We start from the raw sequence: 224,509 nt of genomic DNA, 5'->3' as shown, positions 1-224,509 counted from the left end.
CCTGCCGCGCGCCCTGGCGCTGTTCGTGCTGTCGTTCATCCCGATGCTCAATATCATTGCCGCCCCTCTGTGGTTGCTGTTCGGGGTCTGGATGATGGCTATCCAATACATCGACTACCCCGCCGACAACCACAAGATGAGTTGGCAGGACATGCTCGCCTGGCTGCGGCAGAAGCGCTGGCGCAGCCTCAGTTTCGGCGGCATCGTTTACCTGGCACTGCTGATCCCGGGAGTAAACGTTTTGATGATGCCTGCAGCGGTGGCAGGCGCGACATTGTTCTGGGTGCGCGAGCGACAATAAGTCTTTGGCGATAACCACTGGTCGTTAATGATTACGACCAGTTCATAATCGACTATTCTACCTCTACCCAGAAACGTTTGCGTCATTGCCAAACGCCTGACACGTTTCTTCAGTTCTTTCCAGCCACGCCGCGCACAGCGGTTGGCAACGGTAACATCCAACTGCCTTACATCGCGCCTTCAAGATGTAACCTGTGCATTCCAGTAGTCAGGTTGATTTGCAACTATCACCTTGAACTACTGGAGCATCATCAATATGAATCGGAAACTGGCAGCTGAGTTCCTGGGCACATTCTGGCTTGTGTTCGGGGGGTGTGGAAGTGCCATATTCGCCGCCAAATTCCCGGAACTGGGTATTGGATTCGCGGGTGTGTCGCTGGCGTTCGGTTTGACTGTGCTCACCATGGCGTATGCGGTAGGGCCTATCTCGGGGGGGCACTTCAACCCTGCCGTCACCGTTGGACTGTGGGCCGGTGGCAGGATCTCTTCCAGTGAAGTATTGCCCTACGTACTGGCTCAGGTTGCTGGAGCGAGAGCCGCGGCAGCAGCGCTTTGGATGTTCTGGCTCGCGCCGATCATGGGCGGATTGATCGGAGGCTGGGTGGGCAGAGCCATGGGCGAGAAAAATGATCTGAAGATTCCCGCCCATGTGTAGGCTCGGTCGCTTCGTCATGAAACTCTATCAAGATACTGTACGCTTGCTCCCACGTCGCAATTGCAACCATCGCGAGGCTGTGATGATTCCGACTTTTTCCGCTGATAAACGACTGAAGCACTGGCATGTTTCCTGGCATATCATGGAACGTGAAATCTTTTGCGTCGAGTGCGGCGGATTGCAAACGTATTCAACCTCTTCTCAGCCTTTCAATTCGAATCACATGGCGAAATGCGCTAATGACAGTTGCGAGCCACAACATCCGTGGCAGGAATTACGCGAAATACTCTTCGACTGGAAACTTGAAGTCATAAAAACCTCATGAAAGCGCCACACTCGCGCAACACAACGCTTCGAAACTGAGCTGATGACAGCTCCCTCTCTGCATATCACTCTGGTTACCGAAACTTTCACCCCCGAGATAAACGGGGTCGCCAGTACGCTCGAGTATCTGTGCGAAGGGTTGCGCAGCCGCGGGCACCGAGTGGATGTGGTACGTCCGCGACAGGCACAGGACAGAGGCCTCGGCGACGATGTGATGTTGTGTCGCGGCTGGCCGATACCCGGCTATCCGGGGCTGCAGTGGGGCGAGTCGTCCGGGCGACGGCTGGTGCGGCACTGGCGCTCGAGGCGGCCCGATGTGGTGTATGTCGCCACACCGGGTCCACTGGGCTTGAGCGCACTGCGCGCGGCACGGCTGCTGGGTATCGTGGTGGTCAGCGGCTTTCATACCAACTTCCAGCAATACGCCGCACAAAGTGGGTTGGGGCTGTTGACGCGTGTGGTGACGCATTATCTGCGCTGGTTTCACAACCGTACGCACATGACCCTGGTGCCCAGCCACGGCCAACGCCTGGAATTGCAACGACGCGGCTTCGAGCGCTTGCATCTGCTGGCGCGCGGCGTCGATGGTCAGCTGTTTCATCCTGCGCGGCGCAGCCTGACGTTGCGCCAGAGTTGGGGACTGGCGGAGGGCGACCTGGCGGTGATCCATGTCGGGCGCCTGTCGCGAGAGAAGAATCTGGACCTGCTCGCGCGCACCTTCAGCCATCTGCAGGCGCAGTATCCGCAGCGCGTGATGAAGTTGATCGTGGTGGGTGACGGGGGGCGGCGAAGCAACCTTCAGCAAAGGATGCCCGAAGCGATATTCTGCGGGGCATTGCGCGGCGAGGTGCTGGCTGAACACTACGCCAGCGGCGATATCTTCGTGTTTCCCAGCCTTACTGAAACCTTCGGCAACGTGGTTCTGGAAGCGCAGGCATCAGGGCTGGCCGTGGTGGCCTACGATGAGGCCGCCGCCGCGCAGCACATTCGCCACGGGCACAGTGGCGCGCTGGCTATGCCGGGCGACGAGGCGGCGTTTCTCGAGGCTGCGGGCTGGTTGCTGGAAAACGAAGAGAACTTGCGGCGGGTTCGCCTCAATGCGCGCCGACATGCCAGCCGTCAGGGCTGGGCGGCCATTGTCGAGCAGTTCGAGAAGCAGCTGAGCGGTGCGTGCTACGTGACGTCTCCGGTGGCCCTGGCCAACACCGCAGCGCCCCTTCGCGGTCGCTGACCGCTCCTACAGGGGTAGCGATGTGGCGGGGCAAAAAAAGGGGCACGTCGTTGACGTGCCCCTTTTTTGCATCTGCGCCTGGCCGCTCGCAAGAGCGCCGTGCCCAGATCAGTGGTGATGACCACCCTCGCCATGCACGTGGCCGTGGGCGACTTCTTCCTGGCTGGCGTCGCGGATGTCGACGACCTTGACCTTGAAGTGCAGGCGCTGACCGGCCAACGGGTGGTTGCCGTCGACGGTGACGTCGTCGCCATCCAGATCGCGGATGGTCACGATCTGCATCTGGCCATCAGGCGCGGACGCGTGGAACTGCATGCCCACTTCCAACTCGTCGACGCCTTCGAACATGCTGCGCGACAAGGTGCTGACCAGCTCGGCCGCGTACTCGCCATAGGCATCTTCAGGCTCGATGGCGACGTCCAGGTCGTCGCCGACCTGCTTGCCGTCCAGCGCCTTTTCCAGGCCGGGGATGATGTTACCAGCGCCCTGCAGATAGACCAGCGGCGCGCCGCCGGCGGAGCTGTCGATAACCTCACCGGCGTCGTTGGTCAGGGTGTATTCGATGGAGACAGCCTTGTTGGCGGCGATCAGCATGAGGTAAGACCTTTTGCATAAGAATGTAGAACGACCAAGTGTAACCAAGGGATGGCGTGAAAGCGAACCCACTCGGCCAGCGGTCGACCGGACACGATGCGCGCGGCCATTGGGCCTTCTGCACGCATCTTGAGGTTATGACTGCCCACGGCGCGATTCGTTTCTACTTGCGGGCCGTGGCGTGATGCTTGTAGCGTGCAGCCCGAAGCTCACCCGAGAAGCTCGCATGCAAACATTTTTCATCGCGCCGACCGATTTTGGCGTCGGCCTGACCTCCATCAGCCTGGGGCTGGTGCGCACCCTGGAGCGCGCCGGCCTGAAAGTCGGCTTTCTCAAGCCCATTGCCCAGCCACATCCCGGCGATCAGGGCCCCGAACGCTCGACCGAACTGGTCGCCCGTACCCATGGCCTGCAACCTCCCAAGCCCCTGGGCCTGGCCCATGTGGAACGCATGCTCGGCGACGGTCAGCTCGACGAGTTGCTCGAAGAGATCCTGACGCTGTACCAGCAGGCCTGCGTCGGCAACGATGTGGTCATCGTCGAAGGCATGGTGCCCACGCGCCACGCCAGTTATGCGGCCAGGGTCAACCAGCATCTGGCGAAAAGCCTGGATGCCGACGTGATTCTGGTGTCGAGTGCCGAGAACGAAGTGCTCGCCGAGCTTTCCGGCCGGGTCGAGTTGCAGGCGCAACTGTTCGGGGGCCCGCGTGATCCCAAGGTGCTGGGCGTCATCCTCAACAAGGTCCGCACCGATGAAGGCATGGACGTCTTCGCCGCCCGTCTCAAGGAACACTCGCCCCTGCTGCGTGGCGGCGATTTTCGCCTGCTCGGCTGCATTCCCTATCAGGCCGACCTCAACGCCCCGCGCACGCGCGACGTGGCCGAGCTGCTCGGCGCCCAGGTGATCAACGCCGGTGACTACGAGCAGCGGCGCATGAACAAGATCATCATCTGCGCGCGCACGGTGCTCAATACCGTGCAGCTGCTCAAACCGGGGGTTCTGGTGGTCACCCCAGGCGACCGTGACGACATCATTCTGGCAGTGAGCCTGGCCGCCATGAACGGCATGCCCCTGGCCGGGCTGCTGCTGACCAGCGACACCCTGCCCGACCCGCGCATTCTCGAGCTGTGTCGGGGCGCCTTGCAGGCCGGCCTGCCGGTGCTGTCGGTGAGCACGGGATCCTATGACACCGCCACGCGCCTGAACCAGCTGAACAAGGAAATCCCCATTGATGACCGCGAGCGCGCGGAGATCATCACCGATTTCGTCGCTGGCCATCTGGATGCCCAATGGTTGCACCAGCGCTGTGGTACCCCGCGCGAACTGCGCCTGTCACCGGCGGTATTCCGCTATCAGCTGATCCAACGCGCGCAACAGGCCGACAAGCGCATCGTGCTGCCCGAAGGTCACGACCCCCTGACCATCCAGGCGGCCGCCATCTGCCAGACGCGCGGCATTGCACGCTGTGTGCTGCTGGCCAAGCCGGACGAGGTGCAGGCGGTCGCCAGCGCCCACGGCATCGCGCTGCCCGAAGGGCTCGAGATACTCGACCCCGACCTGATCCGCGGTCGCTACGTGGAGCCGATGGTTGCGCTGCGCAAGAGCAAAAGCCTGAACGCGCCCATGGCCGAGCAGCAGTTGGAAGACAACGTGGTGATCGGCACCATGATGCTGGCCCTGGATGAAGTGGATGGCCTGGTGTCGGGCATCGTCCATTCCACTGCCAACACCATCCGCCCGGCCCTGCAGTTGATCAAGACCGCGCCCGGCTGCAGCCTGGTGTCCTCGGTGTTCTTCATGCTGTTCCCCGATCAGGTGCTGGTGTATGGCGACTGCGTGATGAACCCGCACCCCAGCGCTGCGGAACTGGCAGAGATCGCCCTGCAGAGCGCCGACTCCGCCGAAGCCTTCGGCATTGCCGCGCGAGTGGCGATGATCAGCTATTCGAGTGGCAACTCGGCCAGTGGCGAAGAAGTCGAGAAGGTGCGTGAGGCCACCCAGTTGGCCCAGGAGATCCAGCGCGACCTGCTGATCGACGGCCCGCTGCAATACGACGCGGCCGCCAATGAAAACGTGGCGCGCCAGCTGGCCCCGGACAGCCGGGTCGCCGGCCGCGCGACGGTGTTCGTGTTTCCCGACCTGAACACCGGCAATACCACATACAAGGCGGTCCAGCGCAGCGCCGATTGCGTGAGCCTGGGGCCGATGCTGCAAGGACTGCGCAAACCGGTCAACGACCTGCCGCGTGGCGCTCAAGTCGATGACATCGTCTACACCATTGCCCTGACTGCCATCCAGGCCAACCGCACCATCGACCTCTAGGACCCTTCTCTTGAAAACGCTTACCGGCCTGTGCGCCGCGCTGCTGCTGGCGCTGAACACCCTCGTTTGCTGCACGCCGCTGTTCATCGTCAGCCTGATCAAGCTGTGCCTGCCGTTCGCGGCGGCGCAGCGTGTGACCGACGAACTGATGCGCCACATCCACGAAGCCTGGATTAGCAACAACAAGGCCTGGATGAACCTGCTCGGCGGTATCGGCTGGAAAGTCGAGGGCTTGCAAGGCCTGGACTACCAGCACTCCTACCTGGTGACCAGCAACCACCAGAGCTGGGTCGATATCCTGGTGCTGCAATACGTGCTGAACCGGCGCATTCGCCCGCTGAAGTTCTTCCTCAAGCGCGAGCTCATCTGGGTGCCGGTCATTGGCCTGGCCTGGTGGGCGCTCGGCTTCCCGTTCATGAAACGCTACTCCAAGGCCTACCTGGCCAGGCATCCGGAAAAGAAAGGCGAAGACCTGCTCACCACGCGCCGCGCCTGCGCCAAGTTTCGCGGCAAGCCGACCGCCATCTTCAACTTCGCCGAAGGCACGCGCTTCACCCCGGCCAAGCACGCGGCCCAGGCATCACCGTTTCGCCATCTGCTCAAGCCCAAGGCCGGTGGCATTGCTTTCGTGCTCGATGCCATGGGCGAGCAACTGCAGTCGATGGTCAACGTGACGGTGTTCTATCCCAAGGGCGCCCCCGGGTTCTGGGATCTGCTGTGCGGTCGGGTGGGCGAGATCCATGTGCTGTTCGAAGAGCTGCCGATTCCGGCGCAATTCATCGGCCACAGCTACGATCAGGACGAAGAGTACCGGGCACGCTTCCAGGCATGGGTCAACGCGTTGTGGACGCAGAAGGACGCGACGCTCGAGCGACTCGAGACACACTGATCACCCATGAAAAATCCCGCTGCCAGAGCGGGATTTTTCATGGCCGAAGCAGTGATTACTGCTGCGGGTACTGCTGGCCTGGAATCGGCTTGAGGTTGACTTCGACACGGCGGTTCTGGGCACGGCCGTTGGCGTCGGCATTGCTGGCGATCGGCTGGTCGGGACCTGCGCCGCGGACCGACAGGCGCGAGCCATCGACACCCTGTGAGGTCAGGTAATTGCTGACCGCCTGGGCGCGTTGCAGCGACAGGTCCATGTTGTGCTGGCGGCTGCCGGTGCTGTCGGTGTAGCCGACGATCTCGATGTTGTTCTCGTTGAACTGCTTGAACGAATTGCCCAGGTTGTTCAATGGCGAGTAGAAGCTGCTGGAGATGTTCGACGAGTCGGTGGCGAAGGTGATGTTGCCCGGCATGATCAGTTTGATCTGATCGCCCTGGCGCTGCACTTCGACCCCGGTGTTGGCCATGCTTTCACGCAGCGCGGCTTCCTGACGGTCGGCGTAGTAGCCATAGCCTGCCGAAGCGGCACCCGCCACGGCAGCGCCGATCAGGGCACCCTTGCCGCGGTTGTTGTGGTCGATGGCGGCACCGGCCACGGCACCGGCCAGTGCACCCAGCCCGCCATACTTGGCGGTCTTGCTGATGCCCGAAGAACCCTGGGCCTGGCCCTGGTTTTCATACGGATTCTGCGACGCGCACCCGGACAACAGGGCGATGGCAGCGGCGGCAGTGATCAAGCGACGCGAGGTAAACATGGGCAACTCCTACTACAAGGCGGAAATCTGCAAAACAGAATGCGGCGGGTCATGGACCTCTGACTGCTTTGGACGGCAAAACCTGGGAAAGATTCCCCAGACCGGGCCGACCAGGCTCGACGCCAGCGGCTTGCACAGTGCCGCTTAAAAATGCACGCCGAAGCTGAGTTCGACGAAGTCGCGGTCATCCACCGTGGTGTACTTGCCGTCGAAGAAGTTGGTGTACGACAGGCTCGCCGTGTAGGTGTTCTGGTACTCGGCGTCGAGCCCGAGGCTGACCGCCTTGCGACCTTCCTCGAAATTGCCGCCGGGGCTTGGCGAATAGCCGGACACATCGTGCGACCACGCCACGCTGGGGCGCAGGTCGATCCCAGGGAGCACACTGTTGTAGTCCCAGATGGCGCGCGCGCGATAGCCCCATGAAGTGCTGGTGGTGAAGCCGCCATCGGTGCAGTTGCGCGACAGATTACGGGTCGAGGCACCGGGACCTGCAGCGGCCAGGGTACCGGTGTTGAGGAGCGTTGCGCAGGTGTCCAGGCCATTGGTGGCGGGCAACGCACCGGGACCATGCACCGCATCGCGACCGTAGCGCCTGCGCGAACTGCTCTCCAGGCCACCGACATGGGTAACGCCCACCTCGCCCACCACGGTCAACCGATCTGCGCCCATGACCTGATCGAAGAAATGCGTCAGGGTGGTCTGCAGCTGGGTGATTTCCTTGCGGCGGTAGCCCTTCAAGTCTTGGCCGGGCGTGCCGTCGAGCAGCGACGCATTGCTGTAGGTGCCGCCCAGCGGGCGCACACCGGCATAGAGAATGTCGGTGGTGTTGAGCTGCACCGGTGCATTGGGCCGGTAGCTGACTTCGCCACTCCAGGCAGTACCGGTAGGCAGCGTGGTGGAAAAGCTCAGCCCGTAAAGACGAATGTCTTCGGGGTAGTCGTAGAAGTAGCTGGAATTGCCGGCCACCAGCAACGGCGCCAAAGCCCCGGCGCGCGACGCTGACGCATAGGTCGCGGTCGATGCGCCGGTGGCGTTGAACAGCGGCAGGCGGCTGTGGTAATTCATGAAGTAGGCACCGAACTCGGTGTCCAAAGGGTCGTAGTTGTAGTGCAGCGCCACGCCGAACTGGCCACTGTCGCGCGCATCGCGGTCCGCACCGCGGCGCACCAGCACCCCCTCTTCGTTGACATTCACACCGGCAGCGGCAAGCGCTGGAAGATCAGCGGCAGGCAGGCCCGAGCGCTTGCTCAGCAGGCGCAGATTGTCACTGCAGCCATCGGCGGCAACGTCTGCCCGGGCGAAGAACGTGCCGCAGTTGTCAGCCACCGTCTGGTCCCATTCGAGCTGGTAGAAGGCCTCGGCCGAGAGGTTGTCGGTCAGGCTCTGCGAGACGTAGAACAGGTTGACCGGGACCAGCCCTTCCTTGATCTCTGCACCGGGTCGGCGCAAGGCCGAGACGTCGATCGGGTTGAGGGCATTGATGCCATTCTGGATGAAGGTGCTCTCGCCCCAACTGACCACCTGCTTGCCCAGGCGAACGCCGCCTGGCTGATCGGCGAGGGCATAGTTGTGGTAGACGAACGCGTCGAGAAGCTGCGCGCCGGAGGACTGCGCGGCCTCCTTGCGGTGGACGTCGCTGATGTCCTTGAAGGGACGGCCTTCGTCCTTGAGTTCGAAGTCGTACCAGTACTTGCCGCGAATGAAGACGCCGCTGTCGCCGTATTTCAGTTCCAGGTCGTGCAGCCCCTTGAAGACCTTTGAAAAGGTTTCGCCCTTTTTGAAGTTCAAGCGACCGTCGTCGGCGGTCTGCGACAGGCCCGAGCCACCATTGTTGACGCCGATCAGGTTGCGGTTCGCCCCGGCCGTGGACCAGCTGGCGCCGACCGACAGCGCGGTATCGAACTGACCCTCGATTTCGCCGATGTTGAAGCTGACGGCAAGCGCCGGCCCGGCAAGCGTCGCCAGACCAACTGCCAGGGGTAATCTGGCCCGGCGACAGGACAGGTGTACTGAGTTCATCGACGCTGATCCATGTTCCGCTGTTCTCTGTTCGTTAGGGTGCTGGCAAGGGGCACTGCGCCGCCATTATAGCCAGCCAGAAGCGCTATCCGACGCCAGCGCGCGGCAGGTTTCAGCGTATTTCACTCAGGGCGATCTTCACCCCCAGCGCCACCAGCACCACGCCCATGGCGCGGTCGAACCAATGGCCCATGCGCGCGAAGCCTTCGCGCACCCGGCGCTGGCTGAACAGCATGGCGACCAGGCAGAACCACAGCGCCGTGGCCAGCGCCAGGTACACGCCGTAACCGGCCTGCACCGGCAGCGGCGTGTGCGGACTGATGACCACGGTAAACAGGGAAAGAAAGAACAAGGTGGCCTTGGGGTTCAGGCCATTGGTCATGAACCCGGCCACATACGCGCCCTTGGGCGTGCGCTGGACCGGCGCCGCGCTGCTGGCCTGCACGTCGACCGCGGCCGGCTTGGCGCGCAGGGCCTTGAAACCGATGTAGAGCAGGTACGCCGCAGCGGCCCACTTCAGCACATTGAACAGCACGATGGACTGGGACACGATCAGGCCGATCCCCAGCAGTGAATAGCCCACGTGGACGAAGATCGCCGTGCCCACCCCCAGCGCGGTCCACAGACCGGCCCGGCGTCCGTGGCTGACGCTTTCGCGCACCACCACCGCAAAATCCGGACCCGGGCTGGCCACCGCCAGCAAGTGGATGAAGGCAACGGTGAGAAATTCGGTCCAGTACATGACGGCAGGCTCCAGGCGCGGCAGATGCAAACACGGTGATTGCAAAAAACAGCCCCGGACGCTACCTCAGGTCAGCAGGCCAGGGCCACAAGATTTTCATCCAGCAGCTATGGTAGAACATCCACATCCCCTTCAAGAGGTTCACCCATGCCCGCTACCCGTGCCGCCTTCCTCGACTACAGCTCCCTGGACCTGGGTGACCTGGACCCTGCCGCGCTCAAGGCCTGCTTCGAAGACCTGCAGTTCTACCCCAGCACGACGCCTGCGCAACTGCCCGAGCGCCTGCGCGGCCTGAACGTGGTCATCAGCAACAAGATCGCTCTGGATGCCGCGACCCTGCAGGCCTGCCCGGACCTCAAGCTGGTACTGGTGTCGGCCACGGGCACCAACAACGTCGACCTGGAAGCGGCGCGCAAGCTGGGCATCACCGTGTGCAATTGCCAAGGCTACGGCACCCCTTCGGTGGCCCAGCACACCTTGATGCTGTTGCTCGCCCTGGCCACCCGACTGCCTGATTATCAGCGCGCCATCGCGGCCGGCAAATGGCAGCAAGCCAAGCAGTTCTGCCTGCTGGATTTCCCCATCGTCGAACTGGAGGGCAAGACCCTCGGCCTGCTGGGCCATGGCGAACTGGGCGGCGCGGTTGCCAGGCTGGCCGAAGCCTTCGGCATGCGCGTGCTGTCGGGGCAGATTCCCGGCCGCCCGGCACGCGCCGATCGCCTGCCGCTGCACGAGCTGCTGCCGCAGATCGACGCGCTGACCCTGCACTGCCCGCTCAACGAGCACACCCGACACATGATCGGCGCACCCGAGCTGGCGCTGCTCAAGCCCAGCGCCTTCGTGGTCAACACCGCGCGCGGCGGCATCATCGACGAGCAGGCCCTGGCCGATGCCTTGCGCCGCGGCCACCTGGGCGGTGCGGCCACCGACGTGCTCAGCGTCGAGCCACCGGTAGACGGCAACCCCCTGTTGGCCGACGACATCCCACGCCTGATCATTACCCCGCACAGTGCCTGGGGCAGTGTCGAGGCGCGCCAGCGCATCATTGGCCAACTGGCGGAAAATGCCACGGCCTTCTTCGCTGGCCAGCCCATCCGCAGCGTCTGAAACCGGCCCTGGTCTGCTAGAATCCGCGCTTTTGCCAGGAGCCCTCCCATGGACCCGCGCAGTGAAGTGCTGCTTCGTCAGGCCAACTTGTTTCAAGGTCAACTGCTGCTGGCCGGGCTGCCTGCCGACGACCTCTTCGGCCAGTTGCCGAACGCCGCCGGCTGGTGCTGGCATGCCGGCGACCAGGCAGCGCTGGACGCGCGCTTCGAGGGTCGCAGCCATTTCGGCGTCAACGTCCCCGAGACGGCGTTCGATGGCGCGGTGTTGTTCCTGCCCAAGTCCCGCGACCTGACCAGCTACCTGCTCAATGCCCTGGCCGCTCGGTTGCAGGGACGTGAGCTGTACCTGGTGGGCGAGAAGCGTGGCGGCATCGAGGGCGCGGCGAAGCTGCTGCATGCCTTCGGCAAGCCGCGCAAGCTGGACAGCGCACGGCATTGCCAGCTGTGGCAGGTGACTGTCGACCAGGCACCAGCGGCCGTGGACCTGGAAAGCCTGGCGCAGCACTATGAGCTGGAGATCGCCGGTGAGCCGTTGACCGTGATCAGCCTGCCGGGGGTATTCAGCCATGGTCGGCTGGACCGTGGTACCGAACTGCTGCTCGATCACATCGGTGGCCTTCCTCGTGGCCATCTGCTGGACTTCGGCTGCGGCGCCGGCGTGGTCGGCGCCAGTCTCAAGCGGCGCTACCCGGACAACCAGCTGACCTTGCTCGATGTCGATGCCTTCGCCACCGCCAGCAGCCGTCTGACCCTGGCGGCCAACGGGCTGGATGCCGATGTCATTACCGGTGACGGTATCGACGCCGCGCCACTGCATCTGGATGCCATCATCAGCAATCCGCCGTTCCATGCCGGGGTGCACACCAGTTACCACGCCGCAGAGAATCTGCTGGAAAAATCCAGCCAACATCTGAAAAAAGCCGGCGAACTTCGCTTGGTTGCCAATAGTTTCCTGCGTTATCAACCGCTGATCGAGGGCGCTTTCGGGCGCTGCCAGACGCTGTCCGAGGGGCGCGGCTTCAAGGTCTATCGTGCCATCAAATAGCCAAATCTTCGCTTGCCCTATCGTGATTGCCTAGGCAGAATCCGCACCGTCCTAGGGGAGTAGTCTCCCGCGAGCGCCAGCTCGCATGGCACGCGTCAACATACTTGGCCCTCAGGCCATGGCGCGTGCGACCCAGCGGCCGCACAGACGGCCCGGGTTTGACAAGACCTATGACACGCACACCTTACCCGGGGCGGGGAGGCTGTTCGTGTCATAGCCGTGTCGACCCGCCCCCATAGGAACGCTCCTGATGTTGGAATCCCTGCTTGTCCCTACCGGGCTGGTGGCCTTGGCCGAAATTGGCGACAAGACCCAGTTGCTCGCGCTGATCCTTGCGGCACGCTTTCGCAAGCCCTGGCCGATCATCGCCGGCATCGTCGCCGCAACCCTGGCCAACCATGCGGCGGCAGGTGCAGTGGGCGCCTGGTTCAGCGGCTTCTTCTCCGACGCCGCCCTGCACTGGATCCTGGCGGCAAGCTTCGCCGCGACCGCTCTGTGGACCCTGATACCGGACAAGATCGACGACGACGAAGCCAACACCGCGCGGCGCTACGGGCCGTTCATGACCACGCTGATCGCGTTTTTCATTGCCGAGATCGGCGACAAGACCCAGGTCGCGACGGTGATGCTGGCAGCGCAGTACCCGCACTTGCTGATGGTCATCATCGGCACCACGCTGGGCATGTTGATTGCCAATGTACCGGTGGTGCTGGCGGGCAATTTTGCCGCCGACAAGCTGCCGCTGACGCTGATCCGCCGGCTGGCCTCGGGGGCGTTTTTCATTCTGGCGTTCGTTGCGGTGTATCAGGCGATGAAGGTCAGCGGCTGGGTGTAGCTTAGCGGTGCGGCCTTCGCGGGCAAAGACCCGCTCCCACAGAAGATCTACTGTGGGAGCGGGTCTCTGCCCGCGAATCAGGCGCCGCGGTCCGTCAGGATTTCTTCGCCTGCTCGTACAACGGCATGACTTTGGGAATGGCCGCCTGCAGTGACGATATCCGGCTGGCTGAAGCCGGGTGTGTGCTCATGAATTCCGGTGGCGAATTACTGCCTGCTGCTGCCGTCATCTTGTTCCACAGGGTGATGGCGGCATTGGGGTCGTACCCTGCACGCGCCGCCAGCTCCAGCCCGAACAGGTCGGCTTCGTTCTCGTTGCCGCGGCTGTTGGGCAAGGTCAGGCTGTAGTTGACCACGGTATCGGCCAGCTTCAGGCTGTCTTCGCCCAGCCCCAGCAGCGCCCCTGCCCCGTTGCGGGCCATCTGGATGCCGTAGGCCTTGGACATCGACTCGCGGCCGTGCTCACGCAAGGCATGCGCGATTTCATGGCCCATCACGGCGGCGATCTCGTCGTCGGTGAGTTTCAGTTTGTCGATCAGGCCGGTGTAGAAAATGATCTTGCCGCCGGGACCGCAGTTGGCGTTGAGCTCGTCGCTCTTGATCAGGTTCACTTCCCATTGCCACTGTGCCGAATCCGGACGCAGCTTGGGCGCCTGGGCGATCAGCCGATCGGCGATCGCCTGGACGCGCTTGGCTTCGGCGCTGGTCTTGTCGAGCACGCCCTTGCCACTGGCTTCGGTCAAGGTCTGCTGGTAGGACTGGGCGTACATCTTGTTCACCTCATCGGTGGACAGCATGCTGAACATGTATTGCTTGCGCTCCACACCCACAGCGCCCGAGCTGGTGGTGTTGACGGCCTGACAACCGGCCAGCAGAAGGCTGACGGCCAAGGTGGCCGGAATGAAGAACTTGCCCATTGGGACTCTCCTGGGAAACCTGGCGGGTATCCTACACGGTGAGTATCGGACACGACACCTGCGCAAGCAGTCCGCCCGATGCACCGCGGTGCCCGTTTCGCGGCCACGGACCGCTCCTACGGTTGCACCGCGCGAACCCGTAGGAGCGGTCCGCGGCCGCGAACAGGCGACGCGGTCGGTACAGTTGCTCCGCGCGAACCCGTAGGAACGGTCCGTGGCCGCGAACAGGCGACGCGGTCGGTACAGTTGCTCCGCGCGAACCCGTAGGAGCGGTCCGCGGCCGCGAACAGGCGACGCGGTCGGTACAGTTGCACCGCGCGAACCCGTAGGAGCGGTCCGTGGCCGCAAACAGGCGACGCGGTCGGTACAGTTGCACCGCGCGCGCCCGTAGGAGCGGTCCGTGGCCGCGAACAGGCGACGCGGTCGGTACAGTTGCTCCGCGCGAACCCGTAGGAGCGGTCCGTGGCCGCGAACAGGCGACGCGGTCTGTGCAAAGACTCACGCCGGGGTCAGGCACTCCGGGGCATTGAGTTTGGGGTCGTTGACCAGATTGGCCAGCGGACGCTCGCGCAGAGCGGCCTGGGGCGCGGCGAGCAGCGACTGCAGGGCAGCCAGGGGCGTTGCTGGGTCCAGCCAGGCTGCCTGCCCGGCGGCATCGAGGATCAACGGCCGGCGCTGGCTCATGGCCGGCTGGGTTACCACCGCCGTGCTCAACCAGACCTGCTCCTGCACCGGATAGGCTTCCCAGATACCTGCGAAAAACAGCGAAGAACCCTCGCCTGGCGTCAGCCAGAAAGGCCGCTTGCGCACATTGCCCCGCCACTCGTAGAAGCCGTTGGCCGGAATCAGGCAACGCCGCAGACGCAAGGCCTCGCGAAACATCGGCTGCTCGGCCACCGTCTCGGCACGCGCATGGGCGGGGGTTCGCGACAGATCGGTCAGCCACGGCGGGGTCAGCCCCCAACGAGCCTTGGCCAGGGTCGGGCGTTCTCCCTCCCGACGCTGGATCAGCACCGAATCACCCGGGGAAATATTCCACTGCGCCTGCTGGCCTTCGGGAAAGCCCTCCTGCTTGGCGAAACCGGGGGACCAGCGAAACAAGGCAAAACGTCCACACATCAGGCAAAAACTCTTGAGGGGTCTAGCACAGCAGAACCCCGGGGAAACTGTCGGGCTCGTCGCCCGACATGGGCAGCGCGGCATTGTACTCACCGATCAACTGCCGTGCGTAATCGGCCTGCTCGTCGGCCACCAGCAAACCCAGCAGGCCCATCGCGGGCAGGTCGCCCATGCCGCCAACCAGATCCCGACCAGCCAGATGCACACCCACTCCTTCGTTCTCCAGCATGCCCAAAAGCATCTGCGCTTCGAGCAGGCTCGCAGGCTCGTAGATGCGCTGCATCACTCGTTCTCGCTGCGCACGTGCAGCGACCATTGCTCGCTGTCGGTGTGCAACGCGAACACAATGGGGCGGCAGCACACCGGGCAGTCTTCTATATAGTGCTGATCGCCACCCGACAGGTCGAGCACCGCTTCTGCCGGCTCTCCGCAATAGGGGCAATCGTAATCTTGGGTTTCCAGCATCGCGGCCTCCACGGCTCACTTGTGCGTATAATCGCCACTCTGTTTGCAGGCCGTTGGCTACATGGGCCCCTACCCTTTGCCCACAACCTTGCGCCTGTACCTTTACCTTAGCCGTTTCCAACAAGAGAGCATGATGGGCGAATTCGATGCCATCCGACCGTACGACGACGCCGAAGTACCTGCCGTTCTGGCACGGCTGCTCAGCGACCCGGCATTTCTGGATATCCTCACCCACTTCCGCTTCCCGCGTCAGGCCAAAACCTTCGGCTGGTTGCTCAAGCCGTTGATCGCACGGCGCCTGCGCCGCGAGTTCAAGGATGTCAACAACGTCGCCACCCTGCAGGACAAGGTCGAGTTCTACGTCGACCACACCATCGACCGCGCCACCGACGGTGTGACCTACACCGGTGTCGAGCAGTTCAAGTCCGGCAGTGCGTACCTGTTCCTGGCCAACCATCGCGATATCGTCATGGACCCGGCGTTCGTCAACTACGCCGTGTACCACGCAGGCCTGCCGACGCCGCGTATTGCCATCGGCGACAATCTGCTGCAGAAGCCTTTCGTCAGCGACCTGATGCGCCTGAACAAAAGCTTCATCGTTCATCGCTCGCTGGTTGGGCGGCGTGAAAAGCTGGCGTCCTACCAGCTGCTCTCGGCCTACATCAACCACTCGATCCGCCACGACTGCGCCTCGATCTGGATTGCCCAGGCCGAAGGCCGCGCCAAGGACGGCGACGACCGCACCGACTCGGCGATCCTCAAGATGTTTCACATGAGCCGCAAGGACGAGCCTTTCGGCGAAACCATCAAGGCGCTGAACCTGACGCCGGTGTCGATCAGCTACGAATACGACCCCTGCGATCAGGCCAAGGCGCGCGAGCTGTACATCCGTGCAACCAAGGGCGCCTACAACAAGGCACCTGGCGAAGACGACGTCAGCATTGCCCAGGGCATTACCGGCTACAAGGGCCGCGTGCACATCAACTTTGCCTCGCCCATCACCGAGTCGTTCGAAGACACCAAGCAGCTGGCCATGGAGATCGATCGGCAGATCCTGGGCGGCTATCGCCTGTTCCCGGTGCACTACCTGGCCTACGCGCAGTGGGCGGATGCCGATCCCGAGCTGCAGGTGCCTGTGGCAGCCGATGTATTTCCGGCCGCCGAGCTGGAAAAGGCGCGTGCCGAATGGCTGCGACGGCTGCGCGAGTGCCCGGTGGAACAACGACCGTTCCTGGTGGTGCAATACGCCACGCCGGTGCGCAACCAGTATCGCGTCAAGGCAGGGCTGCCGCTCTAGGGTCACTCTGGGGCATGGGGTGTCATGCGGCCGTCATGGGTCTGTCATGCGCCCTTCATGCACCCTTCATACAAAACAGGCATCGTGTTGCACCCTCACCCAACACGCTTCGGATGCCCGTCATGCTGCACGCCCTGAACCAGGATCGTCTCTACCACATTACCGCCAGCGACGAGCAGGAAGCCCTGATCGACGCCCTGGCGTTCAATGTCCAGGACCGACAGTGGCTGGTGTATTGCGCCTTAGGCGGTCATCAGCACGGTGACTGGCCCGATCTGGACCTGGGCACGGGCATCAGCGTGCTCGACTTCCACCTGCAGGCGGCCTGAAGCCTGCACGCAGTCGAATCCGGCCCATGAAAAAGCCCGCGAACATCGCGGGCTTTTTCATGGCTGGCAGAGGCTGTCAGAAATTGCTCTGGGACAGGGTCTGGCCGATGGTGGCGTCCTTGAACACGCGCGTCAGCGCATCGCTCAGCACATCGCTGACCAGCTTGGTGTTGGTTTCCTGGTTCGGCGCCATGCCGAAACGCTGGTTCAAGGAAGCGCCATAGCGGCCGCTGTAGTGGCGGCCACCGTTGGTCACGTCGGCCTTGAACGTGGCGCCGATGTTGGCCTCGGTGACGTACATCTTGTCCTTGGGCGACTGGTACTTGAGCTCGGCCAGGGTGATGGTCAACGTGGGTGCGCTGCCGTTGTTGCCGGTGGGCGTGAAGCCGAGCAGGCGCACGGCCGCTTCGGCCTGGGCCTGCAGCTTGGGCAGCACGTCGTTGGCGGCAACGCTGACCGCGCTGGTTTCCGGATACAGGCCGCCACGGGTGCCCAGGGTCGGCGAAGGTCGACCGTCGACCACACGCACGGCCACTGCCTGGCCCTGGCCAACGGCGGCGAACTGCGAGGTCAGGCGCGGCTGAGGGCTGAGTTGTTGCGGGCTGTTGGCACAACCGACCAACGTCAGACTGGTCACAGCGATCATAGCGAACAACAGGCGGTGCAACATGCGCATCTCTCCGGCAACGGGCAGTGGATAAGCCGCGAGTATAGCGGGGCCTGCGGGCAATGGACCAGCCATGAAACACGTGCAGGCCAGTGCGGTGCGGTCCGTGTCATCAGCCTGTCACCGTCGGCGGGCAGTATCGCGTCTACAGTCCACCGCACGCCACCACACGGAGAATCGCTCATGGGTTTTCTCAAGTCTCTGTTCAGCGCCAGCCAGCCCTACCGTTGCTACGTCGCGCTCGACCAGCAAGGCCTGTGCCGCGCCTTCAAGCAGTGCCAGCAGGCGCCCGTCGGCGAGGGTTGGGTCGAGGTTGGCGATATTCGCCCACAATGGCTGGGCCAGCCATTGCCTGCCCATGCCCGCGTCAGCTCCCGTGCCACGGGGGCTAGCGGGATTCGGGCCGTGCACGCCTGACCGGCCGGTCACCAAAAGCCTGTAAATAACGATCAACTCGCCGCGTTTCATCGCTATAATCTTCCCCCGATTATAAGGACGTCTCCTGATCGGGCCTCGCAGCACTGCCAACACACTCGTCTTGGCCTCCGCACCGCCCACAGAGAGCCGCCCACGCAGGTCACGCGCTGGCGTTTCCATTCGCTCGTGCCACCCTGCCGCTGCCGATCCTCCAAGCAGCCTTCTTGAGGTTCACGACTCCAAAAGAGCGTGAAATAAACGGGTTTCACAACTTCACAAGAGTGTGGCGAGCAAATGAAAAGTCTTGGATCTGTACCAGCACTATCTGCGTCCCGAACAGCCCAACGAGGAAGGATCGAACGCTTCGCATGATGGCTCCAGTTCGCTGAACGCACGTATCAACCATGGTCCTATGGCGTTGGCGGGCCGAACGTGAGTTCATGGGCAATGCCCGGCAGACTTGTCGGCACAGGCCATTTCAGCGATGCAGTTGCGAAGATTCGGACATGGCGACCCAGGCCTGCACAGACGTACCGGGGTCCCATGCTGTCAATGGGTGCTGAAGATTTTGGAGACGCGTTAAATGGCGCAAAACGAAGCAGTCGACGTGGTATTGGTAGGGGCCGGCATCATGAGTGCCACCTTGGCCGTACTGCTCAAGGAACTCGACCCGGCATTGAAGCTGGAAGTCGTCGAGCTCATGGACTCCGGTGCCGCGGAGAGCTCCAATCCGTGGAACAACGCCGGGACCGGCCATGCCGGCCTGTGTGAGCTCAACTACACGCCGCAGGCCGCCGATGGCTCCATCGACATCAAGAAAGCCGTACAGATCAACACTCAGTTCGAGGTCTCGAAGCAGTTCTGGGCCTACCTGAGCAGGAAGAGCAGCTTCGGTTCGGCACGTTCGTTCATAAGCCCGGTCCCGCACCTGAGCTATGTCGAGGGTGACAAGGGTGTGGCCTTCCTCAAGAAGCGCTATGAAATGCTCAAGGCCCACCATGCCTTCGCCGACATGGAATACACCGAAGACAAGGCAAAGATGGCCGAGTGGATGCCGCTGATGATGCCGGGGCGTCCCGCCGACCAGCACATCAGTGCCACCCGCGTGATGGGCGGTACCGACGTCAACTTCGGCGCCTTGACCAACAAGCTGCTGGCTCATCTGGCCAGCGCACCCGGCGCGCAGGTGAAGTACTGCAAGAAGGTCACCGGCCTGGCGCGCAAGGGCACTGGCTGGACGGTCAGCGTCAAGGACGTCAACACCGGCAATACCCGCGAAATCGACGCCAAATTCGTATTCCTCGGCGCAGGCGGTGCTGCTTTGCCCCTGCTGCAGATGTCCGGGATCGAAGAGGGCAAGGGCTTCGGTGGTTTCCCGGTCAGCGGCCAGTGGCTGCGCTGTGACAATCCCGAGGTGGTCAAGCAGCACCAGGCCAAGGTCTACAGCCAGGCGGCGGTGGGCTCACCGCCCATGTCCGTGCCCCACCTGGACACTCGCGTGGTCGATGGCAACAAGTCGCTGCTGTTCGGCCCTTACGCCGGCTTTACCACCAAGTTCCTCAAGCATGGCTCGTTCCTCGACCTGCCGCTGTCGGTGCGCGCGGCGAACATCGGCCCGATGCTGGCCGTGGCCCGCGACAACATGGACCTGACCAAGTACCTGATGAGCGAAGTGCGTCAGTCCATGGAGCAGCGCCTGGATTCGCTGCGGCGCTTCTACCCGCAGGCCCGGGCCGAGGATTGGCGCCTGGAGGTGGCTGGCCAGCGCGTGCAGATCATCAAGAAGGATCCGAAGAAAGGCGGCGTGCTGCAATTCGGCACCGAGTTGGTGTCTGCCGCCGACGGTTCGCTGGCGGCCTTGCTCGGTGCATCACCAGGTGCCTCGGTGACCGTGTCGATCATGCTCGACCTGCTGGAACGCTGCTTCCCCGAGCAGACCCGATCACAGGCGTGGGCGACCAAGCTGTCGGAGATCTTCCCTGCACGTGAACAGGTGCTGGCGAACGATGCCGAAACCTACCGTCGCGTCAGCCATGACAGCGACGTGGCGCTCGAGCTCGCGGAAAAAGCGGACGGCGTGCAGCATTACGCCTGATACACCGCACGTACCGCCGACGCGGCTCGCGCCGCTGCTACAGGGAATTGCATCGCTCCCGTAGCAGCAGTGCAAGCCGCGTCCGGTGGCACCGCTCTTGTAGCAGCGGTGCAAGCCGCGTCCGTGCACATTGCCCTTGTAGCAGCGGTGCAAGCCGCGTCCGTGCACATTGCCCTTGTAGCAGCGGTGCAAGCCGCGTCCGTGCGCACCGCCCTTGTAGCAGCGGTGCAAGCCGCGTCCGGGCTCACCGCGTTTCTACAGACACACCGCGCGTGCCGCCGACGCGGCTTGCGCCGCTGCTACAGGGGTCGTTTCAGCCTCGCTGGATCAGGTCGATGTATTCCTGGGCGTTGCGCTGGTCGCGAATCAAGGTGATGAAATCGTTGCCGTGCTCGTCCTTGCCGTCGAGCTCGTAACCGGCTTCCTTGAAGAACACCAGAAAGCGTGCGAAATCATCGACGCGCAGGCCGCGGTACGCCTTGATCAGCTTGTGCAGCGACGGCGAGGTGGCATCGACCGGCTCGAAATTCAGGAACAGCTTGATCTGCTCATCGCCGATCTCGTCGCCAATCAATTGCTTCTTGTCTTTACGCATTACCGACTCCAACTCGCTATCACGGTCATTCACGGGGCAGGCAGTTTACCCTCGGCTTGGCGATGGGCTCAACGCGCGCGTAGGCTGCCGGTGTGCAGATCGGCCCAGACATGCCCATTGGGGTAGCTGAGGAACTGCACGTAGACGGTGTCGTTGCGCAGCAGGTCGAGCAGGATCCGATACTGGCTCAGCGGATAGGTTAGGGCCAAGGTGCCGGTGGCCGCATCGAAGGCTGGCCGCTTCAGGCTTTTGCTCTCGCCATCGAAGGTGATCAGCACTTCGGCCAGTTTCGCGTCCTTGCTCAATGCCTTGCCCTTCAAGCGCAACAGCATGGGCGCGGTCACCGGTATGGGCTGCTGGTTGGAAAGGCGCTGATTGCCCATGACCACCGAGTAGCTGGTCACCTGCACCAGTTGCTGCTGCGGATCGCCTTCGCGCAGGGACTGCTCATCGGGCGGCAGGAACTGTTCATGTACGAGCCCATGCACAGGCGCTGCGGCCAGCGGCAGACAGGTCAGCAAGGCAATGGCGGCAACGGTCAGGCGCATGGGCGGCTCCTTGTGGAAGAGCCGCGGACTTTAGCATGTTGCAAGGGGGGCGGGTCTGCGGCGAGGCCGGACGCGGCTCGCGCCGCTGCTACAAGAACGACGCAACCCCTGTAGCAGCGGCGCAAGCCGCGTCCGACAGCGCCCGCAACCCCTGTAGCAGCGGCGCAAGCCGCGTCCGACATCGCCCGCAATCCCTGTAGCAGCGGCGCAAGCCGCGTCCGGCAGCGCCCGCAATCCCTGTAGCAGCGGCGCAAGCCGCGTCCGGCAGCGCCCGCAACCCCTGTAGCAGCAGCGCAAGCCGCGTCGGCAGCGCCCGCAACCCCTGTAGCAGCGGCGTAAGCCGCGTCGGCGGCGCGTGCCATGGGTCTGGAGGAATGCAATAAACCCGGGGTCGGTCTCGGGAGGGAGGCCTTACATCCCCTTGACGGCGAAGATACCCGCAGCGTTGCGCCAGTACCCCTTGTAGTCCATGCCGTAACCGAAGATATAACGGTCGATGCACGGCAAACCCACGAAGTCGGCCTTGAGGTCGGGACTGGCCTTGCGGTCGTGGTCCTTGTCGATCAGCACGGCGGTGTGCACGGCGCGGGCGCCGGCGTGCTTGCAGAAATCGATGATGGCGCTGAGCGTGTGGCCCTCGTCCAGGATGTCATCGATGATCAGCACGTCGCGGTCGATGAAAGAGATTTCCGGCTTGGCCTTCCAGAACAGATCGCCGCCGCGGGTTTCGTTGCGATAGCGGGTGGCGTGCAGGTACGACGCCTCCAGCGGGAAATCCAGATGGGTCAGCAGCTTGCCGGAGAAGATCAGCCCGCCGTTCATCACGCAGAACACCACGGGGTTGCGGTCAGCCAGTTCAGCGTTGATCTGCGCGCCGACCTTGGCGATGGCAGCCTCGACCTGGGCTTCTGTGTACAGGCAGTCGGCCTCTCGCATGACTTGACGGATGTGCTCGAGATCAGCGGACATGACGCTCTCCAAGGGGGGCGGTGGAAGAAAAGCGGGCAAAGGTACGCACACACCTGGCATGAATCAAGCACAATCCAGGCTTTCATGCACTAACGTGCAGTATGTCTATAGGACAGCCCGATACAATAGATTAATCTACCGCCGTTTTTTTGCCCGTTCGGAGCCTTTCCCCATGCCTATCCGTGAGATCCGCCACCCGCTGATCCGCCACAAGCTCGGCCTCATGCGCCGTGCCGACATCAGCACCAAGAACTTCCGCGAGCTCGCCCAGGAAGTGGGAGCCCTGCTCACCTACGAGGCCACCAAGGATCTGCCCCTGGAAAACTACGAAATTGCAGGCTGGGCCGGCCCGGTGGTGGTCGAAAAGATCGCGGGCAAGAAAATCACCGTGGTGCCCATCCTGCGCGCCGGCATCGGCATGCTCGACGGCGTGCTCAGCCTGATTCCGGGTGCCAAGGTCAGCGCCGTCGGCGTTGCGCGCAACGAAGATACGTTGCAGGCGCACACCTACCTGGAAAAGCTGGTCGATGAAATCGACGAGCGCCTGGCGATGATCATCGACCCGATGCTGGCCACCGGCAGCTCCATGGTTGCCACCATCGACCTGTTGAAGAAGGCCGGCTGCAAGGAAATCCGCGCCATGGTGCTGGTGGCTGCGCCCGAGGGCATTGCCGCCGTGGAAAAGGCACATCCCGACGTGCAGATCTACACTGCTTCGATCGACGAGCGCCTGAACGAGCATGGCTACATCATCCCCGGGCTGGGCGATGCCGGTGACAAGATCTTCGGCACCAAGCAGAAGGACGCCTGACCCATGCAGGACGAGTTCAACGATCCGCTCTGGCGGCAGGTGCTGTCAGGCGCGCAAATGCTCTTCGTGGCGTTCGGCGCGCTGGTACTGATGCCGCTGATCACTGGCCTGGACCCGAACGTGGCGCTGTTCACTGCGGGCCTGGGCACGTTGCTGTTCCAACTGGTGACGGGTCGTCAGGTGCCGGTATTCCTGGCATCGAGCTTTGCTTTCATCACACCGATCATTCTCGCCAAGGGCCAGTTCGGCCTGGCCGAGACGATGGGCGGGATCATGGCGGCCGGATTCGTCTACACCTTCCTCGGGCTTGCGGTGAAGATCAAGGGCACCGGCTTCATCGACCGCCTGCTGCCACCCGTGGTAATCGGCCCGGTCGTGATTTCCATCGGCCTGGCGATGGCGCCGATCGCCGCCAACATGGCGATGGGCAAGGCCGGCGATGGCACCGAACTGATCCCCTACGCCACAGCCATGTGGATCTCCATGCCGGCGCTGCTCACCACCATCGTCGTCGCCGTGTTCGGCAAGGGCATCTTTCGCCTGGTGCCGATCATCGCCGGGGTACTGGTGGGCTTCGCCATGGCATTCGTCTTCGGTGTGGTGGACACGGCCAAGATCGCCGCAGCTTCCTGGCTGGCCCTGCCACACTTCACGGCGCCGGCGTTCAACTGGCAAGCTATCCTGTTCATTGTGCCCGTGGCGCTGGCACCGGCCATCGAGCACATTGGTGGCGTGATCGCCGTGGGCAGCGTGACCGGTCGTGACTACCTGAAGAAACCCGGCCTGCACCGCACCCTGCTGGGCGATGGCATTGCCACGACTGCCGCCGGCCTGTTCGGCGGACCGCCCAATACCACTTACGCGGAAGTGACCGGCGCGGTCATGCTGACCAAGAACTACAACCCCAAGATCATGACCTGGGCGTCGATCTTCGCGATCAGCCTGGCGTTCGTCGGCAAGTTCGGCGCGCTGCTGCAGAGCATTCCGGTACCGGTGATGGGCGGCATCCTGTGCCTGCTGTTCGGTTCCATCGCAGCGGTGGGCCTGAACACGATGATTCGCCACAAGGTCGACATGGCCGAGGCGCGCAACCTGGTGATCGTCTCGGTAACCCTGGTGTTCGGTATCGGCGGGGTGCTGGTCGGCACCGGGACCGGGCCCGATGACTTCGGCCTCAAGGGCATTGCCCTGTGCGCCGTGGTGGCGATTGCGCTGAACCTGTTGCTGCCGGGGCATGGTGACTGGAAAAAGGACTCGCAGGCCTGAAGCCGTCAGGGAGCGCCATGGCGGCGCTCCCTGCTGGCAGATTCAGCGTCAAAGCATCAAGGGTGCCCGCTCGCACAGGGTATTCAACGCTTCACCCCATTGCGGGTGATCATTCAGACACGGCACCAGCACCAACTCCTCGCCCCCCGCCTCGCAGAACTGCTCGCGCCCACGGTCGCCGATCTCCTCCAGGGTCTCGATGCAATCGGCGACGAACGCCGGGCACATCACCAGCAACTTCTTCACCCCTTGCTTGGCAAGTTCATCCAGACGCGCCTCGGTGTAGGGCTCGATCCACTTGGCCCGGCCCAGTCGCGACTGGAAGGACACCGACCAGCTACCGTCGGCAAGGCCCATGCGCTCGGCGAAGGCACTGGCCGTACGCAGGCACTGCGCGCGATAGCAGACGGCGAGCACTTCAGGCGTGGCATTCTGGCAGCAGTCGGCGGAACGCAGACAGTGGCCGCCGGTAGGGTCGATCTTGGTCAGGTGCCGTTCGGGCAGTCCGTGGAAGCTCATCAACAGGTGGTCATGGGGTTGCGCCAGGTAGGGCTTGGCACTGGCCACCAAGGCATCCACGTATTCCGGCTGGTCATAGAACGGTTGCAGCACGCTGAATTGCATGGCCAGCTTGCGCTCGCGCACCACTTTGCGTGCCTGCTCGATCACCGTGGTCACGGTGCTCTGGGCGAACTGAGGATAAAGCGGAGCCAGGGTGACTTTCTGCACCCCCTGCTCGGCCAGGCGCGCAAGCGCCGTATCCAGCGAAGGCTCGCCATAACGCATGGCGACTTCCACCGGACCATGGCGCCACTGCTCGGCCATGACCGCCTGCAGGCGCCGGGTCAGGACCACCAGCGGCGAGCCGTCCTCCCACCAGATCGAGGCATAGGCGTGTGCCGATTGCTCGGGGCGCTTGACCAGAATCAGCGACACGATCAGACGCCGCAGCGGCCATGGCACGTCGATGACATAAGGGTCCATCAGGAACTGGTTGAGATAGCTACGTACATCGGCCACCTGGGTCGATGCGGGCGACCCCAGGTTGACCAGCAGCAGGGCGTGATCGGTCATGCAGCGTCCTATTTCAGGTTCGTCGTTTGAGAGCTCAGAGGCGCCGCGACAGTTCGGTCAGGGCGGCGGATAGTTCGCTGTAGCGGAAATTGAAACCTGCGGCCTGCAGCGCCACCGGGCGAGCGCGCTGGCCACCGAGCAACAGCCCTGACAGCTCGCCGAGCCCTGCCTTGAGCAACAGCGACGGCAGTGGCAGGAAAGCCGGGCGATGCAGGGCACGTCCCAGCTGTCGTGCGAATTCACGGTTGCGCACCGGCTCCGGCGCGCAGGCATTATAGGGACCGCGGCACTGGGTCTGGTGCAAGAGAAAATCAATCAAGGCGATTTGGTCGTCGATATGAACCCACGGCATCCACTGCCGGCCACTGCCGATCGGGCCTCCCAGCCCCAGCTTGAACGGCAGCACAAGGCGCTTGAGAAAGCCGCCCTGACTTGCCAGCACCAGCCCGGTGCGTACCAGCACCACCCGCACGCCCAACGCTTCGGCGCGCAGGGCCGTCTCTTCCCAGGCAATGCACAAGTGACTGGCGAAGTCCTCCTTGACCGGTTGCGAGGTCTCGTTCAATTCACGTTCGCCACCATCGCCATACCAGCCTACCGCCGAGCCGGAAATCAACACTTCGGGCCGCTGCGCACGGCTTTCCAGCCATGCCAGAAGGCGCTCGGTGAGGGTGATCCGGCTGCTCCACAGCAACGCCCGGCGCCGCGCCGTCCACGGACGGTCGGCAATCGGCGCGCCGGCCAGATTGACCACCGCATCCACCGTTTCGTCGCCGATTTCCTCGAGCTGCGCCACGCCACGCACGCTGGCTCCGCACAGCTGCTTGACCTGTCCCGGCTGGCGACTGAGCACCGTCAGCCGATGCCCCTGCCCTACCCAGTGCTGGCAAAGCTTGCGGCCGATGAGCCCGGTGCCGCCGGTCAGCAATATGTGCATAAGGTTTCTCCAATGTGGCGTTGCGTCTGCAGCGCTAGTCTATTTTCATGAGACAGGCACTTTCCATCCGCGTGCCTCTCTCATGAACCATAGGACACCTGAGCAAAAAGGATCCCGTTAACTTATACTTATTAAGTCTTTTGTACAGGTTTGTTTTTCCGAACACACGTGTGCATAGCGCTTACGAAGCTGTTACGAGGGCACTATGAGTTTACCTACGCCGAGTTTACCTACGCCGACTTCATCTACGACGACTGGACCTGCAGCGACCGTATCCATTGCAATCATCGGTACTGGCATGGCCGGCCTCTCCGCTGCCCAGGCGTTGCATAAGGCTGGCCATGCCGTGCAGTTGTTCGACAAGGCGCGCGGTGTGGGCGGCCGCATGTCCAGCAAACGCAGCGAGGTCGGTTCCATCGATCTGGGCGCGCAGTATTTCACTGCCCGCGACCGGCGCTTCGTGGCGCAGGTCCAGCAATGGCAGGCCGAAGGTTGCGTGCAGCCGTGGTCGCCGTCGCTGTACAACGCCAAGCAGGGTCGCCTCAGCCCGTCGCCGGACGAGCAGGTACGTTGGGTCGGCGCACCACGCATGAGCGCCATTGCCAAGACCATGGCCGTCGACCTGCCTGCCGCTTTTTCCTGCCGCATCGCCGAGGTGTTCAAGGGCGAGGAATTCTGGGAGCTGCTGGATGCAGAGGGCACCAGCCATGGCCCCTTCAGCCACGTCGTGCTTGCTGTGCCGGCGCCCCAGGCCACGGCGCTGCTGGCCAGTGCGCCCAAGCTCGCCACGCAGGTGGCCGGGGTCAAGATGGACCCTACCTGGTCGGTGGCGCTGAGTTTCGCTACGCCGCTGGACACGCCGATGCAGGGCTGCTTCGTGCAGGACAGTGCACTGGACTGGCTGGCGCGAAGCGGCAGCAAGCCCGGCCGTGACGACAGCAGCGACACCTGGGTACTGCACGCCACCAGCTCGTGGAGCAAACAGCACATCGACCTGTCCCGCGAGGCAGTGATCGAACAGCTGCATGGCGCCTTCGCCGAGCTGGTGAACTGCCCGATGCCTGCGCCAAGCTTCAGCATCGCCCATCGCTGGCTCTACGCGCGCCCGGCTCAGCCCCATGAATGGGGTGCGCTGGCCGACCCCGACCTGGGCCTGTACGTGTGCGGCGACTGGTGCCTGTCAGGCCGCGTCGAAGGCGCCTGGCTCAGTGGCCAGGAAGCCTCGCGGCGCCTGCTCGAGCACCTGCAATGAATGCCCGGCATCGGCTCAATCCGCGCAAGTTGTTGCTGTCGAAATGGACCGCCGTGCGCCCGCTGAACCGGGAAAAGCATTTCCTGGTCAGCGAAGTGTTCTGCGATGACGAAGGCGTCGTGCTGGAGGTCGAGTTGCAGGCGGTTCTCACGCACCGTGCCGAGCGCATGCCCTGGCAGGCTTTGCAGGATATGCAGAACTGGAAAATGGGCTGGCAATGACACCCTGCCAAGAGCTGTATTTCTGTACAAAGCATTTGACCTGTACAAATACGGACCTAAGATGAAACTATGCTGTACAGCGTTGTCAGTATGTACAGGTTTCAGAAGAGGTCCGTCATGCAAGAGCCCAGCGTCAGCAAACCCAAGATCGGAATCAGCGCCTGCCTGCTCGGCGCACCCGTGCGCTACAACGCCGGGCACAAGGAATCGCGCTGGTGCAGTCGGATCCTGGTCGAGCATTTCGAGTTCGTCCCGGTCTGCCCCGAGGTCGCCATCGGCCTGGGTACGCCGCGCGAGCCGATTCGCCTGGTCGGCGACAAGGATCACACCCAGGCCGTGGGTACCGTACACCCCGAGATCAACGTCACCGCGCCCCTGGCCGCCTACGGCGAACGGATGGCCGGCGAGCTGACCGACCTCTGTGGTTACATCTTCATGCAGAAGTCGCCGTCCTGTGGCCTGGAGCGGGTGAAGATCTATCGAGACAACGGCGCTCCCCAGCGCGAAGGTGGCCGAGGCATCTATGCCCAGGCATTCTGTGCGCGCCACCCCGATCTGCCAGTGGAAGAGGAAGGTCGCCTGTGCGATCCGGTGCTGCGGGAAAACTTCCTCGTGCGCGTCGGCGCCTATGCCCAGTGGCAAGCGTTGCTGGCGGACGGCTTGACGCGCCGCGCCCTGACCGAATTCCACTCGCGCTTCAAATACCAGCTGATGGCCAACAACCCGCTGCAGTACAAGGTTCTGGGCAAGCTGCTGGGCAGCATGGGCCGCGGCGATGCCGCGCAGATCGGCCCGCAGTATTTCAGTGAGCTGATGCAGGCGCTCAAGCGCTGCGCCACCCGCGGCACCCACAGCAATGTGCTGCAGCACATCAGCGGCTACCTCAAGCGCGACATCGATGCGCAGGACAAGCAAGAACTGCAACAACTGATCAATCAGTACCGCGAGGGCATTGTGCCGCTGGTGGTGCCGATGACGCTGCTCAAGCACCTGTTCCGCGTCCATCCGGACCCATACATCGCCCAGCAGACCTACCTGCAGCCGCACCCGGAAAACCTGAGCTTGCGCAATGCCATCTGATGCCAATGGCACCGACTGGCTGCCGATCCGCGAAGTCACCCGGCAAACCGGCGTGCACCCAGTCACCCTGCGGGCCTGGGAGCGGCGCTACGGCCTGATCGTGCCTCACCGCACCGCCAAGGGCCATCGCCTGTACGACGCCGCGCAGATCGCACGGATCCAGCACGTGCTGACCTGGCTCAACCGGGGCGTGGCCGTCAGCCAGGTGAAGCAACTGCTCGACGCTCCTCGCGATGCCCGGCCGCAAGTCCAGAGCGATTGGCAGCAGCTGCGCCAGACATTGATCCAGGCCATCGCCGACATGGCCGAGCGTCAACTGGATGATCTGTTCAATCAAGCGATGGCCCTGTATCCACCCGCCACCCTGTGCGAGCACTTGCTGCTGCCGCTGCTGACCGATCTGGAGCAGCGCTGGGCCGGCCAGTTCGGCGCGCAGATGCAGCGGGTGTTCTTCCATGGCTGGCTGCGCAGCAAACTGGGTGCGCGCCTCTATCACAACAATCGCCAGCTGAACGGCGCGCCCGTGGTGTTGGTCAATCAGGCCGACGTCACTCCGGACCCTTACCTGTGGCTCGGCGCCTGGCTGATCAGCAGCAGCGATTGCCCGGTGCAGGTGTTCGACGCGCCGCTGCCGGCGGGTGAGCTAGCCCTGGCCTGCGACAAGCTTCAGGCACGCGCTCTGGTGCTGTACGCCGACAAGGCCCTCAACCTCGCGACGCTGAGGCGGCTGCTGGTCGGTTGCACGTGCCCCAAATGGCTGGTGGGCTCGGCCGTGCTCATTCACCGCGCCGCCGCAGGCGACGGCCCTTCCCCCATTGCCGATCTGCACCTGGCGACCGATCCGTTGCACGCCCAGCAGTTGCTGCAGGCGTCTGGCGTGCTGGCCGACCGGCAACCCTGAATTCGAATGACGAGGCTTTCATGCAATTGATCTGGCTGCGCAGCGACCTGCGAGTGCACGACAACCCCGCCCTGGCGGCCGCCTGCGAGCAGGGCCCGACCCTGGCCGTGTTCCTGCTGAGCCCCAAGCAATGGCTGGAGCACGACGACTCACCGAACAAGGTCGACTTCTGGCTGCGCAATCTCAAGGAACTGAGCGCCAGCCTCAAGGCCCTGCACATCCCCCTGTTGCTGCGTGAAGCCGATACCTGGGACAAGGCACCGAAGGTCATCAGCGCGCTCTGCGCCGAGCACAAGATCGAGGCCGTGCATTGCAACGACGAGTTCGGTGTCAACGAGAACCGCCGCGACGAGGCAGTAGGAGCGGCCCTGGCCAAGGTGGACATTCCCCTGCACCGTTATCTGGATCAGGCGCTGTTCAAGCCCGGCAGCGTACTGACCAAAGGCGGCACTTATTTTCAGGTCTTCAGCCAGTTCCGCAAGGTCTGTTACGAACGCCTGCACCAGTCCGTCCCGGCGCTGGTGAAAAAGCCCCGCGCGCAGAAACCGGTGCACATTGCCGCCGACACAGTGCCCGATCAGGTGAAAGGCTTCGCCGTCCCCGACAAGGCGCTGATCAAGCTCTGGCCGGCCGGTGAGGAAGAGGCGCACAAGCGCCTGGACACCTTCACCGACCAACCGATCGAAGACTACAAGGTCGAGCGCGATCTACCCGCCCACCCTGGAACCAGCCAGATCTCCGCCTACCTGACTTCCGGCGTGGTTTCTCCACGCCAGTGCCTGCATGCGGCACTCAACAGCAATCGCGGTGAGTTCGAGAGCGGCAACGTCGGCGCCGTGACCTGGATCGGCGAGTTGATCTGGCGCGAGTTCTACCGGCACATCATGGTGGGCTATCCGCGCGTCTCGATGCACCGGCCGTTTCGCGAGGAATACGCCGCCCTGCCCTGGCGCAAGGCGCCCAGCGAGTTGCAGGCGTGGAAAGAAGGACGCACCGGCATCCCCATCGTCGATGCGGCGATGCGTCAACTGGTGTCCACCGGTTGGATGCATAACCGCCTGCGCATGGTTACCGCCATGTTCCTGAGCAAGAACCTGCTGATCGACTGGCGCGAGGGCGAGCGTTTCTTCATGCAGCATCTGATCGACGGCGACCTGTGTTCCAACAACGGCGGCTGGCAGTGGAGTGCATCCACGGGTACCGATTCGGTGCCCTATTTCCGGATTTTCAACCCGGTAAGCCAGTCGCAGCGTTTCGACGAGCAAGGCGTGTTTCTCAAGCAATGGTTGCCCGAGCTGGAAGGGTTGGATCGCAAGCAGGTCCATGCGCCGTCAGGTGACGCACTCAAGCAGAGCGACTATCCCCGGCCGATCGTAGATCTGAAGGAAGGACGCGCACGCGCCTTGGCGGCATTCAAGAACCTGCCACGCAAAGCCAAATAGGAAAGAAGGATTGAAGCAATCGCGGGCAGGGAACCCTGCCCGCGCGACGGCCAATGCTGGCCGAGGGACAGCTTACAGCGGCATGCGGTAGTTCAGGGTGTAGGCTTCGATACCATCGTTTGGCTCTTTGATGCCGGCGTTGGAGTAGTGGATCGCTCTCACACCCAGCTCGTGACCGCCACCGAAGCGCAACCCGAAGCCGATACGGTCTTCGAAGTTGAACGAGGAACCCAGCTTGTTGCCTTCGATCTGCGTGTGCGCGAAGGCGGCGACACCGATGCCGGCCTCGATGTAGGGCTTGATCGAACCGCCGCCGAATTCGTAGACGAATACTGGCGCGAACGACAGGCTGTGGTTGTCCTTGAAGTCCTTGCCATCCCAGTAGGTATAGCCGGCATCCCAGTAGCCGGTCAGGCGACCGACGTCGGTCTGGAACCAGCTCTTGTCCCAGTTGGATTGCAAGCCAATGCGATAGACCTGGGACGATTCGCCCGTTTCGCCCGCGGAAAACGATAGGTCGGCCGCGTTCGCGGTCACCGATTGCCCCAACATCAAAGCCGCAAGCGCAGCCAAACTGAACAGTCTCTTCATGAGAAACATCCTACCGAATGCAGTTGTAAGAATTTTTGTCGAAAAAATGGACATGCTATGGAATCGGAGTTGGAACGTAAGTTCAGTGTTACACCCCGTTTTTTTCACATTTTTTTTACAACGTGAATACTTGCACATTGTCAGAAAATTTCCACAGCTTCGGTAGGACATTTCGAAAAATATCTACCGATCCGCTGGTCCAGAACTGCGCGGGCCGCGCCGGCCCGTCAGCCAGCTGGTTTCCGGCACTCAGCAATCGCTGTAGCTGACGCGCTACTGCGGCGCCAGTATCGACCAGCGCCACGTGGGCCGGGACCATCGTGGCCAACAGGGGCTTGAGGAACGGATAGTGCGTGCAGCCCAGAATAAGGGTATCGCAGCCAGCGTCCAGTAACGGTTGCACGTACCCCTGCAGCAACAGACGCAGCGCCGGACTGTCCAGATCGCCGGTTTCGATCAGTTCGACCAGTCCGGGACACGGCTGGGTGATGACCTGCACTTCGTTGGCAAAACGATCGAGCAGTGCCACGAATTTGGCGCTGCGCAGGGTGCCGGTGGTGGCCAGCACACCGACGACACCACTGCGGGTCGCTGCCGCGGCAGGTTTGACCGCTGGCTCCATGCCAACGATGGGCCAGTCGGGATAGCGTTGACGCAGATCCGCCACCGCAGCGACCGTGGCCGTGTTGCAGGCCAGCACCAATGCCTTGGCGCCCTGGCCGTGAAAAAAATGCGCAACCTTGGCACAACGCTCGCGGATGAATTCGCTGGATTTCTCGCCGTACGGAATGTGCCCGGTGTCGGCCACGTACAGCAGCGATTCGCAAGGCAGCAGCCGTTCGATTTCGCCAAGCACCGACAAACCGCCGACGCCGGAATCGAACACGCCGACAGGCGCCTCAGACATGCCGGGCGCTGCAGACCGGGCACTTGGGATCGCGCTTGACCCGCATTTCGCGGAAATGGGTGCCCAGTGCGTCGATCAACAGCAGCCGACCGACCAGCACATCGCCGAACTGCGCCAACAGCTTCAACGCTTCCAGTGCCTGCAGGCTGCCCACCAGCCCGACCAGCGGGCCCACCACGCCGGCCTCGCTGCAGGTCAGCTCGGCATCGCTGCCTTCACCGTACAGGCAATGGTAGCAGGGGCTTTCCGGACGCCGTGGGTCGAACACCGACAACTGCCCTTCCAAGCGGATCGCGGCACCACTGACCAGCGGCTTGCCGGCGGCAAAGCAGGCGGCGTTCACCGCCTGGCGCGTGGCGAAGTTGTCGGAACAGTCGAGCACCAGGTCGACGGCGGCAACCGCTGCGCTCAGCGAGTCTTCATCCAACGCGGCGCGGTGCGCCACCAGGGCGATTTCGGGGTTGATCGCCCCCAGCCGGGCAATGGCCGAATCGACCTTGCTGATACCCACCGAGGAGCTGTCGTGCAGCACCTGGCGTTGCAGGTTGGTCACATCGACGGTGTCGAAGTCTGCCAGATGCAGCTCGCCGACGCCCGCTGCAGCCAGGTACAGCGCCACCGGCGAGCCCAAGCCACCCAAGCCGACGATCAGTACCCGGCTGCCCTTGAGCCGCAATTGGCCTTGGATGTCGACCTGCGACAGCAGCACCTGCCGGCTGTAGCGCAGCAGCTCCTGATCGGTCAGCACAGCAACCGCCCCAGCGTGATGCGCTCGTGACCGCCGAGATCGATACGGCTTTCGATCTGCTCGAAATCGTGTTGGGCCAGCAGTTCACGCACCGCCGGTGCCTGGTCGTAGCCGTGTTCGAGCAGCAGCCAACCGCCCGGGTGCAGGTGCGCGGGTGCCTGGCCGATGATCAGGCGCAGGTCGTCTAGGCCGTCTTCGCCGGCCACCAGTGCACTGGCGGGCTCGAAGCGCACGTCGCCGGCACGCAGATGAGGGTCGGCACTGGCGATGTACGGCGGGTTGCTGACGATCAGGTCGAAACGCTCGCCCTGCAGGGCGCTGAACCAGTGGCTCTCGAGCACCCGGGCATTGCCCAGGTTCAGGCGCACCCGGTTGCGCTCGGCCAGGGCCACCGCTTCGGCGACGCGGTCGACTGCGGTGACTTGCCAGGCACTGCATTCGCCGGCCAGGGCCAAGGCAATCGCTCCCGTACCCGTGCCCAGATCCAGTACTCGCGCCGAGCTGGTCGGCAGCAATTGCAGCGCAGACTCTACCAGCAGCTCGGTTTCGGGACGCGGAATCAATGTGTGCGAGGCCACTTCCAGGTCGAGCTTCCAGAACCCTTGCTGGCCCAGGATATAGGCAACCGGCTCGCCCGCCTGGCGACGCTTTATGAAGGCGGCGAAGGCGTTGGCAGCTTCGCTGGGCACGATGCGCTCGGGCCAGGTGTGCAGGTAGCTGCGCGATTTGCCCAGCGCCGCAGCCAGCAGGAGCTCGATATCCAGGCGCGCGGTCGGGGAATCGGGCAGTTCGACGGCGCGCAACAGACTGGCAATGATGGTCATGTTCTATTCACCCAACGCGGCCAACTGATCGGCCTGGTATTCAGCCAGAAGCGGCTCTATCACTGCATCGACGCCGCCGGCCAGCACTTCATCCAGACAGTACAAGGTCAGGTTGACACGATGGTCGGTTACCCGGCCCTGCGGAAAATTGTAGGTGCGGATGCGCTCGGAACGGTCGCCCGAACCAACCAGCAGCTTGCGCTCGCTGGCGATGGCATTGGCTGCCGCGCTGCTTTGCATGTCGTTGAGCTTGGCTGACAGCCAGCTCATGGCACGGGCGCGGTTCTTGTGCTGCGAGCGTTCTTCCTGACATTCCACCACGATGCCGGTCGGCAGGTGAGTGATGCGGATCGCTGAGTCGGTCTTGTTGACGTGCTGGCCACCTGCACCGGAGGACCGGTAGGTGTCCACGCGCAGATCGGCCGGGTTGATCTCGATGGCCACCTGCTCGTCCGGTTCCGGCAACACGGCCACCGTGCAGGCCGAGGTGTGGATGCGGCCCTGGGATTCGGTTTCCGGCACGCGCTGGACACGGTGCGCGCCGGACTCGAACTTGAGCTTGCCGTAGACGCTGTCGCCTTCGACGCGGGCGATGACTTCCTTGTAGCCGCCATGCTCGCCTTCGTTTTCGGAAAGAATCTCCAGGCGCCAGCCACGGCGTTCCGCATAGCGCGAATACATGCGGAACAGATCGCCGGAAAAGATCGCCGCTTCATCGCCGCCGGTACCGGCGCGGATCTCGAGGAAAACGTTGCGACCGTCGTTGGGGTCCTTGGGCAGCAGCATGCGCTGCAGCGCGCCCTCCAGTTGCACCAACTGCTCGCGGGCTTCGCGCACTTCCTCGGCAGCCATCTCGCGCATGTCCGGGTCGTTGTCCTTGAGCAACGCCTGTGCGCCCTCCAGGTCAGCCTGCACCTTGGCCCATTGCTGGTAACCCAGCACCACGGGCTCGACTTCGGCGTATTCCCTGGAATAGGCGCGGAAGCGGGTTTGCTCGGAAATGACTTCAGCGTCGCCCAGCAAGGCGGTCAGTTCCTCGAATCGGTCCTGGAGCGTGTCCAGCTTGTTGAGCAGTGACGCTTTCATTGCGGCGGTTTATCCGTTGAGCCCTCATCGAGGGCAAAGAGTTCCTGGGCCATGGCCAGCGCATCGACGCGGCCTTCGGCAGAGAGCTTTTTCATGTGCACGCTGGGTGCGTGCAGCAACTTGTTGGTCAGGCCCCGGGCCAATTGCGCAAGCACCTCTTCGGCGTTGCCGCCGTTGGCCAGCAGGCGCATGGCCTTCTGCAGCTCCTCGTCGCGCAGGCGCTCGCCCTGCTGGCGGTAGGCCTTGAGCACGTCCACCGCCGCCAGCTCGCGCAGGCGCAGCATGAAATCGTCGGCACCCACGCTTACCAGTTCTTCGGCGGCCTGGGCGGCACCCTGGCGGGTTTTCAGGTTCTCGGCAACCACTTCATGCAGGTCGTCGACGGTATAGAGGTAGACGTCGTCCAGCTCGCCGACCTCGGGTTCGATGTCGCGCGGCACGGCAATATCGACCATGAAGATGGGCTTGTGCTTGCGCAGTTTCAGCGCGCTCTCGACCGCGCCCTTGCCCAGGATCGGCAACTGGCTGGCGGTGGAGCTGATGACGATGTCGCTGTTGACCAGCTCCTGGGGAATATCGGAAAGCAGCACGGCATGGGCGCCGAACTGCGCAGCCAGGGTACTGGCGCGCTCCAGGGTGCGGTTGGCCACCACGATGCGCTTGACCCCCTGCTCGTGCAGGTGACGTGCGACCAGGGTGATGGTTTCGCCGGCGCCGATCAGCAAGGCCTGGCTGCGCGCCAGGTCGCTGAAGATCTGCTTGGCCAGGCTGACGGCGGCAAACGCCACCGAAACCGGGTTCTCGCCGATTGCGGTGTCGGTGCGCACCTGCTTGGCAGCGCTGAAGGTCGCCTGGAACAGACGCCCCAGCAGCGGCCCGATGGTGCCGGCCTCGCGGGCCACGGCGTAGGCGGATTTCATCTGCCCGAGAATCTGCGGCTCGCCCAGCACCAGCGAATCGAGCCCGGACGCCACGCGCATCATGTGACGAACAGCCGCATCTTCTTCGTGCACATAAGCGCTCGCGCGCAGCTCTTCCACACTCAAACGGTGGTAATCGGCCAGCCAGCGCAGCACGGCATCGGCAGCCAGGTGATCCTGTTCGATGTACAGCTCGCTGCGGTTGCAGGTCGAGAGGATCGCGGCCTCACGGCTGTCGGTCAGCCGGCAAAGCTGCTGCAGGGCCTCTACCAGCTGCTCCGGGGTAAACGCCACGCGCTCGCGCACGTCTACCGAAGCAGTCTTATGGTTGATACCGAGGGCGAGAAAGGCCATTCAAGGTCGCTGATGATGTCGAGAAGCCGGTAATTGTCCTACTTCGTCCGGCCCAGAACAACCACCGCTATCTATTGTCCTAATAGGCAACCTCGAGTTATGGGTTTGACCTGTGGCTTGTGTCATGATGATCCGACCGCAGGTAAGCCGCCAAAATCCCCTCTATGAATAGAACCTCCACGTTGCTCCTCGCCTTCGCCTTGCTGCAGGGCTGCCAGTCATGGCCACCCAAAGAGCAGGCGACTCCGGTTCCCGTGGCGCAGCCGGCGCCTGCGCCGGACGAGACGCCCAAGGTCTACGGCTCGTTCAGCGAGGAAACCGTGTTCAGCCTGCTCAGTGCAGAGTTGGCCGGGCAGCGTGATCGCTTCGATCTTGCCCTGGGCAACTACGTGACCCAGGCCCGCAAGACGCAGGATCCGGGCATTGCCGAACGCGCTTTCCGCATCGCCGAATACCTGGGCGCCGATCAGCCAGCGCTGGAGACCGCGCAGTTGTGGGCGAAAAACGCCCCCGCCGACCTCGACGCGCAGCGTGCTGCTGCCATCCAGTTGGCGCGCAATGGCAAGTACGACGAGTCGCTGGTGTACATGGAGAAGGTCCTGCAGGGCCAGGGTGACACCCATTTCGACTTTCTTGCGCTGTCGGCGGCCGACACCGACGAAAGTACCCGGCGCGGCTTGCTGCAAAGTTTCGATCGCCTGCTGGGCAAGTACCCCGGCAACGGCCAGCTGATCTTCGGCAAGGCCTTGCTGATGCAACAGGATGGCAATACCGAAGGCGCCCTGGCGTTGCTGGAAGGCAATCCACCCCAGGAAGGTGAAATCGCCCCCATCCTGCTGCGCGCCCGTCTGCTCGCCGCGCTGGATCGCGGCAGCGAAGCCATGCCACTGCTGGAAAAAAACCTCAAGAAAATCCCCGACGACAAGCGTCTGCGCCTGACCTATGCGCGCATGCTGGTCGAACAGAACCGCATGGACGACGCCAAGCTGCAGTTCGCGATTCTCGTTCAGCAATACCCGGACGACGACGAACTGCGCTATTCGCTGGCCCTGGTGTGCCTCGAAGGCAAGGCCTGGGACGAAGCCTACAATTACCTCCAGCAACTGGTGGAGCGCGGCAGCCACGTCGACTCCGCACACCTGAACCTGGGCCGCATCGCCGAAGAACGCGGCGATCCACAGACAGCGCTCGATGAGTACGCCCAGGTGGATGTCGGTACCGACTACCTGCCCGCCCAGCTGCGTCAAGCCGATATCCTGATCGCCAACGGCCGCGCCGACGAGGCTTCACGGCGCCTGGCCGAGGCACGCGATGCCCAGCCCGACTACGCGATCCAGCTGTACCTGATCGAAGCCGAAACCCTGGCCAACAACGACAAGACCCAAGCCGCCTGGCTGGTGCTGCAGAACGCCATCAAACAGAATCCGGACGACCTGAACCTGCTGTACACACGGTCGATGCTGGCTGAAAAGCGTAACGACCTGGTACAGATGGAAAAGGACCTGCGGGCCATTCTGGCCCGCGAGCCGGACAATGCCATGGCGCTCAATGCCCTGGGCTACACGCTGTCCGACCGCACCACTCGCTTCGAGGAGGCCCGCACCCTGATCGAGCGGGCCCACCAGATCAACCCCGAAGATCCAGCCGTGCTGGACAGCCTGGGGTGGGTCAATTACCGACTGGGCAACCTCGACGCCGCCGAGCGCTATCTGCGCGACGCGCTGGAACGCTTTCCCGACCACGAAGTGGCCGCCCACCTGGGCGAAGTGCTGTGGGCCAGCGGCAAGCAGCGCGAGGCGCGCAAAATCTGGGGCAAGGCCCTGCAAGAACAACCCGACAGCCCTGTCCTGCGCAGCACCATCCTGCGCCTGACCGGTTCAGAGAATCTTTAATCCATGTCTTTGCGTCCTACCTCCTACATGATGCGTCACCTGCTGGTTGCCACTTTCATCGCCGTGCTCACCGGCTGCGCCGGCATGGGCTCCCACGAAGCCCTGCAGGGTCAGGGCAACCCGCAACAGTGGCAAGTGCACAAACAGCAACTCACCCAGCTCGACGGTTGGGAGATCAACGGTAAGATCGGCATCCGTGCGCCCAAGGACTCCGGTTCCGGCACCCTGTACTGGCTGCAGCGTCAGGATTACTACGACATCCGCCTGTCCGGCCCTCTGGGGCGCGGTGCGGCGCGCCTGACCGGACGCCCGGGCGATGTCAGCCTGGAGGTGGCCAATCAGGGCCGCTACCAGGCCACGACCCCCGAAGAACTGCTGGAACAGCAACTGGGCTGGAAACTGCCGGTTTCGCATCTGTCCTGGTGGGTCCGCGGCCTGCCGGCCCCCGACAGCAAGAGCCAGCTGACCCTTGATGGCGACAGCCGCCTCGCGGGGCTTGCCCAGGACGGCTGGAAAGTCGAATACCTGAGCTACACCGAACAGAATGGCTACTGGCTGCCCGAGCGGATCAAGCTGCATGGCCAGGACCTGGACGTGACCCTGGTGGTCAAGGATTGGCAGCCGCGCCGGCTGGGGCAGTGACATGAGCGCAGGCACTTCCATGAACCCCGTACTGACCCTGCCCGCGCCGGCCAAGCTCAACCTGATGCTGCACATCCTCGGCCGGCGCGCGGATGGCTATCACGAGCTGCAGACGCTGTTCCAGTTTCTCGACCACGGTGATGAGCTGGATTTCGCCCTGCGCGACGACGGCGTGGTGTGCCTGCACACCCAGATAGCCGACGTACCCCACGACAGCAACCTTATCGTCAAGGCCGCGCGGCAGCTGCAGGCACTGACGGGTACGGCGCTGGGCGCCGATATCTGGTTGCGCAAGGTACTGCCCATGGGCGGTGGTATCGGCGGTGGCAGCTCCGATGCCGCCACCACCCTGCTCGCCCTGAACCACCTCTGGCAGACCGGCTGCAGTGAAGATCAGCTCGCGCAGCTGGGGCTTTCCCTGGGCGCCGATGTGCCGGTGTTCGTGCGCGGCCATGCGGCGTTCGCCGAAGGCGTGGGCGAGAAACTGACCCCGGTCGAACTGCCACAGCCCTGGTATCTCGTGCTTGTACCGCAAGTCTCTGTAAGTACAGCGGAAATTTTTTCGGATCCGTTGTTGACACGTGACTCGGCGCCCATTAAAGTGCGCCCCGTTCTTGAGGGAAACAGTCGTAATGACTGCCAGCCAGTAGTAGAGCGTCGTTACCCTGATGTACGTAACGCACTGAATTTGCTTGGCAAATTCACTGAAGCTCGGCTAACAGGCACTGGAAGTTGTGTGTTTGGGGCCTTCCCAAGCAAAGCGGAAGCTGATAGAGTTTCGCACCTTCTTGCAGACACCCTTACAGGGTTCGTGGCCAAGGGAAGCAACGTTTCGATGTTGCATCGCAAGCTGCAGAGTCTGTAACAGGAAACGAGTGCTGGGCACTCGGAAGTTTCAAGCTACAGGGGCGTCGCCAAGCGGTAAGGCAGCAGGTTTTGATCCTGCCATGCGTTGGTTCGAATCCAGCCGCCCCTGCCATTTTCCTATACTCATCCAGGTATACCCTCAGCCGGCAGGTACTGCGCGTGTCCAAGATGATGGTCTTTGCGGGGAATTCAAACCCCGATCTGGCTCGACGCGTTGTGCGTCAGCTGCATATCCCTCTCGGTGATGTCTCCGTCAGCAAGTTTTCCGATGGTGAAATCAGCACCGAGATCAATGAAAACGTTCGCGGTAAAGACGTCTTCATTATCCAGCCTACATGTGCGCCGACCAACGACAACCTGATGGAACTGGTGCTGATGGCCGATGCCTTCCGCCGCTCCTCGGCTTCGCGAATCACCGCCGTGATCCCCTACTTCGGTTACGCTCGTCAAGACCGCCGTCCGCGCTCTGCCCGTGTGGCAATCAGCGCCAAGGTCGTCGCCGACATGCTGACCGTGGTGGGCATCGACCGTGTCCTCACCGTCGACCTTCACGCCGACCAGATTCAAGGCTTCTTCGATATCCCGGTCGATAACATCTACGGTTCTCCGGTTCTGGTGGACGATATCGAAGACCAGCGCTTCGAGAACCTGATGATCGTTTCCCCCGACATCGGTGGCGTGGTGCGTGCACGCGCCGTGGCCAAGTCGCTGGGCGTCGACCTGGGCATCATCGACAAGCGTCGCGAGAAGGCCAACCACTCCGAAGTGATGCACATCATCGGTGATGTCGAAGGCCGTACCTGCATCCTGGTCGACGACATGGTCGATACCGCCGGCACTCTGTGCCATGCGGCCAAGGCCCTGAAAGAACATGGCGCGGCCAAGGTGTTCGCCTATTGCACCCACCCGGTCCTGTCGGGGCGTGCGATCGAGAACATCGAGAAATCCGTGCTGGACGAGCTGGTGGTGACCAACACCATCCCGCTCTCCGCAGCCGCACAAGCCTGCGGGCGTATCCGTCAACTGGATATCGCCCCGGTTGTTGCCGAAGCGATGCGTCGCATCAGCAACGAAGAATCGATCAGCGCGATGTTCCGCTGAGGGCCCTGCCCTTCGCGAACACCGTTCTGACGAAAAGCGCCCCGGCCCGACACTCTTGTCGGGCCGGGGCTTTTTTGCCCGTATCGCCTTGGCGCTGGTCGCAAACGCTGGGCGAACGTGGTTATTTTGGAGAAACACATGAACGATTTCACTTTGAATGCCGAAGCGCGTTCCGACCTGGGGAAAGGTGCGAGCCGCCGCCTGCGTCGTCTCGCCAGCCTGGTACCAGCTGTTGTCTACGGTGGCGAAAAAGCCCCTGAGTCGATCAGCATGCTGGCCAAGGAAGTTGCCAAGCTGCTCGAAAACGAGGCTGCCTTCAGCCACGTGATCGAACTGAACGTTGGTGGCACCAAGCAGAACGTCCTGATCAAGGCACTGCAGCGTCACCCAGCCAAGGGTCACGTCCTGCACGCTGACTTCGTACGCGTGATCGCCGGCCAGAAACTGACCGCCATCGTGCCTCTGCACTTCATGAACCAGGAACCGGCTGTCAAGAAAGGCGGCGAGATCTCGCACACCGAGACCGAGCTGGAAGTGACCTGCCTGCCGAAAGACCTGCCTGAGTTCATCGAAGTCGACATGGCTGACGCTGAAATCGGCACCATCATCCACCTGTCCGACCTCAAGGCTCCGCAAGGCGTCGAGTTCGTCGCACTGGCTCATGGTACCGACCTGGCAGTTGCCAACGTCCACGCTCCGCGTATCGTTGCCGACGAAGAAACCGAAGAAGGCGCTGCCGAGTAATCTTACTCGCACGCCGAGCTGTGGATGACACCCTCGGGTGGCGTCCACGACTCGACAAGGAAGAGCCCCTGCCGTGACCGCCATACAACTGATCGTTGGCCTGGGTAACCCCGGCCCCGAATACGAACAGACCCGGCATAACGCAGGGGCTCTTTTCGTTGAGCGCATCGCCCAGGCACACCGTGTGAACCTGGTAGCCGATCGCAAGTATTTCGGCCTGACGGCGCGTTTCAGCCATCAGGGCCATGACGTTCGTCTGTTGATCCCCACCACCTACATGAACCGCAGCGGTCAATCCGTCGCAGCGATGGCGAATTTCTTTCGCATACCGCCGCAAGCGATCCTGGTGGCCCACGACGAACTCGACCTGCCCCCCGGCGTCGCCAAGCTCAAACTGGGCGGCGGGCACGGCGGGCACAACGGCCTGCGCGACATCATCGCGCAGCTCGGCAATGACAATGGCTTTCACCGTCTGCGGCTTGGCATCGGCCACCCGGGTGACAGCAAGTTGGTGTCCAATTTCGTTCTTGGCCGCGCCCCGCGCGCCGAACAGGAAAAGCTGGATGCCAGTATCGATTTTGCCCTCGGTGTGCTGCCGGATATCTTCGCCGGCGAGTGGAATCGCGCGATGAAAAACCTGCACAGCCAAAAGGCCTGACTCTTCGAAGAGGGATTCACCATGGGATTCAACTGCGGCATCGTCGGCCTGCCCAACGTCGGCAAGTCCACCCTGTTCAACGCCTTGACCAAATCCGGGATCGCGGCCGAGAACTTTCCGTTCTGCACCATCGAGCCCAACAGCGGCATCGTGCCGATGCCCGATGCGCGCCTGGAAGCACTGGCTGCCATCGTCAATCCCAAGCGCGTGCTGCCCACCACCATGGAGTTCGTCGACATCGCGGGCCTCGTGGCCGGCGCTTCGAAAGGTGAAGGGCTGGGCAACAAGTTCCTCGCCAACATCCGCGAAACCGACGCCATCGCCCACGTGGTGCGCTGCTTCGAAGACGAGAACGTGATCCACGTTTCCAACAGCGTCGACCCCAAGCGCGACATCGAGATCATCGACCTTGAGCTGATTTTCGCCGACCTCGACAGCTGCGAGAAGCAACTGCAGAAGGTTGCGCGCAACGCCAAGGGTGGCGACAAGGACGCGGTGGTGCAAAAGGGCCTGCTGGAGCAGTTGATTGCCCATTTCACCCTGGGCAAACCGGCCCGCAGCCTGATGCGCACCATGGGCAACGACGAGAAGGCGGTCGTGCGCGGCTTCCATCTGTTGACCACCAAGCCGGTCATGTACATCGCCAACGTTGCCGAAGACGGCTTCGAGAACAACCCGCTGCTGGACGTGGTACGGGTGATTGCCGAAGAAGAAGGCGCGATCGTGGTGCCGGTGTGCAACAAGATCGACGCCGAAATCGCCGAGCTCGACGACGGCGAAGAGAAGGACATGTTCCTCGAGGCCCTGGGCCTGGAAGAGCCCGGCCTGAACCGGGTGATCCGCGCCGGCTACGAACTGCTCAACCTGCAGACCTACTTCACCGCCGGCGTCGAGGAAGTCCGCGCCTGGACCGTGAAGATCGGCGCCACCGCGCCACAGGCCGCCGGTGTGATCCACACCGACTTCGAAAAAGGCTTCATTCGCGCGGAAGTCATCGCCTACAACGACTTCATCCAGTACAACGGCGAAGCCGGTACCAAGGAAGCAGGCAAATGGCGCCTGGAAGGCAAGGAATACATCGTCAAGGACGGTGATGTGATGCACTTCCGCTTCAACGTCTGAGCCGACCCGCTACACCGCCTCACGCGCCCCTCGAAAGCCCCGTCATCGCCCTGCGATGCGGGGCTTTTTGCATTCAGGCTCCAAGGGCCGCCACGCGCTAAAGATAGCGCATGGCCAGCCGACAACCTGTGGACCAGACACGTGCACGGGTTACCGCGCCCTGGTGACCACCCGCTGCCCTCGACCGCGCCGTAGTTCCCCCTAGCAGACGCCACCCCATGAACGAAAATTCCGATGTGATGTACAGGCTGCTCGTACAGGGAGTGGTGGATTATGCGATCTACATGCTCTCGCCGCAGGGCATCGTTTCAAACTGGAATGCCGGGGCGCAGCGGGCCAAGGGGTATCGTGCGGAGGAGATCGTCGGACAGCATTTTTCGTGCTTCTACACCCCCGCGGACCGCGCCTGTGGCTTGCCGGCGCAGAGCCTGGCGACGGCGCTGGAGGCGGGGCGTTTCGAATGCGAAGGCCAGCGGGTGCGCAAGGACGGCACGCTGTTCTGGACCCATGTAGTGATCGAGCCCATCCATGACGACAGGGGCCAGTTGCTCGGCTTCGCCAAGGTCACGCGCGACATCAGCGAGAAGCGTGCGCGGGACTTGAGCCTGCTGGAAGCCAAGCGCCTGGCGGAAAGTCACAGCGCCGAAATGGCCTCGTTGTCGATGTTTCTCGATTCGGTCATCGCCAATATTCCGTCCAGCGTGATCGTGCAGGACGCCGTATCGCGGCAGATCCTGCTGGTGAATCTGCAGGCTGAGCGGCTGTTCGGCAATGCCCGTGAGCAGATGATCGGTCGGCAGCTGGAAGAGTGCCTGGCGCCGGCGTTGAGCGGTTATCTGCGCCGGTTGACCGACCAGTGCGTGCGTACCGAGGGATTGCACCATGCCCAGAGCCAGCAGCACACCCTGCTGGGCCTGCGGACCTTGCGCAGCAAGACGGTGACCATACGCGGCAAGGAACTGGGCAGCAGTTACGTGCTGCTGATCGTGGAAGACATCACCGACGAAAACGCTGCCCAGGCGCGCATTCGCCACATGGCTCACCACGACAGCCTGACCGGGCTGCCCAATCGGGCGCTGTTCCGCCAACGTCTCGAAGAGGCCTTGCGTGAAGACGCCAGCCGCGACCGCGTGACGGCGACCCTGTGCCTGGACCTGGACAACTTCAAGAACGTCAACGATGCCCTGGGCCATGAGTTCGGCGACCGTCTGCTGCGCGCCATCGCCACGCGCCTGCGCGACGTGCTGCGGGTCAAGGACACGTTGGCGCGCCTGGGCGGCGACGAGTTCGCGGTGATCCTGCCCGAACTCAAGAACGGCGAAGACGCGCAGCTCACCGCGCAACGCCTGATCGACACCATCGAGCCGGCTTTCCTGATCGAGGGGCACAGCCTCTGCGTGGGCTTGAGCGTGGGCATTGCGCTGGCGCCCAGGGATCAGAACACGCCCGAAGAATTGCTGCGCTGCGCCGACATGGCCCTGTACGAGGCCAAGCGCAACGGCCGCCATCGCTACGAATACTTTCATCCACGCATGGATGCCTTGGCGCAGAAGCGCCGCACAGTGGAAAGCGATCTGCGTCAGGCCATCGTCGACAAACAGCTGCATCTGTATTACCAACCCATCATCGACAAGCGCGACACGCAGATCATTGGCTATGAGGCACTGATGCGTTGGCAGCATCCGCAACATGGCATGATCATGCCGCTGGATTTCATCGCCATCGCCGAAGAAACCGGGCTGATTCACGAGCTGGGTGCGCTGGCTTTGCGCGAAGCCTGCCACGAAGCTCAACGCTGGCCTGGCGAGCTGACCGTGGCGGTCAACCTGTCGCCGGTGCAGTTTCGCAACAATGGCCTGGTGGAGCTGGTGCAGGCAGCGTTGAGCGAGTCGGGCCTGGACGCCGCACGGCTGGAGCTGGAGATCACCGAATCGGTGCTGCTGGACAACAACCAGGCCAACATCAGTATCCTGCAGCGCTTGAAAGCCCTGGGTGTGCGCATCGCCCTGGACGATTTCGGCACTGGGTATTCGTCCCTCAGCTACCTGCGCGCATTTGCCTTCGACAAGATCAAGATCGACAAGTCGTTCGTGCACGACATGGGCGACAGCAACGAAGCCATCGCCATCATCCGCGCGATCACCGGCATGGGCCGCAGCCTGCAGATGCAGGTCACGGCCGAGGGCGTGGAAAGCGACGAGCAGTTCATGCGGCTCAAGGCCGAAGGCTGCTCGCATTTCCAGGGCTACCTGTTCGGTCGCCCGCAGCCAGCCGAGCACCGCGCCCGCTAGCGCTGCCTCACACCGCCTTCTTGGTGCTCGGCAGCAGGATCGTCAGGATGCCGAACAAGGGCAGGAACGAGCACAGCCAGTACACGTACTCGATGCCGTGAATGTCCGCCAGATGGCCGAGCAGCGCTGCGCCAATGCCGCCGAAACCGAACATCAGGCCGAAAAACACCCCGGCGATCATGCCCACGTTGCCTGGCACCAGCTCCTGCGCATACACCACGATGGCGGAGAATGCCGACGCCAAAATGAAGCCGATGACCACGCTCAGCACACTCGTCCAGAACAGGTCGACGTAGGGCAGCATCAGGGTGAACGGCGCCGAGCCCAGAATGGAGAACCAGATCACCGCCTTGCGGCCGATCTTGTCGCCGATGGGCCCGCCGAAGAAAGTCCCGGCCGCCACCGCGCCGAGGAACAGGAACAGGTGCAACTGCGAACTGGCCACCGATAGGTCGAACTTCTCGATCAGGTAAAAGGTGAAGTAGCTGGTGAAGCTGGCCATGTAGAAATACTTGGAGAACACCAGCAATGCCAGCACCACCAGCGCGGCTTTGACTCGCCCCTTGGACAGACCGTGGCTGGCGCTCTGGCCAGCGCGCGCCTTGAACTGGTTGAGATGGCCACGGTACCAGCGGCTGATGCCGTACAGCAGCGCCACGGCGAACACCGCGATCAGGCCGAACCAGGCCACATGCCCCTGCCCGAACGGAATGACGATGGCCGCCGCCAGCAGTGGACCGAACGCCGACCCGGTATTGCCCCCTACCTGGAAGGTGGATTGCGCCAGGCCGAAGCGTCCACCGGAGGCCAGTCGCGCCACCCGCGAAGTTTCCGGGTGAAAGGTCGAGGAGCCGATGCCGATCAGCGCCGACGCCAGCAGGATCATCGGGAAGCTGCCGACCATGGACAGCAGCATGATGCCAATCAATGTGCAGACCATGCCGGCGGGCAACAGCAGCGGCTTGGGATGGCGATCGGTATAGAAGCCGATCCAGGGTTGCAGCAATGATGCGGTGACCTGGAAGGTCAGGGTGATCAGGCCCACCTGGGTGAAGGTCAGCCCGTAGCTGGCCTTGAGCATGGGATAGATCGACGGCAGCACCGCCTGGATCAGGTCGTTGACCAGGTGCGCGAGGGCGCAGGCACCCAGGATGCGCATCACCAGCGGACTGGTCTGTGCAGCGCCTGGCGCGGGGTTGGCGATTGTTGTGGGAGTGGCCATGGGGATTCCGTTGGCAGGCAGGCATGGCCGGACACTCTGCCATTTTGCGTGCGCCGTCGCCACTTGCCGATGCAGTCGAATCAGGCACGGCGCAATGGCGCCAACGAATACAACTTCACCCGTGCGGTGATAAACTGGCGCCAGTCACTAAAAACCCATGAAGAATCGATAAAGTTCCAGAAACCCTCCGCATGAGGCATTGGGGTTTCGCCAGAATCAGGAGCGATCATGCCCAAAGTTTCCCACACGGCCCTGCGTCGCCAGTTCCGTGAGCTGCTTGCTTCAAAACAGTGTTATCACACCGCTTCGGTGTTCGATCCGATGTCTGCCCGCATTGCCGCCGACCTGGGCTTCGAGGTCGGTATTCTCGGCGGTTCGGTGGCGTCGCTGCAGGTGCTGGCGGCCCCCGACTTCGCCCTGATCACCCTGTCCGAGTTCGCCGAGCAGGCCACACGCATCGGTCGTGTGGCGCAGTTGCCGGTGATTGCCGACGCCGACCACGGCTATGGCAACGCGCTGAACGTGATGCGTACCGTGGTCGAACTGGAACGCGCCGGCATCGGTGCCCTGACCATCGAGGATACCTTGCTGCCGGCGCAGTTCGGTCGCCGCTCAACCGACCTCATCTCGGTGGCCGAAGGGGTCGGCAAGATTCGCGCAGCGCTCGAAGCGCGGGTCGATCCCGAGCTGACCATCGTCGCCCGGACCCACGCCGGGGTGCTTTCGACCCAGGAAGTGATCAGCCGCACCCAGGCCTACCAGGCCGCTGGTGCCGATGGCATCTGCATGGTCGGCGTGAAGGACTTCGAGCATCTGGAACAGATTGCCGAAAACCTCAGTGTGCCGCTGATGCTGGTGACCTACGGCAACCCTGCGCTGCACGACGACGCACGCCTGGCGGCGCTGGGTGTGCGCGTGGTAGTGGACGGCCACGGTGCCTATTTTGCAGCGATCAAGGCAACCTACGACTCGCTGCGCGAACAGCGCCAGCAGTTCAGCAAGAGCACCGACCTGAGCGCCACCGAACTGACCCACACCTACACCCATCCGGAGAGCTACGTGAGCTGGGCCAAGGAATTCATGAATGTGAAGGAGTGACCGACGGGCCAGCCCCTCGGGAACATCATGCGGTCATGTGGGTCGGTTAAAAGGGAACCGCTGCAGCAGTGTGCAGCGGTTGCAGTGCCAGCAATCGAGCAACGTACGAAAACGCGACATTTTTAGTTGCTCTCAAGCCTTCCACGCCCTAAAGTTCGCGCCGACCGTCCATGCTGGAAACGATCCATCCGGCTCAAGTACTGACGACGAGACAACAGGCCACCGGAAAGCAGCTTTCCGTGGCCTTTTTGCTTTCGCCCGACATGCCTTGGGAAGTAGGCGAACCAAAGTGGGGATACGGAGGATGGTCATTTGAGCCCATTTATATTCACGACGTTTGCCACCAGGAGTCCCTAGCATGTCGATCAACGTCGAAGACTACTTCGCACGCGATACCTTCAACAAAATGAAGGCGTTCGCCGACAAGCAAGAAACCCCATTCGTAGTTATCGATACCGCCATGATCAGCAAGGCCTACGATGACCTGCGCGCCGGTTTCGAATTTGCCAAGGTGTATTACGCGGTCAAGGCCAACCCGGCCGTGGAAATCATCGACCTGCTGCGCGACAAAGGCTCGAGCTTCGACATTGCCTCGATCTACGAGCTGGACAAGGTCATGAACCAGGGCGTGGGGCCGGAGCGCATCAGCTACGGCAACACCATCAAGAAGTCCAAGGACATCCGCTACTTCTACGACAAGGGCGTGCGCCTGTACGCCACCGACTCCGAAGCCGACCTGCGCAACATCGCCAAGGCCGCGCCGGGCTCGAAGGTCTACGTACGGATCCTTACCGAAGGCTCGACCACGGCCGACTGGCCGCTGTCGCGCAAGTTCGGCTGCCAGACCGACATGGCCATGGACCTGTTGATCCTGGCTCGCGACCTGGGCCTGGTGCCGTACGGCATCTCCTTCCACGTCGGCTCGCAGCAGCGTGACATCAGCGTGTGGGACGCGGCGATCGCCAAGGTCAAGGTGATCTTCGAACGCCTCAAGGAAGAAGACGGCATCGTTCTCAAGCTGATCAACATGGGCGGTGGCTTCCCGGCCAACTACATCACCCGCACCAACAGCCTGGAAACCTATGCCGAGGAAATCATCCGTTTCCTCAAGGAAGACTTCGGTGACGAGCTGCCGGAAATCATCCTCGAGCCGGGCCGCTCGCTGATCGCCAACGCCGGCATTCTGGTCAGTGAAGTGGTGCTGGTGGCGCGCAAGTCGCGTACCGCAGTAGAGCGCTGGGTGTACACCGACGTGGGCAAGTTCAGCGGGCTGATCGAAACCATGGACGAGTCCATCAAGTTCCCGATCTGGACCGAGAAGAAAGGCGAGATGGAAGAGGTGGTGATCGCCGGGCCGACTTGCGACAGCGCCGACATCATGTACGAGCACTACAAATATGGCCTGCCGTTGAACCTGGCCATCGGCGACCGCCTGTACTGGCTGTCCACCGGTGCCTACACCACCAGCTACAGCGCGGTGGAATTCAACGGCTTCCCGCCTTTGAAATCGTTCTACGTCTGAATGCACCAGGGACTTGCGGGCAGCCTCGGGCTGCCCGTGACTCTACTGCTCCAGCGCCTGCAAGCGCTGCGCGTAGAGGCTGGCCATCGCCCTGATGGCCGGATGTCTGACCTGCTCCAGCACCTTCATGCTGCTGCGCAGGAAATTCGCGTTCCCCCCTTCGAGAGCCCGCTGCAGCCAGATCAGTGCGGTATCGACGTCGCCCTCCTCTGCCAGCATCGCGGCATGGCTGAATTGGCCGCGGAAGTCTCCCGCCTGGGCCGAACGCATGTACCAGACCTGTGGCCTGGGTAGATCGGCGCCCGCCACCAGCCCCTGTTCCAGGTAACGCCCTACCAGATTCATGGATTTGGCGTGGCCCATGGTGGCCGCCTGCAGATAGCAGGCGAACGCTCGCGGGTGGTCGAGTGCCACGCCGCGCCCGGTACCCAACAGATTGGCCAGGTTGTACAGGCCCCAATCGAGCCCGGCCCGTGCCGCGTGCAGGTAATGGCCGGCAGCACGTTCGGCACTGGCCTCGCAGCCCCATCCGTGTTCGTGGCAGCGACCGAGCATGTTGTGCGCCATGGCATGGCCCCGGCTGGCCGCGATGGCAAACCATTTCAGTGCAAGCGCCGCATCACGTTCGATACCGCGGCCATCGAGCAGGATCTGCCCGAGCAATGCCTGTGCATCGACCACGCCCTGCCCCGCAGCGATCACCAGCGCCTGGGCGGCCTTGCGCGGTTCGGCGACGAGCATCGCCTTCAACTGCTCGTTGTCCAGCACCTCCCGACGGCGCAGGCTGAAGTCGCCGCTCATACATCCACCCAGCGCCGCAGCAGGTTGTGGTAGGTGCCGGTGAGTTGAATCAGCGAGGGGTGCTCGGGGACGTCGCGGCTCAACTGCTGGATCGCCCCGTCCATCTCGAACAGCAGCGCCCGCTGACTGTCTTCGCGAACCAGGCTCTGCGTCCAGAAGAACGATGCGAAACGCGCGCCGCGGCTGACCGCACGCACCTTGTGCAGGCTGGTGGCCGGGTACAGCAGCAAGTCGCCGGCCGGCAGCTTGACTTCGCGAGTGCCGAAGGTGTCCTGGATCACCAGTTCGCCGCCGTCGTAGTCCTGTGGATCGCTGAAAAACAACGTCGAGGACAGGTCGGTGCGTACCCGTTCGATGCTGCCCTTGGCCTGGCGTACGGCATTGTCGATGTGAAAATCGAAACTTCCGCCTGCGGTGTAGCAGTTGATCAGCGGTGGAAACACCTTGTTCGGCAATGCCGCCGACATGAACAAAGGGTTGGCCCACAGGCGTTCGAGCAGCGCCGCGCCGATCTCCATCGCCAGCGGGTGGCCTTCGGGCAGTTGCAGGTTGTGCTTGGCCTTGGCCGACTGATGGCCTGCCGTCATCCGCCCATCCGCCCAATCGGCCTGCTCCAGGGCCTGGCGAATGCGCAGCACTTCGTCGCGCGCGAACAATCCGGGAATGTGTAGGAGCATGGAAAGTCACCGCAAGCCAAGGGGCAGCAATGGTATTGATTCCCATTGCCGGAACACAAGCGCGCATGTCCTGAAATGCAGACAAAACCGTCGAGCAAATTGTAAAGAATGTAAACGGCTCTCGAATAGCAATATTTCGCAATTGCTACAAATATGCAGTTACATTATGCTCCGCCGCCTCATAACCTTGGGGAAGGTTTCCACCATGACGCGCCAACACCACTTCATTCCGGTCTCATCGCCACGGCTGCTGGCCTCTGCCATCGGCATGGCCCTGGGCGCTACCTGCGCCGCGCCAACGGCACAGGCCGCGCCGGCCAGCGAGGCCAAGGGCGCCTCAGTATCGCTCGGTGCCACCAGCATCACCGGCGACGCGCAGGAGCCGACGTCCTACCAGGTCGAGCGCGCCTCGTCCGCCAAGTACACCGCGCCGCTGGTCGATACCCCGCGCTCGGTGACGGTGGTGCCGCAACAGGTGATCAAGGACACCGGTGCACTCAACCTGCAGGACGCGTTACGCACGGTACCGGGCATCACCTTCGGTGCCGGCGAAGGCGGTAACCCGCAGGGCGACCGACCCTTCATCCGCGGTTTCGACGCACAGGGCGACACTTACCTGGACGGCGTACGCGATGCCGGCGCGCAAAGCCGGGAAATCTTCGCCGTGGAATCCATCGAGGTCAGCAAAGGCCCCAACTCGGCCATCGGCGGCCGTGGCGCTGCGGGCGGCACCATCAACCTGGTGAGCAAGAAAGCGCACCTGGGCGACTCACTGGATGGCGGTTTCACCTGGGGCTCGGACCAGACCCAGCGCTATACCCTGGATGGCAACTACCAGTTCAGCGACAGCGCCGCCGGGCGACTCAACCTGATGAGCCACCAAAGCAACGTGGCCGGGCGCGACCAGGTCGACTACGACCGTTGGGGCATTGCGCCGTCGCTGGCCTTCGGCCTGGGCACCGAGACTCGGGTCTTCCTCGACTATTACCACCTGGAGAGCGACGATCTGCCCGACTCGGGCATTCCCTACAGCATTCCGGCGGCGGGCAACGCGGGCCGCACCTCGGCCAATCCGGACAAGCCTGAGGACGGTGGCAGCCGCAGCAACTTCTATGGCCTGAGCGACCGTGACTTCCGCAAGACCCGCAGCGACATCGCCACCTTCGCCATCGAGCACGACCTCACCGACGCCTTGACCGTGAAGAACACCCTGCGCCATGGCAACACCATGCAGGACTACATCCTCACCCAGCCCGACGACAGCCAGCGCAATGTCAACAACGGCAGTGTCTGGCGCCGCGCCAACAGTCGCGTCGGCAACACCGCGACCACCACCAACCAGACCGATCTGTTCGGTGACTTCTACGTCGGCGGGTTGAAGAACAGCTTCTCCACCGGCATCGAATTCAGCCGCGAAGACAGTGACCGCAGTTCCTACACCGTCAACACCGACACCACGCCGCGCACCGCCGGCGCCAGCACCAACTGCACACCGGGCAGCATCGTTTCCAGCGGCTACAACTGCACGTCGCTGGCCAACCCCAATCCGGACGACCCGTGGAGCGGCGCCATTGCCCGCAACTACGCCGGCACCGACACGTCCAGCAAGACGCGGGCGATCTACGTGTTCGACACGCTGGAGCTGAGCCCGCAGTGGCAGGTGAACGCCGGCCTGCGCTACGACCACTTCGAAACCGACTACCGCACCTTCACCGCCGCCGGTGCCACCACGGCCAAGGGCAAGGACACCAGCGAGTTCGTCACCGGCCAACTGGGGCTGGTGTGGAAGCCTGCCGAGAACGGCAGCGTGTATGTTTCCTACGCCACCTCGGCCACCCCACCCGGTTCGCTGGTGGGCGAAGGCATGGAAGGCAACCCGCTGGGCGGAGCACCGGATCGCGCAGGCAACCTGCTGAGCAGTGACCTGGAGCCCGAAGAAACCACCAACTACGAAGTCGGCACCAAGTGGGACCTGCTCGACCAGCGTCTGTCGCTGACCGCCGCACTGTTCCGCACCGAGAAAGAAAACACCCGCGTGCAGACCAGCACCTTTGCCTACGAGAACGCCGGCAAGACCCGAGTCGATGGCCTGGAGCTGTCGGCGTCCGGCAAGCTTACCGAGCAATGGCAGGTGTTCGCCGGCTACAGCTACCTGCAGGCGCGCGTGGTCGACAACGGCCCGCTGGGCGCGGCCAACGACGGCAACCAGATGCCCAACACGCCGAACAACAGCGCCAGTCTGTGGACCACCTATAACCTGACGCCCAAGCTGACCATCGGCGGCGGCGCCTTCTATGTCGACGACGTGTTCGGCAATGTCGCCAACACCACCATGGTCGACAGCTACGTGCGCCTGGATGCCATGGCCAGCTACAAGATCAGCAAGCATTTCGACGTGCAGCTGAACGTGCAGAACCTGGCCGACAAGACCTACTACGACAAGGCTTTCAGCACCCACTTCGCCAACCAGGCGGCGGGACGCACGGCGCTGTTGAGCACCAACTTCCACTTCTAGCCACTGCGCGTCGGTTGCTGCGCCCCGCTCGTTTCGACGACGCGGGGCGTTTCACGTCGCAACGGCAATGATCAGAATCGGTGCGCCTGAGACTGATTCTCAGCCAGTGCTGCATAATGCCGTCTGCCCTCCTTTCGATCGGCCCGCTCAAGGTGATTCGTGTTCAAGAACGTCCTCTTCCAGTTGCACTGGTTTTTCGGCATCACCGGCGGCCTGGTGCTGGCCCTGATGGGCATCACCGGGGCCAGCTACTCGTTCGAGGATGAAATCCTGCGCGCGCTCAATCCGCAGACCCTGAACGTGCAGATTCGCGATGGCGGCATCCTCCCTGCTGCGCAGCTGGTGGAAATCCTCGAGCAGCGGCAGGGCAGCAAGGTTGCCGCATTGCGTGTGGACCTGGTCGACGGCAGCGCCGCACGGGTGTCGTTCACCCCGCCGCCAGGGCAACGTCGAGGGCCTTCGGCCTATTTCGATCCGTACACTGGGGAGTTGCAGGGCGAGGTGGTCGGCGAAGGCTTCTTCGACTTGATGCTGGACCTGCATCGCTTCCTGGCCATGGGCGCGACGGGCCGGCAGATCACCGCAGCCTGCACCCTGATGCTGGTGTTCTTCTGTCTTTCCGGCCTGTATCTGCGCTGGCCGCGCAAGGCGCTGCAATGGCGCACCTGGCTGACCCTGGACTGGGCCAAGAAGGGTCGCGCCTTCAATTGGGACCTGCATGCGGTGTTCGGCACCTGGTGCCTGCTGTTCTATCTGCTGGCGGCCTTGACCGGCCTGACCTGGTCTTACCAGTGGTTCGGCAACGCGGTGAACAGAATGCTCTCCGACAACCCTGCCGCCCAGCGCATCGAGCGGCGCACCGCGTCTTCTGCCGATGTGGCGCCCACGGTGAATTACGACGCGCTGTGGGCCAGCATCCAGGGCGCGGTTGGTCCACGACTGAGCGTGGTCAACATGCGTGTTCCGGGCAATGTCGGCCTGCCGGCAACGGTGTTCTACCTGCGTACGGATTCGCCCCATGACCGGGCCTTCGGCCTGCTCAGCCTCGACCCGGCCACCGGTCAGGTCAAGGACATCCAGCGCTATGAGGACAAGTCGCTGAAAGCGCAGCTGCTGACCAGCATCTACGCCCTGCATGTGGGCAGTTATTTCGGCCTGGTCGGTCGTATCCTGATGATGCTGGCGAGCCTGACGATGCCATTGTTCCTCATCACGGGCTGGCTGCTGTACCTGGATCGGCGTCGCAAGAAGCGCCAGGTACGCCTGGCCCGCGGCGCCTTGCACCAGCAGGACGAGACGTCGGCCGGTTGGTTGATCGGGTTCGCCAGCCAGAGCGGTTTCGCCGAGCAACTGGCGTGGCAAACCGCCGGGCAACTGCAGTCGGCCGGTCAGAACGTGCGTGTCCGCGCCTTGGGCGAGGTGGATGAAGCGCAGCTGCGGCACGCCGACAAGGCGTTGTTCGTGGTCAGCACGTTCGGCGACGGCGAGGCACCCGACACCGCGCGCGGCTTCGAGCGCAAGGTGCTGGGCAGTGCCTGTGCCCTGCCCGGCTTGCGCTACGCAGTGCTGGCGCTGGGTGACCGGCAATACCAGCAGTTCTGCGGCTTCGCTCATCGTCTGGACCAATGGCTCGATGAGCGTGGCGCCCAGCCGCTGTTTGCCTCGATCGAGGTCGACAACGCCGATCCAGCGGCCTTGCAGCACTGGCAGCAGCAATTGAGCGGGCTGACCGGAGGCGTCGCCCAAGCCGTGTGGCAGGCACCGGTGTTCAGCCCGTGGACCTTGCTCGAACGCCATCTGCTGAATCCGGGGAGTGAAGGCGCAGCGGTCTATCGCATTGCCTTGCACAATGATGGCGAGGCCCACTGGCAGGCTGGCGATCTGGTCGACGTGCTGCCACGCAACGGCTGCGCGGCCATCGACCAGTGGTTGTCCGGGCTGGGGCTGCAGGCGTCTGCGCTGGTTGAGGTCGATGGCTTGCAGGAGCCGCTGGGTCAGGCGCTGGCCAGTCGGCAACTGCCGGCCAGTCGCGGGCACCTGGTAGGTTTGCATGCACAGGCGCTGGTGGATGCGCTGATACCCATCGCTGCACGTGAGTATTCCATTGCTTCGCTGCCCAGCGACGGCCGGCTGGAACTGATCGTGCGCCAGGAGCGCCACGCCGACGGCAGCCTGGGGCTGGGGTCGGGATGGCTGACCGAACACGCCCAGGTGCACGGCGCGGTCAGCCTGCGCTTGCGGCGCAACGCCGGCTTTCATCTACCGCAGGAGCCGGTGCCGGTGATTCTGCTGGGCAACGGCACCGGTCTGGCTGGCTTGCGCAGCTTGCTCAAGGGCCGCATCGAACAAGGCCAGCGGCGCAATTGGTTACTGTTCGGCGAACGTAACCGAACCCATGATTTCCTGTGCGCGGATGAGTTGCTGGGGTGGCTGGCCAGTGGTGATCTGGCGCGGCTGGATCTGGCGTTCTCGCGTGATCAGGCGCACAAGGTGTACGTGCAGGATCGGTTGCGCGAGGTCGGTGAGGTGTTGCTGCAGTGGGTGGAGGATGGCGCGGTGATCTATGTCTGCGGCAGCCTGCAGGGCATGGCCAGCGGGGTGGATGAAGTGCTGGTCCAATTGCTGGGCCGGGAACGCCTGAACGACCTGATCGAAACCGGCCGCTACCGACGCGACGTCTATTGACCCATCGCGTGTACCGCCGACGCGGCTCGCGCCGCTGCTACAGGGGTTACGATGTGTCAGCCTCACCGCGATGAAACCGCACACCGCATCCAGCCTGATCGCCCCCTCTGTAGCAGCGGCGCAAGCCGCGTCGGCGGTACATGCGGTGTATCAACCTCACCGCGATGAAACCGCACGCGCCCTCTGTAGCAGCGGCGCGAGCCGCGTCGGCGGTGCATGCGGTGTATCTGGCTCACCACGGTGAGGCCGGACGCGGCTTGCGCCGCTGCTACGGGATCAGGCCTTGACCGGCTCTACGGCAATTTCCTGGACTTCCGGCTTCTTGATCACTGCATACACCACCGCAGTCAGCAAGGCCCCGGCAACGATGGCCAGCAGATACAGCAAGGCATGGTTGATCGCGTTGGGAATCAACAACACGAACAGCCCACCGTGCGGCGCCATCAGCTTGCAGCCGAAGTACATCGACAATGCGCCGGTCAACGCGCCACCGACCAGGCTCGCCGGGATCACCCGCAGCGGATCCTTGGCAGCGAACGGTATGGCGCCTTCGGAAATGAAGCACAGCCCCAGCACCAATGCCGCTTTGCCAGCCTCACGCTCGGTCTGGGCAAACTTGCGTCGAGCCAGGAAGGTGGCCAGGCCCAAGCCAATCGGCGGCACCATGCCGGCCGCCATGGTCGCGGCCATCGGCGCGTAGCTCTGCGAGGCCAGCAGCCCCACCGAAAACGCGTACGCCGCCTTGTTGATCGGCCCGCCCAGGTCGACGCACATCATCGCCCCCAGCAGCACGCCCAGCAGCAACGCATTGGTAGTACCCATGCTGTCAAGGAAGGTGGTCAGCCCAGCGAGCATCCCGGCCACGGGTTTGCCCACCACGTAGATCATCACCAGGCCGGTGAACAGGCTGGCCAGCAGCGGAATGATCAGGATCGGCTTGAGCGCTTCCAGGCTCGCCGGCAGGCGCGCATAGCGGTTGATCGCCTTGGCGGCGTAACCGGCAATGAAACCGGCCGCGATACCGCCAATGAAGCCCGCACCCAGGGTGCTCGCCAGCAAACCACCGATCATGCCCGGGGCAAGCCCCGGACGGTCAGCGATCGAATAAGCGATGTAGCCCGCCAGCAACGGCACCATCAGCTTGAATGCCGCCTCGCCACCGATCTGCATCAACGCCGCTGGCAAGGTGCCCGGCTCCTTGAACGCCTCGATACCGAACACGAACGACAGCGCGATCAGCAAACCGCCCGCCACCACCATCGGCAGCATGAACGACACACCGGTCAACAGGTGCTTGTAGACGCCGGTCTTTTCCTGCTTCTTGGGCGCACCGGCAGCGCTGCCGGTGGACTCCACTTCACCTTCGGCCAAGGCCTTGTTCAGCGTGGCCTGGGCCTGTTTCAAGGCGATACCGGTACCGCAGCGATAGATCTTCTTGCCGGCAAAACGCTCGGTAGCCACTTCGATGTCGGCGGCCAGCAGCACCACGTCGGCTTCGTCGATGGCCTGCACTCTCAACGGATTGCGCGCGCCCACCGAACCCTGGGTTTCGACCTGCAGCTCATAACCCAACTGCTTGGCGCCTTGCTGCAAAGCCTCGGCGGCCATGAACGTGTGCGCCACCCCGGTCGGGCATGCGGTGACCGCCACCAGCCGTGGCGCACGCGACGCTGCCGCGGCAGCGGCCGGAGCGGCGGCATAGGGCTTGGCCTGATCGGCGGCCTGGCGCAGGAAGCCGTCGACATCCTGCAGGGCATGGGCCGGGCTGCTCTGGAACAGACGCTTGCCGACGAAACGGCTCAGGTCCATGGCGCCGGTGTTGACCACCAGCACCCAATCCGCGTTCTCGATATCGGCTGCGCTCAGACGCAGTTCCGGGTGTTGCGGGTCGAACACTTCAACGAAGGTGGTCCAGCCCTGGCGACGGGCCGCAGCGTCGAGCAGACGTGCGCTCAAGACGCTGGACACCCGCCCGCTGGGGCACGCGGTGACAATAGCTAGTTTCATCTTCAACCCTCTTATTGTTCTGTCAGCGGACGTACGCTGACGCCGCTTTCAAGCCGCGCCAGGTGCGCGGCATCACTGATTCCGAAGCCGATCTGCGTCACCGCCATGGCGGCGATCGCCGTGGCCGTGCGCAGGCTGTGTTCCGGCGCCTGCTCGCTGAGCAAACCGTGCACCAGCCCGGCCAGCAGCGAGTCTCCGGCACCTACGGTGCTGGCGACCTCGACGGTGGGCGGCAAGGCCTGCAAGGCGAGGTCGGCCGCGAACCAATTGACGCCGCGTTCGCCTTGCGAGATCACCACATTGGCGACGCCGTCAGCCAACAGGCGCTGCGCCGCAGCCGCTTGCTCGACCGGCGTTTCCACGGAATTGCCGAGCACCTCGGTCAGCTCGTGGGTGTTGGGCTTGATCAGCCATGGACGCGTCTTCAAGCCCGCACGCAAGGCAGCCCCGCTGGTATCGAGTGCCACCTTCAAGCCCATGTGCGCAAGCTGTTCGAGCAGTGCCTGAAACCATTCAGGGCTCACCCCACGCGGCAGGCTGCCGGCCACCACGACGGCGTCGTGACCCGGTGCAATGTCGTGCAGGCGTGCCAGCAGGGCGGCCTGAGCCTGGTCGTCGACCACCGGGCCCGGACCATTGAGGTCGGTGACCCGGCCATTGCGTTCGGCCAGCTTGATGTTGCTGCGCGTTTCGCCCGGTACGCGAATGAACGCATCGGTGAAACCGCGTTGAGCGAACAAGGCCTCGAACGGTTGCGGGTTGGCCTCGCCCAGAAAGCCGCTCACGGTCACCTGATGGCCGAGGTCGGCCAACACCTGGGCAACATTGAGGCCCTTGCCGGCGGCGTGTCGGTGCAAGGCATTGCTGCGATTGACTTCGCCCAGTTCCAGCCCGTCGATTTCCACGGTCAGGTCCAACGCCGGATTGAGCGTCAGGGTCAGGATGCGTGCCATCAAGATTTCTCCACCAGGGCACGTACCTGCGCAGCGGTGCCCAGCCCGAGCGCATGCCGGGCCAATTGTTGCGCGTGGCTGAGCGTCAGCTCGCGCACCCCCGCCTTGACCTCGGCGATGCTGCGCGCCGAGACACTCAATTCATCCACGCCCAGGCCGACCAGCAACGGCACCGCCAGTGGATCAGCCGCCAGTTCGCCGCACACGCCGACCCACTTGCCGTAGTCGTGTGCCGCGCGCACGGTGATGTCGATCAGTTGCAGCACCGCGGGGTGCAGGCCATCGGCCTGGGCCGAGAGGGTCGGGTGACCACGGTCGATGGCCAGCGTGTACTGGGTCAGGTCGTTGGTGCCAATGCTGAAGAAGTCGACCTCGCGGGCCAACACCGGGGCCAGCAATGCCGCCGACGGCACCTCGATCATGATGCCCAGCTGCAGGTCCTTGACCGGAATCTCGCGGCGCACGCGCTCGGTCATGTCCTTGGCCTGGCGCCACTCTTCGAGGCTGCCGACCATGGGAAACATGATCCGCAACGGGCGGTTGTCGGCGGCGCGCAGCAGTGCGCGCAGCTGGCCTTCCATCACGTCGGGACGCTGCAGGGTCAGGCGAATGCCGCGGACCCCCAGGAACGGGTTCTCTTCCTTGTCGATCGGCCAGTACGGCAGCGGTTTGTCGCCGCCCACATCGAGCGTGCGCACCACCAACGGCCGACCTTGCAGGCCATCGAGCACGCGGCGGTACTCGGCTTCCTGCACCGCCTCGTCCGGGGCTTGCGAATGGGCCATGAAAATCAGCTCGGTGCGCAGCAAGCCAACGCCTTCGGCGCCCTGCTCCACGGCCTTGGCGACACCGGCGCTTTCGCCGATGTTGGCGAACACTTCCACCGCGTGCCCGTCCAGGGTCACGGCGCTTTCCATGCGTCGCTCGGCTGCCGCCTGCAGGCGCTGCTCGCGACGGTCACGGTCGGCCAGCGCCTGTTCCAGCACCTCGGGCGCCGGGGCCACGGTCAGCAGGCCGCGCTGGCCGTCGATCAACAATGCGGTGCCGGCGGCAATCTGCAACACCGCCTCGCCTGCGCCCACCACGGCAGGAATGCCGAGGGCACGCGCAACGATGGCGCTGTGCGCAGTGGCGCCACCGCGGGCGGTCAGAATCCCGGCCACGCGCGCCGGGTCCAGACGGGCGACGTCGGATGGGCCGACCTCGTCCATCACCAGAATATAGGCCTGCTTGGGTTCTTCCAGGGTAGGCACGCCGCACAGCTGCGCCAGCACGCGACGGCCGATGTCGCGCAGATCCGCTGCGCGTTCGGCCAGCAGCGCATCCTGCAGCGATTCCTGCTGCACCGCGGCCGCTTCGATCACCGTGTTCCAGGCCGCGGCAGCGCTTTCGCCCTGCTGCAGGCGGGCAGCGACTTCATCGGTCAGGGCCGGGTCGTCGAGCATTTCCTGGTGAGTGACGAAAATCTCGCGGATGGCTTGTGCCTGGGCGCGCTGGATCAACCCGTCGATGTCCTGCCTGACCTGGCCGAGGGCGGCCTGCAAGCGTTCACGCTCCAGCGCCACGGACTCGCCACGCTGGGGAAAGTCGAAATCGTGCAGCACCTGGATGTGCGCCGGGCCCATGGCGATCCCAGGGGCCGCGGCGACACCCTGGACCTGCGCGCCCGCGCCTGGCGCCTGTGGCTTGATCTTGGCCGCCTTGGTCACAGCGGGCTGCGCAGGCGCAGCCTCGGTGACGCTCGGCAGCGGTTCCACTTCCTCGCCCAGGCCCTCCTCGATGGCCGCCAACAACGCCGGCAAGGCGTCGCCGGCAATGGTCGGCTCGGCGACCAGTTCCAGGGTCTGACCGCGCTGCGCACCCAGGCTGAGCAACTTGCTCAGGCTCTTGGCAGACACCGCGAGACCGCCGGATTCGACCACCCGCAAGCGAATCTCGCCTTCGAAGCTCTTGGCCAGCTGCGCCAGAATCTTCGCCGGCCGCGCGTGCAGGCCATGTGCGTTGGCCAGCACGATGCGTGCGCTGGGCCAATCGGCAGGTAGCTCACCGCCCAGCGCTTCGAGCACGGCGCGGGTGCTGGTGGCAGCACCCAATTCGTTGCCGCGGCCTTCGATGAGCAACGCGCACAGGCGTTCGAGCAAGGCCTGGTGAGCTTCGCCCAGGCTGGCCAGGCAGAACAGCCCGGTCAGCGGCTGGCCCAGGTAGCGCAGGGGTTTGTCGGGGGTCACGAAGGCCAGGCCCGGACGCTTTACGGTCTGCTCGCTGTGCAGCCACCACAAGCCATCGCCCAGCGGCAAGGCTTCGACCTGCTGAAGCAGCGCGGCAAAACCATTGCTCACGCAGTCGGCCTGACGCAGCAGACGCGCACCACGCCAGACCAGTTCCTCGAAGTCTTCGGCCATCACGCCCAGGCTGATCATCTGCGCATCCAGCGCCAATTCCTGCGGCGCCCCTTGCAGCAGCTTCAGCAACGCGGGTGCATCGGTGGCCTGGCGCAGCGCTTCACCCAGGTCGGTTTCACCCAGCGCGCGGGTCAGCAGTTGCAGCAGGCGCAGGTGTTCGTCGGACTTGGCAGCGATGCCGATGGCCAGGTAGACCTTCTGGCCGTCACCCCAATCCACGCCTTCGGGAAATTGCAGCAGGCGCACGCCGGTGGTGAACACCAGGTCACGGGTATCGGGCGTGCCGTGGGGAATGGCGATGCCTTGGCCCAGAAAGGTCGAGCCTTGAGCTTCACGCGCTTGCAGGCCGGCCAGGTAACCTTCGGCCACCAGGCCATCGGCAACCAGCTTGTCGGCGAGCAATTGCAGGGCGGCGGGTTTATCCACGGCGCTCTGGCCCATGGATATCTGCTCTATAGTGAGCTCCAGCATTGCCTCTCTCCTTTACAGCGGCGGCAGCGCGCTGAGGTATTGTTGTGAAGTGTGAGCATAGAGCATCGAGGTGCGCGCTCTGTACTTCCGATAGGTCCGGCCTGCGTTGCCGAGGGTAAGGTTGAGACCTCGACAAGAGATGTTTTACGGCAGGAAACACGCAGGCTGAAACGTTTAATCTAGAATGCAGCGCACGTTACTCGATAATCTTCGATGATTGAAGTCCAACCTGTCGGTTACGTTGCCTGAACTTAGCCTGGCGCCACCCGACAAACGATGAATGAGCGCGCTTCAATGCCTCGGCATGGGCGCGACGACACTAAGGAATCAACGGTTGAAACTCAGCGATATTGCTCGCCTGGCTGGCGTCTCGGTCACCACTGCCAGTTACGTCATCAATGGCAAGGCCGCTCAACAGCGCATCAGCAAGGCGACGGTGGCGCGCGTCGAGGCCATCGTCCAGGAACAGGGCTTCACCCCCAACCCCCAGGCAGCCGGGTTGCGCAGTCGGCACACGCGTACCCTGGGCTTCATCCTGCCGGACCTGGAAAACCCCAGCTACGCGCGCATCGCTAAGCTGCTCGAACAAGGTGCCCGCGCCCATGGTTACCAGCTGCTGATCGCCAGCTCCGACGACGATGCGGCCAGCGAGCTGCAACTGCTGCAGCTGTTTCGTGCCCGACGTTGCGACGCGCTGTTCGTTGCCAGTTGCCTGCCGGCCAGCGACGACAGCTACCGTGAATTGCAGGCCAAGGGCACACCCGTGATCGCCATCGACCGGATGATGGACCCTGCGCAGTTCTGCTCGGTGATCAGCGATGACCGCAACGCCAGCCTGCAATTGACCCAGAGCCTGCTGCTGCCCAAGCCTCGACACATCGCCTTGATCGGCGCACGGCCGGAACTGAGCATCAGCCAGGCGCGAACCGAGGGCTTCAATACTGCGCTGGCCGATTTCGATGGCACGGTGCTGGTCGAGCACAGCGAGTACTTCAGTCGCGAAGGTGGCCAGCATTCCATGCAAGCCTTGCTCGACAAGCTCGGCCACCTTCCCGACGCGCTGGTGACCACCTCCTACGTGCTGCTGCAGGGCGTGTTCGATGTGCTGCAGGAGCGGCCGCTGGATTCCCAGGCAATGCACCTGGGCACGTTCGGCGACACCCAGTTGCTGGACTTCCTGCCGCTGCCGGTCAACGCCATGGCCCAACAGCACAACATGATCGCCAGCAAGGCGCTGGAACTGGCACTGGCCGCTGTGGAACAAAAGCACTACGAGCCCGGCGTGAATGCCTTGGCCCGGACCTTCAAACAGAGAATTCACGAGGGCTGATGGTGCGCTTGATCGACACCCATACTCACCTGGATTTTCCCGACTTCGATGCCGATCGCGCGCGCGTGCTGGACACCGCCACAGCGCGTGGTGTGGAGCGGGTGGTGGTGCTGGGTGTGCATCAAGCCAACTGGCAGCGGGTATGGGACCTGGCGCTGGCGGATGAGCGGGTGTATGCGGCCTTGGGCCTGCACCCCGTGTTTCTCGAAGAGCACCGGCCCGAGCATGTGACTGCCTTGCACGAGTGGCTTGAGCGTTTGCACGGACACCCGAAGCTGTGTGCAATCGGCGAGTTCGGCCTGGATTACTACCTCAAGGACCTGGATCGCGATCGGCAGCAGGCGTTGTTCGAAGCGCAGTTGGACCTGGCTGTGGCGTTCGAGCTACCGGTGTTGCTGCACGTGCGGCACAGCCATGCGGCAGTGATCGCGACCTTGAAGCGCTTCAAGCTGCCCCGCGCAGGGGTCATTCATGCATTCGCCGGAAGCTGGGAAGAGGCACGGGAGTATTTGAAGCTGGGCTTCAAGCTAGGCCTGGGTGGCGCGCCGACCTGGCCGCAGGCGCTGCGCATGCACAAGGTACTGCCGCGTTTACCGCTGGAGGCCATCGTTCTGGAAACCGATTCGCCGGACATGGCGCCTGCGATGTATCCGGGTGTACGCAACAGCCCGGAGCATCTGCCGGCCATCGCCGAGGCACTGGCGCGCATCATGGGCACCGATGCCGCCACCCTGGCAGCGGCCAGCACCCGGAACGCCAATGCAGTGTTTGGTTGGACGGATGCGCAGTGAACCTGGACGCGGCTCGCGCCGCTGCTACAGGACATTGCGGCACGCCTTCCAAGCCGCCGTCCCGCTTCGGCGAACACCATCAACCCTGCAACATCACGCCAACACCGAACACACCGCCAAAACCGCATACCACAACACCCCTGCGCGCACGACCATCTGCCACAGGCTGTCCAACGTCTCCACTCCTACCTGCCCTACCACTGGCGCCGGAACATCACCGGCCACTCGCCCGACGCGATCGATCAGCGCCGCTGCGGTAATTTCCCAGCTGAGCACCTCGTGCAGCATCACCCGGCTGACCGCCACGAAGTTGCCCACCAGCGCAAAGCTGGCCGCAAGCAAACGTACCGGCAGCCAGTCCAGAGCATGACGCAGCCGCTGCGCCCGCAGGGCTATCGCCGGATGCCGAGACTGCTCGGCCACCAGGGTCACCAGCCGATAGACCAGCGCCGCCACCGGGCCCAAGGCGGCGTACCAGAAAATCACCGCGAAAAAGCTTTGATAGGCTTCCCACAACAGGTGCCCCTGCACCCTTTGCAGCAGGCTGCCGCCGTTGTCGGCGAGGACGCCCATGTCGCGTTCGGCCACATGCACCGCCGCCTGGGTGTCTTCACGACGCCAGGCATCGCGAAACGGCCCCAGGCCAACAGTGATGTCACCGCGGCCCAGGCTGTAGATCAGCACCAGCAAATGCACCGGCAGCGCCAGCAAGCCATACGCCACCGGCTGCAGTGCATACAGCACGAACGCCAGCAGCAGCGCTGGCAGCGCCACGCCGATGCCCAGCACCAGCCACGGCTCGCGCGCCAGCCCCGGCCGGGCTTCGAGCCGATGCAGTTCACCCAGGAAAAAACCGTCACGTTGCACGCGCTGGCGCAGCCCGGAAAACTTCTCGGCCAGCAGGACCAGCAGCAGCACCAGAAAAATCATCGTGCATCCTCTTCATTCAGCAATGCGGCACGGTAACGTACCCAGTCGAAACAGGGGCCGGGGTCGGTCTTGCGGCCCGGGGCAATGTCGCTGTGACCGCAGATGCGCTCCACGCTCAATGCCGCAAAACGCTCGAGCAACAGCCGGGTCAAGGTGACGAGCGCTGTATATTGGGCATCGGCGAAGGGTTGATCATCAGTGCCTTCCAGTTCGATGCCTACAGAAAAATCATTACAGTTTTCGCGGCCATCGAACAACGACACCCCGGCGTGCCACGCGCGATCCAGACAGGAGACGAATTGCGTCACCGCACCGTCACGCTCGATCAGAAAGTGCGCGGACACGCGCAGATGGGAGATCCCTTCGAAATAGGGATGTTCGGTGTGATCCAGGCAGTTCTGGAAAAACTCATGCACCTTGCCCGTAGCAAATTGCGCGGGAGGCAAGCTGATGTTATGGATGACCAACAGCGAGACTTCGCCGTCGGGACGCTCGTTGAAATTGGGCGAGGGGCAATGGCGAACGCCGTCGCACCATCCCGTAGGGCCGTTCAAGCGCATGAGGTCAACCGCATCTGGAGTCCTGCCGACAATCAAGGCGCTCCAGTATGAACCCTCACGCGCAGGAAGGCAGCCTGCGCGTGGCCGGGTTCATCAGTGTGCCTTGAGCTTGCGCAGGTTGGTGACCACCGAATCCAGGGCTCGATCGAACAACAAGGTGTCGTCGAGCACCCGAACGGTGCCGCGACGGAACTCGATCGCCAAGCCCATGCGGGTCTTCTCCAGCACCTTCATGCCGGTGCGGTTGACGAACACGTACTTGCCCGAGGTCTCGATGATCGCGGTCAACTTGCAGCGCAGCTTGAACTCATCGTTTTCCTGCAATTCCACCCAGCTGCCGACACGCAGCTTGTCGACCTGCAGCAGGCCTGGATCATCGTCGGCCAGGCGTACTTGAGCCTCGCTGTCGGCGGCTTCGCCCGGGGACGCCAGCACGATCTCTTCGACCACCTGCACCAGCGATTCCTCACCAGGCAGCACCCCCTCGACATTCGCCAGATCACGCTGGAACGCCTGCACATGCAGCACCTCCAGCTGACTGAAGAATTCACTGGTGGCGAACGGATCGAACGCGGTGCTGGTGAGACCGTCGCGCAGAGACTTGAGCAAGCCGGGCACCAGTTCCAGCAAACGCATGCGCATTTCCGGGTCGTCGTGAGGTTCGACGCTCCAGATCAGATCGTCGACCGTGGACAAGGCCGCCTGCCACTCGGACGAATTGGCCCCGTGTTTCAGGCACACCAGCAGCAATACGCGGCTCCAGGCGTCCTGCAGCACATTGACCACCACCTGCGGCAGCTTGCGCCCCAGCAGACGGCTGTTGAGTTCTTTCTCGACCAGATGCCGCGCCAGATCCGCACGGGCGCGGCCCTCTTCGGCATCGCGGGTACGCTGTTCGAGCAACTCGCTGCGACGACGCTCGTCATTGCTGAACGCAAGGAAGTCGACCAGCAGCTCGGAAAACAACGAGGTGTCGTCGACGAAATCGTTGAGCAGGCGCTGGACGATCTGGTCGATGCGCAGGTACAGCGCATCGCGCTGATAATCGTCGCGGCTGCCCCAGCCCATCGCCGCCGAGGCGATTTCGTTGAGCAGCCGCCGCGCCGGGTGCGCACCCCGGCTGAAAAAGCTTTTGTCCAGTACCGCGACCTTGAGCATGGGAATCTGCAGGCGTGCGATCAGGGCTTTCAGCGAGTCGGGCAGGTTGCGATCGTCGAGGATGAATTCGAACAGCATGGCAATCAGGTTGATGACGTCTTCGTCCATCACCCCGACTACCCGAAACTTGCCGCTCTTGACGCTGACGCGGGTAAGCAGTTGTTCCAGCTGCTGGCGCAGGTCGTAGTCGTTCTGCGGCGGCTGCTGGGGCACGTACTGCTGCAAGTGGGACAGCAGGCGCAGCAGATCGCTGGTCGAGATCGGCATGGCCTCGCTCGGCGGCTCCATCTTCGGCGCCATGCTGCCGCGCAGGTCGTGCAGCAAGTCCTGCAGGGCGCCAAACGCTTCCTGCACATTCTCGTCACGCTGAGCGGACTTGCTCGGCGCCTCGGCGCGTGTTTCCGGCTCGGTGGCAGCGGGGCGCGGGCGGTCGCTGGAGCGGTCGGCGGCGCGACGCGCAGGCGCGGCCTTGAGCTCGGGCAGGATGCCGGCCGCGATGAGCAGTTGATTGGCCTCGGCGTACAGCTGATCGGTATCGGTAAGAACGTATTTCTCGAACAGCTTGAGGATGATCAGCTTGACCTTGATCTCCACACCCAGGCTGCGCCCGGCCTGGAGGAAATAGTCGCACAGCATGACCGGCCCGAGCGGATTGGTGGAATCGTCCAGGCGGCGAGTCAGTAGCACATTCAAGCGGGTCGTCAGTTGGCCCAGGGCAAAACTGTCACGGCTGAGGACCTTGGCCACCATCGCATCCAGTGCCACCGTGCGTTCCAACTCGTCGTTGGGTACCAGCGCCAGCTTGTCGTAGCTCAGCGGCGGCGGCGCGCTGGCCTCGACCGTGTCGTACTGACCGACGCGCACGAAGCTTTCGTAGAATTTCTCGAGGAAACCGCGCTCGATGCTCTTGCGCTTGAGGCGCAGGTCGCGCATGGCTTCGAAGAAGGTATTCTGATCGACGTTGTTCAACGCCCGGTCGGCCATTTCGAACAGGGTATCGTCGGCGTTATCGAACAACACCTGCAGGGCCTGCTTGAGCTGCAGCGCGGCTTTGTCGCGCACCTGCAACAGGACGACAGGCAGGCGCACACTGGCAGGCTGGCTCGCGTGATCGGCGGCAGCCTTGTTCAGTGAAACCACTTTCCCATCGTTCGCCATCAAGACCCCCACCAAGAGAAATAGAGCGTCGACATCCCTGTCAACCACGTGACGTCATTTACCTGACCTCACCGACAGTGATCTCTGACTACCAAGGTGGCAAGCAGTTCAGCGAACACGGGGCTAAGTAGGAGATTGACCGTAAATATGTACGAAAGCTCACAGCAGCCGACCAAATGCACAGCTTTTTACCGTGCGTGAAGGCGCGGGCTACAGGGCTTCGCTCCAAGCACTGCAGTATCCTATAATCCTGCCACTTTGCCGATGGAGCGCGTCATGTCCAATCTTCGTCTTGCCGATCTGACCGCTGAAATCGAAGCCAACGTGCGCCGTGCGTTGTCCGAAGACGTGGGCAGCGGCGATATCACTGCGCAACTGATCCCGGCCGAGCGCTTGGCCAAGGCCAGCATCATCACCCGCGATGCCTGCACCGTTGCCGGCAGCGCCTGGGTCGATGCCGTGTTTCGCCAGCTCGACCCGCGCGTGGCGGTGCATTGGCAGGTAGTGGATGGGCAGCAGGCCCAGCCCAACCAGCCCTTGTTTCACCTCGAAGGCCCGGCACGCTCGCTGCTGACCGGTGAGCGCAGCGCGCTGAATTTTCTGCAACTGCTGTCGGCCGTGGCCACCCGCGCGCGGTATTTCGCCGAGCGTGTAGGCCATACCCAGGTCAAGCTGCTGGATACGCGCAAGACCTTGCCGGGCCTGCGCCTGGCGCAGAAGTACGCGGTGACCTGCGGTGGCTGCCACAACCACCGGATCGGCCTGTACGATGCCTTCCTGATCAAGGAAAACCACATCGCCGCCTGCGGTGGCGTGGCTCAGGCAGTAGCGGCGGCGCAGCGCATCGCGCCGGGCAAGCCGGTGGAAATCGAAGTCGAAAGCCTGGATGAGTTGCGCGAAGCCCTGGCAGCGGGTGCCGACATCGTCATGCTCGACGAGCTCAGCCTCGCCGACATGCGCGAAGCCGTGAGCATCAATGCTGGCCAGGCCAAACTCGAAGCCAGTGGCGGCATCAACGATTCGACCCTGGTCAGCATTGCCGAAACAGGGGTGGACTACATCTCGATCGGCAGCCTGACCAAGGATGTAAAAGCGGTAGACCTGTCCATGCGCCTGAGCCTGTGACAGCCCACATAGATATCGACCAGCAAAGGTATGGAGTTTTCGCAGTGACCAGCACATCCACCCAAGGCGCTTACCAGGTCTACATCATCCGCATCGACGGCACCCGCTTCGGCCCCTTCGACTCGTCCCTGGAGCCCAACAAGGCGTTGATCTACGAAGTAACGCTCAATGCCGGCGCAGGCGACCGCATCGAATTGCATGACGCCGCCGGAGAGGTACAGACCCACGTGATCTCCAACACCCATTTCCAGCCGCAGATGAGCGACGTGCCCGCCCACTACACCGTTCGCTGGCGCTGATACCCCGCGGGCCTCTGTGGGAGCGGAGCTCTGTGGCAGCGGGCTCTGTGGGAGCGGGCTCTGCCCGCGAAGAGGCCAGCAGCCCAACAACCCCCTCCCAGCCCCCCACATACCCCCTAAACAGTAAATTCCCTTGACTCACCGCCACGAATCGCCCAAAGGTGCTCAAACAAAACCCGTGTAAGGAAGCAGCCTTGAGCATCGTCGAACAGTTCCACTCAGGCCTCAAAGCCGCCCTGCCCGCCGCCAGCCTAGACGAACTCGCGTTCGCCACCGGCGCCTCGCCCACCCAACTGGACGCTCTCAAAGAGGTCTACCCGGACTGCCCGGACAGCCTGCTGCAACTGCTTGCCAAGGTGAACGGCACGCACTGGCAGAAGTACGAAAAAGGTGAAGTCTCGGTGCTCATCCTGGGCTCGGACATCGCCGAATACCCGTACTACCTGCGCTCGGTCGAGCAGATCCTCGAAGACCGCGCCGCCAACGACAAAAGCATCGCCGACATCTACGACGACTTCTTTCTGGAAAACCCGGAAATGGTCGATCGACGCATCGACGCCGACGTCAGCCTGGGCGAGCGCCTGTGCTTCTCGCACTGCATGAACAACGGCGGCACGTCAACGCTGTTCATCGACTTCAACCCGACCGGCAAAGGCACCAAAGGCCAGGTCATCCGCTTCGTCCACGACCCGGACGAATACGTGGTCATCGCCGACAGCTTCGACGACTACCTGAAGATGCTGATCGACGACAAGTTCGCGTTCATTCTCGAAGATTGATGCACCAATGACCGAGCTCATTCCACGAATAAGCTCGGTCATTGCATGGATAGTTACAACTCGTATTACCCCTCGGCCTCAGGGCCTTCCCGTACCCCCGCACACCCTTCGTATCACTTCCATTTGTCCGAAAACCCGGCCCTGCGCTACACATAGCTGGGCAGCACACATTGACGTGACAACGGACAGCAACTAAATTCAGTTGCACAGAAGGAGTGGTAATGTCCAGGCATGGAAAGCTGGTCGCCAAACTGATCTCGCAGGAAAGTGAGTTCACATGGCCTGAACTGGTGAGCCTGCTGCAGGGGTTCGGCTTTCAGCCAGTCCAGGGAAGCGGCAGCCGCGTGAAGTTCCACAATGGTAATCCCGCAGCGTTGATCAGCCTTCATCGCCCTCATCCGGGTAGTGAAATCAAGCCCTACATCCGCCGCCAGATCATCGCCCAATTGAAAAATGGAGGCTTGCTGCCATGAACCAACTGCTTCAACACCGCGGCTACTTCGGATCGATCGAAGCAAGCCCGGAAGACGACTGCCTGTATGGCAAAGCACAGTTCATTCGGGCGCTGATCAGCTATGAAGGGCAAACCGTTGCGCAATTGATTGCCGCTTTTCAGGCCGCAGTGGATGACTATCTGGACACCTGCGCGGATTTGAAGGTCACGCCGGAGATTTCCTGCAAGGGCTCCTTCAATGTGCGCATTGGCCACGAACTGCATCTGGCGGCCAGCATCGCGGCAAATCGGCAAAGCATTACGCTCAATGACCTGACCAAACAGGCACTCGCCAGTTATTTGCATTACGAGTCGACAAACCGTGCCGAATGATCAGCCTGCCAGACACTTCAAGGCTTGAGCGGCAACTCGCCGATGGCGGGACGGGCGAACAGGTAGCCTTGCTGCAGATCGATACCCAATGATTGCAAGGCCGTGCTTTCACCGACGGTTTCGACGCCCTCGGCCACCACTGTGATGTTCAGCTTGCCGGCCACCAGCACGATCCCCGCCACGATGGCTTGCCGCACAGCGTCTTGATCCAAGGCGCGAGTCAGCGCCATGTCGATTTTCAGCACGTTGGGCTGGAACGTCGCAAGCATGTTCAAACCCGAATACCCCGAACCGAAATCGTCGATTGCCGTAGTGAAGCCCTGCTTCTCGTATTCAGCGAAAATCGACTGCAGATGCGCCGGATCATCCACACGCTCACCTTCGGTGACTTCGAACATCAGCCGGTTCAGCGGAAAACCGAATTCGCGGGCAGCCTCGAGCGTTGCGCGAATGCACGTTTCGGCGCGATAGACGGCTTTGGGCAGGAAATTGATGCTCAGCAGGCAGTCGGGCAAGTCGAGCAGACCCCAACGGGTTGCCAATTCGATGGCCTTGACTCGGCAGGCCTGGTCGAAGCGGTAGCGATTGCCATCGTTCACCATACTCAGGATGCTGAACGCGGACTCGCCGTTGATGCCGCGCACCAGCGCTTCGTACGCCCAGGGCTTGCCACTGCGCACATCGAGAATCGGCTGGAACGCCATGGTGAAGTCGAAACCCAATGCATCCAGGTTTCGACAGTCGGAACAACCCACTGCCTTGAACGGCTGGGGAAAAATGATCGGGCTCATAGCGAGGCTCCGTGGGCAAAGAACGAATGATAGCGCATTGCCACTTCGACAGCTCATAGCCTCGCTAGATCCGTCTGATTGGCCGAACGGTCAGCCCAGTACGACCAACCGATCCGGTAGCTCGTTACGAGGATGAGTGACCGGCACGTGCTCACGCAACACCTCGCCACACGCCTGAATACAGCCGACGAAACCTTCCATCGTTTCACCGCGCTTGACCCGCGCAGTGAACGCTTCGACGATCGCGTTCCAGGTGTCATCCCCGACGCGACTGGAAATCCCCTCGTCCACCAGAATTTCCACGTACCGTTCTGCCTCCGAAACGAAGATCAGCATCCCCGTTCCGCCCTGAGTGTGATGCAATTTGCGCTCCAGAAACTGCCGACGCGCCATGTTCGCCGCTCGCCAATGCCGCACTCGGCGCGGTACTAACGCCGTGGTCAGGGCCGGAATGCGAAACAGCAGCCCCAGCACGATGAAGGTTGCCCATTGCGCCAGCAGCAACTGATGAGCGTTCAGCCAACCGGGGTAATAGTTGATCAGACCCGGCACCAGCAACGCGATCAACCCCGCCCACAACAACGGAATGTAGGTGTAGTCGTCTGAGTGGGGTGCAAGCACCGTGACCAGCTCGGCGTCGGTGTGCAGTTCTGCCTCGGCAATCGCCGTGGCCACGCGCTTCTGCGCGCTTTCGTCCAGTAATGTCATGCTGCGTACCCGCTCGATTTACCAGCCACCCGATGCACCCCCGCCGCCGAAGCCGCCGCCACCGCCACCAAAACCGCCACCGCCGCCGCCGAAACCACCGCCACCACGGCCTCCGCCACCCAGCAGGCCGCCTAGCACCGCACCTGTGAGTACCGAACGACCGCCGCCGCCTCGGCCACCGCGCCCGCCTCCGCCACCACCGCGAATCATCACGATCACGATGATGATCAGAATCAGGAACGCCGGCCAGGGCAGACGCTGCTGATCCCGGCCCTGGTCCTGCCCATCGCTGCGCTGCGGCTCGGCCAGGGGATCGCCCCCCAGCACCTGCAACATGGCCGCTGCGCCCGCACGAATGCCGCCAGCGAAATCGCCTTGGCGAAACGACGGCACGATCACGTTATTGATGATGATGGAGGACTGCGCATCGGTCAGTTGCCCTTCCAGGCCATAACCGACCTCGATGCGCACCTTGCGCTCGGCCTTGGCGACGATCAGCAAGGCGCCATTGTCCTTGCCTTTCTGGCCAATGCCCCAGGCACGCCCGAGCTGGTAGCCGTAATCGGCGATGTCCGTGCCCTGCAGGTCCGGCACGGTCACCACCACGACCTGCTCGGAGGTCGCCTGCTCGTGTGCCTCGAGCATCTGGCTGAGCTGGCTGCGGGTCTGCCCGTCGAGCAGGCCCGCCTGGTCCACCACTCGACCGCTGAGCGCCGGAAACTCCAGCGCTTCGGCAGTGGCGGCCCACAGCAGCATCAACAGCGGCAGGCACCGCCATGGCTTCATTGGAACTTCACGCTCGGCGCTTGCTCGGCATTGGGTGCCGTGGCCTTGAAGTTCTCGCGAACTTTCTGATCACGGTACATGGTCATCTGCCACAGCTTGCCGGGGAAGGTACGGATCTCGGTGTTGTACTTCTCGACCGAGGCAATGAAGTCACGACGCGCTACCGCGATGCGGTTTTCCGTGCCTTCGAGCTGCGATTGCAACGCCAGGAAGTTCTGGTTCGACTTCAGATCGGGATAACGCTCGACCGTCACCATCAGACGGCTCAAGGCGCCGCTGAGTTGCTGCTGGGCCTGATCGAACTGCTGCAGCTTGGCTGGATCGTCCAGCGTGTTGGCATCGACCTGGATCGACGTGGCCTTGGCGCGCGCCTCGATCACTCGGGTCAAGGTGTCCTGCTCCTGCTTGGCGTAGCCCTTCACCGTTTCCACCAGATTGGGGATCAGGTCGGCACGGCGCTGGTACTGGTTCTCCACCTGAGCCCAGGCCGATTTCACCTGTTCGTCATATTGCGGAATGTTATTGACGCCGCAGCCACTGAGCAGCGTGGTGAACATCAGCACGGTCAACAACCGTGTGCGCAGGGAAATGGTCATGGTGGGGTCAAGCTCCTTGGAAGGCAGTGGTCATGGCCACTGCAACGCGCCGACACCTGGTTCGGGTCGACGCTTGAATAGGTGAGGTTAGCAGGCCTGGCTGGGCGAAACGCCAAATCGCAGACAAAGAAAAGCCCGCCGACGGGGAGGAAAGCGGGCTTGAAGAAGGAGCAAGGTCAACATTACGCCCAAGAATGTAAATGCCGCGTGAAACGGATGTGAACGGACGGTTAGCTGCACTTTTCTCCTTTTTCACGACATCAACGACCGTCGGCGATCTTGCGTTCGATCTCGGCGGTCTTGCGTTGCAAGGTCTCGGCGTCCTGCTCTTTCTCCTTGATGGAGGTAGGCGTGATGACCTTGTCGACGCCTTCGGTGGCCGGCGTTTCATGCTCGATGTCGCGCTCGACCACGTTCACCGGCTTGCCGCTGGCATCGAGGGTCGGGGCTTTTGGCTGGATTTCATCGCGTGTGGTCATGGTAGGAAGCCTCTGATGATAGGTAGAGATTCGAGGCATTGCAGGCAAGGTAAGTTCCTGTGCAACGCTTCGGACTGCACCTTGGCCGAGGGCGCCGGTCACAGCTTCTTTGGGAGGAAAAACCATGGCCATCTCCGTCAAGAAACTCGAAGGCAATGACATCCCCGAGCAGTACCGTACACACGACATGGACCCAGTGTTTCAGGTACAGGACAGCGAAGGACAACTGCACATACGCACCAGTGACGTGGAAGCCGCTGCCCTGGCAGTGGAATTCAGCGAACAGGACAAGCAGCCCGAGTGACCGAACAAAGCGTGCAGGACGTTGCCGACCTGCACGCCTCGTTCAATGGCCCCGCCTAATCGCCCAGCAACCACACACCGGCGCTGACCAATGCCGCAATCAGCGTGCCGCCGAACAGGGCGTACTCGAGCTTGCTGCGATTCAGCGCTCGGATCACGTGTTCGATGTAGGCCTCGATATCCGCCGCCCGGCGACGCATCTCCAGGCCTTCGATGACGTCTTGCACGCGTGCATCCAACAACGGCGATACACACAGATAGACCGAAGCGTAGCTGGCCAGAATGATGAAGAAGTATTTCACGGTTGGCATCCTTGCCCAGAGTCAGGGGCGAGCTTATAGGCTGTCGGCACACAGGACGAAAACGATACAGGTCGGGGCAAACAATCGCCATTCCCGGCGCCGATTGAATAAAAGCCCAACGTCGAATCATGTACAACGTATGGACTAAAAACAACGACGCACGCACATGACTGTTTTCTACCTCAAGCTACTCATCACGCCGCTGCTCATGCTGTTCATCTCCATCGCTGCCAAACGCTGGGGTACGCACGTTGGCGGGCTGCTGTCCGGGCTTCCAGTGACCTCCGCCGTGGTGATGCTGTTTCTCAGCCTCGAACAAGGCCCGGGGTTCGTGGCAATGGCAGTGCCCGGCGCATTGGCCGGCGTGGCGGCAATTCAGGCGACCTACCTGTTCTATCTTGCGGTGACCCGCCGTGTTTCGGTAGTGCTCGGATGCCTGGCCGCCGTGGTGTTCTACGTTGCCACAGCGCTACTGACGAACCGGCTGGGGTCACCCATTGCCTCCATCGCCATTACCCTGTGCCTGGTGGTCGTGCTGATTCGGGTGACGTCGAACGATGGCAAACCCCTGGCGCGCCCGGTTGCGTTGCCCAGCTGGATCATCCCCATGCGGATGTTGACCGCTACCCTGCTGCTGCTACTGATCACCGCAGGGGCGCAGTGGTTGGGCCCCGTGGTCAGCGGCTACCTGGCGCCCATTCCGATCATTGCCTGGCCGCTGGCGGTTTTTGCGCATGTGCAGGGCGGACGCCAGGAGCTCGCGGCGATTGTCAGAGGCAACGCGATTGGCGCCGTCGGCGTGATCGGCTTCTACCTCAGCTTGCAGGAGATGGTAGTGCAACTGGGCATACTGCCCGCCGTGGCGACAGGCGTGGTGCTGGCGGTGCTGCTGACGGCCGGGGTCGCGCGACTGGCCAGCTTGCGTCGGAGTTAAGCTGAACTGTCCATATCCGATGCGTGAACGAAACATAACTTGTTGCCTTCGGGGTCCCGGCAATAAGCGCCGTAGTAATCCTCTGAATACTGCGGCCGCAAACCCGGCGCCCCCTCGTCCATACCACCGTTATCCAACGCTGCCTGCCACGCGTCCCGCACCTGCTGCTGCGACTGCGCCGCAAAGCTGACCTGCATGCCGTTGCCCCAAGTGGCCGGGAGGCCGTTGAACGGGAGCTGGATGTAGACCTGGGGCCAGGGCTTATCGGGCCGTTGCCAACCAGCGCCGGCTGGGCCCCCGTCGTTTTCTTCCGGCATGCGGATAAGGCCGAGGGCTTGGAAGATGTGGTCGTAGAAGGCGACCATTTTTGCCAGGTCGCGGGCGCCGATTTGGATGTGGCTGAACATGCTTTACCCCTAGGCCTGATCACATGTGAATAACTGCCTGGATGACAGCATTTCCTCCGATGTCGGCCAAACATCTTGCCTTGATTTTATAATCCTATCGCGCGTACATTCGCCTCGTCGCTGCAAAATCAGCGACCGGGTTTGGTCGCCCGAGTAGATAAAGGCGCTACAGCGCCCCATCACGATTGCAGGCGCTTTTTTTGCGCAGGCAGCCTCGTGTCATGGCGGCTGTGCGCAGGACACCCTCGGGTGTGCCGGATTCCTTTATCGCCGGTCGACCAACCTTCGTACAGCTGCCACCCACTCGTTTGGTCGCGAGCGTGGCGGCGTTTACTCGATAGAGGAACGCCTCATGAAAATTACTTTTGCGCTTGTAGCCCGCTCATACCTCATTAGCTGGCCGAGACCTTGTCGGCATAGCGCTGCGACAAATTTGAAGTCGTCATTGCCATCGCCAAGCGAGGGTACACGATGAATACGCATTCGAACCGACTTACCCGTGTACAAACGGATCTGCAGTGCTGGCTCGGGGCAGACGGTCCCAATGGTTCCGGTGAAGACGTGAGTGGAAGACTTTCGGCGCTTGCGGATGGGATTGCCGTGTTGCAGGAATCCGTCAGTGCGTTGAGCGAGGTGAATGGAGCACTGGAGGTGGTGCTGCAGCTGTTGTTCGACGCGGAAGCCGAGAAAATTTCGTGCAACCACCTTTACTGCTTGATGGAGCCTATTCAAGGGAAGCTTGATGGGGCGTTGGAGCGGATGGGGGGTGTGGTTTAGCAGGAGGGAGGTGTGGTCGTGCGCGGGGGTTTAAGGGTTAACGAAACTGGTCTTAGGATCTGGGCTGAGATTGGATGGTGCCGGAGATAGGAATCGAACCTACGACCTTCGCGTTACGAGTGCGCTGCTCTACCGACTGAGCTACACCGGCTTATCACATGTTGCTTCAAGAAAAATCACTAATAAGAAATTGAATGGCGAGGCACGTCAAAAATAGACCTGCCTCGCTTTCATCAAAATTATGCACCAACGCCGGTTTGAGAGCGAGTGCAACCTGCGCCGTTTGCTGCGGTCCAGGTTATCTTGTTAGCATCTGTCAAGTTCGGTGTCCATGTCACCACGCAGCCTGCAGCCGCAGCGGTACCTGTTACCACGATTGTGCCAGCGTACGCTACGCCTGCCAAATTAGGACTAGCGTTTGCAGTCGGCAATGCCGCATAGCCTGTGGCAGCGGTCAACAACGCAACAGTGTTGCATGACGCAATAGCACTATTGTTGAGCTGTAGGCATTCTGCAACGGCAGCTTTGACCGGGGCGATAATCGTATTGTTATCTGCCCAACGCGCTCTGGTAACGTAGTTTTGGTATTGAGGAATCGCGATAGCAGCGAGGATGCCAATGATCGCAACAACGATCATCAGTTCGATAAGAGTAAAACCTTTCTGAGCTTTCATGGCAGCGCCTCCAGCGGCGAGAATTTACGTGAACTTTTGTCACGCTGCATGCAACGTGCCAAAGTCATCATCTGCAGACAGGCAATGCCTGAATACGAATTTCTCGACATCGATCTGAACAAAATTCAGCACAAGCTGACAATTTTTGTCTCTTGTACAATGCAATTTGGCGTTGCGTGCCGAGTGCGTTATAAAAGAGCCTATATCGCAATTCGGTGCTGAAATGAACGACATCACCCTTACCGGCTTGGCCAAGCAACTGGTCGTAGCTGAACTGATCACCGAGAAAAGCGCGCAACAGGCTTATCAGCAAGCTCAGCGCAGCAGAATGCCATTCGTGCATTTCTTAGTTCAGAACAAGCTAATTGGCAGCAGACAAATCGCTGAAGTTGCCGCAGATCAATTTGGAGTGTCATTTGTCGACCTTAATTCCATTGATCCGCACAGCCAACCCAAAGGACTAGTCAGCGAAAAACTTATCCGCCAGCATCATGCGATTCCCTTATTCAAACGAGCGAACAAAATTTTCATTGGTATATCCGACCCAACTAATCATCAGGCGATTACTGATATACAGTTTAGCACAGGGCTAAACGCAGAAGCCATATTAGTCGAAGATGATAAGCTCACTATCGCAATAGATAAATTTTTTGACAATGGCACTACCGGATTGGAAGATCTGGCCGATGTAGATCTAAGTAGCCTTGATGTTGAAACCGTCGATGGGACTAACGACAGCCCTATCACTCAGGACGCCGATGATGCACCGGTAGTCAGGTTCGTAAACAAGATGCTCCTAGATGCAATTCGCAGTGGTTCATCAGACCTCCATTTTGAACCGTATGAAAAGGTCTATAGAGTTAGATTTCGTACAGATGGAATGTTACGCGAGATAGCTAGACCTCCTATTAACCTAGCAGGTCGGATTGCTGCACGCCTGAAGGTCATGGCAAGTCTGGATATATCTGAGCGTCGCAGACCTCAGGATGGCCGCATTAAAATGCGGATATCAAAAAACAAGGCAATAGATTTTCGTGTGAACACTTTGCCCACCTTATGGGGCGAGAAGATTGTAATGCGGATTTTGGACCCATCAAGCGCTCAGATGGGCATCGACGCTTTAGGATATGAGCCACACCAGAAAGACCTGTACATGCAAGCACTGAGACAGCCTCAGGGCATGATATTAGTTACCGGCCCAACTGGTTCGGGTAAAACCGTTTCGCTTTATACGGGATTAAATATTTTAAATACCGTAGACATAAACATTTCTACCGCTGAAGACCCCGTAGAGATCAATATGGAAGGCATCAATCAGGTCAACGTGAATAATCGGCAAGGCCTTGATTTCGCGCAAGCGCTACGTTCGTTTCTTCGCCAAGACCCTGATGTCATTATGGTCGGTGAAATTCGAGATCTAGAAACGGCCGAAATCGCGATAAAAGCGGCTCAAACTGGTCACTTAGTTTTATCTACACTTCATACAAATAGTGCGGCCGAGACTTTGACTCGATTGCAAAATATGGGTGTAGCCAGCTTTAACATTGCGACCTCCGTGAGCCTCATCATTGCGCAACGCCTAGCCAGGAAATTGTGCCAAAATTGCAAAAAAGAGGCTGATATCCCTAAAGAATCGCAAGTTGAAGAAGGATTCCCGCTTGATATGATAGGTAGTTTCAAAATATACGAGCCTGTAGGATGCGATCACTGCAATGGTGGATATAGAGGTCGCCAGGGTATCTACGAAGTCGTCAAAAACACCCCAGCTCTTCAGAAACTGATCATGGAAGCAGGGAACTCAATCGAGATTTCTGCACAGATGCGTGCAGATGGCTTCAGTGACTTGCGCTCATCAGGTTTAGTAAAGGTTATGCAAGGCGTGACAAGTCTTGCTGAAGTCAATCGCGTAACTAAGGATTAATGATGGCTTCCGTGGGCAGAAAACCAACCACTTATGTCTGGGATGGAAAAGACCGAAAAGGTTCTGCAGTTGCCGGCGAAATGAGTTCTACTGGCCCTGCCCTAGTCAAAGCACAGCTCCGAAAACAAGGTATTACACCAGGGAAAATTCGCAAAAAAACTACATCAATATTTGATAGAGATAAGAAGATAAAGCCAAAGGACATTGCCTTATTCACTAGGCAGATGGCCACCATGATGCGCGCAGGCGTACCGTTACTACAGTCTTTCGACATAATTAGTGAGGGATTTGAAAACCGTGCGATGAGGAAGCTTGTCGACGAACTTAAACAGGAAGTAGCAGCAGGCAATAGCTTCGCTTCGTCCCTAGCAAAAAAACCTCAATACTTTGACGAACTTTATTGCAACCTTGTAAACGCTGGCGAACAGGCGGGAGCCCTGGAAACCTTGCTGGATAGAGTTGCAACTTACAAAGAAAAGACCGAAGCACTCAAAGCTAAGATTAAAAAGGCAATGACATACCCAATAGCAGTGCTGGTCGTGGCACTTATAGTTTCGGCAATACTGCTCATTAAGGTCGTACCTCAATTCCAAACAGTGTTCGAGGGCTTTGGCGCAGAACTCCCCGCCTTTACACTTATGGTAATCAGCCTATCCGAGGTAGTGCAGAAGTGGTGGTTAGTCATATTGGGAGCCATTATTGGACTAGGCTTCGCCTTTAAAAGACTACATAGATCCAACCAAAAATTTCGCAATGGTATAGATCGAATACTTTTGAAAATTCCAGTTATCGGACCTTTAATCTACAAATCATCGGTAGCACGCTATGCGCGAACTCTTTCTACAACATTTGCCGCTGGCGTACCGTTAGTCGAGGCATTAGATTCTGTAGCAGGCGCGACGGGAAACATACTATTCAAAAGGGCCGTGATTAGTATCCGACAGGACGTATCAACTGGCATGCAACTTAATGTATCCATGCGCGCTACCAAAATGTTCCCCGCCTTGGCCATCCAAATGACCGCCATCGGCGAAGAATCCGGCGCTTTAGACGACATGCTCGACCGCGTAGCAACCATCTACGAAGCCGAGGTCGACAACATGGTCGACAGCCTCACCAGCCTCATGGAGCCGATGATCATGGCTGTACTGGGCGTGGTGGTCGGTGGCCTGGTTATTGCGATGTACCTTCCCATCTTCCAACTCGGCTCCGTCGTCTAACATGCTCCTACTTGAATTCCTGGCCAGCCCGCTGGCCCTTATGTTCTGCGCCCTCCTCCTGGGCCTCATCATCGGCAGCTTCCTCAACGTCCTTATCCACCGCCTGCCCATCATGCTCGACCGTGACTGGATCACGCAGTCCCGAGAAATGCTTGGCCTGCCCCCAGAGCCCAAGGGCGGCACGTACAACCTGCTGCTGCCGCACTCCGAATGCCCACACTGTGCCCACAAGATCCGCGCCTGGGAGAACATCCCGGTGGTGAGCTACCTGATGCTGCGGGGCAAGTGTGCCAGTTGTCGGGCGAAGATCAGCCTGCGCTATCCGCTGTTGGAAGTGGCCACGGGCATCTTGAGTGCCTTTGTGGTGTATCACTTCGGCTTGAGCTGGCAGGCCGGTGCGTTTTTGCTGCTGACCTGGGGCTTGCTGGCGATGAGTCTGATCGATGCCGATCACCAATTGCTGCCGGATGTGCTGGTGCTGCCGTTGCTGTGGCTGGGGTTGATCGTCAATGGCCAGGGGTTGTTTACCAATCTCTACGACGCGCTGTGGGGCGCGGTGGCGGGTTATCTGAGCCTGTGGCTGGTGTATTGGGTGTTCAAGTTGATCACCGGCAAGGAAGGCATGGGCTACGGCGATTTCAAGTTGCTGGCCATGCTCGGGGCTTGGGGTGGCTGGCAGATATTGCCGCTGACCATTCTGTTGTCGTCGCTGGTGGGAGCGGTGCTGGGGGTGTTGATGCTGCGGATGCGCAACGCGCAAACCAGTACGCCGATCCCGTTCGGGCCTTATCTGGCCATCGCGGGGTGGATTGCATTGCTGTGGGGTGATCAAATAACCACTTCATACATGCAGTTTGCCGGGTTCCGATGACAACAGCTGTGGATAAACCTTGGGTGCTGGGCCTCACCGGTGGCATCGCCAGCGGCAAGAGCGCGGCAGCGCAACGCTTTGCCGAGTTGGGCGTGCACGTGGTGGACGCCGATCAGGCTTCGCGCTGGGTGGTGGAGCCAGGGCGGCCAGCGCTGGCGGCGCTGGTGCAGCGCTATGGTGCGGCGCTGTTGCAGGCCGACGGCAGCCTCGACCGTGGGGCGTTGCGCAAGGTGATCTTCGAGGATGCGCAGGAGCGGCGCTGGGTCGAGGCTTTGCTGCATCCGTTGATCGCCGAGGAAATCGCCCAGTCGCTGGCTTCGGCGACGTCGCCCTATGCGGTGTTCGTGTCGCCGCTGATGGTCGAGTCGGGGCAGTATCGGACTACCCAGCGCTTGCTGGTGGTGGATGCGCCGGAGGCGGTGCGGGTTGCGCGGACTTTACTGCGCGATCACACCACGCCCGAGCAGGTCCAGGCGATTCTGAAAGCCCAGGCGAGCCGCGAGCAGCGGCTGGCGCTGGCGGACGATGTGCTGGTCAACGACCGCGATCTGGCCGGGCTGCACTCGGAGGTCGAGCGGCTGCATGCTTTTTATCTGACTTTGCGTGGAGGCCGAGAATGAGCCAACCCTTGATCGTTGATTGCCCAACTTGCGGGGCGCCGGTGGAATGGAAGGCAGCGAATGCGAACAGGCCGTTCTGTTCCGATCGTTGCAAATTGATTGACCTGGGCGCCTGGGCGTCCGAGGAGCACAAGATTCCGGTGAGCCCGGATGCCGAGGACGACCTGTACAGCGAGGACCTGCCACCGCGCGGGCATTGAGGCAATGGGGCACCAGGCAATAGTGCTTGCACCTGTGCCTGGTTCGCGGCCACGGACCGCTCCTACAGTGCATATCGGGTACCCGTAGGAGCGGTCATCGGCCGCGAAGAGGGCTCTGCGGATTGTCTGGCACAACGCGGTGTCTGGTCCGCGGCCACGGACCGCTCCTACAGGTTATCTACAAGGCGGTCACGCCAATTCGAACAACACCTCTTGCGCACCTTCCCACAAGGTCTTCACGCCCAGGGCGCGGAGGTTTTCCTTGCCCTGCACCACGGTAAGAAAGTGATTGCCGGCCAACTGCCCCATCTTGCTGGCGAAGCAGCAGGAGCCGTAAGCCAGCAGGATCTCCGTCTCGCTGTACGGCCCGGGATAAAACAACACGTCCCCCACCGACGGGTGGCTGGTGTGGTTCTCGAACCCGACCCGCTCGTCACCGCGCAGCAACTGGAATTCACCCAGCGGCACCCAGCACGCCTCGCCACTCCAGCGCACATGGATGATCTTCTGCCGATACGGCAGCAGCTTGAGAAACGCATCCACCGTCTGCGGCGCATCGGGATGGGTTTCGGCCAAGAATTCGTAGCCGCCGGAGGTGATCTTGATGCTGGGCATGGTGCAGCTCCTAGGAAAATCCCATCCTTACCCATCGCCGAGAGATTTTGAAGCGTCGGCTGTTATTCTTTTCGTCGCACAGGCGGGCTAAGCTAGGGTTATGGATGACTCCGACTACCTGCGTTTGCTCACCAGCCAGGCCGAACAGGCCAATGCCTTCCTCTCCAATGCGCGCAAGTGGGAGCGCGAGCGTTGGGTGTGCGAGCGCCTGTTGCAGGGCCTGAACATCGCCTACCGTGACGATGAATTCACCCCCGCCGGCCAGGAGCCGCCGGACGTGCTGTTCCGTGAAGCCAGTTTCGAAGTGTTCTTCGTGCTCGACGAAGGGCGCAGGCTCAACGATGAATGGCGCGAGGAGTTGCAGCGCCGCCGCAGCGCTTTCTCCCTCAGCCAACTGGTCCGGCGCGAGGCACGCCCCAAACGCATCCGCGCGCCCGAGCTGCTGCAGCGGCTGGCACCGACCTTGCGCAAGAAAGCCCACAACTACCGCGAACGCGGGCTGGACCTCGGTGAGCTGGACATCATTGCCTTCGCTAGCCTCAAGCGCGAAACCCTGGACTTGAACAGCCATTTTCCGCCGCCTACCGAGTTTCTTCGCCAAGGCTGGCGCTCGCTGTCGCTGGTCGGACCCACCTTTGCCCGGGTCTTGTTCGCTCATCCGGATGCGCCGGATTTCCTACGCAACAACCTGGGCCGCAGCATCGTTTTCGATGTGGGCATCAGTTTGTGAACCCACCCTTTTACCAGTCATGGCGCAGGGGCCGTGCGGATGATACAAAGCGCTCTCGCCCGCACCGCCCGTCAGGAACCCTGTAGCCTTGCCAGCGTCTGAAACGTCTACCTGTTCAGGGTCGCCTGCCCTGCCACGTGACACTCGCCCATTGATCGGCGGTCACTCGTGCGCGCCTCGGTTGCAAGTCGAGCACCTGCTCCTTGCCCTGGGGACAGCCGTAGCAGGGCTTGTCGATCCATCTGTTCGAAGGTGTGGCGCTCTGAGCTGCCTTGCGCTCGCCCACCCCTCGCAGACACCCGAATTCGTTAACCTTATGAGAGCTTTCCATGACACATCGCATCGTTATTGTCGGCGGCGGCGCCGGCGGCCTGGAACTGGCCACCAGCCTGGGCAAGACTCTGGGCAAGCGCGGTACGGCCAGCGTCACGCTGGTGGACGCCAACCTGACCCATATCTGGAAGCCACTGCTGCATGAAGTGGCCGCCGGCTCTCTGAATTCGTCCGAAGACGAGCTCAACTATGTGGCCCAGGCCAAGTGGAATCATTTCGAGTTTCAGCTTGGCCGCATGAGCGGCCTGGACCGCGCGGCCAAACAGATCCAATTGAGCGCCACCCTCGATCCGGAAACCGGCCTGGAGCTGGTACCGGCGCGCAGCATCGGCTATGACACGCTGGTGATTGCGGTAGGCAGCACCACCAACGACTTCGGCACCCAGGGGGCGGCGGAGCACTGCCTGTTTCTCGATACCCGCAAGCAGGCCGAGCGCTTCCACCAGCAACTGCTCAATCACTACCTGCGCGCCCATGCCGGGCACGACGAGAGCCGTGCGCAGATCAGCGTCGCTATCGTTGGCGCCGGTGCTACCGGGGTCGAGCTGGCGGCCGAGTTGCACAACGCGGCCAAGGAGCTGGCTGCGTATGGCCTGGGCCGCATCGCACCCGAGAACATGCGCATCACCTTGATCGAAGCCGGCCCACGGGTGCTGCCGGCGCTGCCCGAGCGCATCGGTCAGCCGGTGCACCAGACCTTGGAGAAGCTCGGTGTGACGGTCTTGACCAATGCCGCGGTGAGCGAGGTGACTGCAGAAAGCCTGCTGACCAGCAGCGGCCAGGTGATTCCGGCCAGTTTGAAGGTGTGGGCAGCCGGTATTCGTGCGCCTGGCTTCCTCAAGGAGATCGATGGTCTGGAAACCAACCGCATCAATCAGTTGGTGGTACGCCCTACCCTGCAGTCCACCCGTGACGATGACATCTTTGCCTTCGGTGACTGTGCGGCGTGCCCGCAGCCGGGCACCGACCGCAACGTGCCACCGCGCGCGCAGGCAGCCCACCAGCAGGCCTCGTTGCTGGCCAAGTCGCTGAAGCTGCGCATCGAAGGCAAGGCGCTGCCGGAGTACACCTACAAGGATTACGGCTCGCTGATTTCCCTCTCGCACTTCTCGGCGGTGGGCAACCTGATGGGCAACCTGACCGGCAGCGTCATGCTCGAAGGCTGGCTGGCGCGGATGTTCTACGTGTCGCTGTACCGGATGCACCAGGCGGCGCTGTATGGCCTGTTCCGCACCGGCATGTTGATGCTGGGCAGCCGTATCGGACGAGGCACGGAGCCGCGACTGAAGCTGCATTGACCCATCGTTGCCTGCAATCCCCGTAGCAGCGGCGCGAGCCGCGTCATTGGCGATGCGGTGTGTTTGACACTCCGCGGTGTGGCCGGACGCGGCTTGCGCCGCTGCTACAGGGGTACGCCGCGTTACCGGCTACGTGGTGTGTCTGATACAACGGGTGCTGGCGGACGCGGCTTGCGCCGCTGCTACAGGGGCGGAATGGAAGGCAAAAAAAAAGGCGCCCATGACAGGCGCCTTTTTTCATGAATATGGTCGGGGTAAGGGGATTCGAACTCCTGACATCCTGCTCCCAAAGCAGGCGCGCTACCGGACTGCGCTATACCCCGGTACAAAAAAGGCACCCCGGAAGGCGCCTTTTCTGCTGCCCACTGCTGTTAAACGGTGGGGCTTTTTAAGATTCGATCCAGCGAACCGGAATCAAAAATGGTGGGTCGTGTGGGATTCGAACCTACGACCAATTGGTTAAAAGCCAACTGCTCTACCAACTGAGCTAACGACCCAAATATGGTCGGGGTAAGGGGATTCGAACTCCTGACATCCTGCTCCCAAAGCAGGCGCGCTACCGGACTGCGCTATACCCCGATACGAAATTTGGCTCCGTGACCAGGACTCGAACCTGGGACCCAATGATTAACAGTCATTTGCTCTACCGACTGAGCTATCACGGAACTATCAATTTCAGTACATCTACAACCGCTGCAGCTTCAAGCCTGTATCACTACCGCCTTGAACTCTTCGACCCGTTCGCATCGCTGCGTTCATGTCTCTGAGGCGCGCTATTCTACAATTTTCAAAACCTCTGTCAACCCTTTAAATTGCTTTCAAGACACTGATTTGCAACTTTTTTTCAGAACCGGTGAAGCCAGTGGCTCTGCGGGATGACGTACAGCGGGGCGCACTTTACAAGCCTTGAAACGAAAATGCAACGGTAAATCAATGGGGTGGGTTAGTGAGGGCCTCTTCGCGGGCAGAGGGCTTGCCGCCCGCCCCGCTCCCACTAAAGCCTGAGTACCTGTGGGAGCGGGCTCTGCCCGCGAAAAGGCCCTCACTGCCACTCATCACTCAAGCAAACACAATCTCATCATCCACCACCGACGCCTGCACCGATGTCCCTGGCAGGAATTTGCCCGAGAGAATCAGCTGTGCCAGCGGGTTCTCGATCCAGCGCTGAATCGCACGCTTCAACGGACGCGCGCCATACACCGGGTCGTAGCCCACCGCGATCAGCTTATCCAGCGCCTCGTCGCTCAGCTCCAAGCTCAGATCGCGCTCGGCCAGACGGCTGCGCAAGCGGGCCAGCTGGATCTGCGTGATCCCGGCGATCTGGTCGCGCGCCAGCGGCTCGAAGATCACCACCTCGTCGATCCGATTGACGAACTCGGGCCGGAAATGGCTGGTGACCGCATCCATGACCGCCGCGCGCTGCGCCTCGCGGTCGCCGACCAGCTCCTGGATGCGCGCCGACCCCAGGTTCGAAGTCATGACGATCACGGTGTTGCGGAAGTCCACGGTACGTCCGTGGCTGTCGGTCAGACGGCCATCTTCCAGCACTTGCAACAGCACGTTGAACACGTCCGGGTGAGCCTTTTCGACTTCATCGAGCAGCAACACCGAGTACGGTTTGCGACGTACCGCTTCGGTCAGGTAGCCGCCCTCTTCATAGCCAACGTAGCCGGGTGGCGCACCGATCAGGCGAGCGACCGAATGCTTCTCCATGAACTCGGACATGTCGATGCGCACCATTGCCTCTTCGGTATCGAAGAGAAACTCGGCCAGCGCCTTGCACAGTTCGGTCTTGCCCACACCGGTGGGGCCGAGGAACATGAACGAGCCGCTGGGCCGGTTGGGATCGGACAATCCGGCACGCGAGCGCCGCACTGCGTTGGACACCGCCACCACGGCCTCTTCCTGGCCGATCACGCGCTGGTGCAGCAGGCTTTCCATCTTCAGCAGCTTGTCGCGCTCGCCTTCGAGCATCTTCGACACGGGAATCCCCGTCCACTTGGAAACCACCTCGGCGATTTCTTCCTCGGTCACCTTGCTGCGCAGCAACTGGTTCTCGCTTTTGCCGTGCTGGTCGACCATCTGCAGGCTGCGTTCCAGATCGGGGATGACCCCGTACTGCAACTCGGCCATACGGCTCAAATCCCCGCGCCGACGCGCGGCTTCCAGTTCTTGACGCGATTGTTCGATCTTCTGCTGAATCTGCGCCGACCCCTGCACTTCGGCCTTTTCCGAGGTCCAGATCTCTTCCAGGTCGGCGTATTCGCGCTCCAGCCGGTTGATTTCCTCGGTCAGTTTTTCCAGACGCTTGATCGCGGCCTCGTCATCTTCTTTCTTCAAGGCCTGGGACTCGACCTTGAGCTGGATCAGACGGCGCTCCAGGCGGTCGAGCACTTCGGGCTTGGAGTCGATCTCCATGCGGATGCGGCTGGCCGCCTCGTCGATCAGGTCGATGGCCTTGTCGGGCAACTGGCGGTCAGTGATATAGCGATGGCTGAGCTTGGCTGCCGCGATGATCGCGCCGTCAGTGATGGCCACCTTGTGGTGAACCTCGTAGCGCTCCTTGAGGCCACGCAGGATGGCGATGGTGTCTTCCTCGCTCGGCTCCTCGACCAGCACCTTCTGGAAGCGCCGCTCCAGGGCGGCATCCTTCTCGATGTACTGGCGGTACTCGTTGAGCGTGGTGGCACCTACGCAGTGCAGCTCGCCACGGGCCAGTGCCGGCTTGAGCATATTGCCCGCATCCATCGAGCCTTCGCCTTTGCCGGCGCCGACCATGGTGTGCAGTTCGTCGATGAACAGAATGATCTGCCCTTCCTGCTTGGACAGCTCATTGAGCAGCGATTTCAGGCGCTCCTCGAACTCGCCGCGAAACTTGGCGCCGGCGATCAGCGCGCCCATGTCCAGGCTGAGCAGGCGTTTGCCGCGCAAGCCATCGGGGACTTCGCCATTGATGATGCGCTGGGCCAGGCCTTCGGCAATGGCAGTCTTGCCCACACCGGGCTCACCGATCAGTACCGGGTTGTTCTTGGTGCGGCGCTGCAGCACCTGGATGGTCCGACGGATCTCGTCGTCACGGCCGATCACCGGGTCGAGCTTGCCTTCCTCGGCGCGCTTGGTCAGGTCGACGGTGTATTTTTCCAGGGCCTTGCGCGACTCCTCGGCGTTGGGGTCGTTGACCGCCTCGCCACCGCGCAGGTTGCTGATAGCATTTTCCAGCGCCTTCTTGCTGACGCCCTGGCCCAACAGCAGCTTGCCCAGCTTGCTGTTGTCGTCCATGGCCGCCAGCAGTACCAGTTCGCTGGAGATGAACTGATCGCCCTTCTGCTGCGCCAGCCGGTCGGCCTGGTTGAGCAGGCGCGCCAGGTCCTGGGACATGTTGACGTCGCCGGTCGGGTTCTGGATTTTCGGCAGTTGGTCGAGCTCTTTGCTCAGCGCCTTGCGCAGGCTGTTGACGTCGAAGCCCACCTGCATGAGCAACGGACGGATCGAACCGCCCTGCTGGTCGAGCTGCGCCTGCATCAGATGCGCCGGTTCGATGGCCGGATGGTCCATGCCAACGGCCAGGGATTGTGCGTCGGATAACGCGAGTTGAAGCTTGCTGGTCAAACGGTCTATACGCATGAGTCACCTTCCTGAAAAGGGGCAGGCCGGAGCGATGGACACACCTGATGAAGAAAACCTGCCGGGGATGACAGTTAGATGGGGGGTGTTGGTGAAGATTCAAGGACGGGGGTTGCAGATCTAGATAGGTTGTGTCAGTGCCGGCCTCTTCGCGGGCAGAGCCCCGCTCCCACAAATGCAGATTGATGGCCTCTCAGCGAGCCCAGTGTGGGAGCCGGGCTCTGCCCGCGAAGGGGCCATCGGCTGCGAAGCTAGGGTTCCAGCCACACCAGTGAAGCGAAGCGCCCGGTGACCGACGCGCGACGATAGGAAAAGAACCGCTCATCTTCCACGGTACACATCCCCCCGCCATACACCGCCGTCACCCCCACCGCTGCCAGGCGAATCCTCGCCAACGCATAGATATTAGCCAGGAACTTGCCAGGCGCGGCGCCCAGCACGAACGCATCTGCCGCTTGCGGATGGGTCGCCATGAACGCCTCGCGCACCTCGGCGCCGACCTCGAACCGACGCGGACCGATGGCTGGCCCCAGCCAAGCCATCAGTTGCCCGGGCGGTTGCTGGAAACCATCGACAGTGGCTTCCAGCACCCCGGCCGCCAACCCGCGCCACCCGGCGTGGGCCGCTGCCACGCGGGTACCTGCCTGGTTGCAGAACAACGCAGGCAGGCAATCGGCAGTCATGGCGGTACAGGCAATGCCGGGGGTGGTGGTCCAGCTCGCATCCGCCTCGAGCACGCGGCTCGGGTCGGCCTCGACCACACGGATCCCATGCACCTGGCTCAGCCAGGCCGGCAGGATACCGAAGTGGGCAGTCAGACGCAGGCGGTTCTGCACCACGCACTGTGGATCGTCGCCCACATGCGCGCCCAGGTTCAAACTGGCATACGGCGCCGGGCTGACGCCGCCTTCACGGGTGGTCACGCAGGCCCTCACCGACGCCGGAGCCGGCCAGTCGGGAAACAGCAGGCCCTGCGCGAACGTGGTCACCCGATGAAGGCCTCGCGATCCTGCTTGAGCAGCGACAGCAGCCAGACGAAGTCGTCGGGCAAGGGCGATTCCCAGCCCATGCGCTCACCGGTCGTCGGATGATCCAGCTCGAGGAAGCGCGCATGCAGGGCCTGGCGCGGGAAGGTTTTCAACGCATCGACCATGGTGGCGCTGGCCGCAGGGGGAATGCGGAAGCGGCCGCCGTAGGCCGGATCGCCCACCAACGGGAAGTTGATGTGCGACATGTGCACGCGGATCTGGTGGGTCCGACCGGTTTCCAGCTTGACCCGCACATGGGTGTGGGAGCGGAAACGCTCGAGCACGCGATAGTGGCTGACGGCTTGCTTGCCGCCTTCCATCACCGCCATGCGCTGGCGCTGCTGGCCGTGCCGACCGATCGGCGCGTTGATCTTGCCGCCTGCGGTAACCACGCCGATCACGATGCATTCATAGATGCGGCTGACCGAGCGGCTCTGCAGTTGGGTCACCAGCTGCGTCTGCGCCTGAATGGTCTTGGCCACCACCATCAGACCGGTGGTGTCCTTGTCCAGGCGGTGGACGATGCCGGCACGCGGCACGTTGATGATGTCCGGCACGTGGTGCAGCAGTGCGTTGAGCAGCGTGCCGTCGGCGTGGCCGGCGGCCGGATGGACCACCAGGCCGGCCGGCTTGTTGATGACAAGGATCTGGTCGTCTTCGTAGACGATGTCCAGATCGATGTCCTGGGCCACCCATTCACCTTGGGCTTCCTGTTCGGCATTGAGCTCGAGCAGGGCACCGCCATGCACGGTATCGCGCGGGCGCAGAACGCCCCCGTCCACGGTCAGGCGGCCCTCTTTTATCCAGGCGGAAAGGCGCGAGCGCGAGTGCTCAGCGAATAATTGGGCGGCGACTTGGTCGAGGCGTTGTCCGCCCAAATCGGACGGTACCTCTGCGCGAAGTTGTATGATCTCGGACATGCTCGGACTAGGCGGCGGCACAGCCTTTGGTTTCGGCTGCACGCTTGTGGTTAAATACGGCGTCTTTTGCCCCGGTGGTTCCACGGGGTGCTCATCATAACAGGACGGCCACGCCCGAGACAGCGGCCGTTTATAGGGACGCTAGCCGCCATGCAAGTGAAACACCTGCTGCTGATCGCCATCCTCGGATTCACCGCGGCCTGTTCTTCGACCAAGGAAGTGGTCGATGAAAACCTCAGCGAAGTCGAGCTGTACCAGCAGGCGCAGGCCGACCTGGACAACAATAGCTACACCAGTGCCACGGCCAAGCTCAAGGCGCTGGAGTCGCGTTATCCGTTCGGCCGCTATGCCGACCAGGCGCAGCTCGAGCTGATCTACGCCAACTACAAGAACTCCGAGCCGGAAGCGGCGAAGTCGGCTGCCGAGCGTTTCATTCGCCTGCACCCGCAGCACCCGAACGTCGACTATGCCTATTACCTCAAGGGCCTGACCTCGTTCGACCAGGACCGTGGCCTGGTGGCGCGCTTCCTGCCGCTGGACATGACCAAGCGTGACCCGGGTGCTGCCCGCGACTCCTACAACGAGTTCGCCCAGCTCACCAGCCGCTACCCCAACAGCCGCTACGCGCCCGATGCCAAGCAGCGCATGATCTACCTGCGCAACCTGCTGGCGTCCTACGAGATCCACGTGGCTGACTACTACCTGACCCGTCAGGCCTACGTCGCTGCTGCCAACCGTGGCCGCTACGTGGTGGAAAACTTCCAGGAAACGCCGTCCGTCGGCGACGGCCTGGCGGTGATGACCGAAGCCTACATGCGTCTGCACCTGGATGACCTGGCCGCGACCAGCCTCGACACCCTGAAGACCAACTACCCGGATCACCCGAGCCTGGAAGACGGCAAGTTCGTGCCCCAGCAGGACGAAGCGGACAACCGCTCGTGGATCTCCAAGGCCACCCTGGGCTGGATCGGCAACAACACCGACCCGCTGCCGCCGGGCGAAACCCGCGCCAACCAGGATGTGCAGCGTCAGTATCAGGAAGCGCGCGACGCCATTCCGAAAGAACTGCTGCCACCTGAAGACGGCGGCACCGCCGACCAGCAGCAGCCAAACGCCGAAGAAGGCAAGAGCCGTTCGTGGTTCAGCTACGCCACCTTCGGTCTGTTCGACTGAAGCTGGGTTGCATTGAAAAAAGGGGCCTGATGGCCCCTTTTTTTTCGCCGCTTGCTCCGCATCGGGCGCGCTCCTACACTGCGCCATCTCCCCTGGCAAAGCTGACCATCCCATGATTCGCCTGATTTTCTGGATCGCCGTCGTGTTCGCCGCCATTTGGCTGTGGCGCAAATTCAAGAACCCGGCGCGCGCGCCTCGCCAGGATGACAAGCCGGCATCGCTGAGCATGGTTCGATGCGCCCAGTGCGGCGTGCATCTGCCAGAAGACAGCGCGCTGCGCCGCGACAGCCATTGGTATTGCAGCAAGCCGCACCTGGAGCAAGGGCCCGGCAACGGTGCCCGCTGAAGCGCAGTTTCTCGGCGGCGCCCAGGCGCAGCGGATGCTGCGCCTGTACCACCTCTACCGCTTGACCATCGGCCTGTCGCTGGTCCTGCTGATTTCCAGCAACATGGACAACCGCCTGCTGGAAGTTGCCGATGGCGAACTGTTTCGCGCCGGCAGTTGGCTGTACCTGATCCTCAACATCCTGGTCGTGGTGCTGATGGGCAACCCGCGTCGGGTCTTGCCGGTGTTCAGCCTGGCCACTGCCGACGTGATCATGCTCGCGGGCCTGTTCTACGCCGGCGGCGGTACACCCAGCGGTATCGGCAACCTGATGATCGCCTCGGTGGCCATGGGCAATCTGCTGCTGCGCAACCGCCTGGGCCTGTTGATCGCCGCGCTGGCCACCATCGGCATCATCTACCTGACGTTCTACCTGAGCATCTCGCGCCCCACTGCCGCCAACGACTACCTGCAGGCCAGCACTCTGGGTGTGCTCTGCTTCGCCGTGTGGTTCGTGGTTCAAGGCCTCAGTCGCCTGTTGCGCACCAGTGAGAACCTGGCCGAGCAGCGCGCCAGTGACGTCACCAGCCTGGAAGCCCTGAACGCGCTGATTCTGCAGCGCATGCGCACCGGCATCCTGGTGCTGGACACCGAACTGCGGGTGCAGCTGGCCAACCAGGGCGCCTTGGGGCTTTTTGGCCGCATGACACTCAATGGTGAGCTGATCGCCGTCCACTCACCCGACCTGATCGAACGGTTGCTGCAGTGGCAGACCAACCCTGCCCTGCGCGTGAAAAGCCTCAAGTTCTCCCCTACCGGGCCGTCGATCCAGGCCAGCTTCATTGCCCTGCGTCGCGGCGGTGAACAGCAGCAGACCCTGGTGTTTCTCGAAGACCTGTCGCAGATCGCGCAGCAGGCCCAGCAACTCAAGCTGGCCGCGCTCGGCCGCCTCACGGCCAGTATCGCCCACGAGATCCGCAACCCGCTGGGCGCCATCAGCCATGCCGGGCAATTGCTGCAGGAATCCGAAGACCTGCCGGTAGCCGACCGGCGTCTGACGCAGATCATTCAGGATCAATGCAAGCGCATGAACCTGATCATCGAGAACGTGCTGCAGCTGTCGCGCCGGCGCCCCAGCGCACCGCACCCGCTGGACCTCAAGGCGTGGCTGGAAAACTTCGTCAGTGACTTTCGCACCACCGCGCGCCCGGGCCAGCAACTGCACATGCATGTCAGCGACGGCACCCTGGAAACCCGCATGGATGCCAACCAGCTGACCCAGGTATTGAACAATCTGGTGGAAAACGGCCTGCGCTACAGCGCCCAGCAACAGGGTCGCGCGCAGGTCTGGTTGAATCTTTTCGTGGAGCCGACCGACGGCCTGCCGATCCTCGAGGTGCTGGACGATGGGCCGGGCTTTGCCGCCGATCAGTTGCAGCACATGTTCGAGCCTTTCTTCACCACCGAAAGCAACGGCACCGGGCTGGGCCTGTATATTTCCCGCGAGCTGTGCGAAAGCAACCAGGCCCACCTAGACTACAGAGCACGTGAAAAAGGGGGCAGCTGCATGCGCATCACCTTCGCCCACCCGCGCAAACAGGGATGACTATGAGCGCCAGGCAAAAAATTCTGATCGTGGATGACGAGCCGGACATCCGCGAACTGTTGGAGATCACCCTCGGCCGCATGAAACTGGAAACCCGCAGCGCACGCGACGTCAACGAGGCCCGCGAATGGCTGGGTCGCGAATCGTTCGACCTGTGCCTGACCGACATGCGCCTGCCCGACGGCACCGGTCTTGAGCTGGTGCAGTTCATCCAGCAGCGCTACCCGCATGTGCCGGTGGCGATGATCACCGCGTTCGGCAGCCTGGACACCGCCATCAATGCGCTCAAGGCCGGTGCCTTCGATTTCCTCACCAAGCCGGTCGACCTGCCGCGCCTGCGCGAGCTGGTCGGCACCGCGCTGCGCATGCCGGCGCCCGCCCCGGTCGGCAAGGAACCGAGCATCGACCAGCGCCTGCTTGGCGACTCGCCACCCATGCTGGGGCTGCGCAAGCAGATCGGCCGGCTGGCACGCAGTCAGGCGCCGGTCTACATCAGCGGTGAGTCGGGCAGCGGCAAGGAGCTGGTCGCCCGGCTGATTCACGAACAGGGCCCGCGGGCGGATCGGCCGTTCATTCCGGTCAACTGCGGGGCCATCCCCGCCGAGCTGATGGAGAGCGAATTCTTCGGCCATCGCAAGGGCAGCTTCACCGGTGCCACCGAAGACAAGCCGGGGCTGTTTCAGGCAGCCAATGGCGGCACGCTGTTTCTCGACGAAGTGGCCGACCTGCCGTTGACCATGCAGGTGAAGCTGCTGCGCGCCATCCAGGAAAAGGCCGTGCGCGCCGTGGGTGGGCAGACCGAAAACGTGGTCGATGTGCGCATTCTCAGCGCGACCCACAAGGACCTCGCAGCCGAGGTGGCGGCGCAGCGTTTTCGCCAGGACCTCTACTACCGACTCAACGTGATCGAGCTTCGCGTGCCCTGCCTGCGCGAGCGCCGTGAAGACATTCCGCTGCTGGCTGCCAGCGTGCTGGCACGCCTGGCGCAGGGCAGTGGCCTGCCGCCCGCGCAGTTGACCCCAGCGGCACTGGAAACCCTCAAGGGCTACCGCTTTCCGGGCAACGTGCGCGAACTGGAAAACATGCTCGAACGGGCCTACACCCTGTGCGAAGACGATCGCATCGAAGCGAGCGACCTGCGCCTGAGCGAAACGGCAGTCAGCGTGGAGTCCGGCGAACCTAGCCTGGCCCAGGTCGACAACCTGGAAGACTACCTGGAAAGCGTCGAGCGCAAGCTCATCCTGCAAGCGCTGGAAGAAACCCGCTGGAACCGCACGGCAGCGGCGCAGCGGTTGAACATGTCGTTCCGCTCGATGCGCTACCGCCTGAAAAAGCTGGGCCTGGATTGATTCCGTGCCACCGCGTCAAACCCGGACGCGGCTTGCGCCGCTGCTACAGGGTTTGTGTGGTGCGCCTAATGAACGCGGTGGGGCCGGACGCGGCTCGCGCCGCTGCTACAGGGGGATGCGGTTTTGCGGCGCGTAGGGGGCTGGATCAATCACGGCTTCGCGACCCAGCAGCAGGTCGGCCAGCAGGCGACACGACGCTGGCGCCAGCACCAACCCATTACGGTAGTGCCCGCAGTTCAACCACAAACCCGGATGCCGCGGCAGCGCACCAATGAACGGTACCCCCTCCGGCGACCCCGGACGCAACCCAGCCCACTGTTGCACCGGCGTGGCCTCGGCCAGGGCCGGCAGCAGATCGACCGCCGAGGCCTGCAAGCTGTTCAGCGCCTCTACCGTTGGCGTCTTGTCGAAGCCCGCATGCTCCAGCGTGCTGCCGATCAATACATGCCCATCGCGGCGGGGAATGGCATAGCGCCCCTTGGCCAGTACCATGCTCGGCAAAAAATCGGCTGCGCATTTGAACAGGATCATCTGCCCCTTCACCGGCTCCACCGGCAAGTCGATGCCCAGGGTCTGCAACAACTCACCGCTCCAGGCACCCGCGGTCAGCACCACCTCGTCGGCCAGCACCTCCCCCTGCGCTGAATGCACGCCGACCACCCGCTGGCCATCGAGCAAAAAACCCTGCACTTCACACTGCTCGCGCACCGTCACGTTGGGCAGCGCCGACAAGGCCGCTTTCAAAGCCTTGATCAAGCGTGGATTGCGCACATTGGCGACATCGGCCATATGGATCGCGCGCCCGAACCCGGGCCCCAGCACCGGCACGGCCTCGTAGGTAGCTGAAATATCCACTGCCGCCAGCGGCCGACCATTGGCCCGTGCCCAGGCAAGCGCCTCGGCTTCATCGTCCAGGTCCAGCCAGTACAAACCGGTGGTGTACACCTGCGGATCGATGCCCGTATCGACGGCCAGGCGCTGCCCCAGGCGCGGATAGAAATCCTGCGACCAATGCGCCAACGCCGTAACCGCCGGCCTGTAGCGCCAGGGATACAGCGGTGAAACGATGCCACCGCCGGCCCAGGAAGACTCCTGGCCGACCGCGCTGCGGTCGATCAGGGTAATGCGACCCACATGGGCAGCAAGATTGTAGGCCGTCAGCAGGCCCATTACGCCGCCGCCGACAACCAACACATGGTCAGACATGAAACGATTCCAAAGAAGGCTCAGCGGCCCCAGCAGGTGGCTGAGGTGTTGCCGGCAGCCATGCCGGTGTTGGTCCGCGCGCCGGTTTGATTGATGACGAAACTGCCGCACTTGTCACCGACCATCATGCTGCCGGGCTTCGGCGCGGCCGTCAGGCTGAACGTTGTGGCGTCCTTTGCCGTCACGATGTTGTACCAGGCATTGCCCGCCACGTCGGGCACGTTGGCGTAGCTGCCGGTCCGTGTGAACCCCCTCTCGAAATTCTGCGCACCTTCGGCCAGCACCTGGCCGATCTCCACCCGGTGCGTGCGCTTCACGTACTCGGTGTAGCTGGGGTAGGCGATGGCAGCAAGGATGCCGACGATGGCGACCACGATCATCAATTCGATAAGGGTGAAGCCTTTTTGCCTGCGCATACGGACACTCATTGTCGTTGTTGCCACATGATACGGCGGTTCGGGGAAACCACCTGTTGTTTAGGAGACCCGCCGCCACTGCCTGTCGTAGAGTCACCCGTGCTAGGCAGTTGGATAGCAATCATGTCATTCCCATTGGAATCGACATAAGAGATCATTGATGCGGTATTGATCAAACCTCCCGATACGATCATTCCCGCAGTTGCCTCAGTACCGTTCAGGATGTTGAAATTCGTGATCATCTTGCCATTTTCGGCGTTCACTTCCATCAGCTTACTTGACCCAGCGCTCGAACATGGGTCCGAAACGTCAAGAATAGCGGTAGTGAAAAAAATGTTACCGTCGATCAACAAGGGTGGATAAAGCACCCGCTCCCCTGTCGATGTGGTGCCGTAGGTCAGCGGCATGTACCAACCCTTGCGGGTGTTGTAGTCCACCTCATTCTGGCTGGTGTAGACCTTGGTGCCGGTGATATTGGTGATGGTCTGGCGTTGCAGTAACGACTCGGTGTAGTTCGCGGTCGAGCCATTGGCGTCGACGATGGCGTAGAAAGCCTGCGTCGTAGTTGTAGTTTTGTCCGCCACCTCGTTGAGCTTGCCTGTACCAAAGAAGATGATCTGCCGGCCCTGAGTGTAATTGCCTATGGTTGGCTGTGCGGTGATAGCTTGGGTCGCGCCACCCGAAGCCGTGAACAGTGGCGTATTAGCGAACCCGACCACGCCGTTCGTGGTACTGGTGAAATCAAATTTCCACATGCGCCCTTTCAGATCGCCACCATAGGCGTACTGAATAACGCCTTGGCTGTTGATGTCCAGCGCTACCGAGGACAGACCGTTGTCGGTTTCGCCTGTTGTAACGATCGGGGTCTGGATCTCTTTGATCAACGCGCCGGTAGCCAGATTGATCACAAACAGCGACGCGCGCCCCGTCGTACTGCCGTAACCGTTCGAGATGAATGCTGCCCAGGTACCGTCTTTCAATCGGGCCACTTCCGGCTTGCCATAGGCATAGCCCATGTTGCTGTAGCCCGTGGTGTTACTGTTGATTTCCCAAAGGGCACGAGTGGTATTGCTACCACCGGCTTCAAACAGCTGCAACGCATAATAAGCCCTGCCGCCAGCCCCCACACCGCCCAAAGCCAGCGTTTTCCAGCCGTTGTTGATTTGAGCGTCTGCGACAGTCAACTGACCGTCATTCAAGAACTTATGGCCAACACCATTGATATAGTTGGGGTTGGCTACTGCGTTCAAATTGGCCAACGTGGTAGATGGCAGATAGGCATAACGCCTTGTGCCATCGGTATTCAAAACGTTGGTCATCCCATCATTGCTGTTGACAACCAGAGCGGGGTTCATGCTCGCAGCCTTGGTCCCAAGGTACGTGGTATAGCTGAAATCGCCTGTCGTGTCGGTAGTGGTAATGGCAGTGGGCGAGGCATACACCAAGGGTGAGTTGATGATGTCGCCCAGCAATACCGAGCGCGTCTTCAGCCCGGTCTTGTTGGTGCCTTTCGTCCACTCGATCAGGTCATTGGCGGTAACTGGATTGAGGAGAGTGTTGAGACTCGATGCACCGACGGCCAGGGTAGCGATCTGGGCAGGAGAGAAATTCAGCAATGATAGTGCGATGGGCTGGCTGGTGAGTATGTTCCACGACTGAAAAATCGTAGTCCCGGCCGACTTAACCTTGTCATCCGTGCTCCATACCGCCGTTGCGCCTGGATTGCCTGAACTGTCCAGGTTATAGGCGCGTACCGTACCGCGCCAGTCGGTCGGGTCGTAGAATGTTTGATAGTACTGCGAAGACGCTGTGAGATTGACCGAGTTGACCGAACCGCCCCCGCCTGAACCAGCCTTGGAAGCAATATCGTTAAGCGCAGCGGTCAAGGCAGCGCTCAAGCCTGCAGCATCAGTGGCTTGATAGTATTTGCCCTGGCCATAACCGGTCTTTTCAGCCGCATCTTTCAGCATCTGATTGTCGGCAGCGAAGCCTACTGTGTAAGTGGACATGTTCTGCTTGGGAAAATCCGCAGCATCCCAGCTCTTGCCGGCGGTATCTGTCCCGCCGGACCGCATGTCAATATCATTGGCAAACTTGGCGATGTCATCCAGGTACAACGTGTCACCCTCACCGTCACCAGTCAGATTATCGCCATCATTGCTGCTGTCACCGTCCCAGTTTGGCAGCCTTGATCCCCCGAGTGGGTCATTGGTGGGGAAAGTGCGGTCATAAGTAGGCAGGCCGTCAGTGATCACTACCCCGTAGTTCTTTTGGCAGCGGTACTGGATAGGGCTGGTGTAGGTATTGGGCGTGCTGTTGTAGTAAGGCGTCATCCCCCTGAAATAACGCGTCACCTCGTAGTAGGCTTCCGCCAACGGTGTGTTGGCGATGGCGCCCAGGTCGCCGATGGCATTGATCAATGCGTTGTAGTTGCTGTTAGCTTGGGCTGTGGTGGTAGAACTGTTGGCGCTCAAGTCGGCAATCGCGCGGGGAATATTGCCACCCGGGCCTGGGTTGCCGGGAGCCGGCGGGTTAAAGGTGGCCAGACCGATACGCAGGTTGCGATTGGCGTTGACCAGCGCGGTCGCCGCGTCTCGTGCAACGTTGATCCGATAGTCTCCGGGCACCGCTGTGTCGGCAATGTAGTCACGGCTGGTGCTGCCGCTCGGCAGCCGGTCAATCAGGTAAGAGATGTACCGTGATGAATAGCGGGTGCTGCCGTTGCCCACCGGATCCGGGAGGCGCAGGCAATACACCGTGTTGGTACCTCGCGTGAATCCCGAATAACCGAATGAGCATCCACCCCGGTTGAAACTGCTGTAGAACAGATTTTCACTGTCCATGTCGATGTTTGTGACACTGAATCGGTCGCAGAACGTGGCGTAGTAGCAGTTATAGATCGTTGGACGACTGGTAGCCTGATTGAAGTCGGCTGTGCGGATCAGGTTATTCATACTACCGGAGTCATCCACCAGCAACATCACATTGGGCGTGACCGACCCCGAGCTGAGCAACGGAGAGTCCGCTGGTGCGAAGGCATACAGCGGAGCACTGACGTACAATCCAGCAAGTATCCCGGAACAGAACTTGATCACGCCGCGCATTCTACTGCTGCTTGGCATAGACACTCTCCAGCACCGTTCGCGAAGTACCCTGGATGCCTACCCCGGTAATGCGATACAGCTCATAGAATTTTTTGGTGGTGTTGATTGGCGAACCACTTGCAAGAATCGACGGGTTGTTGGTGGTACCTACTTTCTGAATGGCGTAATAGCCAGACCCGGACTGCACCCAAACCACACCATTGGCGGCAATATAGTTGCTGGTGCCAATGGTATTGGCGTTGGTCGGCGGGGCACAGGTAACTGCGGTATTGCAGAAAGTCAGGGTGTAGGCTTCTGGCTTCACTGTATTTTCGCCAATGCGCAGCATGGCTTCGGCTATCTGGAACGAGCCGTTGCGCAGGGTCACGCTGCCTGCCATCTTTTCCTGCAATGTCGCGTTCTGCATCGACGACACGCCGATCAAAGTCAGCAAGAGCAGAAAGACCAGGCACACTACCAACGTCATCCCACGTTGCGTGCTCGTTGCGCTGTAATGGGTGTGCATACTCATTGAGTCCTCATCACAGCAGCCGATTGCGTAAGGCAATCACGGTGTTGAAAGTCCGGGTTTGCGCGCGGGTATTGGGTGCAGCCGCCTGGTCGGCGAGCTGCAAACTGATGCGCACACTGCGGATCAAGTCGAAGTTGGTAGGCGTGGCAACGTAGCTGCTGGCATTGATGTTAGCCGCGGATGAGGCCACGCCGAAAGTCACGTCAAAAGCCAGCACGTTGCTGATCAACGGGCTTTGGCTGTTGGCTAAACTACCCGCCAACACTTGATTGTTGGCAAAGGTATAGACGACCCGACGTATCGGAATGACCTGCTGACCAGCCAGTGCGGCAGGCATGGCTGCCGGTAAGTAGGCTGTTGAAAAACTGCGGCAGTCAGTAAGAATGTTCCAGTCGGCATTGGCGCCGTTATTGCCCACGTCGGCAGTGATCAACGTGAGAATCACGCTGTTGTTAGTGCCGCGGGTAATAGTGATCGGCGAGGCGTACGCGGCGGTGAAGTCTTTGGTAAGCGTGCTGTCGAGCGGATTGGCTTGGCAGCCAAAAAACCCTGTCATGCGAATTTCCTGGGCCATCTTGCTCATCAGAAAGCGTCCATCTTCCTGAATGCCCGCCGCAGCGTTCTGGCTCTGGTAAGTATTCTTCGCCGTGAGAAATATTTGCGTGACGCCCAACACGATGACCAGGCCCAGGGTCATGGCGACCATCAGTTCGATCAGGCCGATACCTCGGGACGAGCGTCTCATTTGATCCCCTTGTCGATGGCCACGCGACTGGTCAGCGTGAAGCTCTGCAGGCCATCGCCGACGCTTTGAACGTTGGAAACGTTGGCTGCGTTAGTCGCACGCGCGTCACTCCACTGCAAGGTGATGGTAACGACGCGGTTATTTACGGCGATGCTGCTACCCGCGCTGACCCCGCCGATGGCCTTGGCATTGGCGGCGAAGTCGGCGAGATCCTGGGCTCGGACGTCGCTTGCGTTGCCCGCGGGTGCCGCATCGAGGTTGGCCAGCACGTAGTTGGCGTCGGGGTTGGCACGAATGCGGTCCATCATGTCATAGGCAATGAAACTGGCCTGGCTGGTGAGCGCCGAGCTGTCGGTGAACTTCAGGGCGTTGAGCTGCAACGCTGCTGCCCCGAGCAGGCCGATCCCCATGATCAGCAGCGAAACCAGGACCTCGATCAGGCTGACCCCTGCTTGCCCCCTGCGCATGCTCATGGACAGGTGCCCCCCAGTATCACGCGCCCGTTGAGGCACACACCGATGGCCTTGGTGTAGGTACCCTGCGTGTAGGAAAACGCGACTGCCGTGACGGGATTGGCCAGTGCGCCCAAATTGTTGTACTCGATGTTGGCAATGTTGTTGGGTTTCACTACAGCTGACGCAGACATGTCTGCAATCACGCGTAACACCGGGTTGGTCACGACGCCAGCATTGACGACTTGAATATCGAGGCGGCTGGTCCAGTCGTTCGCGACCGAGGGCGTGACACGTATGCTCGCTCCCCGGTTTATCGCCTCGAGGCGCGCATAGTTGAGGGCGCGGTACAAATCTGTCGACTCGGTGTCAGCCTTGGTGTTGTTGATCAGGCCGACAAACGACGGGATTCCTATGGTCACCAGTATGGCCAGCACTGCGATGGTCACCATCAGCTCGACCAGCGTAAACCCCTTGTAACCATGCCGCATTGGACGCCTCCCCCAAGAGCATCGACTATAAACCAGCGCTCGCGCGGTTCGGTGCGCGCACAGGATATACGGTTGTTCTAGAGGGATCAGCGCCTATTGCAGGGAAACCCAGGGAGGGTTGGCATGTACAGTAAAGGAGTTACGTTAGTGGAGCTGGTGGTGGTGCTGGCGGTGGTCGCGATACTGGCTGCGATTGCCATGCCAGCCCTGCATGAGTTTCTGCAGGAGCAGCGGCGAAAAGTGGTGGCGCAGGAACTTGCTTTCACATTGCGCATGGCCCGGTCGGAAGCGATCCTGCGGCAGACGCCTGTGGTGGTAAGGGGGTTCCACCGGGGCTGGGGTTGGGGCTGGGTCACACTGCTGGATATTCGAGGTCTGAGCACCGCCAGAGGTACGCACCTCAATACCCATATCCTCGATGGCAAGGTGCCTGTCATCGGCAATAAGTGGGTACGCCACGAGGTGCGCTTCGATAGTTTCGGCGCACCTGCCGGCGTCAAAGGGGAGTCAAATGCCGGGTCTCTGTTTTTTTGCGATCCGAAGCGCGCACGGTTACGTTGGCGCGTCGTGATCGACTGGGTCGGCAGGGTCCGAATCACTGATCTTCCAGATCCGCAGTCTGCCGACTGGTGCGGCAAACCGCGCTAACCGATCGTCTTCACCCGCAATTCCTTGGGCATCGAGAACGTGATGTTCTCCGGCCGACCGATCAACTCGTCGGCGCCGGTCGCACCCCAGGCGTGCAGTTGCTCGATGACACCGCGCACCAGCACCTCGGGCGCCGAGGCACCAGCGGTAATGCCAATGCGCTGCACGCCGTCGAACCAGCCTTGCTGCATGTCCTGCGCGCCGTCGATCAGGTACGCCGGGGTGGCCATGCGCTCGGCCAGCTCGCGCAGCCGGTTGGAGTTGGAGCTGTTCGGGCTGCCCACTACCAGTACCACGTCACACTCGTCGGCCAGGATCTTGACGGCGTCCTGGCGGTTTTGCGTGGCGTAGCAGATGTCGTCCTTGCGCGGCCCGCCAATGGCGGGGAAGCGCGCGCGCAACGCGTCGATGACCCGGCTGGTGTCATCCATCGACAAGGTCGTCTGGGTCACGAAGGCAAGGTTTTCAGGGTTGATCACGTTCAGGTTGGCAACGTCTTTCTCGTCTTCGACGAGGTAGATGGCGCCACCGTTGCTGGCATCGTACTGCCCCATGGTTCCTTCGACTTCCGGATGCCCGGCGTGGCCGATGAGAATGCACTCGCGGCCGTCGCGGCTGTAGCGAGCCACCTCGATGTGCACCTTGGTGACCAGCGGGCAGGTTGCATCGAACACCTTCAGGCCGCGCCCGGCCGCTTCCTGGCGCACGGCCTGGGAAACGCCGTGGGCACTGAAGATGACGATGACGTCGTCAGGCACCTGGTCGAGTTCGTCGACGAAGATAGCGCCGCGATTGCGCAGGTCTTCGACCACGAACTTGTTGTGCACCACTTCGTGGCGGACATAGATCGGTGCGCCGAAGACTTCCAGGGCGCGGTTGACGATCTCGATCGCTCGGTCCACACCCGCGCAGAAGCCACGGGGATTGGCGAGTTTGATTTGCATGCTTGCCTCGGTGCCCTTAAAGGGCGGTGACCGAAAGAATTTCCACCTCGAAGGTCAGGGTCTTGCCTGCCAACGGGTGGTTGAAGTCTACCGTCACTTCGTTGTCGTCGAATGCTTTCACCACGCCCGGAAGCTCGGTGTTGGCCGCGTCGTTGAAGATCACCAGCAACCCTTCGGACAGCTCCATGTTCGCGAACTGCGAGGCCGGCATGACTTGCACGTTCTGCGGATTGGGCTGGCCGAAAGCGTTTTCCGGCAGCACCTTCACGGTCCGTCGGTCGCCGGCCTTGAAGCCGAACAAGGCGGCTTCGAAACCCGGCAACAGGTTGCCATCGCCGACCTTGAAGGTCGCTGGCGACTTGTCGAACGTACTGTCGACGGTGTCGCCGTTTTCCAGGTGCAGGGCGAAGTGCAAGGTCACTTCAGTGTTTTCCCTGATGCGCTGCTCAGTCATTCACCGCTTCTCCGGTTTTCTTGCTCTTGAACATATCCAACGCCAGCATGATCGCACCGACGGTGATGGCGCTGTCGGCCAGGTTGAACGCCGGGAACCGCCAGCGATCCTGCCAATGCACCAGAATGAAGTCGACCACATGGCCGAGCACGACACGGTCGAACAGGTTGCCGACCGCGCCGCCCAGCACCAGGGCCAGCGCTATCGCCAGCCAGGTGTCGCTGCGCCCCAGGCGCTTGAGCCAGACCACCAGCACCACGCTGACCACCACGGCGATCAGGGTGAACAGCCAGCGCTGCCAGCCGCCACTGTCGGCCAGGAAGCTGAAGGCGGCGCCGGTGTTGTAGGCCAGGGTCCAGCTGAGCAGGTCGGGAATGACCACGATCTGCTCGTACATCTGCAGGGTGCCGTCGAAATAGAACTTGGTGGCCTGGTCCAGCACCATCACCAACACGCTGAGCCACAGCCACTTCAAGTGGCCGTAGCGACCGAAGGACGCCGACGAATCAGGCATAGTGGCGCACCTCGCCATCACCGCTGATGTTGTCGACGCAGCGCCCACAGATTTCCGGATGCTCGGGGTCCACGCCTACGTCGTCACGGAAGTGCCAGCAACGCGCGCACTTCACACCACTCGACTTGACCACCTTGAGCTTCAGTCCGGCGACCTCGGTGACCACCGCATCGGCCGGAGCCTGGGCGAATGGTGCCAAGGTGGCACCCGAGGTGATCAGCACGAAGCGCAGCTCGTTGCCCAGCTTGGCCAGGTCGGTGTTCAGCGCGTCTTCGCTGTACAGGGTCACTTCGGCCTGCAGGTTGCCGCCGATGGCCTTGGCGGCGCGCAGGTTTTCCATTTCCTTGTTGACTGCGGTCTTCACCGCCATCACGCGTTCCCAGTAGGCGCGATCCAGCTCGAAGCCCTCGGGCAACTCGCTCAGGCCCTGGTACCAGGTGTTGAGCATCACCGATTCGTTGCGCTCGCCCGGCAGGTACTGCCACAGCTCGTCGGCGGTGAACGCCAGGATCGGCGCGATCCAACGCACCAGCGCCTCGCTGATGTGGTACAGCGCGGTCTGGCAGGAGCGCCGGGCAACGCTGTTGGCCCCGGTGGTGTACTGGCGATCCTTGATGATGTCCAGATAGAAGCCACCCAGCTCCTGCACGCAGAAGTTGTGCACCTTGGAGTAGACGTTCCAGAAGCGGTATTCGCCGTAGTGCTCTTCCAGCTCGCGTTGCAGCAGCAGCGCCCGGTCAACGGCCCAACGGTCAAGGGCGATCATCTGATCGGCCGGCAGCAGGTCGGTGGCCGGGTTGAAGCCGCTGAGGTTGGAGAGCAGGAAGCGCGCCGTGTTGCGGATGCGACGGTAGGCGTCGGCACTGCGTTGCAGGATGGTGTCCGACACGGCCATTTCGCCCGAATAGTCGGTGGCCGAAACCCACAGCCGCATGATGTCGGCACCCAGGGTGTCGTTGACCTTCTGCGGGGCGATGACGTTGCCCAGCGACTTGGACATCTTGCGGCCGTTCTCGTCCACGGTGAAACCGTGGGTCAGCAGCTCGCGATATGGCGCATGGTTGTCGATGGCGCAGCCGGTCAGCAGCGAAGAGTGGAACCAGCCGCGGTGCTGGTCCGAACCTTCCAGGTACAGGTCGGCACGCGGGCCGCTTTCGTGGCCCATCGGGTGCGAGCCGCGCAGCACGTGCCAGTGGGTGGTGCCCGAGTCGAACCAGACGTCCAGCGTGTCGCTGATCTTGTCGTAGTTGGCGGCGTCATCGCCCAGCAGCTCGGCGGCGTCCATCTTGAACCAGGCTTCGATGCCTTCGACTTCGACGCGCTTGGCCACCTCTTCCATCAGCTCGACGGTGCGTGGGTGCAGCTCACCGGTGGCCTTGTCGAGGAAGAACGGAATCGGCACGCCCCAGTTGCGCTGGCGCGAGATGCACCAGTCGGGACGGTTGGCGATCATCGAGTGCAGGCGCGCCTGGCCCCAGGCCGGGACGAACTTGGTTTCCTCGATGGCTTTCACCGCGCGCTCGCGCAGGGTGTCGCCTTCGACAGGTGGCTTGTCCATGCCGACGAACCACTGCGCGGTGGCGCGGTAGATCAGCGGGGTCTTGTGCCGCCAGCAGTGCATGTAGCTGTGACTGACCACTTCGGTGTGCATCAACGCACCGACTTCGGTCAGCTTGTCGACGATGTTCGGGTTGGCCTTGAAGATGAACTGGCCGCCGAAGAACGGCAGCGATTCGACATACACGCCATTGCTCTGCACCGGGCCGATGATGTCGTCGTTGGTCAGGCCGTACTGCTTGCAGATGTTGAAGTCGTCCACGCCATAGGCAGGCGAGCAGTGAACCACACCGGTGCCCGCGCCCAGTTCGACGTAGTCGGCCAGGTACACCGGCGACAGGCGGTCATAGAACGGATGTCGGAAGTTGATCAGCTCGAGCTTGGCACCCACGGTAGTGGCGAGCACCGTACCTTGCAGGCTGTAGCGCGCCAGGCAGCTCTCGACCAGTTCTTCGGCGAGCACCAGCAGGCGATCACCGACGTCGACCAGGGCGTAGGTGAATTCTGGATGGACGTTGAGCGCCTGGTTGGCCGGGATGGTCCACGGGGTGGTGGTCCAGATCACGATGCTGGCCGGCTTCTCCAGGCCGGGCAGGCCGAAGGCGTCGGCCAGGGCCTGCTGGTCGGCGATCGGGAAAGCGACGTCGATGGTCGGCGACTTCTTGTCGGCGTACTCGACCTCGGCCTCGGCCAGGGCCGAGCCGCAATCGAAGCACCAGTTCACCGGCTTGAGGCCCTTAAACACGAAGCCGTTGCGGACCATTTCGGCCAGCGCACGGATCTCGCCGGCCTCGTTGGGGAAGCTCATGGTCTTGTACGGGTTGGCCCAGTCGCCCAGCACGCCCAAACGGATGAACTCGGCCTTCTGCCCTTCGATCTGCTCGCTGGCATAGGCGCGGCACAGTTCGCGGGTCTTGTCGCCGCCCAGGTTCTTGCCGTGGGTGACTTCGACCTTGTGCTCGATCGGCAGGCCATGACAGTCCCATCCCGGCACGTACGGCGCATCGAAGCCGGCCAGAGTCTTGGAACGGGTGATCATGTCCTTGAGGATCTTGTTGACCGCGTGACCGATGTGGATATTGCCGTTGGCATAGGGCGGGCCGTCGTGCAGGACGAACTTGGGACGGTCCTTGCCAATCTCGCGAAGCTTCTGGTACAGGCCAATGCTGTCCCAGCGCTGCAGAGTTTGCGGCTCGCGCTGGGGCAGGCCGGCCTTCATTGGGAAGGCGGTGTCCGGAAGGTTTAGCGTGGCTTTGTAGTCGGTCATTTCAGGCTCTTCAATTTAAGCGGTTGGCTTGGCCCAGTGGGCACGCGCGGCGGCGACATCCGCATCGATCGCCGACTTCAGCGCCTCAAGCGAGGCGAAACGCTGCTCATCACGCAGCTTGTGGTGGAACGCCACCGTTAAATGCCGGCCATAGAGGTCACCGGCAAAGTCCAGCAAATGCACTTCCAGGTGGGCACTGCCATCACCTGCAACGGTTGGCCGCACGCCTATGTTGGCGACTCCTGGCCAGGTCTTGCCGTCGATGTCGACACTGACCAGGTATACCCCGGTGAGCGGCGCGCGACGGCGCTTGAGTTGCACATTGGCAGTGGGCCAGCCCAGTTGGCGGGCCAGCTTCTGCCCGTGCAGAACCCTTCCTTCGATGCAGAAGGGCCGGCCGAGCAACTGCCCGGCACGTTCGAAGTCGGCCGCAGCCAGAGCCTTGCGGACCTGGGTGCTGCTGACGCGGACGCCGTCCATTTCGACGGTCTGCGCCGACTCGACGGTAAAGCCCTGGAGGCTGCCGGCCTGGGTCAGGAAATCGAAGTCCCCTGCCCGGTCGCAGCCGAAGCGGAAGTCGTCACCAACCTCCAGATGTTTCACGCCCAGGCCGTCGATCAGGATGGTGTCGACGAACTCCGACGCACTGAGCTGGCTCAGGCGCTTGTTGAAGGCCAGGCACAGCACCAGATCGACCTGTTCCGCAGCCAGCAGCTGCACTTTGTCGCGCAGCCGGGCCAGACGTGCCGGCGCGGTCTGCGGGCTGAAGTATTCGCGCGGCTGGGGCTCGAAGATGACCACACAACTGGGCACGCCCAACTCGCGGGCACGCTCGCGCAGCCGGGCCAGAATAGCCTGGTGGCCACGATGGACACCGTCGAAATTGCCAATGGTGGCGGCGCAGCCCCGATGCTGGGGCCGCAGATTGTGAAGGCCTCGAACCAGCTGCATAACGCGCTTCTTGCTCATAAAGTGGTCGATTATAACCATACCCACGCGTCGACGACAGGCAACAGCGTGCATGGATGTTCGCTAACGCATAAAACCGCTCGCGGCCAAGGGCAACCAGTGCGCTCGAGGATCACGCCAGCCCGCGGCGAGCGAAGTCCTTGAGGCGGAAGCCCATGGCCAACAACATTCCGAAATACACTAGCACGCCTGTCAACACCAACAGCCCCAGGCGCAGGAAGCGCTCGAGCATCTGCCCGTCGGCCCAGGCCGGCATGTACTGCAGCAGCACCAGCAAGGCAGCGGCCATGGTCAGCACGGCCACGCCCAATTTGCACAGAAAGGCGGTCCAGCCCGGCTGCGGCTGGAACAGGTCCTGCTGACGCAGCTTCCAGTACAGCAACCCGGCGTTCAGGCAGGCGCCCAGGCTGATGGCCAGCGCCAGGCCTGCGTGCTGCAGATGGCTGATGAACATCAGGTTGAAGACCTGTGTCGCCACCAGGGTGAAGATGGCGATCTTCACCGGCGTGCGAATGTTCTGCTGGGCGTAGAAGCCCGGCGCCAGCACCTTGATCAGGATGATCCCCAGCAGGCCGATGGAATAGGCGATCAGCGCGCGCTGGGTCATGGCCGCATCCAGCGCGGTGAACTTGCCATATTGGAACAAGGCCACGGTCAAGGGCTCGGCGAGCAACGCCAGGGCCACCGCGCACGGCAGGACCAGCACGAAACACAGGCGCAGCCCCCAGTCGAGGATGCGCGAGTATTCATGGCGGTCCCTGTTGGCGTAGGTCTTGGCCAGGGTCGGCAGGAGGATCGTGCCCAAGGCTACGCCCAATACCCCCGACGGCAGCTCCATCAGGCGGTCGGCGTAGTACATCCAGGACACCGAGCCGGCCACCAGGAACGAGGCGAAGACGGTATTGATGATCAGCGAAATCTGGCTCACCGATACGCCGAGGATTGCCGGCAGCATCTGCTTCATCACCCGCAGGGCACCGGTATCGCGCAGGCTCAGGCGTGGCAGCACCAGCAGGCCGAGCTTTTTCAGATGCGGCAGTTGATAGAGCAATTGCGCCAACCCACCCGCCAGCACGGCCCAGCCGAGCGCCATGACCGGCGGATCGAAATAGGGCGTGAGGAACAGGGCAAACAGGATCATCGACACGTTCAGCAGCGTGGGCGTGAAAGCTGGAACCGAGAAGCGGTTGTAGGTGTTGAGGATGGCACCGACGAAGGACGACAGCGAAATCAGCAATATATAAGGAAAGGTCACCCGCAACAGATCGCTGGTGAGCGCGAATTTCTCCGGGGTATCGGCAAAACCCGGAGCGGTTGCCCAGATCACCCACGGCGCAGCGAGGATCCCGGCCACCGTCACCAGCGCCAGTGCGAGGGTCAGCAGGCCGGCGACGTAGGCAATGAAGGTACGCGTGGCCTCCTCGCCCTGCTGGCTCTTATACTCGGCGAGAATGGGCACGAACGCTTGGGAGAAGGCGCCTTCGGCGAAGATCCGGCGCAGCAGGTTGGGCAGCTTGAAAGCGATGAAGAAGGCATCGGTGGCCATGCCGGCGCCGAAAATGCGCGCAATGATGGTGTCGCGGACGAAGCCCAACACCCGCGAAACCATGGTGATGGAGCTGACCGCGGCCAGGGATTTAAGTAGGTTCATCGAAAGTTTTTCATGCCCGTTGACGAAGAGCAGGCCCATATCCGGCCCAGGTGTGCGATACTCCGCGCCGCATCAGCAGGCAGAGCCAGAACTTCGCGAGTGTACAGGTCGCGGGCCAGAAGTGAATCACTTCGACACCCGACCAACCACTTAGCGGATCGTCTCACGTACCCTTGACAACCAACTCGTTGATGGGCATGATTCGCGGCCTTATTTGTTTGCTATTTCAAAAGTCTTTCGAGGAGCTCGACGGTGGCCAACTCACCTTCCGCCAAAAAACGTGCAAAACAGGCTGAGAAGCGTCGCAGCCACAACGCCAGCCTGCGTTCCATGGTTCGCACCTACATCAAGAATGTAGTCAAAGCCATCGACGCAAAAGACGCAGAAAAAGCACAAGCTGCTTACGTTCTGGCCGTGCCAGTTATCGACCGTATGGCCGATAAAGGCATCATCCACAAGAACAAGGCTGCTCGCCACAAGGGCCGTCTGAACGGCCACATCAAAGCACTGAACCAGGCTGCTGCTGCCTGATCAGCTGTACGATGTAGAAAAAGCCGACCCCAGGGTCGGCTTTTTTGTGCCTGTGTGAATGTGCCGGTATCGAGGCGCCGTTTTCACGGCCGATGACCGCTCCTACGGTGGGCCATGCATGTCTTCCGTAGGAGCGGTCATCGGCCGCGAAGGGTGCAACGCGGCTTACCTGACACACCGCAGTGCCTTTTTCGCGGCCGATGACCGCTCCTACGGTGGGCTATGCATGTCCTCCGTAGGAGCGGTCCGTGGCCGCGAAGGGTGCGACGCGGCTTACCTGACACACCGCGGCGCCCTTTTCGCGGCCGATGACCGCTCCTACGGTGGGCCATNCACACCGCGGCGCCCTTTTCGCGGCCGATGACCGCTCCTACGGTGGGCCATGCATGTCTTCCGTAGGAGCGGTCATCGGCCGCGAAGGGTGCAACGCGGTTATTCGGTCCAGGGGCGAATCGGGATGGCGGTCACGGCGTTTTGCGGGCTGCCTTCGATCATGCGGTCGCTGTAGACCAGATACACCAGGGCGTTGCGCTTCTTGTCGTGGAAACGGACCACCTGCATGGTCTTGAACACCAGCGAGGTGCGCTCCTTGAACACCTCCTCGCCCTCCTTCAAGTTGCCCGGCAGCTGGATCGGCCCGACCTGGCGGCAGGCGATGGACGCTTCCGCACGGTCTTCCGCCAGGCCCAGGCCACCCTTCACTCCGCCCGTCTTGGCGCGCGACAGATAACAGGTCACCCCTGGCACCTTGGGATCATCGAACGCCTCGACGACGATGCGATCGTTGGGACCAACAACCTTGAACACCGTGGACACCTGGCCGATTTCCTCGGCACTCGCCAGCATCGGCAGGCACAACATGGCAGCCGCGAGGGCTTTGAGCACTTTCATGGAAACGTTCCTGTAGGGATCAAACGAGGATCAGGTTGTCGCGGTGCACCAGCTCGGGCTCGGCCATATAGCCCAGCAAGCGCTCGATAACGTCCGACGACTGACCAATGATTTTCTGGGCTTCCAGCGCACTGTAGTTGGCCAGGCCACGTGCGATCTCGCGACCATCGGGCGCCACGCACACCACCATTTCACCCCGCCGAAAACTTCCCTGGACCACTTTCACACCTACCGGCAGCAGGCTCTTGTGGCCACCGGTCAAGGCTTGCACGGCCCCTTCGTCGAGCACCAGGGTGCCGCGGGTCTGCAAGTGTCCGGCCAGCCATTGCTTGCGCGCGGCGAGCATTTCACGCTCGGGCGACAGCAGCGTACCCAGGCGCTCGCCGGCCTTGAGCCGATCGAGCACGCGCTCGATACGGCCACCGACGATCACCGTATGCGCCCCGGAGCGAGCCGCCAGGCGTGCGGCGCGCAGCTTGGTCTGCATGCCGCCACGCCCCAGCGCGCCGCCGGTACCGCCGGCAACCGCATCCAGCGATGGGTCGTCGGCACGCGCTTCGAAGATCAATTGTGCATCGGGGTTGGTGCGCGGATCGGCATCGAACATGCCATCGCGATCGGTGAGGATCACCAGCAGGTCCGCCTCCACCAGGTTGGCCACCAGGGCCGCCAGGGTGTCGTTGTCGCCGAAGCGGATTTCGTCGGTGACCACGGTATCGTTTTCATTGATGACCGGCACCACGCCCAGCTCGACCAGGGTCCGCAGGGTACTGCGCGCATTGAGGTAGCGTTTGCGATCGGAGAGATCGTCGTGGGTCAGCAGGATCTGCGCAGTGTGCCGGCCATGCTCGGCAAAGCTAGACTCCCAGGCCTGCACCAACCCCATCTGGCCGATGGCGGCGGCAGCCTGCAGCTCGTGCATGCCACTGGGGCGCTTGACCCATCCAAGACGACTCATGCCGGCCGCTACAGCCCCCGAAGAGACCAGCACCAGCTCGACCCCGGCATTGTGCAAAGCAACCATCTGCTCGACCCAGACACTCATCGCCGCGCGATCCAGACCCTTGCCGTCCGCGGTCAGCAGCGCACTGCCGATCTTCACGACCCAACGCTGCGCACCCGTCACCTTGCTCCGCATCATCTGCCAACCTTTGCCCGGTAGAAAAACAAAAACGCCGCTCATGGTGAGCGGCGCTTAGTTTAACACTGGAGATCACTGTGGGAGCGGTCATCGGCTGCGAAGAAGACACCGTGGAGTGCCAGGCACACCGCGGTGCGCCCTTCGCGGCCGCGGGCCGCTCCTACAGAAGCGGGACCTGCACCCATACGCACTAGTCGCGGACGTAGATGATTTCCGGGCCGTCTTCGGCGTCTTCTTCTTCCCAATCGTCGTCATCGCCGATGTCGTGGACGCTCTTCACGCCGCTACGGCGCAGTGCGCGCTGATCATCCAGGGCCTGCAGCTGCGCGCGAGCCTCGTCTTCGATGCGCTGGTCGAGCTCGGCCAGCTCATCGGCATAGGCCGGGTCACGGGCCAGGCGATCGGCACGGTCTTCAAGGTAGCGCATGATGTCGCGGCTCAGGCGCTCGGTACCTTCCTTGGCGATGGCCGAGATCACGTAGACCGGACCTTCCCACTCCAGGCGGTCGACGATTTCCTTGACCCGCTCTTCGTGCTCTTCTTCCAGAATCTGGTCGCACTTGTTGAGCACCAGCCAGCGCTCGCGCTCGGCCAGCGACGGACTGAACTTGACCAGTTCGTTGACGATCACTTCGGCGGCATCGGCAGCACTGGTTTCATCCAGCGGCGCCATGTCGACCAGGTGCAACAGCACGCGCGTACGCGCCAAGTGCTTGAGGAAGCGGATACCCAGGCCGGCACCGTGCGAAGCGCCCTCGATCAGACCGGGAATGTCGGCTACCACGAAGCTCTTCCAGCGATCGACACTGACCACACCCAAATTCGGCACCAATGTGGTGAACGGGTAGTCCGCCACCTTGGGCTTGGCCGCGGAGACCGAGCGGATGAAGGTGCTCTTGCCAGCATTGGGCAGGCCCAGCAAGCCAACATCGGCCAGCACTTTCATTTCCAGCTTGAGGTCACGCTGCTCACCCGGCTTGCCCGGACTGGTCTGGCGCGGCGCGCGGTTGGTACTGGACTTGAAGCGGGTGTTGCCCAGACCGTGCCAGCCGCCGTGTGCGACGAGCAGGCGCTGACCGGCCTTGACCAGGTCACCGATCACTTCCTGCGTGGAAGCATCGATCACCGTGGTACCTACCGGTACGCGCAGCTCCATGTCTTCACCTTTCTTGCCGGTGCAATCGGTGCTACCACCGTTGGCGCCGCGCTCGGCATCGAAGTGGCGGGTATAGCGATAGTCGACCAAAGTGTTGAGGTTTTCGTCGGCGATCATGTAGATCGAGCCGCCATCGCCACCGTCGCCGCCGTTGGGGCCGCCATTCTCAATGAATTTTTCGCGGCGAAAGCTCATGCAGCCGTTGCCACCGTCACCCGCTTTCACGCGGATGGATACTTCATCTACAAACTTCATGAAAAATACGCCTCTCGCCGCAGGGACGAGCTAATGAAACTGAAACGTAAGGCTCTTGCGAAAATGAGCGCGGCAAACCCGTCAATGACTCTCGTACCGACAGCCCATGCAAACCTTTGCAAGAGACTCACTCCAAAAACGAAAAAGCCCCGTCGCAAGACAGGGCTTCTCCAGCGGCGTCGCGATTAAGCTGCGACAACGCTCACGTAACGACGACCGAAGGCGCCCTTTACTTCGAACTTGATCACGCCTGCGACTTTCGCGAACAGGGTGTGATCCTTGCCCATGCCAACGCCGTAGCCAGCGTGGAACTGGGTGCCGCGCTGACGCACGATGATGTTGCCTGGGATGATAGCCTGGCCGCCATACATCTTCACGCCAAGGCGTTTGGCTTCTGAGTCGCGACCGTTACGGGTACTACCACCAGCTTTTTTGTGTGCCATGAGTCAATTCTCCTAGTGAGGAATTAGGCTGAAATTAAGCCTGAATACCGGTGATTTTGATCTCGGTGTACCACTGGCGGTGGCCCATGCGCTTCATGTGGTGCTTACGACGACGGAACTTGATGATGCGGACTTTATCGTGACGACCTTGGGAAATCACTTCAGCCACAACGGTAGCGCCGGCAACCACTGGAGCGCCGATGTTCACGTCGTCGCCATTGGCGACCAACAGAACGCGATCAAAGGTAACGGATTCGCCGGTGGCGATTTCCAGTTTCTCGATCTTCAGGTATTCACCTGGGGCGACCTTGTATTGCTTGCCACCGGTAACGATTACTGCATACGACATGGTATTTCTCCGATAATCCTGCTCACCCAGCTCTTTATAAGTAGAGTGTCGGCTGGCATGGCTGCATGGGTTGGAACGCCCCAAATGCAATTGCGTAAGGCAGGTGCTGCCCAGGAAGTTCAGGGTGCGCGATTGTACGCAAGCGGCGAACCTCTGACAAGAGGCCGCCAGTCGCCTCATTGGCTTGGCGGACCTGGCAGAACGCCTTTCACGGGCCATACCGGGCCGTGCCGGCCCTGCACACGGGCGCGCAGGGCCATGGACGCGCCTTGACACACCCCGACCCGCGTCCTAGCATGCCGCGCAACCCTTCTGGAGCGACTCTCGCTGATGCAACCCCAAGCTTTCTACCGCGCGGTGGCGGACGATTTCAGCGCCGTCGACGGGATCATCAAGCAGCAGCTGACCTCGCGCGTGCCGTTGGTATCGACGATCAGCGACTACATCACCTCCTCTGGGGGCAAGCGCCTGCGGCCGCTGCTGGTGCTCCTCGCCGGCAAAGCATTGGGCCATCAAAGCGACGACCTGCGTCTGCTGGCAGCCACCATCGAGCTGTTGCACACCTCGACCCTGCTGCATGACGACGTGGTCGACATGTCCGGCATGCGCCGTGGTCGGTCCACCGCCAATGCCAAGTGGGGCAACGCTCCAAGCGTGCTGGTGGGCGACTTCCTCTATTCGCGCTCGTTCGAAATGATGGTCGAGCTGGGCTCGATGTCGGTCATGAAGATCCTGTCGCACGCCACGCGCATCATTGCCGAAGGCGAAGTGCTGCAGCTGTCCAAGGTACGGGACGCCAGCACCACCGAAGAAATCTACATGGAAGTGATCCGCGGCAAGACCGCGATGCTCTTCGAAGCCTCGGCACACAGCGCCGCGGCGCTCACCGGTGCCAGCCCCGAACAGTGTGAAGCGCTGCGCACGTTCGGTGATCACCTGGGCGTCGCTTTCCAGCTGGTCGACGATCTGCTCGATTATCGAGGCGACGCCGAAACCCTCGGCAAGAACGTGGGCGACGATCTGGCCGAGGGCAAGCCGACCTTGCCACTGATCTATACCATGCGTGAAGGCACCGCCGAGCAGGCAGCGCTGGTCCGCCAGGCGATCCAGAAGGGCGGGATCGAGGATCTGGAACGCATCCGCACTGCGGTCGAGGATTGTGGCGCGCTGGATTACACCGCGCAGCTGGCACGCGATTATGTGGCCAAGGCCGTTGCTCAGCTGGAGGCGCTGCCTGCCAGCCAATACCGGGATGCCCTGGTCGAGCTGAGTGAATTTGCGGTGGCGCGTACGCACTGATTCGGTGGTGGGCCATTCGCGGGCAGAGCCCGCTCCCACAAGTGTCCGATTCTACGGTGGGTTAGCGGTAGGCTCTCGCGGGCAGAGCCCGCTTTCACAAGTGTCTGATTCTACGGTGGGTGGGCGGTGGGCTCTCGAGGGCAGCGCCCGCTCCCACACGTGTCTGATTCTACGGTGAGTGAGCGGTGAGCTCTCGCGGGCAGCGCCCACTTCCACAGCAGCCCTGCTCCCAGGCAAGAACCATACTCCCCATAAAAGCGCGCCTTGCATGGCAGCTGGCGCTGATGGGCTCTTGCGGCAAAAACCCTATATACTGCGCGCCTTTATTCCCTACCCCCGAGGAATCTCGTGAGCACGCTGCCGCCCTGCCCCAAATGCAACAGCGAATACACCTACGAAGACGGCACTCAGCTGATCTGTCCCGAATGCAGCCATGAGTGGTCGGCCACGAGCGACGAGAGTACCGACGGCGATGCTTTGACGATCAAGGACTCGGTGGGCAATGCCCTGGCCGACGGCGACACCGTTACCGTGATCAAGGACCTCAAGGTCAAAGGCTCCTCGCTGGTGGTCAAGGTCGGCACCAAGGTCAAGAATATCCGCCTGTGCGATGGCGACCATGACATCGACTGCAAGATCGACGGCATTGGCGCGATGAAGCTCAAGTCCGAGTTCGTGCGCAAGGTCTGAGGCGTCGCCCGACCAGCGGTCCGGGCCGTCGCGAGGCGCCCGGCCTGACTTCCAAGGGTGCAATGCCTGCGGAAGGCAAATAGTCGCTTGCTATTACATGAATAAGAATTATTCTCATTGAATGCCCTCAAGGAGAATTGCCATGACCTATCTGATCGACGCCTGGCTCGACCGCCCACACCCCTACCTGCGCATCCTGCATCGCGAGACGGGTGAAGTCTGTGCGGTGCTTGGCGAGGATGCTCTGGATGAGCTACGCGACCAGGGTGACCTCGACCTGCATGGCCTGAGTTCGAGCGAACCTGGAGTGCTCAAGGAAGTGGTGCGCAACCTGTTTTTGTTCTGCTACGCACGGGCACTGCGGCCAATGGGGGAGTTGCACTGATACACCGCGCTGAAGCCGGACGCGGCTTGCGCCGCTGCTACAGATACCGCACTCCCCGCAGCAGCAGCGCGAGCCGCGTCAGCAGTGCATGCAGGCCCCCTGCAGCAGCGGCGCAAGCCGCGTCGTCGGTGGAGGCCAGGCACCTGTAGCAGCGGCGCGAGCCGCGTCGGCGGTGGGTGCGGTGTTTCTGGACGCACGCGGTGAGGCCGGACGCGGCTTGCGCCGCTGCTATAGGGAGTGCGTTTCCGCTGGCGGGTTACAGGACTTCGAGCAGCTCGACGTCGAACACCAGCACGCTGTGCGGCGGGATGCTGCCGACGCCCTGGGCGCCGTAGGCCAGTTCACTCGGTACGTGGACACGCCACTTGCTGCCGGCAGGCATCAGTTGCAGGGCTTCGGTCCAGCCAGCGATCACGCCGTTGACCGGGAATTCGGCCGGCTCGCCACGGTTGTAGGAGCTGTCGAACACGGTGCCATCGGTCAGGGTACCGTGGTAGTGAACGCGCACGGTGCTGTCACCGGCCGGCTTGCTGCCTTCGCCTGTGCTCAACACTTCGTACTGCAAGCCGCTGGCGGTGCTGGTGATTTCGGCACGCTTGGCATTTTCGGCCAGGTACGCCTTGCCTTCGCCGGCCGCAGCTTCGGCCTTGGCCTGCTGCTCGGCCTGCATGATGTCGCGGATCACCTTGAAGCTGGCGTTCAGCTCTTCTTCACTCACACGGCTTTCATGGCCACGGAACGCATCGGTCAGGCCAACCAGGATGGCTTCCAGGCTGACGCCAGGTGGTGGGTTGTCGCGCAGTTGGCCGCCCAGTTGACGGCCAATGCCATAGCTGACGCGGGTTTCGTCGGTCGACAATTGTACTTCGGACATAACACTGCTCCGCTGCGGGGCCGCGCCGCAATCTTCATGCGGGGATGAAGGGCGCGCCCGGATAAAAGGGCCAGCAGACTAGCACACTGCAGGCCCGCACTTCAGCAGGCCGGGCCGTATGCGCCCGTGCCACAGGTGCAATCAGTGCTTGGTCAGCTTGTCCAGGTAGCCCATGGCAAACGCCGAAATGACGAAGGTCATGTGGATGATCACGTACCACATCAGGTACTGCGGCTCGATGTTCTTGGCATCCATGAACACCCGCAGCAGATGGATGGACGAAATGGCCACGATCGAAGCGGCAACTTTCATCTTCAGCGAAGACGAGTCCATCTTGCCCAGCCAGCTGAGCTTCTCGACGCCCTCTTCGATGTCCAGTTGCGACACGAAGTTTTCGTAGCCCGAGATCATCACCATCACCAGAAGGCCGCCAACCAGCGCCATGTCGATGAGCGAGAGCAGCACCAGGATCACTTCCGATTCGGCCATGGCAAAGATGTTGGGAAGGACGTGGAAGATTTCCTGGAAGAATTTCAGGGCCAGCGCCAGCAACCCAAGGGACAGGCCAACGTAGATCGGCGCCAGCAACCAGCGCGAGGCGTACATGGTTTTTTCGATGAAGCGTTCCATTGAGGCTCACAGGGTGGTGGAAATTGGCGACGATTATAGCCACGGCCATGGCAAAGCACGACGTGCGACGGTGTGTCGCAGCCGCCTGCCGCCTGCAGAGGTCAGTTTTCCGCAAATCGACGGCGCACCCTGGCCGGGTGACGCCGCACGATGCCGCAGAGGGGCCGACCCGTGCTGGGTGGCCCCTCGGACACCTACACCGTTGGCCGGACCTCGACCAGTTCTTCCAGCGCGTGCTCTTTCTCGGCTTCCTTGAGGTCTTCCTCACTGATCATTTCCGCGATGACCCGCAGCCGCTCTACCACGCGGGCATTGATGCTGCCCTCGGGAAACGCGCCGTTCTCGTCGGGTTCACCGGCTGGCTCACCGGCCAGCAGGCTCAATGCCTCGTCCGCCTGGCGCACCGCATAGACATGGAACTTGCCGTCGCGGACCGCCTGCAGGACCTTTTCGTCGAGCATCAAGGTGGCGACGTTGGCCTGCGGAATGATCGCGCCCTGCTCGCCCGTCAGGCCGCGGGCCTCGCACAGGCGGAAGAAACCCTCGATCTTCTCGTTGACCCCGCCCACCGCCTGGACTTCGCCGAACTGGTTGATGGAACCGGTGATCGCGAAGCACTGTTTGAGCGGCATTTTCGAGAGCGCCGAGATCAAGGTGCAGGCCTCGCCCAGCGACGCGCTGTCGCCATCCACGTATCCGTAGGATTGCTCCAGGGCGATGCTGGCGGAAATGGCCAGGGGAAATTCCTGTGCATAGCGACTGCCCAGGTAGCCGGTGAGAATCATCACCCCCTTGGAGTGGATCGGCTGACCCAGGTTGACCTCGCGCTCGATGTCGACGATGCCGCTGCCGCCCGGATACACCGTGGCCGAGATGCGCGCCGGCACACCGAACGCCGAGTCGCCCACTTCCAGCACCGTCAGGCCGTTGCACTTGCCGACCGCAGCGCCGCTGGTGTCGATCAGGATGATGCCCGCCAGCATGTCGTCGAGGATGCGCGCCGAAACCCGGCCGGTGCGCGTGGCCTTGGCCTTGAGCGCGCGCTCGATGTGGCCGGCGTCGGTACGTTCTTCGTTGGCCAGGTGGCGGATGAAGTCCGCCTCGCTGACCAGCTGGAACAAGTCGCCGATACGGGCCGACAGCCGCCCCTGGTTTTCTGCCAGCCGCGCACTGTAGGTGGCTAGGCGCGCGACGGCGTCACCGGTCAACGGCGCCATGCCCTCCTCCGAGGTACGCGTCTTCAGCAGTTGGGCGAACTGCTCCAGGCTCTCGTCGACCATAGGGATGTCTTCGTCGAAGTCCACCAGGACGCGGAACATCTCCTGGAAGTCGGGATCGTGATCCTGCAGCGCGTAGTACAACTGGCGAGCACCGATGATGATGACTTTGACTTGCAGGGGAATCATCTGTGGCGTGAGCGTGACAGTGGCCAACCGACCGAACTCGCCCAGTGGCGATTCCATCTTCAGCTTGCGCGATTGCAAGGCGCGCTTGAGCGCGTCCCAGACGAAGGGCTCGCCCAGCATCTTCTCGGCTTCCAGAATCAGGAAGCCACCGTTGGCCCGGTGCAGGGCGCCGGGGCGCAACTGCTTGTAGGTGGTGTAGAGCGCGCCCTGATCGGTGCTGTATTCGATCCGGCCGAACAGGTTGTCGTAGGTCGGGTGTGGTTCGAACACCACCGGCGCGCCACCGCTCTGGTGATGGCCGACCACCAGGCTGGGGCTGTACTGCTCTTCCAGCAGCTTGCGGGCCTGGGCATCGGCCTTGCTGTCATCGACCAACTGCTCGACCACGGTCTTGAGCAAATTGACCTGAATGGCCTGCAGGTAACCGCACACCGCAGCGTTCTCGGCGTATTTTTCCGACAGCGGCGCGAGCAATGGCTGCAGGGCCAGGGTGATGGTTTCTTCGTTCAGGTGACGCAACTGGTTGCTCGACTCGCGTTTCCACTGCGGCAGGCTGGCCAGCTCCTCGTTGAGGCGCTCTTCCAGATTGGAGATATCGGTATGGAAGCGCTCGCGGTCGACTTCGGGCAACTGGGCGAACTCGGCTTCGTCCAGGGCCTTGCCGTCGAGCATCGGGGTGAAGGCGATGTTGCTGCTGTCGCGGTACAACGCGATGTCTTTTTCCAGCGAGAGTTTTTCGATCACATCCAGTGCGCGGTCGTAACGCTGATTGAAGGCGCGGTCGATGGCGCTCTTGCGCTGCTGGTAGGACGGATGCTCGAACACCGCTGGAAATGTCGCCAGCAGATTGTCGATGAGCCCCCCGATGTCGCCGATGAAGGCACCTGCACTGCCGGGCGGCAGCTCGAGGGCGCGGGGTTCGCGCGGCTCATCGAAGTTGTTCACATAGACCCAGTCGGCCGGGGTCTGCAGGCGCTTGCCCTCGGCTTTCAGGTAGCGTTTGACGAACGAGAAGCGGCCGGTGCCGGGCTCGCCCATGACGAATACGTTGTAGCCGGGGCGTGGCATGGCGACGCCGAACTGCAAGGCCTCGACGGCGCGCTCCTGGCCCAGGACGCCACGGAAGGGTTCCAGGTCGTTGGTGGTGGTGAAGTTGAACTGTTCAGCGGAAAACGGGCGGGTCAGTGCCTCGGGTGCAAGACGCAGGCTGGCAGCTACGGAATCGGGCATCGGGCATCCTTACTTCGGCGGGGCAGATGCGGTCATTCTGGGCGCTTCTGTGGCGGCGGTGCAAGCTGCAGCGGGGCTGGACGCTCAAGGCTGCAAGTTACTCATTTCGTGCGGAACTGCAACGCTTGCCTAAACTCCAAGTTACGCGGCTGGCCAAATAACCGGCCCGTCCTGGATCCCCAGGCACTTAGACCCTCGGTAAGCACATCAAAAAAGAGAACAACGCTATGAAACGGATTCTGCTGGGTACTCTGTTCGCCGCCGTCTCGATCAATGCCATGGCGCAAGCGCCCGGCGGTCCGGATTGCGGTTGGGGCAACATGTTGTTCGAAGGCCAGCGCGGCACTCCGGCGCACTTCCTGGCTTCCACCACCAACGGCACTTCGGGCAACGCCACCTTCGGCATGACCTCGGGCACCAACGGCTGCTCCACCAACGCTGCACTGACCTATGGCGGTAAATCCTGGATTGCCATGAATGGCATGATGGACGAGCTGTCCGAAGACATGGCCAAGGGCCAAGGCGAAGCACTGACCACCTATGCCGTGGTTCTGGGCGTCGCTCCCGAAGACCGTGCCTACTTCCAGTCGGTTACCCACGAGCACTTCCAGCAGATCTTCAGCAGCGCCGACAGCACCGCTGAAGACGTACACAGCAACACCATCGCGGTCCTGAAAAACGATCCACGTCTGGCCAAATACGCCACCCAGGCTTAAGCTCGACCCGCCCGCTCCTTTCGGAGCGGGCATCCCCCCTTTCCGATTTCGCCGAACTAGTTGCCGACAATGCTCAAACGCCTTGCCTTCCTGGCGCTCTGTGTGTGCGCCCCGCTGCATGCCGCTCCGCACCTCGACGCTCAGCGTCTGCAACAGTTGGCCGACGATCCGTACTGGATTTCCGTCGGCCATTACGAGCGTGGCAAGCTCGGCGGCTGGCGCAGCTATGTCGATGACCGCAAATTCTTCCTGGCCGATGATGGCGCGCACCATCCGGATGCCGAGCTGCAGGCCACGTTGAAGGCCATCTATGCACCCGCAGGCACGGGCGATCGCCATGCACAGTGCGTGTTCCCGGCGCGTACCCGCTGGTTGCGCGAGCAGCTTGGGCTCAGCGACCTGCCGACCGTGGACTGCGCCGAGTTCCGCAAGTGGTTCTCGGACGTGGCCCCCCACAGCGCCGTGCTGATATTCCCGGCGGCGTACCTGAACAGCCCCTCGTCGATGTTCGGGCATACCCTGCTGCGCATCGATCAGGCCGATGTGCAAAGCAACAACACTGCGCTGCTCAGCTATGCGATCAACTTCGGCGCCTATGTCGAAGGCGGTGACAACAGCATTCTCTACGCCTGGAAGGGCCTGGCCGGCGGCTATCCTGGCTTGTTCGCCCTGGTGCCCTACCAGGAAAAGCTTTCCGAATACCGCAGCCTGGAAAACCGCGACCTGTGGGAGTACCGGCTCAACCTCACGCCGGAAGAAACCGGGCGCATGGTCGAGCATGTGTGGGAACTCAAGCAGGTGCAGTTCGACTATTTCTTCTTCGATGAAAACTGCTCGTATCGTCTACTCGAACTGCTTCAGGTGGCCAGGCCAGGCCTGGACCTGACCTCACAATTCCCCCTGACCGCCATTCCCACCGACACGGTGAAGGCGGTGAAGGCTGCCGGGCTGGTCGAGAAGATCGACTATCGCGCATCTCGCGAGCGCGAGTTGCTCGAACGCGCCAAGCCGCTGGACAGCAGCGAGCAGCAATGGGTACAGCGGATCGCTGCCGACACGGCGCAGATCGACAGTGAAGGTTTTCAGGCGCTGGGCAGGGAGCGTCAGGCGCTGATCCAGGATGCCGCGTTTCGTCTCGAGCGCTATCGGGCCACCGGCCAGGAGCGCGATCCGGCGAGGACCCAGCGCAGTTTCCAGTTGCTGCGCGCGATCAACCGCAACCCCCCGCCCCCGCTGGACATCGCCCGGCCGGGCTTGCCCGAGGATGGCCATCAGTCACGCACCTGGAGCGCGGGTGTGGGTACCCGCGGTGATACCGCGTTCGCCGAGTACGGGCTGCGCATGGCGTATCACGACCTCAACGACAACGCCGAGGGCTTTCCGCTGGGCGCGCAGATCGAGATCCTGGGCTTGAAAGTGCGCCAGTACGAGGGCAATGACTGGCAATTGCAGCAGCTTGACCTGGCAACGATCCGTTCGCTGACGCCGCGCAACGAGCTGTTGCAACCCCTCTCCTGGCAGGTCACCGGCGGCCTGGAACGGGTGCTGGGCAAGCATGGCGACGAAAACCTGGTGTCCCATGTGAACGGCGGTGCCGGCGGTACGTGGCAGCTTGGCGAGCACCTGCTGGGCTTTGCCCTTGGCACGGCACGGGTGGAACACAACAACGACTTTGCCCAGTTCGTCACGCCGGCGGCGGGTTTCAACAGCGGTGTGCTGTGGAAGAACGACTTGGGCAATTTCAGCCTGGAGGGCAAGGGTGACTACTTCACCAATGGCGAAGTGCGCCGCAGCCTGAGTCTGAATCAGCAGTGGGAAATTTCTCGCAACCTGGGCCTGCGCCTGAGCGCTCAGCGCGAGTTCAGCCATTTGAGCTCGCCGCGCAACGAGGTCATGCTCGAGGTGAAGTGGTACCACTACTGATCGGTCACTGATCGGTCAATGAACGCAGCTGCAACGGCTGCGTTTCTTTTGGCAACAAATGACAGGTATCTGCCATTATTGACACGATGACAGAAAAAGATCAGATTCATTTTCACGCGCTACCTACCCCAAGGCATCCTCATGAGCCAGTCCCTCAAGCAGCGTCTCGAAGCCATCTTGCCAACCGCCTCATCGTCCGCGCGCATGATTGCCAGCTACATGCTGGCCAATACCACGGAATTGCCGTTCCTCACTGCTGCTTCCCTGGCCGCCACGCTGGGTGTCAGCGAATCCAGTGTCGGCCGCTTCTGCCGAGCCATTGGTTACCCGCACCTCAAGGCGCTCAAGGCGGATCTCAAAGAAGACCTGGGGCAGGGACCGTGGCTGATGGGCGACCGCCTGCGCGAATTTCGCCAACAGTCCGGCCCTTCTCGCGGCCTCGATCTGGAGGTGGCGGCACTGATGCGTGTCCATGAATACAGTCAGGGTGAAGCCTGGCAGCAGGTCGCCGAGCGTCTGGCCCGTCGGCCTCGAGTGTTCGTTGCCGGGTTCCAGACCGAACGTGGCATTGCCTGTTCGATGGTTCACCTGATGCAGTACCTGCGCGACGGCGTGCACGGGATCGATGGTGCCAGTGGGCACTATGCCGAGGTGTTGCTGAGCCCACCGCAGCAGACCGCTCTGGTGGTGTTCGAAGCACGACGCTACTCGCGCCACGCGCTGATGCTGTGTCGCAAGGCACGTGAGGCCGGCATTCCGGTCACCCTGGTAACCGACACCTTCTGCGACTGGGCCGAGCAGAACGCCGATGAGGTGTTTCGCGTGCCTACCGAGTTCAACCTGTTCTGGGAGTCCACCTCGGCCATGCTGTCGCTGGTGAATCTTCTGGTCAACGAAGTGTGCAAGCGGCTCGGACCGGACGTCGAAAAGCGCCTGGAAGCCACCGCAGCACTTCACCACGAGTTCGTGGGCTACACGTCACTGACCACGGGCGGACAACACTAGCTGACCCACCACCACCGAGGTGCAACATGAAACGGAGCATTCGTTTTGCAGGGGTACTGGCAGTTCTGCTGGCAGGCGTGAACAACGCCACTGCCCAAGACCTGAAAATCGCCACGGAAGGCGCCTATCCACCCTTCAACTATATGGATTCCAACAACAAGCCCCAGGGCTTCGACGTCGATATCGCGATGGCGCTGTGCGACAAGATGCAGGCGCGCTGCACGATCGTGGCCCAGGATTGGGACGGCATCATTCCTGCGCTGCTGGCGCGCAAGTACGATGCCGTCGTGGCGTCGATGATCGATACCGAAGAGCGACGCAAGAAAATCAGCTTCACCAATCACTACTACAAGACCCCCTTGTCGGTAGCCGTGGGCAAGCAGTCGAAGCTCGATGACGCGCAGTCCACGTTCAAGGGCCTGGTGGTGGGCGCGCAGTCCTCCTCCACCCAGTCGATTCATGCCGAAGACGTCTACGGCAAGGCTGGCGCCGAGGTAAAACTCTACCCTACCGCCGATGCGGCCAATGCCGACCTTGCGGCCGGCCGTCTGGATGTGGTGATCGGCGACAAGTTTCCCCTGCAGGAATGGCTCAAGAAATCAGGCGCGGCGTGCTGCCGCATGCTCGGTGACGTCGATGGCACCACGGCCAATGCGGCGATAGCCGTACGCCAGGACGACGACTCGTTACGCCTGCGCCTGAACAAGGCGCTGGATGAGATCGTTGCCGACGGTACCTACCAGAAGATCGCCAGCCGGTATTTCGACTTCGATATCTACAACTGATCGACCGGGCGTGGCGGCGCCTCTGATCGGGCGTCGCCGGAGATAAAAGCATGCTCGAACACCTTGCTTTGTTGTCCCTGGCCGAGGGCGGCTGGGGCCTTGCTTTGCTGGCAGGCGCCCTGATGACCCTGGCCTTGGCGCTTGCCTGTCTACCGATCGGTGTGCCGCTGGGGCTGGCCCTGGCACTCGCCGAGCGCTCGCGATATCGGCTCCTGCGCAGCTTTGCAACGCTGTTCGGCACGGTGTTCCGCGGCCTTCCAGAACTGCTGACGCTACTGATCATCTACTACGGTTGCCAGATCGCCATGCAGAAGCTGCTGAGCGCGGCTGGCCACCCCCAAGCCGTCTCGATCAACGCCTTTGCGGCAGCCATGGTCGCGTTCGGCCTGGTGTTCGCCGCATTCTCGGCCCAGGTCTGGCTGGCGGCATTCAAGACCATCGGCAAAGGCCAGTATGAAGGCGCAGCCGCGCTGGGGCTGAGCCGTCGGATAACGTTCATGCGGGTACTCTTGCCGCAGCTGACCCGGGTCGCCCTGCCTGGGCTGTCCAACAATTGGCTGTCGCTGCTCAAGGACACTTCGCTGGTATCCACCATTTCCCTGGTCGACCTGATGCGCCAGACCAACCTGGCGGTCAGTGCTACCAAGGAGCCGCTGTTCTTCTATGGCGTAGCCTGCCTGGTCTACCTCCTGTTCAGTGCGCTGAGCGGCAGAGCGCTGGCGTTTCTGGAGCGCTACTACAGCCGCCATCTGCGGAGTGTGCGCTGATGATTCTCCAGGACATTGCCTACTTCTTCGTCGACCCCGACCTGCTTCAGCGCTATGGCTGGCGCATGCTGGCGGGGCTGTGGGTGACCGCCAAGCTGGTCGCCATTGCCTTTACCCTGGGGATGCTGCTCGCCACGGTGCTGGCCCTTGGCAGACTGTCGAGCAACCCGCTGCTACGCCATGCCAGTGGTTTCTACATCTATTGCCTGCGCGGCTCGCCGTTGCTGGCGCAGTTGTTCCTGCTGTATTACGGCCTGGGTTCGTTTCGCGAGTTCTGGCAGGACGTCGGCTTGTGGTGGCTGTTTCGCGATGCCTGGTATTGCACCTTGCTGGCCTTCACCCTCAATACGGCCGCCTACCAGGCGGAAATCCTGCGCGGCAGCTTCATAGCCATCGGCCAGGGCCAGCGCGAAGCTGCTCGGGCGCTGGGGCTCAGGCCGTGGGTAACGTTCGTGAAGATCATCATGCCGCAGTCGCTGATGGTCGCCATCGGGCCATTGGGCAATGAACTGATCCTGATGATCAAGGCCAGTGCCATTGCCTCGTTGGTCACCCTGTATGACTTGATGGGGGTGACCAAATTGGGTTTCTCGCGCAGTTTCGATTTCCAGATCTACCTCTGGGCCGCGGTGCTTTACCTGCTGATCGTCGAAACGCTGCGCCGCGTACTGCGGCGCCTCGACGCTCGGCTCAGTCGCCATCTGCACGACCACTGAGGAGCGAAGCCATGCAATGTGAAACGCTGGTACTGGGTGCCGGCATCGTTGGTGTTTGCAGTGCACTGCACTTGCAGGCTCTGGGACGTGAGGTGGTACTGGTCGACCGTGCAGCGCCTGGCAGCGGCACCAGCTACGGCAATGCTGGCTTGATCGAACGCTCCAGCATCGTGCCCTATGCGTTTCCGCGTGACCTGCGGCGATTGATGCTCTACGCCCTCAATCAGCAGCCCGACGTGCGCTACGACTGGCGCTACCTGCCACAGGTTGCGCCCTGGTTGTGGAAGTACTGGCAGGCATCTTCCAAACGCAACCTGCAGCGTGCAGCCGAAGCGATGTTGCCACTGGTGCAACGCTGCGTGGAGGAACACTGCGCACTGGCTGCAGCATCCGGCCAGCAAGGATTGATTCGCGATACTGGCTGGATCGAGATCTACCGCAGCCACAAGGCCTTCGCCAGAGCCCAGGCGGATGCCGCACAGCTGCACGTTCATCATTTGCGCTACAGCTTGCTCGACGCTGGGCAATTACAGGCCGTCGAGCCCAGTCTCGGCCAGGGCGCTGCCGGTGCCGTGCACTGGCATGACCCCATGACCGTGCAGGACCCGGGCGCCCTGGCCCTGGGCTACACCGCGCTGTTCATGCAGCGCGGCGGGCGCTTCATGGATGCCGATGCATTGACGCTGCGCCAGCAGGGCAATCACTGGCAGCTCGAGACGGCGGCGGGCACGCTGCACGCGCGCGAAGTCGTGGTGGCCCTGGGACCACAGAGCAATCGGTTGCTGTCACCCTTGGGCTATCGCATTCCCCTGCAAAGCAAGCGCGGCTACCACATGCACTACCAGACCGCTGCGGGCGCAACCCTCAACCACCCCGTCTGCGACCCGCTGGGAGGGTTCGTGCTGGCGCCGATGAACCAGGGCTTGCGTCTGACGACCGGGATCGAGTTCGCTGCCGAAGATGCCCCCGCCAATGATATCCAGCTGCTGCGCTGCGAAGCGCTGGCCAGGCGCTTCTACCCACTGGGCGAACGCCTCGACGTCAAGCCCTGGCTGGGCCGCCGCCCGTGCCTGCCGGACATGCGCCCGGTGATAGGTCCGGCAGGTCGACACCCCGGGTTGTGGCTCAATTTTGGCCATGCCCACCACGGTTTGACGCTGGGTCCTGTCTGTGGCCGGCTGTTGGCGCAGATGATGGCCGGCGCGGCGACCTTTACCGATCCTGCGCCGTACAGCCCCGCTCGATTCAACTGAGCCGGCTGGAGACGGCTTATGCAACTCTGATGCGGTTTTGCGGCCCAATCTTCTACAAGCATCCGTTCTTGTAGGAGTAGGGCTTGACCGCGATCCTCGTACAGCCTCTCGGTTGGCACATCTCGGCTCCCCTACAGCAAGCTGGGCGAGTTGTACCGCCCCTCAAGGGAGGAAGACCATGAGCCGCGCATTCGTGAATGAAGACCAGGCCGCCGAACAGGCGAGCCAACCCGTGGAGCGACTGATCAGTACGCAGCCCAACTACGTGACCGCCAGTGGCCTGGCCCAGTTGCAGGCGCGAGTCGCTGAAGTGCAGATACTGCAGGCCGAGCAGATGGCAATGGGTGAGCGTGCCGACCGTCAGCGTGTGGCCGACCTGAGCCGGGACATGCGCTACTACCAGCACCGCCTGCAACATGCCCAAGTGGTGGCACCGGTCACGTCCACCGCCAAGGTGCAGATCGGCAGCTGGGTGACTTTTGCCGATGACCAGGGCGCCGAGCAGCGCGTGTGTCTGGTCGGCGAAGACCAGGCAGACGCCGGTGTTGGCTTGATCAACTGGGCGTCGCCGCTGGGTCGCGCACTACTGGGCGCGGAAGTCGGTGAAGAACGCGTATGGCGTAGGCCTGCGGGTGACCTGACCGTGGAAGTCACGGGCATCCAGACAGGCCCCTGAGTGATACGCCGGCTCTGTTGGCCAGCCGATATCCATTCACCAAGCAAAAAAATGGGGCCCTGCAAAGAGGGCCCCATTTTTCATTCACGCCAGCTTCTTGTGGCGAACCCGGTGCGGCTGGGCGGCCGCTTCACCCAGGCGTTTCTTGCGATCGGCTTCGTACTCGGTGTAGTTGCCTTCGAAGAACACGGCCTGGGAGTCGTCCTCGTAGGCCAAGATGTGCGTGGCCACGCGGTCGAGGAACCAGCGATCGTGAGAGATCACGATGGCCGCGCCGGGGAAGTCCAGCAGGGCCTCTTCGAGCGAACGCAGGGTTTCCACGTCGAGGTCGTTGGACGGTTCGTCGAGCAGCAGGACGTTACCGCCCTCCTTCAGCGTCAGCGCCAGGTGCAGGCGACCGCGTTCACCACCAGAGAGGTCCTTGACGAACTTCTGCTGGTCGCCGCCCTTGAAGTTGAAGCGGCCTACGTAGGTGCGTGACGGAATTTCGTAGTTGCCGATGCGGATATTGTCCGAACCGTCGGAGACCTGCTGGAACACGGTCTTGCTGCCGTCCAGGTCGTCGCGGCTTTGATCCACGCACGCCAGCTGCACGGTTTCGCCCACTTCGATGCTGCCCGAATCCGGCTGTTCCTTGCCCATGAGCATGCGGAACAGGGTGGATTTACCGGCACCGTTGCCGCCAATCACGCCGACGATGGCGCCTTTGGGCATGGCGAACGACAGGTTGTCGATCAGCACGCGGTCGCCGTAGCCCTTGGTGACGTTCTTGAATTCGATGACCTTGTCACCCAGGCGCGGACCGGCCGGAATGTAGATTTCGTTGGTTTCCGAACGCTTCTGGAATTCCTGCGACTGCATTTCCTCGAAGCGCTGCAGGCGGGCCTTGGATTTCGACTGGCGGGCCTTGGCGCCTTTGCGCACCCACTCCAGTTCTTCTTTCATGGCTTTTTCGTGGGCCGACTGCTGCTTGGATTCGGCCGCCAGGCGATCGGACTTGGCTTCGAGCCAGCCCGAGTAGTTGCCTTCGTACGGAATGCCGGCGCCGCGGTCGAGCTCCAGGATCCAGCCGGCGACGTTGTCGAGGAAGTAACGGTCGTGGGTGATCGCAACCACGGTGCCGGGGAAGTCGTGCAGGAAGTGCTCCAGCCAGGCGACGGAGTCGGCATCCAGGTGGTTGGTCGGTTCGTCGAGCAGCAGCATGTCGGGGGCCGAAAGCAGCAGGCGGCACAGGGCCACGCGGCGTTTCTCACCACCGGACAGGTGCTCGATCTTGGCATCCCAGGCCGGCAGGCGCAGAGCGTCGGCAGCGACCTCCAGTTGCCGTTCCAGGTTATGGCCGTCGCTGGCCTGGAGGATGGACTCGAGCTTGGCCTGTTCGGCGGCCAGCTTGTCGAAGTCGGCGTCCGGTTCGGCATAGGCGGCGTAGACCTCGTCCAGGCGGGCCTGGGCGTCCTTGATCACGCTGACCGCTTCCTCGACCACTTCGCGCACGGTCTTGGTCGGGTCGAGCTGTGGTTCCTGAGGCAGGTAGCCAACGTTGAGCTCGGGCATCGGGCGGGCTTCGCCGTCGAATTCCTTGTCGACACCAGCCATGATCTTCAGCAAGGTGGATTTGCCCGAGCCGTTCAGGCCGAGCACGCCGATCTTGGCGCCGGGGAAAAAGGACAGCGAAATGTTCTTGAGGATTTCCCGCTTCGGCGGAACGACTTTGCTCAGCCGATGCATGGTGTAGACGTATTGAGCCATGGAATGAACCTGGATAAAGAAGGTGCGAGATAGAGGATGGAAGCTTGGGCCCCCGCAAGGTGTTCAAAGCTACCGGAATGCGGGAGTCAGGGCAAACCAGGGCGCGCCCGGTGACGCGGTGTGTCAGGCGCAGCACGGTGGTTTTACGCTGCGCTAGCCGGCCTTGGGCGCTAGCGCTTATAGTGCGAGGTGTAACACGCATGATTCACGTGCCCTCTGGTGGGGCCCGCGCCTATGCCTGCCCCCGACTGTCATATCGCAGGATTTCAGTTTGACCAATTTCAATCAGCCGTCCTCCTTGCGCCCGCCTGTCCAAGGGTCAGGTACGCCGCTGCACGGTTCGTTGAAAGGCGCGCTGGCATTCGTGGTTTTGATGTTGCTGATGCTGTTGTTCTGGCAGCTGCTCGACCAGTTCCAGCGCACCCAGGCCGACCAGCGCCAGCACAGCATCGACTACAGCGCGGACCTGGCCGATCACGTCAACCTGAACATGGCGCTCAATGCGCAGATCGCGCTGAACCAGTTGCTCACGACTCAGCCCTTCCCCAGCGCGCGGGAACGGGCCGAAACGCTCACTCGCGTCCGCCGCTCGGTGCCGGAACTGCAAAGCCTGGCCTGGCTCAGCGGCGATGCCCGAGTCATCGCCGACACCCTGCCGGACGCCACTGACGCGCCGTTCATTGCCCTGCTGACAGGTCGCCTGGATGGCGACAGCCACTACTACACCAACAACACAGCCGCAGACCTGGTCTATCTGCTGATCCGCCAGCCTGGCGAAAACACCAACGGCTATTGGCTGCTGCGCATGAGCCCGACCGTCATCAGCCGCCTCATCCACCAGGTCGAGCGCGAGGAGAACCCCAGCTGGGTCCTGGAAAATCACGCGAACAAGCACATCATCGGCCGCGCCGGCCCAGCCCCGCTCACCGCCTCGGAACTGAGCGCCACCGAGCTTGCGCAGAGTGTACTGGTGACCCCGCTGAGCCATAGCGACTGGCAACTGCGCAGCCTGTTCGACGCCAGACAGGCGCGCCTGGCGCTCTTGCCGCCGCTGGTGGGCAAATGCCTGCTGGGCCTTCTGGTGTCGCTGGTGCCATTGCTCGCGCTGCTGGGCATGCGCCGCCGCCAGCGCGAGCTCAACGAAGAGCGTCGCCGCTATCAGGACATCTTCGAAGGCGCCGGAGTGGCGCTGTGCGTGCTCGACCTGTCGGGCGTCCTGGCGTTCTTCGAGCGGGTCGGGCTCAACGGGCACACCGACTCTGCACAGTGGCTGCAGGACAACCCGACCAAGCGCCTCGACCTGCTGCAGGCACTGCGCATCACCGAAGTGAACCAGGTTGCCTTGCGGGTGCTGCAGGTGGACACCGGCGAACAGGCGTGGCGCAAGCTCATCGAAGGCGGCTCGGCCACCGGCATCGGCCACCGTCTGATCGCTGCGCTGCTGGAGCGCCAACAGCAATTGGAACAGGAAATCCGCCTGGTCAACCAGCAGGGCCAGGACCAGTACCTGTGGCTGACCGTGCGCTTTCCCGAGCGCCCGGAGGACTACCGTGCGGTCATTCTCAGCATCACCGACATCACCAGCCACAGGACGGCGAGCGAATCGCTGCGCCAGAGCGAAAAGCGCCACCGCATGCTCGCCGAGAGCATCAGCGACGTGATCTTCTCGACCAACAACCGCTTGGAACTGAACTACGTCAGCCCTTCGGTGCAGAGCGTGCTGGGCTACGAGGCAGACTGGGTGCTGGAGCACGGTTGGCAGGGCATGCTGGCCAATCCCACACAGATGACGGGGATCAATGCGCTGCTGACGCAGGTCCGTCGGGCGTTGCATGTGCCGGCCGAGCTGGCCGCGCTGCGCAGCGACCTCAAGACCCAGGTCTTCATGTTCGACTGCATGCGCAACGATGGCCGCAAGATTCCCATCGAGCTGCGCCTGGTGTTGATCTGGGACACCCACGGGGCTCTGGAAGGCATGCTGGGCGTAGGGCGCGACGTCAGCCAGCAGCGCCGAGCAGAGAAGGACCTGCGCATGGCTGCCACGGTGTTCGAACATTCGACGTCGGCGATTCTCATCACCGACCCGGCGGGCTATATCGTCCAGGCCAACGAAGCCTTCAGCCGCGTCAGCGGTTATGCCGTGGCCCAGGTGCTGGACCAACTGCCCAACATGCTGACCGTGGATGACCAGCAGGAAGCCCACCTGCGCTATGTGCTCAAGCAACTGCAACTGCGCGGCACCTGGGAAGGCGAAGTCTGGCTCAAGCGGCGCAATGGCGAGCACTACCCGGCCTGGGTCGGCATCACCGCGGTGCTCGATGACGAAGGCGATCTGGCCAGCTACGTGTGCTTCTTCAGCGACATCAGCGAGCGCAAGGCCAGCGAACAGCGTATTCATCGCCTGGCCTACTACGATGCCCTGACCCACCTGCCCAACCGCACGCTGTTTCAGGACCGCCTGTACAACGCCCTGCAGCAGGCCGAACGCCAGCAGTCGTGGGTGGTGCTGATGTTCCTCGACCTTGACCGCTTCAAGCCGATCAACGATTCGCTCGGCCACGCCGCCGGCGACCGCATGCTCAAGGACATGGCCACGCGCCTGCTGGGTTGCGTCGACGACGATGACACCGTGGCGCGCATGGGCGGCGACGAATTCACCCTGCTGCTGCAACCCCGCGCGACCCGTGAGCTGGCCTTGAACCAGGCCATCCATGTGGCGGAGCAGATTCTCGGCAGCCTGGTCAAACCGTTCGTGCTCGAAGGCCGCGAGTTCTTCGTCACGGCGAGCGTGGGCATTGCCTTGAGCCCCCAGGATGGCGGCGAGCTCAGCCAATTGATGAAGAACGCCGACACCGCGATGTACCACGCCAAGGAGCGCGGCAAGAACAATTTCCAGTTCTATCAGGCCGACATGAACGCTACGGCGCTGGAACGTCTGGAGCTGGAAAGCGACTTGCGCCATGCCCTGGAGCAAGAAGAATTCGTGCTGTACTACCAGCCGCAGTTCAGCGGCGACGGCAAGCGTCTGACCGGTGCCGAGGCGCTGTTGCGCTGGAACCATCCACGGCGCGGCCTGGTGCCGCCTGGCGAGTTCATTCCGGTGCTCGAGGAGCTCGGCCTGGTGGTGGACGTGGGCGATTGGGTGCTGGCCGAGGCGTGTCGTCAGCTCAAGGCCTGGCATCTGGCCAAGGTGCGGGTGCCCAAGGTGTCGGTGAACATCTCCGCGCGGCAGTTCGCCGACGGCCAGCTGGGCAATCGGATTGCCCGAATGCTGGAACGTATCGGCCTGCCACCGGCGTGCCTGGAGCTCGAACTGACCGAGAGCATCCTGATGCGCGAGGTCAACGAGGCCATGGTGATCCTCGATATCTTGAAGAACCTCGGCCTGAGCATCGCCATCGACGATTTCGGTACTGGCTACTCGTCGCTCAACTACCTCAAGCAATTCCCCATCGACGTGCTGAAGATCGACCGCACCTTCGTCGACGGTCTGCCCTCCGGCGAACAGGATGCGCAGATCGCCCGGGCCATCATTGCCATGGCGCACAGCCTCAATCTGTCGGTGATCGCCGAAGGCGTGGAGACCCACGAGCAGCTGGAGTTTCTGCGCGAGCATGGCTGCGACGAGGTTCAGGGCTACCTGTTCGGCCGGCCGATGCAGGCTCATCGCTTCGAGTCGCAGTTCAGTAACGACGCGCTGTTCCTGTTTCAGTGACCCTCGCTTGTGGGAGCGGTCAGTGGCCGCGAAGGGCGCCCTGCGGTAGATCAGTGGAACCGCGGCGTGGCTTTCGCGGCCAATGACCGCTCCTACGGGGTGCCGGGGTGCCGGGGTGCCGGTGGACATGAGGCCCGCTTGTTCACGCAGTGACTGCCTTTCATATGCCAGATAAAAGCCTATGGGGTAGAATGCTCGCCTTTCCCAACATCCCGATCCTTGAGGACCGCCATGTTCAGCCGTAGCCAGACACTCGCCAAGTACGATGCCGATCTCTTTGCCGCCATGGAGCAAGAAGCCCTGCGTCAGGAAGAGCACATCGAGCTGATCGCCTCGGAAAACTACACCAGCCCCGCTGTCATGGAAGCCCAGGGCTCGGTGCTGACCAACAAGTACGCCGAAGGCTATCCAGGCAAGCGTTACTACGGAGGCTGCGAGTACGTCGACGTGGTCGAGCAGCTGGCCATCGATCGCGCCAAGGAACTGTTCGGCGCCGACTACGCCAACGTCCAGCCGCATGCCGGCTCTCAGGCCAACAGCGCGGTGTACCTGGCTCTGCTGCAGGCAGGCGACACCATCCTGGGCATGAGCCTGGCCCACGGCGGTCACCTGACCCACGGCGCCAGCGTTTCGTCGTCGGGCAAGTTGTACAACGCCGTTCAGTACGGTATCGATGCCCAAGGCCTGATCGACTACGACGAAGTCGAGCGCCTGGCCGTCGAGCACAAGCCGAAGATGATCGTGGCCGGTTTCTCCGCCTACTCGCAGATCCTCGACTTCCCACGCTTCCGTGAGATCGCCGACAAGGTCGGTGCCTATCTGTTCGTCGATATGGCCCACGTGGCAGGCCTGGTCGCCGCTGGCGTGTACCCGAACCCGGTGCCGTTCGCCGACGTGGTCACCACCACCACCCACAAGACCCTGCGCGGTCCACGTGGTGGTTTGATCCTGGCGCGTGCCAACGCCGAGATCGAGAAGAAGCTCAACTCGGCAGTCTTCCCGGGCGCCCAGGGTGGCCCGCTGGAGCACGTCATCGCTGCCAAGGCCGTGTGTTTCAAGGAAGCGCTGCAGCCTGAATTCAAGACCTACCAGCAACAGGTCGTGAAGAACGCCAAGGCAATGGCCAAGGTGTTCATCGACCGTGGTTTCGACGTGGTGTCCGGTGGTACCGAGAACCATCTGTTCCTGCTGTCGCTGATCAAGCAGGACATTTCCGGCAAAGACGCTGATGCCGCGCTGGGCAAGGCATTCATCACCGTCAACAAGAACTCGGTGCCGAATGACCCACGCTCGCCGTTCGTCACCTCGGGCCTGCGCTTCGGTACGCCTGCAGTGACCACTCGCGGTTTCAAGGAGGCCGAGTGCCAGGAGCTGGCCGGCTGGATCTGCGACATTCTGGCCGACCTGAACAACGACGCGGTGATCGATGCCGTGCGCGAAAAGGTCAAGGCCATCTGCGCGAAGCTGCCGGTGTATGCCGACTGATAGCTGTGCCTTGATATGAAAAAGCCCGGCTCATTGAGTCGGGCTTTTTTATGTATCAGGGCCGGCCTTATCGCGGGCAGAGCCCGCGATAAGGCCGGCACAGGCTTTAGAGGGTTTCGAATCCGGCGCGGATCTTGGCTTCGGGTAGATCATCGGCGATGAACACCATCACGCTTTCGCGTACCTCCCCCTTGGCCCATTCGGTGTCCCAGTCGAAGCCGTAGAGTTTCAGCACGCCCTGGAACACCAGGCGTCGATCTTCCCCAGCGATATTCAAAACGCCCTTGTAGCGCAGCAGTTGCTTGCCGTGCTCTTCAAGCAGTTCATTCATGAAAGTACTGAGCCGATCGATGTCCAGCGGCTTGTCGGTGCGCAGCACCAGGCTGGCAATGCGGTCGACGCTGGGACCCTGGTTGACCGGGCGCAACGCCAGGCCTGCATTGAGATTGAAGCCCCGCACATCGAGCAGTTCTGCCAGGTCGATACGCCCATGTTCGACCACTCGGATCGGTGCCCGACGGTTGATGCGGGTCAGGCGCTCGCTCAGTTCCTCCAGCACCGTCGGTGGCACCAGATCGGTCTTGCTGATCAACAGGCGATCGGCGAACCCGACCTGCGCCTGGGCGATGGTCTGGGCCAGATGAATGCCGGCATGGGCAGCGTCGACCAAGGTCAGGATGCCATCCAGGATGTAGCGCTCGCGCAGCTCTTCATCGATGAAAAAGGTCTGCGCGACGGGCGCTGGGTCGGCCAGGCCAGTGCACTCGATGACCAGTCGATCGAAGGCGATCTCGCCACTGTCCAGGCGTTCGAGCAACAGGTACAGCGCCTTGGTCAGGTCGGTGTGGATGGTGCAGCAGACGCAGCCGTTGGCCAGCGTCATGATTTGCACCGGCTCGTCGCCCAGCAGCTGGGTGTCGATGCCGGCGTCACTGAATTCGTTCTCGATCACGGCGATCTTCAAGCCATGTTCGGCCTTGAGCATGTGGCGCAGCAAGGTGGTCTTGCCGGCGCCGAGAAAGCCGCTGAGGATGGTGACGGGAATCGGGGGTGCGGCTTCGGACAAGTTTGTTGGCTCCGGAATCATTTAAATGCAAATGGCCTCTTCGCGGCCACTGGCCGCTCCTACAGGGATAATCGATCACTTGTAGGAGCGGCCAGTGGCCGCGAAAGGGCCGTCACTCACGACACATCTCTACGAGATGGCATGCCTCAACAACACTTGGGCCCACCCTTGCCGCCGTACCTGGCCTCCTGGCGTTCGCGGAAGAACGCCTGGTAATCCATCATCGGCTTGTCCGGGTGCTTGGTCTGCATGTGTTCGACATAGTTGTCGTAGTCCGGCATGCCCACCATCAGGCGTGCCGCCTGGCCCAGGTATTTTCCCAACTTGCTCAAGTCATTGAACATGGCGGCAGCCCTCGATCATCACGCATTGGGGAACGGCTGGAACGGTGCTTCCTTGTCGGTACGTTCCTTCTTGCCCCAGGCGGCGACGCCGACCTTCAAGGCGAAGAACAGGATGCTGAAGACCACCAGCAGGAACAGTACGGTCAGGGTTGCGTTGGTGTAGGCATTGAAGATTACGTGTTGCATCTGCTCGACGCTCTTGGCCGGTGCAATGACCTGGCCCTGGGCCAACGCGTCGCTGTACTTCTTGGCCAGCGCGAGGAAGCCGACTGCGGGGTTGGCGTCGAACAGCTTGATGAAGCCTGCGGTCGTGGTGCAGATCAGCAACCATACGGCGGGCAGCATGGTGACCCAGATATAGCGCTGACGCTTCATCTTGATCAGCACGACGGTGGCGAGCATCAGGGCAATACCGGCCAGCATCTGGTTGGAGATGCCGAACAGCGGCCACAGGGTATTGATACCACCCAGCGGATCGATCACGCCCTGGTACAGCAACCAGCCCCACAGGGCCACGCAACCGGCAGTGGCGATGACGTTGGCGGTCCACGACTCGGTGCGTTTGAGCGCCGGGACGAACGAGCCGAGCAGGTCTTGCAGCATGAAGCGTCCGGCACGGGTACCGGCGTCCACGGCGGTCAGGATGAACAACGCCTCGAACAGGATTGCGAAGTGGTACCAGAAAGCCATGGTGTTTTCACCCGGCAGCACCGAGTGCAGGATCTGCGCGATACCCACGGCCAGGGTCGGTGCACCGCCGGCACGCACCAGGATGGTGGTTTCGCCGATGTCATGGGCCACCGCCTGCAGCGCTTCCGGGGTAATGGCAAAGCCCCAGCTGCTGACCGCCGTTGCCACTGCGACCACATCGGTACCGACCACTGCGGCCGGGCTGTTCATGGCGAAGTACACGCCCGGTTCGATGACCGAAGCGGCAACCATGGCCATGATCGCCACGAACGATTCCATCAACATGGCACCGTAGCCGATGTAGCGGGCGTTGGTTTCGTTGTCCAGCAGCTTGGGCGTGGTGCCCGAGGAAATCAGCGCATGGAAACCGGACACCGCGCCGCAGGCGATGGTGATGAACAGGAACGGGAACAGACCGCCCTTCCATACCGGGCCGGTGCCGTCGGTGAACTGGGTCAGTGCGGGCATCTTCAGTTCAGGCATGGTCACCAGGATGCCGATGGCCAGGGCGATGATGGTACCGATCTTGAGGAAGGTGGAGAGGTAGTCGCGCGGTGCCAGGATCAGCCACACAGGCAGCACGGCAGCGACAAAGCCATAGCCCACCAACATCCAGGTGATCTGAATGCCGGTGAAGGTGAAGGCCTTGGCCCAGACCGGGTCGGCCGCCACCTGGCCCCCCAGCCAGATCGAGAGCAACAGCAGAAACACGCCGATGATGGAGATTTCACCGATGCGGCCCGGGCGGATGTAGCGCATGTACACGCCCATGAACATGGCGATCGGGATAGTGGCCATGACCGTGAAGATGCCCCACGGGCTTTCGGCAAGTGCCTTGACCACGATCAGCGCCAGCACCGCGAGGATGATGATCATGATCAGGAAGCAACCGAACAGGGCGATGGTGCCGGGGATGCGGCCCATTTCCTCGCGCACCATGTCGCCCAGCGAGCGGCCGTTGCGGCGGGTGGACAGGAACAGCACCATGAAATCCTGCACGGCGCCGGCCAGGACCACGCCTGCAATCAGCCACAGCGTGCCGGGCAGATAGCCCATCTGCGCGGCCAGCACCGGCCCGACCAGAGGGCCAGCACCGGCAATGGCTGCGAAGTGGTGGCCGAAGAGAATGTGCTTGTTGGTCGGTACGTAGTCCAGACCGTCGTTGTTGAGCACCGCGGGCGTGGCCCGGCGCGAGTCCAGCTGCATGACGTGGTTGGCGATGAACAGGCTGTAGTAGCGGTAGGCGACCAGGTAGATGGCCACCGCCGCGACGACGATCCATAACGCATTGATTGCTTCACCGCGGCGAAGTGCAACGACGCCCAGGGCACAGGCACCAATGATCGCCACGATCAGCCACGGAACGTGGCGGAACGCACTGCTATTATTCTTCATATTATTGTTTCCAGCTCAGTGGATGAGTGTCAGCCTTATCGAGTCTAGCGATTTTTTGCTCGATGGCCATCCCCACGTTGGTCTAGAGCGGTGCGGCGCGTGAGGCAGGGACGAATCGGAACACCTGCAGCCTGTGTGGGTCGCACTTAAGGTGTCCAAAGCGAGTTGACCCATGCCCAAGCCACCTGCCCAAGCCGTCCTGCCGCCACCGTTGCTGTATCTGGCGTTCATCGCGGTGGCCATGGCCCTGAGCTATGCGCTGCCCATTGCGTTGCCGGTCAACAGCTGGACCGCCGCCACGGCGGCGGCCTTGATCATCCTCGGCCAGAGCCTCTCCTTCTGGGCCATGCTGCGTTTCAAGCGCCAACACACGGCAACCAGCAATTTCGACGCCCCCCACCGATTGCTGCGCGACGGGCCGTTCGCGCTGTCGCGCAACCCGATCAATCTGGGTGACACCCTTGCCTATGTCGCGCTGTCGTTGCTGATGGGCAGCCTGTGGCCGTGGCTGTTGCTGCCGGTGTTGTTGTACCTGATGAACTGGCTGGTGATCAGGCCTGACGAAATCCAGCTGGAAGGGCTGTTTGGCGAGACTTATCGCCAGTATTGTCGACGGGTTCGCCGCTGGCTTTGAGTCACTGCGCTATAGTCCAGCAAAACTGGAGAACCCGATCATGACGCAAACCCATACCGAACGCCGGCGCTTCAAGCGCATCGCCTTCGATGCCAAGACCGAACTGCGCCAAGGCACCGAGCGCTGGCCGGTGAAGCTGCTCGATCTGTCATTGAAGGGACTGTTGATCGAAAAGCCGTCGCCCTGGCTGGGTGATGCCAGCCAACCCTTCAATGTGGATGTGAAGCTGGGGCCGCAGGAAGATGTGGTGATGGAGGTCAAGCTGGCCCATGACGATCATGGGCAGCTGGGTTTCGTGTGCACCCATATTGGCCTGGATTCGATCAGCCATCTGCGTCGCTTGATCGAACTCAACCTGGGCGACCCCGAGGAGCTGGAGCGGGAGCTGGGGGCTTTGTTGGAGGTTTGAGGACGGCGGCGAGACCTTCGCGGCCGATGACCGCGCCTACGGCGAGTATTACTACACCAAGTGAGCCGGCAGCCCCCACCGGGCGGGGTCGAAGCCCAGCAGGCTTTGCAGGCGATCGTCGGCGTGGTGATAGCGTTCTGGCGCCATGGCGGCATCCGGCACGGCCACGGCGAACATGCCGGCAGCCTTGGCGGCGGTGACGCCGAAGGGCGAATCCTCGAACACCAGACAATCCTTGGGCTCCACCCCCAGACGCCTGGCCGCGACCAGGAAAATATCCGGCGCAGGCTTGGCCGCACCCACCTCAGGGTCATCGGCAGTGACAACCGTGTCGAACAGCGCAAACCACTCCTGATGCAGGGTGGTTTTCATCGCAAAGTGCCCGCGAGACGAACTGGTACCTACGGCGATCGGAATGTTGTGCGCCTTCAAATGCCGCACCAGCGCCTCGGCACCGGCCATGGCCTGCGCGTGGGGAAAGCGCTCGGCCATCAGCGGCGCACGCGCTTCGATGAATTCAGCGGGCGTCAGCGGCAGGCCCAATGTCTCGACGATATAGGTCGACAGGTCAGTGGCACCCAGGCCGATGGTGTTCTGCTTGATACTCCAGTCGAAGACCTTGCCGTAACGCTCGGCAATCATCTGCGTGACTTCGGTGTAGATGCCTTCGGTGTTCAGCAGCAAGCCATCCATGTCGAAGATGACAGCCTTGACGGGGCCCATGCCCGGCACTGCAGTATTCATAGGGCGCGCTCCATGGTCGGTGAGAGGACCTCAGAGTACGGGGCGCGCCGGGGGTTGAGCAAGTTTGCATGGCAGTGCGGGCGCCTGCGCCAGGCGCCCGCACTGCAGTGGATCACGGTACCGACAGCGTGCGAATCATCGACAAGGTCAGATACAGCCGCGGCGCGATGCTGTCCAGTTCGATGTATTCGTCGTCGGCATGCAACCCCGCCCCAACCACGCCCATGGTTTCCAGCACTGCTGGCTTGTCGCTGCCGGACACGTAGGCATAGCCGGCATCGGTACCGAAGCGCATGGCGATCGGCTCGATGGATTTGTCGATGGCGGCATAGGCTTTCTGCGCCACGCCGGCCAGTTGTTCAGAACCACTGTTCTTGGCCAGCGGTGGGCGGCCCTTCTCCAGGCGCAGGCTGACTTGAGTGTCGTCGATCAATTGCTTGCGGATCAGACGCTGGCCTTGCGCAAGCACGCGGTCGGTTTCCTCGATGTCCGAGTAGCGCATGTCGGCTTCAGCTGTTGCAAGGGCCGGGATGATGTTGCGCTTCTCGCCTGCCTTGGCCATGGTCCAGTTCACGGTGGTGCCCTTGTCGGGATCGCCCAGGTCCTTGAGCTGGACCAACTGGTGGGCCAGTTCGGTGAGCGCGTTGCGGCCCTCTTCGGGCGCGGAGCCGGCGTGGGACGAGCGCCCTTTGACTTCCAGGACCAAGCCGTTGATACCGTTGGTGGCAGTGGTCACCGCGTCCTTGTTCGGTGGCTCGTAGGAAAAGACGTAATCGTTCTGGGCAGCCAGTTCGGCGATGATTTTCTTCGAGCCGGCCGAGCCCATTTCCTCGTCCGGGTTGAACAGCACAGTGAGCGTGCCGTAGCCGTCGAAGCCTTGGGCCTTGAGCAGTTTCAACGCGTGCAGGATCATCGCCACGCCGCCTTTGGCATCGGCCACGCCAGGGCCATAAGCGCGTGCTTCGTCGGTGCGGAACGGACGCTTGGCCGCAGTGCCGGGCAGGAAGACCGTGTCGTAGTGGACCATGAGCAGGAAGTTCTTGCTGCCGCTGCCCTTGAAGGTGCCGACGATGTTGTCGCCCACCGACGGCGTGGCCGGGTTGGTCTGGACCGTGGCACCCAGCTCCTTGAGGCGCTTGACCAGCAGCGCGCTGACCGTGGCCAGGCCTTTTTCCTGGCCGGTGCCGGTGTCTACCGAGACCAGCTCCTTGACCGTTTCCAGGTAGCTGGGTTGTTCGGCCTGGGCCTGTTTGTAGAGATCGGCGGCAGGCAGTTCGGCAGCCTGCGTCGACAGCGAAAACAGGCAGGCTGCAGCGATTGCGGTGACGCGTGAAGGTCGAACGGGCATAGGTCGGGAGCCTCGGGCGGTTGTGGTTTTTGTAGGCAGGATTGGCCTCTTCGCGGGCAGAGACCCGCTCCCACCATGGAACAGCGGGAGCGTCTACGCCGATAGGGCAAGTCCTGACACCCAACAACCTTAGCCTACTGCGGCGCGCGCGCTACTCGAACAAGGCATCCAGCGCTTGTTCCAGACGCGTCACGGCAATGACCTGCAAGCCTGGCGGCGCTTCCTTGGGCGCGTTGGCCTTGGGCACGATGGCGCGCTTGAAGCCATGCTTGGCCGCTTCCTTGAGCCGTTCCTGACCACTGGGAACCGGACGCACCTCGCCGGACAGGCCGACTTCGCCGAACACCAGCAAGTCGTGCGGCAGCGGACGGTTGCGCAGGCTGGACATGATTGCCGCGAGCAACGCCAGGTCGGAAGCGGTTTCCAGCACTTTCACGCCGCCGACCACGTTGAGGAACACGTCCTGATCATGGGTGGGGATGCCACCGTGCCGATGCAGTACTGCCAACAGCATGGCCAGGCGGTTCTGGTCCAGGCCCAGGGTGACCCGGCGCGGGTTGGACAGGTGGCTGTCGTCGACCAGCGCCTGCACTTCCACCAGCATCGGCCGGGTGCCTTCCCAGGTGGCCATGACGACACTGCCGGGGACTTCTTCCTGGGCGCGGGTGAGAAAGATCGCCGACGGGTTGGAGACTTCTTTCAAGCCCTTGTCGGTCATGCCGAACACGCCCAGCTCGTTGATCGCGCCGAAGCGGTTCTTCACGGCCCGCAACAAGCGCAGGCGGCCATCGGATTCGCCTTCGAAGTACAGCACGGTATCGACCATGTGCTCGAGCACGCGGGGGCCGGCCAGGGCGCCTTCCTTGGTCACGTGGCCAACCAGAAAGATGGCCGTGCCACTCTGTTTGGCATAACGCACCAGCAGCGCGGCGCTTTCGCGCACCTGCGACACACCGCCGGGCGCGGACTGCAGGTTTTCGGTGAAGATGGTCTGGATCGAGTCGATCACCATGACCTTGGGCTGCTCGACCTTGGCGGTGGCGATGATGGTTTCGATGCAGGTCTCGGTCATGACCTTGAGTTTGTCCTGGGGCAGGCCCAGGCGTCGCGCGCGCATGGCCACCTGTTGCTGCGATTCTTCGCCGGTGACGTACAGCGCGGGCATGCGCATGGCGATGTTGCACAGGGTCTGCAGCAGGATGGTGGATTTGCCGATGCCGGGGTCGCCGCCGATCAGCACCACCGAGCCGTCGACCAGGCCGCCGCCGAGCACGCGGTCCAGCTCGGCCGATGCAGTCGAGAAGCGCGGGATTTCTTCGATGCTGACTTCGGCCAGGGTCTTGAGTTGGGCCTGCTGCCCTGTCCAGCCGGTGCGGCCACTGGGCGGTGCGGCTGCGCCGCTTTCGATGACGGTCTCCACCAGGGTGTTCCAGGCACCGCACTCGCCGCACTGGCCTGCCCATTTGGGAAACGTGGCACCGCACTCGGTGCAGCCGTACATGCGCTTTGCCTTGGCCATGAAAATTCCTGTTCGAAAAGTGCGTTCATGATAATCGAGCGCGCTGGAATAGTGGGCAAATCAAGCCCTTGCAGCGCTGAAAAGCGTCTAGTCTGTACTTTGACAAAACTTCTAGGGCGCAGTTGGGTCCCTTGCAGCAGGCATGGAAAATGAAGCATCTCGCTGATTTCGAATGCGTTGACCAACCTCATCTGTAATAAGGAATAACCTCATGAGCGTGCTAAGTGAATTCAAGGCCTTTGCGGTCAAAGGCAATGTAGTCGACATGGCCGTTGGTATCATCATCGGTGCAGCGTTCGGCAAGATCGTTTCATCCTTCGTGGGCGATGTGATCATGCCGCCGCTCGGGTTGCTGATCGGGGGCGTGGATTTCAGCGACCTGGCCATTACCCTGCGCGCCGCGGTTGGCGATGCGCCGGCGGTGGTGCTGGCCTATGGCAAGTTCATCCAGACGGTCATCGACTTCATCATCGTGGCGTTCGCCATCTTCATGGGCGTGAAGGCCATCAATCGCCTGCGTCACCAGGAAGAAAAGAAGCCTGCAGCGCCGGCTGCGCCAACCAAGGAAGAGCTGTTGCTGGGCGAAATCCGTGACCTGCTCAAGGAGCAGAACGGCAAGGGCACCGTGGTCACCACTGCGCCGACGCCCGGGCCGCAGATCTGATACCGCAGTGCTGCCTTCGCGGCCGATGACCGCTCCTACGGGTGGAAGCTGCTGCAGGAGCGGTCATTGGCCGCGAATGGTTGATGCGGTAGGTCAAGTGGTAGGGCGGTTGCTACCAGTAGTTTTCGACCGCGACCTGGCCGGGACGGCGGCTGAGGCTGAGGTTCATGGCGCGGCCTTTGAGCAGTTGCCGGGTGTCGTCGATCATCTGCGGGTTGCCGCAGATCATCACCCGTGAATGCTCGGGGGTCAGTTCCAGCCCTGCGGCCCTTTCCAGTTCGCCGCTTTGAATCAGGTCGGTAATGCGCCCGTGCAAGGTGCCAGGCACCCTTTCCCGGGTCACGATCGGGATAAATTGCAGCTTGCCGGCGAACTCGGCCAAATAGTCGCGCTGTTCAAGCCCGGCGATCAGCTCACGATAGGCCAGCTCCTGGCCCTGTCTGGCGCTGTACACCAGCTTGATCCGCTCGAATTTTTCCCACACGGGAAAATCCTGCAGGATCGAAACGAAGGGCGCCACGCCGGTGCCGGTTGCCAGCATCCACAGGTCGCGACCGTCGACGAAGCGGTCCAGGGTAAGGAACCCGGTTGCCATCTTTTCCACCAGCAGTTCGTCCCCTGCGCGGAGCCGGCTCAATTCGCTGGTGAACTCGCCACCCGGTACGACGATGGAGAAGAACTCGAGAAACTCGTCGTGGGGCGACGACACCATCGAATAGGCGCGCCACACCACGGTGCCGTCGGCCTTGGTCACACCCAGACGAGCAAACTGACCGGCGACGAAGCGGAAACCGGCATCGCGGGTTGTGCGCAGGGTGAACAGGCTGGGGGTCAGCGGCTGGACCTCGATGAGGGTCTGGCGAGTGAATTTTTCTGCGCTGGCGGTCATGAGGCGCTCCGTTGTTCAAGTGCCGGCATTTTCCCGCAAACCGCTGAAGATAAACACCGCTGGTTTGTGTGGCGACCGGTGAGCCATCTGCTCGCGAAGTTCGTACCGCAGTGAGTCTGATGTTGCGCGGTGAGCCCTTCGCGGGTAGAACCCGCTCCCACAGGGTACAGCTGCAGGGTGAAACCCGCTTGCGCAAGGTATGGCTGCGGCGCGGCTTTCGTGGCCGATGACCGCTTCTACAGGCTCCGCGTGCGATCGGGTAGAATCGCGGCTTTATTGCCGCTTTCGTGCCCTTCGCCATGCCTGTACTGACCTCGCCCTTCGCTGAACTCGATCTGATCCGCCAGCCCGATCAACCCAACGAACCGTTGCAGGCGTTCGATGCGGCGGACGAGTATTTGCTGGCCTACATGGCCGAGCACGCGCTGCCGGCCCAGGCCCGCGTGCTGATTCTCAACGACAGCTTCGGCGCTCTGGCCATCAGTCTGCAGAGCGTCGTGCAGGTGGTCAGCAGCGGCGATTCGTTTCTGGGCGCGCTAGGGCTGGAAAAGAACCTCACGCGCAACGGCCTGCCATTCGACAGCGTCGAGCTCATCCCGGCCAGCACCGATGTGCTAGGTCCGTTCGACCGTGTGCTGGTGCGCGTACCCAAGACCCTCGCGCTGCTCGAAGAACAACTCATCCGCCTGCACGGCCACCTGAAGCCTGGCGCCGAGGTGGTGGCCGCCGGCATGGTCAAGCACCTGCCTCACGCCGCCGGCGACCTGCTGGAAAAATACATCGGCACGATGCGACCCTCACTGGCCGTCAAGAAGGCCAGGCTGCTGATCGCCACCCATGAAGACAAACCCGCACAAGCATCGCCCTACCCTACCCGCTATGCGCTGGACGAACCTGCGCTGACGCTGCTCAACCACGCCAACGTGTTCTGCCGCGAGGGCCTGGACATCGGCACTCGCGCATTCCTCCCCCACCTGCCGCGCAACCTGGGCTCGGCGCGGGTGGCCGACCTGGGCTGCGGCAACGGCGTGCTGGCCATCGCCAGCGCCCTGGCCAACCCGGAGGCGCACTACACGCTGGTCGATGAATCGTTCATGGCCGTGCAATCGGCGCGGGAGAACTGGCAAGCAGCCCTGGGTGCCCGTGAGGTCGAGGTCCGTGCCGGTGACGGACTTGCGGGCCAGGCGCCGCAGTCGCTGGACGTGGTGTTGTGCAACCCGCCGTTCCACCAGCAGCAAGTGGTGGGCGATTTCCTGGCGTTGCGGATGTTCCAGCAAGCCCGCGAGGCCCTGGTTGCCGGCGGCGACCTGTACATCGTCGGCAATCGCCACCTGGGCTATCACAGCAAACTGGCGCGGCTGTTCCGGGCCGTAGAACAGGTCGCGTCCACGCCCAAGTTCGTGGTGCTGCGCGCACGCAAGTAGACGCACTGCCCAGCCACGTAGTTGCCCTCAGGCAAAAAAAAACCCTCCGCAAGGAGGGCTGTAAAATGAGCACTGCCAGGGCAGCACTGATGGGATTCAATGGGATTTCATCCCCGCCGCCGTCATGAACAGGCGGATCAACATGGCAAACAAGCCCAGCGCGACGACGCTGCCGGCGTAGATCACCACCAGCCAGCCCAAGCGTTTCCACAAGGGCTTTTTCTCTTCGCTGTGCGTAACGATCGGTTTTTCGCTCATGCTTCTACTCCTGCCCAACCCAGGCGTTGGCCTGGGCAGCGGCGGTTGGACTAGTGGTAGCCGTCTTCGTGGGTAACCTTGCCGCGGAACACGTAGTAGCTCCAGAAGGTGTACACCAGGATGATCGGAATGATGAACAGCGTGCCCACCAAGATGAACCCCTGGCTCTGCGGCGGCGACGACGCGTCCCAGATCGAGATCGACGGCGGGATGATGTTCGGCCACAGGCTGATGCCCAGCCCGCTGTAGCCCAGGAACACCAGCAGCAGGGTCAGCAGGAACGGCGTGTAGTGCGCGTTGCGTTTCACCGAGCGCAGCAGGCCGACGACCGTGGCCAGCACCAGAATGGGCACGGGCAGGAAGTAGAACAGGTTCGGCGTGCTGAACCAGCGCGTGGCGATGTCGTCATGGGCCAGCGGCGTCCAGATGCTGACGATACCGGTCACGATCAGCAGCCCGTAGGTCAGCGGCGGCGCCAGTTTGTGCATGGCCTGCTGCAGGCTGCCTTCGGTTTTCATGATCAACCAGGTGCAACCCAGCAACGCGTAGGCAACGATCAGTGCCAACCCGCAGAACAGGCTGAACGGCGTCAACCAGTCGAAGCCACCACCGGCATAGTTGCGGTCGACCACGGCAATGCCGTCGATGTACGCACCCAGTGCCACGCCCTGGAAGAACGTGGCCGCCAGCGAGCCGCCAATGAACGCCTTGTCCCAGACATGGCGCTTGGCCGCAGTGGCCTTGAAGCGGAACTCGAACGCCACGCCACGAAAGATCAGGCCCATCAGCATCAGGATCAGCGGCAGGTACAGCGCCGACAACACCACCGAGTAGGCCAGCGGGAAGGCGCCGAACAACGCCGCACCGCCCAGGACCAGCCAGGTTTCGTTGCCGTCCCAGACCGGCGCCACGGTATTCATCATGACATCGCGGTCACCTTCGTCCTGCATGAAGGGGAACAGGATGCCGATGCCCAGATCGAAGCCGTCCATGATCACGTACATCATGATGCCGAAGATGATGATCACGGCCCAGATGAACGGAAGGTCGATACCCATGCTTAGTGCCCCTTGCTCAAGGTGTCGGTGTGGCCTTCTTCGGTGCCTTCATGGGCAGCCGAAAGAGGACGTGCAGGCGTGCGCTGGGTACCAGGGCCACCGGTGTTGATCTTGTCTTCGTGCGCCTTCGGCCCCTTGCGCACCAGGCGCATCATGTAGCCCAGGCCCACGCCGAACAGCGCGAAATACACCACGACGAACATCACCAGGGTGAAGGTCATCTGGCCGATGCTGTGGTTGGAGGATGCGTCGGCAGTGCGCATCAGGCCGTAGACCACCCACGGCTGACGGCCGATCTCGGTGGTGAACCAGCCCGCCAGTATCGCGATCAGGCCCGATGGCCCCATCCACAGGGTGAGGTAGAGGAACGGGCGGCAGGTGAACAGCGCATCTTTCTTGCGCAGCCACACGCTCCACAGACCGACGAAGATCATCAGCATGCCCAGTCCGGCCATGACGCGGAACGACCAGAAGATGATGGTCGAGTTGGGACGGTCTTCCTTGGCAAACGACTTGAGCGCGGGTACCTGCTTGTCCAGGCTGTGGGTCAGGATCAGGCTGCCCAGGTACGGAATCTCGACGGCGAAACGGGTCTTCTCCGCTTCCATGTCGGGCCAGCCGAACAGGATCAGCGGCGTTGCCTCGTCACCCTTGTTTTCCCAGTGGCCTTCGATCGCGGCGATCTTGGCCGGCTGGTGCTCGAGCGTGTTCAAGCCGTGCATGTCACCCACGAAGGCCTGCACCGGCGCCACGATCAGTGCCATCCACATGGCCATGGAGAACATCCGGCGGATGGCCGGGGTGTTGCGACCGCGCAGCAGGTGCCAGGCCGCCGAGGCGCCGACGAAGAACGCCGTGGCCACGAACGCGGCAATGGACATGTGCACCAGGCGATACGGGAACGAGGGGTTGAAGATGACTGCGAACCAGTCGACCGGGATCACCCGGCCGTCGATGATCGCATGGCCCTGGGGGGTCTGCATCCAGCTGTTGGACGCAAGAATCCAGAACGTGGAAATCAGCGTGCCGATTGCCACCATTATCGTGGAGAAGAAGTGCAGGCCACGGCCCACGCGGTTCCAGCCGAACAGCATGACACCCAGGAAGCCCGCTTCCAGGAAGAACGCAGTGAGCACTTCGTAGGTCAGCAACGGCCCGGTGACGGCACCGGCGAAGTCGGAGAAGCGGCTCCAGTTGGTGCCGAATTGGTAGGCCATCACCAGACCGGACACGACGCCCATGCCGAAGTTGACTGCGAATATCTTCGACCAGAAGTGATACAGATCGCGATAGGTGTCGTCACGGGTTTTCAGCCACATGCCTTCGAGCACGGCCAGGTAGCTGGCCAGACCGATGGTGATGGCGGGAAACAGAATGTGGAACGAGACCGTAAACGCAAACTGCATTCGGGCGAGATCGATTGCCTCTAAACCGAACATGGGGCTTCCTCTATCAGGTGAACCGGCGCAGGCGGGCGGCCCATGCCAGCGGCCCCTGCGAGGGGAGCGCGGTCTGATGACTTCGTTCTAGTGGAGTCCACGTCGCAGGGATTGTGGCCGTTTGGCCGCCATGCCGCGCCAGACGAGGCGTTGACATGGATGAAGACACCTTCAAAGAGTAGCCTTGTTTGCAGCCTTGGCCTGTGTGGTTTAGTGCCGCACGACCAGATGTCGCACCCGGTTTACTTTCCTCTGGTATGGGGTTTGGAAAGGCTATCTGTACGGCTTTGGTGGATCTGATACCTAGGCGCAAGGTAGCCGTACGGCATCATTGCACTGGGGTTCGTTGCATTGTCCGAACAGTTTCCCGCTCGGATGCAATCAAGCGACGCGATGGCAGCCTTAACCCATGCTCCGATGGCAGTCCGAAATGGTCTCGGCCCAGTGCAAGCGTTTCACCCTGCCATTGTTCGAACAGTTCAAACAGGGGCATACGGATATGTCCCCGTGCGGGATCTGCCACCAAAGCACTACCACTGCTTATACCTTTGAGCACGACAAAATGATTCAGCGTTTTTTGCCTGAGCAGGATGATCACCGGACCTTTCAGCAAGGCCAATGCCTGACGAGGCAACATCACACCTTCGGCCAGATAGCCTAAACGCTGGGCGGTGGTTTTGAGGTCAAGCAAGGAAAATCCTTGAGTGGTTCGCTCCATAGCCTGCTCATTGGTAAGCCTGGCAACCATGTCGGCGAGTACGTCCTGCTCACTCAGGGTCTCGCCGAAATACAAGTTGAGCAGAATGGTCAATGACGCAGCACCACAGGAGTAATCCAGCGTTTGGCGATCAATGTTAGCCATGCGCAATGCGACAAAGGATCTGGGAGCCTGGAATGGCGAAGCGCTCGCCATGATGGTCAACCCAAACATGAACGCCAGGCCAACCGCTAGATGACGCATCAATTGAACTGGCGCTTGAGGTTCAATGACATGGAAGCCGGCCCTGCATCGTCATTTAGCCCAAGCATGATTTGAGGAGAGACCACCCAATCGTCATGAAGCCGGTAGGACAGATTGAAGGCAAGGTCCGCCGGATCGATATCAGTACCTTTGATGATTTGTCTATCTGCCTTCAAGTTGGCGCTGTAGCTATATGAGAATCTCGCCCCTATGGACAGCTTCTCATTCAGTGCAAAACCTGCACCCAAGTAACTCCGCAACGCCCAGCCCGGCTTCACGGCATAGCCGTCTATGGTGCTCTTAAAGAAGTGCTGATAGCTGAGACCGCCAAACAAAATGGCAGGGTCTGTGCTGCGCACCCACGCAATGCCTGGCGCTACGTTCCAGTGTCCCGAGCCGTTGTTCAACGGGTCCTTCCATCTGTTGGCTGCGTCGTTGTAGCGTTTTCGGCCGGTGGGGGCGCCGATGTCGAACGTGAACGAGAGAGCTGGATGTGCGGAGGTTTCGTCCAGCCACTGATACTGGACTCCAAAGCCTATGTCCGCGAGGTCCCACGCGCCGGTGGTACTTACATACTCATTGGAAGAGACATCTTCGACGCTCGTATAAGTGAAGGGCACTGCAAGATGCCCTTCCAACCGGTCGAAAAGCCCTGCGCGAAGCGTAGGTTCGAACTGGATGACGCGTGCACTGTAGGAGGATTTCTGGAAATAGCCAACGTCAAACAGATTGTGTTGCCGGCGGCTTTGCTTGTAAACAAGCCCCATATCGAACTCATACTCACCCGGCCCGAGCAATACCGTAGACCCCACCAGGAAATCCAGCGGCGGTTGTTCGGTACGTTCGCCGTATTCGGCGGGAACATCCTCGGCTTCGGGATTCCGCTCTTCGACGAAGCTGCGAGTCAGTGCTTGTATTTCGGTCATCCTGACCTCGACCTCACCGAAGGTCGTGGATGTGAGCAAGGTCAACGTTGCGCCATTACTCATCAAGCGCCCCGAGGCTAGTTCGCCATTCTTGAATCGCACTTCATAATCATGGTCGGTTTGCAATGACGCAATGTCCGGACCCGGAATATTCAACCCCGTGCCGTAGGAAGCGCTGAAAACGCAGACGTCGCCCTCATAGCTGATCAACCTGCCTGAGAGGCTGTCGCCATTCTTCAGGTGGACAGTATCAGCCATTGCAACAGGAGCGGTAGATAACAGAATGCTGACACTCGCGGCAAAGTGCGTGAGTGAAGACGGGATAGACATTGGCGTCCTTGCGGTTATCGACAAAAGTAGGCGCAGCACGTATCAAGGCTGCGCTTATGGGTCACCAGCGGAATGTGGAGATGGGCCGTGACCATTGACTGGCGCGGAAGCCATAGTTGCGCGGCGCCTTGGTTTCGCGATCCAGAGCCTGGTAGTGATGCTCGATTTCGCGGGCATTGGCACGATTCCAGGCGTTCATACGGCTAGTTGAATCGGCCAGCCAGACATCGCCTGCAACAAGCTCCAGCGTCCCGCCATCTCGATACCACTTATATTCATGCGGGCTATAATCGAATCCTTGATATTGATAGGCTCGATAATCAGACTGACTACCGCGCTTTTTCCATGTGACCTGATGAGTTTTGATACCTTGGGTGACACTGGGTCGGGCGTATCCAGTGATGCGGGCCGCACCTTTTATTAGCGCCATTTGTCCATCGTCAAGTGTGCGCACTTCCATACCCGCGCCGCGCAGTGCTTCAACCATGGGAACCGCAGCATAACTGCCCACTGACGCCGCGACCAACATTACGCCTATCGAAAGGGCTTTCCATTGCATGGACATATTTCTGTACTCCTTTATTAAAAAATCGGGACTTATACGTCAGGCGATTCAATATCCGTCATGTAAAAGCCTATTTCAGCGATAAGTGCCACAAGTCGGGCGTCCGAACGGATTGCCTCGTTCATCTCTCGATGCAGGGTAGCTTCAATGCCCGGCGTGGTATTCATGATCACGTAATGTTCCAAATCATCGACCCCCCACAAACCATGACCCTCCGACACCGTTTGCTGTACGGCCTGCAGGCGCTCGCGGAACTCTTGCATCTGACCGTCTGAAACGTTGTGGGTCAGACGGGTTTCGATAGTTTGTGAACCCACGACTTCAACAATGGAATTGGCAAAGCCAATCATCCAACTCGGCACTTGGCATATCGCCAACTCTGCGCGACTCACCCCGCACTCACTCAATTCCCGCCCCTGCGCCCGCACTCGCTCGATTTCCCGTTCTTTGTCAGCCAGACTCACGGCAGCTGGAGAAAGCGTTACGTTATCGTGCCGAGAAGGCGGCGTTTCCGATGATAGGTTCAGTATCTGCTTGAAACTTTCCGTTGTGTCCGATGCTGGCTTTGACTCTTTAACCAACGGATTTACAACTCGAGTAAAATCGACTTTCGATACATTCATCGGTTGCCTCCTGGCAAGTAATGTCCGTTGCGAATCTTGCAGAAATTGAGCGTTAACAATGATGTGCCTGACTGCAGCGCGACGGTACTGTAGTCGACTTAACCCTACCGACGTCAAGGCGTGCCATAATCTGGAAAGTTAAAAAACATTGCGAGATAGCAGCCCGACCAAAGACTATTCGCAACAAGCTGTAAGAACATTCTGAAAAAAACCGCGTCGATACATACTTAGCGCGCAAAATCCGCTGGAGAGATAGTGAAATATTCCTTCTTCCTGCGGGTTTGCTCAGATAGCTGATGCCCATGATTATGGGTAGGCGGGCGACGGAGCCCGCACTGATCAACGCGGATACGCAGTCGCGATCGAAAGATTCTTCTGGTGTGCGTACTTGGCTTGCACCTGCAAGAACACTCCCCAAAAAACCTAAACGGCTCTTGAGGAGTGCACTGTCCTACCAAGACACCAGATGCGTTACATCACCTTGTCCAGCGTGATCGGAAACTCGCGGACACGCTTGCCGGTGGCGTGGTAGATGGCGTTGGCCACCGCAGCGGCAACCCCGACGATGCCGATTTCGCCGACGCCCTTGGAACCCAGGGCGTTGACGATGTCGTCGGGCTCGTCGACGAAGATCACTTCGATGTCGTTGATGTCCGCGTTCACAGGAATGTGGTACTCGGCCAGGCTGTGGTTCATGAATCGGCCCAGGTTATGGTCGGTCTGGGTTTCTTCCTGCAGCGCCATGCCCAGGCCCCAGACCACGCCACCGAGAATCTGGCTGCGGGCCATCTTCGGATTGACCACGCGCCCAGCGGCCACGGCGCTGACCACACGGGTCACGCGGATGGTGCCCAGGTCTTCGTCGACCTCCACTTCAACGAACACCGCCGAATGGGTGGCCGTGGCATAGCCTTCGCGCTTCTTGTCCGGCTTGGCGTCGACCTGCGCTTCGAAAGTGTCCGAGCCGTCGATGCTGGCCAGGTTTGCCAGCGACAAATGGTGGCCAGGGCAACGCAGTTCGCCGCCCTCGACGAACACCTGCGCAGGATCGGCGTCGGCAAACGCCGGCTGCACCTGGCTGGCGGCATGGATGAGCTTGGCTTTGAGCGCTTCGCAGGCCTGCTGCACGGCCGTACCCACCGAAGACACGGTGAACGAGCCGCCCTGCAGCGGCGCCGTAGGCAGCGACGAGTCGCCCAGCTTGAACTCCACGTCCTGCGCGGCGACGCCGGCCGCCGCCGCAGCGATCTGGGTCATCACCGTGTAGGTGCCGGTGCCGATGTCGGTGGTCGCGCTGCTGACCACCAGCTTGCCTTGCTTGTCGATTTTAGCCTTGGCGCTGGCCGGCATCTGCATGGCCTCCCAGACCCCACCGGCCATGCCCATGCCCACCAGTTGGTTAGCGCGGCGCATGCTACGTGGCTCGACCTTGCGCTGGCTCCAGCCGAAGCGTTCGGCACCCTGCTGATAGCAGGCCTTGAGCTCTTTGCTGGAATACGGCTTGCCTTCGTTCTGGTTGGTGTCGGAGAAGTTGACCAGGCGCAGCTGGACCGGGTCGATTTTGGCCGCCACGGCCAGCTCGTCCATCGCGCACTCCAGGCCGATCATGCCCAGGGCCGCACCCGGTGCGCGCATGTCCAGCGGCGTGAACACGTCCAACGGCACCAGGTTGTAGGTCAACTTGACGTTGTCACAGTGGTAGAGCATGCCGCTCCATTCCACGACGTGCTCCGAGAAGTCTTCGAAGCGCGAAGTCTGCCCGGTCGCAGTGTGACCGACCGCCTGCAGCTTGCCGTCGGCGCTACAGGCCAGCTGCAGTTGCTGCACGGTGCGTGGGCGGTAACCGAAGGTGAACATCTGCTGGCGGGTCAGGGTCACGCGCACCGAACGCTTGAGGTGCAGGGCCGCCATTACGGCCAAGGGCAGCTGATACTGCGGACGCAGGCCGGAACCAAAGGCACCGCCGACGAAGGCGGCCATGACGCGGATCTTTTTCTTGTCCAGGCCGAACACGTTGGACAGGTAGGTCTGACAGTTCTGCGTGCTCTGGGTCTTGTCGTGGATGACCAGGCTGCCATCGGCCTGGTAAAGCGCGGTGCTGGCGTGCGGCTCCATCGGGTTGTGGTGCTCGACCGGTGTGTCGTAGGTCGCGTCGACGGTGATCGGCGCAGCTGCGAATTGCCCGGCGAAATCGCCACGTGGCTCGGGCAGCTCGGCGGGTGCCGGCTTGGCGGCGGACAGCTGGGCGCGCAGGTCGGTCTGGTGGGATTCCTGGGCGTACTCGATGTGCACCAGCGAGCCTGCATGGCGGGCAAGCTCCAGGTTTTCAGCGACGACCAGGGCCAGTGGCTGGCCGCTGTACAACACATTGTCGTTGTACAGCGGGCGAAACGGCGAGCCATCGGCGGAGTCGTCGTCTTCGTATTTTTCGTCGTAGCTGGCCAGCTTCGGCCGGTTGCTGTGGTCGATCACGGCCACCACACCGGGCAGCGCCAGCGCCCTGGAAGCGTCGATGGAAACCACTCGACCAGTGGCGATGGTGCTGGAGACAACGCTGCCGAACAGCAGGCCGTCTTCCGGGAACTCGCCGGCATAGCGCGCTTGACCCGTTACTTTGAGCAGACCGTCGACGCGGTCCATGGGTTGGCCGAGTGTGCTCATGGCTGCATCTCCCCTTTTGCGGCATCGCTCAGGGCACGGACTATCGCGCGGCGGGCCAGCTTGATCTTGAAGGTGTTGTGTTGCAGGCCGCGAGCGTCCTGCAGCAACAGGTCGGCGGCTTTGCCGAAGGTTTCGGCAGTGGCGGGCTGGCCGATCAGCAGGCGTTCCACCGCCTCATCGCGCCATGGCTTGTGAGCCACCCCGCCCAGCGCCAGGCGGGCGTCGCGGATGGTCTCGCCGTCGAGTTCCAAAGCGGCCGCAACCGAAACCAGTGCGAAGGCATAGGACGCCCGATCGCGAATCTTCAGGTACTGGCTGTGGGCGGTGAAGCCGGCGGCAGGCAATTCCACTGCGGTGATCAGCTCGTCATCGGCCAATTGGTTGTCGCGCTCGGGGGCGTCGGCAGGCAGGCGATGAAAGTCGGCGAACTCGATGGTACGTGCGCCGTTCGGGCCTTGCACATGGACCACGGCAGCCAGGGCCGCCAGGGCCACGCACATGTCCGACGGGTGGGTGGCCACGCATTGCTCGCTGGCGCCAAGAATGGCGTGAATGCGATTCAGGCCGTCCTTGGCCGGGCAGCCGGTGCCAGGCTCGCGCTTGTTGCACGGCATCTTCGAATCATAGAAATAGTAGCAGCGCGTGCGTTGCAGCAGGTTGCCACCAGTGCTGGCCATGTTGCGCAGTTGCGGCGATGCGCCCGCCAGAATCGCCTGGCTGAGCAATGGGTAACGCTGCTCGATCAACGGGTGCCAGGCCAGGTCGGCATTGCTCACCAATGCGCCGATGCGCACGCCGCCGTCGGCGGTCTCCTCGACTTCGCGCAGCGGCAGCCCGGTGATGTCGATGAGCTGCTCGGGCTGCAGGACGTTTTCTTTCATCAGGTCGAGCAGGTTGGTGCCGCCGGCGATGAAGCGCGAGTGCGGGCCGGCCAGGCGTACGGCTTCATCGACGCCTGCAGGCTTGGCGTAGGTAAACGGATTCATGAGCGCTCACCCCCCTGCACTTCGACCACTTCTTCGATGGCCGCGCGAATGTTGCTGTAGGCACCGCAACGGCACAGGTTGCCGCTCATCAATTCCTTGATGTCGGCGCTGGATTCGGCGCGACCCTCGTTGATCAGGCCGACGGCGGAACAGATCTGCCCGGGCGTGCAGTAACCGCACTGGAAAGCGTCGTGCTTGATGAACGCCGCCTGGACCGGATGCAGTTGGTCACCCTGCGCCAGCCCTTCGATGGTGGTCAGTTCGGCGCCATCGCACATCACGGCCAGGGTCAGGCAGGCATTGACGCGTTTGCCATTGAGCAGCACGGTGCAGGCGCCGCACTGGCCGTGGTCGCAGCCTTTCTTGCTGCCGACCAGGTCGAGTTGTTCGCGCAACAGGTCCAGCAGCGTGGTCCAGGGCAGCACGTCGAGTTGACGTGATTGGCCATTGAGTTGCAGGGAAATGCTGTGGCTGGCGTACGGCTGCGCACCAGCGCTGGGAGAAAGCGTGTTCATCGGGTCGACCTCACGGTAATTCAGCTTGCTGCGCGACATTTTTCTTGTCGCGTCGTTTGCAGGTACGACTTTGAGCGGTCGCCATTCGTTCAGACGAGCTGATGAGTGTTTCCATGCGGTGCTGCTGGTATGATGCGCGGCTTTTTTTACCGCCCGGATGTGCTTTGCTATCAGGGTCGACACTACAACACTCGATAACAACGGCAACGGCGCAAAAGGCGCCACAGGGAGCAGGCATGCTGGAAAGGCTGTTTCAACTCAAGGCGCACAACACCAACGTGCGCACGGAAATACTCGCCGGGGTGACGACCTTTCTGGCGATGGCCTACATCCTGTTCGTCAACCCCAGCATCCTGGGCGAAACCGGCATGGACAAGGGCGCGGTCTTCGTCGCGACCTGCCTGGCTGCAGCCATTGGCTCGACGATCATGGGCCTGATCGCCAACTACCCGATCGCCCTGGCGCCCGGCATGGGCCTGAACGCCTTCTTCACCTACACCGTGGTCCTGCACATGGGCCACACCTGGCAAGTGGCGCTGGGTGCGGTGTTCATCTCGGCCGTGTGCTTTTTCCTGCTGTCGATCTTTCGCATCCGCGAATGGATCGTCAACAGCATTCCCCTGCCGCTGCGCTCGGCCATCGCCGCCGGCATTGGCCTGTTCCTGGCGCTGATCGCCCTGCAGGGCGCTGGCATCGTGGTCGGCAATCCGGCCACGGTGGTAGGCATGGGCGACCTGACCAAGCCTGGCGCGGTGCTGGCGATACTGGGCTTCTTCCTGATCGTCGCCCTGGAGGCGCGCAAGGTTCGCGGGGCGGTGCTGATCGGCATTCTGGTGGTGACCACCGCCTCTATTCTGCTGGGCTTCAGCCCGTTCAACGGGCTGGTGTCGATGCCGCCTTCGCTGGCACCGACGTTCATGCAACTGGACATCGCCGGGGCCCTGGACATCGGCCTGCTGAGCGTGATCTTCGCCTTCCTTTTCGTGGACCTGTTCGACAACTCCGGGACCTTGATCGGCGTCGCCAAGCGCGCCGGCCTGATGGGCAAGGACGGCCACATGCCGAAGATGGGCCGCGCGTTGATCGCCGACAGCACGGCGGCCATGGCCGGCTCGCTGCTGGGCACCTCCACCACGACCAGCTACATCGAGTCGGCCGCAGGTGTGAGTGCCGGTGGCCGCACCGGGCTGACCGCCATCGTGGTTGCGGTGCTGTTTTTGCTGGCGCTGTTCTTCGCTCCGCTGGCTGGCAGCGTACCGGCCTATGCCACGGCACCGGCGCTGTTCTTCGTGGCGGTATTGATGGCCTCGGGGCTGGCTGAAATCGACTGGGACGACATCACCGAAGCCGCACCGGTGGTGGTCACCGCTTTGGCCATGCCACTGACCTATTCGATCGCCAACGGCATCGCCTTCGGCTTCATCGCCTGGACCTTGATCAAGCTGCTGGCGGGCCGTACCCGCGACTTGAATTCGGCACTGGTGATCCTTTCCATTCTGTTCGTTGTGAAACTGGGCTGGTATCCATGAGTGCTGTTCTCGACCCCTCCTCCTACACCCAGCAGCTGGATGAAAAAGTGGCGCGCCTGCGCGCGCTGCTGGCGCCGTTCGACGCCCCGGAACCGGCTGTCTTCGATTCGCCGCGCGAGCACTACCGGCTGCGTGCGGAGTTTCGCCTGTGGCGCGAGGCTGGCCAGCGGCACTATGCGATGTTCGCTCCCGGCGAGAAGCATGTACCGATCCTGATCGACAGCTTCCCCATTGCCAGCATCCGCATCAACGAGCTGATGCCGCGTCTCAAAGCTGCCTGGCAGAACGATGCAGCGCTGAGCAACAAGCTGTTCCAGGTGGAGTTCCTGACCACCCTGGATGGCGACGCCATGGTCACCCTGTGCTACCACCGCCCGCTGGACGAGCACTGGCAGCGCGCGGCCGAGCAGTTGGCGAGCGATCTGGGCGTGAGCCTCATCGGTCGTTCCAAGGGCAAGCGTGTGGTCATCGGCCGCGACTATGCGGTCGAGGCGCTCGAAGTCGCTGGCCGTACCTTCCGCTATCGCCAGCCCGAGGGCGCGTTCACCCAGCCCAACGGCACGGTCAACCAGAAGATGCTCAACTGGGCGTACGAGGCGTTGGGCCCGCGTGACGATGATCTGCTGGAGCTGTATTGCGGCAACGGCAATTTCACCCTGCCGCTGGCCACACGGGTACGCAAGGTTCTGGCCACGGAGATCAGCAAGACGTCGGTTGCCGCCGCCCTGCACAACCTCGACGACAATGGTGTCGATAACGTGACGCTGGTGCGTCTGTCGGCCGAAGAGCTGACCGAGGCGCTGAACGAGGTGCGGCCGTTCCGCCGTTTGCACGGCATCGATCTCAAGGCCTATGACTTCGGCAGCGTATTCGTCGACCCACCACGGGCCGGCATGGATGCGGACACCTGCGAGCTGACCCGGCGCTTCGACAACATCCTGTACATCTCCTGCAATCCGGAAACCCTGGCGGCCAACATCCAGCAGCTGCATGACACCCACAAAGTGGCCAAGTGCGCGCTATTCGACCAGTTTCCGTATACCCACCATATGGAATCGGGGGTCCTGCTGGTGCGCCGTTGAGGCGCGCCCTGCGCCATCGGCGAAAACCATTTGACGTAAGTAACTAGTTCGTACAATTTATCTCCATTAAACAAACAATAACAATGGAGTCACTCGATGAGCGGCAATAACGTCCTGGCAGGCCTGATCGGCGCCGGTATCCAGCAGTCCCGTACCCCGGCCATGCACGAGCGCGAAGGCGCCGCGCAGGGCTTGGGTTATGTCTACCGATTGATCGATCTGGATGCGCTGAAGCTCGACAACGGCGCCCTCGAAGAATTGCTCACTGCCGCTCAGCGCATGAGCTTTACCGGCTTGAACATTACCTTCCCTGCCAAGCAGGCGATCATTCCCCTGCTCGATGAGCTGTCGCCGGAAGCGGCCGGGATCGGCGCGGTGAATACCGTGGTGCTCAAGGATGGCAAACGGGTGGGCCACAACACCGACTGCCTGGGTTTCGCCGAAGGTTTTCGCCGCGGCATGCAGGGTGCCAAGCGCGACCGCGTGGTGCAGATGGGCGCCGGTGGCGCCGGTGCGGCGGTGGCCCATGCGTTGCTGCTCGAGGGTGTGGGGCAACTGAGCATTTTCGATGTCGAGCCGGCACGGGCGCAGGCCTTGGCGGACAACCTCAATCAGCATTTCCCGGAGCAGCCGGCGCGGGTGGGCAGCGACCTGCTGGCGGCCTTGTCCGAGGCCGACGGCCTGGTCAATACCACGCCGATGGGCATGGCCAAGCTGCCGGGAATGCCTGTGCCCAAGGCGGCCTTGCACCCGGGGTTGTGGGTGGCCGAAATCGTCTATTTTCCCCTTGAAACCGAACTGCTGCGCGAAGCCCGCGCCTTGGGTTGCCGCACGCTGGACGGTGGCACCATGGCGGTGTTCCAGGCAGTGAAGGCCTTCGAGCTGTTCAGCGGCCGGCAAGCCGATGCCGAACGCATGATGGCGCATTTCGCCGAAATGAACGGATAAGCCAGGACCCCGATCACGACCCGTGTAGCAGCGGCGCGAGCCGCGTCGGCGGCCAGGGTGGTGTGTCAGGTGGAATGCGGCTACGGGGCCTGGATGAAGCGCAGGAGCGATTCGCAGAGCATTTCGCGGTGGTGCAGCTTCAACGTGGCTTCGTTGAAATCGACCTGGAACAACTCGCCGAAGGTGTGCTTGTTGGACACTCGGTAGAAGCAGAACGAGCTGATCAGCAAATGCACGTCCATGGCATCCAGACCCGGACGAAACACGCCCTGCTCGGTACCGCGCCGCAGCAGGTCGGCCAACGCCAGCAGCACGGTCTTGTTCAACTCGCGAATGCTCGTGGACTTCTTGACGTACTCGCCCTTGTGCATGTTTTCGTTGCACACGATACGCACGAAATCCTCGTTGCGATCATGGTGATCGAAGCTGAACTCCACCAACCGCCGGATGCCTTCCACCGGCGTCAGCTCGTCCAGATGCAGCTTGGCTTCGGTACCGCGAATATCGCCGTAGAGCTTTTCCAGCACCTCAAGGTACAGCTGCTCCTTGCTGCTGAAATAGTAATAGATCATGCGCTTGGAGGTGTGCGTACGCTCGGCGATGGCATCCACGCGCGCGCCCGCCAGGCCCTGCTCGACGAATTCGGTGATAGCGGCCTGCAGGATGTTCTCGCGGGTCTTCTCGGGGTTGTTCTTGCGGGGCTTGCGAGGAACGTCGGTCGATTGCGCGTCCGCCTCTGAGATCGTAGTCATGCTGGGCTCACGGCCGTCGTTGGTCAGGGGCCATTATGCGGCGCGCCGCGCGCCCATGGAAAGCCCGCAGCACACCTGCGCTGCGGGCAGGCCTTCACAGCTTGGCGTGACGGATGCCACCGGCGCGCGCCTTGGCCATGGCCGACAGCCGCACGGCGACGTTGGCCGCGCCATAGCCGGCATAGCCACCACGACGCTGCAGCACCTCGAAGAAGAAACGCTCCTCGAACGGCTCCGTGTACACGTGGAACAGCTCGCCACCGTTGGCGTCACGGTCGTACAGCACGTTGTAGTACGCCAGCTCGCTGAGGAATTCGTCGTCGAAATCGAACCGCGCGCCCAGATCGTCGTAATAGTTGAGCGGGATGTCCAGCAGTGCCACCCCCGCCTCCTTGGCCTTGCTCACGGCCGCGAATATGTCGTCGCAATCGAAGGCGATGTGATGCACACCCGAGCCGCGATAAGTCGACAGCGCATGGGAGATCGCCGTGTTGCGATTCTCCGAGATGTTCAGCGGCAGGCGGATCGAGCTGCACTGGCTGCGCACCGCACGGCTTTTTACCAGGCCGTAGGGGTCGGGCAGCACCACTTCGTCGTCGGCCTTGAAGTCCAGCACGGTCTTGTAGAACAGCACCCAGCTGTCGAGGGTGTCCGGCGGTATGGCCATGGCCATGTGGTCGATGGACTTGAGCATGCCGGGTGTCGCCGCGGGCGCACTGAGGCTGAAATCGGACTCGTAGATGGTCGGCCCGTCGCTGGCGTCGTCCACCAGGTAGATCAGGCTGCCATCCAGGGCCCGCACGGCGGCCAGCTGGCGCTCGTTGGGGCCGACCAGACCGCGGAAAGGCTGGGCCTTGTAGGCCACGGCGCGCTCCAGCGCCTTGGCGCTGTCCTTGACCCGCAACGCCGTGGCGCACAGTGAAGGGCCGTGGGATTCGAAGAAGTTGTGGGCGAAGGAGTACGGTTCGGCGTTGAGGATCAGGTTGATATCGCCTTGGCGCAGCAGGCTGACGTTCTTGGAACGGTGCTGACCGGCCTTGGCGAAGCCCAGTTGCTGCAGCCAGTGGCTGAGCTTGGCGCCCAGGCTTTCGTCCACGGCGAACTCGAGAAACTCGATGCCCTGGTATTCATCCGCAGCCGGGGGCGCGAAGAGAATATCCAGGTTGGGCACCGGCGTAGCCTCCTGCTCCAGCAGCTTGCGGGTCTTTTCCTCGAGGTACAGCAGCGAGCGCAAACCGTCGGCCGCGTTGGCCCGAGGCGGTGCGGCACGGAAACCGTCGTTGAAGATTTCCAGGGACAACGGCCCGCTGTAGCCGGTCTTGATGATCGGCGCGAGAAAGCCCGGCAGGTCGAACTCGCCCTGCCCGGGGAAGCAGCGGAAATGTCGGCTCCACTCCAGCACGTCCATGGCCAGAATGGGCGCATCGGCCATCTGCACGAAGAAGATCTTGTCACCGGGAATGTCGGCGATCGCTCGCGGATCGCCCTTGAGCGACAGGGTGTGAAAGCTGTCGAGCAACACGCCCAGTGCCTTGTGGTCGGCCTGGCGAACGATGTCCCAGACCTGCTGGTAGGTGTTGACGTGGCGGCCCCAGGCCAGGGCTTCGTAGCCGATGCGCAGGCCACGCTTGTCGGCGCGTTCGGCCAATTGGCGCAGGTCGTCGACGAGAATCTGCTGTTCGCCCAGGGAGTCGGCAGCGGTATTGCTGCATACCAGCACCAGGTCGGTACCCAGTTCCTGCATCAAGTCGAACTTGTGCTCGGCGCGGTCGAAGTTGCGCGCCATGCGCGAACGGTTGCCGCCTTCGAAGTCACGGAACGGCTGGAACAGGGTGATGGCGATGCCCAGGTCGGCGCACATCTGCCGAACTTCCCGGGGGCTGCCGTCGTAGTACAGCAGGTCGTTTTCGAAGATTTCCACACCATCGAAACCGGCGGCGGCAATGGCTTCGAGTTTTTCCGGCAGGGTACCGCTCAGGGACACAGTGGCGATCGAACGCTGCATGGCACGCTCCAATGGCTGTTCGAGGGCTTACGGGGAGGCCTCGAAACGAGCCTTTTTCTGCAGTTCTGCCGTGCCCTTGCAAGCAGGCAAAACCGTGATGAAAGAAGTGGTTGTATCAGCTTGCTACTCTACCCGAGCACGTACCAACCAGTTAGTTTTGCGTGCGATTATCGACCAATTACCGCATGGGTCGATTGATTCGCCGGGGCCGGGTGCCCACCATCGTTCCCGACAGTGAAGCTGGTCGACGCATATTTTGCCAATCGACCGAGCGCGGACCGTCAGCACCGCCGGTCAACATCCCATAAGAATTTCAAGAACCCAGGTAATCGCTCATGCACACCCCTATCTGCTCCTGCGCCGTGTCCGTACCCGTCCCCGGTTGCGTCGAAGACTACCAATACGCACCTGCCTGACCCCACCGAGCGCAGCCCTGACGGCGACGTCTCTGATACCGTGCACGCCGCTGTATCGGACTGCGCCGCGCTCAGTCGAAGTTCGGCGGTGGCTCCTGCCCACCGCGCCTGTACGGAAGGCCCCAACCATGACACAACCCCACAGCTCCGCCCTGCCCCGCGCCCAACAGGCGCCCGATGCCAAAGTCGGTTTCCGGGACATGGTCAAAGCCGGCGCCGCGGTCGGCAAGACTCGCTGGGGCATGCTCGCCCTGGTGTTCTTCGCGACCACCCTGAACTACATCGACCGCGCCGCGCTGGGCGTGATGCAGCCGATCCTGGCCAAGGAAATGAACTGGACGGCGATGGACTACGCCAACATCAATTTCTGGTTTCAGGTGGGCTACGCCATCGGCTTCCTGCTGCAGGGCCGGTTGATCGACAGGATCGGCGTCAAGCGCGTGTTCTTCTGCGCGGTGCTGCTCTGGAGCCTGGCCACCGGCGCCCATGGCCTGGCCACTTCGGCGGTGGGCTTCATGGTCTGCCGGTTCATTCTCGGGCTCACCGAGGCGGCCAACTACCCGGCCTGCGTGAAGACCACCCGGCTGTGGTTCCCGGCCAGGGAGCGCGCGGTGGCCACGGGCATCTTCAATGCCGGCACCAACGTGGGCGCCCTGCTGACGCCGATGATGCTGCCGCTGATCCTCAGCGTCTGGGGCTGGCAGGCGGCGTTTCTCACCATCGCCCTGCTGGGCCTGGCCTGGGCGGTGTTCTGGGGCCTGAAGTACTTCGATCCGGACCAGCACCCCCGGGTCAAGGCCAGCGAACTGGAATACATTCAGGATCAGGAAGCCCCTGAACAAGCGGGCGTGCCGTTCTGGAAGATCATGACCATGCGCGGCACCTGGGCCTTCGCCGGGGCGTTCATGATGACGGCCCCGGTGTTCTGGTTCTACCTGTACTGGCTGCCGCCGTTCCTCAATCAACAATACCAGTTGGGCATCAACGTCACCCAGATGGGCATTCCGTTGATCATCATCTACCTGAGTGCCGATGTCGGCAGCGTAGGCGGTGGCGTGCTGTCGTCGTTCCTGATCGGCCGCGGCATGCAGCCGGTGAAGGCGCGGCTGTTGTCGATGCTGGTGTTTGCCGTAGCGATCATCAGCGTGGTGTTCGCCGCTGGTGCGGCCAACCTGTGGGTGGCGGTGGCGGCGATTTCGCTGGCCATTGCCGCGCACCAGGCGTGGACGGCCAACATCTGGAGCGTGGTGATGGACTACACGCCCAAGCACATGATGAGCACGGTGTTCGGCTTCGGCGGCATGTGCGCGGCGGTGGGCGGGATGTTCATGACCCAGGTGGTGGGCTACATCCTGACGGTGACCAACAACAACTACACGGTGTTGTTCACGATCATTCCGGCAATGTATTTCATTGCCCTGGTGTGGTTGTACCTGATGGCACCGCGCAAGGTGCCGCAGGGGGGTTGAGCCAGGCGCGGATTTGCGGTGGAGCTCTTCGCGGGCAGAGCCCGCTCCCACAGGGGCCGGTGACCCCACCCTAGATCCCAGCCAATAACGCCTGGGTTTTCTCGAGGGCCATCCGCGCTCTTTCATAAGCGCTCACACCCTGTTCCAGCAGGCGCGCCGTGGGTATCTCCAGGCTCAATGGCACATCGTCAGGCAGTGCCCGCAGCAGGCCGACCAGGTCGCAATCACCGTCTCCGGGAAAACGTCGTTCCTGGCGCGCCTGGCGCAGTATCTCCGCCATGTCATCGGGACGCGGGCCCGCCACGTCGCACAGCTGGGCATAACGCAAGCGGTGCGCTGGCAGGCTGCGCAGGTCTTCGAGTCGCGAGTTGGAGCGGTCGAAATGAAAGGCATCGACCAGGATGCAGGCATTGTCGCGACCGGCCTGGTCGAGCATGACCATCGCGCTGGCCAGGTCCGGGCAGTCGGTCCACGGCATGAATTCCAGGTGCGGATGGATGCCATAGGGCCGCGCCAGGTCGCACAGCTCGGCCAGATTGTCGCTGGCTCTTTGCAGGTCTGGATCATTACCCGCCACCAGCAACTCGCTCGCGCCGAACTCGGCGCCCAAGGCCAGGTGAGCTTCGAACTCCGCCACGCGGGTAAACGGCTTGAGCCGCAAGATTTCGATGTCCAGCACCTTGATGCCGGTGTCACGCAACCGTGCGGCAGTCTGGCGTTGCAATGCCTTGTCGCGCAGCAAAGGATAATGGTGCTCTTCGGCGGTAGCCGGCTCGGTACGCAGGCCGACGTGGCTGTAGCCGGCGCGGGCAGCGACTTCGACCATCTCGGGGGGCGACAGCTCGAGCACGGTCAATGCGGCCAGGGACAGGATGCGGTGAGTCATGGGCGGCTCCTTGGGGCGTGAAAGGGACGACGGTGGCCAGGGCACGAGGATGTCAGCCAAGTAACCGGCCTAGCCCAAGGCGCGTGGCGCACAGGCGCATCCGCTACGCATCGCTTCGCCGATGGCGTCGACCAACGCCAGGGTGCGCGCGGCATCCGCTGCGCTCACCAGTGGCTCGGCGCGCCCACGCGCGACCTCGACGAAATGCTCCAGCTGCACGCGCAGCGCCTCTGCGGAATCAAAGGTTTCCTGCACCTGCAGCAACGGCTCATGCCAACCCGCACCCGGTTCAGCGTAATGCCAGCGCCTGAGTTGCGGCACGCTCAGCGCACCCGCAGTGCCCGCCAGCAGGTAGCACGGCTGATCGGCCTGGCGGGGATAGACCGGGTTCTCGCCCGAGCCGAGCTCCCAGCTCCAGGGCGCAGCCACACCGTCGGAACCGGTCAAGGTGCCCAGCGCGCCGTTTTCGAACTGCAGCAACACGGCCAGACTGTCTTCGTTGCCGAAGCCGCGAATGCCATTGCTGCCGAAGGCCTGCACCTGGCGGACTTCGCCGCACAGGTAGCGCAGCAGATCGAGGTCATGAATCAGGTTGGTCAGCAGCATTCCTGCCCCTGGTTCGCGACGCCAGGCGATGTCGAAGTAACTGTCGGGCTTCTGCAGCTGCCACAGCGCCGTCACCGTGGTCAGGCGGCCGAGCACGCCGCTTTGCACGACGTGCCGGGCTCGGCTGATCATCGGGTTGTGCCGCCGGTGATGACCGACCAGGACCGGTACGCCGCTGGCGGCGCTGGCAGCCACCAGCGCGGCCACTTCGTCCAGATCGACCCCGACCGGTTTTTCCAACAGCACGGGCACACCGGCTGCCAAACAATCCAGTGCCGTGCGCACATGCTGAGCATTGGGGTTGGCCACGATGACGGCTGCGGGCGCTACCTGTGCCAGCATCTGCCGATGATCGGTGAAATGCGGGACCGCGCATTCAGCGGCAAAGGCCTCAGCGTGGGGGCCGGGGTCGGCAATGGCGCAGAGTTGGGTTGCGTGCATCTCTCGCAGGTGCTGGTAATGCTGCCGGCCCATAGTGCCGGCACCGATCAGAGCAATTCGCAGGGGGACGGTCACGATGAAGTCCTTTGTTTATTATTCTCTCCACTTATTTAGAACCGAGTTCCGAAATATTTCAAGTCACGGATAACGGATTGGCGAGGAATCGGTGGACCGAGACCACCCCGCAGGTTCCAGTGCTCAGCTGAACAGCTCCGACGCCAGGCTGACCTGAGACAGCTCCTGTGCCGCAGCCAACAGCCCATTCGCCAATTCGTGCATGCGTGTCTCGGACAGTCGCGCGCTGGGCCCGGCCACACTCAGTACGCCCACCACATGGCCGTCCCGCGGATGCCGTATCACCGCCGCCAGCGCCGAGGTGCCCAATGCCGAACTCTCGACGACCCAGGCATAGCCGGCCTCGCGGGCCAGGCGCAGACGCTCCAGCAGATCGGCATTGGACCGCGGCGCATTGGGCCCGAAGTCTTCACCAGCGGTAATCCCCTGCTGCTCCACCAACGCCAGTGCCTTGGCATCACTGAGCGAAGCCAGCCAGGCATGCCCTGAAGCGGTGTAGAACAAAGGCGCATCACGCCCCATTTCCGGGTCGTAGCGCAGGCCGGAACGAGCGCCCTGGGATTTGGCGATCCACGTCTGACGGTCGCCCTCGACCACGCCCAGCCGGACCAGCTCACCGGTTGCTTGGGCCAGGCGATCGAGAATCGGCTGGACGATATCGGCGCCGCTGCCGGCCAGGTATTGAAAACCCAGCGCCACCAACTTGGTCGACAAGTGATAGCGCAGGGTTTCCGCGCTCTGCCGTACATAGCCCAGTCGGGCCAACTCGGTGAGCATGCGGTGAGCCGCGCTTTTGGGCATTCCCAGCTGTTCGGCAAGGGCTTGCAAGGCTTGGCCGCGTGGTTCGTTGGCAAGGCTTTCAAGCACGCTGAACGCCCGTTCGATCTGACTGCCGGCCATGGTGAGGCTCTCGTGAAGTTGGAACGCGATGAAAAATTCCGCTGATTCTACACTTGGCGATTCGGGCGGCAACCCATAGAATGTGGAACTAGGTTCCATAAAATTACAATTCATCGGACGGGTATACCTCGGAGATTCATCCAATGCAGGGGCCTGACAGCGAAACGAAGAGCGTGGATTGCGACGTGCTGGTCATTGGCTCCGGCGCTGCTGGTCTGGCCACCGCAGTGACCGCCGCCTACCACGGGCTGCGTGTGATCGTGGTCGAAAAGGACAGCACCTTTGGCGGCGCAACCGCCTGGTCCGGCGGCTGGATGTGGGTGCCACGCAATCCGCTGGCGCGCCGCGCCGGCATTGACGAAGATCCGGCGTTGCCGCGCACCTACCTGCAACATGAGTTGGGTGAGCACTTCGATCCGGCACGCATCGATGCCTTTCTCGAGGCGGCCCCGCACATGGTGGCGTTTTTCGAGAAACACACCAGCCTGCAGTTCGCCGATGGCAATGCCATCGCCGATATCCACGGCGATAGACCGGGGGCCGGCACCGGTGGCCGTTCGGTGATCGCGGCCCCCTACGACGCACGCCAACTGGACAAGCCGTTGCTCAAGCGACTGCGCAGAACGATGCGCGAAACCTCCTTCCTGGGCATGCCGATCATGGCCGGCGCCGACCTGACCGCCTTTCTGACCCTGACCCGCTCGTGGCGCTCGCTGCTGCACGTGAGCCGGCGCGTGGCTCGACATATGCTGGACCTGGCCCGACACGGCCGCGCCATGCAGCTGTGCAACGGGGTGGCACTGGTCGCACGCCTGGCCAAGTCGGCCGATGACCTGGGCGTGCTGCTGTGGGAGTCCGCGCCTGTCCGGCGCCTGTCGAAGGAAGGCTCACGCGTCTGCGGCGCCGTGATCGAGACTGCCGAGGGCGAAGTGGTGATCAAGGCGCGCAAGGCCGTGATGCTGGCCACCGGCGGCTTCGCTCATGATATCGACCGACGCCGGGCACTGTTCCCGCGAACGCCCAGCGGCCACGAACACCTGGCTCTGCCTCCGCTGGGGGTAAACGGCGATGGCCTGCGCCTGGGCGAGACCGCCGGTGGCGAGGTGGCCACCGGATTGGCCTCGGCCGCAGCCTGGTGCCCGGTGTCCCGAGTGCCCTACCGCGACGGCAGCATCGGCCACTTCCCGCACATCATCGAGCGCGCGAAGCCGGGCATCATTGCCGTGCTGGCCAACGGCAAGCGTTTCGTCAACGAAGCCGACGGCTACTATGACTACGTGAAAGCCATGGTAGCCCATGCCCCCGGCGAGGAAGTTGCCTCATGGCTGATCTGCAGTCACACCTTCCAGCGCCGCTACGGGCTGGGCATCTCACGGCCGTTTCCGCTACCGCTCAAGCCGCACATCGACAGCGGCTATCTCAAGGTGGGCGACACGCTGGAGGCGCTGGCCGCTCTATGCGGCATCGACCCGAGCGGGCTGCGATCTACCGTAGACCACTTCAACGAGCACGCGCACCTAGGCCGAGACCCGCAGTTCGGCCGCGGCGGCAGCGCCTACAACCGCAAGCAGGGCGATGCGCTGCACCGGCCCAACCCGTGCGTGGCACCGATCGAACAGGGGCCGTTCTATGCGGTCAAGGTTGAAGCGGGCAGCTTCGGCACCTTCGCCGGGCTCAAGACCAACGCACAGGCGCAGGTGCTCGACAAGCAAGGCCTGCCGATTGCCGGGCTGTACGCCGCGGGCAGCGACATGGCCAGCATCATGGGCGGCCACTACCCGGCCGGGGGCATCAACCTGGGCCCTGCCGCCACCTTCGGCTATATCGCCGCCCGGCACATGGCCGGGGCCACCCATCACGAATGACCGCCAGCGGAACAGGAGACCGACATGCAACTCATCACCAACGCGCAGCACCTGAAGATGCCGAAACTGGGGCTTGGCACGTGGCCAATGCTCGGCGACGAATGCACCACAGCTGTGATTCAAGCCCTGGACCTGGGTTACCGACATATCGACACGGCTGCTGGCTACAACAACGAGGCCGCGGTGGGCCGTGCCTTGACCGAGTCCGGCGTGCCACGCGGGGACATTCATGTCACCAGCAAGGTCTGGTGGGACAAGCTGGCGCCCGACGCCATGCGCGAATCGTTCCAGAACACCCTGAGCGCGCTGCAAAGCGACTACATCGACCTGTTCCTGATCCACTGGCCCGGCCAGGAGGGCTGGGATGTGAAAGCGGCCATCGACACCCTGGTGTCGTTCAAGCAGGACGGCCGTGCGCTGAACATCGGCGTGGCGAACTTTCCACTGCCGCTGCTGCGCCATGTCATGGAGGATTTGAACGCCCCGTTGGCGGCGATCCAGGTTGAATACCATGTGACCCTGGGCCAGAACGCCCTGCTCGACTACGCCCGCAAACATGACATGGCGCTGACCGCCTACAGCCCGTTGGTGCGCAACCAGGTGTCGCAGATTCCCGAGCTGCAGCAGATCGCCAGCAAGCACGGTGTGCTGCCGACCCAGGTGGCACTCAAGTGGCTGCTGGATCAGGAGAACGTGGCGGCAATTCCGAAGGCGGCGAGCAAAGCCAACCAGCAGAGCAACCTGGATGCGCTGAAGGTGCAGTTGGACGATGAAGATCGTCGGATCATTGCGGCGCTGCCCAAGGATCAGCGGTTGGTCAGCCCGGATTTTGCGCCGAAGTGGGATTGAGGCAGGGCTGGATAGTGTTGTGCGCCCTTCGCGGCCACTGACCGCTCCTACAGGGGAACACAAACCGTGTAGGAGCGGCCAGTGGCTGCGAATGAAGGCACCGCAGTATCCGATCAGAAATCGAAAAACACCGTCTCCCCTTCCCCTTGGATACGCATATCGAAACGGTAGGCCAGCTTGCCGTCCACCTCGCAGCGCGTTGCAATCAGGGTTTCCCGGCGCGCGGGTTGTTCGATCAAATTCAACACCGGATCCTTGCCATTGGCCTCGGCCTCATCGCTGAAATACAGCCGCGTGTGCAGGTGAATGTTCACCCCGCGGGCGAACAGACTGATGTTGATGTGCGGCGCCATGGGTACGCCCGCGGCGTTGTTCACCACGCCCGGCTTGATCGTCTGCACGGTCCATTCGCCGGCATCGAACGTAGTGGCGGTACGGCCAAAGCTGTTGAAGGGTTGTTCCTGGTCGAAATCAATGTGGTAGTGGCCCTGATCATCGGCCTGCCACAGTTCCAGGAACGAGTCGCGCACCAGATGGCCATTGCCGTCGTAGACATTGCCCAGCAGCAGGATGTGCTCACCCGGCGCTTCGGGCTTGGCCATCTGGTTCCAGATTTCATGCTCGCGCGGCTCGATGCCGGCGGCCGCCAGGGCCAGGCCGATGTGAACGTAGGGGCCAGCCGTTTGTGACGGGGTTTCTTTAAGCAGTTCGATAGGCATGTCGATTCCCCTCAACGGTTTTCGAAGTGAGTCTTGCGCTGACCGCGCAGCACGATGTCGAAACGGTAGGCCAGGCAATCCATGGGATTGGCGTTGGCCATGTCCAGCCTGGCGATCAGGCTCTGCACCGCCTCGGGGTCGTTGATCGACTTGACGATGGGGCACATCGGGATCAACGGGTCGCCTTCGAAATACAGCTGGGTGATCAACTTGGTGGCGATCGACGGGCCGCTCACCGAGAAATGCACGTGGGCCGGGCGCCAGTCGTTCGGCCCGTTGCGCCATGGGTACGGGCCCGGCTTGATGGTACGGAAACTGTAGTAGCCCTCGCTGTCGGTCAACGTGCGGCCGACACCGCCGAAGTTGGGGTCCAGGGGCGCCAGGTAGCGGTCGTTCTTGTGCCGGTAGCGGCCACCGGCGTTGGCCTGCCACATTTCCACCAGGGTGTTGGCCACAGGCTGACCGAACTGGTCGCAGACGCGCCCGGCCAGAATGATCCGCTCACCGATCGGCAAGCCACCATGGTTGTAGTTGAGCAGCAGGTCGTTGTCGAACTCGCCGAACTTGAGGTGGGCGAAATTGGGACCGGTGCTTTCACTGGCCGACTGAGGAATGCTCACCAAGGCCTGGCGCGGCGAGCGCATGGTCGAGGTCTTGTAGTCCGGCGTCAGCGCCTTGGGGTGCCAGTTGCGATCACGGATGATGAAGCGACTGCTGTCTTGGGAAGACATGCCGTTCTCCTGTTATTCGATTTATAGAGGACCTGTTTTCAGGCTTCGTACTAGTCTCAAGGAAATGGCCGACAACGAATATTGAAAAACACGGTCACAGGCATACCCGAATGGTTATGCATGAATCGAGTGAGGATTTGCCATGTTATGGAAGAAAGGCCGACGCAGCGATAACGTCGTGGATGCCCGCGGTGATGGTGGCGGCAGTGGCGGCGGCGGGATGCGCATGGGCGGCAAGGGCCTGAGCCTGACCGCCGTGGTGCTGATCGTCGGCTTCGGCCTGCTGACCGGGCAGGACCCCATGCAGATCCTCGGTGAACTGACCGGCCAGGGTCAGCAGGCCGCGCCGGTCGACACCAGCCAGCGCAAGGCGCCACCGGCCAACGACGAGCAGGCCGAATTCGTCAGCACGGTACTGGGCGATACCGAGGACACCTGGAAGCAGATCTTCCAGCAAGGCGGCCAGACCTACAAGGAACCCAAGCTGGTGCTGTTCAGCGGCCAGGTGCAGTCGGCCTGTGGCCACGCGACGGCAGCCAGCGGACCGTTCTATTGCCCGGCCGACCAGCAGGTGTATCTGGACATGGCGTTCTTCCGCGAAATGTCCCAGCGTTTCGGCGCCGCCGGTGATTTCGCCCAGGCCTACGTGATCGCTCACGAGGTGGGTCACCACGTGCAGACCTTGCTGGGTGTGTCGGATCAGGTGCAGAAAGCGCGTCAGGGTGGCCAGCGCATGGAAGGTGCCAATGGCTTGCTGGTGCGTCAGGAACTGCAGGCCGATTGCTTCGCCGGGGTCTGGGCGTTCAATGGGCAGAAGCGCTTGAATTGGCTGGAGCCGGGTGACATCGAAGAAGCCTTGAACGCCGCCAATGCCATTGGCGACGACCGTCTGCAGCAGCAGGGCCAGGGGCGGGTAGTGCCCGATTCGTTCACCCACGGCACTTCGGCACAGCGCGTACGCTGGTTCAAGGCCGGCTTCGCCCAAGGCCAGATCGCCCAGTGCGACACGTTTGCGGCCAAGAGCCTCTGAATGGTTTGCCCACCACCACCTGCCCAGCAGGTGGTGGCGGGTTCAGATCAGTTCGCGCAGGTGTGTGCAGTCCAGCGCATGCCAGTCCGCCAGTTCCGGCCAGAGATTTTCTGGCTGATTCACCAGCACCGTGGCGGTGCCCGCCGCCCGACCTGCCAGCAGGTCCATTCGATGATCCCCCACCATGACCATCTCCGGCTGGCGTACGCCCCAGGCGTCGGCCAGGTGCAATAGCCCGGCCGGGTCGGGCTTGTGCACAGCTTCGTCGCGGCCCAGCACATCGTCGGCCTGAAAGCAGTCGGCGATGCCGATCGCCTGCAGGCTGATGTGAGCCAGTTCGCGCGCGTTGCGCGTGAGGATGCCCAGGCGATGGCCACGGTCGGCCAGTTCGCGGACCAGTTCCACCGCGCCCGGTGCTGCCGTCGACGCTACGGCCAATGCGCGCTCGTGTTCCAGCAACCAGGCATGCTTGGCATGTGATTCTTCGGCCGGCAAGGTGGCCAGGTGGTCAAGGATGTCGGCCTCCTGCGGAATCTCCAGATGACGGCGGATGGCGGCGAAGTCGTGCACGGCCACCGTCAGCGTGCCGTCCAGGTCGAACACCCAATGGCGAACCCGCGCCAGGCTCATGACCAGTCCTGCCGATGGCGGATCAGACCTTCCTGGGCCGACGAAGCCACCAACTGGCCGGCGCGGTTGTACACGCTGCCGCGGGCGAAGCCACGTGCGTTGCCCGCCCAGGGGCTGTCCAGTGCATATAACAGCCAGTCGTCGGCGACCAGGTTGCCGTGGAACCACAGCGAGTGATCGAGGCTGGCGATCTGCATGTCACGGTGCCACACCGACTTGCCGTGAGGCAGCAGCGAGGTGGTCAACAGGTTGAAGTCCGAGGCATAGGCCATGACGTACTTGTGCAAGGCCGGGGTCTGGGCGAGTGCGCCGTCGGCGCGAAACCAGATGTATTTGATCGGGTCGGTCGGCGTGGGGTTGTACGGGTCGCGCTCGGCCACCGGGCGCATCTCGATGGGTTTGCCGCACAACAGCTTGTCGCGCATGTGCGCAGGGATAAGATGGGCCACCTGCTGCATCAGCTCGAGCTCGGTGGGCAGGTTTTCCGGGCCGACCACCTCGGGCATCACACTCTGGTGGGCAAAGCCTTCTTCGTCGTACTGGAACGAGGTGGTACCGGTAAAGATCGGTTGGCCCTTCTGCACGGCGGTCACCCGGCGCGTGCTGAAACTGCCGCCGTCACGCACTCGGTCGACCATGTACACCACCGGCAGCTGGGCATCGCCGGGGCGCAGGAAGTAGCCATGCAGCGAATGCACGTGGCGATCGGGCTCCACCGTCTGGCTGGCGGCCGACAACGACTGGCCCAGCACCTGGCCACCGAACAGCTGGCGAAAGCCCAGATCCTGGCTGCGGCCGCGGAACAGGTTTTCTTCTATGGGTTCCAGGCTCAGCAGCTCAACCAGATCGTCCAACACATGGCTCATTCAAAACTCCTCGGCATAGGCAACACCCACATAGGCAGAACCAAATGGGCGCAATGATAGCGGACACTTGTACTGCGGACACCTGTGGGAGCGCTAACGGGTGTGCTGCCACTGATCCTGGGTGATGCGGTACAGCATGTGCCGCTGCAATTCATGCCCGGGCAGGTTCGGGTGGTCGAAGTCGCCCTCGTGGTCGCGCAACATGCCGATCGATTGCATCACCTTTTCCGACGACACATTGGCCACCGCCGTGAACGCCACCACCTCATCCAGCCCCAAGCGATCGAAGGCGCAAGCCAGGCAGGTCCAGGCCGCTTCACTGGCAAAACCCAACCCCCAATGTTCATAGGCCAGACGCCAGCCAATCTCGGTAGCCGGGGCAAAAGGCGCATCGAAACCTACCTGGCCCAGCCCGGCGAAGCCGATGAACTGCCCACTGTCCTTGCGCTCCAGCGCCCACAGGCCATAGCCCAATTCGGCAAAGTGACCGCGCACACGACCGATGACCGCTGCGCTCTGCAGCCGTCCCAAGGTTTCGGGAAAATAACGCATGACCCGCGGATCGGCGCACATGTCGGCAAACGCGGGCAGATCGCTGTCACGCCACTGACGCAAGATCAGTCGCGCACTTTCAAGTTGGAGGATCCCGCTCATTGCTGATTCCTTGTCGATACCCGCCCGCCCCGACCCGATTCGGCCTGGCAAGCACCTTCCCGCTCATTTCGAACGCGAGGTGGCAAGGGAGTTTTCACGGCAAGACCAACGGCGCATGCAGGCATGTCGAGCAGCCATTTCGACCGGACGCGTTTCCCTCGGCCTGGCGGGCTAGCGCCGGGTACTGCGCTCCCAGGCGGCCAGCACCGTACGCTCCGAACGCACCAGATAGGCCTCGAGCAACTGCGTGGCCTCTTGCGCACGCCCCTCTTCCAGGCAATGCAGAATGCAACCGTTCATGTCCAAGTAGGGCATGTGCAGGAAGCGCGGATCGTCGAGCAAGCCGAAGGCCAGCCGCAATTGCGCCGATATCTGCGCATAGAACGCCTCCAGGCGCGGGCTGTCGGCCAGTTCGACGACCGCCTGGTGGAACATCATGTTGGCCGTGCCCACGGCCTTCCAGTCCTTGGCCTCGCCAGCCTGCTTGCCCATGGCAACCGCTTCGCGCATGCGCACTGTGCCTGGGTGCAGCGGATAGCCTTGGGCAAGGGCCTGGCACTCGATGAAGCGGCGTACCCGGTAGATGTCGATGATCGACGCCATGTCCGGCACCGCCACGGTCACGCCGCGGTTTGGCTCGTGTTTGAGCAAGCCTTCACGGGTCAGGCCTCTGAAGGCCTCGCGCAGGGTGTTGCGCGAGATCTGCAGGGTTTCCGCCAGGGCGGCCTCGGACAGGCGCTGGCCAGGGACCAGTTCACCTTCCACCAGCATCCGGCGAATCTCCTGGGTAATGGATTCACCCAGGGAACGAGGCGCAGAAAGTGAGAGGTCGGTCATGTACGGTCCAGGGTCGGAAAAGTCGATTCGATGTTCACCCACTGCCAGATCTCAGGCAAGGCGAATGGCACTTCTGTGCATCATTAAGTAACAGCGCTCCTTGCAAGCGTTACAAACTGGTGCACATTGTGGGTTACTGTAAAACGTATTGTTGAACAATCCAAAGCATACAGATCAACACCTTCCGCTGGATTGGCAGGCTCTGGCATGTTCATTGCTCTGGCCCTGTCATCTCCCATCGCAGGAACGATGCCGTGACACAGACAGCCGCGACACAGACCGCCAAGGATTTCACCAAGGCGCGTCGCTCTTCCCTGATCGCCGCGATCTTCATGATGGCGACCTCGGCCATCGGCCCGGGCTTCATCACTCAGACCGCCACGTTCACGGCAAAAATGGGCGCGGCGTTCGCGTTCGGCATCCTGGCGTCGATTCTCATCGACTTCGTGGTCCAGTTGAACATCTGGCGCATCGTCACGCTGACGCGCATGCGCGCGGCCGACATCGCCAACAAGGCGATTCCAGGCAGCGGCTACTTGCTGGCCGTACTGGTCATCTTCGGCGGTGTGGTGTTCAACGTCGGCAACATCGCCGGTGCAGGCCTGGGCCTGAATGCACTGATGGGGCTGGATCCGAAATGGGGGGGCGCCTTGAGTGCGCTGATGGCCATCGGCATTTTCCTGTCTCGCCGTGCAGGCCTGGCCGTGGACCGAATGATTGTGGTGCTGGGCCTGGTGATGATTGGCATGACGCTGTTCGTCGCCTTCGCTTCCAACCCGCCGCTGGGTCAGGCGTTGTACCAAACCATCCTGCCGGAAACCGTGGATTTCGCCATCATCACCACCATCGTCGGTGGCACGGTGGGGGGCTACATCACCTACGCCGGCGCCCATCGCCTGCTCGATCGCGGCACCACCGGGATCGAGAATCTACAGGCGGTGAACAAGGCGGCTTTGAGCGGCATCCTGGTCACCGGACTCATGCGCTACATCCTGTTCCTCGCCATTCTTGGCGTGGTAGCCAGTGGCGTGGTCATCGACATTTCGGGTCAGGGCGCAAATCCGGCGGCGCAGGCCTTCCAGGCCACCGCAGGCGAGTTCGGCCTGCGCATCTTCGGACTGATTCTCTGGGCGGCCGCCATCACCAGTGTGATCGGTGCGGCCTATACCTCCATCTCCTTCATCACTGTTTTTTCGCCCACTATCAGCGAAAAGGCACGCAACCGTGCCACCACCGTGTTCATTGCCGTGTCGCTGCTGATCTATGTCCTGATGGGCACGGCGCCTGCCGCGCTGCTGCTCTTTGCGGGTGGTTTCAATGGCTTGATCCTGCCTATCGGTTTGAGCATCTTCATCTACGTGGGCTGGCGCCGGTCCGACCTGATGGGCGGCTACCATTACCCTCGCTGGCTGCTGGTGCTGGGCCTGCTGACGTGCCTGCTGACCTGGTACATGGCGATCAAATCGGTCGGGCCGATCTTTGCCTTCCTCAAGGTCGTATGAGCCAGAACAATTACAAGGAATCTCTGCAATGCCAAGCATCGATATCAACAGCGACCTGGGTGAAAGCTTCGGCGCCTGGAGCATGGGCGACGACGATGCCATGCTCGACATCGTCACCAGCGCCAACGTTGCCTGCGGCTTCCACGCCGGCGATCCGGCCGGCATCCTGCGCACTCTCAAGGCTGCCGCGGCCCGGCAGGTCAGCATTGGCGCCCATGTGTCCTACCCGGACAAGGTCGGCTTCGGCCGCCGCAACATGGATGTGGCCAGCGACGAGCTGACCGCCGACGTGATCTACCAGATCGGCGCCCTGCAGGGCCTGGCCCAGGCCGCCGGCACCCGCGTCAGCTACGTGAAGCCCCATGGCGCTTTGTACAACACCATCGCCCACGACCGCCGTCAGGCGCTGGCGGTGATCGCCGCGATCCGCGCCGTCGACTCGCGCCTGGTGCTGGTGGCTCTGGCCGGCTCGAGCCTGATCGAACTGGCACGTGAGCAAGGCCTGACCTGCATTGCCGAGGCCTTCGCCGACCGCGCCTACACCCCAGAGGGCACGCTGGTTTCACGGCGCGAGCCGGGCGCGGTGCTGCACGATCCGCAACTCATCGCCCAGCGCATGCTGCGCCTGGTCGAAGACGGCACCCTGGAAGCGATCGACGGCAGCATCACGCGCATCCAGGCCGACTCGATCTGCGTGCACGGCGACAGCCCGGCCGCCGTGGCCATGGCCCGTGAGCTGCGCCGGGTAATGGAGCAGGCGAACATGCGCCTGCAAGCGTTTGCCGGAGACCGACCGTGAGCGCCCTGAAGCTCGCCGCCCGGCGCGCTGTCGACGCCGCCCGCGCAGCGCGCGCGGGCTACCGTGGTGGTCTGGTTGCACCTTCTGCCGGGATCGCGCCGGGCATGACCCAGGCCAACCTGATCGCCCTGCCCCGCGACTGGGCCTATGACTTCCTGCTGTACGCGCAGCGCAATCCGAAAGCCTGCCCCATCCTCGACGTCACCGATGCGGGCAGCCCGCACACCGTACTGGCAGAAGGCGCCGACCTGCGCACCGATCTGCCGCTGTACCGGGTCTGGCGCAACGGCCAGTTGGCCGAAGAGATCAGCGACGCCCGCCCCGCCTGGGCCGAGCACGACGACATGGTGACCTTTCTCATTGGCTGCAGCTTTACCTTCGAAACCGCGCTGCAGGAAGCCGGTATCGAAGTCCGGCACATCGCCGACGGCAGCAATGTGCCGATGTACCTGAGCAACCGTGCCTGCCGCCCCGCCGGGCGACTGCGCGGTGACATGGTGGTGTCCATGCGCCCTATCCGCGCCGACCGGGTGGCCGAAGCCTGCACCATCACCGCCCGCTATCCCTCGGTGCATGGCGCGCCGGTGCACGTCGGTGATCCAGCGCTGCTGGGCATCGCCGACCTGGCCCATCCCGACTTCGGCGAAGCCGTGCGCATCGAACCGGGCGAGGTGCCGGTGTTCTGGGCCTGTGGCGTCACGCCCCAGGCGGCGGTCATGGCGTCGGGCGTGCCGTTCGCCATCACCCATTCGCCGGGCCATATGTTCATCACCGACGTGCCTGACAGCACGTACCACGTCTAGGAGATTGCCGTGCGTTTTCTACCGGTCAACCTGGACACCCTGCTGGTCGAGCTGAACGACCTGGAGCAGACCCTGGCCCTGTTCGACGCCTTGAGCGCCGAGCCGCTGTTGGGGGTTGAAGAGATCATCCCGGCCGCGCGGACGCTGCTGATCCAGTTCCGCCCCAGCGCCATCACCCGCCAGGCGCTGGTCGACCACGTCGCCCGTCAGGACCTGGGTCAACGCCGGGCCGCCGAGCAGCGCCGGGTGGAAATTCCCGTGCACTACAACGGCGAAGACCTCGACGAGGTCGCCGCGCTGCTGCAGATCAGCCGCGACGAAGTGATCCGCCGCCATACCGCAGAGGATTACAGCGTGGCGTTCTGCGGCTTCGCGCCGGGCTTCGGCTACCTGACCGGCGGCGCCGGATTCCAGGTACCGCGCCGGCAGACGCCGCGCACGCGCATTCCGGCCGGTGCCGTGGCGCTGGCCGGCGAATTCAGTGGCATCTACCCCAAGGCCAGCCCCGGTGGCTGGCAGATCATCGGCGTCACGCCCTTGCAGATGTGGGACCTGGACCGCGCCGAACCGGCTCTGTTGCGCCCCGGCTACAAGGTACGTTTCATCGATGCCGGGCCGCTGCCTGTAGGTGGCTTGCCGGTGCCCAGCCAGCCCGCTGCGGCCCTGCCACCGAGCGGCGCGTACCTGCAGATCCTCAGCCCCGGCCTGCACAGCGTGCTGCAGGACACCGGCCGCATTGGCCAGACCGGCCAGGGCGTGTCCCGCTCCGGTGCGCTGGACCTGGGCGCGTTGCGGGCCGCCAACCGCGCCGTCGGCAACCGCTCGGACATGGCCTGCGTGGAAACCGTGCTCGGCGGCCTGCGCTTCGTCTGCCACGGCCACGCCGTGATCGCCGTCACCGGCGCGCAAACCCCGGTTACCCTGACCAGCGCCAGTGGCCTGCAATGGCCTGTGGACAACTATCGACCCCTCGAACTGGTACCGGGTGACACGGTCACCCTCGGCACACCCAGCGCCGGGCTGCGCAGCTACCTGGCGATCCGCGGCGGCTTCGACGTGGCGCCGGTGCTCGGCAGCCTGTCGACCGACACCCTGGCCCAGGTCGGCCCGCCCGCCCTGGCTGCGGGAGACCGGTTGGGGTTCACCCCGCCCAAGGGCGGCACCAGCGTGTCGCTGAGCGAAGCCCCGGCGTTCGCCCTGCCCAAGACGGCCGACATCGTCACCCTGGATGTGCTGATGGGGCCACGCAGTGACTGGTTCACCACCGACGCCATCGAGCGCTTGAGCAGCCAGCTCTGGCAGGTCACCCCGCAATCCAACCGCGTCGGCATCCGCCTGGCCGGTGAAACGCCGCTTACGCGCAGCAACCCCCAGGAGCTGCCCAGCGAAGGCACCGCCGTGGGCGCGATCCAAGTGCCGGCCAGCGGCCAGCCCGTATTGTTCCTGGCCGACCACCCGCTGACCGGCGGCTACCCGGTCATCGCCGTGGTCGCCAGCTACCACCTCGACCTGGCAGGGCAGATACCGGTCAATGCACGGATCCGCTTCAACCCGGTGGCCGCCTTCGAAGACATCCAGCCCACCGCGCCAGCCCCTTCTTCCTCTGCCGATGTGGAAAGACTTCCATGAAAAAGCTCTTGATTGCCAACCGCGGCGAGATCGCCGTGCGCATTGCCCGTGCCTGCCGCGACCATGGCGTGCGATGCGTGGCGGTGTACGCCGATGCCGACATCGACGCCCTGCATGTTCGCCACGCCGATGAAGCCTACGGGCTCGATGGCCAGCGGCCCGCCGAGACCTATCTCAACATCCAGAAACTCCTGGACGTGGCCCGCCGCAGTGGCGCCGACGCCGTGCATCCCGGCTATGGCTTTCTCTCGGAACGGGCTGATTTCGCCCGCGCGGTCATCGACGCGGGGCTGATCTGGGTCGGCCCCAATCCCGAGACCATCGACATACTTGGCGACAAGGTCGAAGCGCGCAAGATCGCCCAGGCCGTGGGCGCGCCTCTGGTTGCCGGTACGCCGGGGCCGGTGGCAAGCGCTGACGAGGTGCTGGCCTTTGCCGAACAGCACGGCCTGCCCATCGCCATCAAGGCCGCATTCGGGGGTGGCGGACGCGGCATGAAGGTCGCCTGGCGCCTCGACGAGGTGGCTGAGCTGTTCGCCTCGGCGGTGCGCGAGGCAGAAGCGGCCTTCGGCCGTGGCGAATGCTACGTGGAACAGTTTCTCGACCGGCCCCGGCACATCGAAGCGCAGATACTGGCCGACAAGCATGGCCAGGTGGTGGTGGTGGGCACGCGCGACTGCTCCCTGCAGCGCCGCAACCAGAAGCTGGTGGAAGAAGCGCCCGCGCCGTTCATCACCGAACAGCAGCGCGAGCGTATTCATCAATCGGCCCGCGACATCTGCGTCAAGGCCGGTTATGTCGGCGCCGGCACGGTCGAATTCCTGCTCAGCCAGGATGGCACCCTGTCGTTCCTGGAGGTCAACACGCGCCTGCAGGTCGAACACCCGGTCACCGAAGAGACCACCGGCGTGGACCTGGTGATCGAGCAACTGCGCATCGCCGACGGCTTGCCGCTGTCGTTCGATGAAACCCCGGCGCCGCGCGGTCACAGTTTCGAATTTCGCATCAATGCCGAGGATCCGGGCAAGGGCTTTCTGCCCACTCCCGGCGAGATCGACGAGTTCATGCCGCCGTTCGGCCCAGGCGTGCGCCTGGACAGCGGTGTGACCAGCGGGTCGAGCGTGCCCAGCCACTTCGATTCGATGATGGCCAAGCTGATCGTCACCGGCGCCACCCGTGAGCAGGCGATTGCCCGCGCCCGGCGCGCCCTGGCCGAGTTCCGCATCGAGGGGATCGCCTCGGTGCTGCCGTTCCACCGCGCCGTGATGGATCACCCGGACTTCACCGGCAGCGACGGTTTTGCCGTGCACACGCGCTGGATCGAAACCGACTTCGCCGAGACCATCAGCCTTGCGCCGCGGGCCGCACCCGTGGCCGACACGGACATTCTGCGCACCTTCGTCGAGATCGATGGCAAGCGCCACGCCCTCGGCCTGCCAACCGCGCTGCTGCGCGGCATGAGCCTGAATGCGCCGGCCGAGGCCCCACCGCACGCAACGGCCGCTGCAGACGTGGATCCCCAGGCCTTGCTCACCCCGGTGGCGGGTAACCTGCACACTTGGGTAGTGGAAGACGGCGCGACGGTGTCCAGCGGCCAGGTAGTGGCAGTGGTCGAAGCGATGAAGATGGAAAGCTCGGTACTGGCCCCGTGTGCAGGCCGCGTAAGCATCGGCCAGCAGGCCGGTGACTACTTCGAGGCAGGCGCCGTGATCGGTCGTATCCAGGCCGACGACTGACCCATGGCAGCAGGCGGCACCGGGTCATGGCCCAGGTGCCGTTACCTGGAAAAAGCCCAGCCGAACGCGCTGCGCATCTGGAATAATGCCGGCCTTCGTCACCCGCACCACTCCATGGATTTTGCACAAGGCCTGCAACAATGCTTTCGATCGTCGCTTCACTCCTGCCCATTCTGCTGGCGCTGGCCGGCGGCTGGCTGCTGGCAATCTTCATCAGCCCCGCACTGCGCCAGCGGCTGGTGAAGCTGATCACCCCATTCATCTGGCTGCTGCTGTTTTCGATCGGCTACGAATTCGGCAATGTCTTGGGCGCCTTGAACTCGGCACGCGAATCGGCGCTCACCGCGCTGGTCTTCGCCCTGCTCACCACCGCCGTGCCCTGGTTGATGCTGTCGTGGGGCACCGCTGCTGCAGTGGCCCACCCAGCGTCGGCGCGTCAGGGGCTGGCGGGCATTGTCCCACCGCTCAAGGAGTGTCTGATCGCGCTGCTCGCCCTGGCGCTGGGCGTCGGCATGTATCACCTGTGGGGCGCGGCCGACGGCTCGGGTTTCGCCTGGCCTTCGACCAGCTACTTCCTCTATGTACTGATCGTGCTGGTTGGGCTGGACCTCTACGGAGTCCGGCCCGACCCGTCGTGGTACTCGCTGCGCACGCTGAAGATTCCCGCGATGGTGGTGATCGGCTCGCTGCTGGGCGGCCTGCTCGCGGCGTGGGCCACCGGCCAGCCACTGGCCATTTCCATGGCGCTGTCCAGTGGCTTTGGCTGGTTCACCTTGTCCGGCGTGCTGGTGGGCCACCATGCCGGTGAAGCCTTCGGCGCCATGGCCCTGCTGACCGATCTGTTCCGCGAGATCCTCGCCATCGGTCTGCTCTACAGCCTGGGCGCGCGGCGTCCGCTGCAATGCATCGCTGCAGGCGGTGCCACATCCCTGGACTCGACCTTGCCGATCATCAAGCAGAAGTGTCCGCCCGAATTGCTCCCGGTGGCCCTGGTCAGCGGTTTTCTGCTGACGGTGGTCGGGCCCTTGTTGATGGTGTTCTTCCTGACCGTATGAGTTATGCACACCGGCGCAGCGGTGGATAAGTTACGCACAATCGCTGTGCAACTGCCTGTGGATAATCTGCGCATAAGCGCCTGGCGTGCCGTACAGGCGGGGGTATGGGCTAAGCGGTCATTTTTTGATCAGTGATGTCGAGCGGTTTTGCACGCGCAAGCGCCAGTTACCCACATCCGCTGTGCAACCGCATGTGGATAACCTGCGCAAAACAGGCTGCAGGCCTTGCGCTGTGGGGCTTTCAGGAAGCCGATCAAATATTGATCAACATCGCCTGTGGATACAGGAGCGGAACGAGCCGTGTAGAATTCTCGTTCTTTCCCTGTCGATCCGCATACATGCACTCTTCTTCCCCTCGCGTCGCCGTGATCGGCGGCGGCCCGGCGGGCCTGATGGCCGCCGAAGTGCTGAGCCTTGCCGGCGTGGCCGTCGACGTCTACGACGGCATGCCCTCGGTGGGCCGCAAATTCCTCCTGGCAGGCGTCGGCGGCATGAACATCACCCATTCCGAGCCCTACCCGGCTTTCGTTTCGCGGTATGCGGAACGTGCGCAGGACGTTCGAGCATGGCTGGACCCATTCGATGGGTCACGGCTGCGCGAATGGATTCATGGCCTGGGTATCGACACCTTCGTCGGCACCTCCGGGCGGGTGTTCCCCGCCGACATGAAGGCCGCACCGCTGCTGCGGGCCTGGCTCAAGCGCCTGCGCGAATCCGGCGTGGTTATCCACACCCGCCACCGCTGGCTGGGCTGGAACGCCGACGGCAGCTTGCGCATCGCCAATCCACAAGGCGAGTTGGCCATACCTGCGGATGCCACGGTGTTGGCGTTGGGTGGCGCTAGCTGGGCGCGGCTGGGTTCCGACGGCGCCTGGGTGCCGTGGTTGCATGATCGCGGTGTACCGATCAAGCCGCTGCAACCCTCCAACTGCGGCTTCGAAGTGCCGGGCTGGAGCGCGCTGCTGCGGGAGAAGTTTGCCGGCGTACCGTTGAAGAACGTTGCCCTCGGGCTGGCTGGCGAGCCCTTGCGCAGGGGTGAATTCGTGCTGACCGAAACAGGGGTGGAAGGCAGTTTGGTGTATGCACTGTCAGCCGGGATTCGCGAGGCGATCAACCGCACAGGCAAAGCGACCCTGCATCTGGACCTGCTGCCGGACCGTCCTGTGGATAAGGTTCGGGCCGCGTTGCATAAGCCGCGGGGGTCTAAAAGCATGGCCCGGCACCTGCAGGGGCAACTGGGCCTGGAAGGGGTGAAGGCCGGCCTTCTGCGGGAGCTGACCGATGCGCAAGCCTTTGCCGACCTCGATGCGCTGACCTTGGCGATCAAGGCCCTGCCGCTGACGCTGGTGCGCGCGCGGCCGCTGGACGAGGCCATCAGCACGGCGGGCGGTGTGGACTTGCAAGGGTTGGATCGGCACCTGATGCTCAACGCCGTGCCAGGCACCTTCTGCGCGGGTGAAATGCTGGACTGGGAAGCGCCTACCGGCGGCTATCTGCTGACAGCCTGTTTCGCCAGCGGGCGGCGCGCGGCGGATGGCGTGCTGGAGTGGCTGGCGCGGGGGTGATGTTTACCGCAGGGGGCCTCTTCGCGGGCAGAGACCCGCTCCCACAGGGTCGGCATTCCCTTTAACCTGTGGGAGCGGGCTCTGCCCGCGAAGAGGCCCTCAGCCCCCCACACACCTCAAGGCTTGCGCTTGCGCGGCCCGGTATTGAACACCGGGACCTTGCGCACTGGCTTGACCACCGGCACCGCATCCACCGGTGAGTCACCGCTGTCGACCCACTTGCCCAGGTTCCTCTTGCTGCCACTGACCTTGGGCTTCTTCGGCTTTTTCGGTTTCTTCACCACCTGGCCGCTGGCATCGGTGTCCGGCACGCGGTGGTCGGGCACGAAGTCAGGCTCGTCGACGCGCTTCAGCGTCTGCCGGGTGAGCGTTTCGATGGCCGACAGCAACTGCACTTCGTCGGCGCAGACCAACGAGATAGCCTCACCGGTGGCCCCGGCGCGACCGGTGCGACCGATGCGGTGAATGTAGTCTTCGGCAACGATGGGCAGGTCGAAGTTGACCACCAACGGCAGGTCTTCGATGTCCAGGCCGCGCGCGGCAACATCGGTGGCCACCAGGATCTGCACCTCCGAGGCCTTGAAGCGATCCAGCGCGCGCTGGCGCGTGGCCTGGGGCTTGTCGCCGTGGATGCCATCAGCGTTGACACCCAGACCTTGCAGCTTCTCGACCAACGCGTCGACGCCGTTACGGGTCTTGGCGAACACCAGCACCTGTTTCCAGCGCTGCTTCTTCAACAGATGGCAGAACAGCTCGGCCTTGCGCTTCTTGTCCACCGGCACGATCCACTGCTGCACCGAGCTGGCCGCCACGTTGCGCGGGCTGACTTCGATGCTCAGCGGGTCGTTGAGCATCTGCCCGGCGAGCAAGCGAATGGCATCGGAAAAGGTCGCCGAGAACAGCAAGGTCTGACGCTTCTTCGGCAAGGCCGCATAGATGTCGCGCAGCTCCTCGGAAAAGCCCAGGTCGAGCATGCGATCCGCTTCATCCAGCACCAGGGTCTGCAGCTGGGAAAACTTGACCGCGTTCTGCCGATACAGATCGAGCAGACGCCCAGGCGTCGCCACCAGCAGGTCGACGCCCTTGCGCAGCTTCATCATCTGCGGATTGATGCTGACCCCGCCGTACACGGCATAAGTGCTCAACGGCAGGTGCTCGCCGTACTCGACGATATTGGCGTGGACCTGCTCGGCCAGCTCGCGCGTGGGGCACAGCACCAGCGCGCGCACCGAATTGCTTGCCACCTTGGGCCCTTCCATGGCCAGCAACTGCAGCAATGGCAGGGCGAAACCGGCGGTCTTGCCGGTGCCGGTCTGGGCCGCAGCCATCAGGTCGCGGCCGGCCAGCACTGCCGGAATGGCTTGGGTCTGCACCGGGGTCGGCGTCTGGTAGCCAAGCGTTTCAAGGGCGCGCTGCAGGGGTTCGATCAGGCCAAGGGTGGCGAATGTCATGGGTCTACCGTCAGAAGATGTTTCGCAATGGCCGGCAGTTTACCCTGTCGGCAGCGCTTTCGCCTTGCGCCATTGCGGCACCCCGATCAACACCACCGCACCGATGATCACCGCCATCGCCACGCACTCCTCGACGCCGATGTGCTCGCCGGCGAAGAGAATGCCCAGCAGCACGGCCACTGCCGGGTTGACGTATGCATAACTGGTGGCGGCTGCCGGACGCACGTGCTTGAGCAGGTACATATAGGCACTGAAGGCCACGATCGAACCGAAGAACACCAGGTAGGCCAGCGCGCCCCAGCCGGCGGCGGTCGGCCATTGCTGCAGGCGCTCGCCGGAAATCAGGCTGCCGAGCAGCAGCACCGCGCCGCCGATGAGCATTTCCGCCGCTGCTGCCATGGCGCCCTGGGGCAATGGCAGGCTGCGGCTCCATACCGAGCCAAAGGCCCAGGCGGCCGCCGCGAAAATCAGCAAGGCGGCGCCCAGCGGGCTGGCCTGCAGGTTGGAGCCCAGGTTGAGCAGACCAATGCCGATCAGCCCGAGGACGATGCCGGCCCACTCCAGACGAGTATTGCGCTGGCCGCGAAACAGGCCGAAGAACAGGGTGAACAGCGGCACGGTGGCCACGGCCAGCGCCGCCACGCCGGAGGACACCCCGGCGTGCTCGGCGACCGTGACCCCACCATTGCCGCAACTGAGCAGCAGGATGCCCACGCACCCGGCTGCGCGCCATTGCGGCCAGCTGGGGTTGGGCGCCCCGCGCAGGCGCAGGAAGCTGTACAGCAGGGTTCCGGCGATGAGAAAGCGCACCCCGGCCATCAGCAACGGTGGCCAGGACTCGACGCCGATACGGATGAACAGGTACGTCGAGCCCCAGACGAAGTACAGGGCCAGAAAAGCGCCGATGAGCAGCAGGGGGAAGCGGGACTTGGCAGGCATTTCAAAGGTCATCCATGGTGTGTTTTTATTCTTTCCTGATGGGAACGGCGCGGGCGGCACTCCCCTCTACCCGCGAAGAGGCCCTCCAGCCCTAGCCCATCCGATACTTCTGCAACACCTCGCGCATCTTCGCCATCGGCACTTTCTGCAGCGTGCAGAACAACCCATGGGACACCTCGGCCAGCCCGTGGCGTTCGCGCAGTTCCAGCGCCAGGTGCTGGGTCAGGTTGGCGGCCATCTCGGCGTCGGCCATGGCCCGGTGAGCCTGGCCGGTGTGTGGCAGTTTCGCCCACTGGGTCAAGGTGCCCAGCTTGTGATTCGGCGCGCCAGGGAACAGGCGCCGGGCCATCAACATCGAGCAGGCGAAACTCTGCACCCGTGCCCGGCGCAGCAGGCTCAGCTCGTGGTCCCAGAACTTCTGGTCGAAGGAAGCATTGTGCGCAAGCAACGGCGTGCTGCCGACGAACTCGGCCACTTCGGCCATGACCTCGGCGGCCGGTGGGGCCTTGCGTACCATGGCCGTGGTGATGCCGGTGAGGCTGGCAACGAAGCCAGGCACGGGCAGGCCGGCGTTCATCAGGCTCTGGTAGCGCCCGACGATTTCGCCGCGCTCGAGCATGACCACGGCGATTTCCGTGGCGCGACAGCCCATGTTCGGCGAGATGCCAGTGGTTTCGAAGTCGATGACAGCAATGCGTTCCAAAGCGGTGAAACCTCAGTTCTTCAGCAGCAACGCGCCTTCGATGGGCACGTAGCGGGTGGCGGCGCGGATCAGTGAATTGGCGGTCAGGCCTGGAACTCCATAGGCCACGGCCTCGACGCCGTGCTTGCCGATGATGCGGTCGAGCAGCAGGTCGAAGTCGCCGTCGCCCGAGGCAAGCACGATTTCGTCGACGTGGTCGGCGGCGTCCATGATATCAATGGTGATGCCCACGTCCCAGTCGCCCTTGGCCGAGCCATCGCTGCGCTGGATATAGGGCTTGAGTTTGACCGTGAAGCCGAGGTTGCGCAGGATCTGCTGGAATTGCTGCTGCTTGCTGTCGCCACGGTCGATGGCGTAGGCATAGGCTTCGACGATCTGCCCACGCTGGCCGATGTCGGCCCACAGCGCGGCGTAATTGAAATGGCAGCCGTAGGCCTGGCGCACGGTGTAGTAAAGGTTCTGTACATCGGCGAACACCGCGATCTTCTTCACCGCACTTCCTCGTCGCGCTGGGCGCCTGAGCTTCTGGATAGCCAGTATGCCAGTGTTGAGGCAAGGATGGGGGTGACTGTGCCGGCCTCTTCGCGGGCATAGGGCTCGCGAAGAGGCCCTCAGCCTTTACACGAAATCATCATCCTCGGACATGAAGCCGCCGTCATCGCCGCTGTCATAACCGGCATCCGCCAAACCACCCTGTTCATTCCAGCTGTCATTGCTGACCTGTTGGGCATCGCCGCTTTCGTTCCAGCCACCGCCGTCGCTGGCCTGGGCGGGCTCTTCCTTGATCACCTCGACGACCTCCTGCGGATTGTCGTGATGAAACAGACTGCTGATGCCCTGCGCCAGCATCACACCACCGGCCACACCCGCGGCCGTCTGCAGGGCGCCGCGCATGAAACCGCCACCTGCGGCCGGCGCCTGAGCACCTGGGGCGGCGTAGTTCTGCTGTGGCGGTGGCTGGTACGCCGGCGCCTGGCGGGCCGGCTCGCGCCAGCCATTGCCCTGCGGCTGCACTGCCCGCGCAGGCTGCTGTGCATCGCGAGTGCCGCCACCGAAAATGCTCGACAGGAAACCACCACCGCCCTGCTGCGCCGGTGCTGCCGATTGGCTGCGCGCCTGTTGCAATTCGGTCTGCAGCTGCTGGTTCTGCTCGCTCAGGCGCTTGATCGCCGCTTCCTGGACCAGGATCGCCTGCGCCATGTAATAAGGCGCGGCCGGCTGGGCGGCCACATGCCCCTTGATGCGTTCGTCAGCCTGCGCATCACGCGCACTGCCATCTTTTTCGGCCTGCTGGAGGCGGGTGAACAGACCGTCGATCAAGCTTTGTTCATCAGTGTTCATGGCGACCTCGCTCGATTGCCCACAAAATGGGTACAGCCGGCGCACAGTGCGTCGGTTCTGCTTCAATGATGGGGCTGGCGCCCCGCCTTTCAATGACCGGCCGCGATTAAACTTTGTTCACCCTCCCCCGTTGCCGCCGTTCGCAGCCTGCGGGCCGGGTGTTGAAAAGCGCCACCATCGGCTAAAGTGTCGACCTGCTTTTTGACCTGTGACCCGGCCCCATGAACCCGCTGATCGTATTGCGCGACTCGTTCTATTTCTTCCGCATCAACCTGTGGGCGATTCTGCGCCTGTGCCTGCCGCTGGTGGTCTGCGAGGCCCTGGCGCGCGAACTGGTGGCGCGCGCCAGTGGCCCCGACGCCACCGTCATGTACGACGTGGCGGTGGGCTTGCTGTTCTACCCGCTGTACACCGCCGCACTGATCCTGTTTCTCGACGCCCGCACCGACGGCTACGAGCCGCAGGGTCGGCACCTGCTGGGCAAGGCCTTGCACCTGTGGCCACGCTTCGCCCTGATGGCTGCCCTCAGCACACTGCTAATCATGTTCGGCATGTGGCTGTTCGTGCTGCCGGGCCTGTACCTGATGATCAAGCTGTCGTTCTCGGAATACCTGCTGGTGCTGCGCAACATCACCCCCTTGCAGGCCATGCGCGAAAGCTTCGACATGACCAAGGGCAAGTTCTGGCCGATCCTGTTCACCCTGCTGGCGATCATGATCCCGCTGTGGCTGCTCGACGGCCTGAGCGCAATGGCCTGGACCGACACCCAGCCCACGCTGGTGCGGCTGCTGGTGGACAGCGTCAACAGCTTCCTGCAACTGCTGCCCAGCGTGGTGTTGTTTCGCCTGTTCATGTTGATGAGCAAGCCTGACTGACCACTGCGTTCAGGCGCTGGCCTGGGTGCCGGCCAGCTCGTGGTAACGCCGAGCGAAGTAGACCAGCACATCGGCTTCGTCCTGCTGGCGGATATCCAGTACTTCGCACACCAGAATGTCGTGGGTACCGACGCTGGTACTGCTGGTGATCTTGCAGTCGAAAGACAGCTTGGCACCTTCCAGTATCGGCGCACCGGTGACCCCCTGGCTCCAGCAGCCACCCTCGAAGCGCTGCGCCTGGGGCGTCTTGCCGCCAAAGGCGTTGGACAAGGCTTGCTGGCCATTGCCCAGGGTGTTGACGCACACCGTGCCGTTGCCTGTGAACGACTCGTACACCGATGCAGTGCGATTGATGCACACCAGCAGCGTCGGCGGCTGGTCGGTCACGCTGCACACCGCCGTGGCAGTGAAACCCGCGCGCCCATGGGGGCCGTCGGTGGTGATGACGTTCACGGCGGCGGCCAGGCCGGCCATGGCGTCACGAAAGGCTTGACGCTCGACGGGAAGCGAATGAGGCACGGTCATAGTGAGAGTCCTTGAAAGTAGTCCAGCACAGCATGATGGAAGGGTTGCGGGTCGCTGACGCTTGACGCGTGCCCGCCGTATTCGAGTACCACCAGCGTGGCATTGGGCAGCCGATCGGCCAGGTGCCGGGAACGCTGCCACGGCACCAGCATGTCATCCCTGTTGGCGATCAGCAGCGTGGGCGTGTGAATGCCTTGCAGCCGCGATTCGATGTCGAAGGTTTCCAGCGCGTTGATCCGCCGCAGCAGGTTGTCATGGCTGGGAAAGTGGGCCAGAGCATGGGCCTCGTCTTCGGCCAGACGCGCGCCGTTGCTGGCGATCCAGTCGGCGGGATACAGAAACAACGCCTGCGCTTGTACGTAAGCCTGCGCGCCGCAGTGGCGCAGCAGGTTCTTGCGTACCGCAAAACAACGGGCGCTGTGCGGATTGGGGCTGCTCCAGGCGTTGATCAGCACCAGGCTGCTCAACCGCTCCGGGCACATCGCTGCCAGTTCCAGCCCAACCAGTCCACCCAGGGCATGGCCCATGAAATGGCACTGTTCGATGTCGAGTTCATCGAGCAGTGCCAGCAGCTCTTCGGCCATGTGCGCGATGCAGTAGCCTTCGGGCAGTTGCGCAGGGCTGCGCCCGGTGCCGGCGTGATCGTAGGTCACGACCCGGAAATGCTCGCCGAGCAGCGCCAGATCACCGGCCCAGAACCCGGCCGAGCCGCCGAGACCGGAACTGAGCAGCAAAGTAGGCGCGCTGGGGTCCTGGCGACCTTGAATGGAGTGATACATGGAAACCTCCGGATTGAGCGTCAGCCGACGTGAGCGATGCTGGCGATTTCGATCAGCGCATCGGGCTTGACCAGACCGCACTGGATGCAATAACGCGCAGGTTTCTCGCCGGCGAAGTACTCGGCGTACACCTCGTTGACCTTGGGGTAGTCGGCCCAGTCGCGGATCATGATCATGTTGAAGGTCACGTCATCCAGGGTACCGCCGGCCGTTTCCACCACACCCTTGATGGTCTCCAGCACGTGACGGGTCTGCGCTGCCGCGTCACCGACGTGCACCACGTTGTTGTCCTTGTCGAACGGCAGGGTGCCCGAGACGTACAGCACGCCATCGGCCAGCGAACCCGGAACGAACGGCGCCAGGGGCTTGCCGGTGCCTGCAGGGATAATCGATTGCTTGGTCATCTGTGCGTCCTCAGGAGGGTTGCCCGACAGGGGCGAAGGTGGTGCAGAAGTCATCGACGCTGGAGACCCAGCCGAAGAAGGTTTCGATGTTGAACAACGCGGCTTGCTGAGCGAATGCGGGGCCCGCCTGATGGGTGGCATCGGCCAGCACCACGCCGAAGTACTCCAGATGGAAGCCGTCGCGCAGGGTCGACTCGACGCACACGTTGGTGGCAATGCCGGTGAACACCAGGTTGCGGATGCCGCGCGCGCGCAGCGTGCTGTCGAAGGTGGAGTTGAAGAAGCCGCTGTAGCGGGTCTTGGCAACCACGATGTCGCCCGGCTGGGGCTTGAGCTCGTCGACCAGGGCATAGTCCCAACCGCCCTTGGCCAGCAGCTGGCCTTGCAGTTCGGGGCGCTTGCGCATCGTTTTCAGCGCATTGGACTTGTGCCAGTTGGGCGAGCCGGGCCCGCCGGCCTCGACGTAGGACGGGTCCCAGCCGTTCTGGAAGAAAATCACCGGGATGCCAGCGGCGCGGGCTGCCGAAATGGATCGCTGAATGGCGGCGATCACCGGCCCCGTGCTCGACACATCGAAGCCGGCCAGGTCCAGGTAGCCACCCAGCGTGGCGTAGGCGTTCTGCATGTCGACCACCACCAGCGCGGTTTCGCTGGCTTTCATGCGCAGCGCTTCAGGGCGGGCGGGCAGTTCACGGGCGGGGTGCGGGTCCAGCGGCAGGGACACGCCGGAAACGTTCACGGGCGTATTCATCACACGGCCTCCAAGGTGCGCAGCACGTGGCGACGGCTGCTCATCAGCGGCTGTATCTTTTGCCCGAAGTCTTCGATGCCTTGCACGAAATCGTCGAACGTCAGCATCACGCCCTGGGTGCCCGGCACGCTGGCGACTTCGTCGAGCATGCGCGCCACATTGGCCCACGAGCCGACCAGGGTGCCCATGTTGATGTTGACCGCCGAGGTGGGGTCGGCCATCTGCCGCAGGTTGGAGCTGGCACTTTTGTCTGCCGAGCCCTTCTCGCCCAGCCAGGCAATGGCTTCCTGGTCGGCACCGGCCTTGATGTGCTCCCAGCGCGCGCGGGCCGCCTCGTCGCTGTCGGCGGCGATGATCATGAACAGCACGCAGGAGGTCACGTGGCGCCCGGTCTTCTTGTTGGCCTCGACCAGCGCCTGGGCGGTGGGGGCGAACGCGGTCGGGGTGTTGACGCCTTTGCCGAAGCAGAAGTTGTAGTCGGCGTATTGCGCCGAGAAGGCCATGCCCGCTTCGCTCTGGCCGGCGCAGATCAGCTTCATGTCGGCCTGCGGACGCGGGCTGACACGGCAGTCCTGCATGGTGAAATGTTCACCCTTGAAGTCGCTGCGCCCGGTACTCCACAGATCGCGCAGTACCTGCGCGTATTCGCCCAGGTACTGGTAGCGGGTACCGAAGAACTCGTCGCCGGGCCACAGGCCCATCTGTTCGTACTCCGGTTTCTGCCAGCCGGTGACCAGATTGACGCCGAAGCGGCCATTGGAAATCGAGTCGATGGTTGCCGCCATGCGTGCGGTGATGGCCGGCGGAATGGTCAAGGTGGCTACGGTGGCGAACAACTGGATCTTGCTGGTCACGGCGGCCAGGCCAGCCATCAGCGTGAACGACTCCATGTTGTGTTCCCAGAACTCGGTCTTGCCGCCGAAGCCGCGCAGTTTGATCATCGACAGCGCAAAGTCGAAGCCATAGTGCTCGGCCTTCTGCACGATCTGCTTGTTCAATTCGAAGGTGGGCAGGTACTGCGGCGCGTTTTCGGAAATCAGCCAGCCGTTGTTGCCAATAGGAGTGAAAACACCGATATCCATGTGGGTCCCTCTCTGAGTAATGAGCGTTACGCACCGGACAGGTTGCGCATGAAAGGGTACTTAGCAGGGATCGGGCCAGGTTTGATTAAGCTATGCTTTTCATAAACTTATGAATTAAACAGGCGTATTGGTGGACCAATTGGTCCGAAGTAGAGCACTTGGTTTGTGCGCTTTTCCGGCTGCCGGTGCAAAACGATGCACGCCGCTGCCCTGCCTGTATCGTCGGCAGACATTCGCCCGTTATCATGGCCGCCTACATCCAGCTGCAGGTTCCAGTCGCGTGAAAGAACAGCCACCCGCCAACGAGCCCCGTGCCAAGCGCGCGCGCAACGTCAAGCCCAAGCCTGCGGTCAAGGCGACCCGAGAGCCCAGCGCCGCGGCACTCAAGCGCCGGCTGCAACTGATGGAAAGCAAGCGCACCGCGATACTGGGCGCCGCACTGGATGTGTTCTCGCGCTATGGCCTGCACGGCAGCAGTCTTGATCAGGTAGCCACCCGGGCCGACGTGTCCAAGACCAATCTGCTGTACTACTTTTCCAGCAAGGACGACCTTTACCTGAGCGTGCTCAGGCAGTTGCTGGAGGTCTGGCTGAGCCCCCTGCAGTACTTCACTGCCGACAAGAACCCGGTAGAGGCCATCGGTGCCTATATAAAAGCCAAGCTCGAACTGTCCCGGGATCACGCAGCGGAATCGCGCCTGTTCTGCATGGAGATCATGCAGGGCGCCCCGCTGATGCTCAGTGAACTGCAGCAGCCCCTGCGCGAAACCGTCGACACCAAGGTCGCGGTGATCGAGCACTGGATCGCGACGGGCCAACTGGCGCCGGTCAACCCGCACCACTTCATCTTTTCGCTGTGGGCAACCACCCAGCACTACGCCGACTTCCGCACCCAGGTGGAGGCAGTGACCGGCAAGACCTTGCACGATCCGGTGTTCTTCGAAGAGGTCCTGGTGGGGTTGCGCGGGTTGATACTCGATGGCGTGCGTCCCCGAGCCAGCTGAGCGCCCCGTAATCGTGCCGGGCGCACAAACCAAGTGCTCTACTTCGGACCAACTGCTCTGAATTAAGCTTGATGAATAACTCAAGCAACTGTTAAACAAGCGTTTTTCTGATATGGCACGGATGCTGCTTTCGAGCTTCGGGCGGCCAAGGGCAGATTCCTGGCCCTGGCAGCGCCCTGCTGCCCCACGCTCATATTTCAGGAAGGCGCCTCATGCTCAAGACACTGCTGCCAGGAATGCTGCTCGCCGCTTCGGCCTACGGGACAGGGAGTGCGGCATACGCCGAGGGCCTGACCCTCAAGGGCCCGGCCAAGATCGCCATGGTCTACATCAGCCCGCGCAACGACGGTGGCTGGACCCAGGCTTTCGACGAAGCTCGCCTCAAGCTGGAAAAAAGCCTGGATCAGAAAATCCAGTACGTCGAAAGCGTCCCTGAAAACGCTGCGGCCGTCACCCCCGTGGTCGACCGGCTGATCGCGCGCGGCGCCAACATCATCATCGGCACCGCATTCGGCTACTCCGACACCTTCCTGGCGCTGGCGAAGAAATACCCCGAGGTAGCCTTCCTCAATGGTTCGGGCACCACCAACGCCGCCAACCTCGAATCCTTCTACGGCCGCACCTACGAAAGCCAATACCTGTGCGGCATGGCGGCTGGGGCGGCGTCGAAGTCAGGCAAGCTGGGCTTCGTTGCCGCCAACCCCTTCGGCCAGGTCAACTGGACCATCAACGCGTACGAACTGGGCGCTCAGCAAATCAATCCCGCCGCCACGGTCACCGTCATCTACACCGGTGCGTGGAACGACCCGGTGAAGGAGCGCGCCGCGACCATGGCGCTGATCGACAACGGCATCGACGTGATCGGCCAGCATGTCGACAGCCCTACTCCGCAGATCGTGGCGCAAGAGCGCGGTATTCATGGCACCGGTCATCATCGGGACCTGAGCGAGTTCGCGCCCAAAGCCACGGTGTGCTCGTCGATGTGGGTGTGGGATCGCTTCCTGACGCCTGAAATCAAGAAAATCATGGCGGGCAACTGGGTACCCGAGGCCAACGGCGCGTTGCTGTCGATGCAGCAGGGCGGCACCGATATCAGCCTGACCAAGGACGCCGCGATCAGCCCCGAGAATCGGGCGAAGATCGAAGCGGCCCGAGCTGAACTGCTGGCAGGCACAAAAACCCTCTACAAAGGCCCCATGGCCGACCGCGATGGCCAACAGCGGCTTGCTGCGGACCAGGTCATGAGCGATCCGGACCTGTGGAAAATGGACTGGTTCGTCAAAGGCGTGATGACCCAGAAATGAGCCAGGCCAATGCGCTTCAACTCACCGGTATCAGCAAATCGTTCGACGGTTTCAAGGCGCTCAGCGAAGCCGACTTCAGCGCACGCTGGGGCGAGGTGCATGCCCTGCTCGGCGAGAACGGCGCAGGCAAGTCGTCCCTGATGAACATTGCCGCAGGCCTGTACGCACCGGAAACCGGCAGCGTGCTGATCGACGATAACAGCGTGCGGCTGAACAGCCCGAAGGATGCCAGCAGGCACCGCATCGGCATGGTTCACCAGCACTTCAAACTGGTGCGCCCCTTCACCGTGGCGCAGAACATCCTGCTGGCCCTGCCCGAGCAACCGGGCGAAGGCAGCTATCGCAAGCGGCTTGCAGCGCTTGAGCAGACCATCGCCAGCAAGGCCGAGGAACTGGGCTTCGTCCTCGATCCGCGCCAAGTGGTAGACACCCTGTCGGTGGCCGAGCAGCAACGCGTGGAGATCCTCAAGGTGCTGCTGGCCGGGGCGCGCATCCTGATTCTCGATGAGCCGACCGCCGTGCTCACCGACCAGGAAGCAGAGCGCTTGTTGAGCACCGTGCAGTCCTTTGCCCGCCAGGGCGCCGCCGTGGTGCTGGTCACGCACAAAATGGCCGATGTGAAACGCTACGCCGACCGGGTCACGGTCATGCGCGGCGGTCGCACGATAAAAACCCTGGACCCACAGGGCGTCAGCATCGAAGAACTGGTGCGCTTGACGGTGGGCGAGTCGACGCCCCACGGCGCGGCCCTGCCGGCAACGCCTGGCGAGCCGCTGCTGCGGGTCAGGAACCTCACCAGCGTGGCGGGCACCGGCGCGCTGCGAGGCGTCGACCTGACGCTCTGTGCCGGGCAGATCTACGGCATTGCCGGCGTCGGTGGCAATGGCCAGGGCGAGTTGGCCAATGCCCTGATGGGCCTTGAACAGCCCACCGAAGGGGATATCCATCTGCAGCCCTTCGGCGACCTGCGCAACGCCAGCGCGGCACAGCGTCGGGCCCTGCGTATCGCTGCCATCCCTGCTGATCGATACGGCGCCGCGCTGGCCGGCTCGCTCTCGGTCGCGGAGAACTTCGCCATCGGCCAATTGCACGATGGGCGCTACGGCTCCTTCCTGCGCTTGCGCGGCCAACGCCTGCTGGAAGATGCCGCCCAGGCCGTGGCCGATTTCGATGTGCAGGGTGTGCGCTCGCTGCAGCAGAAAGCGGCGCTGCTGTCGGGCGGCAACGCCCAGAAGCTGGTGATCGCACGCGAGTTCAGCCGTGATCCGCGGCTGATCCTGGTGCATAGCCCCAGCCGTGGCCTGGACGTGCGCGCAAGCCAGGCGGTGCATGCACGCCTGCGCGCCGCGCGTGACGCCGGGGCCGCCGTGCTGGTGATCAGCGAAGACCTTGACGAGGTCATGGCCTTGGCCGATCGCATCGGTGTGATGAATGGCGGCCGCATCGTCGCCGAATTCGACTGCCCGGCAGACCGCCAGGCCATTGGCAAAGCGATGGTAAGCCATGACTGAACTCTCCCAACCGCTGGCCAAGGCGCCACGCCAACCCCTGCTCGGCAGACGCTACACCCTGGAGCTGCGCCAGCAGATGGGCTGGAGCGGCCAAGCCCTGGTGATCGGCCTCGCGGTGATCGTCGGCCTGGCTTTGAGCACAGCCATTCTGGTGGCAGCGGGCGTGCCGGCCGATCAACTGCTGGAAGAGTTCGTCGGGCAGACGCTGCTCGATGCCGGCAACTTCAAGGCCGTGCTGTTCCAGGCGGCGCCGATGATCCTGGTCGGCATGGCTGGCTGCCTGGCATTCCGCGCCAGGTTCTGGAACCTGGGCCTGGAAGGCCAGATGATCTGGGGTGGCATTGGCGCGGCGGCCGTCTCGATCTTCCAGATCGGCCCCGAAGCATTGCGCCTGCCGTTGATGATGGCTTCCGCCATCGTCTGCGCGATGCTCTGGACCCTGGCTCCGGTTCTGCTGAAGTTGCGCCTGAAGGTCAACGAAGTGATTTCGACCCTGATGCTCAACTACATCGCCGCCAACTTTCTGCTGCACCTGCTCTACGGCAGTTGGAAAGACCCGCGGGACAACTTCCCCTACTCACCGGCCTTCCAGCCGTTCGAACGCCTGCCGGACCTGTTCGCCGGCTACAACGTGGCGATCGTCATCGCCCTGGTCATCATGGCCATGGCCGTGTGGTTCATCAGCGTATCGCGCGCCGGACTGTACCTGCGCTTCGTCGATGCCAACCCCAAGGTCGCCAGCGCGGTCGGCGTCCCCGTACGGCGGATGATCCTCAGCACCGTGTTGCTCTCCGGCGCTCTGGCCGGGGTGGCAGGCTTCATCGTCAGCGCGGGCCAGGAAGGTCGGCTGACCCAGTCGTTCTACCAGGGCTACGGCTTCTCCGGAATCCTCATTGCGTTCCTGGCCCGCAACAACCCGTTCGCGGCCGCCGTGGTCGCGCTCCTGGTGGCGATGCTGTTCGTCGCCGGGCGCAACCTGCAGGTGTTCTACCAGGTGCCCTTTTCGATGGTGCAGCTGATCCAGGCCATCCTGGTGATCTGCGTGGCCTCGTCGGACTTCTTCATACGCCACCGTTTGCGGCGCATCCAGGCAGGAGAACAGTGATGGATCTGGTGACTTACTGGCTGGGCAGCGTTCCGGAATTTGCCGTGCCCTTCGCCCTCGCGGCGCTGGGCTTGATCATCATCGAGCGCGCAGGCGTGCTGGCCCTGGGTGCCGAAGGCATGATGCTGGTCGGCGCCCTGGCAGGCATCGGCATGCAGTTGACGCTCGGCCTGCCGGGGCTGTCGATGCTCGCCGCCATGCTTGCCGCCAGTGCGGTCTCGCTGCTGTTCGCGCTGATGGTGCTGGTGCTGCGCATCAACCAAGTGATCGCCGGCCTGGCCCTGGTGTTTTTCTGCCAGGGCCTGACCGGGTTGCTCGGCACCCTGCTGGGCTGGACTAATCGCCCGGTCAGCGGTTTGCAGGCCGTGGAGCTCTGGCCATTGAGCGAGCTCCCCGTGGTCGGCGGTCTGTTCAGGCAGAACCCGATGGTGTTCCTGACCGTGCTGATCTTTGTCGCGGTGGTCTGGTTTCTGAATCGAACGCGCACGGGGCTGAAGCTGCGGGCCGTTGGCGAGAACCCCCAGGCTGCCGATGCCGCGGGCCTGCCAGTGCTGCGCTATCGACTGGCCGCGATTCTGGCCGGCAGTGCGCTGATGGGGTTGGCCGGTGGGTTCATCGCCGTGCTCAGTACCAAGATGTGGATCGCCGACATGACCGGCGGCCGTGGCTGGATCGCCATTGCGCTGGTGATCTTCGCCCGCTGGTCGCCCTGGCGCGCCTTCGCCGGTGCCCTGCTGTTCGGCAGCATCGAGGCATTGATTCCGCAACTGGCCGCCGCCGGGGTGCAACTGCCGCAATATTTCATGCTGATGACGCCCTATGCCGTGACCCTGGCGGTCATGGTCTGGGTTGCCGCCAGCAAGCGTGCGGGCGCCAGCCAGCCCGGCGCGCTGGGTGAGCCCTATGTTCGCGAAGAGCGACGTTGACCGATTTTCACCTGTCGAGGTTTCAACATGAGCGGTACTGTTTTCATCACCGGCGCGACGTCCGGTTTCGGCCGGGCAACGGCCCGTCGTTTTGCCCGGGCGGGTTGGTCGCTGATTCTCACCGGGCGGCGCCTGGAGCGCCTGCATGCCCTGCAGGACGAACTGGGTGCGCGCGTGCCGGTGCATGTCGCCGCCATGGATGTGCGCGATGCCGCGGCCGTCGCCGCAGTGGTCACCGGCTTGCCCGAGGCTTTCCAGCGCGTGACGGCGCTGATCAACAATGCCGGCCTGGCCCTGGCACCCGTGCCGGCGCAGCAGGCCAGCCTCGACGACTGGCACACCATGATCGACACCAACGTCACCGGCCTGGTCAACGTTACCCACGCGGTCCTGCCGGCGCTGTTGGAAACCGGCGCCGGCGCCAGCATCATCAACATTGGCTCGATCGCCGGTGCATGCCCCTATCCCGGCAGTCACGTGTATGGCGCGAGCAAGGCGTTCGTCAAACAGTTTTCCTATAACCTGCGCTGCGATTTGCTCAGCACGGGCGTACGCGTCACCGACGTGGCCCCCGGCATCGCCGAAACCGAATTCACCCTGGTGCGCACCCAGGGCGACGAAAAGGCTGCAGGCCAGGTGTATCAAGGTACGACCCCACTGACGGCGGACGATATCGCCGAGCAGATTTTCCACGTCGCCACACTGCCCGCCCACATCAATATCAACCGCCTGGAAATGGTCCCCGTGCGCCAAGCCTGGGGACCCTTCGCGATTGACCGCGATTGAACAAGAAGCGTCGTACAACCGGTTTCGGTTTTCAAGACGCCATTGCGCTACACCCCTGCGCGTTGTGCAGGTTCAGCTATCGAACTGCGTGGTCTGCCCACCAATACGGCGCCCGGTCCTGGACATGCGTCCAACCAATACCGGTGCGCTCTGAATAAAACATTGATTGATGGGTAAAACATGAAAAACGCTTGGGGAGCATCACTGTGCATGTTGGGTCTGCTGGGAGCAGGCAGCGTTCATGCACAAGGACCACTGTTATGGCATGGCGAAAGTGTGTCGTATTTGTATGGCAAGAATTACAACGTCGATCCGGCCATCCAGCAAACCATTACACTGGAACATGCCAGCGCATGGACGTGGGGCGATCTGTTCGCCTTCGTCGACAACAGTTGGTACAACGGCGCCCGGTCCGGCAACGGCAATTACAGTTTGTATGGCGAGTTCAGCCCGCGCTTCAGCGCCGGCAAGCTGCTGGGCCAGGACCTGTCGTTCGGGCCGGTGAAAGACATACTGCTGGCCACCACCTACGAGTTCGGCGATGACGACGTAGACGCTTACCTGATAGGTCCGGGCTTCGATCTGGCCATTCCCGGCTTCGACTATTTCCAGTTGAACTTCTACTACCGCAAACCCGATGGCAACCGCGTCCCGTCAGGCGCCTGGCAGATCACTCCGGCCTGGTCCTACACCCTGCCGCTGGGCAACTCGAACCTGTTGATCGATGGCTTCATCGACTGGGTGGTGAACAACAAGAGCGGCCATGGCAACAACCAGTCCGACTACCACGCCAACCTGCATTTCAACCCGCAGATCAAATATGACCTTGGCAAAAGCCTGGGTTATGAGGCAAAGCATCTGTATGTCGGCGTGGAATACGATTACTGGTCCGACAAATATGGCATCAAGGATGACGGCTCTTTCACCACCGACCAAGACACCGCGAGTTTGTTGGTGAAGTACCAGTTCTAGCTCTGTCGGGGCTGCCCATGCCGAGGTGTTTATTGCGGCCACTGCTCCAGCAAGATCGCGACGAACTTCTCGGCGGCGGGCGACAGCGAGCTGCCCCGTCGCGTGACCAGGCCCAGGGTTCGGTCCACGACCGGTTCGATCAGCGGTACGCTCACCAGGGTGGGATGCTCCCCGGCCGGCATGGCCAGGCTGGGCATCACTGAAATACCCAAGCCGGCCTCCACCAAGCCCAGCGACGTGGACAGATGCTGCACCTCGTAGAACCATTTCAAGCGCCAGGGCAAGCCTGCCAGGGCGTTGTCGAGCAGCATGCGATTGCCGCTCAGCCTGCCGACCCCGATCAGTTGATGGCCCGCCAGTTCGGTCCACTTCACCGACTTGCGGCTCGCCAGCTCATGATCGCGCCGGCAAGCCAGCACGAACGGCTCCTTGACCAGGGCATGGAACTCGATGTCCGGATGCTGGCCGCTCATCATGTTGATACCGAAATCCGCCTCGCCACGCAGAACGGCCTCCAGCCCCTCGTTGGCACTGAGGTCCAGAAGCCTGATGCGAATCTGCGGGTATTGCTGGTTGTAGATACGAATGACCGAAGGCAGGAAATAGAACGCCGCCGTGGGAATGCACGCCAACGTCACCTGCCCTACCTGCCGCTCGGCCAACTCCTTGATGTTGAGAATGGAGTCTTCGAAATCGTCGAGCAGGCGCCGTGCCTTGGGCAGGAAGTCGCGCCCGACGCTGGTCAGGCTGACTCGGCGAGTGGTCCGGTCGAGCAGTGATGTGCCCAGACCTTCTTCAAGCTTCTTGATACGCCGGGTCAGTGCCGGCTGAGAAATGTGCAGCTGATCCGCCGCCTCGTGAAAACTGCCCACTTCGGCGATTTTCACGAATGATCGTATGTCGACCAGCTCATATTGCATGAATTTCGCTCTCCCCTGCCGGAACGCTCCAGCCGCTTGTTTATTTCGTTTGATGGAATAATCGCTACGATATTTGCATTGGATCTAGCAATTCAAGCTGTGTAAATCTTCACTCCAATACATCAATGACGTCCATTGATTACCAGAGTCGTGACTTATGCAACTGATTCCTTGCGTACTGATGCGTGGCGGGACCTCCAAAGGGCCAGTGTTTCTGGCGTCCGATTTACCGGTCAGATCCGAAGAGCGCGACGAGATGCTGCTGGACGCGATGGGCTCGGGGCATGAGCTCGAGATCGATGGCATTGGTGGCGGCAGCCCTCAAACCAGCAAGGTGGCCATCGTGTCGCGCTCCGATCACCCGGACGCAGACGTGGACTACCTGTTCGTCCAGGTGATGGTTTCGCAACGACGCGTGGACACCGCGCCCAACTGCGGCAACATGCTCTGCGCAGTCGGCCCGTTCGCCATCGACCAAGGCCTGGTCCAGGCGCAGTCGGGCGTGACCCAGGTACGCATTCGCAACCTCAATACCGGTACGTTCGTCTGCGCCGATGTGTGCACGCCCGACGGCAAGGTCACCTACGAAGGCGATACCGCGATCGACGGTGTACCCGGTACGGCCGCCCCGGTGGGGCTGACCTTTCTCGATGCCGCCGGCAGCAAGACCGGCAAGCTGTTTCCCACCGGTGCCACGGTGGACTGGCTGGGCGACGTGCCCGTCACCTGTATCGACATGGCCATGCCGATGATGCTCGTCGAAGCGACACAGCTGGGCAAGACCGGCAATGAAAGCCCGGCCGAACTCGACGCCGACAAGGACTTCCTGCACAAACTGGAAACCCTTCGCCTGCGCGCCGGGCAACTGATGGGGCTGGGTGACGTCACCGACAAAGTCATTCCCAAGCCTGTTCTGGTTGCCCCGGCCCAGGCCGGCGGTACGCTGCAGGTGCGCTACTTCATGCCGCACAATTGCCACACGGCACTGGCGATTACCGGTTCGATCGGCTTGGCGACCGCCTGTGTCACCGACGGCACGGTGCTGGAACGCATGCTCGGCCAGCGCCATGAGAAGCGTCTGACCACTGTGAAGCTCGAACACCCCAGTGGCGCCATCGAAGTCGGCCTGTCCTACGTCGGGCACAATGCCAGCATCGTACGGGCGTCGGTGGTCAGAACCGCGCGCAGGCTGTTCTCAGGCAGTGTCCATGTTCCCAATGCTCACCGGCTGGCCGGTTGAGGCAATACCCGCTTCACCCTGATCGACCTGCTTCTGCATCAGCGCAACTCCTCAAATAACTACAAGAGATAACTCATATGCTGGCGCTGTTAGGCTTAGCCATGGTGGTCGTGTTCACCTATCTGATCATGTCCAAACGCTTGTCGCCCATCGTTGCACTGACCGTGGTGCCGATCGTGTTCGCCGTCATTGGCGGGTTCGGCGGATCCACCGGCAAGATGATCCTCGATGGCCTGAAAGTAGTCGCGCCGTCTGCCGCGCTGCTGCTGTTCGCCATCCTATTCTTCGGCCTGATGATCGACTCCGGCCTGTTCGACCCGCTGATTCGCAAGATCCTCAAGAAGGTCAATGGCGACCCGGTGAAGATCGCCATCGGCACCGCGCTGTTGTCGCTGACCGTTGCGCTGGATGGCGACGGCACCACCACCTACATGATCACCTGCGCGGCCATGTTGCCCCTGTACAAGCGCATCGGCATGAACCCGATGGTCCTGGCCACCGTGGCGATGCTGGCGCTGGGCATCATGAGCGGCATGTCGCCCTGGGGTGGCCCTGCCACCCGAGCCATCGCCGTGCTGGGCATCGACGCGAGCGAGTATTTCATTCCGTTGCTGCCGACCATGGCCGGGGGCGCCGCCTGGGTGGTGTTCACGGCGTACCTGCTGGGCAGGGCCGAGCGCAAGCGCATCGGCAGCGTGCAGCTGCAAAGCGGCGGCGGCGAATGCTATATCGAGGCGATCCTTGGCGATCAACCGTACAAGCGGCCCAAGCTGGTCTGGATCAACCTGCTGCTGGTGATCGGCGTGATGGTGGCGCTGGTGATGGGCCTGGCTCACTCGGCGGTACTGTTTCTGATCGGCTTCGTGCTGGCACTGATGATCAACTACCCGCAACTCGACATCCAGAAAGAACGCATCCTCGCCCATTCCGGCAACGCCATGACGGTGGTGCTGCTGGTGTTTGCAGCGGGTGTATTCGCGGGCATCTTCAGCGGCACCAAGATGGTCGACGCCCTGGCACAGTCGCTGGTCGACATGATTCCGCCGTCCTGGGGTCACCTGTTTCCGCTGGTGGTTGCGGTCACCAGCATGCCGTTGACCTTCGTGCTGTCCAACGACGCCTACTATTTCGGCGTAGTGCCCATCCTGGCCAACGCTGCGGCCGCCTATGGCATCTCCCCCGTGGAAATCGCCCGAGCTTCCATCCTTGGCCAACCGGTGCACCTGATGAGCCCGCTGGTGGCGTCCACGTTATTGCTGGTCGGCATGGTCGACCGCGACATCGGCGACTTTCAGAAGGCGACCGTCAAATGGGCGGTGCTGACCTCCCTGGTAGTGACCGCCCTGGCACTGCTGACAGGTGCGATCACCTTGTTCGCGTGAACCTGATCCCCCGCTATTCATAACAAGAAGAGAGTCCATCTGATGCGTACAACCCTGATCGGCGGGTTCGCCTTGCCGTGCCTGAGCGTATTGCTCCAAGGCTCGGCCCTGGCCCAAGGTTTTATCGAAGACAGCACCTTGAAACTGCAACTTCGCAACGTGTACTTCAACGAAAACTTTCGCGATGAAAACGGCCTGAGCCCGCGCGCCGCCGCCACTGCCAAAAGCGAGCGAACCGAATGGGCGCAGGGCGTGCTGCTGGACTTCCAATCCGGCTATACCCCAGGCACCGTCGGCGTGGGCTTCGATGCCCTGGGCCTGCTGGGCGTCAAGCTCGACTCCGGTCGCGGCCGCAGCGGCACAGGGCTGCTGCCCGTGCACAGCGATGGCCGCGCCGCCGACGAGTCGACCAGCCTTGGCCTCACCGCCAAGGCCCGCGTCGCGCAAACCGTGGTCAAGCATGGCACCCTGCTGCCCAAGACCCCGGTACTGGTCTACAACGATGCACGCCTGGTGCCGCAGACCTATCAAGGCACTCAACTCGTCAGCAAGGACTTCGAGGGCTGGCTGCTCACCGCCGGCCAACTCGATCAGTTCAAGCTGCGTGACTCCACCGACAGCCGTTCGATCATCCCCGACGGCTATTCCGGCAGAGAAGGTGGCGACTTCACCTATGCCGGCGCCGACTACACGGTGAACAAGCAGCTGCGACTCAGCTACTTTCGCGGCCAGCTCGATGACTTCTACAGCCAGGACTTCTTCGGCCTGCTGCACACCCTGCCGCTGGGCACCGGCACATTGACCAGCGACCTGCGGTATTTCCTCAGCCGGGACGAAGGCAACCACTATTCCGGACAGATCGACAACGGCATGCTCAGCGGTCAGCTGAGCTTCGCGATTGCGGGCCACACCGTTGCCGCCGGCTACCAGCAGCTGCACGGCGACGGCGGCTTGCCCTACATCAACGGTGCTACCGTGTACTCGTTCAGCAACGTCGGCATCGGCAAATTCATCGAAGAAGATGAAAAGACCTGGCTCGCCAGTTACGGCTACGACTTCAAGCAGCTTGGGATACCCGGCCTGAGCTTCATGACCCGCTACATCAGCGGCTCGGACGGCAAGTCGGGCCCTGCCGGCGTGAACGAGTGGGAGCGCGACATCGAACTGGCCTACGTGGTACCGGCCGGCACCTTGAAGGGCCTGGGGGTGAAGCTGCGCAACTACGTCTATCGCTCCGACACCGCGCGCGGGCGCGATAGCAATCGGCTGTATCTGACGTATGACATTGCGGTGTGGTAGGTGGGGTTTTACTTGCGGGGTTTGATGCGCGCCGTGGGTTCGGCCACCAGGGGGTTATCCGGCCAATAATGCTTTGGATACCGCCCCTTCAAATCCTTCTTCACTTCCTCGTAGGTGTTGGCCCAGAAACTGGCCAGGTCCTGGGTCACCTGCACCGGCCGCCGCGCCGGCGACAGCAGGTGCAGTTTCACCGCCTGCCGCCCACCGGCTATGCGCGGTGTTTCGGCCAGGCCGAACAGCTCCTGCAGGCGCACCGCGAGAATTGGCGGTTGCTCGCTGTAGTCCAGGCGTACCGAAGAGCCTGACGGCACGGCGATGTGGGTTGGCGCCAGCTCGTCGAGTTTCTGTGGCAGCGGCCAGGGCAAGCTGTTGCGCAGGATGGAGGACAGGTCGAGCTGGCCGAAGTGGCTGAGGCGTGTGACCTTGCCCAGGTAGGGCAGCAGCCAGTTTTCCAGCTGCTGCAACAACGCCGCGTCGCTGACGTCAGGCCAAGGGTTCTGGGTGTCCAGCGCGCGCAGCAGCGCGACCCGCGCCTGCCATTGGCGAAGCTCGGGGGTCCAGGGCAGCAGCTCCAGGCCCTTGCGGCGCACCAGTCCGAGCAGCGCGGTGGCGCGGGCGTCGGCGCCCAACCCTGGCAGCGGTTCGCGGCTGAGGATCAGTTCACCGACCTTGCGCTGGCGTTCGGCGCGCAACACACCTTCCCGTTCGTCCCATTCCAGGTGATCGACGCGGCTGACCTGTTCGGCCAGCACCGTATCGAACAACCCGGGATCGAACTCGGCAGCCAGGTAGATGCGTTCTTCGCGCTGTCCCTGGCGGCTGCCCAGATCGGCGATGACGATCCAGGCCTGTTTCATCAAGCCGTCCACCTCGCCGAACAAGGCAGCGCGGCCGTTGGCGAGGCGATACTCGGCGCCGCCTTCGCGACGCTGCTGCGCCACGCGATCCGGGTAGGCCAGGGCCAGCAGGCAGCCCAGCCAGCGCGGGTGCGCAGGGTTCTCGACCGGCGTCGCCGGCCTGCCACGCAGGTAGCCGCGGTACTGCCGGGACAACTGCCGTATGCGTTGCACGGCGCCGTGGCTCTGGCGCTGGGCCTTCTGCTCGCCGGACAGCAACACAATGCGGCTGTGCAGGTCGGCACCGGCACCGCGCAAAATGTCGCGTTCACCTAACAATGCTGCGACATCGCAGGCCATGTCGCCGAGGCCCAAAGCGTGGCCGCGCAACAGCAGATGCGCGATGCGCGGGTGCGCCGGCAGCTGCGCCATGGCTTGGCCATGGGGGCTGAGACGGCCGTCGGGCAGGCGCGCGCCGAGGCGCAGCAACAGGTCCTGCGCCTGCGCATACGCCGCGCCGGGCGGCTGGTCCAGCCAGGTCAATTGAGCCGGCTCGACACCCCAGCGTGACAATTGCAGGGCCAGGCCGGCAAGGTCGGCCTGGAGGATTTCCGGGCTGCCGTAGGCCGCCAACTGGGCGTGCTGGTCTTCGGACCACAACCGATAACACACGCCCGGCTCCAGGCGCCCTGCTCGTCCGGCCCGCTGGGTGGCACTGGCGCGGGAGATGCGCTGGGTATCCAGGCGGGTCATGCCGCTGCCGGGGTCGAAACGCGGCACCCTCGCCAGGCCGGCGTCGATGACTACGCGCACGCCATCGATGGTCAGGCTGGTTTCGGCAATGTTGGTCGCCAGCACGACCTTGCGCTTGCCGGCGGGCGCAGGCTCGATGGCGGCGCGCTGGGCATTGAGATCAAGCTCGCCATGCAGCGGGCACAGCAGCACATTTACATCGCCAGCCAGGGCTTCGGCCAACTGCTGATGCACGCGGCGGATCTCGGCCTGCCCCGGCAGGAACACCAGCAGGCTGCCAGCCTGTTCATCGAGGGCATCGAGGCAGGTCTGCACCACTCGTGGCTCGATGAACTCACCCGGCTGCCACGGCCGCCCCCAGCGCACATCCACCGGGTACATGCGGCCCTCGCTGCGCAACACCAGGGCATCGTCGAGCAATGCCGACAGGCGCTCGCCTTCCAGGGTGGCGGACATCAGCAGGATCTTCAGCGGCGGCTCGTCGCGCAGCAGCTCCCGGCCATTGAGGCTCAAGGCCAGCGCGAGGTCGGCATCCAGACTGCGTTCGTGGTACTCGTCGAAGATCACCAGCCCCACCCCGTCCAGGGCCGGATCATCCTGCAGGCGCCGGGTAAGAATACCCTCGGTCACGACCTCGATACGGGTGTTCGGACCTACCTTGCTGTCCAGCCGAATGCGGTAGCCGACCGTCTCGCCGACCTGTTCGCCCAACTCACTGGCCAGCCGCTCCGCCGCCGCCCGCGCGGCCAGGCGCCGCGGTTCGAGCATGAGAATGGTCTGCCCGGCCAGCCAAGGCTCGTGCAGCAGCGCCAAAGGCACGCGAGTGGTCTTGCCCGCGCCGGGCGGGGCTTCGAGCACCGCTTCATGGCGCTCGGCCAGGGCTTGGCGCAGGGCAGGCAGGACGGCGTCGATGGGTAGCGAGATCATGAAGGCTCCAGGTCGGGAGCGAAGTATAACGCCGCTCCGAGGTGCGGGCGCCGAGCACGTATGGATAGCACGCCAAGGTCAGCGAACTGACCCTCAGGTAGCAAGGTCCATCTACTCGGCTTGACCATTTGCTTGTATCGTTGCGGCCTATTTTGCGGAGATTGCCATGCGTATTCCTTCACGTTTGATCGGCGGCGCCGTTGTCGCTGCCCTGGTGACCCAACTGACCGCCTGCGGCACCCTGTTCTGGCCGGATCGGCGCGGGCAGATCGAAGGGCGTATCGACCCTGTGGTGGCCGCGCTGGACGCCATCGGCATCCTCTTCTATGTGCTGCCTGGGCTGATTGCCTTCGGTGTGGACTTCGCCACCGGCGCGATCTACCTCAACGACGGCAAGACCGCGCAGGTAGCGCCGGAAAAGCTGCAGCATGCGATTGATCGCGACGGCAAGGTCGATAACCTGAAGCTGCAGGCCATCCTGGAAACCGAGCTGGGCCGCAGTTTGCCGCTCGACGATCCGCGCCTGATCCAGCACACCGGCAGCGTCGAACAGCTGGCCATGTATGGCTTGAAGCCGGTCATCTAGGGATTTGTAATGGCAACCAGCAAGGAACACGCACGCCTGCTCCGACTGGCGACAAGGGCGTCACTGGCGGTCGCCAGCATTCTCATCGTGGCCAAGGCCGTTGCCTGGTGGCTCAGTGGTTCGGTGAGTCTGCTGGCGGGGCTCACCGATTCGGTGCTGGATGGCGCGGCGTCGTTTCTCAACCTGCTGGCGGTGCACTATGCGCTGCGTCCGGCCGATGACGATCATCGGTATGGACACGGCAAGGCCGAGGCTCTGGCGGGGATGGCCCAGGCGTTGTTCATCGGTTCTAGCGCGGTGTTGATCGGGTACCAGGCATGGAAACAGCTGCAGGACCCGCAGCCGCTGGGCGCGGCCGGGGTGGGCATCGCGGTGATGATTCTTTCGCTGGCGCTGACCGTGGCGCTGCTGGCCCTGCAATACAAGGTCGTTCGCGAAACCGGTTCGACCGCCGTGCGGGCGGACTCGCTGCACTACCGTTCCGACTTGCTGCTCAATGGCAGCATTTTAGTAGCGCTGGTCCTGGCCAGCTACGGTTGGCCGCAGCTGGATGCTTTCTTTGGCCTGGGCATTGCGCTGTACATCTTGTGGAGCGCGGTGCAGATCGCTCGCGAAAGCACGGCGATTCTGATGGACAAGGAGTTGCCAGTGGATGTCAGTGAACAGATGCTGGCGCTGGCGTGCGATGTGCCGGGCGTGCTTGGCGCCCATGACCTGCGCACGCGCATGTCGGGCAATCATTGGTTCGTGCAGTTGCATCTCGAGTTGCCGGGGCAGCTGTCGCTGGCCGAGGCCCATGGCATCTGCGAGAGCGTGGAAGTTGCCATTGAAAGCCGGTATCCACGTGCCGAAGTGCTGGTTCACGCAGACCCCATTTGAGAGAAGCGCGGTCAGCCTGCAAAACCGCAGTGTCCCCGGACGCGGCTCGCGCCGCTGCTACAGGGGATCTCGGCACCACGTAAACGCATGCCCGTGCCGACAAAACGCGATGCCTGTAGCAGCGGCGCAAGCCGCGTCGGCAGCGAATGCAGTGTCTCAGGCAAAACGCGATACCTGTAGCAGCGGCGCAAGCCGCGTCGGCGGCCGATGCGGTATGTCAGCCAAAACGCAGTCCCCGTAGCAGCGGCGCAAGCCGCGTCGGCGGCCGATGCGGTATGTCAGCCAAAACGCAGTCCCCGTAGCAGCGGCGCGAGCCGCGTCGGCGGTGGATGCGATGTGTCAGCCAGAACGCGGTGCCCCATTGCAGCGCTGCAAGGCCGATCAATTCACCGTGTACCCACGTGACGCGAAGCAATTGGCCAGGCTCTGCCGGTACACGCTGACCACTTCCGGCGACGGCGCATAGGTAGCACTGGCTGGGTCGAAGCGGCTCTGTTCGACAGCCCAGCGCTTGCACTCGTATTGATCCTGAGCGATCTGCTGCGGACTCTGGCCCTGGGCCGGATAGGCTGCGACGTCATAGTTGGTCAAGGTCGGCGCTGGTTGCGGGGTGCTGGCATTCACTGGGGGATTAACCACCACGTATTCCTGGGTATTGTCGGCCCATTGATAGTAGGTACCGGCCGCGACGAAGAACACCGAACTACCGATCCACATGCGCTGGGCGTAGTCGGGCAAGACGCGCACCCGAACGCCGCGCGGCGGCTCGATCACCACGTATTGCGGACCCTGCGGCCGATACCAGTACCCACCGGAGTAGTAATAATCCTGCCCCCGATACGGCACGCGATAATTCTGGCCGGGGAAGCGATCAATCACCTGCCCCGGACGGTACTGCGGGCCGGGGCCCCAGCCGCCACCGTGCTCGCCGGGCCAGCGGTCTCGACCGCCCTCCCAGCGCCGATCGTTGTCGCGACGCAGGTCCGGATAACTGCCGCGCAGCGGCGCCTGGGTCTGGCGCACCGCGTCAGGCTTGCCGATGATCGGCGGTCGATTGTTCTGCTGGCCGCCCTCGGGCCGACCCTGTTCCGGCCGATCGCCCTGCCAGTGGTTCTGGTTCTGGTTTTGATTCTGCCACTGGTTCTGGCTGCCGCCACCGGGTCGTCCCTGCCACTGGCCCTGATTGCCCTGATTGCCTTGCGGCGATCGCCCCTGCCACTGACCCTGATTGCCACCCGGCGGCGGACGGTACTGCCCACCGCCTTGCGGCTGCCCAGGCCCGGCATTGCCCCCTCCCTGCCCACGCTGGCCACCATTGGAACTGCCGCGCAATTGGTCTTGCGGGCCTTCCGCATACGCAGGCGCGCCCACAGCCAGGCAGAGCACAGCGACACCGGCCATACGCCATAGGGGCAAGTTCATGCTGTTCCTCGTAGAAAAAGGGGGTGACCCAGTATCAGACTGACAAACCCGAACGCGGTTCTGTGAAGATCCCGTCAGGTGCCTGCAAAGGATATCGGCACGTACCGCGCGTTCATGACCGCACTCCAGGCACCGGTCACACACATTTCGCAGACGAAAAAAGAGGAGACCCGCAGGCCTCCTCTCGCGAAACTGTGTCCTTGCTCGACGCTTGTGACGTCGGCTCACCTCACGCTGCCTTCTGGGCCGCATGCAGCCCGGGGGCCAGCGCGACCCCGGTGGGGGCGGTGGCCGCAATTCGCTTGATTCAGCGCATCGCAGTGGACATGTGTCCGGGCAGTGATTCTGTGGATAACAATAGCGCCACGGGCGCAGCAGCCGATTGCGAACATTGCTGATTTACACAGCACTTGCGCAATTTTTGCCTTCGGATAGATAATTTGCCGCAACGCAAAACACGAAGGCAGATTTGATGAGCAAGCTTGATCGCTATGACCTGAGCATTCTGGCGGAACTGCAGCGTGACGCGCGCATTTCCAACCAGGAACTGGCCGAACGCATCGGTCTCTCGCCGTCGCCCTGCTCACGGCGCGTCAAGCAGCTCGAAGACGACGGCTACATTTCCCGTCAGGTCGCCCTGCTGGACCGCAAGAAGCTGGGGTTGAGCCTGACCGCCTACGTGCTGATCGGCATGGACCGGCACACGCCGGAACGCTTCGAAACCTTCGAAGCGGCGATTCGCGGACTGCCTCAGGTCCTCGAATGCAGCCTGGTGACCGGGATGGATGCCGACTATCAGCTCAAGGTGGTGGTGCCGGACATGGACCACTACCAGAAGCTGCTGCTGGGCCACCTGACGCGGATCGAGGGCGTCACCAGCGTGCGTTCCAGCTTCGTTCTCAACCAGGTCATGGCCAGCACTGAACTGCCGTTGACCCATCTACGCTGAGCTTCAGGCCTGAGCCAGACTTGAAGCCCCTTCGCGGGTAGAACCCGCTCCCACAGGGGTGCAGGCCGGCTACAGCCCTGAAACACCTTCGCGGGTAGAACCCTTCTCACAGAGGGACAGGCTGGCTAAAGACTGGCCGGCACCTCGCGCCACTCGCCCTGCCCCAGGCCCTCGAGGCTCCAGTCGCCGATGCGCACCCGCACCAGGCGCAGGGTCGGCAGGCCCACCGCCGCCGTCATGCGCCGCACCTGACGGTTGCGCCCCTCCTTGATCACCAGCTCCAGCCAATGCGTCGGCACGCTCTTGCGAAAGCGCACCGGCGGATCGCGCGGCCACAGGTCCGGCTCGTCCAGCAGCCGCGCTTGCGCCGGCAGCGTCATGCCATCGTTGAGCTCGACCCCGGTGCGCAGACGCTGCAACTGGTCTTCGTCGGGTACGCCTTCCACCTGCACCCAATAGGTCTTGGCCAGCTTGTGCTTCGGGTCGGCAATGCGCGCCTGCAACTGGCCGTCGTTGGTCAGCAACAGCAGCCCCTCGCTGTCACGGTCCAGGCGACCGGCCGGATAGACCCCGGCAATGTCGATGAAATCCTTCAGCGTCGCCCGCCCTTCACCGTCGCTGAACTGGGTCAGCACATCGAACGGTTTGTTGAACAGCAGCAGCCGCGGCTGGGCCGGCGGGGCTTTGGCCACACGGCGGCCGCTGGCGGGTGGACGTTTGTTGGAGCGAGGAGGAAGAGGCATGACGAAGCGGCTTTCGGGCTGGCAAGGGCGCTCATGCTAGAGGCCCTTGCCAGCCACGGCAAACCTGTCAACGGAACGGCGGCTCGTCGAAGCTGCGCAGCTTGCGCGAGTGCAGCGAGTTGAGCTGGTTGCGCAGCAGGTTCAAGGCCGTGATGCCGATGTTGAGATGCTGGCTGACCGCGCGGTTGTAGAACGCGTTGGCCGAGCCCGGCAATTTGATCTCACTGTGCAAAGGCTTGTCCGACACGCACAGCAGAGTGCCGTACGGCACCCGCAGGCGGTAACCCTGGGCGGCAATGGTGCCGCTTTCCATGTCCACCGCCACGGCGCGCGACAGATTGATCAGCGGTCGCTCCTGGGCCCAGCGCAGCTCCCAGTTGCGGTCATCGTAGGTCAGCACGGTGCCGGTACGCAGGCGCTTCTTCAAGTCGTCGCCACGCTCGCCGGTGACCTGTGCCGCCGCTTCCTGCAACGCCAGCTGCACTTCGGCCAGGGCCGGAATGGGAATGTTCGGTGGCAGGACCCGATCGAGAATACCGTCCTGGCGCATGTAGGCGTGGGCCAGCACATAGTCGCCGATGGTCTGCGACTGTCGCAGGCCACCGCAGTGGCCGATCATCAGCCAGCAATGCGGGCGCAGCACGGCCAGGTGGTCGGTGATGTTCTTGGCGTTCGAAGGGCCGACGCCGATGTTCACCAGGGTCACGCCGTCGCCGTCCTCGGCAATCAGGTGATACGCCGGCATCTGATAGCGGTGCCACACCACGCTGGCAACCAGCGCCTGGGCCTCGCCGTTGTCCATGCTCTTTTCGATGATCACATTGCCGGGCATCACCAGGCGCACGAAGCGCGGGTCGTTGCGCAGTTGTTCCAGGCCGTGGGTGACGAACTGGTCGACGTAGCGATGGTAGTTGGTCAGCAGGATCCACGGCTGCACGTGCTTCCAGTCGCTGCCGGTGTAGTGGATCAGGCGACGCAGGGAGAAATCCACCCGCGCGGCGTCGAACAGCGCCAACGGCAGCGGATCGGCAGTGGCCCAGTCGTACAGGCCGTCGGCGATGCCGTCGGTGGCGGCAGACAGGTCGGTGCTGGGGAACACCCGCGCCAGAGCGGCCGCGGTCACACCGCTGCCGGCCAGCTCGTCGCCCTGGTCGACGACATAGGGATAAGGGATGTTCTGCTCGCTGACGCCGACTTCGATGGTAACCGCGAAGTCGCGCATCAGCGGCCGCAATTGGTCCAGCAGATAACCGCGGAAGGCGGCCGGCTGGGTCACGGTCACCGAGTACACGCCAGGCAGGTTGACCTTGGCGTAGGCTCGGGTGATGGCAGGCAGTTCGCCGCCGTAGGCGTAGGTCAGGCGCAGTTCAGGGTAGCGAAACAGATCGCGCTCGGCCGCATCCGGCTCGCTGCGATCCTTGAGGTAGCGCTTGAGCGCCTGGCTCAAGGCGCGAGTGGCCCGTTCGTGCAGTTCTGCCAACCGATCCACGGCTTGTTCGGCAGTTTCCACAACTACGAAGTCTGGAGCATTACTCATGGGGCATGTCCTGGCTGATCTGGCAGGCTTGCATCTTGCCTGCAATGCCGACGAAAGGCACCCCCGGTGCGACGGCCTTGGTTACGCCGGGGCAGCGCCGGGGGGCGCATCTGCAATCGGTGGCGACACAGGCTTGGGATGGCTGAGGATGCAGCCGTGCAAAACCGCCTGAAGCTCTTCGAAGCGCACCGGGCGCGCCAGGCAGATCGATACCCCGGCAGCCAGGGACGCCTCGCGCCGGGCCTGGCCGGGTTCGGTGATCGCCAGCACCGGCAATCGCTCGCACCCCGGCACGCTGCGCAGTTCGCGGGTGGTGTGCAGAGCGCTCTCTGCGGGCGGGCTGTGCTCGATGAGCACGGCATCGAAACGCTCGCGAGCCAGCAGGGCCAGCGCACCGGCGCCGTCCTCGGCGGTGCGCACGCGGTAGCCGAGCTTGAGCAGCATGGCCCGCACCACCAACTGGTCGACGCTGTTGGCGTCCACCAGCAATACGGTGCATTCATGGGCGGCGCGCTGCGCGCCAAGGGCACCGGCGCAGGTGCTCAAGGCACGGCCCGGATGCGCTTCGACAACCCCCAGGCGCACGCTCAGTTCGAAACAGCTGCCGCGTCCGGGCTCGGACTGATGATGAAGCTGCCCGCCTACCAGTTCGGCCAGCTGCCGACAGATCGCCAGGCCTATACCCAATCCGCCGTACTCGCGGGTCACCGAGCCGTCGAGCTGGTAGAAGCGTTGGTAGAGGGTCTCTTCGTCGCGATGGCTGAAACCGATGCCGCTGTCGCTGACCGTGAAGGTTATCTGCAGGTGATCACTTGCTGGCTCGCCGCCACCGACGCGCACATTGACACTGCCTTCGCGGGTGAACTTGATGCCGTTGTCGATCAGGCAGCCCAGGCACAGGGCAAGCTTCTGCGAATCGCCCTGCAGGCGGTCGGGCAGACCGGCTACGCGCTCCACGGTGAACGCCAGCCCCTTGCTTTGGGCCTGGCGGCTGAATTGCATCTGCATGCTGTCGAGCAAGGCCTGCAGGCTGAACGGTTCGTTGCGCGGATAGAGCCGCCCGGCCTGCAGCTCGGTGAGGATCAGGATGTCGTCGACCATGCGCATCATGTGCCGCGCCGAACCTGCCGCGGTGTGCTGGTACTGCGCCAGCTCCGGCCCCATGGGCACGGTCTGCATCAGTTCCAGGGAGCCGATCACGCCATTCATCGGGGTGCGCAGCTCATGGGTGACGGTGGCGAGAAATTCGTCCTTGAGCCGGTTGCTGGCCGCCAGTTCCTGGTTCGCCTGCTCAAGCTTCAGCCCGGCTTCCTTCAAGGTCTGCGCCTGCTGGTCGCGCAGCACATTGATCCGGTCGGCCAGGGCCAGCGACAGCAGGCCGACCTCCAGCGCCGAACCGATCTGGCTGGCGTACATGGTGATGAACACATTGGGCAGATAGCCCAGCACCATCAGGGTATTGACGATGCCGCCCAGCAGGAACGCGCTCCAGGCAATGATGAAGTAACGCGCCAGCCGCATGCCACGCAGCCAGGCGAGGATGCCAGCGGAGAAGATCACCACGGTGAAACACAGCGCCAGCAACGTGGCCAGGCGCAATGCCAAGGCGTAGCTGGTCGACAGCGACAGCACCATGACCACGGCGCCGTAGACCATCAGGCCGAGCAGTAGTCGATCCATCCAGCGGCTGTGCCGCGCCGTCTGCAGGAAGCTGCGCGAGAACTGGCAACCGAAGAAGCCGGCCGCGCCAATGAAGAACGGCGTGGCCGCGTTGGCCCACCATGGGTTGTCGGGCCAGAAATACTCGACCCCGGCACCGTTCACTGACACCTGATACAGGCCGAACGACGCGATATAGACGATGTAGTACAGGTAGCTGCGATCACGCACGCTGAGGAAGATGAACAGGTTGTACACCAGCATGCCCAGCAGCACGCCGTAGATCAGCCCGAGCACGTACAGCCTTGAAGGTTGTGCCTCGAGGTACGCGTTGGCCGACCACAGGCTGACCGGCGCCTGCACCGAGCCCTGGCTGTGCAGGCGCAGATACACGGTCTTCGCTTCACCTGGCTGGAACGGCAGTTCGAACAAGTAGTTGTTCTGTTTGATCTGGCGGCTGGCATACGGCAAGGCATCGCCGGTTCGCTGCACCGAGTGGTACTGGCCGGCGGCATCGGGCAAGAACAGTTCCAGATGGTCCATGGGCGGATAGGCCAGCTCCAGCAACCAGCTGTGCGATGATCCGTCGGCGCGCGGTACATAGCGCAGATCGATGCGCAGCCAGTACACGGACTGCGAGTAACCGGCATTGAGCACGTCGCTGTGATGCTGACGAAAGGCAGGGGCCAGGTCGGTGGTGATCTGCTCGATGGTGGCGTCGCCCGACACATCTTCGTAGACCTGCATCGTGCGGCCCAGGGCGAGGCTGCGGGTGGTCTCGTCGAAGTCGACCGCACCTGCCAGCATGGGCAGCCAGGCCATTATCAAGATAAGCAAATAGCGCATGGTGCCTTCGGGATGTGTTGCAGCGTAGTGTCAATATGATACATACCCCCCCTGCAAAGCGCGAACGCCGGTCGCCAACGCAGACCGTCAGACACGCGCACCGCCGCTTGCGGCCCTGCTACAACGGCGTGCGCCGTGATAAGCTCGCGCACCATGAATATCTATAGTTCCCGCCCCGTTGTCCTCTGTCTCTCCGGCCACGACCCCAGTGGCGGCGCCGGCCTGCAGGCAGATATCGAAGCCTTGCTCGCGCAGGGCTGCCACGCCGCGCCGACGATCACGGCGCTGACCGTGCAGAACACGGTCAATGTCAGCGATTTCCGCGTGCTCGACCGCGAGTGGATCCTGGCCCAGGCCAATGCCGTGCTCAGCGACTCGCCGGTGGCGGCGGTCAAGCTGGGCATGCTCGGTTCGGTAGACATGGTCGCAACCGTGGTCGAGCTGTTGTCCGCCCACCCCCATCTGCCGATGGTCTGTGACCCGGTATTGCGTGCCGGTGGTGGCGGCAGCCTGGGCAAGGACGAGGTCGGCTACGCGATGCGCGAACAGCTGCTGCCGCTGGCGACCATCGCGACGCCGAACCTGCCCGAAGCGCGAATTCTCGCCGACCTGCCCGACGGCAGCGCCGATGAATGCGCACACAAGCTGCTGCCGTTCTGCAAGCACCTGTTGATCACCGGCGGCCATGGCGACGAGCACGAAGTGCACAACCGCCTGTACAGCCGCGACGGCAGTCGTCGCACGTTCACCTGCCAGCGCCTGCCTGGCAGCTACCATGGCTCCGGCTGCACTCTGGCCAGCGCCCTGGCCGGCCGCCTGGCGTTGGGCGAAGGGCTGGAAAGCGCGGTGCAGTCGGCGCTCGACTACACCTGGCGCACCTTGCGCGACGCCGAGCAGTTGGGCCACGGGCAATTCGTGCCGCGCCGCCTGCCCCTGGATTTCTGCTCTTGAGCCGAACCCCCGCCCCCTGCCTCAGGACCGAGCGATGAACCTACGTGGCGTCTATGCCATCACCGACAGCCAGCTGTTGGCCGGCAAGTTCCTCAAGTACGTCGAGGCTGCACTGGACGGCGGCATTACCCTGCTGCAATACCGTGACAAGAGCAACGACGACGCCCGGCGCCTGCGCGAGGCCGAGAAATTGCGCCAGCTGTGCGAGCGCTACAAGGCGCACCTGATTATCAACGACGACGCCGAACTGGCCGCGCGGCTCAACGTCGGCGTGCACCTGGGGCAGACCGATGGCCCGCTGACGCCTGCACGCGCCTTGCTTGGACGCAGGGCGATCATCGGCAGCACGTGCCACAACCGTCTCGACCTGGCCCACCAGGCCGCCCGCGAAGGGGCCAGCTACGTGGCCTTCGGACGCTTCTTCGCCTCCCAGACCAAGCCCGACGCATCGCCTGCCAGCCTGGAACTGTTGGCGCAGGCGCGTGCCGAATTGAAATTGCCGATTGCCGTCATTGGCGGCATCACCCTGGACAACGCCGCCCCGCTGGTGGCCCAGGGTGCCAACCTGTTGGCCGTGGTGCATGCGCTGTTCGGCGCCGACACGGCCCAGGAAGTCACCCGTCGCGCCCGTGCGCTGAACGCGTTGTTCGAAACTGCCTGATGCAAGAGAGCTTATCTATGTCCCGTTCCGAAACCCTGTTCGCCAACGCCCAGAAGCACATCCCCGGTGGCGTCAACTCGCCCGTGCGCGCCTTCAAGAGCGTGGGCGGCACGCCGCTGTTCTTCAAGCATGCTGCTGGCGCCTATGTCACCGACGAAGACGACAAGCGCTACGTCGACTACGTGGGTTCATGGGGTCCGATGATTCTCGGCCACAGCCATCCGGACGTGCTCGATGCAGTGCGCAGGCAGCTTGAACATGGTCTGTCGTACGGCGCCCCCACCGAAATGGAAACGCAGATGGCAGACCTGGTCTGCGCGATCGTGCCGTCCATGGAAATGGTGCGCATGGTCAGCTCGGGGACCGAGGCAACCATGAGCGCCATTCGCCTGGCCCGTGGTTTCACCGGGCGCGACAGCATCATCAAGTTCGAGGGTTGCTACCACGGTCATTCCGACAGCCTGCTGGTCAAGGCCGGTTCCGGCGCCCTGACCCTTGGCGTGCCCAGCTCGCCTGGCGTGCCGGCGGCGTTCGCCAAACACACCCTGACCCTGCCGTTCAACGACATTGCCGCAGTAGAGCAGATGCTCGCCGAAGTCGCCGATGAAGTCGCGTGCATCATCGTCGAACCGGTGGCGGGCAACATGAACTGCGTACCGCCAGCGCCCGGTTTTCTGGAAGGCCTGCGTCGCCTGTGCGACCAGTACGGTGTGGTGCTGATCTTCGACGAAGTCATGACCGGTTTCCGCGTGGCCCTCGGTGGTGCCCAGGCCTACTATAGCGTGACGCCGGACCTGAGCACCTTCGGCAAGATCATCGGTGGTGGCATGCCCGTCGGTTGTTTCGGCGGCAAGCGCGAGATCATGTCGCACATTGCGCCGCTGGGTCCGGTCTATCAGGCCGGCACGTTGTCGGGCAACCCGCTGGCCATGGCCGCAGGCCTGACCACCCTGAAGCTGATCAGCCGCCCCGGTTTCCATGACGAGCTGAGCGACTACACCGCACGCCTGCTCGACGGCCTGCAGCAGCGTGCCGATGCCGCGGGCATCCCGTTCGTCACCACTCAGGCCGGGGGCATGTTCGGCCTGTACTTCAGCGGCGCCGATGACATCGTCACCTTCGAAGACGTCATGACCAGCGACGCCGATCGCTTCAAGCGCTTCTTCCACCTGATGCTCGACGGCGGCGTGTACCTGGCGCCAAGTGCATTCGAGGCAGGCTTCACGTCCATCGCCCACGGCGATGCCGAGCTGGCGATCACCCTGGATGCTGCCGAAAAAGCGTTCGCTGCGCTGAAATAACCACCTTCACTCCCGTAGGAGCGGTCAGCGGCCGCGAAAAGGACGCTGCGGTATGCCTGGCCGACCGCAGCGCATCGTTCGCGGCCACGGACCGCTCCTACGCAGAAGGTTGCATCTAAATCCGTAGGAGCGGTCAGCGGCCGCGAAGAAGGCAACACGGTGCGCCTGACACAGCGTGCTGGATTGTCTACGGCCACGGACCGCTGCCGCGGCTGGCACCCCGTGAAACAGTGCCATCTGGGCGATATCGCAGAAAAACGAGTAAAGACTTTGTAACAGCCCCCCCGCTTATTTCATAATGCAGCACCCGCCACGTTTCGACGTCGGGTCCGCCCGCATTTCGCAGAGGTAAGTCGATCCCCATGAACCGCACCGGCCGCGCCCTTGCATTGGGCTGCCTGTTGCTTCTTCAGCCGCTAATGGCTACCGCAGGCGGCAATTCGTTGTTGATTCCGGCGGTGGGTCGCTGCACCCTCAATACCTCTGCCCAGGCATTGCCCGCGGCGCTGACTGCGTGTCAGCAGGCTGCAAAGGACGGCGACGCCCAGGCGCAATTCGAACTCGGTCAGTTCTATTACGACGGTACTCGAACCGAACGCGACTTGAACCAGGCCCTCAGCTACTTCGAACTAGCCTCCCTGCAAGGCCATGCCGAGGCCCAGTATCACCTGGGCACCATGTTCTTCAAGGGCGAAGGCGTGGCGGCCAACAACATCCAGGCCTATATCGTGCTGAAGATGGCAGCGGTCAATGGCGCCGAGGATGCACTGGACGTCGCCGACGAGGTGTCCGGGCAGATGCGCCGCGAAGACCTCGAAGTGGCCACCCAGGTGCTGGGGCAGATTTTCCGCAAGTATCTGCTCGAATTGCAGACGGCCGATGACCGCCGCTCGCCTTTCGCCCCGCTGCCCTGAGCCTGGCAGCGGCCCGACTGATGACTACTTGTCGGGCATCGGCATCGGGAATGGCATGACATTGCCGGTCATGCGTGCCTCGCTGATCTTCGGCGTGCCCAGACGCTCGACCTCATCGATCCGCACGATCGAGTGCATGGGCACGAAGCTGCGCGTCACGCCTTCGAACTGAGCCTTGAGCTTTTCTTCGCTGGGGTCGACGACCACGGTGGTGCGCTCGCCAAAGACGAATTCCTCGACCTCCAGAAACCCCCACAGATCACTCTGGTAGATCTGCTTGGCGTACATCTCGAATACCTGGCCCTGGTTGAGGAAAATCACTTTGTAGATTGGAGCTTCGCGTTTGGTCATCGTCGGCAGATATAAGGTCGTGAGCTTGAAAGAGGGCGAAAACTATAGCATAGCCGCCCGACAGGCAATGCTAGGAACCACCGACCACGGGCACTATAATGCGCGGTTCTTTGAACCACTTGATGATCACCCCATGGCCAAGAAGCTTTATATCGAAACCCACGGTTGCCAGATGAACGAGTACGACAGCTCGCGCATGGTCGACCTGCTGGGTGAACATCAAGCCCTGGAAGTCACGGCACGCGCAGAAGACGCCGACGTGATCCTGCTCAATACCTGCTCGATCCGCGAGCGCGCCCAGGACCGCGTCTATTCGCAACTGGGCCGCTGGCGCGAACTGAAGCTGGCCAAGCCGGACATGGTCATTGCGGTCGGCGGCTGCGTGGCCAGCCAGGAAGGCGCAGCCATCCGCGATCGCGCGCCCTACGTCGACGTGGTGTTCGGCCCGCAGACCCTGCATCGCCTGCCCGAGATGATCGACGCGGCGCGCATCACCCGCTTGCCGCAGGTGGACATCTCCTTCCCCGAGATCGAGAAGTTCGACCACCTGCCCGAACCGCGCATCGACGGCCCGACCGCCTACGTCTCGGTGATGGAAGGCTGCAGCAAATACTGCACGTTCTGCGTGGTGCCCTACACCCGCGGCGAAGAAGTCAGCCGACCGTTCGACGATGTCCTGGCCGAGGTCATGCACCTGGCCGACAACGGCGTGCGCGAAGTCACCCTGCTGGGGCAGAACGTCAACGGCTACCGCGGCCAGACCGACGACGGTCGCCTGGCCGACCTGGCCGAGCTGATCCGGGTGGTGGCACAGATCGACGGGATCGAGCGCATCCGCTACACCACCTCGCACCCACTGGAGTTTTCCGACAGCCTGATCCTGGCCCATGCCGAAGTGCCGCAGTTGGTGAAGCACCTGCACCTGCCGGTGCAATCGGGCTCGGACCGCGTGCTGGCGGCCATGAAACGCGGCCACACGGTGCTGGAATACAAATCCAAGCTGCGCAAGCTCAAGGCGGCGGTACCGGACATCTGCATCAGCTCGGACTTCATCATCGGTTTCCCCGGCGAAACCGAGAAAGACTTCGAGCAGACCCTGAAACTGGTTACCGATGTGGGCATGGATTTCTCGTACTCCTTCATCTATAGCCAGCGGCCTGGTACGCCGGCGGCGGATCTGGCCGACGACACGCCCGAGACGGTGAA

The 224,509-nt window shown here is 62.6% G+C and carries 210 protein-coding genes, 6 tRNA genes, 2 pseudogenes and 1 riboswitch (2 of these 219 only partly in view); of the genes and pseudogenes, 105 read left to right on the top strand and 113 right to left on the bottom strand.

Features of this window, described 5'->3' with window-relative positions; all coding sequences use genetic code 11:
• From cysZ to IFT80_RS13860, 3 genes and pseudogenes are all read left to right on the top strand, one after another.
• Window positions 1–301, top strand: partial view of a sulfate transporter CysZ gene (gene cysZ, locus IFT80_RS13870; protein ID WP_122795313.1) — the 3' portion only. Its footprint begins 428 nt before the window's first position; 301 of the gene's 729 nt are visible here — the last part of the coding sequence; its start codon lies off the left edge, out of view; the stop codon is at window positions 299–301.
• A 255-nt stretch (window positions 302–556) separates the two neighbouring features.
• Window positions 557–842: pseudogene (locus IFT80_RS13865) on the top strand (aquaporin); the annotation flags it as partial.
• A gap of 480 nt (window positions 843–1,322) precedes the next feature.
• On the top strand, window positions 1,323–2,510 hold the full coding sequence (locus IFT80_RS13860; protein ID WP_192137741.1) for a glycosyltransferase family 4 protein: 1,188 nt from the start codon (window positions 1,323–1,325) through the stop codon (window positions 2,508–2,510).
• Between the two features lie 108 nt (window positions 2,511–2,618).
• Here the strand turns inward: IFT80_RS13860 and IFT80_RS13855 are convergent, their stop codons facing one another.
• A complete protein-coding gene (locus IFT80_RS13855; protein ID WP_122475177.1) occupies window positions 2,619–3,104 on the bottom strand; it encodes an FKBP-type peptidyl-prolyl cis-trans isomerase in 486 nt (161 codons plus the stop codon).
• A 226-nt stretch (window positions 3,105–3,330) separates the two neighbouring features.
• Between IFT80_RS13855 and pta the strand changes: the two genes are divergently transcribed.
• Together pta and IFT80_RS13845 are read left to right on the top strand one after the other, a co-directional pair.
• A complete protein-coding gene (gene pta, locus IFT80_RS13850; RefSeq protein ID WP_122475178.1) occupies window positions 3,331–5,427 on the top strand; it encodes a phosphate acetyltransferase in 2,097 nt (698 codons plus the stop codon).
• A 10-nt stretch (window positions 5,428–5,437) separates the two neighbouring features.
• The gene (locus tag IFT80_RS13845) at window positions 5,438–6,316 is read left to right on the top strand and encodes an acyltransferase (RefSeq protein WP_192137740.1); all 879 of its coding nucleotides are present in this window, start codon (window positions 5,438–5,440) and stop codon (window positions 6,314–6,316) included.
• 55 nt (window positions 6,317–6,371) lie between these two features.
• On the opposite strand, the gene IFT80_RS13840 is transcribed toward IFT80_RS13845, so the two are convergent.
• From IFT80_RS13840 to IFT80_RS13830, 3 genes are all read right to left on the bottom strand, one after another.
• Window positions 6,372–7,070, bottom strand: a complete 699-nt coding sequence (locus tag IFT80_RS13840; protein ID WP_122475182.1) for an OmpA family protein — start codon at window positions 7,068–7,070, stop codon at window positions 6,372–6,374.
• Window positions 7,071–7,214: 144 nt separating this feature from the next.
• Window positions 7,215–9,089 (bottom strand): DUF1302 domain-containing protein, encoded by a 1,875-nt coding sequence (locus IFT80_RS13835; RefSeq protein ID WP_192137739.1) that lies wholly within the window; start codon window positions 9,087–9,089, stop codon window positions 7,215–7,217.
• Window positions 9,090–9,201: 112 nt separating this feature from the next.
• Window positions 9,202–9,831: a LysE family translocator gene (locus IFT80_RS13830; protein ID WP_122475185.1), complete on the bottom strand. Its 630-nt coding sequence runs from the start codon at window positions 9,829–9,831 to the stop codon at window positions 9,202–9,204.
• 147 nt (window positions 9,832–9,978) lie between these two features.
• Between IFT80_RS13830 and IFT80_RS13825 the strand changes: the two genes are divergently transcribed.
• From IFT80_RS13825 to IFT80_RS13815, 3 genes are all read left to right on the top strand, one after another.
• Window positions 9,979–10,938, top strand: a complete 960-nt coding sequence (locus IFT80_RS13825; RefSeq protein ID WP_192137738.1) for a 2-hydroxyacid dehydrogenase — start codon at window positions 9,979–9,981, stop codon at window positions 10,936–10,938.
• A 48-nt stretch (window positions 10,939–10,986) separates the two neighbouring features.
• Entirely contained in the window at window positions 10,987–11,982 is a 996-nt protein-coding gene (locus tag IFT80_RS13820) for a class I SAM-dependent methyltransferase (protein WP_192137737.1), read from the top strand.
• A gap of 42 nt (window positions 11,983–12,024) precedes the next feature.
• Window positions 12,025–12,142, top strand: a riboswitch (yybP-ykoY riboswitch).
• Between the two features lie 90 nt (window positions 12,143–12,232).
• Window positions 12,233–12,817 carry a TMEM165/GDT1 family protein gene (locus tag IFT80_RS13815; RefSeq protein ID WP_122475190.1) on the top strand — a complete coding sequence of 195 codons (585 nt, stop codon included), beginning with the start codon at window positions 12,233–12,235 and terminating at the stop codon, window positions 12,815–12,817.
• A 94-nt stretch (window positions 12,818–12,911) separates the two neighbouring features.
• Here the strand turns inward: IFT80_RS13815 and IFT80_RS13810 are convergent, their stop codons facing one another.
• From IFT80_RS13810 to IFT80_RS13795, 4 genes are all read right to left on the bottom strand, one after another.
• Window positions 12,912–13,733, bottom strand: coding sequence for a M48 family metallopeptidase (locus IFT80_RS13810; protein ID WP_122475191.1), 822 nt, complete (start codon window positions 13,731–13,733; stop codon window positions 12,912–12,914).
• Between the two features lie 498 nt (window positions 13,734–14,231).
• Complete coding sequence (locus IFT80_RS13805) at window positions 14,232–14,852, bottom strand: SOS response-associated peptidase (RefSeq protein WP_192137736.1); 621 nt, start codon at window positions 14,850–14,852, stop codon at window positions 14,232–14,234.
• A 22-nt stretch (window positions 14,853–14,874) separates the two neighbouring features.
• Window positions 14,875–15,135 (bottom strand): putative signal transducing protein, encoded by a 261-nt coding sequence (locus tag IFT80_RS13800; RefSeq protein ID WP_122475195.1) that lies wholly within the window; start codon window positions 15,133–15,135, stop codon window positions 14,875–14,877.
• A complete protein-coding gene (locus IFT80_RS13795; protein ID WP_192137735.1) occupies window positions 15,135–15,317 on the bottom strand; it encodes a CPXCG motif-containing cysteine-rich protein in 183 nt (60 codons plus the stop codon). The genes IFT80_RS13800 and IFT80_RS13795 overlap by 1 nt, the downstream gene beginning before the upstream one ends.
• 130 nt (window positions 15,318–15,447) lie before the next feature.
• Here IFT80_RS13795 and IFT80_RS13790 point away from each other — a divergent pair, with 130 nt between their 5' ends.
• Window positions 15,448–16,614 (top strand): 1-acyl-sn-glycerol-3-phosphate acyltransferase, encoded by a 1,167-nt coding sequence (locus tag IFT80_RS13790; RefSeq protein ID WP_185795018.1) that lies wholly within the window; start codon window positions 15,448–15,450, stop codon window positions 16,612–16,614.
• A 122-nt stretch (window positions 16,615–16,736) separates the two neighbouring features.
• Window positions 16,737–16,943, top strand: coding sequence for a hypothetical protein (locus IFT80_RS13785; protein ID WP_192054690.1), 207 nt, complete (start codon window positions 16,737–16,739; stop codon window positions 16,941–16,943).
• A 76-nt stretch (window positions 16,944–17,019) separates the two neighbouring features.
• Here IFT80_RS13785 and IFT80_RS13780 read toward each other — a convergent pair whose 3' ends face one another.
• The gene (locus IFT80_RS13780) at window positions 17,020–17,613 is read right to left on the bottom strand and encodes a YajG family lipoprotein (RefSeq protein WP_122475200.1); all 594 of its coding nucleotides are present in this window, start codon (window positions 17,611–17,613) and stop codon (window positions 17,020–17,022) included.
• Between the two features lie 180 nt (window positions 17,614–17,793).
• Here IFT80_RS13780 and IFT80_RS13775 point away from each other — a divergent pair, with 180 nt between their 5' ends.
• Together IFT80_RS13775 and mqo are read left to right on the top strand one after the other, a co-directional pair.
• Window positions 17,794–18,027: a hypothetical protein gene (locus tag IFT80_RS13775; RefSeq protein WP_192137734.1), complete on the top strand. Its 234-nt coding sequence runs from the start codon at window positions 17,794–17,796 to the stop codon at window positions 18,025–18,027.
• Between the two features lie 583 nt (window positions 18,028–18,610).
• Window positions 18,611–20,122, top strand: coding sequence for a malate dehydrogenase (quinone) (gene mqo, locus IFT80_RS13770; RefSeq protein WP_192137733.1), 1,512 nt, complete (start codon window positions 18,611–18,613; stop codon window positions 20,120–20,122).
• Window positions 20,123–20,435: 313 nt separating this feature from the next.
• Here mqo and IFT80_RS13765 read toward each other — a convergent pair whose 3' ends face one another.
• The 3 genes from IFT80_RS13765 to IFT80_RS13755 all read right to left on the bottom strand — a co-directional run bounded on the left by IFT80_RS13765 (window position 20,436) and on the right by IFT80_RS13755 (window position 22,234).
• Window positions 20,436–20,717 (bottom strand): PA4642 family protein, encoded by a 282-nt coding sequence (locus IFT80_RS13765; protein WP_192137732.1) that lies wholly within the window; start codon window positions 20,715–20,717, stop codon window positions 20,436–20,438.
• Window positions 20,718–20,785: 68 nt separating this feature from the next.
• Window positions 20,786–21,265 (bottom strand): hypothetical protein, encoded by a 480-nt coding sequence (locus IFT80_RS13760; protein WP_122475206.1) that lies wholly within the window; start codon window positions 21,263–21,265, stop codon window positions 20,786–20,788.
• Window positions 21,266–21,676: 411 nt separating this feature from the next.
• Window positions 21,677–22,234 (bottom strand): hypoxanthine-guanine phosphoribosyltransferase, encoded by a 558-nt coding sequence (locus IFT80_RS13755; RefSeq protein WP_122475207.1) that lies wholly within the window; start codon window positions 22,232–22,234, stop codon window positions 21,677–21,679.
• A 172-nt stretch (window positions 22,235–22,406) separates the two neighbouring features.
• Between IFT80_RS13755 and upp the strand changes: the two genes are divergently transcribed.
• Together upp and IFT80_RS13745 are read left to right on the top strand one after the other, a co-directional pair.
• A complete protein-coding gene (upp, locus tag IFT80_RS13750; RefSeq protein WP_122475209.1) occupies window positions 22,407–23,045 on the top strand; it encodes a uracil phosphoribosyltransferase in 639 nt (212 codons plus the stop codon).
• 3 nt (window positions 23,046–23,048) lie between these two features.
• The gene (locus IFT80_RS13745) at window positions 23,049–24,311 is read left to right on the top strand and encodes a uracil-xanthine permease family protein (RefSeq protein ID WP_122475210.1); all 1,263 of its coding nucleotides are present in this window, start codon (window positions 23,049–23,051) and stop codon (window positions 24,309–24,311) included.
• Window positions 24,312–24,359: 48 nt separating this feature from the next.
• Here the strand turns inward: IFT80_RS13745 and hemH are convergent, their stop codons facing one another.
• Together hemH and IFT80_RS13735 are read right to left on the bottom strand one after the other, a co-directional pair.
• Window positions 24,360–25,385 carry a ferrochelatase gene (hemH, locus tag IFT80_RS13740; protein ID WP_192137731.1) on the bottom strand — a complete coding sequence of 342 codons (1,026 nt, stop codon included), beginning with the start codon at window positions 25,383–25,385 and terminating at the stop codon, window positions 24,360–24,362.
• A gap of 34 nt (window positions 25,386–25,419) precedes the next feature.
• A complete protein-coding gene (locus IFT80_RS13735) occupies window positions 25,420–26,322 on the bottom strand; it encodes a TIGR01777 family oxidoreductase (RefSeq protein WP_185795015.1) in 903 nt (300 codons plus the stop codon).
• 277 nt (window positions 26,323–26,599) lie between these two features.
• On the opposite strand from IFT80_RS13735, the gene IFT80_RS13730 reads away from it, so the two are divergent.
• The 5 genes from IFT80_RS13730 (at window position 26,600) to phrB (ending at window position 31,218) form a co-directional block, all read left to right on the top strand.
• The gene (locus IFT80_RS13730; protein ID WP_342214342.1) at window positions 26,600–27,574 is read left to right on the top strand and encodes an NAD(P)/FAD-dependent oxidoreductase; all 975 of its coding nucleotides are present in this window, start codon (window positions 26,600–26,602) and stop codon (window positions 27,572–27,574) included.
• Entirely contained in the window at window positions 27,571–27,795 is a 225-nt protein-coding gene (locus tag IFT80_RS13725; protein ID WP_122475217.1) for a TIGR02450 family Trp-rich protein, read from the top strand. The genes IFT80_RS13730 and IFT80_RS13725 overlap by 4 nt, the downstream gene beginning before the upstream one ends.
• 117 nt (window positions 27,796–27,912) lie before the next feature.
• Window positions 27,913–28,875, top strand: a complete 963-nt coding sequence (locus IFT80_RS13720) for a YbgA family protein (RefSeq protein WP_192137729.1) — start codon at window positions 27,913–27,915, stop codon at window positions 28,873–28,875.
• The gene (locus tag IFT80_RS13715; RefSeq protein WP_192137728.1) at window positions 28,865–29,776 is read left to right on the top strand and encodes a MerR family transcriptional regulator; all 912 of its coding nucleotides are present in this window, start codon (window positions 28,865–28,867) and stop codon (window positions 29,774–29,776) included. Before IFT80_RS13720 ends, IFT80_RS13715 begins: the two co-directional genes overlap by 11 nt.
• A 20-nt stretch (window positions 29,777–29,796) precedes the next feature.
• Window positions 29,797–31,218, top strand: a complete 1,422-nt coding sequence (gene phrB, locus IFT80_RS13710) for a deoxyribodipyrimidine photo-lyase (protein WP_122475221.1) — start codon at window positions 29,797–29,799, stop codon at window positions 31,216–31,218.
• Window positions 31,219–31,290: 72 nt separating this feature from the next.
• Here phrB and IFT80_RS13705 read toward each other — a convergent pair whose 3' ends face one another.
• The 6 genes from IFT80_RS13705 to hemA form a co-directional block, all read right to left on the bottom strand.
• Window positions 31,291–31,809, bottom strand: coding sequence for an acyloxyacyl hydrolase (locus tag IFT80_RS13705; protein ID WP_192054703.1), 519 nt, complete (start codon window positions 31,807–31,809; stop codon window positions 31,291–31,293).
• Between the two features lie 115 nt (window positions 31,810–31,924).
• The gene (murI, locus tag IFT80_RS13700; RefSeq protein WP_122475224.1) at window positions 31,925–32,716 is read right to left on the bottom strand and encodes a glutamate racemase; all 792 of its coding nucleotides are present in this window, start codon (window positions 32,714–32,716) and stop codon (window positions 31,925–31,927) included.
• Entirely contained in the window at window positions 32,709–33,464 is a 756-nt protein-coding gene (locus tag IFT80_RS13695) for a molybdopterin-synthase adenylyltransferase MoeB (RefSeq protein ID WP_192137727.1), read from the bottom strand. Before IFT80_RS13695 ends, murI begins: the two co-directional genes overlap by 8 nt.
• The gene (gene prmC, locus IFT80_RS13690; RefSeq protein WP_192137726.1) at window positions 33,458–34,288 is read right to left on the bottom strand and encodes a peptide chain release factor N(5)-glutamine methyltransferase; all 831 of its coding nucleotides are present in this window, start codon (window positions 34,286–34,288) and stop codon (window positions 33,458–33,460) included. Before prmC ends, IFT80_RS13695 begins: the two co-directional genes overlap by 7 nt.
• A gap of 3 nt (window positions 34,289–34,291) precedes the next feature.
• A complete protein-coding gene (gene prfA, locus IFT80_RS13685; protein WP_122475230.1) occupies window positions 34,292–35,374 on the bottom strand; it encodes a peptide chain release factor 1 in 1,083 nt (360 codons plus the stop codon).
• On the bottom strand, window positions 35,371–36,648 hold the full coding sequence (gene hemA, locus IFT80_RS13680) for a glutamyl-tRNA reductase (RefSeq protein WP_122475232.1): 1,278 nt from the start codon (window positions 36,646–36,648) through the stop codon (window positions 35,371–35,373). Before hemA ends, prfA begins: the two co-directional genes overlap by 4 nt.
• 164 nt (window positions 36,649–36,812) lie before the next feature.
• Here hemA and IFT80_RS13675 point away from each other — a divergent pair, with 164 nt between their 5' ends.
• The 9 genes from IFT80_RS13675 to IFT80_RS13635 all read left to right on the top strand — a co-directional run bounded on the left by IFT80_RS13675 (window position 36,813) and on the right by IFT80_RS13635 (window position 45,965).
• A complete protein-coding gene (locus tag IFT80_RS13675; RefSeq protein WP_122475234.1) occupies window positions 36,813–38,540 on the top strand; it encodes a tetratricopeptide repeat protein in 1,728 nt (575 codons plus the stop codon).
• A gap of 27 nt (window positions 38,541–38,567) precedes the next feature.
• Entirely contained in the window at window positions 38,568–39,182 is a 615-nt protein-coding gene (gene lolB, locus IFT80_RS13670) for a lipoprotein insertase outer membrane protein LolB (RefSeq protein WP_192058765.1), read from the top strand.
• Between the two features lie 19 nt (window positions 39,183–39,201).
• Window positions 39,202–40,047: a 4-(cytidine 5'-diphospho)-2-C-methyl-D-erythritol kinase gene (ispE, locus tag IFT80_RS13665; protein ID WP_185795007.1), complete on the top strand. Its 846-nt coding sequence runs from the start codon at window positions 39,202–39,204 to the stop codon at window positions 40,045–40,047.
• A gap of 39 nt (window positions 40,048–40,086) precedes the next feature.
• Window positions 40,087–40,161: transfer RNA gene (locus IFT80_RS13660), tRNA-Gln, on the top strand.
• A gap of 47 nt (window positions 40,162–40,208) precedes the next feature.
• Window positions 40,209–41,150: a ribose-phosphate pyrophosphokinase gene (locus tag IFT80_RS13655; protein ID WP_043192909.1), complete on the top strand. Its 942-nt coding sequence runs from the start codon at window positions 40,209–40,211 to the stop codon at window positions 41,148–41,150.
• A gap of 138 nt (window positions 41,151–41,288) precedes the next feature.
• Window positions 41,289–41,894, top strand: a complete 606-nt coding sequence (locus IFT80_RS13650) for a 50S ribosomal protein L25/general stress protein Ctc (RefSeq protein ID WP_122475235.1) — start codon at window positions 41,289–41,291, stop codon at window positions 41,892–41,894.
• Between the two features lie 73 nt (window positions 41,895–41,967).
• On the top strand, window positions 41,968–42,552 hold the full coding sequence (pth, locus tag IFT80_RS13645; protein ID WP_043192904.1) for an aminoacyl-tRNA hydrolase: 585 nt from the start codon (window positions 41,968–41,970) through the stop codon (window positions 42,550–42,552).
• A gap of 21 nt (window positions 42,553–42,573) precedes the next feature.
• Window positions 42,574–43,674 (top strand): redox-regulated ATPase YchF, encoded by a 1,101-nt coding sequence (ychF, locus tag IFT80_RS13640; protein WP_192137725.1) that lies wholly within the window; start codon window positions 42,574–42,576, stop codon window positions 43,672–43,674.
• 218 nt (window positions 43,675–43,892) lie between these two features.
• Window positions 43,893–45,965, top strand: coding sequence for a putative bifunctional diguanylate cyclase/phosphodiesterase (locus tag IFT80_RS13635; protein ID WP_192137724.1), 2,073 nt, complete (start codon window positions 43,893–43,895; stop codon window positions 45,963–45,965).
• A gap of 7 nt (window positions 45,966–45,972) precedes the next feature.
• Here IFT80_RS13635 and IFT80_RS13630 read toward each other — a convergent pair whose 3' ends face one another.
• Window positions 45,973–47,187: an MFS transporter gene (locus IFT80_RS13630; RefSeq protein ID WP_122475240.1), complete on the bottom strand. Its 1,215-nt coding sequence runs from the start codon at window positions 47,185–47,187 to the stop codon at window positions 45,973–45,975.
• Window positions 47,188–47,415: 228 nt separating this feature from the next.
• Between IFT80_RS13630 and IFT80_RS13625 the strand changes: the two genes are divergently transcribed.
• Both IFT80_RS13625 and IFT80_RS13620 read left to right on the top strand, forming a co-directional pair.
• Entirely contained in the window at window positions 47,416–48,285 is an 870-nt protein-coding gene (locus IFT80_RS13625) for an isocitrate lyase/PEP mutase family protein (protein ID WP_122475242.1), read from the top strand.
• A 358-nt stretch (window positions 48,286–48,643) separates the two neighbouring features.
• Entirely contained in the window at window positions 48,644–49,807 is a 1,164-nt protein-coding gene (locus IFT80_RS13620; RefSeq protein ID WP_122475244.1) for a type III PLP-dependent enzyme, read from the top strand.
• 42 nt (window positions 49,808–49,849) lie between these two features.
• On the opposite strand, the gene IFT80_RS13615 is transcribed toward IFT80_RS13620, so the two are convergent.
• Both IFT80_RS13615 and IFT80_RS13610 read right to left on the bottom strand, forming a co-directional pair.
• Window positions 49,850–50,608 carry a tetratricopeptide repeat protein gene (locus IFT80_RS13615; RefSeq protein ID WP_192102625.1) on the bottom strand — a complete coding sequence of 253 codons (759 nt, stop codon included), beginning with the start codon at window positions 50,606–50,608 and terminating at the stop codon, window positions 49,850–49,852.
• Complete coding sequence (locus IFT80_RS13610; RefSeq protein ID WP_122475247.1) at window positions 50,605–51,285, bottom strand: Fe2+-dependent dioxygenase; 681 nt, start codon at window positions 51,283–51,285, stop codon at window positions 50,605–50,607. Before IFT80_RS13610 ends, IFT80_RS13615 begins: the two co-directional genes overlap by 4 nt.
• 205 nt (window positions 51,286–51,490) lie before the next feature.
• Between IFT80_RS13610 and IFT80_RS13605 the strand changes: the two genes are divergently transcribed.
• Window positions 51,491–53,800 (top strand): TonB-dependent receptor, encoded by a 2,310-nt coding sequence (locus tag IFT80_RS13605; protein WP_192102626.1) that lies wholly within the window; start codon window positions 51,491–51,493, stop codon window positions 53,798–53,800.
• 159 nt (window positions 53,801–53,959) lie between these two features.
• Complete coding sequence (locus IFT80_RS13600) at window positions 53,960–56,485, top strand: PepSY domain-containing protein (RefSeq protein ID WP_192137723.1); 2,526 nt, start codon at window positions 53,960–53,962, stop codon at window positions 56,483–56,485.
• A 276-nt stretch (window positions 56,486–56,761) separates the two neighbouring features.
• Here the strand turns inward: IFT80_RS13600 and IFT80_RS13595 are convergent, their stop codons facing one another.
• Genes IFT80_RS13595 through ptsP form a run of 3 tightly spaced genes read right to left on the bottom strand, consistent with a single transcriptional unit; the run spans window position 56,762 to window position 62,318 of the window.
• Window positions 56,762–58,492, bottom strand: a complete 1,731-nt coding sequence (locus IFT80_RS13595) for a PTS fructose-like transporter subunit IIB (protein ID WP_192137722.1) — start codon at window positions 58,490–58,492, stop codon at window positions 56,762–56,764.
• An 11-nt stretch (window positions 58,493–58,503) separates the two neighbouring features.
• Window positions 58,504–59,445, bottom strand: coding sequence for a 1-phosphofructokinase (pfkB, locus tag IFT80_RS13590; protein ID WP_192137721.1), 942 nt, complete (start codon window positions 59,443–59,445; stop codon window positions 58,504–58,506).
• Complete coding sequence (gene ptsP, locus IFT80_RS13585) at window positions 59,445–62,318, bottom strand: phosphoenolpyruvate--protein phosphotransferase (RefSeq protein WP_192137720.1); 2,874 nt, start codon at window positions 62,316–62,318, stop codon at window positions 59,445–59,447. Before ptsP ends, pfkB begins: the two co-directional genes overlap by 1 nt.
• 334 nt (window positions 62,319–62,652) lie before the next feature.
• Between ptsP and cra the strand changes: the two genes are divergently transcribed.
• Together cra and IFT80_RS13575 are read left to right on the top strand one after the other, a co-directional pair.
• On the top strand, window positions 62,653–63,648 hold the full coding sequence (gene cra / locus IFT80_RS13580; RefSeq protein WP_192102630.1) for a catabolite repressor/activator: 996 nt from the start codon (window positions 62,653–62,655) through the stop codon (window positions 63,646–63,648).
• A gap of 2 nt (window positions 63,649–63,650) precedes the next feature.
• Window positions 63,651–64,439, top strand: a complete 789-nt coding sequence (locus IFT80_RS13575; RefSeq protein WP_192137776.1) for a TatD family hydrolase — start codon at window positions 63,651–63,653, stop codon at window positions 64,437–64,439.
• A gap of 93 nt (window positions 64,440–64,532) precedes the next feature.
• Here IFT80_RS13575 and ampE read toward each other — a convergent pair whose 3' ends face one another.
• The 3 genes from ampE to IFT80_RS13560 all read right to left on the bottom strand — a co-directional run bounded on the left by ampE (window position 64,533) and on the right by IFT80_RS13560 (window position 68,245).
• Window positions 64,533–65,369 (bottom strand): regulatory signaling modulator protein AmpE, encoded by an 837-nt coding sequence (ampE, locus tag IFT80_RS13570; RefSeq protein ID WP_192137719.1) that lies wholly within the window; start codon window positions 65,367–65,369, stop codon window positions 64,533–64,535.
• Window positions 65,366–65,929: a 1,6-anhydro-N-acetylmuramyl-L-alanine amidase AmpD gene (ampD, locus tag IFT80_RS13565; RefSeq protein ID WP_192054724.1), complete on the bottom strand. Its 564-nt coding sequence runs from the start codon at window positions 65,927–65,929 to the stop codon at window positions 65,366–65,368. Before ampD ends, ampE begins: the two co-directional genes overlap by 4 nt.
• A gap of 93 nt (window positions 65,930–66,022) precedes the next feature.
• Window positions 66,023–68,245 carry a DUF1631 domain-containing protein gene (locus IFT80_RS13560; RefSeq protein WP_192058574.1) on the bottom strand — a complete coding sequence of 741 codons (2,223 nt, stop codon included), beginning with the start codon at window positions 68,243–68,245 and terminating at the stop codon, window positions 66,023–66,025.
• Between the two features lie 276 nt (window positions 68,246–68,521).
• On the opposite strand from IFT80_RS13560, the gene nadC reads away from it, so the two are divergent.
• The 5 genes from nadC (at window position 68,522) to IFT80_RS13535 (ending at window position 71,274) form a co-directional block, all read left to right on the top strand.
• The gene (gene nadC, locus IFT80_RS13555) at window positions 68,522–69,370 is read left to right on the top strand and encodes a carboxylating nicotinate-nucleotide diphosphorylase (protein WP_192048575.1); all 849 of its coding nucleotides are present in this window, start codon (window positions 68,522–68,524) and stop codon (window positions 69,368–69,370) included.
• A gap of 44 nt (window positions 69,371–69,414) precedes the next feature.
• Window positions 69,415–69,669 carry a hypothetical protein gene (locus IFT80_RS13550; RefSeq protein WP_122475266.1) on the top strand — a complete coding sequence of 85 codons (255 nt, stop codon included), beginning with the start codon at window positions 69,415–69,417 and terminating at the stop codon, window positions 69,667–69,669.
• 194 nt (window positions 69,670–69,863) lie between these two features.
• Window positions 69,864–70,448 carry an SMI1/KNR4 family protein gene (locus IFT80_RS13545; protein ID WP_122475267.1) on the top strand — a complete coding sequence of 195 codons (585 nt, stop codon included), beginning with the start codon at window positions 69,864–69,866 and terminating at the stop codon, window positions 70,446–70,448.
• 221 nt (window positions 70,449–70,669) lie between these two features.
• Window positions 70,670–70,921 (top strand): type II toxin-antitoxin system HicA family toxin, encoded by a 252-nt coding sequence (locus IFT80_RS13540; protein WP_122795362.1) that lies wholly within the window; start codon window positions 70,670–70,672, stop codon window positions 70,919–70,921.
• Complete coding sequence (locus IFT80_RS13535; protein WP_192058569.1) at window positions 70,918–71,274, top strand: type II toxin-antitoxin system HicB family antitoxin; 357 nt, start codon at window positions 70,918–70,920, stop codon at window positions 71,272–71,274. Before IFT80_RS13540 ends, IFT80_RS13535 begins: the two co-directional genes overlap by 4 nt.
• Window positions 71,275–71,291: 17 nt before the next feature.
• Here IFT80_RS13535 and IFT80_RS13530 read toward each other — a convergent pair whose 3' ends face one another.
• The 5 genes from IFT80_RS13530 to IFT80_RS13510 all read right to left on the bottom strand — a co-directional run bounded on the left by IFT80_RS13530 (window position 71,292) and on the right by IFT80_RS13510 (window position 74,634).
• Window positions 71,292–72,065 (bottom strand): EAL domain-containing protein, encoded by a 774-nt coding sequence (locus IFT80_RS13530; protein WP_192058567.1) that lies wholly within the window; start codon window positions 72,063–72,065, stop codon window positions 71,292–71,294.
• 90 nt (window positions 72,066–72,155) lie between these two features.
• Window positions 72,156–72,773: a TPM domain-containing protein gene (locus IFT80_RS13525; protein ID WP_122475273.1), complete on the bottom strand. Its 618-nt coding sequence runs from the start codon at window positions 72,771–72,773 to the stop codon at window positions 72,156–72,158.
• A gap of 18 nt (window positions 72,774–72,791) precedes the next feature.
• Entirely contained in the window at window positions 72,792–73,559 is a 768-nt protein-coding gene (locus IFT80_RS13520) for a TPM domain-containing protein (protein ID WP_192137718.1), read from the bottom strand.
• Entirely contained in the window at window positions 73,556–74,155 is a 600-nt protein-coding gene (locus IFT80_RS13515; protein ID WP_122475276.1) for a LemA family protein, read from the bottom strand. Before IFT80_RS13515 ends, IFT80_RS13520 begins: the two co-directional genes overlap by 4 nt.
• 260 nt (window positions 74,156–74,415) lie before the next feature.
• A complete protein-coding gene (locus tag IFT80_RS13510; RefSeq protein ID WP_192058563.1) occupies window positions 74,416–74,634 on the bottom strand; it encodes a hypothetical protein in 219 nt (72 codons plus the stop codon).
• A 124-nt stretch (window positions 74,635–74,758) separates the two neighbouring features.
• On the opposite strand from IFT80_RS13510, the gene IFT80_RS13505 reads away from it, so the two are divergent.
• Window positions 74,759–74,938, top strand: a complete 180-nt coding sequence (locus IFT80_RS13505) for a hypothetical protein (RefSeq protein ID WP_122475279.1) — start codon at window positions 74,759–74,761, stop codon at window positions 74,936–74,938.
• 55 nt (window positions 74,939–74,993) lie between these two features.
• On the opposite strand, the gene IFT80_RS13500 is transcribed toward IFT80_RS13505, so the two are convergent.
• Window positions 74,994–75,239, bottom strand: coding sequence for a hypothetical protein (locus IFT80_RS13500; RefSeq protein WP_192137717.1), 246 nt, complete (start codon window positions 75,237–75,239; stop codon window positions 74,994–74,996).
• Between the two features lie 166 nt (window positions 75,240–75,405).
• Here IFT80_RS13500 and IFT80_RS13495 point away from each other — a divergent pair, with 166 nt between their 5' ends.
• Window positions 75,406–76,173: a hypothetical protein gene (locus tag IFT80_RS13495; RefSeq protein WP_192137716.1), complete on the top strand. Its 768-nt coding sequence runs from the start codon at window positions 75,406–75,408 to the stop codon at window positions 76,171–76,173.
• Here IFT80_RS13495 and IFT80_RS13490 read toward each other — a convergent pair.
• Window positions 76,170–76,580 carry a VOC family protein gene (locus IFT80_RS13490; RefSeq protein WP_192137715.1) on the bottom strand — a complete coding sequence of 137 codons (411 nt, stop codon included), beginning with the start codon at window positions 76,578–76,580 and terminating at the stop codon, window positions 76,170–76,172. The two genes, IFT80_RS13495 and IFT80_RS13490, sit on opposite strands and share 4 nt — an antisense overlap.
• A 471-nt stretch (window positions 76,581–77,051) precedes the next feature.
• Between IFT80_RS13490 and IFT80_RS13485 the strand changes: the two genes are divergently transcribed.
• Complete coding sequence (locus IFT80_RS13485) at window positions 77,052–77,357, top strand: DUF1484 family protein (RefSeq protein WP_192137714.1); 306 nt, start codon at window positions 77,052–77,054, stop codon at window positions 77,355–77,357.
• A gap of 75 nt (window positions 77,358–77,432) precedes the next feature.
• Here the strand turns inward: IFT80_RS13485 and IFT80_RS13480 are convergent.
• Together IFT80_RS13480 and IFT80_RS13475 are read right to left on the bottom strand one after the other, a co-directional pair.
• Window positions 77,433–77,508: transfer RNA gene (locus IFT80_RS13480), tRNA-Thr, on the bottom strand.
• A gap of 88 nt (window positions 77,509–77,596) precedes the next feature.
• Window positions 77,597–78,031 (bottom strand): pilin, encoded by a 435-nt coding sequence (locus tag IFT80_RS13475; protein WP_192137713.1) that lies wholly within the window; start codon window positions 78,029–78,031, stop codon window positions 77,597–77,599.
• 223 nt (window positions 78,032–78,254) lie between these two features.
• On the opposite strand from IFT80_RS13475, the gene pilB reads away from it, so the two are divergent.
• Genes pilB through yacG form a run of 5 tightly spaced genes read left to right on the top strand, consistent with a single transcriptional unit; the run spans window position 78,255 to window position 82,863 of the window.
• Complete coding sequence (gene pilB, locus IFT80_RS13470) at window positions 78,255–79,952, top strand: type IV-A pilus assembly ATPase PilB (protein WP_192137712.1); 1,698 nt, start codon at window positions 78,255–78,257, stop codon at window positions 79,950–79,952.
• Between the two features lie 2 nt (window positions 79,953–79,954).
• Window positions 79,955–81,172 (top strand): type II secretion system F family protein, encoded by a 1,218-nt coding sequence (locus IFT80_RS13465; protein ID WP_192137711.1) that lies wholly within the window; start codon window positions 79,955–79,957, stop codon window positions 81,170–81,172.
• Window position 81,173: 1 nt separating this feature from the next.
• Window positions 81,174–82,043 carry a prepilin peptidase gene (locus IFT80_RS13460; protein WP_192137710.1) on the top strand — a complete coding sequence of 290 codons (870 nt, stop codon included), beginning with the start codon at window positions 81,174–81,176 and terminating at the stop codon, window positions 82,041–82,043.
• A complete protein-coding gene (gene coaE, locus IFT80_RS13455) occupies window positions 82,040–82,663 on the top strand; it encodes a dephospho-CoA kinase (RefSeq protein WP_192137709.1) in 624 nt (207 codons plus the stop codon). Before IFT80_RS13460 ends, coaE begins: the two co-directional genes overlap by 4 nt.
• A complete protein-coding gene (gene yacG / locus IFT80_RS13450) occupies window positions 82,660–82,863 on the top strand; it encodes a DNA gyrase inhibitor YacG (protein ID WP_192137708.1) in 204 nt (67 codons plus the stop codon). Before coaE ends, yacG begins: the two co-directional genes overlap by 4 nt.
• Window positions 82,864–83,052: 189 nt before the next feature.
• Here yacG and IFT80_RS13445 read toward each other — a convergent pair whose 3' ends face one another.
• Window positions 83,053–83,478, bottom strand: a complete 426-nt coding sequence (locus IFT80_RS13445) for a DUF3830 family protein (RefSeq protein ID WP_192102643.1) — start codon at window positions 83,476–83,478, stop codon at window positions 83,053–83,055.
• Between the two features lie 100 nt (window positions 83,479–83,578).
• Here IFT80_RS13445 and IFT80_RS13440 point away from each other — a divergent pair, with 100 nt between their 5' ends.
• Together IFT80_RS13440 and IFT80_RS13435 are read left to right on the top strand one after the other, a co-directional pair.
• Window positions 83,579–84,208 (top strand): DUF1780 domain-containing protein, encoded by a 630-nt coding sequence (locus IFT80_RS13440; protein ID WP_122475299.1) that lies wholly within the window; start codon window positions 83,579–83,581, stop codon window positions 84,206–84,208.
• Window positions 84,209–84,537: 329 nt separating this feature from the next.
• Entirely contained in the window at window positions 84,538–85,839 is a 1,302-nt protein-coding gene (locus tag IFT80_RS13435) for an NAD(P)/FAD-dependent oxidoreductase (protein ID WP_122795377.1), read from the top strand.
• Window positions 85,840–86,085: 246 nt separating this feature from the next.
• Here IFT80_RS13435 and IFT80_RS13430 read toward each other — a convergent pair.
• From IFT80_RS13430 to rluD, 7 genes are all read right to left on the bottom strand, one after another.
• A tRNA-Pro gene (locus tag IFT80_RS13430) sits at window positions 86,086–86,162 on the bottom strand.
• Between the two features lie 98 nt (window positions 86,163–86,260).
• A tRNA-Lys gene (locus IFT80_RS13425) sits at window positions 86,261–86,336 on the bottom strand.
• A gap of 5 nt (window positions 86,337–86,341) precedes the next feature.
• Window positions 86,342–86,418: transfer RNA gene (locus IFT80_RS13420), tRNA-Pro, on the bottom strand.
• Between the two features lie 10 nt (window positions 86,419–86,428).
• A tRNA-Asn gene (locus IFT80_RS13415) sits at window positions 86,429–86,504 on the bottom strand.
• Window positions 86,505–86,898: 394 nt separating this feature from the next.
• Complete coding sequence (gene clpB / locus IFT80_RS13410) at window positions 86,899–89,463, bottom strand: ATP-dependent chaperone ClpB (RefSeq protein WP_122795378.1); 2,565 nt, start codon at window positions 89,461–89,463, stop codon at window positions 86,899–86,901.
• A 251-nt stretch (window positions 89,464–89,714) separates the two neighbouring features.
• A complete protein-coding gene (gene pgeF, locus IFT80_RS13405; protein ID WP_192137707.1) occupies window positions 89,715–90,452 on the bottom strand; it encodes a peptidoglycan editing factor PgeF in 738 nt (245 codons plus the stop codon).
• Window positions 90,449–91,411, bottom strand: coding sequence for a 23S rRNA pseudouridine(1911/1915/1917) synthase RluD (gene rluD / locus IFT80_RS13400; protein WP_122475306.1), 963 nt, complete (start codon window positions 91,409–91,411; stop codon window positions 90,449–90,451). Before rluD ends, pgeF begins: the two co-directional genes overlap by 4 nt.
• 150 nt (window positions 91,412–91,561) lie before the next feature.
• On the opposite strand from rluD, the gene IFT80_RS13395 reads away from it, so the two are divergent.
• The 4 genes from IFT80_RS13395 to IFT80_RS13380 all read left to right on the top strand — a co-directional run bounded on the left by IFT80_RS13395 (window position 91,562) and on the right by IFT80_RS13380 (window position 95,864).
• The gene (locus tag IFT80_RS13395) at window positions 91,562–92,584 is read left to right on the top strand and encodes an outer membrane protein assembly factor BamD (RefSeq protein WP_185795218.1); all 1,023 of its coding nucleotides are present in this window, start codon (window positions 91,562–91,564) and stop codon (window positions 92,582–92,584) included.
• Between the two features lie 112 nt (window positions 92,585–92,696).
• Window positions 92,697–92,930 carry a PP0621 family protein gene (locus tag IFT80_RS13390; protein ID WP_122475309.1) on the top strand — a complete coding sequence of 78 codons (234 nt, stop codon included), beginning with the start codon at window positions 92,697–92,699 and terminating at the stop codon, window positions 92,928–92,930.
• The gene (locus IFT80_RS13385) at window positions 92,920–94,515 is read left to right on the top strand and encodes a sensor histidine kinase (protein ID WP_446730993.1); all 1,596 of its coding nucleotides are present in this window, start codon (window positions 92,920–92,922) and stop codon (window positions 94,513–94,515) included. Before IFT80_RS13390 ends, IFT80_RS13385 begins: the two co-directional genes overlap by 11 nt.
• A 2-nt stretch (window positions 94,516–94,517) precedes the next feature.
• Window positions 94,518–95,864, top strand: a complete 1,347-nt coding sequence (locus IFT80_RS13380; RefSeq protein ID WP_192137706.1) for a sigma-54-dependent transcriptional regulator — start codon at window positions 94,518–94,520, stop codon at window positions 95,862–95,864.
• Window positions 95,865–95,969: 105 nt separating this feature from the next.
• Here IFT80_RS13380 and thiO read toward each other — a convergent pair whose 3' ends face one another.
• From thiO to IFT80_RS13345, 7 genes are read right to left on the bottom strand one after another with little or no spacing between them, the layout of a single operon-like run.
• Window positions 95,970–97,070 (bottom strand): glycine oxidase ThiO, encoded by a 1,101-nt coding sequence (gene thiO / locus IFT80_RS13375; RefSeq protein WP_192102648.1) that lies wholly within the window; start codon window positions 97,068–97,070, stop codon window positions 95,970–95,972.
• A 20-nt stretch (window positions 97,071–97,090) separates the two neighbouring features.
• On the bottom strand, window positions 97,091–97,486 hold the full coding sequence (locus tag IFT80_RS13370) for a type IV pilin protein (protein WP_192054754.1): 396 nt from the start codon (window positions 97,484–97,486) through the stop codon (window positions 97,091–97,093).
• Between the two features lie 8 nt (window positions 97,487–97,494).
• Complete coding sequence (locus IFT80_RS13365; protein ID WP_446730992.1) at window positions 97,495–100,608, bottom strand: pilus assembly protein; 3,114 nt, start codon at window positions 100,606–100,608, stop codon at window positions 97,495–97,497.
• Window positions 100,592–101,095: a pilus assembly PilX family protein gene (locus tag IFT80_RS13360; RefSeq protein WP_446730995.1), complete on the bottom strand. Its 504-nt coding sequence runs from the start codon at window positions 101,093–101,095 to the stop codon at window positions 100,592–100,594. Before IFT80_RS13360 ends, IFT80_RS13365 begins: the two co-directional genes overlap by 17 nt.
• 16 nt (window positions 101,096–101,111) lie before the next feature.
• The gene (locus IFT80_RS13355; RefSeq protein ID WP_185795213.1) at window positions 101,112–101,846 is read right to left on the bottom strand and encodes a PilW family protein; all 735 of its coding nucleotides are present in this window, start codon (window positions 101,844–101,846) and stop codon (window positions 101,112–101,114) included.
• Window positions 101,843–102,319 (bottom strand): type IV pilus modification protein PilV, encoded by a 477-nt coding sequence (pilV, locus tag IFT80_RS13350; RefSeq protein ID WP_192054759.1) that lies wholly within the window; start codon window positions 102,317–102,319, stop codon window positions 101,843–101,845. The genes IFT80_RS13355 and pilV overlap by 4 nt, the downstream gene beginning before the upstream one ends.
• Window positions 102,316–102,789: a GspH/FimT family pseudopilin gene (locus IFT80_RS13345; protein WP_185795211.1), complete on the bottom strand. Its 474-nt coding sequence runs from the start codon at window positions 102,787–102,789 to the stop codon at window positions 102,316–102,318. Before IFT80_RS13345 ends, pilV begins: the two co-directional genes overlap by 4 nt.
• A gap of 123 nt (window positions 102,790–102,912) precedes the next feature.
• On the opposite strand from IFT80_RS13345, the gene IFT80_RS13340 reads away from it, so the two are divergent.
• Window positions 102,913–103,437, top strand: coding sequence for a GspH/FimT family protein (locus IFT80_RS13340; RefSeq protein WP_185795210.1), 525 nt, complete (start codon window positions 102,913–102,915; stop codon window positions 103,435–103,437).
• Here IFT80_RS13340 and ispH read toward each other — a convergent pair.
• From ispH to murJ, 6 genes are all read right to left on the bottom strand, one after another.
• Window positions 103,434–104,381 (bottom strand): 4-hydroxy-3-methylbut-2-enyl diphosphate reductase, encoded by a 948-nt coding sequence (ispH, locus tag IFT80_RS13335; RefSeq protein WP_185795209.1) that lies wholly within the window; start codon window positions 104,379–104,381, stop codon window positions 103,434–103,436. The two genes, IFT80_RS13340 and ispH, sit on opposite strands and share 4 nt — an antisense overlap.
• Window positions 104,382–104,397: 16 nt before the next feature.
• Entirely contained in the window at window positions 104,398–104,835 is a 438-nt protein-coding gene (gene fkpB / locus IFT80_RS13330) for an FKBP-type peptidyl-prolyl cis-trans isomerase (protein ID WP_122475325.1), read from the bottom strand.
• Entirely contained in the window at window positions 104,828–105,349 is a 522-nt protein-coding gene (lspA, locus tag IFT80_RS13325) for a signal peptidase II (RefSeq protein ID WP_122475327.1), read from the bottom strand. The genes fkpB and lspA overlap by 8 nt, the downstream gene beginning before the upstream one ends.
• Complete coding sequence (gene ileS / locus IFT80_RS13320) at window positions 105,342–108,173, bottom strand: isoleucine--tRNA ligase (protein ID WP_122475329.1); 2,832 nt, start codon at window positions 108,171–108,173, stop codon at window positions 105,342–105,344. The genes lspA and ileS overlap by 8 nt, the downstream gene beginning before the upstream one ends.
• A 15-nt stretch (window positions 108,174–108,188) precedes the next feature.
• On the bottom strand, window positions 108,189–109,124 hold the full coding sequence (gene ribF / locus IFT80_RS13315) for a bifunctional riboflavin kinase/FAD synthetase (RefSeq protein WP_122475330.1): 936 nt from the start codon (window positions 109,122–109,124) through the stop codon (window positions 108,189–108,191).
• 130 nt (window positions 109,125–109,254) lie between these two features.
• Window positions 109,255–110,793: a murein biosynthesis integral membrane protein MurJ gene (murJ, locus tag IFT80_RS13310; protein WP_192137704.1), complete on the bottom strand. Its 1,539-nt coding sequence runs from the start codon at window positions 110,791–110,793 to the stop codon at window positions 109,255–109,257.
• Window positions 110,794–111,045: 252 nt separating this feature from the next.
• Here murJ and rpsT point away from each other — a divergent pair, with 252 nt between their 5' ends.
• Window positions 111,046–111,324, top strand: coding sequence for a 30S ribosomal protein S20 (rpsT, locus tag IFT80_RS13305; protein ID WP_043192805.1), 279 nt, complete (start codon window positions 111,046–111,048; stop codon window positions 111,322–111,324).
• A gap of 432 nt (window positions 111,325–111,756) precedes the next feature.
• On the opposite strand, the gene IFT80_RS13300 is transcribed toward rpsT, so the two are convergent.
• From IFT80_RS13300 to rplU, 5 genes are all read right to left on the bottom strand, one after another.
• Entirely contained in the window at window positions 111,757–112,215 is a 459-nt protein-coding gene (locus IFT80_RS13300) for a CreA family protein (RefSeq protein ID WP_122475332.1), read from the bottom strand.
• 19 nt (window positions 112,216–112,234) lie between these two features.
• A complete protein-coding gene (proB, locus tag IFT80_RS13295) occupies window positions 112,235–113,353 on the bottom strand; it encodes a glutamate 5-kinase (RefSeq protein WP_122475717.1) in 1,119 nt (372 codons plus the stop codon).
• Between the two features lie 193 nt (window positions 113,354–113,546).
• Entirely contained in the window at window positions 113,547–114,767 is a 1,221-nt protein-coding gene (gene cgtA / locus IFT80_RS13290; RefSeq protein WP_043192803.1) for an Obg family GTPase CgtA, read from the bottom strand.
• A gap of 185 nt (window positions 114,768–114,952) precedes the next feature.
• Window positions 114,953–115,210, bottom strand: a complete 258-nt coding sequence (gene rpmA, locus IFT80_RS13285) for a 50S ribosomal protein L27 (protein ID WP_008371588.1) — start codon at window positions 115,208–115,210, stop codon at window positions 114,953–114,955.
• A gap of 34 nt (window positions 115,211–115,244) precedes the next feature.
• On the bottom strand, window positions 115,245–115,559 hold the full coding sequence (gene rplU, locus IFT80_RS13280; protein ID WP_003176051.1) for a 50S ribosomal protein L21: 315 nt from the start codon (window positions 115,557–115,559) through the stop codon (window positions 115,245–115,247).
• Window positions 115,560–115,889: 330 nt separating this feature from the next.
• On the opposite strand from rplU, the gene IFT80_RS13275 reads away from it, so the two are divergent.
• The 3 genes from IFT80_RS13275 (at window position 115,890) to IFT80_RS13265 (ending at window position 117,933) form a co-directional block, all read left to right on the top strand.
• Complete coding sequence (locus IFT80_RS13275) at window positions 115,890–116,858, top strand: polyprenyl synthetase family protein (protein ID WP_192137703.1); 969 nt, start codon at window positions 115,890–115,892, stop codon at window positions 116,856–116,858.
• Between the two features lie 348 nt (window positions 116,859–117,206).
• Window positions 117,207–117,548: a zinc ribbon domain-containing protein YjdM gene (locus tag IFT80_RS13270; protein ID WP_192137702.1), complete on the top strand. Its 342-nt coding sequence runs from the start codon at window positions 117,207–117,209 to the stop codon at window positions 117,546–117,548.
• Window positions 117,549–117,690: 142 nt separating this feature from the next.
• The gene (locus IFT80_RS13265) at window positions 117,691–117,933 is read left to right on the top strand and encodes a PA4570 family protein (RefSeq protein WP_122475338.1); all 243 of its coding nucleotides are present in this window, start codon (window positions 117,691–117,693) and stop codon (window positions 117,931–117,933) included.
• 256 nt (window positions 117,934–118,189) lie between these two features.
• Here the strand turns inward: IFT80_RS13265 and IFT80_RS13260 are convergent, their stop codons facing one another.
• The 3 genes from IFT80_RS13260 to IFT80_RS13250 form a co-directional block, all read right to left on the bottom strand.
• Window positions 118,190–118,807, bottom strand: coding sequence for an FKBP-type peptidyl-prolyl cis-trans isomerase (locus IFT80_RS13260; RefSeq protein ID WP_192137701.1), 618 nt, complete (start codon window positions 118,805–118,807; stop codon window positions 118,190–118,192).
• Between the two features lie 141 nt (window positions 118,808–118,948).
• Window positions 118,949–119,437 (bottom strand): TIGR00645 family protein, encoded by a 489-nt coding sequence (locus IFT80_RS13255; RefSeq protein ID WP_043192796.1) that lies wholly within the window; start codon window positions 119,435–119,437, stop codon window positions 118,949–118,951.
• Between the two features lie 194 nt (window positions 119,438–119,631).
• The gene (locus IFT80_RS13250; protein WP_185795204.1) at window positions 119,632–122,073 is read right to left on the bottom strand and encodes a Lon protease family protein; all 2,442 of its coding nucleotides are present in this window, start codon (window positions 122,071–122,073) and stop codon (window positions 119,632–119,634) included.
• A gap of 227 nt (window positions 122,074–122,300) precedes the next feature.
• Here IFT80_RS13250 and IFT80_RS13245 point away from each other — a divergent pair, with 227 nt between their 5' ends.
• The 8 genes from IFT80_RS13245 (at window position 122,301) to IFT80_RS13210 (ending at window position 129,914) form a co-directional block, all read left to right on the top strand.
• Complete coding sequence (locus IFT80_RS13245) at window positions 122,301–122,789, top strand: DUF3015 domain-containing protein (protein WP_043192793.1); 489 nt, start codon at window positions 122,301–122,303, stop codon at window positions 122,787–122,789.
• 69 nt (window positions 122,790–122,858) lie between these two features.
• The gene (locus IFT80_RS13240) at window positions 122,859–124,712 is read left to right on the top strand and encodes an Lnb N-terminal periplasmic domain-containing protein (protein WP_192137700.1); all 1,854 of its coding nucleotides are present in this window, start codon (window positions 122,859–122,861) and stop codon (window positions 124,710–124,712) included.
• Between the two features lie 141 nt (window positions 124,713–124,853).
• Window positions 124,854–125,717: a MurR/RpiR family transcriptional regulator gene (locus IFT80_RS13235; protein WP_192058532.1), complete on the top strand. Its 864-nt coding sequence runs from the start codon at window positions 124,854–124,856 to the stop codon at window positions 125,715–125,717.
• Window positions 125,718–125,743: 26 nt separating this feature from the next.
• On the top strand, window positions 125,744–126,502 hold the full coding sequence (locus IFT80_RS13230; RefSeq protein WP_192137699.1) for a transporter substrate-binding domain-containing protein: 759 nt from the start codon (window positions 125,744–125,746) through the stop codon (window positions 126,500–126,502).
• Between the two features lie 50 nt (window positions 126,503–126,552).
• The gene (locus tag IFT80_RS13225; protein ID WP_192054773.1) at window positions 126,553–127,269 is read left to right on the top strand and encodes an ABC transporter permease; all 717 of its coding nucleotides are present in this window, start codon (window positions 126,553–126,555) and stop codon (window positions 127,267–127,269) included.
• Window positions 127,269–127,985 (top strand): ABC transporter permease, encoded by a 717-nt coding sequence (locus IFT80_RS13220; RefSeq protein WP_192054774.1) that lies wholly within the window; start codon window positions 127,269–127,271, stop codon window positions 127,983–127,985. The genes IFT80_RS13225 and IFT80_RS13220 overlap by 1 nt, the downstream gene beginning before the upstream one ends.
• Window positions 127,986–127,996: 11 nt before the next feature.
• A complete protein-coding gene (locus IFT80_RS13215; protein WP_192137698.1) occupies window positions 127,997–129,238 on the top strand; it encodes an NAD(P)/FAD-dependent oxidoreductase in 1,242 nt (413 codons plus the stop codon).
• A gap of 178 nt (window positions 129,239–129,416) precedes the next feature.
• Window positions 129,417–129,914: a GreA/GreB family elongation factor gene (locus IFT80_RS13210; protein ID WP_122475353.1), complete on the top strand. Its 498-nt coding sequence runs from the start codon at window positions 129,417–129,419 to the stop codon at window positions 129,912–129,914.
• 84 nt (window positions 129,915–129,998) lie between these two features.
• On the opposite strand, the gene ettA is transcribed toward IFT80_RS13210, so the two are convergent.
• Window positions 129,999–131,663 carry an energy-dependent translational throttle protein EttA gene (gene ettA, locus IFT80_RS13205; protein WP_122475355.1) on the bottom strand — a complete coding sequence of 555 codons (1,665 nt, stop codon included), beginning with the start codon at window positions 131,661–131,663 and terminating at the stop codon, window positions 129,999–130,001.
• A 1,099-nt stretch (window positions 131,664–132,762) separates the two neighbouring features.
• Here ettA and IFT80_RS13200 point away from each other — a divergent pair.
• Window positions 132,763–135,378, top strand: a pseudogene (locus IFT80_RS13200) (sensor domain-containing protein); the annotation flags it as partial.
• A gap of 231 nt (window positions 135,379–135,609) precedes the next feature.
• A complete protein-coding gene (glyA, locus tag IFT80_RS13195; protein ID WP_192137697.1) occupies window positions 135,610–136,863 on the top strand; it encodes a serine hydroxymethyltransferase in 1,254 nt (417 codons plus the stop codon).
• Window positions 136,864–136,969: 106 nt separating this feature from the next.
• Here glyA and yjiA read toward each other — a convergent pair whose 3' ends face one another.
• The 3 genes from yjiA to IFT80_RS13180 form a co-directional block, all read right to left on the bottom strand.
• Window positions 136,970–137,929, bottom strand: coding sequence for a GTPase (gene yjiA, locus IFT80_RS13190; RefSeq protein ID WP_244652414.1), 960 nt, complete (start codon window positions 137,927–137,929; stop codon window positions 136,970–136,972).
• A gap of 146 nt (window positions 137,930–138,075) precedes the next feature.
• Window positions 138,076–138,273 (bottom strand): YbdD/YjiX family protein, encoded by a 198-nt coding sequence (locus IFT80_RS13185; protein WP_122475360.1) that lies wholly within the window; start codon window positions 138,271–138,273, stop codon window positions 138,076–138,078.
• Between the two features lie 18 nt (window positions 138,274–138,291).
• Window positions 138,292–140,358: a carbon starvation CstA family protein gene (locus IFT80_RS13180; protein WP_192137695.1), complete on the bottom strand. Its 2,067-nt coding sequence runs from the start codon at window positions 140,356–140,358 to the stop codon at window positions 138,292–138,294.
• A gap of 172 nt (window positions 140,359–140,530) precedes the next feature.
• On the opposite strand from IFT80_RS13180, the gene IFT80_RS13175 reads away from it, so the two are divergent.
• The gene (locus IFT80_RS13175) at window positions 140,531–140,992 is read left to right on the top strand and encodes a methyltransferase family protein (RefSeq protein ID WP_192137694.1); all 462 of its coding nucleotides are present in this window, start codon (window positions 140,531–140,533) and stop codon (window positions 140,990–140,992) included.
• A gap of 40 nt (window positions 140,993–141,032) precedes the next feature.
• Window positions 141,033–141,401, top strand: coding sequence for a PilZ domain-containing protein (locus tag IFT80_RS13170; RefSeq protein ID WP_192058522.1), 369 nt, complete (start codon window positions 141,033–141,035; stop codon window positions 141,399–141,401).
• Between the two features lie 51 nt (window positions 141,402–141,452).
• Here the strand turns inward: IFT80_RS13170 and IFT80_RS13165 are convergent, their stop codons facing one another.
• The 3 genes from IFT80_RS13165 to radA all read right to left on the bottom strand — a co-directional run bounded on the left by IFT80_RS13165 (window position 141,453) and on the right by radA (window position 145,012).
• Window positions 141,453–142,145 (bottom strand): HAD-IA family hydrolase, encoded by a 693-nt coding sequence (locus IFT80_RS13165; RefSeq protein WP_192137693.1) that lies wholly within the window; start codon window positions 142,143–142,145, stop codon window positions 141,453–141,455.
• Between the two features lie 112 nt (window positions 142,146–142,257).
• Complete coding sequence (locus tag IFT80_RS13160) at window positions 142,258–143,493, bottom strand: M20/M25/M40 family metallo-hydrolase (protein ID WP_192137692.1); 1,236 nt, start codon at window positions 143,491–143,493, stop codon at window positions 142,258–142,260.
• Window positions 143,494–143,644: 151 nt separating this feature from the next.
• Window positions 143,645–145,012, bottom strand: a complete 1,368-nt coding sequence (gene radA, locus IFT80_RS13155) for a DNA repair protein RadA (protein ID WP_122475371.1) — start codon at window positions 145,010–145,012, stop codon at window positions 143,645–143,647.
• Window positions 145,013–145,223: 211 nt separating this feature from the next.
• Between radA and mscL the strand changes: the two genes are divergently transcribed.
• Window positions 145,224–145,676, top strand: coding sequence for a large-conductance mechanosensitive channel protein MscL (mscL, locus tag IFT80_RS13150; RefSeq protein WP_122475373.1), 453 nt, complete (start codon window positions 145,224–145,226; stop codon window positions 145,674–145,676).
• 112 nt (window positions 145,677–145,788) lie between these two features.
• On the opposite strand, the gene IFT80_RS13145 is transcribed toward mscL, so the two are convergent.
• Entirely contained in the window at window positions 145,789–146,565 is a 777-nt protein-coding gene (locus IFT80_RS13145; RefSeq protein ID WP_122475374.1) for a ferredoxin--NADP reductase, read from the bottom strand.
• 299 nt (window positions 146,566–146,864) lie between these two features.
• On the opposite strand from IFT80_RS13145, the gene IFT80_RS13140 reads away from it, so the two are divergent.
• A complete protein-coding gene (locus IFT80_RS13140) occupies window positions 146,865–147,989 on the top strand; it encodes a methyltransferase (RefSeq protein WP_192137691.1) in 1,125 nt (374 codons plus the stop codon).
• Window positions 147,990–148,085: 96 nt separating this feature from the next.
• On the opposite strand, the gene IFT80_RS13135 is transcribed toward IFT80_RS13140, so the two are convergent.
• The 10 genes from IFT80_RS13135 to IFT80_RS13090 form a co-directional block, all read right to left on the bottom strand.
• Window positions 148,086–148,247 carry a DUF2474 domain-containing protein gene (locus IFT80_RS13135; protein ID WP_082223659.1) on the bottom strand — a complete coding sequence of 54 codons (162 nt, stop codon included), beginning with the start codon at window positions 148,245–148,247 and terminating at the stop codon, window positions 148,086–148,088.
• A gap of 50 nt (window positions 148,248–148,297) precedes the next feature.
• Window positions 148,298–149,305, bottom strand: coding sequence for a cytochrome d ubiquinol oxidase subunit II (gene cydB / locus IFT80_RS13130; RefSeq protein WP_122475377.1), 1,008 nt, complete (start codon window positions 149,303–149,305; stop codon window positions 148,298–148,300).
• A 2-nt stretch (window positions 149,306–149,307) separates the two neighbouring features.
• Complete coding sequence (locus tag IFT80_RS13125) at window positions 149,308–150,744, bottom strand: cytochrome ubiquinol oxidase subunit I (protein ID WP_122475379.1); 1,437 nt, start codon at window positions 150,742–150,744, stop codon at window positions 149,308–149,310.
• Between the two features lie 328 nt (window positions 150,745–151,072).
• Window positions 151,073–151,675: a C39 family peptidase gene (locus tag IFT80_RS13120; protein ID WP_244647943.1), complete on the bottom strand. Its 603-nt coding sequence runs from the start codon at window positions 151,673–151,675 to the stop codon at window positions 151,073–151,075.
• 29 nt (window positions 151,676–151,704) lie between these two features.
• Window positions 151,705–152,961 (bottom strand): transporter, encoded by a 1,257-nt coding sequence (locus tag IFT80_RS13115; protein WP_192137690.1) that lies wholly within the window; start codon window positions 152,959–152,961, stop codon window positions 151,705–151,707.
• A 61-nt stretch (window positions 152,962–153,022) separates the two neighbouring features.
• Complete coding sequence (locus IFT80_RS13110) at window positions 153,023–153,526, bottom strand: hypothetical protein (protein WP_192102666.1); 504 nt, start codon at window positions 153,524–153,526, stop codon at window positions 153,023–153,025.
• A 32-nt stretch (window positions 153,527–153,558) separates the two neighbouring features.
• Window positions 153,559–154,149: a hypothetical protein gene (locus IFT80_RS13105; RefSeq protein ID WP_122475383.1), complete on the bottom strand. Its 591-nt coding sequence runs from the start codon at window positions 154,147–154,149 to the stop codon at window positions 153,559–153,561.
• A gap of 471 nt (window positions 154,150–154,620) precedes the next feature.
• Complete coding sequence (locus IFT80_RS13100; RefSeq protein ID WP_192137689.1) at window positions 154,621–156,810, bottom strand: xanthine dehydrogenase family protein molybdopterin-binding subunit; 2,190 nt, start codon at window positions 156,808–156,810, stop codon at window positions 154,621–154,623.
• The gene (locus IFT80_RS13095; RefSeq protein ID WP_122800663.1) at window positions 156,807–157,796 is read right to left on the bottom strand and encodes an FAD binding domain-containing protein; all 990 of its coding nucleotides are present in this window, start codon (window positions 157,794–157,796) and stop codon (window positions 156,807–156,809) included. The genes IFT80_RS13100 and IFT80_RS13095 overlap by 4 nt, the downstream gene beginning before the upstream one ends.
• A complete protein-coding gene (locus tag IFT80_RS13090; protein WP_192137773.1) occupies window positions 157,793–158,311 on the bottom strand; it encodes a (2Fe-2S)-binding protein in 519 nt (172 codons plus the stop codon). Before IFT80_RS13090 ends, IFT80_RS13095 begins: the two co-directional genes overlap by 4 nt.
• A 236-nt stretch (window positions 158,312–158,547) precedes the next feature.
• On the opposite strand from IFT80_RS13090, the gene IFT80_RS13085 reads away from it, so the two are divergent.
• The 3 genes from IFT80_RS13085 to IFT80_RS13075 all read left to right on the top strand — a co-directional run bounded on the left by IFT80_RS13085 (window position 158,548) and on the right by IFT80_RS13075 (window position 161,870).
• Window positions 158,548–159,840, top strand: coding sequence for an NCS2 family permease (locus IFT80_RS13085; protein WP_122475388.1), 1,293 nt, complete (start codon window positions 158,548–158,550; stop codon window positions 159,838–159,840).
• Entirely contained in the window at window positions 159,837–160,922 is a 1,086-nt protein-coding gene (gene trmA, locus IFT80_RS13080; RefSeq protein WP_192137688.1) for a tRNA (uridine(54)-C5)-methyltransferase TrmA, read from the top strand. The genes IFT80_RS13085 and trmA overlap by 4 nt, the downstream gene beginning before the upstream one ends.
• Before the next feature lie 96 nt (window positions 160,923–161,018).
• Window positions 161,019–161,870 carry a shikimate dehydrogenase gene (locus tag IFT80_RS13075; RefSeq protein ID WP_192137687.1) on the top strand — a complete coding sequence of 284 codons (852 nt, stop codon included), beginning with the start codon at window positions 161,019–161,021 and terminating at the stop codon, window positions 161,868–161,870.
• A gap of 80 nt (window positions 161,871–161,950) precedes the next feature.
• On the opposite strand, the gene IFT80_RS13070 is transcribed toward IFT80_RS13075, so the two are convergent.
• Together IFT80_RS13070 and quiC are read right to left on the bottom strand one after the other, a co-directional pair.
• A complete protein-coding gene (locus tag IFT80_RS13070) occupies window positions 161,951–162,622 on the bottom strand; it encodes a TetR/AcrR family transcriptional regulator (protein WP_122475393.1) in 672 nt (223 codons plus the stop codon).
• Window positions 162,623–162,716: 94 nt separating this feature from the next.
• Window positions 162,717–164,627 carry a 3-dehydroshikimate dehydratase QuiC gene (gene quiC / locus IFT80_RS13065; protein WP_192137686.1) on the bottom strand — a complete coding sequence of 637 codons (1,911 nt, stop codon included), beginning with the start codon at window positions 164,625–164,627 and terminating at the stop codon, window positions 162,717–162,719.
• Window positions 164,628–165,171: 544 nt separating this feature from the next.
• On the opposite strand from quiC, the gene IFT80_RS13060 reads away from it, so the two are divergent.
• Window positions 165,172–166,512, top strand: a complete 1,341-nt coding sequence (locus tag IFT80_RS13060; RefSeq protein WP_192137685.1) for an MFS transporter — start codon at window positions 165,172–165,174, stop codon at window positions 166,510–166,512.
• A gap of 70 nt (window positions 166,513–166,582) precedes the next feature.
• Here IFT80_RS13060 and IFT80_RS13055 read toward each other — a convergent pair whose 3' ends face one another.
• The 3 genes from IFT80_RS13055 to IFT80_RS13045 form a co-directional block, all read right to left on the bottom strand.
• Complete coding sequence (locus IFT80_RS13055; RefSeq protein WP_192137684.1) at window positions 166,583–167,398, bottom strand: sugar phosphate isomerase/epimerase family protein; 816 nt, start codon at window positions 167,396–167,398, stop codon at window positions 166,583–166,585.
• 69 nt (window positions 167,399–167,467) lie between these two features.
• Window positions 167,468–168,520: a Gfo/Idh/MocA family oxidoreductase gene (locus IFT80_RS13050; protein WP_192137683.1), complete on the bottom strand. Its 1,053-nt coding sequence runs from the start codon at window positions 168,518–168,520 to the stop codon at window positions 167,468–167,470.
• 123 nt (window positions 168,521–168,643) lie between these two features.
• A complete protein-coding gene (locus tag IFT80_RS13045) occupies window positions 168,644–169,420 on the bottom strand; it encodes an IclR family transcriptional regulator (protein WP_192058504.1) in 777 nt (258 codons plus the stop codon).
• Between the two features lie 143 nt (window positions 169,421–169,563).
• Here IFT80_RS13045 and IFT80_RS13040 point away from each other — a divergent pair, with 143 nt between their 5' ends.
• Together IFT80_RS13040 and IFT80_RS13035 are read left to right on the top strand one after the other, a co-directional pair.
• Entirely contained in the window at window positions 169,564–171,285 is a 1,722-nt protein-coding gene (locus IFT80_RS13040) for an FAD-dependent oxidoreductase (protein ID WP_192137682.1), read from the top strand.
• A 24-nt stretch (window positions 171,286–171,309) separates the two neighbouring features.
• On the top strand, window positions 171,310–172,134 hold the full coding sequence (locus IFT80_RS13035; RefSeq protein WP_192137681.1) for an aldo/keto reductase: 825 nt from the start codon (window positions 171,310–171,312) through the stop codon (window positions 172,132–172,134).
• A gap of 113 nt (window positions 172,135–172,247) precedes the next feature.
• Here IFT80_RS13035 and pcaG read toward each other — a convergent pair whose 3' ends face one another.
• Together pcaG and pcaH are read right to left on the bottom strand one after the other, a co-directional pair.
• A complete protein-coding gene (gene pcaG / locus IFT80_RS13030) occupies window positions 172,248–172,853 on the bottom strand; it encodes a protocatechuate 3,4-dioxygenase subunit alpha (protein ID WP_185795182.1) in 606 nt (201 codons plus the stop codon).
• 11 nt (window positions 172,854–172,864) lie between these two features.
• Window positions 172,865–173,584, bottom strand: a complete 720-nt coding sequence (gene pcaH / locus IFT80_RS13025) for a protocatechuate 3,4-dioxygenase subunit beta (RefSeq protein ID WP_185795181.1) — start codon at window positions 173,582–173,584, stop codon at window positions 172,865–172,867.
• Between the two features lie 142 nt (window positions 173,585–173,726).
• Here pcaH and ypfJ point away from each other — a divergent pair, with 142 nt between their 5' ends.
• Window positions 173,727–174,614, top strand: coding sequence for a KPN_02809 family neutral zinc metallopeptidase (ypfJ, locus tag IFT80_RS13020; protein ID WP_122475412.1), 888 nt, complete (start codon window positions 173,727–173,729; stop codon window positions 174,612–174,614).
• Between the two features lie 42 nt (window positions 174,615–174,656).
• Here ypfJ and IFT80_RS13015 read toward each other — a convergent pair whose 3' ends face one another.
• From IFT80_RS13015 to IFT80_RS13000, 4 genes are all read right to left on the bottom strand, one after another.
• Window positions 174,657–175,244: an HAD family hydrolase gene (locus IFT80_RS13015; protein ID WP_192137680.1), complete on the bottom strand. Its 588-nt coding sequence runs from the start codon at window positions 175,242–175,244 to the stop codon at window positions 174,657–174,659.
• Entirely contained in the window at window positions 175,241–176,110 is an 870-nt protein-coding gene (tesB, locus tag IFT80_RS13010) for an acyl-CoA thioesterase II (RefSeq protein ID WP_122475415.1), read from the bottom strand. Before tesB ends, IFT80_RS13015 begins: the two co-directional genes overlap by 4 nt.
• 93 nt (window positions 176,111–176,203) lie before the next feature.
• Complete coding sequence (locus tag IFT80_RS13005; RefSeq protein WP_185795179.1) at window positions 176,204–176,764, bottom strand: GNAT family N-acetyltransferase; 561 nt, start codon at window positions 176,762–176,764, stop codon at window positions 176,204–176,206.
• A 171-nt stretch (window positions 176,765–176,935) separates the two neighbouring features.
• A complete protein-coding gene (locus IFT80_RS13000) occupies window positions 176,936–177,601 on the bottom strand; it encodes a GntR family transcriptional regulator (protein ID WP_122475418.1) in 666 nt (221 codons plus the stop codon).
• A gap of 254 nt (window positions 177,602–177,855) precedes the next feature.
• On the opposite strand from IFT80_RS13000, the gene IFT80_RS12995 reads away from it, so the two are divergent.
• The 7 genes from IFT80_RS12995 (at window position 177,856) to IFT80_RS12965 (ending at window position 186,690) form a co-directional block, all read left to right on the top strand.
• Window positions 177,856–179,103, top strand: coding sequence for an NRAMP family divalent metal transporter (locus IFT80_RS12995; protein ID WP_185795177.1), 1,248 nt, complete (start codon window positions 177,856–177,858; stop codon window positions 179,101–179,103).
• Window positions 179,104–179,131: 28 nt separating this feature from the next.
• Window positions 179,132–179,902, top strand: coding sequence for a LamB/YcsF family protein (locus tag IFT80_RS12990; protein WP_185795176.1), 771 nt, complete (start codon window positions 179,132–179,134; stop codon window positions 179,900–179,902).
• Between the two features lie 5 nt (window positions 179,903–179,907).
• Window positions 179,908–180,705: a putative hydro-lyase gene (locus IFT80_RS12985; RefSeq protein WP_197975864.1), complete on the top strand. Its 798-nt coding sequence runs from the start codon at window positions 179,908–179,910 to the stop codon at window positions 180,703–180,705.
• 9 nt (window positions 180,706–180,714) lie between these two features.
• On the top strand, window positions 180,715–182,334 hold the full coding sequence (locus IFT80_RS12980) for a 5-oxoprolinase/urea amidolyase family protein (protein WP_192137679.1): 1,620 nt from the start codon (window positions 180,715–180,717) through the stop codon (window positions 182,332–182,334).
• Window positions 182,331–184,070, top strand: a complete 1,740-nt coding sequence (locus tag IFT80_RS12975; RefSeq protein ID WP_192137678.1) for an acetyl/propionyl/methylcrotonyl-CoA carboxylase subunit alpha — start codon at window positions 182,331–182,333, stop codon at window positions 184,068–184,070. The genes IFT80_RS12980 and IFT80_RS12975 overlap by 4 nt, the downstream gene beginning before the upstream one ends.
• Before the next feature lie 140 nt (window positions 184,071–184,210).
• A complete protein-coding gene (locus IFT80_RS12970) occupies window positions 184,211–185,125 on the top strand; it encodes a lysine exporter LysO family protein (RefSeq protein WP_192054800.1) in 915 nt (304 codons plus the stop codon).
• A gap of 338 nt (window positions 185,126–185,463) precedes the next feature.
• Entirely contained in the window at window positions 185,464–186,690 is a 1,227-nt protein-coding gene (locus IFT80_RS12965) for a TIGR03862 family flavoprotein (protein ID WP_192058486.1), read from the top strand.
• 116 nt (window positions 186,691–186,806) lie between these two features.
• Here the strand turns inward: IFT80_RS12965 and IFT80_RS12960 are convergent, their stop codons facing one another.
• From IFT80_RS12960 to IFT80_RS12940, 5 genes are all read right to left on the bottom strand, one after another.
• The gene (locus tag IFT80_RS12960) at window positions 186,807–188,141 is read right to left on the bottom strand and encodes a DEAD/DEAH box helicase (RefSeq protein ID WP_192058484.1); all 1,335 of its coding nucleotides are present in this window, start codon (window positions 188,139–188,141) and stop codon (window positions 186,807–186,809) included.
• Window positions 188,142–188,180: 39 nt separating this feature from the next.
• Window positions 188,181–189,080, bottom strand: a complete 900-nt coding sequence (gene yedA, locus IFT80_RS12955) for a drug/metabolite exporter YedA (RefSeq protein WP_192054804.1) — start codon at window positions 189,078–189,080, stop codon at window positions 188,181–188,183.
• Between the two features lie 91 nt (window positions 189,081–189,171).
• Window positions 189,172–189,783 carry a 3'-5' exonuclease gene (locus tag IFT80_RS12950; protein ID WP_185795169.1) on the bottom strand — a complete coding sequence of 204 codons (612 nt, stop codon included), beginning with the start codon at window positions 189,781–189,783 and terminating at the stop codon, window positions 189,172–189,174.
• Between the two features lie 12 nt (window positions 189,784–189,795).
• On the bottom strand, window positions 189,796–190,275 hold the full coding sequence (locus IFT80_RS12945; protein WP_043192734.1) for a LabA-like NYN domain-containing protein: 480 nt from the start codon (window positions 190,273–190,275) through the stop codon (window positions 189,796–189,798).
• A gap of 126 nt (window positions 190,276–190,401) precedes the next feature.
• Window positions 190,402–191,124, bottom strand: coding sequence for a DUF2076 domain-containing protein (locus IFT80_RS12940; RefSeq protein WP_185795168.1), 723 nt, complete (start codon window positions 191,122–191,124; stop codon window positions 190,402–190,404).
• A 221-nt stretch (window positions 191,125–191,345) separates the two neighbouring features.
• On the opposite strand from IFT80_RS12940, the gene IFT80_RS12935 reads away from it, so the two are divergent.
• Window positions 191,346–191,999, top strand: coding sequence for a YciC family protein (locus tag IFT80_RS12935; RefSeq protein ID WP_122475444.1), 654 nt, complete (start codon window positions 191,346–191,348; stop codon window positions 191,997–191,999).
• A gap of 9 nt (window positions 192,000–192,008) precedes the next feature.
• Here IFT80_RS12935 and rutF read toward each other — a convergent pair whose 3' ends face one another.
• Genes rutF through rutA form a run of 5 tightly spaced genes read right to left on the bottom strand, consistent with a single transcriptional unit; the run spans window position 192,009 to window position 195,540 of the window.
• A complete protein-coding gene (gene rutF, locus IFT80_RS12930) occupies window positions 192,009–192,524 on the bottom strand; it encodes an NADH-dependent FMN reductase RutF (protein ID WP_192054811.1) in 516 nt (171 codons plus the stop codon).
• Complete coding sequence (gene rutD / locus IFT80_RS12925; RefSeq protein ID WP_192137677.1) at window positions 192,521–193,303, bottom strand: pyrimidine utilization protein D; 783 nt, start codon at window positions 193,301–193,303, stop codon at window positions 192,521–192,523. Before rutD ends, rutF begins: the two co-directional genes overlap by 4 nt.
• A gap of 20 nt (window positions 193,304–193,323) precedes the next feature.
• Window positions 193,324–193,707, bottom strand: a complete 384-nt coding sequence (rutC, locus tag IFT80_RS12920) for a pyrimidine utilization protein C (protein WP_122475450.1) — start codon at window positions 193,705–193,707, stop codon at window positions 193,324–193,326.
• A gap of 10 nt (window positions 193,708–193,717) precedes the next feature.
• Complete coding sequence (rutB, locus tag IFT80_RS12915; protein WP_192054816.1) at window positions 193,718–194,458, bottom strand: pyrimidine utilization protein B; 741 nt, start codon at window positions 194,456–194,458, stop codon at window positions 193,718–193,720.
• Window positions 194,458–195,540 (bottom strand): pyrimidine utilization protein A, encoded by a 1,083-nt coding sequence (gene rutA / locus IFT80_RS12910; RefSeq protein WP_122475453.1) that lies wholly within the window; start codon window positions 195,538–195,540, stop codon window positions 194,458–194,460. Before rutA ends, rutB begins: the two co-directional genes overlap by 1 nt.
• Window positions 195,541–195,820: 280 nt before the next feature.
• Between rutA and rutR the strand changes: the two genes are divergently transcribed.
• The 7 genes from rutR to IFT80_RS12875 all read left to right on the top strand — a co-directional run bounded on the left by rutR (window position 195,821) and on the right by IFT80_RS12875 (window position 203,147).
• The gene (gene rutR, locus IFT80_RS12905; RefSeq protein ID WP_192058478.1) at window positions 195,821–196,543 is read left to right on the top strand and encodes an HTH-type transcriptional regulator RutR; all 723 of its coding nucleotides are present in this window, start codon (window positions 195,821–195,823) and stop codon (window positions 196,541–196,543) included.
• A gap of 212 nt (window positions 196,544–196,755) precedes the next feature.
• Window positions 196,756–197,847, top strand: coding sequence for a BMP family ABC transporter substrate-binding protein (locus IFT80_RS12900; RefSeq protein WP_192137676.1), 1,092 nt, complete (start codon window positions 196,756–196,758; stop codon window positions 197,845–197,847).
• The gene (locus tag IFT80_RS12895; protein ID WP_192137675.1) at window positions 197,844–199,358 is read left to right on the top strand and encodes an ABC transporter ATP-binding protein; all 1,515 of its coding nucleotides are present in this window, start codon (window positions 197,844–197,846) and stop codon (window positions 199,356–199,358) included. Before IFT80_RS12900 ends, IFT80_RS12895 begins: the two co-directional genes overlap by 4 nt.
• The gene (locus IFT80_RS12890) at window positions 199,351–200,463 is read left to right on the top strand and encodes an ABC transporter permease (RefSeq protein WP_192137674.1); all 1,113 of its coding nucleotides are present in this window, start codon (window positions 199,351–199,353) and stop codon (window positions 200,461–200,463) included. The genes IFT80_RS12895 and IFT80_RS12890 overlap by 8 nt, the downstream gene beginning before the upstream one ends.
• On the top strand, window positions 200,463–201,389 hold the full coding sequence (locus IFT80_RS12885) for an ABC transporter permease (protein ID WP_192102686.1): 927 nt from the start codon (window positions 200,463–200,465) through the stop codon (window positions 201,387–201,389). Before IFT80_RS12890 ends, IFT80_RS12885 begins: the two co-directional genes overlap by 1 nt.
• Window positions 201,390–201,416: 27 nt before the next feature.
• The gene (locus tag IFT80_RS12880; protein ID WP_122475465.1) at window positions 201,417–202,175 is read left to right on the top strand and encodes an SDR family NAD(P)-dependent oxidoreductase; all 759 of its coding nucleotides are present in this window, start codon (window positions 201,417–201,419) and stop codon (window positions 202,173–202,175) included.
• A 180-nt stretch (window positions 202,176–202,355) separates the two neighbouring features.
• Window positions 202,356–203,147: an outer membrane protein OmpK gene (locus IFT80_RS12875; RefSeq protein WP_185795160.1), complete on the top strand. Its 792-nt coding sequence runs from the start codon at window positions 202,356–202,358 to the stop codon at window positions 203,145–203,147.
• A 29-nt stretch (window positions 203,148–203,176) separates the two neighbouring features.
• Here the strand turns inward: IFT80_RS12875 and IFT80_RS12870 are convergent, their stop codons facing one another.
• Window positions 203,177–204,067, bottom strand: coding sequence for a LysR family transcriptional regulator (locus tag IFT80_RS12870; protein WP_043192710.1), 891 nt, complete (start codon window positions 204,065–204,067; stop codon window positions 203,177–203,179).
• A gap of 157 nt (window positions 204,068–204,224) precedes the next feature.
• Between IFT80_RS12870 and IFT80_RS12865 the strand changes: the two genes are divergently transcribed.
• The 3 genes from IFT80_RS12865 (at window position 204,225) to IFT80_RS12855 (ending at window position 207,988) form a co-directional block, all read left to right on the top strand.
• Window positions 204,225–205,307, top strand: a complete 1,083-nt coding sequence (locus tag IFT80_RS12865; protein WP_192137673.1) for a 4-oxalomesaconate tautomerase — start codon at window positions 204,225–204,227, stop codon at window positions 205,305–205,307.
• Between the two features lie 77 nt (window positions 205,308–205,384).
• Window positions 205,385–206,689 carry a CitMHS family transporter gene (locus IFT80_RS12860; RefSeq protein ID WP_192054825.1) on the top strand — a complete coding sequence of 435 codons (1,305 nt, stop codon included), beginning with the start codon at window positions 205,385–205,387 and terminating at the stop codon, window positions 206,687–206,689.
• A gap of 42 nt (window positions 206,690–206,731) precedes the next feature.
• Entirely contained in the window at window positions 206,732–207,988 is a 1,257-nt protein-coding gene (locus IFT80_RS12855; RefSeq protein ID WP_192137672.1) for an OprD family porin, read from the top strand.
• An 8-nt stretch (window positions 207,989–207,996) separates the two neighbouring features.
• Here the strand turns inward: IFT80_RS12855 and hrpB are convergent, their stop codons facing one another.
• Window positions 207,997–210,504, bottom strand: a complete 2,508-nt coding sequence (hrpB, locus tag IFT80_RS12850; protein WP_192137671.1) for an ATP-dependent helicase HrpB — start codon at window positions 210,502–210,504, stop codon at window positions 207,997–207,999.
• A 166-nt stretch (window positions 210,505–210,670) separates the two neighbouring features.
• Here hrpB and IFT80_RS12845 point away from each other — a divergent pair, with 166 nt between their 5' ends.
• Window positions 210,671–211,090: a polyribonucleotide nucleotidyltransferase gene (locus IFT80_RS12845; protein WP_192058461.1), complete on the top strand. Its 420-nt coding sequence runs from the start codon at window positions 210,671–210,673 to the stop codon at window positions 211,088–211,090.
• A 9-nt stretch (window positions 211,091–211,099) separates the two neighbouring features.
• Window positions 211,100–211,969 (top strand): cation diffusion facilitator family transporter, encoded by an 870-nt coding sequence (locus IFT80_RS12840; protein ID WP_122475480.1) that lies wholly within the window; start codon window positions 211,100–211,102, stop codon window positions 211,967–211,969.
• A 381-nt stretch (window positions 211,970–212,350) separates the two neighbouring features.
• On the opposite strand, the gene IFT80_RS12835 is transcribed toward IFT80_RS12840, so the two are convergent.
• A complete protein-coding gene (locus tag IFT80_RS12835) occupies window positions 212,351–213,391 on the bottom strand; it encodes a DUF6515 family protein (RefSeq protein WP_192137670.1) in 1,041 nt (346 codons plus the stop codon).
• A 472-nt stretch (window positions 213,392–213,863) separates the two neighbouring features.
• On the opposite strand from IFT80_RS12835, the gene IFT80_RS12830 reads away from it, so the two are divergent.
• The gene (locus IFT80_RS12830) at window positions 213,864–214,340 is read left to right on the top strand and encodes an Lrp/AsnC family transcriptional regulator (protein WP_122475484.1); all 477 of its coding nucleotides are present in this window, start codon (window positions 213,864–213,866) and stop codon (window positions 214,338–214,340) included.
• Between the two features lie 125 nt (window positions 214,341–214,465).
• On the opposite strand, the gene IFT80_RS12825 is transcribed toward IFT80_RS12830, so the two are convergent.
• The 3 genes from IFT80_RS12825 to IFT80_RS12815 form a co-directional block, all read right to left on the bottom strand.
• The gene (locus tag IFT80_RS12825) at window positions 214,466–215,032 is read right to left on the bottom strand and encodes a pseudouridine synthase (RefSeq protein ID WP_163007396.1); all 567 of its coding nucleotides are present in this window, start codon (window positions 215,030–215,032) and stop codon (window positions 214,466–214,468) included.
• 118 nt (window positions 215,033–215,150) lie between these two features.
• Window positions 215,151–216,620: an AMP nucleosidase gene (amn, locus tag IFT80_RS12820; RefSeq protein WP_122715037.1), complete on the bottom strand. Its 1,470-nt coding sequence runs from the start codon at window positions 216,618–216,620 to the stop codon at window positions 215,151–215,153.
• A gap of 81 nt (window positions 216,621–216,701) precedes the next feature.
• Window positions 216,702–219,125: a hybrid sensor histidine kinase/response regulator gene (locus IFT80_RS12815; protein ID WP_192137669.1), complete on the bottom strand. Its 2,424-nt coding sequence runs from the start codon at window positions 219,123–219,125 to the stop codon at window positions 216,702–216,704.
• 153 nt (window positions 219,126–219,278) lie between these two features.
• Here IFT80_RS12815 and IFT80_RS12810 point away from each other — a divergent pair, with 153 nt between their 5' ends.
• The 4 genes from IFT80_RS12810 to IFT80_RS12795 all read left to right on the top strand — a co-directional run bounded on the left by IFT80_RS12810 (window position 219,279) and on the right by IFT80_RS12795 (window position 222,952).
• Window positions 219,279–220,076 (top strand): hydroxymethylpyrimidine/phosphomethylpyrimidine kinase, encoded by a 798-nt coding sequence (locus IFT80_RS12810; RefSeq protein WP_122475492.1) that lies wholly within the window; start codon window positions 219,279–219,281, stop codon window positions 220,074–220,076.
• 34 nt (window positions 220,077–220,110) lie between these two features.
• A complete protein-coding gene (thiE, locus tag IFT80_RS12805; protein WP_122475493.1) occupies window positions 220,111–220,737 on the top strand; it encodes a thiamine phosphate synthase in 627 nt (208 codons plus the stop codon).
• A 17-nt stretch (window positions 220,738–220,754) separates the two neighbouring features.
• Window positions 220,755–222,038 (top strand): glutamate-1-semialdehyde 2,1-aminomutase, encoded by a 1,284-nt coding sequence (hemL, locus tag IFT80_RS12800; protein ID WP_192102695.1) that lies wholly within the window; start codon window positions 220,755–220,757, stop codon window positions 222,036–222,038.
• A gap of 362 nt (window positions 222,039–222,400) precedes the next feature.
• Window positions 222,401–222,952: a tetratricopeptide repeat protein gene (locus IFT80_RS12795; RefSeq protein WP_192058454.1), complete on the top strand. Its 552-nt coding sequence runs from the start codon at window positions 222,401–222,403 to the stop codon at window positions 222,950–222,952.
• 24 nt (window positions 222,953–222,976) lie between these two features.
• Here the strand turns inward: IFT80_RS12795 and IFT80_RS12790 are convergent, their stop codons facing one another.
• A complete protein-coding gene (locus IFT80_RS12790; protein WP_043192686.1) occupies window positions 222,977–223,303 on the bottom strand; it encodes a DUF1820 family protein in 327 nt (108 codons plus the stop codon).
• Window positions 223,304–223,436: 133 nt separating this feature from the next.
• On the opposite strand from IFT80_RS12790, the gene miaB reads away from it, so the two are divergent.
• Window positions 223,437–224,509: the 5' portion of a tRNA (N6-isopentenyl adenosine(37)-C2)-methylthiotransferase MiaB gene (gene miaB / locus IFT80_RS12785; RefSeq protein WP_122475500.1), read on the top strand. The gene runs 256 nt beyond the window's last position; 1,073 of the gene's 1,329 nt are visible here — the first part of the coding sequence; it begins with the start codon at window positions 223,437–223,439; its stop codon lies off the right edge, out of view.

The organism is Pseudomonas sp. CFBP 8771 (assembly GCF_014841695.1).
GTDB classification, from domain to species: Bacteria; Pseudomonadota; Gammaproteobacteria; order Pseudomonadales; family Pseudomonadaceae; genus Aquipseudomonas; species Aquipseudomonas baltica.
Note: the sequence above shows the minus strand (reverse complement) of the source record. Positions and strands in the feature narration are given on the sequence as shown.

What these genes read in the sequence shown, in the direction of transcription:
- IFT80_RS13860 (WP_192137741.1), top strand. Translation starts at nt 1,323, where the DNA reads ATGACAGCTCCCTCTCTGCATATCACTCTGGTTACCGAAACTTTCACC.
- IFT80_RS13855 (WP_122475177.1), bottom strand. Translation starts at nt 3,104, where the DNA reads ATGCTGATCGCCGCCAACAAGGCTGTCTCCATCGAATACACCCTGACC.
- pta (WP_122475178.1), top strand. Translation starts at nt 3,331, where the DNA reads ATGCAAACATTTTTCATCGCGCCGACCGATTTTGGCGTCGGCCTGACC.
- IFT80_RS13840 (WP_122475182.1), bottom strand. Translation starts at nt 7,070, where the DNA reads ATGTTTACCTCGCGTCGCTTGATCACTGCCGCCGCTGCCATCGCCCTG.
- IFT80_RS13835 (WP_192137739.1), bottom strand. Translation starts at nt 9,089, where the DNA reads ATGAACTCAGTACACCTGTCCTGTCGCCGGGCCAGATTACCCCTGGCA.
- IFT80_RS13830 (WP_122475185.1), bottom strand. Translation starts at nt 9,831, where the DNA reads ATGTACTGGACCGAATTTCTCACCGTTGCCTTCATCCACTTGCTGGCG.
- IFT80_RS13825 (WP_192137738.1), top strand. Translation starts at nt 9,979, where the DNA reads ATGCCCGCTACCCGTGCCGCCTTCCTCGACTACAGCTCCCTGGACCTG.
- IFT80_RS13820 (WP_192137737.1), top strand. Translation starts at nt 10,987, where the DNA reads ATGGACCCGCGCAGTGAAGTGCTGCTTCGTCAGGCCAACTTGTTTCAA.
- IFT80_RS13815 (WP_122475190.1), top strand. Translation starts at nt 12,233, where the DNA reads ATGTTGGAATCCCTGCTTGTCCCTACCGGGCTGGTGGCCTTGGCCGAA.
- IFT80_RS13810 (WP_122475191.1), bottom strand. Translation starts at nt 13,733, where the DNA reads ATGGGCAAGTTCTTCATTCCGGCCACCTTGGCCGTCAGCCTTCTGCTG.
- IFT80_RS13805 (WP_192137736.1), bottom strand. Translation starts at nt 14,852, where the DNA reads ATGTGTGGACGTTTTGCCTTGTTTCGCTGGTCCCCCGGTTTCGCCAAG.
- IFT80_RS13800 (WP_122475195.1), bottom strand. Translation starts at nt 15,135, where the DNA reads ATGCAGCGCATCTACGAGCCTGCGAGCCTGCTCGAAGCGCAGATGCTT.
- IFT80_RS13795 (WP_192137735.1), bottom strand. Translation starts at nt 15,317, where the DNA reads ATGCTGGAAACCCAAGATTACGATTGCCCCTATTGCGGAGAGCCGGCA.
- IFT80_RS13790 (WP_185795018.1), top strand. Translation starts at nt 15,448, where the DNA reads ATGATGGGCGAATTCGATGCCATCCGACCGTACGACGACGCCGAAGTA.
- IFT80_RS13785 (WP_192054690.1), top strand. Translation starts at nt 16,737, where the DNA reads ATGCTGCACGCCCTGAACCAGGATCGTCTCTACCACATTACCGCCAGC.
- IFT80_RS13780 (WP_122475200.1), bottom strand. Translation starts at nt 17,613, where the DNA reads ATGTTGCACCGCCTGTTGTTCGCTATGATCGCTGTGACCAGTCTGACG.
- IFT80_RS13775 (WP_192137734.1), top strand. Translation starts at nt 17,794, where the DNA reads ATGGGTTTTCTCAAGTCTCTGTTCAGCGCCAGCCAGCCCTACCGTTGC.
- mqo (WP_192137733.1), top strand. Translation starts at nt 18,611, where the DNA reads ATGGCGCAAAACGAAGCAGTCGACGTGGTATTGGTAGGGGCCGGCATC.
- IFT80_RS13765 (WP_192137732.1), bottom strand. Translation starts at nt 20,717, where the DNA reads ATGCGTAAAGACAAGAAGCAATTGATTGGCGACGAGATCGGCGATGAG.
- IFT80_RS13760 (WP_122475206.1), bottom strand. Translation starts at nt 21,265, where the DNA reads ATGCGCCTGACCGTTGCCGCCATTGCCTTGCTGACCTGTCTGCCGCTG.
- IFT80_RS13755 (WP_122475207.1), bottom strand. Translation starts at nt 22,234, where the DNA reads ATGTCCGCTGATCTCGAGCACATCCGTCAAGTCATGCGAGAGGCCGAC.
- upp (WP_122475209.1), top strand. Translation starts at nt 22,407, where the DNA reads ATGCCTATCCGTGAGATCCGCCACCCGCTGATCCGCCACAAGCTCGGC.
- IFT80_RS13745 (WP_122475210.1), top strand. Translation starts at nt 23,049, where the DNA reads ATGCAGGACGAGTTCAACGATCCGCTCTGGCGGCAGGTGCTGTCAGGC.
- hemH (WP_192137731.1), bottom strand. Translation starts at nt 25,385, where the DNA reads ATGACCGATCACGCCCTGCTGCTGGTCAACCTGGGGTCGCCCGCATCG.
- IFT80_RS13735 (WP_185795015.1), bottom strand. Translation starts at nt 26,322, where the DNA reads ATGCACATATTGCTGACCGGCGGCACCGGGCTCATCGGCCGCAAGCTT.
- IFT80_RS13725 (WP_122475217.1), top strand. Translation starts at nt 27,571, where the DNA reads ATGAATGCCCGGCATCGGCTCAATCCGCGCAAGTTGTTGCTGTCGAAA.
- IFT80_RS13720 (WP_192137729.1), top strand. Translation starts at nt 27,913, where the DNA reads ATGCAAGAGCCCAGCGTCAGCAAACCCAAGATCGGAATCAGCGCCTGC.
- IFT80_RS13715 (WP_192137728.1), top strand. Translation starts at nt 28,865, where the DNA reads ATGCCATCTGATGCCAATGGCACCGACTGGCTGCCGATCCGCGAAGTC.
- phrB (WP_122475221.1), top strand. Translation starts at nt 29,797, where the DNA reads ATGCAATTGATCTGGCTGCGCAGCGACCTGCGAGTGCACGACAACCCC.
- IFT80_RS13705 (WP_192054703.1), bottom strand. Translation starts at nt 31,809, where the DNA reads ATGAAGAGACTGTTCAGTTTGGCTGCGCTTGCGGCTTTGATGTTGGGG.
- murI (WP_122475224.1), bottom strand. Translation starts at nt 32,716, where the DNA reads ATGTCTGAGGCGCCTGTCGGCGTGTTCGATTCCGGCGTCGGCGGTTTG.
- prmC (WP_192137726.1), bottom strand. Translation starts at nt 34,288, where the DNA reads ATGACCATCATTGCCAGTCTGTTGCGCGCCGTCGAACTGCCCGATTCC.
- prfA (WP_122475230.1), bottom strand. Translation starts at nt 35,374, where the DNA reads ATGAAAGCGTCACTGCTCAACAAGCTGGACACGCTCCAGGACCGATTC.
- hemA (WP_122475232.1), bottom strand. Translation starts at nt 36,648, where the DNA reads ATGGCCTTTCTCGCCCTCGGTATCAACCATAAGACTGCTTCGGTAGAC.
- IFT80_RS13675 (WP_122475234.1), top strand. Translation starts at nt 36,813, where the DNA reads ATGAATAGAACCTCCACGTTGCTCCTCGCCTTCGCCTTGCTGCAGGGC.
- lolB (WP_192058765.1), top strand. Translation starts at nt 38,568, where the DNA reads ATGATGCGTCACCTGCTGGTTGCCACTTTCATCGCCGTGCTCACCGGC.
- ispE (WP_185795007.1), top strand. Translation starts at nt 39,202, where the DNA reads ATGAACCCCGTACTGACCCTGCCCGCGCCGGCCAAGCTCAACCTGATG.
- IFT80_RS13650 (WP_122475235.1), top strand. Translation starts at nt 41,289, where the DNA reads ATGAACGATTTCACTTTGAATGCCGAAGCGCGTTCCGACCTGGGGAAA.
- ychF (WP_192137725.1), top strand. Translation starts at nt 42,574, where the DNA reads ATGGGATTCAACTGCGGCATCGTCGGCCTGCCCAACGTCGGCAAGTCC.
- IFT80_RS13635 (WP_192137724.1), top strand. Translation starts at nt 43,893, where the DNA reads ATGAACGAAAATTCCGATGTGATGTACAGGCTGCTCGTACAGGGAGTG.
- IFT80_RS13630 (WP_122475240.1), bottom strand. Translation starts at nt 47,187, where the DNA reads ATGGCCACTCCCACAACAATCGCCAACCCCGCGCCAGGCGCTGCACAG.
- IFT80_RS13625 (WP_122475242.1), top strand. Translation starts at nt 47,416, where the DNA reads ATGCCCAAAGTTTCCCACACGGCCCTGCGTCGCCAGTTCCGTGAGCTG.
- IFT80_RS13620 (WP_122475244.1), top strand. Translation starts at nt 48,644, where the DNA reads ATGTCGATCAACGTCGAAGACTACTTCGCACGCGATACCTTCAACAAA.
- IFT80_RS13615 (WP_192102625.1), bottom strand. Translation starts at nt 50,608, where the DNA reads ATGAGCGGCGACTTCAGCCTGCGCCGTCGGGAGGTGCTGGACAACGAG.
- IFT80_RS13610 (WP_122475247.1), bottom strand. Translation starts at nt 51,285, where the DNA reads ATGCTCCTACACATTCCCGGATTGTTCGCGCGCGACGAAGTGCTGCGC.
- IFT80_RS13605 (WP_192102626.1), top strand. Translation starts at nt 51,491, where the DNA reads ATGACGCGCCAACACCACTTCATTCCGGTCTCATCGCCACGGCTGCTG.
- IFT80_RS13595 (WP_192137722.1), bottom strand. Translation starts at nt 58,492, where the DNA reads ATGAAACTAGCTATTGTCACCGCGTGCCCCAGCGGGCGGGTGTCCAGC.
- pfkB (WP_192137721.1), bottom strand. Translation starts at nt 59,445, where the DNA reads ATGGCACGCATCCTGACCCTGACGCTCAATCCGGCGTTGGACCTGACC.
- ptsP (WP_192137720.1), bottom strand. Translation starts at nt 62,318, where the DNA reads ATGCTGGAGCTCACTATAGAGCAGATATCCATGGGCCAGAGCGCCGTG.
- ampE (WP_192137719.1), bottom strand. Translation starts at nt 65,369, where the DNA reads ATGATTTTTCTGGTGCTGCTGCTGGTCCTGCTGGCCGAGAAGTTTTCC.
- ampD (WP_192054724.1), bottom strand. Translation starts at nt 65,929, where the DNA reads ATGCGCTTGAACGGCCCTACGGGATGGTGCGACGGCGTTCGCCATTGC.
- IFT80_RS13560 (WP_192058574.1), bottom strand. Translation starts at nt 68,245, where the DNA reads ATGGCGAACGATGGGAAAGTGGTTTCACTGAACAAGGCTGCCGCCGAT.
- nadC (WP_192048575.1), top strand. Translation starts at nt 68,522, where the DNA reads ATGTCCAATCTTCGTCTTGCCGATCTGACCGCTGAAATCGAAGCCAAC.
- IFT80_RS13540 (WP_122795362.1), top strand. Translation starts at nt 70,670, where the DNA reads ATGTCCAGGCATGGAAAGCTGGTCGCCAAACTGATCTCGCAGGAAAGT.
- IFT80_RS13535 (WP_192058569.1), top strand. Translation starts at nt 70,918, where the DNA reads ATGAACCAACTGCTTCAACACCGCGGCTACTTCGGATCGATCGAAGCA.
- IFT80_RS13530 (WP_192058567.1), bottom strand. Translation starts at nt 72,065, where the DNA reads ATGAGCCCGATCATTTTTCCCCAGCCGTTCAAGGCAGTGGGTTGTTCC.
- IFT80_RS13525 (WP_122475273.1), bottom strand. Translation starts at nt 72,773, where the DNA reads ATGACATTACTGGACGAAAGCGCGCAGAAGCGCGTGGCCACGGCGATT.
- IFT80_RS13520 (WP_192137718.1), bottom strand. Translation starts at nt 73,559, where the DNA reads ATGAAGCCATGGCGGTGCCTGCCGCTGTTGATGCTGCTGTGGGCCGCC.
- IFT80_RS13515 (WP_122475276.1), bottom strand. Translation starts at nt 74,155, where the DNA reads ATGACCATTTCCCTGCGCACACGGTTGTTGACCGTGCTGATGTTCACC.
- IFT80_RS13510 (WP_192058563.1), bottom strand. Translation starts at nt 74,634, where the DNA reads ATGACCACACGCGATGAAATCCAGCCAAAAGCCCCGACCCTCGATGCC.
- IFT80_RS13505 (WP_122475279.1), top strand. Translation starts at nt 74,759, where the DNA reads ATGGCCATCTCCGTCAAGAAACTCGAAGGCAATGACATCCCCGAGCAG.
- IFT80_RS13495 (WP_192137716.1), top strand. Translation starts at nt 75,406, where the DNA reads ATGACTGTTTTCTACCTCAAGCTACTCATCACGCCGCTGCTCATGCTG.
- IFT80_RS13490 (WP_192137715.1), bottom strand. Translation starts at nt 76,580, where the DNA reads ATGTTCAGCCACATCCAAATCGGCGCCCGCGACCTGGCAAAAATGGTC.
- IFT80_RS13485 (WP_192137714.1), top strand. Translation starts at nt 77,052, where the DNA reads ATGAATACGCATTCGAACCGACTTACCCGTGTACAAACGGATCTGCAG.
- IFT80_RS13475 (WP_192137713.1), bottom strand. Translation starts at nt 78,031, where the DNA reads ATGAAAGCTCAGAAAGGTTTTACTCTTATCGAACTGATGATCGTTGTT.
- pilB (WP_192137712.1), top strand. Translation starts at nt 78,255, where the DNA reads ATGAACGACATCACCCTTACCGGCTTGGCCAAGCAACTGGTCGTAGCT.
- IFT80_RS13465 (WP_192137711.1), top strand. Translation starts at nt 79,955, where the DNA reads ATGGCTTCCGTGGGCAGAAAACCAACCACTTATGTCTGGGATGGAAAA.
- IFT80_RS13460 (WP_192137710.1), top strand. Translation starts at nt 81,174, where the DNA reads ATGCTCCTACTTGAATTCCTGGCCAGCCCGCTGGCCCTTATGTTCTGC.
- coaE (WP_192137709.1), top strand. Translation starts at nt 82,040, where the DNA reads ATGACAACAGCTGTGGATAAACCTTGGGTGCTGGGCCTCACCGGTGGC.
- yacG (WP_192137708.1), top strand. Translation starts at nt 82,660, where the DNA reads ATGAGCCAACCCTTGATCGTTGATTGCCCAACTTGCGGGGCGCCGGTG.
- IFT80_RS13445 (WP_192102643.1), bottom strand. Translation starts at nt 83,478, where the DNA reads ATGCCCAGCATCAAGATCACCTCCGGCGGCTACGAATTCTTGGCCGAA.
- IFT80_RS13440 (WP_122475299.1), top strand. Translation starts at nt 83,579, where the DNA reads ATGGATGACTCCGACTACCTGCGTTTGCTCACCAGCCAGGCCGAACAG.
- IFT80_RS13435 (WP_122795377.1), top strand. Translation starts at nt 84,538, where the DNA reads ATGACACATCGCATCGTTATTGTCGGCGGCGGCGCCGGCGGCCTGGAA.
- clpB (WP_122795378.1), bottom strand. Translation starts at nt 89,463, where the DNA reads ATGCGTATAGACCGTTTGACCAGCAAGCTTCAACTCGCGTTATCCGAC.
- rluD (WP_122475306.1), bottom strand. Translation starts at nt 91,411, where the DNA reads ATGTCCGAGATCATACAACTTCGCGCAGAGGTACCGTCCGATTTGGGC.
- IFT80_RS13395 (WP_185795218.1), top strand. Translation starts at nt 91,562, where the DNA reads ATGCAAGTGAAACACCTGCTGCTGATCGCCATCCTCGGATTCACCGCG.
- IFT80_RS13390 (WP_122475309.1), top strand. Translation starts at nt 92,697, where the DNA reads ATGATTCGCCTGATTTTCTGGATCGCCGTCGTGTTCGCCGCCATTTGG.
- IFT80_RS13380 (WP_192137706.1), top strand. Translation starts at nt 94,518, where the DNA reads ATGAGCGCCAGGCAAAAAATTCTGATCGTGGATGACGAGCCGGACATC.
- thiO (WP_192102648.1), bottom strand. Translation starts at nt 97,070, where the DNA reads ATGTCTGACCATGTGTTGGTTGTCGGCGGCGGCGTAATGGGCCTGCTG.
- IFT80_RS13370 (WP_192054754.1), bottom strand. Translation starts at nt 97,486, where the DNA reads ATGCGCAGGCAAAAAGGCTTCACCCTTATCGAATTGATGATCGTGGTC.
- IFT80_RS13365 (WP_446730992.1), bottom strand. Translation starts at nt 100,608, where the DNA reads ATGCCAAGCAGCAGTAGAATGCGCGGCGTGATCAAGTTCTGTTCCGGG.
- IFT80_RS13360 (WP_446730995.1), bottom strand. Translation starts at nt 101,095, where the DNA reads ATGCACACCCATTACAGCGCAACGAGCACGCAACGTGGGATGACGTTG.
- IFT80_RS13355 (WP_185795213.1), bottom strand. Translation starts at nt 101,846, where the DNA reads ATGAGACGCTCGTCCCGAGGTATCGGCCTGATCGAACTGATGGTCGCC.
- pilV (WP_192054759.1), bottom strand. Translation starts at nt 102,319, where the DNA reads ATGAGCATGCGCAGGGGGCAAGCAGGGGTCAGCCTGATCGAGGTCCTG.
- IFT80_RS13345 (WP_185795211.1), bottom strand. Translation starts at nt 102,789, where the DNA reads ATGCGGCATGGTTACAAGGGGTTTACGCTGGTCGAGCTGATGGTGACC.
- IFT80_RS13340 (WP_185795210.1), top strand. Translation starts at nt 102,913, where the DNA reads ATGTACAGTAAAGGAGTTACGTTAGTGGAGCTGGTGGTGGTGCTGGCG.
- ispH (WP_185795209.1), bottom strand. Translation starts at nt 104,381, where the DNA reads ATGCAAATCAAACTCGCCAATCCCCGTGGCTTCTGCGCGGGTGTGGAC.
- fkpB (WP_122475325.1), bottom strand. Translation starts at nt 104,835, where the DNA reads ATGACTGAGCAGCGCATCAGGGAAAACACTGAAGTGACCTTGCACTTC.
- lspA (WP_122475327.1), bottom strand. Translation starts at nt 105,349, where the DNA reads ATGCCTGATTCGTCGGCGTCCTTCGGTCGCTACGGCCACTTGAAGTGG.
- ileS (WP_122475329.1), bottom strand. Translation starts at nt 108,173, where the DNA reads ATGACCGACTACAAAGCCACGCTAAACCTTCCGGACACCGCCTTCCCA.
- ribF (WP_122475330.1), bottom strand. Translation starts at nt 109,124, where the DNA reads ATGCAGCTGGTTCGAGGCCTTCACAATCTGCGGCCCCAGCATCGGGGC.
- murJ (WP_192137704.1), bottom strand. Translation starts at nt 110,793, where the DNA reads ATGAACCTACTTAAATCCCTGGCCGCGGTCAGCTCCATCACCATGGTT.
- IFT80_RS13300 (WP_122475332.1), bottom strand. Translation starts at nt 112,215, where the DNA reads ATGAAAGTGCTCAAAGCCCTCGCGGCTGCCATGTTGTGCCTGCCGATG.
- proB (WP_122475717.1), bottom strand. Translation starts at nt 113,353, where the DNA reads ATGCGGAGCAAGGTGACGGGTGCGCAGCGTTGGGTCGTGAAGATCGGC.
- cgtA (WP_043192803.1), bottom strand. Translation starts at nt 114,767, where the DNA reads ATGAAGTTTGTAGATGAAGTATCCATCCGCGTGAAAGCGGGTGACGGT.
- rpmA (WP_008371588.1), bottom strand. Translation starts at nt 115,210, where the DNA reads ATGGCACACAAAAAAGCTGGTGGTAGTACCCGTAACGGTCGCGACTCA.
- rplU (WP_003176051.1), bottom strand. Translation starts at nt 115,559, where the DNA reads ATGTCGTATGCAGTAATCGTTACCGGTGGCAAGCAATACAAGGTCGCC.
- IFT80_RS13275 (WP_192137703.1), top strand. Translation starts at nt 115,890, where the DNA reads ATGCAACCCCAAGCTTTCTACCGCGCGGTGGCGGACGATTTCAGCGCC.
- IFT80_RS13265 (WP_122475338.1), top strand. Translation starts at nt 117,691, where the DNA reads ATGACCTATCTGATCGACGCCTGGCTCGACCGCCCACACCCCTACCTG.
- IFT80_RS13260 (WP_192137701.1), bottom strand. Translation starts at nt 118,807, where the DNA reads ATGTCCGAAGTACAATTGTCGACCGACGAAACCCGCGTCAGCTATGGC.
- IFT80_RS13255 (WP_043192796.1), bottom strand. Translation starts at nt 119,437, where the DNA reads ATGGAACGCTTCATCGAAAAAACCATGTACGCCTCGCGCTGGTTGCTG.
- IFT80_RS13250 (WP_185795204.1), bottom strand. Translation starts at nt 122,073, where the DNA reads ATGCCCGATTCCGTAGCTGCCAGCCTGCGTCTTGCACCCGAGGCACTG.
- IFT80_RS13245 (WP_043192793.1), top strand. Translation starts at nt 122,301, where the DNA reads ATGAAACGGATTCTGCTGGGTACTCTGTTCGCCGCCGTCTCGATCAAT.
- IFT80_RS13240 (WP_192137700.1), top strand. Translation starts at nt 122,859, where the DNA reads ATGCTCAAACGCCTTGCCTTCCTGGCGCTCTGTGTGTGCGCCCCGCTG.
- IFT80_RS13235 (WP_192058532.1), top strand. Translation starts at nt 124,854, where the DNA reads ATGAGCCAGTCCCTCAAGCAGCGTCTCGAAGCCATCTTGCCAACCGCC.
- IFT80_RS13230 (WP_192137699.1), top strand. Translation starts at nt 125,744, where the DNA reads ATGAAACGGAGCATTCGTTTTGCAGGGGTACTGGCAGTTCTGCTGGCA.
- IFT80_RS13225 (WP_192054773.1), top strand. Translation starts at nt 126,553, where the DNA reads ATGCTCGAACACCTTGCTTTGTTGTCCCTGGCCGAGGGCGGCTGGGGC.
- IFT80_RS13220 (WP_192054774.1), top strand. Translation starts at nt 127,269, where the DNA reads ATGATTCTCCAGGACATTGCCTACTTCTTCGTCGACCCCGACCTGCTT.
- IFT80_RS13215 (WP_192137698.1), top strand. Translation starts at nt 127,997, where the DNA reads ATGCAATGTGAAACGCTGGTACTGGGTGCCGGCATCGTTGGTGTTTGC.
- IFT80_RS13210 (WP_122475353.1), top strand. Translation starts at nt 129,417, where the DNA reads ATGAGCCGCGCATTCGTGAATGAAGACCAGGCCGCCGAACAGGCGAGC.
- ettA (WP_122475355.1), bottom strand. Translation starts at nt 131,663, where the DNA reads ATGGCTCAATACGTCTACACCATGCATCGGCTGAGCAAAGTCGTTCCG.
- glyA (WP_192137697.1), top strand. Translation starts at nt 135,610, where the DNA reads ATGTTCAGCCGTAGCCAGACACTCGCCAAGTACGATGCCGATCTCTTT.
- IFT80_RS13185 (WP_122475360.1), bottom strand. Translation starts at nt 138,273, where the DNA reads ATGTTCAATGACTTGAGCAAGTTGGGAAAATACCTGGGCCAGGCGGCA.
- IFT80_RS13180 (WP_192137695.1), bottom strand. Translation starts at nt 140,358, where the DNA reads ATGAAGAATAATAGCAGTGCGTTCCGCCACGTTCCGTGGCTGATCGTG.
- IFT80_RS13175 (WP_192137694.1), top strand. Translation starts at nt 140,531, where the DNA reads ATGCCCAAGCCACCTGCCCAAGCCGTCCTGCCGCCACCGTTGCTGTAT.
- IFT80_RS13170 (WP_192058522.1), top strand. Translation starts at nt 141,033, where the DNA reads ATGACGCAAACCCATACCGAACGCCGGCGCTTCAAGCGCATCGCCTTC.
- IFT80_RS13165 (WP_192137693.1), bottom strand. Translation starts at nt 142,145, where the DNA reads ATGAATACTGCAGTGCCGGGCATGGGCCCCGTCAAGGCTGTCATCTTC.
- IFT80_RS13160 (WP_192137692.1), bottom strand. Translation starts at nt 143,493, where the DNA reads ATGCCCGTTCGACCTTCACGCGTCACCGCAATCGCTGCAGCCTGCCTG.
- radA (WP_122475371.1), bottom strand. Translation starts at nt 145,012, where the DNA reads ATGGCCAAGGCAAAGCGCATGTACGGCTGCACCGAGTGCGGTGCCACG.
- mscL (WP_122475373.1), top strand. Translation starts at nt 145,224, where the DNA reads ATGAGCGTGCTAAGTGAATTCAAGGCCTTTGCGGTCAAAGGCAATGTA.
- IFT80_RS13145 (WP_122475374.1), bottom strand. Translation starts at nt 146,565, where the DNA reads ATGACCGCCAGCGCAGAAAAATTCACTCGCCAGACCCTCATCGAGGTC.
- IFT80_RS13140 (WP_192137691.1), top strand. Translation starts at nt 146,865, where the DNA reads ATGCCTGTACTGACCTCGCCCTTCGCTGAACTCGATCTGATCCGCCAG.
- IFT80_RS13135 (WP_082223659.1), bottom strand. Translation starts at nt 148,247, where the DNA reads ATGAGCGAAAAACCGATCGTTACGCACAGCGAAGAGAAAAAGCCCTTG.
- cydB (WP_122475377.1), bottom strand. Translation starts at nt 149,305, where the DNA reads ATGGGTATCGACCTTCCGTTCATCTGGGCCGTGATCATCATCTTCGGC.
- IFT80_RS13125 (WP_122475379.1), bottom strand. Translation starts at nt 150,744, where the DNA reads ATGTTCGGTTTAGAGGCAATCGATCTCGCCCGAATGCAGTTTGCGTTT.
- IFT80_RS13120 (WP_244647943.1), bottom strand. Translation starts at nt 151,675, where the DNA reads ATGTTTGGGTTGACCATCATGGCGAGCGCTTCGCCATTCCAGGCTCCC.
- IFT80_RS13115 (WP_192137690.1), bottom strand. Translation starts at nt 152,961, where the DNA reads ATGTCTATCCCGTCTTCACTCACGCACTTTGCCGCGAGTGTCAGCATT.
- IFT80_RS13110 (WP_192102666.1), bottom strand. Translation starts at nt 153,526, where the DNA reads ATGTCCATGCAATGGAAAGCCCTTTCGATAGGCGTAATGTTGGTCGCG.
- IFT80_RS13105 (WP_122475383.1), bottom strand. Translation starts at nt 154,149, where the DNA reads ATGAATGTATCGAAAGTCGATTTTACTCGAGTTGTAAATCCGTTGGTT.
- IFT80_RS13100 (WP_192137689.1), bottom strand. Translation starts at nt 156,810, where the DNA reads ATGAGCACACTCGGCCAACCCATGGACCGCGTCGACGGTCTGCTCAAA.
- IFT80_RS13095 (WP_122800663.1), bottom strand. Translation starts at nt 157,796, where the DNA reads ATGAATCCGTTTACCTACGCCAAGCCTGCAGGCGTCGATGAAGCCGTA.
- IFT80_RS13090 (WP_192137773.1), bottom strand. Translation starts at nt 158,311, where the DNA reads ATGAACACGCTTTCTCCCAGCGCTGGTGCGCAGCCGTACGCCAGCCAC.
- IFT80_RS13085 (WP_122475388.1), top strand. Translation starts at nt 158,548, where the DNA reads ATGCTGGAAAGGCTGTTTCAACTCAAGGCGCACAACACCAACGTGCGC.
- trmA (WP_192137688.1), top strand. Translation starts at nt 159,837, where the DNA reads ATGAGTGCTGTTCTCGACCCCTCCTCCTACACCCAGCAGCTGGATGAA.
- IFT80_RS13075 (WP_192137687.1), top strand. Translation starts at nt 161,019, where the DNA reads ATGAGCGGCAATAACGTCCTGGCAGGCCTGATCGGCGCCGGTATCCAG.
- IFT80_RS13070 (WP_122475393.1), bottom strand. Translation starts at nt 162,622, where the DNA reads ATGACTACGATCTCAGAGGCGGACGCGCAATCGACCGACGTTCCTCGC.
- quiC (WP_192137686.1), bottom strand. Translation starts at nt 164,627, where the DNA reads ATGCAGCGTTCGATCGCCACTGTGTCCCTGAGCGGTACCCTGCCGGAA.
- IFT80_RS13060 (WP_192137685.1), top strand. Translation starts at nt 165,172, where the DNA reads ATGACACAACCCCACAGCTCCGCCCTGCCCCGCGCCCAACAGGCGCCC.
- IFT80_RS13055 (WP_192137684.1), bottom strand. Translation starts at nt 167,398, where the DNA reads ATGACTCACCGCATCCTGTCCCTGGCCGCATTGACCGTGCTCGAGCTG.
- IFT80_RS13045 (WP_192058504.1), bottom strand. Translation starts at nt 169,420, where the DNA reads ATGGCCGGCAGTCAGATCGAACGGGCGTTCAGCGTGCTTGAAAGCCTT.
- IFT80_RS13040 (WP_192137682.1), top strand. Translation starts at nt 169,564, where the DNA reads ATGCAGGGGCCTGACAGCGAAACGAAGAGCGTGGATTGCGACGTGCTG.
- IFT80_RS13035 (WP_192137681.1), top strand. Translation starts at nt 171,310, where the DNA reads ATGCAACTCATCACCAACGCGCAGCACCTGAAGATGCCGAAACTGGGG.
- pcaG (WP_185795182.1), bottom strand. Translation starts at nt 172,853, where the DNA reads ATGCCTATCGAACTGCTTAAAGAAACCCCGTCACAAACGGCTGGCCCC.
- pcaH (WP_185795181.1), bottom strand. Translation starts at nt 173,584, where the DNA reads ATGTCTTCCCAAGACAGCAGTCGCTTCATCATCCGTGATCGCAACTGG.
- ypfJ (WP_122475412.1), top strand. Translation starts at nt 173,727, where the DNA reads ATGTTATGGAAGAAAGGCCGACGCAGCGATAACGTCGTGGATGCCCGC.
- IFT80_RS13015 (WP_192137680.1), bottom strand. Translation starts at nt 175,244, where the DNA reads ATGAGCCTGGCGCGGGTTCGCCATTGGGTGTTCGACCTGGACGGCACG.
- tesB (WP_122475415.1), bottom strand. Translation starts at nt 176,110, where the DNA reads ATGAGCCATGTGTTGGACGATCTGGTTGAGCTGCTGAGCCTGGAACCC.
- IFT80_RS13005 (WP_185795179.1), bottom strand. Translation starts at nt 176,764, where the DNA reads ATGAGCGGGATCCTCCAACTTGAAAGTGCGCGACTGATCTTGCGTCAG.
- IFT80_RS13000 (WP_122475418.1), bottom strand. Translation starts at nt 177,601, where the DNA reads ATGACCGACCTCTCACTTTCTGCGCCTCGTTCCCTGGGTGAATCCATT.
- IFT80_RS12990 (WP_185795176.1), top strand. Translation starts at nt 179,132, where the DNA reads ATGCCAAGCATCGATATCAACAGCGACCTGGGTGAAAGCTTCGGCGCC.
- IFT80_RS12975 (WP_192137678.1), top strand. Translation starts at nt 182,331, where the DNA reads ATGAAAAAGCTCTTGATTGCCAACCGCGGCGAGATCGCCGTGCGCATT.
- IFT80_RS12970 (WP_192054800.1), top strand. Translation starts at nt 184,211, where the DNA reads ATGCTTTCGATCGTCGCTTCACTCCTGCCCATTCTGCTGGCGCTGGCC.
- IFT80_RS12965 (WP_192058486.1), top strand. Translation starts at nt 185,464, where the DNA reads ATGCACTCTTCTTCCCCTCGCGTCGCCGTGATCGGCGGCGGCCCGGCG.
- IFT80_RS12960 (WP_192058484.1), bottom strand. Translation starts at nt 188,141, where the DNA reads ATGACATTCGCCACCCTTGGCCTGATCGAACCCCTGCAGCGCGCCCTT.
- yedA (WP_192054804.1), bottom strand. Translation starts at nt 189,080, where the DNA reads ATGCCTGCCAAGTCCCGCTTCCCCCTGCTGCTCATCGGCGCTTTTCTG.
- IFT80_RS12940 (WP_185795168.1), bottom strand. Translation starts at nt 191,124, where the DNA reads ATGAACACTGATGAACAAAGCTTGATCGACGGTCTGTTCACCCGCCTC.
- IFT80_RS12935 (WP_122475444.1), top strand. Translation starts at nt 191,346, where the DNA reads ATGAACCCGCTGATCGTATTGCGCGACTCGTTCTATTTCTTCCGCATC.
- rutF (WP_192054811.1), bottom strand. Translation starts at nt 192,524, where the DNA reads ATGACCGTGCCTCATTCGCTTCCCGTCGAGCGTCAAGCCTTTCGTGAC.
- rutD (WP_192137677.1), bottom strand. Translation starts at nt 193,303, where the DNA reads ATGTATCACTCCATTCAAGGTCGCCAGGACCCCAGCGCGCCTACTTTG.
- rutC (WP_122475450.1), bottom strand. Translation starts at nt 193,707, where the DNA reads ATGACCAAGCAATCGATTATCCCTGCAGGCACCGGCAAGCCCCTGGCG.
- rutB (WP_192054816.1), bottom strand. Translation starts at nt 194,458, where the DNA reads ATGAATACGCCCGTGAACGTTTCCGGCGTGTCCCTGCCGCTGGACCCG.
- rutA (WP_122475453.1), bottom strand. Translation starts at nt 195,540, where the DNA reads ATGGATATCGGTGTTTTCACTCCTATTGGCAACAACGGCTGGCTGATT.
- IFT80_RS12900 (WP_192137676.1), top strand. Translation starts at nt 196,756, where the DNA reads ATGCTCAAGACACTGCTGCCAGGAATGCTGCTCGCCGCTTCGGCCTAC.
- IFT80_RS12895 (WP_192137675.1), top strand. Translation starts at nt 197,844, where the DNA reads ATGAGCCAGGCCAATGCGCTTCAACTCACCGGTATCAGCAAATCGTTC.
- IFT80_RS12890 (WP_192137674.1), top strand. Translation starts at nt 199,351, where the DNA reads ATGACTGAACTCTCCCAACCGCTGGCCAAGGCGCCACGCCAACCCCTG.
- IFT80_RS12885 (WP_192102686.1), top strand. Translation starts at nt 200,463, where the DNA reads ATGGATCTGGTGACTTACTGGCTGGGCAGCGTTCCGGAATTTGCCGTG.
- IFT80_RS12880 (WP_122475465.1), top strand. Translation starts at nt 201,417, where the DNA reads ATGAGCGGTACTGTTTTCATCACCGGCGCGACGTCCGGTTTCGGCCGG.
- IFT80_RS12875 (WP_185795160.1), top strand. Translation starts at nt 202,356, where the DNA reads ATGAAAAACGCTTGGGGAGCATCACTGTGCATGTTGGGTCTGCTGGGA.
- IFT80_RS12870 (WP_043192710.1), bottom strand. Translation starts at nt 204,067, where the DNA reads ATGCAATATGAGCTGGTCGACATACGATCATTCGTGAAAATCGCCGAA.
- IFT80_RS12865 (WP_192137673.1), top strand. Translation starts at nt 204,225, where the DNA reads ATGCAACTGATTCCTTGCGTACTGATGCGTGGCGGGACCTCCAAAGGG.
- IFT80_RS12860 (WP_192054825.1), top strand. Translation starts at nt 205,385, where the DNA reads ATGCTGGCGCTGTTAGGCTTAGCCATGGTGGTCGTGTTCACCTATCTG.
- IFT80_RS12855 (WP_192137672.1), top strand. Translation starts at nt 206,732, where the DNA reads ATGCGTACAACCCTGATCGGCGGGTTCGCCTTGCCGTGCCTGAGCGTA.
- hrpB (WP_192137671.1), bottom strand. Translation starts at nt 210,504, where the DNA reads ATGATCTCGCTACCCATCGACGCCGTCCTGCCTGCCCTGCGCCAAGCC.
- IFT80_RS12845 (WP_192058461.1), top strand. Translation starts at nt 210,671, where the DNA reads ATGCGTATTCCTTCACGTTTGATCGGCGGCGCCGTTGTCGCTGCCCTG.
- IFT80_RS12840 (WP_122475480.1), top strand. Translation starts at nt 211,100, where the DNA reads ATGGCAACCAGCAAGGAACACGCACGCCTGCTCCGACTGGCGACAAGG.
- IFT80_RS12835 (WP_192137670.1), bottom strand. Translation starts at nt 213,391, where the DNA reads ATGAACTTGCCCCTATGGCGTATGGCCGGTGTCGCTGTGCTCTGCCTG.
- IFT80_RS12830 (WP_122475484.1), top strand. Translation starts at nt 213,864, where the DNA reads ATGAGCAAGCTTGATCGCTATGACCTGAGCATTCTGGCGGAACTGCAG.
- amn (WP_122715037.1), bottom strand. Translation starts at nt 216,620, where the DNA reads ATGAGTAATGCTCCAGACTTCGTAGTTGTGGAAACTGCCGAACAAGCC.
- IFT80_RS12815 (WP_192137669.1), bottom strand. Translation starts at nt 219,125, where the DNA reads ATGCGCTATTTGCTTATCTTGATAATGGCCTGGCTGCCCATGCTGGCA.
- IFT80_RS12810 (WP_122475492.1), top strand. Translation starts at nt 219,279, where the DNA reads ATGAATATCTATAGTTCCCGCCCCGTTGTCCTCTGTCTCTCCGGCCAC.
- thiE (WP_122475493.1), top strand. Translation starts at nt 220,111, where the DNA reads ATGAACCTACGTGGCGTCTATGCCATCACCGACAGCCAGCTGTTGGCC.
- hemL (WP_192102695.1), top strand. Translation starts at nt 220,755, where the DNA reads ATGTCCCGTTCCGAAACCCTGTTCGCCAACGCCCAGAAGCACATCCCC.
- IFT80_RS12795 (WP_192058454.1), top strand. Translation starts at nt 222,401, where the DNA reads ATGAACCGCACCGGCCGCGCCCTTGCATTGGGCTGCCTGTTGCTTCTT.
- IFT80_RS12790 (WP_043192686.1), bottom strand. Translation starts at nt 223,303, where the DNA reads ATGACCAAACGCGAAGCTCCAATCTACAAAGTGATTTTCCTCAACCAG.